This is a genomic window from Solimicrobium silvestre (genome assembly GCF_002976435.1).
Classification (GTDB): Bacteria; Pseudomonadota; Gammaproteobacteria; order Burkholderiales; family Burkholderiaceae_D; genus Solimicrobium; species Solimicrobium silvestre.
The window spans coordinates 1-172,875 of sequence record NZ_PUGF01000010.1 but is presented as its reverse complement, the minus strand read 5'-3'; the positions used below and the strand labels follow the sequence as shown (position 1 = coordinate 172,875).

The window sequence follows — 172,875 nt, the reverse complement described above, 5'->3', positions numbered from 1 at the left end:
GTTAATGATGCGTTTGCAATCGGTGCAGGTATCTGCATTATTTCAATTCTAGAAAATAATCCAAACATTAATTTTAAATTTCATATTTTTTCATTGAAACAGCTATCTACTCTCAATACTCAAAACATAAAATCAATCGCTGATAAATATAAAACGAAAATCAACCTTCACTTGATTGAAAACCATGAATTTGAACCATTCTTAAAAATGGAAATATTCAGAATGGCGCCCTATTCACTAGACATATTAACAAGGCTCTTAATTCCTAGCTTGCTGCACGGAATCACTGATAAAGTTTTATATCTTGACGCTGATATCGTATGCGATGAAAAAATTAACTCATTTCTAGCATTAGATTTAAAAGGAAATGTATTAGCGGCTAGAACTGATAACACCCCGCATAATGAGAATAAATTTGGGCTAAAACCAAATACGTATTTTAATGCAGGGCTTCTGTATATCGATATTAACGAATGGCAGGAACAAGATATCTACAAAAAAATCCTCAAAGCTTTAGAAGTAAATAAAAATATATTCCTTCCTGATCAAGATGCTCTAAATATCGTTTTGCAGGGCAAAGTTACTTACCTACCCCAAAATCACCATTATCATTATTTTTTTGATAAACCAAACCATGAAATCGTCACAAAAAAAATATTTATTCATTATTTGGGATGCATAAAACCGTGGCATGGAATATTTTCAGAAACCGTACCGTTTAATAAATACAAAGCAAATTCCCCATGGAAGGACTATAAGCACTCATGGGTATCTGCAACATCTCTTCAGCTACGAGTTTATGCGAGATATTTGTTCCGCCAGAAAAAATATATATCTGGGTTTAAGTATTTTTTTAAATATTTGAAAATAAAAATCGCTGCATAATTTACTCAAAAGAATTCTTAGATTCAATACAAAAGCAATGCTCAATAAATTAAATAGGTATAGAGGTAGTGCCCCATTAGTTATCGCAATATTTTTTTTTGCGTTTGGCGTTGCTTTTCAAAAAATAGATAACATTAGTTTTTATTTACTGGTGTTATTTTTTTTAATTATCGTTTTTCTGCAATCTGAAAAAGATCGAAAATTCTCACTTGGAATTTGCAGGGAGTATTGGCCTATTATTTTATCGATGTGCGGGATTGTTTTTGCCATAGGCATAAATCAACTGTCCACAGGGAATTTCTCGATCCGAATCTTTGATAAACCATCACGGCTTGCTTTATTTGTGTGTGTATTTTGGCTTTTTTTAACAATTCCATCTAATAAATTTAAACAAGTTAAATGGGGATTCATACTTGGCTCAATTATTTGCACCATCCAAATAGCCTTATTAACAAGTGACCATATTTCCCGGCCAATGGTTAATGATATAGAAATAATAGCCTTACTTTCTACGTTTTCATTTTTATCTATAGGCTGGAATAGTGCAAATTCAAAAACTGCACTATTTTTTCAAATTACTGCTGGGCTTGCAGGATTGTATTCCGTTTACATTTCGCAGACACGCGGAGTTTGGATGGCACTACCAATTTTTGCGGTGATAATTTTAAGTACGTTATGTGCAAACATAATCACGAAAAAAATATTTTTCACCTTCATTTTTCTTGCCACCATCTTCACAGGAATATTTAGTACAACAAACATTGTCCGTGATCGAATAAAACAAGGGAGCCAGGATATAAACCAATATCTAGAGAAAAGCAATCTAGATACCTCCATCGGTACAAGATTTCAATTATGGGAAGGGTCTTGGATTATTTTTAAAGAAAATCCTATATTCGGTATAGGTAGAGAGGATAAAAACTTTTCCTCTAGCTTAAAGAAATTAGCCGAAAGAAAACTGGTAACGCCCGTATTATTTCTACAGCCTCACTCTCATAATGAGTTTTTGTACAATATGATGAGTCTTGGTATTTTTGGGTTAATTGGGCTATCTATCACCTATTTAACTCCACTTTATTATTTCCTTAAATATATACGACACCCTGACAATGAAATTAGAGTCGCGACGGCAATGGGATTGGCTTTATGTTTAGGGTTTATGATATATGGATTGGTGGATGTTTTGTTTATGTACAAAGGCGCCACTATTTTTTATTCAATCTCTATTGCATTTTTTTTAGCGCAAATTATTAAACGTAAAAATTTAATTTCGCATTGTTAATAGCTAAATTTGAAATCATAGTTCGGTTAAATCCATAGCTAACGCTGCCTGTTGCAACAATATACTCAAAATAAACGAATTTTAAAAATTAGTCCTGAGTGCGCCTGCCATTTATCTTCATGGCTTTAGCTTGCAAACCGAGTCAGATCAAATCAACAGCACTTCATAGTATCAACAAAAAAACCGCTTCTGGCGTTAATGCTCGATGTGTTTTTTGTTGTGACCTGTTGCCATTCTTTTTGTTCACTACCCACTGTGTGGCACCGAACAGACTATGAGCGATATAGAACTCAAGATGACTCTATTGTGTAAGTGGCTGAAGCTGGGTGCCGCAAATGCAATCAACACATCAGCTCAACAAAAATTCAAGGAGTATTTCATGTTATATACCATCGCATTAATTCTCGTCATTCTGTGGCTACTCGGCCTGGTTACATCTTACACGCTGGGTGGATTCATACACATACTCTTAGTTATTGCGATCGTGGTGATTCTTTTACGGGTCATTAATGGTCGTACACCGCTTTAGCATTAAATAGAAAAAAGGGGGCAGAACAAATTGCGCTGCACCCCTGTTTCACTTTCACGATATTCTTGAATTCTTGATCAACGTACTGGCATCGCTGCCAGACTAGAATAATCAACGTTGAGCAATCTTGCCATTATCGTCTGACAATACGATTTCAACACGTCGGTTCATCTGGCGATTTCCTGCCGTATCATTGGATGCAACCGGGAAATCTTGACCGTAGCCTCGAATTGCAATCCGCTCTGCCGCAATACCCATATCTTGCAATGCACTACGTACCGCTTTGGCGCGTCGTTCAGACAACTCCTGGTTGTACGGCGCAGTGCCGGTGCTGTCGGTAAAGCCTTCTATCAGAACTGTGCGTTGTGGGTTTTGATTCAACACATCAGCCAGTTTTTGCGCAGTATGCATACCGTTAGAATTCAGACGCGACAAGTCAGTACCAAACAAGACATCGCCAAGCGTGATCACCATGCCGCGATCTGTTTTTTTAGCAGCCAGATCAGCTAATTCAGCTTCCAGTTGTGCCGCATGTGCTTGTGCTTCCTGGGTTTTACGTTGAGAATCGGCAGCATTCATCTTTGCCTGATCGGCTTCCGCGGTGCGCTGATTCAATACCATCTGATCACGTTCTTTGACTGTGCTGGCCATTGCCACTTCCGCGAGCTTTTGTTTGGTCACTTCCTGAGCCAACGCAATTTTATCTTTTGCGATGTAAGCCAACTTATTAATTTTATCCTCGCTATCGTCATGAGTAGATGCGAGGTTAGCTTGGTTCATAGCGATGGTAGCCTGTTGCATTTCTAGCGGTGCATAGCGGGCGACATTGGGATTATTTTGTGCGACACCATAATCACGGCGTGTCTGCTCAAGAAAACTGGTAGTTCTTGGCACCGTACTACAAGCGCTGATTAAGACCGCAATGGTGAGCAGAGTAGGCGAAAATAAATTTTTTTTCATGATATTTCCCTATTTTGGTTGCACTTAATTAAAAGCGCTGGATTCGTGAATGATTCAGTCTGTATTAAAAATCAGGTCAGTGATTAGCGCGATCAATTTGATCTTGCAATGTGTGTATATCGTCTTGCAGCGTATTAACTGCCGCTTGTGCTTTAGCTGTATTAGCCTTGCTTTGAGCTAACTTGGCGTCAGCTTGCGCTTGCTTGGCCAGGTCATCAGCCTTCTTGTAATCTTTGTCCTTCATCGCGGTGTTAGCCAGTGCCAACTTGTCACGCGCTGAACGCATTTCGAGCGGAGCATATTCTGCGCCCCCCGCACTTGAAGCATTATCCACCGCAGCAGTGGATACTGCGACGTCAGCAGTAGTCGGTGTTTTCATGTCGGTGCAACCAGCAATTAAAATGATGGTCGCAAAGCACGCCGCTTGAACATATTGATTCGAAATTGTTGTCATCATTATTCTCCTGTAATCTGTGAATCGAATGAAAATTGCCATCGATGATTGATGTTATAGGCTGCTTTTTTAGCCAAGTCGGTTCGTTGACGCACATTGGCGCAATATTTACGATGATCAATCAGATTTAAAAAATAAGCGGAGGGGGAAATTTAAACATCACGCCAGATCAGCACTAGCGAAGATTAATGTTCGGCTGAATCACTGCGTCGACAGCTTGGAATAAAAAAACCGCCAAAGCTCAAAACAATTTGAACTTTGGCGGCTTATGTAAAAGAAATGCGAAAAACTGATATTACTATTAACGTTTGATTGGCGATATTTTTGTACCTTCGATACTTAGGTTAACCATCAAACCCTGTTGATCAAAAATATAAGCATAAGCATCGTTCTTCAACGTAGTCGATGACAAATTTTTGGCGACGCCTTCATTAACGACGACGATACTTGGGCCAACACCAAATTCCCATCCATGTGACTTATTCAGGTAATTCACTGCTTTATCATTCATGAGAAAAACAACATAGCCATATGATTCAGCACCTGCCTGCCAGCCCCACGATGCGGAGACGGAATTATAGTAACCGTTAAATTTATCACTATTGAACAGCACACCCTCACCATAACTTCCGCCAAATACCAACCCTGCTTTCAGAATATGCGGAAACACCAGAATTGCCTTGGCGCTTTTACCGATGGTTTCAGCAAATGGGTTAGTTTTGTAGAGGGCATGCAATGCTTGTGTAGAATCCTTGGTGAGCTCTTCGGCGGTTGTTGCATTCGCCTGCCCGACTAGCGCAGTAAGCGCAAACAATGTGGTAGCAACCAAAATAAATTTATGTACTCTGTTTTGAATGTGCATCATGTTATTACTCCTCTTTAGTGGTGAAATTAATGTCAATAGCAATTGGCAAAACCTAATGAAAGATGGGAAACAAGTTTGTTAAAGTTAACGTGACCTGATCTCATCCATGCTCCATTATTTCTTTTTTCCTGAAGTTAATCTGTTCGTTAGCGCACAGAAGAATAATGTTGAGTTCCGATTATCATCATTCAATCTTATGCTCAGAAAATTCCGTGTCCATGACATAGGTACGACAATGTTCCAAATAACTGGATTCGTGCGTTGCGATGAGCTCCACAACACTATTCCAGAGCCAGTCAGGTAGTTCAAACTTCTTGGTTTGATTGCGTAACAATTCCCCGCACCACTTGCTGCGCGTACCTGCATCCATCTGTCGCGCGTGTGCCTTGCCGACTATCGAACCCAGATACTTGGCTGCGATCATTGCCTCAAGCTGAGTCAACTTATTCACTTCCAGTTTGAGATCTTGCGGCAGTAATTCCCTGATAAATACCGAGCAGCCCATTAACTGCGAAGCCAGCATCCGTTCACCTAAATAAGGTGACAGCTGCAGTGCTCCCTCCAAGACGCGCTTGCCGTTATCGCGCGGCATCTTTGCATCAAAAGCGCGTGGTGCCAGCGCCTTGATTGCCTGCTTAATGTCCATCAAACAAAAGTCTCTGCCCTTTGATACTTCCTGGTCGATATCCAGCAGCGCTGCATAACGCAAATTCCCTAACGAGCTACAACCTTTTCGCCAATACGCTGCATCAAGTACGGTCACTACCGCATCATCGTTTCTTGCGCGCAATCGTGTGGCGAGCCCAGAAAATTCTTTATCACCGAACATTTTTGTAATGGCGAGTGATTCACTTTGTGAAATCGGCCAAAAGCGTTTTCCGAGTGGGATTGATGGATCCAAATTATCCAAATTTTGTTTAGCAAAATTTTTCCATTTGCTCGTCGATGCTTGGCGCATAACTAATTTCACGCATTCTGGGCGCGGCATAGTCAAGGTTTCATCATGAAATTCCTGCGCGTAACCTTCCATTAACTGTTCCAGCATTTTGAGTGTGATCACCCCTGGCAAATCAGAGTCGCGTGCAGCAATGGCCAGAGATAAACCCAAGCGTATCAAATCATGAATGGGATTACCGATTACTGTCTGATCGAAATCTCGGATCTGAACTTCTACCTGACCGTCGGCATTAGCAACCGGGCCTAGATTTCCAAAATGGCAATCACCACATATCCAAATCGCAGGGCCCTCTGGGAATTTGCCAGAACTAGATGTCTCCAGCCATTCATAGAATTTCGTGGTGCTACCCCGCACATAGGATTGTACCGAACGTGCCATCTTTAAATTCCGTTGTGCCCGCAGGAATAAGAGGCGCTGATCAGGCTCAAGAAGTTGTCGTTGAGACTTTTTCATTATGCTGCTTGATGCCTATAGGTTGAACTAAAATTGGTGCTGGTATATTTCCCGACCGCCAGCCCCGGTAGACCGTCTTAACAACCAACTTATACTGCTGACTTAGCGATCGCGGCCAAAATAATTATTACTGGCTTTGATCATCTTGCCCTGGTTGGTAAAACAGAAGCCCTGACAATAACGATTAACTTTATGCTGATCTGTACGCTGACTAACATAATTAATACGAAATTATGATGAGTTAAATGGTTAGTGCACTTGATTCCAATCCATGCCGTTTTTCAGCGTCGTTCACTATATTGAAATCTTGAGGAAAGTCATTTACTTGAACAGCAATATTGGTAAAACGCGTGAAATCTAGCATCAAACGTCGCTCCTCGATATTGATCGTTCCTACCAGACTGGCATGTAGAACCCAGTCATGCATAACCGCTAAATTTTGCGGAATCGGGGTTAAAGCACCAGCGTGTATCGCCGTTTTTAAGCGCTTTTCTATCGCTTCGAATTTTGGCAATAATCGGAACGCCATTTCGCAGTTGGAAATAATATCCCCATACTCACCCTGAATGAAGGAATCGGCCAGCAAACGATCACGGCTTTCGCCTGGAGCCTGCATCGCGACAGCGACTTTTGTTCCCAATGCATCGAGTGGAGCGCGATGTGGTAGCCCAAGTGGAAAGATCACAATGCGCATCAGTAATGCCGATAAGCGGTTCGGGAAATTGTCCAATACCCCTATCAAAGCCTGCTGCGCTCTTTGCAATGCATCTTGAATTGACCAATGCACATACGGTGCGTCCTCCTCTGGGCGGCCATCATCTTCAAAACGTTTCAATACAGCTGAGATGAGATACATCTGCGACAAAATATCGCCTAATCGCCCAGATATACGTTCACGCCGCTTCAATGATTTACCCAATACAAACATCGACAGGTCGGTCAGTAACGCAAACGCGCTAGACAAATGACTGACTGCACGATAATAGCGATGCAACTCGGGTGCCGCGCTCTTCGGCACGGAAGCCGCGTATCCAGCGCTTAAGCCAATGACTATACTGCGCACCAAATTGTTCAAGAAAAAACCGACGTGGCCGAAAAAAGCCCGATCAAAATCATCTATCGCTTTTCTACGATTGGGTTCATGAGTTGCGTGCATTTCCTTGAGTACAAAAGGATGCGACCGGATTGCGCCCTGCCCGAAAATGATCAGGCAGCGTGTCAATATATTCGCCCCTTCCACAGTAATGGCGATTGGTACTTGCTGATAAGCGCGCGCCAGAAAATTGTTCGGCCCCATACAAATACCCTTGCCGCCTAAAATATCCATACCGTCATTGACCACCATACGCGCACGTTCTGTAACGTGGTATTTAACGATGGCGGAAATCACGGCTGGTTTTTCACCCAAATCGAGCCCAACTACCGATAACTGGCGCGCGGCATCCATCAGATACAAGTTCCCGCCCATACGTGCCAACGCCTCTTGCACGCCTTCAAATTGACCGATGGCCGTGTTGAACTGACGCCGAATTGCGGCATAAGCGCTGGTTCCACGTACGGCAAGCTTGGCCATCCCGACATTGGATGACGGAAGAGAAATTGCACGCCCCGCGGCCAGACATTCCATCAGCATGCGCCAACCTTTACCTATTTGCGGCAACCCGCCAATGACCCAATCCATCGGAATAAAAACATCGGTTCCTGATGTCGGGCCATTCTGGAACACCGCATTTAACGGCCAATGGCGACGACCAATGACAACCCCTTGGTGTGAAGTTGGCACTAAAGCACAGGTGATGCCTAGATCGGTAGAATCGCCGAGTAGATGATCAGGATCAAGAGTACGAAATGCCAATCCAAGCAGCGTAGCAATCGGTGCCAGCGTGATGTAGCGTTTCGACCAGCTGACACGAAGCCCGAGTACCAGCGTACCTTTAATTTCAACACGGCAAACCACACCGACATCGGGAATCGACGCCGCATCCGAACCTGCATACGGATTGGTCAATGCAAAACAGGGAATTTCCAGCCCGCTAGCCAGGCGTGGAAGGTAATAATCTTTCTGCGTAGTCGTTCCATAATGCAATAGCAACTCAGCTGGGCCAAGAGAATTAGGAACCATCACCGATACGGCCAGCGCTGAACAATGCGTCGAAAGCTTCATGATGACTTGCGAATGCATATAGGCAGAAAATTCTTTACCACCGTATTTACGGGGAATAATCATCCCCAGAAAGCCATTCTCCTTGATGTATTTCCATGCTTCCGGCGGTAAATCCTGCCAAACCTGGGTGGTATCCCAATCTTTAATCAAGCCGCATAGTTCATTAACTTCATGATCTAGAAACGATTGTTCGATACTGGTGAGTGATGGGGCTGGGAAACTCAGTAACTTACTCCAATTTGGATTTCCTGAAAATAGTTCGGCGTCCCACCATATTGAGCCAGCCTCCAGAGCATCGCGCTCGGTATCTGACATGGCCGGTAAAATGCGTTTAAAGAGATCAAGTATCGAAGGAGAAATCAAAGAGCGTCGCAGCGCTGGTGCCGCGATTATTACAGCAGGCAAGGCGATGCACAGCAAAAGCACAACGCCTGTTTCAAATCCAATAGTCGCGCTGAAATAGCCGACTCCTATCCATAGTAGGATAGCAGCCACCCGGTACCTGCCTGCTATCTCAGCGTAGATCAAACCTAGGGTAGCCAGAATTGCTACCAGTATCCATAGTGCCATGTCAGTTCTCCGATGCAAATGTTCCAAAACCGTGCATCCATCGCAATGATTGTTCAGTGATCAATTACTGAACAATCATGCAAAATCTAAGGATGTAAATGAGTTGAAAACAGCATAACTGACAAGAAATTGACTGTCGGTTCGTTGCCGCACTTAATGATTTATAGGTTTGGAAAAACTGGATAAGGCGCGCGCGCCGCTAATTATTTAGCTGACGGCAGATTGTGATCATGAATTAGTTAGCCAAGAATAAAAAAGCGGCATATCAGTTACCTGATATGCCGCTTTTTATTCTTACTATGTTTTCAACTAGTCATTTCTAATGGGCTGACCAACCATTGCATCAACTCGTTCGCGTAACTCTTTACCGGGTTTAAAATGCGGTGCACGCTTTTCTGGCACCATCACTTTATCGCCTGATTTTGGGTTACGCCCAATTCTTGGCGGGCGACTGTTTAATGAGAAACTTCCGAATCCCCTAATTTCAATTCGCTGTCCAACGGCCAAAGCTTCGGACATCGCGTCTAAAATGGTTTTTACGGCGAAATCCGCATCTTTTGCAACTAGTTGCGGATAACGCTCAGCCAAACAAGCGATCAACTCTGATTTTGTCATTGTGAAGCCTCACTCATTAAGCAAGTGAGCAACATTGCATTGTTGAAATACCCGGCGTGACATGCCTTATCAGCATGTTCACACCTGCAATAATTGCTCCTAAGATTACCCATGTCGTAATAACTGAGTTGTAACTTAGTTTTTGCTATCAAGCTTAGCTTTTAACAACGCGCCCAAACTTGTTGTGCCAGAAGCAGCACTAGAGTCAGTTGCAGTCATTTTTTGCATTGCATCTGCTGTATCGACATTGTCTTTCGCTTTGATTGACAATTGGATACTGCGAGCTTTACGGTCAATGTTCAATACCATTGCTTCAACGCTGTCGCCAACTTTCAAATGAGTACCAGCATCTTCAACGCGGTCGCGTGAGATTTCTGAAGCACGCAAGTAGCCTTCAACTTCTTCTGACAATTGAATCACTGCGCCTTTTGGCTCAACTGATTTAACGGTACCAACAACAACAGCACCTTTGTCGTTCATTGCGCAGTAGTTATTGAATGGGTCGCCTTCGAGTTGTTTAACACCCAAAGATACGCGCTCACGCTCAACATCAATCGCCAATACGATGGCTTCCAGCTCGTCACCTTTTTTGAAGCGACGTACTGCTTCTTCGCCTGTTTCTGTCCATGACAGATCAGACAAATGTACCAAACCGTCGATGTTACCGGACAAGCCGATAAATACGCCGAAGTCAGTGATTGATTTGATCGCGCCGCGAACTTTATCACCCTTCTTGTGGGTAACAGCAAAGTCATCCCAAGGATTAGCTTTGCACTGTTTCATACCCAGGCTGATACGGCGACGTTCTTCGTCGATTTCCAGAACCATAACTTCAACTTCATCGCCCAATTGAACGACTTTGTTTGGTGCTACGTTTTTGTTAGTCCAGTCCATTTCGGAAACGTGAACCAAACCTTCAATACCTTGCTCTACTTCAACAAATGCGCCGTAGTCGGTGAGGTTGGTTACTTTACCGAATAAACGGGTGTGTTGTGGGTAACGACGTGACAAACCTGTCCATGGATCGTCGCCCAATTGTTTCACGCCCAGAGAAACACGGTTTTTCTCTTGGTCGAATTTCAATACTTTTGCAGTAACTTCTTGGCCAACTGTCAATACTTCTGACGGATGACGTACACGACGCCATGCCAAATCGGTGATGTGCAACAGACCATCGATACCGCCCAGATCTACGAATGCGCCATAGTCGGTGATATTTTTAACCACGCCGGTAACAACTGTACCTTCGCGCAATGTTTCCATCAATTTAGCGCGCTCTTCGCCCATCGACGCTTCAACTACAGCACGACGTGACAACACAACGTTGTTGCGTTTGCGGTCTAACTTGATAACTTTGAATTCCATGGTTTTGCCTTCGTACGGTGTTGTATCTTTCACCGGACGTGTGTCAACCAAAGAACCTGGCAAGAAGGCACGGATGCCGTTAGTCAAGACAGTCAAGCCGCCTTTAACTTTGCCATTAACTGTACCAATAACGATTTCGCCTGATTCCAGCGCTTTTTCAAGTGCCAACCATGAAGCTAAACGTTTTGCTTTATCGCGTGACAAGATCGTGTCGCCGAAACCGTTTTCCAGCGAATCAATCGCTACGGAAACGAAATCGCCAACAACAACTTCTAATTCGCCTTGATCGTTTTTGAATTCTTCCAAAGGAATAAACGCTTCGGATTTCAAACCTGCGTTAACGATAACGAAGTTGTGGTCAATACGAACTACTTCAGCGGAGATAACTTCGCCAGAACGCATATCTTGACGTGACAGGGACTCTTCAAACAGAGCTGCGAAGCTATCGGTACCGGTAGCGTAGTCTTGCGACATAAATACTGTTGCCATAATGTTTTGTGTAGGTAGTAAACAGCTCGTTGCACCGAATCAAACGCGTGGTGAATCAAACTGGGTTAGGTTAAAAAAAATCCAATATAGCCTTGCGCTATCTTGAACTGTACTAATTGCAAACGTTTAAATACTACTTTTTACGCTCAAACTTGCATATTGTTGCAAGACTTCCGCTACGGCTTGATCAACCGTTAATGCTGAGGTATCCAATATATATGCGCCTTGTGCTGGCTTTAATGGTGCTGCGCTGCGATTTTGGTCGCGGGCGTCACGTTCCGTTAAATCTTGCATGAGGTCTTGCATACTAGCAGAAAATCCCTTGCTAATCAATTGCTTAAATCTTCTTTCTGCCCGTGCGGCGACGCTGGCCGTTAAATATATTTTTAAACTGGCGTCAGGAAACACTACTGTCCCCATATCCCGGCCATCTGCAATCAAGCCCGGCGCCTTGGAAAAACTTTTTTGCAATTGCAGTAAAGCCTCGCGTACCGCTGGTAAAACAGCAATTTTTGATGCCGCATTACCAATTTCTTCAGCACGAATAGTGTTACCGACCTCTACGTCACCCAGCCAAATTTGCTCGCCTTCAAAACGACACGGCAATTGACTAGCGATTGTTGCTATCGCCAACTCATCATCTAGCGCAAGTTTTTGGGTTAATGCTGATAAGGCAGTCAGACGATACAGTGCGCCCGAATCCAAGTAATGAAACTGCAAAGCCTGGGCAACAAGTTGCGCAACAGTGCCTTTGCCGGATGCGGTCGGGCCGTCTATGGTGATAATCGGATTGGTCATTTGTGAATTTTTTAAAAAAAGAATAGCGATACGTATTTTTTTGTACAGGCAATATTGTGTCATACCAAGCTGAAACCGTGTGAATAACCGTAATCCTGAGCATCTGTCAAAAACAGTGATCACGCCATAAACATATTACGCATGATATATGCATGAATGAATTTCCTTCACGGAAAAGCTTGCGGCACGGAACATCAAAGATATTTTATTGAATCAATTTAACTCGGATTGACAATAGCAACTATATCAATAGCCAATGGAATAGCTTACCAATTCTACTTGCAATAAATACACATTAAATATTGAATTATATATTGCAATTAGACTCACATATTTGCATTAAAAATTAATTTCAATGATGTTGAATTTACAAACAAAACTTAATCGTATTAAGGAGACATTCAAATGACGAAAATACTAGTGTTAATTTTAACAATAATGATTTCAGGAGCGGCGAATGCTGGATTTAATGGGCTCACATGACATAGCCGCGCCAATTGTGGAAATAACGAAAGTATAACTTGGGACTTTACAACATATCGATTAATGGCAACTGTTTCGCATCACTATCGCAATGAGAAATTTAGTCACACTATTAAGATGGATTATCAAAATACATGGCGAAGTGCAGCAGTCCACTGGGGAGAGGCCGCTTCTGGCTCAGGATGGAGGGTAATTGGTTATCATTTCATCAAACAAAAAAATCAAGAGATAATTCTAGGCCAAACAAATGTAACTGATTGCAGTATTTATAACGGATGGTGGGACAAAAATAAATAACAGGAGAATTTATTATGAAAAATAATTTTTATTACACTGCACTTTTACTAATGCCAACATTAGCAACCCAGGCTCAGACAAAGCCAAATGATTCAGAAATTTTTCCAGAACCATTTATCGGCGTACAGGTTGTACCGTCAAACAAAATGATGTCACCTACAAATAGCATCAGCAATAAACAGCTAAAGGAAAACGGATACATCCACTCTGAATCTGAAAATCCTGGCAAGCTGATGGCTATCAAAAGCAGACTACCCAAAAACCGGGTAACGCTAACTGATGACCCTCACTATTATTATCTAAGGAAAAATATTGAGGACATCAAACTGACTTTTTCTTACCACCCCATCTCGCAAGGCGAATTATTGGGTTATGCGCCAGTTGGCACGCAGATCAACCAAGCTTGGACTGGCATCAGGGAGTTCTTTAAAAACAAGGAGTTCGGACTATGTTCGCTCACAAAATATCATATCGTGGATTCAAAAATGGGAGTAAGAATTAATGCCGACTCGGTTGCTTATGAAGTCAATTCCCATTTAACGACGCTTAATGTAGAAGGTAGTAACGAATCAGGATTTATGTATACGGTCAATTGGGCAGACAGCGTATTTTGGAATCAGCTAGAGTGCGCGCAGGACACGTTTGATAAAAGCATCATACATCGCATGTCGGCTTACGCCAGCAAAATCGCTACTCAACGTTAAATTCAGCACGATCTGTTCCATAATTAAGGTGTTCACCATGGTAGCGTTCAATTTAAATATAGTAATCGGCTACCAAACACCCTGTTCTACGACTGAAAAAAGTAAACTAATATTGCTTAATAGCGGCAAAGACCGAAAAATATTCAGGGAAGGTTTTTGCAACGCATTTCGGATCAAGTATACGGACTTTCGTTCCGGCTCGCAGTGCTCCATTCAAGGTGGCGAGTGAAAAACACATCGCCATCCGATGGTCGTCATAGGTTTCAATGCTGGCTGGCTTCAACTGCGCCGGTGGCGTGATGGCTAGATAATCGATACCGGTTTCTACTTGCGCGCCGAGCTTGGTTAATTCGGTGGCCATTGCGTCGATACGATCGGTTTCTTTCACGCGCCAACTAGCGATATTGCGCAACACGCTGGTGCCATCTGCGTACAAAGCGGCGATGGCTATAGTCATTGCCGCATCAGGGATTGCGTTAAAGTCGGCATCAATGGCTTTTAATGCGCCGTTGCTGCGCGCTTCAATGAAGTTATCACCCATGGTAATGCTCGCCCCCATTTTCTCCAGCGCCTCAACAAAGCGCACATCGCCTTGTATGCTATTGCGGCCAACGCCGGTTACTCGCACTGGGCCGCCACAAATGGCACCGGCGGCCAAAAAATAGGAGGCCGATGACGCGTCACCTTCTACATGAATACTGCCAGGGCTTTGATAATACTGACCACGGGCGATGGTGAATCTTTGCCAACCGTCGCGTTCTACATGCACGCCAAAACGCTGCATAAGGTTAAGGGTGATTTCAATATATGGCTTAGAAATTAATTCACCAACGACTTCAATCACGATGTCATGATCGCAAATAATCAATGGCGCAGCCATTAGCAAGGCAGTTAAAAATTGACTGGAAACATTGCCCGCCACTTTCCAACCTTGTGGACGAATTTGCCCACTTTGGATATGCAGCGGCGGGAAACCCGGCAAACCTGTGTAGGCGATATCCGAACCGACACGACGCAATGCATCGACCAGATCACCAATCGGACGCTCGTGCATGCGTTGCACTCCGTGCAAAGTGTAATTACCCCCCAACACCGACAACGCCGCCACTAAAGGACGTATCGCCGTACCGGCATTACCCATAAATAAATCAGCCTGTTTAATCGGAAACTTTCCATCAACGCCATGCACCAGATAGTCTTGGCTAATGCCTTTTTGTTGCCATTGCACGCCCAAAGTTTGCAGCGCATTCAGCATAACTAAAGTATCGTCGGAAGCCAGCAATTCGCTGATTTCGGTATTACCTTCGGCTAATGCTGCCAATAGCAAAGTGCGGTTCGAGATACTTTTTGAACCGGGCAACTGAATAGCACCTTGGGTGCGCGTGACCGGATTTAAATCTATATACGGTGGGAAATGAGGAATTTTCATGTTCAATGTTTGATAAATTAATTAGCCAACGTAGTAGGCAACATTAGTCGCCACCCTCTTTCGGCGGCGGCTCTGCAGATTCGATAGACTGGCTCCACCGTTGGCGTGCCGCCTGAGCATTGCTGAAAATTGCCAGTAACTGCTCGCCATCGCTGTGCTGCAATGCATTGGAAATACGTTGCAATTGCGCTTGGTAATGCGTCAATTCCACCAACAAAGCAGCGCGATTCGCCAAGCTAATATCGCGCCACATTTCTGGCGAAGATCCGGCAATGCGGGTGAAATCGCGGAAGCCTGATGCGGCATATTGAAAACGTAATTCCGCTTGTGGCTGTTCGGTAATTTGATCCACCAATGCATAGGCCAGCAAGTGCGGCAGATGACTGACCGCAGCAAAAACTTGGTCATGCTCGGCAGGATTCAAATAATACGGTACCGCACCACAACGTTGCCAGGTATTGGCAACCAGATTAAGTGCAGAGGGGCTATTTTCTGGCAAGGCGGTAATAACCAGTTTTTTGCCTTGGTATAAATTCGCAATAGCCGCATCCGGGCCATTCGATTCACGACCAGCGATTGGGTGCGCTGGAACGAATTGGCTAATTTTGTCCTCCAGCGCGCGCCGTGCGGCTTCGACGACATCCGCCTTGGTGCTGCCAGCATCGGTAACAATAGTCTGTGCTTGTAAATGCGGATAGATGGCACGCAAAATAGCTTCGGTTTGCGCGACCGGCGCTGCAATTAATACTAAGTCTGCGCCATCTAATGCTGCGGCCAAATCGGCGCCGGCGACATCAATTATGCCCAAGCCAAGCGCACGTTCCAATGCATTCTGATTACGTTCCACGCCGACGATTTGTTTGACAGCGGCCTGTTTTTTTAACGCCAAAGCAAAAGATCCGCCGATTAAGCCGACCCCAAAGATCACTACTTTTGTTAATTGCTGTGTGTTTGTATGCGCTAGCAAAACGGCCTCTAATGTATGCGGTTAACGTCATTCCCGCGTAGGCGGAAATCCAGAAGTTCTCAACTCGCGCTAAAGGCGCTTAATACGTCACGGGATCCTCGCCTGAGCGAGATGGACTCTAGCTGTGTTTTTCCAAAAAAATAAATCTACTACCCACAACCTTAAAACTAAATACTCAACGGATAAGAACCCAAAATCTTGAAGAAGGCCGCGCTATTTCTCAATTCACTTAAAGATCGCGCTACCGACTCGTCATGCTGGTGCCCTTCTACGTCAACGTAGAAATAATACTCCCACGTACCAGTCCGCGCCGGGCGCGATTCAAAGCGCGTCATGGAAACGCCAAATTGCATAAACGGAGCTAGCAAGCTATACACCGCGCCAGCTTTATTCGGCACCGCCAGCACCAAGGAAGTTTGATCTTTACCGGAAGGCTGGCAATGTGAGTTGCCAATTACGACAAAGCGGGTGCGGTTATGCGGATCGTCTTGAATATGCGCATGCACCGCTTGCAACTCATATTGAGCGCCAGCCGTTTCACCGGCAATCGCCGCCACGCTAGAATCTAAACTCGCCATGCGCGCCGCTTCGCCATTAGAGGCAACTGCCACTCGCTCCACATTCGGATAATGCTGGTTCAGCCAGGTTTGGCACTGCGCCAAGGCTTGCGAATGGGCGCAAATTTTAGTGATACCTGCCAAGTCGCCAGACGCAGTCATTAAACTGTGTTGCACCGGGATCGACAATTCGCCGCTAATCGACAAACTAGTTTGCAAGAGTAAATCCAACGTACGGTTGACCGCACCTTCGCTGGAATTTTCAACCGGAACCACACCAAAATCAGCCGTTCCCGCTTCCGTAGTACGAAACACTTCGTCTATGGAAACACAAGGCAGCAACACAATTGCATGACCAAATTGCTGGAAAACCGCCTGCTCGCTAAACGTTCCGGCTGGGCCTAAATAAGCCACGGTGACGCGACGCTCCAAGGCGCGGCAAGCCGACATTATTTCGCGGAAAATAAGTTGAATATCAAGACTAGGTAACGGGCCGACATTACGTTCAGCCACGCCGCGCAATACTTGCGCTTCACGCTCAGGCCTGAACACCGGTGCATTGGTGTTGGCTTTCAGATGCCCGACTTGCTGCGCCAATTCGGCGCGTGAATTTAACAAAGATAGAATTTGTGCGTCAACCGCATCAATTTTTTCACGTAACGGCTGCAGTTGCTTATCAATACTCATGATATTCCTTGCTGAATTACTTAAAATATTGCCGCTCAAATTCGTCCATAAAAGCAACCAAGGCTTGCACGCCTTCTATCGGCATCGCGTTATAAATGGAAGCGCGCATACCGCCGACCGAGCTATGTCCTTTTAATTGAAGCAAACCGCGTGCTTTTGCTTCACTCAAAAAAATCGCATTTAAACTTTCATCGCGCAAGAAAAACGGCACATTCATACGTGACCGGCAGTCTTTAACAATGCGGTTTTCATACAAGCGGCTGTTGTCGAGGTAATCGTACAGTAACGCGGCCTTGGCGACATTGATCTTTTCTAAAGCAGCAACTCCGCCCTGACGTTTAATCCACTGGAACACTAAGCCCGCAATATAGATCGCATAAGTAGGCGGTGTATTGAACATGGAATCGTTGTCCGCCACGGTTTTCCAATTGAACGCGGAAGGGCAAGCAGGCAATGCATAGCCAAGCAAATCTTCCCGCACGATGACTATCGTCAAACCGGCCGGGCCAATGTTTTTTTGCGCACCGCCGTAAATCACGCCGTAGTCGGACACACTAATCACGCGCGACAAAATATGCGAAGACATGTCGGCCACGATAGGCATGCTTACATTAGGTGTAAAGCCGTATTCAACACCATCGATAGTTTCGTTGGTGCAGATGTGTAGGTAAGCTGCATCACTAGACAACTGCCAATTGGATGGTGCCGGAATTGAGGAGAATTTACCGTCTGGCGAGAACGTTCTTGCGTCCGCAGCCACATTAACCGTGCCGTATTTGGCTGCTTCTTTAATCGACTTGACTGACCAGGAACCGGTGCAGATGTAATCCAGCGTTGCTGGTTGGGCTCGATTCCCAAGACCAGCTAAATTCAACGGCACAATCGCATTTTCTGCAATTGCACCGCCCTGCATAAACAGTATTTTGTAATTACTTGGTACAGCTAACAATTCCCGCAAATCCTGCTGCGCATTCGCCAGGATAGACATGAACTCAGTGCCGCGATGACTCATTTCCATCACCGACATACCGCTTCCATGCCAATCCAACATTTCTGCAGCAGCTTGTTGCAATACCTCTTTGGGAAGTACCGCAGGACCAGCGGAAAAGTTATAGATCATTCTGCAGTATCCTCCGGTGCGGCCTCATCTTTACCGTCGTCTGTAGAAGCGTCTGTAGAAACATCGGCAACGGCATCTGGATTTTCGCCGTTTTCATAAATAACTTCTTCCACATCAGTTTCCACAATGCGTTGCAAGCCACTTAATTTGGTACCGTCTTCCACTGCAATCAGGGTAACGCCTTGCGTTGCACGCCCCATTTCACGAATCTCGGCAACGCGAGTGCGGATCAATACGCCACCGGTGGTAATCAGCAGGATTTCGTCGGTAGTATCAACCAACGTCGCAGCTACCACTTTACCGTTACGTTCCGACGTTTGAATCGCGATCATGCCTTTGGTGCCGCGACCATGGCGGGTGTATTCGCCGATTGGCGTACGTTTACCGAAGCCGTTTTCAGTTGCAGTCAATACTGATTGCTGCTCGTTTTCAGCGACTAACAACGCAATAACTTGTTGACCTTCTTCCAGGTTCATACCACGCACACCGCGCGCTGTACGACCCATAGGACGTACATCGCCTTCGTCGAAGCGAACGGCCTTACCGGAATCGGAGAACAACATGACGTCGTGTTTACCATCGGTCAGTGCTGCGCCGATCAATACATCGCCCTCATCCAGATCAACCGCAATAATCCCAGCTTTACGCGGATTACTAAAGTCACTTAACGCCGATTTCTTCACAACGCCCAAGCTGGTTGACATAAAGATGTAACGATCTTCAGGGAAGGTACGGTTGTCGCCGGAAATTGGCAGAATAACCGTAATTTTTTCACCGTCATGCAGCGGGAACATATTTACAATCGGCTTACCGCGTGAGTTACGTGAACCTTGCGGCACTTCCCACACTTTCAACCAATATAAACGGCCGCGATTACTGAAGCACAAAATGTAATCATGAGTATTGGCGGTGAATAATTGTTCAATCCAATCATCGTCTTTGGTCGCCATTGCTTGCTTGCCGCGACCACCGCGTTTTTGCGCACGGTATTCAGATACCGGTTGCGATTTCATGTAGCCGGTATGCGACAACGTCACAACCATGTCTTGCGGCGTGATTAAGTCTTCAGTTTCCAGCTCAGTCGCGTTGTGTACAATTTCAGAGCGACGTACGTCTTTATTGCCAACGCCATATTCATTCATGGCGGCAGTTAATTCGTCAGTGATGATGGTAGTCACGCGAGATGGTTTAGATAAAATATCTAACAAATCCGCAATTTGAATCATCATTTCTTTGTATTCATTGACGATCTTGTCTTGCTCTAAACCAGTCAAACGTTGCAAACGCATTTGCAGAATTTCTTGCGCCTGATCGTCGGACAGCTTGTATAAACCGTCAGTTTGAATACCATAATGTTTCGGCAAATTTGCCGGGCGGAAAGCATCAATGCCGCCGACGTTATCGGCGCTGGTGCGAGTCAGCATCTCACGCACCATGGACGAATCCCAGGCGCGACTCATCAACTCGGACTTCGCCATCGGTGGCGTCGGCGCAGCTTTGATGATGGCGATGAAGTCATCGATATTCGCCAACGCAACAGCCAGACCTTCCAACATATGACCACGTTCACGGGCTTTTTTCAGCTCGAACACGGTACGACGCGTAACAACTTCACGGCGATGCGACAAGAAACAATCCAACATTTGCTTCAAGTTTAATAATTTCGGCTGGCCATTGACCAAAGCCACCATATTCATACCGAAGGTGTCTTGCAACTGCGTTTGCTTGTACAGATTATTCAGCACAACTTCAGGCACTTCATTGCGCTTCAATTCAATCACGACGCGCATACCGGACTTATCGGACTCGTCGCGAATATCGGAAATACCATCGAGCTTTTTGTCGCGCACTAATTCAGCAATGCGTTCCAGCAGCGATTTTTTATTAACCTGATACGGCAACTCGTCAACGATTAAAGCGGTACGGCCTTCTTTGCCATATTCTTCATAATGCGTTTTGGCACGCATCACCACACGGCCACGGCCAGTGCGATAACCATCGCGCACGCCGGATACGCCGTAAATAATACCGGCGGTCGGGAAGTCTGGCGCAGGAATTATTTCAATCAACTCATCAATCGTGCACTGAGGATTGCTTAACAAATGCAAAGCGCCGGTAATGACTTCGGTAATATTGTGTGGCGGAATATTAGTCGCCATACCAACGGCAATACCAGATGCGCCGTTGATTAACAGATTAGGAATGCGAGTCGGCAACACCGACGGTTCTTTTTCTTTACCGTCATAGTTAGGGACGAAATCAACTGTTTCTTTGTCGATATCAGCCAAAATTTCATTGGCGATTTTTGAAAGCCGGCACTCGGTATAACGCATCGCCGCGGCATTATCGCCATCGACTGAACCAAAGTTACCTTGACCGTCGACCAAGGTGTAACGCAGCGAAAAGTGCTGAGCCATACGCACCAGGGTGTCATAAATGGAAGCATCGCCATGCGGGTGATACTTACCCATGACCTCACCAACCACACGGGCACATTTTACGAAAGGGCGATTGTAGACATTATTCATTTCATGCATAGCGAATAACACGCGTCTATGCACTGGTTTTAAACCATCACGAACATCTGGCAAGGCACGGCCAACGATAACGCTCATCGCGTAGTCGAGGTAGCTCTTGCGCATTTCTTCCTCTAGGGAAATCGGGAGTGTTTCTTTAGCGAATTGATCCATAGTCATGCAGGCAGTCTGTTAACTTGACATTAAGGGTAAAGTTCTTGGTCTTCACATGCCGAATATTGAATTGCACCAACAAATACTATTAAGCAATCAAATTAAGAATGAAAAGCAAACAAGCACCTCATCAACAAATTAACGCATGAAGCAAACCGGTATGACCAGCCGACCCAATGCGCCAAACCGCCAATTCTACCATGTTGAAGCTCTAACATCGGCGGTTTTACCTGCATTTCAAGCAACAAATCTGCATTTAATTACAAATTAAAGTTCTAAAAAGTAACTACGATAGGATCGAAATAGTCAACTACTTAACGATTAAAATGTCACAAACATGAAATGTGCGCTTGCAACAAACGAGCGTAACAAGCGCGCCAATTGTGACATTTTTGTGACATTTCGCTCAATGCGAATCAATGAACATTAGCAATCTTGCCGAGGGTAAAAATTTCTTAAGTAGTAACACTTACTTTTTGTTGCAACCGCACAACGCATAAGGGAAATATCACGTATTCAAATTAACATGTTTAGTAATAACTCTCTGCTTATGGCAGAATTGCAACCAAGCGCATTACGGAGGAAACTACGTATCTGTAATGTCCCAAGGCGATGGTATTATTCAACCTTTGCATCAATTGAACTACGCAGATTTTCTGCGAAAAAATCTCACCCGAGAGGAGAAACATGAACACATTAGCAAAACTAGTTTTCGCGGCTTCTGCTGCTGTAATGGCAATTTCTGCTTCAGCACAAACTACCGTTACCGACACTAAAGCTCCAACTCCATACAGTGCTTACGTGCAAGACGCACAAGGCAATATCGTTCGCGACGCGTTCGGTCTGTGCATTCACACTGGCTACTGGACTCCAGCTGACGCGATTGTTGTAGGTTGCGATGGCGTTGAAGCACCAAAACCAGCACCAGTTGTTGTTGCTCCACCAGCACCAGTTGCGGCTCCTGCACCAGTTGTTGTTGCTCCTCCAGCACCAGTACCTACTACAGAAAAAGTTACTTTCGCAGCTGATGCGTTATTTGACTTTGACAAGTCTGTATTGAAACCAGAAGGTAAAGCTAAGTTGACTGAATTGGCTGCTAACCTGAAAAATGTAAACTTGGAAGCCATCGTTACTACTGGTCACACTGACTCAGTTGGTAAAGCTGAATACAATCAAAAACTGTCAGTACGTCGTGCTGAAGCAGTTAAGGCTTATTTAGTTTCTAGCGGTGTTGCTGCTGACCGTATCTACACTTCCGGCAAAGGCGCTACTCAACCAGTTGCTGATAACAAAACAGCAGATGGCCGCGCTAAAAACCGTCGCGTTGAAATCGAAGTTGTTGGTACACGTACTATCAACAAGTAATTGATTGCTCGCAATGAAGAACCCCGCTACGGCGGGGTTTTTTATTGCCTATTACAAACGTCCTTGCAAACTCAATAATTGCAAGTGCATGTTGCAAGTGCGGCCATTCTTAATTAAGATACGCGGATGAATGCAGACCCTTTAGAAATCCAAAAATTTAGTGATGTGGCTCATCACTGGTGGGACACTAGTTCCGAATTCCGCCCTCTACACGAAATCAATCCGTTACGCCTTGAATGGATACACGCACGCGCCTCATTAAACGGCAAAAAAGTCATTGACGTTGGTTGTGGCGGCGGTATTTTAGCTGAATCCATGGCAAAAAAAGGCGCATCAGTCACCGGCATTGACCTATCTGAAAAAGCACTCAACGTCGCCGATTTGCATAGCCTGGAATCCGGCCTGACTATCCGCTATAAACATATTGCTGCAGAACAAATGGCCGCCCAAGAAGCCGGCGCCTACGATGTAGTGACTTGTATGGAAATGCTGGAACACGTGCCCGATCCAAGCTCGATTATTGCGGCATGCGCGCAACTCGTCAAACCAGGCGGACTGGTATTTTTCTCAACATTAAATCGCAACCCTAAGTCCTATTTGTATGCAGTATTAGGAGCAGAATATTTGCTCAAATTGCTACCCAAAGGCACGCACGATTACGCTAAATTCATTACGCCAGCCGAATTGGCGCAGGCAATACGCCAAGCAGGTTTAGAGCTACTGTCATTACGTGGCATGAGTTACAACCCGCTCAGCAAAATTTATTCATTAAACTCTGACACCAGCGTCAATTATCTAGCGGCTTGCCGTCGTCCAGAATGAAGTCTTTAGGTACGATACGTGCAGTGCTGTTTGACCTCGATGGCACCTTGGCCGACACCGCCCCTGACTTGGCTGCCGCGGTTAATTTAATGCGCACCCAACGCAAGTTAGAACCAGCTCCCTATGCGCAATTACGCCCGCACGCTTCAGCAGGTGCTCGCGGCTTATTGGGTGCTGGCTTTGGCGTTACGCCACACGATGCTGAGTTTGATGCAATGCGGATCGAATTTTTAAACAATTACGAAGCCGCCATTTGCCAGCACAGCAGCTTATTTGACGGTATTGCCGAACTACTACAAACCATTATTGCACATGGCATTCCCTGGGGCATCGTCACCAATAAAGCAGCGCGCTTTACTCAACCACTGGTGCCACTATTAGGTTTGCAACACGCCAGTTGCGTGATTTCCGGTGACACCACCGCACACTCCAAACCACACCCGGAACCGCTACTGGAAGCAGCCAGACAATTACAGCTTGCACCGCAAGATTGCTGTTATTTAGGTGATGATTTACGCGACATTCAAGCAGCGCAGGCGGCAGGTATGCGCAGTATTGCAGCGGCGTGGGGCTATTGCGGACAAACTGAGCCGGAGCAATGGCAGGCAGATTTACTACTATATGAACCGAGCGAGTTGTTGAAATTTATTATTTAATACTATTTATACGTGATATCTTAAATTTTAAAAAATAAGGGTGATGCATATAAAAATCGCTCAAATGCACACCAAATCAATCAAAAAAGACTCAAAAAAAAGTCCAAGTTAACTTGGACTTTTTTTTTCATTCATCAACTACAACACAACTTATCGCTTTTTTTGAATCGCTTCAATCTGATCCATAATGCTATTCATGCGAGCAAAAATTGCCTGATACGGTGCTGGTGAAGCCAAATCAACTCCCGCCGCTTTCACCACATCGTACGGATCAGCCGAACCGCCTGAACGTAATACATTCAAATAATTTTCACGCACTGCTTTATCATTTGGATGACTCAAAATCTGTCCGGCAAACATAGAACCGGCGGCGATCGACGTTGCGTATTGGAATACATAAAATTGATTATAAAAGTGCGGAATATAGGCCCATTCGATCCCGTATAAATCATCAATTTTCATTACACCTTCTGCATCACCGTGGTAGCGCTTTAAAATATCCGTGTAAATTTTAGTGATATCTTCGCCAGTCAACGATTCGCCTTTATCGACTTTAGCGTGAACGGTGCGCTCAAAATCAGCAAACATCGCCTGACGGAAAAACGTGCCGCGTAAATTTTCTAATGCCGAGCCTAAATACAATAACTTTTCATCGTCATTTTTAGCGATTTTAAGCATGTGATCCAACATAAACACTTCGTTGGTCGTGGAAGCAATTTCCGCCGTAAAAGTCGGGTAATCAGCATTAATGTACGGCTGCGCTTTATTCGCTAAATATGAATGCATCGCATGACCCCATTCATGCGCCAAGGTCGAAATCGACTCATAATCATCGTTATAATTCAGCAGCAAATATGGATGCACATCATAGACCGCGCCATTCATATACGCGCCAGATAATTTATGCGGACGTGGATACACATCCATCCAGCGGTGCTGCAAACCATTCTGCATCGCTGCGACATAATCACTACCCAACGGCTGCACCGCGGCTAACATTAATTCCTTACCTTGCTCAACCGGATATTTCAAATTGCTGGATACAATCGGCGGGTAGATATCGTAATAATGCAGGTCAGTCACACCCAACATTTTTGCGCGTAATTTGAAGTAGCGATGCAGTGTCGGCAAATTAGCATGAGTTTGCTCAATCAGCATGTTATAGACCGCTGGCGGCAAATTATTACCATCCAAAGCGCGGGTCAGCGAATCGGGATAATGACGCACTTTGGTGTAGACGCTTTCTTTTTTCAACTGCTCATAAAAGGTCACGCCATAAGTACGTTCGAACTCTTTCCATTTACCCCAGAATGCATCGAACACAATTTTGCGATCAGCCCGGTTATCGGCAGCCCGATATTTGGTATACGCCGCCTGATCTAACTTAACTTCCGTGCCGTCTGATAATTTAACGGTAGGCCATGGCATATCAGCATTAGACAACGTGGTGTAGACCGATTGCCCGGCATTGGTTGCCGAACCAAAATTAGCCACCAACGACTCACCGCTTGCATCCAAGGTGTGCGGCGCAGTGCGTAAAATACCATCCATAAAATGGCGGTATTGTTGCAAGGTTTTATCTTGATTAATAAAGTGCGTCACTTTATTTGCACCCAACTTTAAAATTTCAGGGCGAATAAATGAAGTTGCTTCATCCAGCTTGACCGCCAGAATATCAGCTCGTTGGCTCAAATCCTGACCTAATGTAGCGCCGGTATCTTGATCCCTGCTTTGCGATGCATAACTACTTAAACGCACAAAACGCTTAACCATATCGGCGTTTAAATCCAAACAACTTTTAAACCGCTTAACAGATTCGCCCAATTTCCCCTGGCATGCAGAAAATTCCTTAAGCTGTTTTTCAAGTTGCTGGCTATCAAACTCCCAAGCGTCTTGGGTCGCGTATAAATCAGCTAAATTCCAACGGTCGTTTTCAGTTTCTGCTGCCGAACTCAGGCTAGGCAGCAATGCTGAAACCAGAGTGAAGGTAGCTGCCAGCGTGGTGGCAAGTGAGATATTCTTTGTCATCCCGATTTTCCTTTTTGTAGTGACAATTAGCTTAGAAACAGTGAATTTCTAATCCAACATAAGACTTTATACTTAAATGAAAAGTTTCACCAGACGCAACAATTATTTATCGCAACACTATCGACTGCTCTACCCACCCCTAAAATGCGGTACAATGTAAAACTGTTTTGGGGACGACCTGGCTTCGACGTGGGTTACAAAGCAGCGCAGGGCATACCGAGGCCAGACTACCTCGTAAATACAATCTGAAATTTATAACTGCAAACGATAACTCGTACGCATTAGCAGCTTAATTGCTTGCTAACTCTACACCACTTCTTCCCTAGGGTGGGCTGGCAACAGCAGTAGAGTCATTCATAGGGAATCGTCTAGAGTCGGGTTACTTGGCTTAAGACTAAATAATAGGTGACTCGTCTTTCCGCAGCGTGTGCGTCCGCGTCGTAAAGATTAAATCAAATGGCAGCACTAAGTATGTAGAACTGTCTGTAGAGTATTTGCGGACGCGGGTTCGATTCCCGCCGTCTCCACCATTAACATGTTTTAAGTAGTTCAAGTAAGTACATAAACCCGCCTTCCTCACTATGAGAATGCGGGTTTTTTGTTCGCCGCAGGCTTTCCCAGTTCATTTATATCCGGCATTAAATGTTGCCCCCCCATTGAGATCATCATGGCCTTAACCAATAGACTCCTTAGCATTCATGCAGATTCCAGCTGGATCGCTCCCGTAATTCCCTTCTAAATCAACTAGTTGCTGTTAGGTTTTGCGCTTCCAAAAAAAATGTAAGATTAGCTAGAATTCGTATGCTAAACGCCTATTTTTATTTTCCCCTGACTGTAACTACTGTGAATTACGTGATCGACTAGCGCTGTCGTATCAATTGGCATAGAATGTATTGCATTTGCGATTCATTGGAGATGATTATGAAAACCGCCACCTTGCCACCAATCCGCGTTGAGCCTAAGTTTCGAGAAGAAATGGAATCAGTTCTAGTCGCAGGCGAGACCCTTTCATCGTTTATTGAAGGCGCTGCACGTCGGGAAGCCCACTATCGGAAGGTGCACGGCGAATTTCTCGCACGAGGACGCGCATCACTGGCCAACGCCCGAGAGACTGGAAAAACAATTCCTGCGCAAACTGCCATTGCCGAACTGGATAAGATCATTGACGCCAAATTCGGTACAGGTAGTGCCCGCAAAAGAGAAAGTAATTGAAAGATTATGGCTATAAAGTTGATCTGACCGAAGAGGCGCTCGAACAGCTTATTGAACTTTTTTTGTTTAAGTGCGGGCAGTCTGACCTGTTAGCGGCCATCGAGGCTCGTGACGCCATCGAAGAGGCAATTGAACAAATTAGCCGCAGTCCTTACATCTATCCGATTGCGGACAACGATCCGACCGAGCGTAAGCTGGTCATCCCGTTCGTCCGAAAAACGGGCTACATCGCGCTGTTTTCCATTGAAAGCGAATCGCAGATCTACCTAACTAACATTCGTCATCAACTGCAGGATGACGTACTTCGTTAATAGTTGCCCTACTCCATATTTTTATTTGCCGTAAATTGATTATCGAACTGCGGCAATGTAGAACCTCTATCGACCGATCAGGACACGTTCCCGCCCCCCACCACAAAGTTTGACCAATAAAAAAACGGCGCAATACATCGCGCCGTTTCATTACTAGCCAATACCCCAGACTAATTCACATTATTTTGTTGAAGCATCTTTTACAGCTTCAGCTTTCACTTCTTTTTTAACCGTAGCAACTTTAGCCGTTCCCTTTTCTACTGCCGATGTCGCTGTACTTTGCGTAACTGTTTTCGCTGTAGACGTTGCCTGTGTCGCCTTAGTAGTTACTTTTCCCTCTACTTTGGACGCTGCCTTTGAAGCGGTAGCGGCAGGCACTGCAGCTGCTGCTTTCACGTCGCTCGTCGCAGATGCTGCTGAGGATGCAGCCATCGCTTTAACAGCGGGCATAGCTGGTACGGCGGGTGTAGCTGCAGGAGTTTGAGCAAATGCAGCACCAGTAGCTAAGGTGGCAGCAAGTAAAGTGGTGATAAATTTGTTCATGATAGATCCCTGTTAAGTTTAATGTTTCGTAGTCAATCTACGTACTCCAAAAACGTGATCCAACGTGATTAGGTTGACCCAGATTGACGCAAATCATTAGAACGCCTCTTCACTTAACACTGTCAACCAAGCCAGCGTTCAGGCGTTTGCGCGCCAATCCTGCCGCAATTCCAGCATGGATATGCCAATCAACTCACCCAGATCGCTACGCTGAAACAAACCATCAAGGATCTGCAAAGGTTTTCTACGCTTATTAACATTCGCGATTAACAGGACTCTTAATAGCAAAAATGCGGATACCTACTTAGCACGGCTTTTATTGGTAATTAAAGAAATAACGCGCCTGTGTTTGCTAGCGCACAGATTGGTGATGCCTGATCGTTTATCGTGAGAATGATGTTGCTAAACCCAATTCAGGGTTATTTCTAAAGAGGTCACAAAATGAAACAAACGCGTTTGATCGAACTAATGGTTATGGTTGTAGCAATGTTGATTCTGTCCGGTTGTGTCTGGGGAGGATATGGCGGATATCACGAGGATGAACATCACGACAGAGATCGTGGTGAGCATCGTGATGGTGATCATGGGGATCAGAACCACTAGTCAATTTTGTAAACCAACAGTTTTCAAGAAATTCATCACGTAAGGAGATTATCGTGAAATGGGCAGGCTTATATCTAGTGGGTTTCGTTATCTTAATTGGCGGTGTTTTGGCTGCATTCTGGAAACTGGGAATTCTTGCCAGTATTGGTACTGCATGGACTCTAATTGGCGTTGCGATTGCTTTCGGTATAGGCATTATGATTGCCATTTCCAATAGCGGCAGTAAAGAAAATATCGAAATTAATAGGAAATGAGCGGTTATGTTTGCTCTTACACGGTTGAGCATTAGCAGGGATAAAATCAGTCACAATCTGCTGCCTAATCTACTCAACCGCATTTCTGGTACTGCCCCACCCCACTGTTTAGAACGGCTAATGAACTAAACTAAATTTGTTCATCATGCCACCCGCTACTATCTCATCAGTTATTTGCCTATCGACCAGAACATGGCTGCGACGGCGATTGCCATAACGATGGTTCCTCCCCATCCCAACAATCGCAGCCGAAGACTTATTACAAATTCCCCCATGATGTCGGAACGAGATGCCATTAACATCATCACGACCATAATGGGCACGGAGATAACGCCATTAATGACTGCGCTCCAGTAGAGCGATTTAATCGGATCAATCGGTGTGAAACAAAGTGCTACACCAAGCAAGGTAGCCAAGGTAATGATCCCGTAAAACCGTTTTGCCAATAAGGGTTTCAGAGCCAGACTATTTTTCCATTGCAGTGCTCCTGCCATTGCATAAGCAGCTGATCCGGCCAAAACAGGAACGGCTAGAAATCCAGTACCTATAATACCGGCACTAAAAAGCCAAAATGCGAATTCGCCCGCAATGGGTCGCAAGGCTGATGCTGCTTGCTCCGATGTCTGAATATTCGTTACGCCATGCAAATTTAGCGTTACCGCTGTCGTGAGCACAATAAAATAAGCCACGATATTAGAAAACCCCATTCCAATTACGGTATCAAGCTTGATGCGATGAAAATTGGCGCTGGCCTGATTAGGGGCATATCTAATCGGCTTAGCCTGTTGATTGGCCCGTTGCTCTTCAACCTCTTGCGACGCTTGCCAAAAAAATAGGTAGGGGCTGATGGTCGTTCCAAATACCGCAACCACAGTGGTAATAAATGCGGCATTTAATGATAAATGCGGTAAGAACGTTCTCTTAAGTACGATGTCCCAAGGAATTTGTACGACGAATATAATCCCGACATAGGCAAACAAAGCCAATGTCAGCCATTTCAGTACACGCACGTAGCGAAAATAAGGAATAAAAATTTGCAGTACTAAGGAGATCACGCCAAAACCCATTGCGTAGAAATGCGCCGGGCCACCGATCAGCAGTTTCAGCGCAGCACCCATCGCAGCGACATCCGCAGCAATGTTAATGGTATTAGCAACCAGTAACAGTCCAACTAAAAAATACAAAAGCCAAGCGGGAAAATGCCGATAAATATTCGTTGCCAAACCATGCCCACTGACGCGACCAATTTTTGCGCTAATCACTTGTATCGCAACCATAAATGGATACGTTAGGACCAGCGTCCATAACATGTTGTAACCAAACTGAGCCCCAGCCTGCGAATAGGTGGCGATACCGCTAGGGTCGTCATCAGCAGCACCTGTGATTAAACCTGGGCCTAACTGATTCCCCCATGTTTCGTTCGATGAGTCGATAACTTCCGTGTCCGAGTAATTTGACATGCTCACTTTCGCTTGATCAGTATGGGATAAATCATTATTAGGACAAATGAATAGATATCGCTAGCTAGAATAAACGGTAGGGTAATGCACTTCTGTTCGATAACACGCATTGCGTTTGATTCAAATTAAGTTTTACTCAAATTAAGTTTGCATCGGGACAAATCTATCTAAGGGAATTTGATGGCTTGCTTGTTTTTGCTTTCAAAAGGCCAAAAAAATTTCGGCAAAAAACCCAAAACGGAGACAGTTGAAATAATTTCTATATGAAAATATTTCCGTAGAACAATCGATTCCTTCGGGCAATAATCATTGCATTAATCCAACACCCAAAGCTCCATGTCATTGTTTAGTCATGCTTAATGGTCATGATATAGATCCGACTAACAACGTTATGGAATAAAAAAATGATTAATCGTAACAGTTTTAAAAACTCTGCTCTGACGCTAATGCTCTCATCATTCGTCTTGCTTTCTGCCAACGCTGTTGAGGCAACTACGTCCGTTACGCGCACACTGGTTACCGAACCAAGCCAGGGGCTGACCTCGATCTATGACTTGATTAATTCGGCGAAAAAAACAATTGATATGACGATGTATGAATTGACCGATACCACGGCTGAGAATCTGTTAGTACAGGCTGCCAGCAACGGCGTCACCGTTAGAGTGATACTTGATCAAGACAATGAAAAGAGCAACAATCAAGCAGCGTATACATTGCTGGCAGCGCATGGTGTTCAAGTACATTGGGCAAATACGGCCTATACATATACGCACAAAAAAACGATTACTGTGGACGGCACGACCGCTGCAATCATGACGCTAAATCTCTCTTCGCAATACTATTCAACTAGCCGCGATTTTGCTGTTATTGAAAATGATGCTAACGATATCAAAGCCATTGAAGCAGTATTCAATGCTGATTTCGCTAACAAAGCGATTACACCGGCACTGGGTGATGACTTGGTGTGGAGCCCGACCAACTCACAGTCTGTGTTGCTGGCACTGATCAATGGCGCTAAATATAATTTGAAAGTGGAAAACGAAGAAATGGACGATACCGCGATAGCTGCTGCATTGGCTAGTGCGGCTAAACGTGGTGTCCAAGTTGAGGTAACAATGACCGCTAATAGCGACTACGCGACAGAGTTGAATCAGTTGAAAACCGCTGGCGTAAAAATTGCCACTTATGCGGCTACAGCTCCACTGTATATTCATGCGAAAGTCATTATTGCCGACTTCGGTTATACCGCTGCCAAAGCCTACATGGGATCAGAAAATTTCTCGAACACCTCGTTGAACAAGAATCGTGAGCTTGGCTTAACGCTGACTGACAGTGATATTTTATCGTCATTAAACGCAACATTAACGAGCGATTTCAAGGGTGGCACTGCATATTGAATTGGCGATGCATTAACAGCTAATTGATTGCCAGCTCTGCACAGTCCCCCTTGGGCGGACTGGCAACAGCGGTAGAGTCTTTAGAGAAAGTCGACTACGCATCGCAAAGATTATGTGGCACTGTCTGTAGAGCATTGGGGGACATAGGCTCAACTCCAACCTTCCTCCCTCAATAACCCGTTAGTTTTAACTGGTTATTTCATTTACGCCACCGAGATGCTCCAGGGAAGAGCACACGCCCAAGATTTACCTTGCATCAATGCAGATATTTGTCTCGAAGTTTTTTTACTTGCCCAGACGATTGAACTTCCGCCAAAGCGGCACGTAATTTGGCAAGCATCTTCGGGTCACTTTGTTTGTTCAGCGCAAAATAATAGCTGTAACGGCTATCAAATAGCAGCACCTGCTCCAACTCTTCATTTTTTCTATTCAGTGATTTCGCCCAAAAAGCAGCACTCAGCTCATCGGAAATAATTAAGTCTATGCGCTTTAAAAACAATTTTTTCATATTGGATTCTTCTGTCGGGGCATAGTCAATTTTATTTTCTGCGACTCCGCTTGCGCTTAAAAAATCCTTACTGGAAGCATAGGCGCGAATTAGCCCGACATGATAGTTAGCGGCATCAGACAGTTTATCCATTCGAATATCATTCCGCTCACGTAATTTATAAACAAAAATTTCACGGGGAATAATCGGCCCAACCCAAGCAAATAGCGATTCGCGCTCTGGCGTGCGGGTGGTTGGAAAAATCAGCGTATTTGGCTGTGTCAACGCGGTTTGGTACGCACGCGCCCATGGAAAAACCGTAAAACTAGCTTGAAGACCTGCTGCGTGTAACGTCGCCTGTAATACTTCAGTGGCAAAGCCGGTAACTACGCCCTGCTCTACGTAATTTAAGGGCGGCATATCATCTGTCACCACCTGCAATTCAGTCGCCTTCAGCGGGAAACTATAAAGCAAAACCATCAACCAACCTACGATGCAGTACCGTGATAAAAATACGGATCTATTCATTACTTCATTCTCCGCAAGTCGATATTGAAAATAGATCCAAGAAAAATTCCATTCCCTGACGATACTCAGCTCATAGAGATCAGGTTATGCAAATAAAACTCCCCACCATTCCCTGCGATATTACTTTTGCTGCTTTAATCGTTGCAAGAGCTTATTTGTGCTCATCTCTACCTCATTACGTCCCTGCAAATCCAGTTCAAATAACAAGTTTTGCAATGCATCTGACAAATCAAGCAGATGATCACGCATAAGAAATAGCGCCTCTACAACCTGTACATTCCGACCGTCAACGACCACGTTAGTTTTTGGATTTTCCATTAAGTCCTCCAACTAGCTCGAATATAGAAAATAATTTCCACGCATATTTAAATTATTAAAACTCCTCAAAATCATCGCCAACCGGGGTTTTGTGTTCCGTATGTTTGATGAGTGCAGACGCAGGTCTCTTAAAGGCTTGATTCGGTTTTCCTCTTACCTGCATACCGTGAGAGTGCGTGTTGGCCACTTTTTTTGGCGCAGCTCTGCTAGACGAAACTTGATTATTATTGAGCTTAAACACATTGACCACTTCCATCAAATTGCTGGCTTGCTCCTGCATTGATCCGGCAGCAGCTGCGGCCTCCTCGACCAACGCGGCATTTTGCTGCGTAACATTATCCATCTCAACAATAGCTTGATTAATTTGATCAATACCCTGCGATTGTTCCTGACTAGCTGCAGTGATCTCGGCCATGATATCGGTGACTAGCTTGATGCTGGTCACAACTTCAGTCATCGTCGCCCCCGCCTCATTAACGAGCGCGCTACCCGCTTCAACTTTTTCAACTGAATCACCAATGAGCTCTTTGATTTCCTTTGCTGCCGCAGCAGATCGTTGCGCTAAGTTGCGTACTTCGGAAGCGACTACGGCAAATCCACGCCCCTGCTCGCCAGCACGCGCAGCTTCCACAGCGGCGTTCAACGCTAAGATATTAGTTTGAAACGCAATGCCATCGATAACACTGATAATATCCACGATTTTTTTTGCCGACGTATTGATTGCGCCCATGGTGTCGACGACATTTGAAACAACGCTTCCCCCTTTAGTAGCAACGCTCGACGCATTCTGGGCCAGCTTATTCGCTTGCAATGCGTTGTCGGCATTTTGTTTAACGGTACTCGTTAATTCTTCCATTGATGACGCCGTTTCTTCCAGAGCGCCAGCTTGCGCTTCTGTACGAGAAGATAAATCCAAATTACCTTGCGAAATCTCACGGGATGCCGTCAATATGGTTTCAGTTCCGACACGAACCTCTCCAACAATTTTCATCAAATTGTCGTTCATTTCTTGCAGCGCTCTCATCAATTGCCCAGTTTCATCCTCGCATTGAACTCCAAATTGACTAGTTAAATCACCTGAAGCAATCGTTTCGGCAAGGGACACTGCTTTAACCAGCGGAACAGTGATTGATCGGGCAATCCACACGGCACCAAATACACCAAGAAGCACAGCAAGCACACTCAAAACAGTTACCTGATTTCTCGCGCTTGCGTAAGTTTGTTCACTTTGCTCACCACCTTGCTCAAAGTGTTTTTGTTGGAGGTCAGCCATTGCACGCAGGGTGTCGGCAAAAGCATGTAACGCAGCATACGTTTCTCCATAGGCTAATTTTGATGCCTCATCATGTTTACTCGCCGATACCAGTCCCAGCACTTTAGCAACCGAGTTGATATAGCCGATATGCGTTTCTTTAATTTTTAAAAATAATTCTTTCCCCTCTGGCGTCGACATGAGTGGCTCTAACTTGTTCAAAGCATCATCAAATTTAGTTGTATTAGATTGAAGACGTTCTCTCACCCTCCCTATTTCCTGATCGTCAGTCATTCCAACCATTTCAAACACCCGCGACATACTTCCTCGAACATTATCAAGAGCATCATAAGAAAGTTTGGTTTTAACAAAGGCGACATGCACCAACTCATGGGTTCCCGTATCCATCTTGGACATGTTTAAAATACCAACAAACGCTACAACAATAAGTAGCGTCAATATGAACGCAAAGGCAATCCCTAGCCGTGTGCCAATCTTTAAGTTTGCGATATTCATTTATTGCCTCGTTGTTATTTATCACCACACAATTTATAAAAGTTGCATGATATAAATTCTAGTCAGCAATACTTCTTACTTCAAGGTCGAATTCACGATAAAAGGCGCGTGAAAATGCGCCCAGCATCACGTCAGCACCTGAATTACTTTCATCCTATTGAGCAACAATTTCCTTAATGTGCCTGCCGGCTGCGCCTTAGCACGTTTGCATCGTCATCAAATAGTAGCTATTTGCGTATAGATTAAAAATCTATACGGAGACAAATAGCAAATTGCAACACATCGGCCTAGCTGCTAAGCTGGGACTAGCTTAATAAAGCTAAATTATTTAACAGCATGAAAAGTCCATCCAACTTGTTTAAATTTCAATGGAATTCGATCTACCAGCCGATCAGGCGATTCATTTGCTTTTCACTATTTGATGTTTTTGATTCAAGGTGCACAAACCGGAAATTCAACTTACTTAAAAAAGGAATTCAGCATGGCTACCAAACTCGAGAAAGTTCTCTACACCGCACACGCACACACTACCGGCGGGCGCGATGGACGGTCTGTCACTGATGACGGGCTGTTAGATGTCAAATTATCTCCACCCAAAGCGATGGGCGGTGCCGGCAATGCCACCAACCCTGAGCAACTTTTTGCGGCAGGTTATTCTGCCTGCTTCATGGGAGCCATTAAACATGTTGCTGGAGTGAAGAAAGTCGCGGTGCCTGCTGATGCGTCGATTGATGCCAGCATTGATATTGGCCCGATCCCTGCCGGTTTTGGTATTGCTGCAAAATTAGTGATTAGCCTGCCAGGGCTTGACCGTACCGTTGCACAAGATTTAGTCGATAGTGCCCATCAAGTTTGCCCTTACTCCAACGCAACCCGCGGCAACATTGTCGTTGAATTGGTATTGGCTTAAATTATTCTCATACCAAGCAAGTAGTTGAACAGAGAGAGGCCTCTCTACCATTTCGTCAACATTAAAAATGTGGGATGTTGACGGAATGGTAGAGCGGCCTCCCTTTATTCATGTTGCCAGTGTTTGTACACAATCAGCTTGAACCTGTTCGCACTACTTGTCGGAATTTTCAAATACCGTCTTACAGATTATTTCCGCGACCCGCCTGCTGGAAGGGAGCAACATGTGAACGGTAGAAACTTGGCGTTGATCGGATATCCATGTTGCACTGGCTTCTGCTACAGAAACCACGCCATCGTTTGGTGCATCACCAAAAAACATTTTAGTAATGACGACCCCACGCACACCAACAATACTTGTTGTTGGTTCATTCAATGCGCCAACTTGATCCATCCGTTCGGATGATGAAAGTAGTTGGCCGCAGTCACCGGCAAGTGCACGAAAAAGAATATTGTGCTTTAGCCGTTGTGCCAGACGCGATGGATGAATTGGCGACCCAAGCAAAAAAATATGACGTGGGCGATTGGTATTAGCTGGTAGCGAGTTAAGCGCTGCGCGCAACAAAACGCCACCAAGTGAATGACCCACAACAATGTAATTTTCCGATGCAGCCAACGAAGTGATGCGCGCCACCAATCGCTCTTGTATAGAGCGGAAATCGTCAAATGCCGTCGAGTAGCAAAAAGAGCTCGTTTGCATTCCTGCTCGTCGCAACAAATGCAACATTGCCAAGCCTGAGATTGGGGTGCGCCCCATTCCGTGAACAAATAGCACAACCATGTTTTGTGCTTGCCGGCTCGCTGTCACAAAGTTAACTCCTGATTAATTTACGGAATAAAGCTGAATCAAATTTAGTTTAGTGGCCGCATTAACCTTGATACAAACCTCAAACTAACTCGTCTTTTTGGTCGGTGGCAATGGAATAAATTCAGGATCACCCGCTACCGATCCCATCCGCTGTTCCTGCCAATCTTTTGCGGCCTGATCTATGCGCTCTTTGCGGCTGGAAACGAAGTTCCACCATATCCAGCGTTTGCTCTCTAACGGCTCGCCACCCAACACGATGAGACGTGTTTTAGAAGTGGAATGAATACGCGTGCTGCTGCCCGGCGCAATGACGCCCAAGCTGTATTTGAACAGCTTGTTTTCACCTATCGTCAAATCACTTTCCAACGCATAGACTGCCATTTCAGCGGCCAGTGGTGGCAAGGTGAATGTGCCGTTTTCTGGCAATTGAATGTCTAAATAAAGAGTATTCGAGAACGTAGCAACCGGTGAAATTTTTCCGAATGCAGCGCCGATTAATACACGCACTTCGGCATCGTCCACTTGCAGCGCAGGTATTTGGCTGGCCGAAGTATGGATGAAATTTGGCGCCACTTCTTCTTGATCAATTGGCAAAGCAACCCACAATTGAAGACCGTGCAAACAATACGTGGTGCCTTGCAGCGCTTCCGGTTCACGCTCGGAATGCACAATGCCGCTACCGGCCGTCATCCAGTTAATATCGCCGGGTTCAATTTGTTGAGTTGTCCCCAAACTGTCGCGATGCACGATTGCACCATCAAATAAATAAGTGACGGTGGCTAAGCCAATATGCGGATGCGGGCGGACATTATTACCTTTGCCTGGCTCGATTGTGATGGGGCCGAAGTGGTCGAAGAACACAAACGGTCCGACCGATTGACGCACAGCGGCAGGTAGTAAACGGCGGACAATAAAGCCCCCGCCGAGATCATGTTCATGGGCCGGTAACAATTGGGACAGCTGCGATAGTTGAGATAAACCCGTCGTCGTCATCACATACGCTCCACAACGCTTGTGATTTCGGTGTTCACCGTCGTCATTAATTTATGGATTGGACATTTCCCAGCGATCATTTCCAATTCCTTAATTTGCTCATCGCTTAAATCACCGCTGACATGCACGGTGGCAGCAAGTCGATAAGTACCTGTTTTTTCGCTTGAGTTATCGCGCTGAATGCTGGTGCGAATATCGTCAACCGGAATACCTTTTTTATTTGCGTACCAGAGAACTGTCAGCGCTTTGCAGGCACCTAACGCGGCATCGTAAAGATCATGCGGATTCGGGCCTTCGTCCAAGCCGCCTTCTGCTATTGACATATCCACGGTTAAACGGTGTTGACCGATGCTGACAATTTGGGCTGTCGCGGTATTTTTTATGCGTTTTAATTCGATGCTCATAGATAATATTCCCTGGTTAGTCAGTTTCGAGTATTGCTTAAGGCTAAGATATTTAGAAAAGACGATAGCATAATTTATCCGTAAAAAAAGCAAAATACAACGAGATCATTTCGAATAAATTACACTAAAAAATAGAATTACATCTTGCCTCAATTCAATTTTCCCTGCCTCTTTTAACGGATTGTTTCTTTTTTGCGTCACAATTTTTTAAGTGATTCACTCGCTATTTATGACAATCCCTACTATCAACACAGCGCAGATTATTTAGCTCACTCGATTAAATTCCTTCCATTTCCCAAAAATTTTCATACACTAATTTATAAGTTTTTAATGTAGATAATTTTAACTTCCAATACAGCAACAACGACAAGTTAACAAACAAATGCCACCTCCTTTTTTGCACCTAGTGCAACCGCGATGATAGTGGTGTTTGTGTCTCACGTGAAAATTCCAGCAGAAACATAAACAAGGAGCACGACCATGAAAAAACATGGCTCAATGAACCATATTTTTCGACTTGTTTGGAGTCAGGTATTAAATACTTGGGTTGCGGTAGCAGAAACAACCAAAGGGCGTGGCAAAGGTAAAAATTCACGTCGCAAACTCATTGCGGCCTCCTTATCACTCACAGCACTTTCATTTGCCATGCCTGTCGCACACGCAGGTCCAACTGCCTTACCTGCGGTTAACACCTTACCGTCCGGCTATCAGGTAACGGCTGGAAGTGCAACGGTTAGTAGTTCCGGAAACACATTAAATGTCCAGGAAAATGGTCAGCGAGCGGCAATTAACTGGCAAACTTTCTCCATAGGAAGTAACGCCACCGTCAACTTTATCCAACCAAACAGTTCATCGGTCATGTTGAATCGCGTTGTTGGTAATGAGCAATCCGTGATTTCTGGTGCGCTCAATGCCAATGGGCAAGTTTTTTTACTGAACTCTAACGGCCTGTTGTTTACTAAAGGTGCCAGTGTCAATACGGGCGGTTTAGTTGCATCTACCCTGAATATTTCTGATAGTGATTTTATGGCGGGGCGTACTACGTTTACCTCAAACGGCAGCCACTCCAGCGTGATCAATCAGGGGACAATTAATGCTGCTGATGGCGGTTATGTCGCCATGTTGGGTAACCATGTCACCAATCAAGGCCTCATCACTGCACGTTTGGGTACGGCGATTCTGGCAGCTGGCGATCAGGTCAGTCTGAACTTTAACGGCAACTCGCTGGTAAATGTTGTCGTCAACAAGGGCACGTTGAATGCATTGGTTGCAAACCAACAGGCAATTATTGCGGATGGCGGATTGGTGATATTAACTGCCAAAGGTGCCGATACTGTTCTTGCCAGCGCAGTGAATAACACCGGCGAAATTCGTGCTCAAACGATAGCCAACCAATCCGGCAAGATTTATCTGTTGGGTGACATGCAAAACGGCACAACCAATGTTAGCGGCACGCTTGATGCCAGTGCACCGAACGGTAGCAATGGCGGCTTTATTGAAACATCGGCTGCCCATGTTCGGGTGACCAATGACACAAAAATTACCACCGCAGCGGCGATGGGATTGGCTGGGTCCTGGCTAATAGATCCGCACGACTTCACCATTGCCGCAACAGCATCTGGAACAGTTACTTCGGGTACGCCATCCGGTGATATTTCAGGTGCGACACTTGGTTCAGCACTGAACAACGGCAACGTGACTATCCTTTCCTCACAAGGGTCAACAGTCAGCGGTAGCGGCAACATCAACGTCAATGATACGGTGACGTGGGCGGCTCACACACTTACGCTGACTGCTGCCAATAACATCAATATCAATGCCGTGATGACAGCGTCTGGCGCAGCGTCACTCGCCATGAATCCATCAACGACGAATGGCGGTGATACAGCAGTCGCTGGAGGAACCGTGCTGGTAGGGTTAAATAATTCCGGCTTTACAGGAGCCGTAAATTTTAGCGGTTCAGGAACTCTATCGATTGGTGGAACCATATTCACCGTCATCAATAACAGCACCAGCAACAGTGCTGGCATGACTGCATTACAGAATATAAACTCCGGACTGAGTGGAAATTACGTACTCGGTAGCAATTTAGATGCTACCGGGTTTACATTCACGCCAATTGGAACCGGTTTGGGTGCGCCATTTGTCGGCGTTTTCGATGGGCTGGGACATACAATTAGTAACCTGACGATTAATTTACCGTCAGGAGCCGGAGTTGGTTTATTTGGCTATGGAAGCCTGTCATCGTTACCAATACGTAACGTTGGCTTAGTTAATGAAAATGTTACTGGTCACTATTATGTCGGTGGCTTAATCGGTTACAACTATGGTGCAGCGATTAGCAACTGCTTCGTAAAAAATGGCACGATCATTGGACAAAATTACGTCGGCGGCCTGGTAGGCTCAAATTACAACTTAATTAGTAACAGCTATTCAACGGGCAGTTTATCGGGATCTTACGGCTACAGCGCTGGAGGTTTAGTTGGCGCTAACTATGGCACGGTTAAGAATAGTTACTCAACTGCAGGTTTGTCATTTCCGGGTATTTACACCTATTACAATGGCGGTCTGGTCGGATATAACGCCGGAACGGTCACCAATAGTTATGCAACAGGCTCAGTAAGTGGTGGAGGCTATTATGTCGGTGGCTTGGTTGGGCTCAACGAAAATGGCTCAATCAATAACAGCTACTCCACCGGAAATGCGAATGGAAAACAGTATGTCGGAGGGCTAGTTGGAGAAAACCTTACCGGAACGATTAACAATACTTATTCTACAGCCGCCAGTGTGACCGCAACAATACCGGGCGACACCGGGGGATTAGTTGGGCAAAATTCCGGTAATGTTATTAATAGTTTTTTTATTGGAAGCGGAACTGCCGTCTCTGACAATACGGGAACCGTCACTGGTACATCAGGATTAACATCTGCACAAATGATGCAGCAATCCAATTTTGTTCCGGCGGGAACGGGGGCAAATCAGTGGGATTTTACAAATACGTGGGTGATGTATAACGGCTCAACTACCCCACTTTTGCAGGTATTCATGACACCGCTTACCGTAACTGCAAACAGCTCTAGTACAACTTATACTGGATTAGCGCAAAGCGGTAGCGGCGTAACCTACTCAGTCTCGCCCAACATGAGCAACCTGATGGGCACAGTTGGGTATAGCGGTACCGGGACCACTATCGGCACTTACACAATCACGCCAAGCGGCCTATTTTCTAACCAGCAAGGCTACATCATTACCTACGCCAGTGGGACTCAAACCATCACTCCGGCACCACTCACCATCACAGCCAGCAATGTCACCAAAACATATGGTCAAACCCCGAGTTTGTCAGCCTTCACCAGCAGCGGTTTAGTCAATGGCGAAACCGTCGGCAGCGTGACAGAAACCAGCGCAGGTACGTCAGCAACGGCAGGTGTACCCGGCAGCCCTTACAGCATCACCGCCAGCGCAGCGTCGGGTGGTACTTTTAGCGCCAGTAATTACGTCATTTCTTATGTGAATGGTGGGCTGACGGTGACTCCTGCTTCGCTCACAATAACCGCTAGCAATGCCACTAAAACATATGGTCAAACCCCAAGCTTGTCAGCCTTCACCAGCAGCGGTTTAGTCAATGGCGAAACCATCGGCAGCGTATCAGAAACCAGCCAGGGTACATCAGAAACTGCAGGCGTCACCGGCAGCCCTTACAACATCACCGCCAGCGCAGCGTCGGGCGGTACTTTTAGCGCCAGTAATTACGTCATTTCTTATGTGAATGGTGGGCTGACGGTGACTCCTGCTTCGCTCACAATAACCGCTAGCAATGCCACTAAAACATATGGTCAAACTCCAAGCTTGTCAGCCTTCACCAGCAGCGGTTTAGTCAATGGCGAAACCATCGGCAGCGTGACAGAAACCAGCGCGGGTACTTCAGCAACGGCAGGTGTACCCGGCAGCCCTTACAGCATCACCGCCAGCGCAGCGACAGGCGGCACTTTTAGCGCAAGCAACTACACAATCAATTATGTAAACGGCGGCCTGACAGTAACCCCTGCTGCGCTCACCATCACAGCTAGCAATGCCACCAAAACATATGGTCAAACCCCAAGCTTGTCTGCCTTCACCAGCAGTGGTTTAATCAATGGAGAAACAATAGGCGGCGTGACAGAAACGAGTACGGGTGCAGCAGTAACGACAGGTGTCACCGGCAGCCCTTACAGCATCACCGCCAGCGCAGCTTCGGGCGGCACTTTTAGCGCTAACAACTACACAATCAACTATGTAAACGGCGGGCTGACAGTCACTCCTGCTTCGCTCACCATAACTGCCAGCAATGCCACCAAAACATATGGTCAAACCTCAAGCGTGTCAGCCTTCACCAGCAGCGGTTTAGTTAATGGCGAAACAATCGGAAGCGTGACAGAAACCAGCGCGGGTACGTCAGCAACGGCAGGCGTCACCGGCAGCCCTTACAACATCACCGCCAGCGCAGCGTCGGGCGGTACTTTTAGTGCCAGCAATTACACCATCAACTATGTTAATGGTGGGCTGACAGTGACTCCTGCTTCGCTCACCATAACTGCCAGCAATACCAGCAAAACATATGGTCAAACCCCAAGCCTGTCAGCCTTCACCAGCAGTGGTTTAGTCAATGGCGAAACAATAGGCGGTGTGACAGAAACGAGTACGGGTGCAGCAGTAACGGCGGGTGTCACCGGCAGCCCTTACAGCATCACCGCCAGCGCAGCTTCGGGTGGCACTTTTAGCGCCAGCAATTACGTAATTTCTTATGTGAATGGCAGTCTGGCCGTTACCCCTCTGGCTGTTTCGGTAGGTACGGTAAGTGGCGCTAGCCGCACCTTTGATGGAACGGCTAGTGTGGCAAGTAGCTTACTCACCATCACCAATCTCATCAACGGTGATACGGCAACGCTGACTGGCAACGGAACTCTGGCGAGTAGCGGTGTTGGTGCAGAAGCACTTACTGGCCTGACTGGCCTCAGCTTGAACAACCCTAACTACACACTAACTGCGGGCACACCAAGCGGTACGGTAAATATTACCGCCGTAGTTAGCTCTACTGATTCTTCAGGTACCACAAACCTTGGTAGCGTGGTAGCAAACGCTACTATTCAAGGACAAACCGCCATCACACTTCCTAACCCAGTCGTAACACAAATTGGTCAAGGTAGCGCTAACGGTCAAGTGAGTAATTATGTCAATGTCGTTAATCCGTTGCCGCAAATTAGTGCTGCTTTCAATGGCAATACACAATTAGCGATTATTTCAGCACCAGGTGAAAACGAGCCAACTCAAGTTGTATCGATGTCACAAGCACGCGCAATGATGCAGCCATCAGGCAGCGCCACGAATAGCGATGGCACCACATCGGATTCAGGGCAAGGTGGAAGCAATACATCAGATGTACGCGTACCAGTCAGTCGAAATTCATTGGTTGACATAGTCAATGGCGGTGTTCGGCTACCTAATGGGGTCGAGCAGCAATTGTTTGTTGTTAAAGGTCAAAATCCTTAATACCTCTGAGTACACACATGAAAACAAAAAATTTTACTCATTCTCTTCACGCGATAGTCATCGCAATGGCATTTTCTACCGGAGCGGCTTTAGCTCAGACGGTTCCAAATATTGGCGATGCGCTTCGACAAGCGCAACCGCCAGCTGTGCCAAATCCACCGGCGCCAGCTTTGCCACAGATAAATGGCACTCAATTACAAATTGAAGCGCCCATGACTGCTTTGCCGAACGCCCCCCAAGTCACCGTCAATAAACTGGAGATCGTCGGCAACCGCGTCATCGACACAGCCACCCTCAATGGGCTCGTTGCGGATGGAACTGGGAAGTCATTAACCCTGGCTGAATTAGAGGGACTTGCACAACGCATCACCAGACATTACCGGGCCAAGGGTTATTTTGTAGCTCGCGCCTATATTCCGGCGCAAGAAGTCGCGAACGGAACGATCAAAATTAGAGTGGTTGAAGGCAATTACGGCCAGTTCCGTCTTAAAAATCAATCCTTGGTGAAGGATGACATCGTGCAAAACATGCTTGACGATGTAAAGCACTATGACATCGTCTCGCTAGAGACATTAGAGCGTGCCATGTTGATTATCAATGACACGCCAGGTGTGCAAGTAACCCGGGCAGATGTCATGCCGGGTGAAAAAGTAGGCACATCCGATTTCGCCATCGATACCAAAGCGACTGAACGTTATACCGGCTTCGTGATGCTGGACAACTTCGGTTCCATTTACACAGGGCGTGATCGCTTGAGTTTTAATGTCGATGACAATTCTATTTCCGGACATGGTGACCGCTTATCCATCAGCGGTTTAGGTACCGATGCCGGCGGCTTGCTCAATGGACGCGTTGGCTATTTATTGCCCCTGGCAGCTAACGGTCTACGTGGCGAGCTGGCGTATAGCCAGACTAAATATCAGTTAGGCAGCACCTATGAAGCGCTTGATGCGACTGGTACCGCCAAGGGCGTAGATGCCACATTAAGCTACCCAGTAATACGCACCCATGCGCAAACGGTCGAAGTCAATTTCAATCTGTCTCATAAAAATTTAGAAGACAATATCCAGTCCACCAACACAGTCACACCAAAAACCACAACATCGGCTACCGCGGGCGTACTCGTCAAAGATGAACGTAAATTGCTCAGTTTTGATGGTCTGACACAAGCCAGTGCCAAAATCACTTTCGGACATTTAGATATTAACAATGCTGACGCATTAGCAGCCGATAACGCAGGAGCTCGTACCGAAGGTAATTACAGCAAACTGGATGCTGAAGTAAGCCGCGTTAGCATATTGCCAGAAAGTTTGACATTCACTACTTCATTAAAAGTACAGCAAACTCTGGACAATAAAAACCTGGATAGTAGCGAACAAATGGCCGTTTCTGGCTCGGGTGGTGTGATGGCATTTCCATCAGGTGAATTAATTGGATCAAATGCCGTCTTTGTCCATGTTGAACTATCGCGACCTTTGCCTCCTGTGGGTGAGTTACAAAGCAATTGGCAAATTTTTACTGAGTGGGGTACCGCCAAAGAACCGAACCCACTGTCAACCGACATCTCCCGACATATCAGCGACGTAGGTTTAGGATGGTCGGCAAGTTATAAAGGTGCATTAATTCATGCTTATTTAGCGCATCGGGTAGATAGCACTCCTGCTGTAAGTGAACCCTATCCAGATTACAAATTTTTGTTGCAAGCTGGCTGGGTATTTTAGCCAGCAGATAAATCAATACATAGTTCAGATTTTTTAACTCAGCGATTTTTTTGCGGATAATACTGCTGATAAAACCAAGCATACGTATTTTCGATCTGTGCCTGTATTCTGGGTGAAAGCTCATGTGCGACTGGTTTAATAATGCGCTCTACTTGCTTGTGCATGTATTTCATATGGTAATGACTATCGCTTTCGCGAATCCCGACGTTAAGCTTGTCAGGATTAATGTCAAAAGGACTCACGCCTAACCAGGCATAAAGATGCGACATGCATGCTACCGGACGTTCTACCATATCTTCGAAACGGAGAAAATACAGACGCTCTTGCACCTTCTTTGGTAAGTCTGTAACAGCGTGCAGAGAAATTAATGGAGCGCCGATAATTTTATCTTTAGCAAACAGCATATCGGCCCGCCCAAACCGGTCATAGTCTGCCAGATGATCAATAAAATCGACCAAAATAGTACGCTGATGCTGCGCTTCGATAGATCCTAGAATTTGCCCCAGATCGCGCAGGCACACAATCAGTTTAGCTTCCGGCTCAATATGCAAAAGTAATTCTATCGCATGCAGCCAGGCGCGATTTTTATCAACCACCACTTTCTGTTGACTATCCTGATTCCAGCCCCGCAAAAAACCCCGCATGGCGGATGCTAAATGCGCGTAGCTACTATCAAACGAATTGTCGAGCTGGGAAAGAAAAAAACTGTCGTCGCTAATCATGCGTCGAATACCTAGCAAGGTATTGCACAGTGGTGAACTATGCCCTTCACACTGAATTTCCGGGTGCTCGGCAAGCAATTGACATAGCAATGTCGAACCCGCTCTTGGCAACCCCGTTACGCCGACGAATTTTGGAATCATGAGAAATCACCTTTCGTTGTGTGAGAAAACAGCGAAAAATACCGTTGATTTACGGAAACTACTAATGGGATATTTTGCCCTCAGATTAGGGAAAGGGCAATCAGAACTAAGTCCATTAATGACTTGCCTGTCATTTTGCACGCCACAAGTGAAATTCAGTCCTGAGAATAAAGCTATTTATAAACGGCTCAAGCAGGCTATAACTTAGTCAATGATGGAAATAATGCCACTGTCGAAAAAATTTACACAATGCCAGACTAAAATTATGTTACTGCCAAACAATTCCTTCAAGGTAATTCAATAAGTACTTGTATCCCAACTACAAAAGAAAAAATTTCACTATTCTGGCGCAAATATTGCTTTATACAAAAACAAACCCAATCTCGTTGTAAAAGGAGATGAGCAATGCTGGAATTCAACAATGCGAACACGCTCAGGATTTCACCAACCTGTGTTGATGATGACATTGTCGGCGTTGCTTGCTTGAATTTTTCACGCTCCTACCTGGCAATAGCCGTACTTACCGGATTCGCATTGACGGGATGCGGTGGAAATCAAAATGATCCGCCAAAAGAAAATACGCTTTCACAGCATGTTGTTTCAACCAGCGAAATACCGGCATTGATCCGTCGCGTGGATCAACTTAGTACCGCACTCAGAAAACAACCGAACACAACGTCAGTTGGCTTGCATAGCGTGGCAGGAACTTATCAGGGCGAGACGAGCGACGGCCGGCTCTGCTCATTGATGGTGGATGAAGATCACCCCGGATTTCAGTTTCAGGTTGAGCGCGAAAAAATAGGCATCCACTGGGAACCGTTAGCCTATGCGGCGAACGGGGCTGTTATTCATAATCTGGAAGATTCCAGCGCGCCAGGTCAGCCAGGCGTTCAATTGACACGATTTACCAACGCACCGATACCGATGACCGAGGTGCTGATTTTACGCATTGGTACCGGCACTCCTGCGTTGCCGCAGATGATCTACCTGCGTACTCAGGGCAGTACAACGAAGACAGTGAAATGCATCTTCGAAAGAAAATAACGCCGACTTACTCAAGCTACACCGTTTTAGTTTTATGGTTTACCTAAACTCGGGAGCACAAAATGACTAGCAACACTCACCTCAACCTTAAAAAAACACTTCAATCGACGGCGTCAACTTGCCTGTTACCTTTGCTATTCGTCTGCGCGCAAGCCCATGCTGGCCTGATCGGTTACCAAGGACAAACGGCGTTCAATGCGGCGATTACAGGCATGTCAACCAACACCACCGATTTTGAATCGATTACTGCGGGAACAATGTATGCCCCCAATACCGGCCCCGCCGGATCTGGCTTTACCCTGGTGCTTACTGGTCCCGATGCGCCGCAATATGCACCGACTGTATCGAATCAGTTCTGGACCACTTCAGGGGTAAATTACCTGGGTCTGAACAATCCAGATTCAGCGCTCGAAGTTGGTGATTCAATGACGTTCAACTTCTCGTCGCCAGTCAGTGGCTTTGGCTTGTTTGTAATCGGTTCAAGCGACGTCGGGCCGGGTGACATCAGCTTAACTTCAGGCGCAACGACCGTCTCTAATGGGGCAGTCGCCGATATCACTGACGGGAATGGCGACTATGCTTACTATATCGGCTTGGCAACCAACGATTTAAGTACGTTTAGCAGCGTCACCATCAGCGACCTTAACGGCTTGAGTGATCGTCTGCTGCCCATCGACATGGATGACGTCACCCTCGCCTCGAATCAGAGCGGGCAAGGTGGATCAGGTGGACCGACAGTACCTGAACCAAGTTCTCTGGCACTTTTCCTCACTGGTGCAGTATTGCTGTCTTTGGCAATTTATCGTCAACGCCGCTTGAAACCCAGCACCACCCGTTTAAATTAACCCCACACATTCACCTCATTAAGGAGAGTAATCATGTTCAGTTCAACTCGCGCTCTTGCTGTAGCCTCATTGTCAGCGCTGCTAGGTTTATCTGCTTTACCAGCCTCCGCGCAAACACCCTATCTCGGTGAAATCAAATGTTTTGGATATAACTTCGTGCCACAAGGCTGGGCGGCATTAAACGGGCAATTAATGTCAATTGCTCAGAATACGGCGCTGTTTTCCTTGCTCGGCACCCAATTTGGCGGCGACGGTATACAAACATTTGCGCTGCCCGATATGCAAGGGCGCACCCTCATTGAAGTTGGTAACGGTGCCGGGCTCAGTTCCCACGTTGTTGGCGAAAGTGCCGGTAATGAAACGACTGGACTAACCATTGCTAATTTACCACCACATACGCATACGTTCGCACCATTGGGTAGTACTAATGATGCCTCATCCGTTTCCCCAGCTGGGCAGGTAGCCTCTTCCAAAGCGCGTACGACTCTCTATACCAGCCCCAGCGGTATCGTAACAATGGCAAGCGGTGTCACCAGCGCAACTGGTAGCGGTGTTCCGATAAATAATATGCAGCCTTATCTGGCAGTGACCTGCGCTATAGCACTACAAGGAATTTATCCTTCACGGGATTAATAATCAATCCAGCCAAATAAAAACCCTGCCGGGCAAATGTCCGGCAGGGTTTTTTATATCAGTTGGCGTGATCAAATTGGGGAAGTCTTGCTAGCCCTTTAGCCCTTCGCTGCGGCAGCAACATTTTTAGCCCAGACCAACGCACTTAAGTGGGCTTGGTTCACGTCTGCCGTTGCGATATGCAGCGACTCTGCCAATGAACCAGCCAAGGCGCTATTTAATTCACACGCTTCAGCCAGAGATAAATAGGGGCCGTAGAGTCCTTCGCGGGTCAGCAATGCCTGCGAGACCATTTCCGGCAATTGCACGGTTGCCAAAACGCGCTCCATCGGCACGTTCAACAATCGGTCCAACAACGAAAACATACCGGCTACAAATAAGTTTTCAGCATCGCCTTTTGGCAAATTAGCGATCCCTAATAACTCGGCAAAACGCCCACGAACGATCGCTGTTTCCATCAACACCGGTGAATAGCCGCTACTGCTAGCGGTTGCCAGCAACACCGATAGCCAACGATATAAAGGGCTATAACCCAGCAATTGCACCGCATGCTTTAAGGATTGAATCGGGGTACGCAAACCAAAGCCCGCCGAATTTATATATTGCAGCAATTTATACGACAAGCCAGCGTCACGGCGCAACACGGCTTCCAGCGACGCAATATCCGCATTTTTTCTGACCAATTCCATCAATTGCAAAATCACGGTTTGCGCGGCATTAATGCCTTTAGGCTGACTATCTTGCTCTGGCCTTGGCGTAAGATGCAGCTTACCGACAAAGGCATCCAACCCTAATGCAGCACAGGCGTCGAAGTCCTGCCATGTGACTAATTGGCGCGCTACCATGCGGATCGATGATTGTTTTAAAGCGGCGTACATTTTGGCTTGCGCCGCAAAATCAGTCGCGCTTAAGCGTACTTCGATATGGGAAATTAGCCCAAGAACTGTTTTATCAAGGCGGTTAATGTCGGCACCACGCAAGCAGATTCCATAACCTTGAGCACGTAATTCTTTTACAGCTTCCAGCGTTGCTTCATCAGCCAGATACGATCTTCTGATGGTGAGAACGGTGTTAGCTGGTGGCAGTAATTTCAGTGCAGGGAGATGAAACAAAGCGGGCACAGTTTCTAGAAACAATAAACTGTCTGCCAGTAACCAACCTGTGTCATTGTCATGAAACTGCTCTACCACAAACACCAGCAAGGAATTTAACTCTTCCACGTTGAGTGGTTCAGTATTTTTTTGCTGCCAGCTTAATTCATAACCAATCACTTGTTGTTTAGAATTAAGCAGAGGTTCTCTCAGTATGAAGTTTACATCTTCCATGATAGCTCTTACCAAAGGTTGTGAAAGAATGCATTTAATTTAAAAGCCCAAGCTGTCCAATAAATCATCTACTTGCTCTTGGCCTGCTACCACATCCACTTTATTATGCGGGTTCATTTGCGGGCCATTTAACAAACCTTCGCCGCTACTGCGTTTAACGTCGGCGGGAGAATAATCGATCAGAATCTGGATCAGTTGCTGCTCCATATTTTGCGCTAATTCCGTAATTTTTTTAATTACCTGCCCGGTTAAATCCTGAAAATCCTGCGCCATCATAATGTCCATTAAATGGCTTTTGGTGCTCGATGTATCTTGGTTTGTGCTACTCAAGTAAAGTAGCGTTTGTTGCGCTAAAGCGCGGTAAGCGGCTTCAGTAAACTCCGCTTCCATTAGCGCTTTCCATTCACCGCTTAATCCTTTGGCTCCTGTATCAATTTTTTCTTGTAGTGGTATTGCTGCGTCAGTGGCATTTAATACTTTCTGAGCCGCCTCTTCAGATTTTTTAGCGACATAATCCAACCTGTCTCGCGCATTGGGGATATCTTCCGCCGCATTCTTCAACAGTTTATCCAGACCCAAGCCGCGCAAACTGTCATGCAAAGTCCGCGTCATATGACCAATGCGAAGCAACACATCATCTTGCTTCACGCCCTCACCCGCGCCTTCATTTGGTGGTGCGTCTTGATCAGCTCCCTGATTAGATAAGCCGCTCATATCAAGCTCCTGTTTGACCTACTTACCTAACTTCTCAAAAATTTTCCCCAGTTTTTCATCCAGAGTCGCCGCCGTAAATGGCTTAACAACATAGCCATTTGCACCAGCCTGAGCAGCAGCAATAATGTTTTCCTTTTTGGCTTCCGCTGTCACCATGAGTACCGGCAATTTAGATAATGCCGGATCAGCACGAATCTGCTGCAACATGGTTAACCCATCCATATTCGGCATATTCCAGTCTGAGATCACAAAATCAAATTGACCATTGCGTAATTTAGCCAAACCCATTGCACCGTCTTCGGCCTCATCAACATTGGTATAGCCTAGTTCTTTTAATAAATTTCTCACAATTCGACGCATAGTAGAAAAATCGTCAACCACAAGAAATTTCATGTTTGGGTCAGCCATAAATACTCCGTGTTTTCATAAAACCAATTTAAATAAAATTTAATTAGAACTGTGCTCATCTATAAATTTAGTTCTAATTTAAAAGATTAGCTAATTTTTTCTAGTGCAATTTGCTTTTATTTGAATTTATTCGCTAAACACGTAATGAACGGCCTCCTTGGGTTGCCAAATAGTTCAGCACCAGCTTGGACAAATCATTTAAAGGCGCAACTTCATGGGTTGCTCCAACCGCAATTGCCTCGCGTGGCATGCCAAAAACAACACAACTCGCTTCATCTTGCGCAAAATTATAAGACCCTGCTTCACGCATCTCTAACATACCGGCAGCGCCGTCTTTACCCATGCCGGTCAATATAACCCCGACCGCATTTTTACCGGCATTTTTTGCGGCAGAGCGGAATAGCACATCAACGGAAGGGCGATGCCGGTTAACGGGTTCATCACTACTGAGCTGAGTGATGTAGTTAGCGCCACTGCGGGCTAATAGCAAATGAGAATGTCCCGGTGCAATGTAAGCATGTCCAGGCAAAATACGCTCTCCCCCTTCGGCTTCATTCACTGAAATTTGGCACAAGGTATCGAGCCGTTTGGCAAACGATTTGGTAAAGCCTTCCGGCATATGCTGGGTGATTAAAATACCCGGGCAATCCGCTGGCATTTTTAATAGAAATGATTTAATCGCCTCTGTGCCTCCAGTTGAAGCACCAACAATAATTAATTTTTCACTACTAATCAGTGGGCTTCGCAAAGCCGGTAAACTACCGCTCGTTCTTTGACTTACATCCGCTAAAAATTGCGCTCTGGTTCTGACTCTGGCTTTAGCGACAATGCGGATTTTATCGGCAATTATTTCGGCATAGTCCATCATCCCGCTTTGAATCGAAATTTTTGGCTTGGTGACAAAATCAACCGCGCCCAACTCTAAAGCGCGCATGGTGATTTCGGAGCCGCGTTCCGTCAACGAAGAAACCATTAACACGGGCATGGGACGCAGGCGCATTAGTTTTTCTAAAAATTCCAACCCATCCATTTTGGGCATTTCAACATCTAAGGTAAGAACATCTGGATTGGTTTTTTTAATCATCTCACGCGCAACCAGAGGGTCGGGCGCAACACCAACGACTTCCATATCCGGTTGCGATGAAATAATTTCGGTCAGGACGCTGCGAATTAAAGCGGAGTCATCCACTATCAAGACTTTGATTGCCATTTTCAAGCCCTCCGCTAAGTTAGATTCAGCCACTTCAGTCAGGTCACGATCGACACATTCCCACTAAAATAAATCAATTTCACCGCCACCCAACGAATCTTTTTTGAGCTTGCCGGCATATTCTAATTCGCGCTGTTTCAATGTGTCGTTGTGGACTACTTTGAGTTTTTTAACCAGTACTTTTCCAGTGCGGGGGAAAAAGTAAACTTTTCTTGGATGAATATCGATTAAGTCTTCAGCAGTAATTTTAATATTTTCCGTCTTCAAATATTCACGCACAAATTTCGCATTACGCTCACCCACATTAATCGAGGTAAAACCGCGTAATACGTTACCTCCGCCAAAAACTTTTGCCTCAAAATTTTCGCGTCTGGCTCCGGCCTTCAATAACTCATTAATCAAAATTTCCATTGCATAAGTGCCATAGCGCATAGAAGCAGAAACGGGGCTATCTGCATCGCCCCCACCGTCTGGCAGCATAAAATGATTCATGCCTCCCACACCGGTAACTCTGTCACGTATACACGCCGACACGCAAGAACCGAGGACGGTCACAATGACCATGTCTTTCCCGGAAAAATAATATTCGCCCGGCAAAATTTTAGCCGCTTCGCAATCAAAAGTGCGATCAAAATAAAAATTGCTGGCCAAGTGCTCTATGCTCATCACGCTCATGATTTAACCTTTTTTATCAGCGCGGTTATAACAATATGAAATGGCGGATTTTTAGCGAGATAGTTCATACACCGTTTTTCCTCGCAAATGAAATAAGTCAGTAAGATAGGAGAAATTTTCTGAATGCCCTACAAACAAAAGTCCATGTGGCTTTAGCAAAGGGGCAAAGCGATGCAAAATTTTCTTTTGTGTCGGCTTATCAAAATAGATCATCACATTGCGACAAAAAATCACATCAAAAGCACCGCTTATCGGCCAACTGTCCGATAACAAATTTAACTGTTTAAATTCAATCATATTGCGCAGCTCCGGCCGCACCCTAACTAAACCATCCTGCTCGCCTTTACCGCGTAAAAAGTATTTTTTAACCCGTTCATTCGACATTTTATCCAAGCGGTCTATGTTATAAACGCCCTTAGAAGCCGTGGACAGAACGTTGGTATCAATATCGGTCGCAATCACAGTTGCCGGCGGATTCAAACTTTTAAAAGCTTCACACAAGGTAATGGCAATTGAGTAGGGTTCTTCGCCGGTAGAGCTGGCCGAGCACCACACTGTAATGGGTTCTTTTAAGCTTGCCGCATACTCAGCCAACAAGGGGAAATGATGTTCTTCCCTAAAAAATGACGTCAAATTAGTGGTTAAAGCATTGGTAAATGCCTCCCATTCTGCCGGATCATGACCGCGCTCTAGTGCATCTAAATACTCGCCAAAGCTTGACATATGCGAGGCTCTTAAGCGGCGCGCCAAGCGGCTATAAACCATTTCCTGCTTGCTTTCAGTCAGTGAAATTCCGGCACGCTGATAAATTAATCCACGCACGCGTTCAAAATCTTTATGAGTAAAATCAAACTCTTTTACTGATTCTGATTTTCCATTACTACCAACCTTGAGCATGGGGATAATCCTTGTAGCGTGTTTTACAACAGAAGTCGTGGAAGAATCGTTACAAGCCCGTCACACGCTAATTGATTTGATGATCAACCAAGCCCATGTCTGGACTGGTCATCAATTTATCAATATCAACCAAAATCAGCATCCGTTCTTCAATCGTGCCCAGGCCGATTAAATAATCCGAGTTAAACGTTGTGTCCATTTCTGGCGGTGGTTTAATTTGCTCTGTCGTCAATGTCGTCACATCGGACACGCTGTCTACCACCATGCCGACAATTCTGCTGTTGATGTTTAAAATAATGACGACGGTAAATTGATCGTAGGTTGGCGTACCTAGATCAAACTTGATCCGCATATCCACGACCGGCACAATAATCCCCCGTAAATTAATGACCCCTTTTACAAACACTGGCGCATTCGCTATCCGAGTGACTGCCTCATAGCCGCGAATTTCTTGCACCTTCAAAATGTCTATCCCGTATTCTTCTTTTCCCAGGGTGAACGCTAAAAATTCACTCCCTGCCACGTCATGGGACAACTTGGTTGAATGGTTTGCAGAATGGTTCTCTGCCTGCGAAGATGGCAACATGATTTGCTCCTCAATCTAACAATTAATTTATCGAGTCGTTCTCAATAATGCGGAAACATCCAAAATTAAAGCAACGCAACCATCACCTAAAATAGTGGCTCCTGAAACGCTAGGAATTTTTTTATAATTGGACTCGATATTTTTAACAACCACTTGCTGCTGCCCGACCAGCTCATCAATAAACAGAGCAGCCTGTTTACCATCAACCTCTAAAATCACCAAAATTCCCTGACACGGATCCGTATATTTTGCTTTAATTTCAAACAGCTGATGCAAGGCGATCAGAGGCAAATATTCATTTCTCACCTTCACAACCGTACCTTTACCGCTAATAACTTTAATATCATCCGCCACAGGTTGAAGTGACTCAACGACATAACCCAACGGCAAAATATAGACTTCCTCACCAACCCGAATTGACATGCCGTCGAGAATTGCCAGGGTAAGCGGTAAAGAAATAACGATGGTAGTGCCAAAGCCTTTAGCGGAACGAATATCAACGACGCCACCCATATTGGTGATATTACGTTTCACCACATCCATCCCGACACCGCGCCCAGACACATCCGTTACCACTTCTGCAGTTGAAAACCCCGGTGCAAAAATGAGCTGCCAAACATCAGCGTCGGGCATGTTATCTGGCGCAACCAAGCCCTGTTCCCGCGCTTTAGCAATAATTCTGTCGCGGTTTAAACCACCGCCGTCGTCGCTCACTTCAATGACAATGTTCCCACCTTGATGGGATGCCGATAAAGATAACTTCCCTGCCTCATATTTACCCTCAGCTAACCGTACTTGGGGCATTTCTATGCCGTGATCAATACTATTTCTAACCAAATGGGTTAATGGATCAACGATACGTTCGATCAATCCTTTATCCAGCTCAGTCGAGGCACCATACGTCACAAATTCAACCTTTTTCCCCAGCTTGGAAGCCAAGTCACGCACCATGCGTGGAAAGCGGGAGAAGACATAATCCATCGGCATCATCCGAATCGACATGACCGCCTCTTGAAGGTCACGGGTATTTCTAGTGAGCTGGCCGATGCTGCTTAACAAGCGTTCATGCTCTAGCGGGTCTAAGGTGGCGGTACGCTGCTCTAACATGGCTTGCGTAATCACTAATTCGCCGATCAGATTTATTAACTGATCGACCTTTTCTATACCAACCCGAATAGTGGTGGACTCTTGATTTCCCGCTGCTTTGTCTCCGTCTTTTTTGGTTGCAGTGTGATGCTCGGCGGAGCCATTTAATTGCGCATGCTCTGCTTTGTCCGACTTATTTTCCGACTTAGCAGGAAGACCCTTCATTAATTCACCCGGAGTTCGATCGAGAGCAAATGCCGGATCAATAGGTTCAAAAAATCCATAACCGAGTTTTTCTTCATCCGGCTGTTCATCACCCGGCTTCTCTATTGGATCAAAAAATCCATAACCTAACTCATCCTCATTGGCCTCTCTGGGAGGTATATTCGCTATTGCAATTTCAGTGATAAACAAATCTTCCGGGTCCAAAATGAACGAGCAAATAGCGATAATATCGTCCGGCACCGCATTGGTATTTAAGACGAAGGCAAACCGATGGTCATCCAATGCTTCTTTGCTGATGTCACCTAACAAACTGAGCTCTTCGCCCAGGGTTTCCAGATCTGTTTCGGAAACTTTAGGAAATTCCACCCGATAACATTTTTTATATTGTTCTTTTGAGTTTTTCGGTACGGCCTTTTCCACCTTCGGTGGAGGTGCAATCTTCGTTACTGAATGTTGTGCCAGCGATTGCAACATCATCCGCACATCTGCTACAGCTTCCTGATCTACTTCAGCACCAAATTTATGTCCATTCAATTGCATTTTCAGAATATCTTTAGCGACCAGAAATGCATCAACATGTTCTGAAGTAATCGCCATCTCACCTTTGCGGATATTGTCTAATAAGGATTCTAAAAAATGCGTCACATCGGACATATCCGTTATGCCAAAGGTCGAAGCACCGCCCTTGATGGAGTGGGCAGTTCTAAAAATCGCATTTAAATCTTCACTGTCTGGCTCAGCAATATTGACCGCTAAAAGCAGCTTTTCCATTTCAGCCAGCAGTTCTTCAGCCTCATCAAAAAAAACCTGATAGAACTGACTCATATCAATCGACATTACCCAACTCCCTGATTTTGTTAATCTTCAGAATGTCTACGCAATCATTTCAATTAACCAATCACTTTTTTTACTACGTCAGTCAGTTTTTGCGGATCGAAGGGCTTTACCAGCCAGCCATTCGCGCCGGCAGCACGACCTTTAGCTTTCATATCATCACCCGATTCCGTGGTGAGCATCAGAATAGGTACTTGCTGATAACTGGGCATGGCGCGCAGTGCTTTGATGAGGGTTAACCCATCCATACGCGGCATGTTTTGGTCAGTCAGCACCAGGTCAACTACTTGCAGACGTGCTTTATCCAATCCGTCTTGACCATCAACGGCTTCAATAACTTGATATCCGGCGGCTTTTAAACTGAATGACAGCATCTGTCTAAGCGAGCCTGAATCATCAACGGCTAATATAGTTTTTTCCATCACGACTCCAACATTCATGTTTGTGGGTAAAACACCCAGACAACACTCTAGAACACTTCAATATCGCCACAATCCATATCTTTTTGATGCACTGCTTTGCGTAATAAATCTTTTAACTCTGAACTCTGTACGTTTAAATTTTTATTTATTTGATTGAGCATATCCACTATTTCATCTTCTTCACCTTCATTGGGCAATACGCTTCCCTCTACTTCCAACTCACTTAACACATTACGTAGGCCAATAATTCGTTGCACTGTTCTGGCTAATAACTGACTGGTTAAATCTTGAAATTGCAAACCTGTTACGGCGCCATTGGTATGTTGCGCAATTTCTTCCTGAAGTAATTTCAAACGTTCAATTTTAGGATTTGTTGCGTCAAAGTCGGCTAATAAGATATCTACTTCTTGCTGCTGCGCGCTGACTGCGGCATGCAAAGCAAAAAAGCTGGCACCTAATTTTTCCACGGCTTCGCCCAGCAAAAATGCGGTCTGAACCAGATCAGTTTCAACTTCCAGCAGATGTTGCCGGCCATGATCTGACACACCCGATAGCAAGCGTTTTACTTGAGACCCCAACATTTTCTTACTTGTCATGATGTACCTGTCTTAGTCTCTAAAATGCACAATGCACTAAGCTATTCATTTTTTACTCATTTGCTACTTATTTTTTACTCATTTACTACTTACTTGCTGGCTCGGGCTTTACGTCGTCGGTCTTTTCTGGCGGACTTTCTGTCGCCGCTGCAGCAGGGGGTCCTACATCAATTGCACCACCATCTTGTGAAGCTGAAAGCTCAGCTTGTTTATTCATCACAAGAATACTTATCCGTCTGTTAATTGGATCTAAAGGATTTTCTTTATTAAATAGAACAGCAGAAGATAAGCCAACCACTCGCAATACTTTGCTTTCATCCATACCGCCCGCAATCAACTCTTTGCGTGACGCATTGGCGCGATCAGCTGACAACTCCCAGTTGCTGTAACCACGCCCGCCACTGGAATAAGGTGTGGCATCGGTATGTCCTGACAAACTGATACGATTCGGCACCTCATTTAAAGCAACGCCGATTTCGTCCAGTATTTCTTTAGTATAGGGTTCCAATTCAGCTTTTGCCGAAGCAAACATCGGGCGATTCTGGTCATCTAGTATTTGAATCCGTAAACCATCGGTTGTCATATCTAGCTGTAGCTGTTTTTTGTATTGTTTCAAGACGGGATTCGCATCAATAACAGCTTCTATTTTCTCTTTTAACGCCTTTAAGTGTGCCGCATCGGCTAGAGCCAGTGCCGCTTCAGCGTCTTTTAAATTGTAATTTTTCTTATTTTTTGCCGCATCGCTTTTCTTAACCTGCCCTTCTGACGCCGATAAATCTCTCCCTCCGCCTTTAATTACACTAGAGCTATCGCCTGAGCCTTCGCCGCCGGACATGGCAATTTTCAGCGGCGTTTGAAAATATTCAGCAATCCCCTGCAAAGTACCTTTGGTGGTTGAGCCTAATAGCCACATCAATAGAAAAAACGCCATCATTGCCGTCACAAAATCTGCGTAAGCAATTTTCCAGGCGCCACCGTGGTGGCCGCCAGCTACTTTTTTGATACGTTTGACAATAATCGGTCTCAGTTCTTCATTTGCCATGAATTCCGCCTACTGATTTATTTTGATTTGTTCTGTTTGATGTGATCTTCCAACTCGATAAACGATGGACGCTCCGTTGAATACAGCACTTTTCGTCCAAATTCGATGGCTAACGCCGGTGCAAAACCATTTAAGCTCGCCAATAAAGTGACCTTAACGCATTGGAAAGTTTTTGAAGATTCGTCCAGCTGCTGTTCCAACAATCCGGATAATGGTCCTACAAAACCGTAGGCCAATAAAATACCCAGGAAGGTACCTACCAAGGCATGTGCAATGAGTTCGCCTAACTCCGACGGAGGAATACCGACTGATTCCATGGTGTGCACCACGCCCATTACCGCCGCTACAATCCCAAAAGCGGGTAACCCATCGCCCAGTTTGGCAACAAAATGCACTGGGGCATGCGCTTCAATATGGTGGGTTTCAATTTCGTTATCCATCAGATTTTCAATCTGAAAGGCATCCATGTTTCCAGAAACCATTAAACGAAGGTAATCGCAAATAAATTCCATTAAATGATGATCGTGCACCACTTTCTCGTATTTGCTGAACAGCGGGCTTTCCTCCGGTTTTTCAATATCGCCCTCAATCGACATCAAGCCTTCTTTACGTACTTTACTGAGTACATCAAACAGCATCGTCATCAGTTCCAGGTACATGGTCTTGTTATATTTAGAACCTTTTAATACGCCGGGTAAGGCTTTAAGCGATGCTTTAAGTGTTTTGACGTTATTACCGACCATGGACGCACCAACTGCTGCGCCACCGATCATTAATAGCTCTAAAGGCTGAAATAAAGCAGCTAAATGCCCGCCTGCCATGGCAAAACCGCCAAACACCGAGCCTACTACCAAGATGTATCCAACGATTACTAACACGAGCAGGCTCCCTGAAAAGGTTATAGTTCACCAACTTAAGTTAGACTAAAAATCGCACTGTTTCCATAAAAAAATTCTATTTAAATTCATTATAGAATCCATAAATACACTTTGACGCCGTTTATCCGGCTATTTTCCGGACAAATAATTTGATCGGCATCGACGCCTACAATGGGAAATTCATAACTAATCAGCAATGAACCGGCTTGCATTTCTTGTTTAGCTTTAGCCCACAAACCCGGCATAGCGGCCGGTGATAAGTAGGCAAAAATCACATCGAAGTCAGAAAAATTCAACGCTTCGTAGTTGGCCCGTAAAAATTGCGGCGACTTTCTTTTACCCAACGTTCTCAAATAACTCAACAGCCAGGGCAAGGGCGCAATTTCAACGCCGGCAAACTGACTTTCCGGATTTCTTTTGGCTAGATAGAGCACCAGACCACCCAAGCCACTTCCAATATCAACGAATGAAATTGGACGTTTCTGTGGCAACAACTTTTCAACTGTCGCCCACACTTTGGGAGTCGATGGAAAATACGGAACTTGGGTGCGGAAAGTTGACCAGTAGAAAAACAGCAGGAAAGAAAAAATGAGGAAATAGAGAAAGGGAGGTAATGCGAGTGCCAGCATAGCGACGATTGCCAAAGGCAGTAACGGTTGCATCACACACCACCACCACGCCAGATTAAAGCAGCGGGTAAGCAGCAAGGTTAATGCAGCGTGGAACAACAGCGTGACGGGCAGGCTTAATTTAACTTTAAAAACTTGCCAAAGAACAGTTAAAACCAGCGCAATAAAACTAAGTGAGGCAATTTGAATGAGTAACGCAACAATAGCGGGTGGAGTTTTATTAAATTGGCGCAGCAAGTGAGTTTTAGCCAAAATGCACCCTGAATAAAGTTACTCCATCACAGAATAGTCTTACCTCTAGTACTTGCGCAAAATTGTTTCAGGCTACCAACTCATAGGCAGCTTTTTCCACTTCTTTGACCTTTTTCAATTTACCGGCGCGGGAAGGCATATGGCATAGTCCGCAAGCGTAATTTTTATGTAAATCATATTTATACGAAACAAAATGACCGCCGCATTTGCAGCAGCAGGCGAGTGACAACATCTTACTTTCAAAGAATCTTACTAAAGTCCATGCCCTTGTCAAAGAAAGCACCTGCTCTTGATTCGGATTGCCGGGCATTTGTTCTAAATAGAGTTTATAGGCTTTAACAATGGCCTCGATCCCTTTGACATCCGCATGCTCAATCAGATATTTATGGATATTCATAAATAACGACGCATGGATATTTGGCTGCCAGGTTAAGAACCAGTCGGTTGAAAAAGGCAACATGCCTTTCGGTGGAGAAACACCTTTTAATTCTTTGTATAGTTTCAGCAGCCGTTCCCTTGAAAGGGAGGTTTCTGATTCCAACAATTGCAAACGTGCGCCTAGATTGACCAATTCAATCGCCAGTTGAATTTCATGCGCTTCAGTTATCACACTTTTCTTGCCCATAATAACCACCCATTATTAACAAGTTTTTACAAAAAAAGGAGCATCGACTAATACGGCTACTCAGTGAATTTCTTCTACCGATTGCCCGGCCATCAATATGGCCGCATGCGATTGTGCCAAAGCACGGTCTTTGTTGTAATTGGTTAGCATGCTAAGAATCGAACTATCTTCAAATCTAAAACGTGCCAGCATCATATTTGAGCCAGCCAATTTCAGAATCTGAGCATTGTTCAGGCCTTCAATCAAATCGGCAATTTCTTTGCCTATCCCTAATCGGAAAATCGCCGTAGCCTTGTCAGAACGTATCATTTGCTGTGCCAACATCAGGTAGCTCAAATTTGAGTCACGGATTTCTGCCATCATATCGTTCGGGGTCATGTTGATTCTCCAGGATAATTTACAACTGGCAATTAGTTGCTCCAAAGCCAGTGAGACCATTGTGGAACTTTGTAAATTTACTGAGAATAGGTTCTACGCGGTATTTACGGTAGGAAACAACAGATGGCCGCACATAGGACTTCTTCCTACATGCAGCAAGACTGAAGGCGTTTGCGATTGAAATCAATGCAAACAAGTGATGATGAAACAAGATTTAAAAATTTAATGCATTCAGCATGTCCAAAAAAAACACAATGAAATCAAATAATTAGCTACACAAACGACGAAACCTTGTTACTACAAACTATTAACGGCACACGACTATGCCGACTTTAGGAAATTTTGAAAAATACTTAAACTATTTTTTCCTGGCCTATTCTGCCAGCGAATATTTATCAGCATTTCTTAATTAACGACACAAAATAACGCCACTTTAGCAATTAACGTGGCGTTTTTTGAGATGCAAAATAAGATTTTAATAAATTAGATACCGGTGTATTTTTATTTAAAATACACCGATTAAGCAGGATTTACTTAGGAAAGTATATATACCATACATTTTTTTGTTTTTAGTCGGCTAGAGAGCCGTTAAATACGTTAAAAAAATAGCGGCAACGTAGGGAGTATATAAACTGACTAATTTGCTGTGATATTGACTTATTTCCCCCAACTATTTAGCGGAAAAACGACAAACTAGCTATTCCAGACACAAGTACCACGTACAGCTTTATCCAAACCCACGAGTGACTGCTGGTGTGCGGCTAATTCTTCTTCATTGGCAGCTTGCACCAAAATGGTTGCTAAGGGCTGTTCATGCGCCGCATCGCTGTTATTAGCATTGGAAGAGTGATCTTCCTCATCAATCACAAAACTATTTTGCCCGCGTGACATCGCCAAATACACGTCTGCCAGCAATTCAGAATCAAGTAACGCGCCGTGTAATTGGCGGTGCGCGTTGGAAATGCCGTAACGGTCGCATAAGGCATCGAGCGAGTTACGCTTGCCGGGATGCATTTCCTTGGCAGTTGCCAAGGTATCGACGACATTCAACACTTGGCTGGTGAAGCTGCTCAGTTTCAGTTTTGCGTATTCCGCATCCAGAAAACCCATATCAAATGAGGCATTGTGAATAATCAGTTCTGCGCCTTGTACATATTCACTCAAGCTGGCGGCGATATCGGCGAATTTAGGTTTGTCCGATAAAAACTCAGTCGTTAGTCCATGTATTTCTAACGCACGCGGATCAGAATCGCGCTCTGGATTGATATACACGTGAAAATTATTACCTGTTAATTTACGGTCGATCAGTTCGACGCAACCGACCTCAATTACCCGGTCACCGGTACGCGGATTCAAACCGGTTGTTTCGGTATCTAAGACTACTTGACGCATACGTTCTTTCAATTTTTTCTTTAGGATTTACGCAATTCAGGTGGCGCGTCGGTCTAGCATCGCACGCGCCAACGTTCCGGCATCCACGTATTCAAGTTCACCACCAACAGGCACACCTCGGGCTAAGCGCGTGACGGTTAAGCCGCGGGCTTTTAAGGTTTCGCCCAGATAATGCGCGGTCGCTTCACCTTCATTGGTGAAATTGGTGGCAAGTACCACTTCCCGCACCACGCCATTGGAAGCACGCTGGACCAGTTTAGTTAAATGGATGTCTTTCGGACCCACGCCATCTAAGGGTGACAAGCGTCCCATTAAAACAAAATACAGACCTTTAAAAGTCATGGTTTGTTCTATCATCAGCAGGTCGGCGGGGGTTTCAACAATGCACAGCAAGCTCGTATCGCGCTCGGCATCCAAACAGGTTTCACACACGCTCAGCTCGGTGAAGGTATTGCACAGCTCGCAATGTTGAATTTTGGTGAGTGCTTCCGTGCAGGCATGGCCGAGCATGGACAAACCGTCCCGGTCATGCTGCAACAAATGAAATGCCATGCGTTGTGCTGATTTTGGTCCTACTCCAGGTAAGCGTCTTAACGCTTCAACCAAACCATCTAAGCTGGCGTGTTTTTTCATTTATGTATAATTAGAACGGCAGTTTAAAACCAGGCGGCAATGGCAAACCGGCGGTTAATCCTGACATTTTTTCTTGCGAAGTTGCTTCTGCTTTACGGATCGCATCATTGACGGCAGCTGCTACTAAATCTTCCAGCATGTCTTTGTCGTCACTTAACAAGGATGGATCGATCGTAATACGCTTCACATCGTTTTTGCACGTCATCACAACTTTAACCAAACCCGCGCCAGACTGACCTTCAACTTCAACCAACGCTAATTGATCTTGCGCTTTTTTCATATTGTCTTGCATGGCTTGAGCTTGCTTCATCAAACCGGCTAATTGACCCTTCATCATTTCACTCCTCCGAATTACAACGTTAAATTAATTAATTGGCTTAATGGTATTTGGCACTATCGTCGCCCCAAATTCACGCATCAAACCTTGCACTAACAGATCATTTTTTATCGCGCCTTCAGCCGCATCTTGGCGCACTGCACGTTCAACGATTGCTTCAGCGTGCGCGGTGCGCTGCACCTGACCAATTTCTGTTGTCAGCTTAACTGGCACAGTAAAATGTTCGCTCAAGACACTGGCTAATTTATCCGCACTACCCGCAGTTAATAAGGTTTCTAACGGCACACGCAGACCGAATGTGATGACATGCGGCGTTACCTCACAACTAAGCAACTCACTTTGTTGTGCCAACTGCTGAGCCACGCCACGCAATGACAGGCCAGCGGAAAGTCGCGGCCAATTACCATCCCACTCGCCACCGGACAATAATGATACGCCTTGTATTACTGGGGCTGGCGGCAGAATTGGCGCTGCTGGTAATGATGTTGCTGGTGCTACTGCACGTACTGGTTCAGTTTTAATCTCGGAATTAAATTCAGCTTCCGCATTTAATTCAGTTTTTTTTTCAGCCAACACCGTTACAGGTGCAGCGGAATCTAATTCTTCCCAAGGCAAGGGAGCGGGCGGTGTTGCAGAAGCGGGCTCCACATTACGCCCTGCGCCGCGCCGACTATTGAGTGCGGCTAAAGCGGCCATGGCCGGATTGATTTTAGCCGGAGCTACACCTTCAACACCAGTACTGGTGCGGGCTTGCGCCTGAACTTGAGCTGGCATCGCAACCGGTGCCGGTGCTGGGCGTGAGGGATTAGCGGCAGGTGTAGCAACAGCTGATCGCATCGCAGCGGATGCCGGATTTGAGGTCACGTTTGAAGATGATTTGGCCGCAGGCGCAGACAACATTGCCGCCGCTTCGCCCGTCACCGGACGGAAAGCCAACATGCGCAATAAGGTCATGCTAAAGCCGGCATATTCATCGGGTGCCAGACTTAATTCATTCCGGCCATGTACTGCAATTTGATAAAAAAGTTGAATTTGCTCAGCATCAAACAAGCTTGCCAGACGCAAAATTTCAGCGCGTTCCGGTAAATCATTCGGTATCGCTGCCGGCACTAATTGCGCAATACTTAATTGATGCAACAAGCTAGCCAGATCTTGCAACGCCGCTTTATATGACAAGCTACGGGTCGCCATTTGATCTGCCACCGCTAATAATCCAGCGCCATCTTGTTCTGCCAACGCGTCGCAAATTTTAATCAAATAGGTTTGATCAAGTGCGCCCAACATGCCTTGCACCGCTTCTAAACTAACTGTACCGGCAGCATACGCAATCGCCTGATCGGTCAGCGATAACGCGTCACGCATCGAGCCTTGCGCGCCTTGCGCCAACAAACGTAGCGCGGGCAATTCAAATTGAATCGTTTCTTGTCCGAGAATATTTTCCAGATGCCCAACGATGGCAGTCAGCGGCATTTGCTTGAGATTAAACTGCAAGCAGCGCGACAGCACGGTGACGGGAATCTTTTGCGGATCTGTGGTGGCTAAAATAAATTTAACGTGCGCTGGCGGCTCTTCCAATGTCTTTAACATCGAGTTAAACGCATGATTGGTGAGCATGTGCACCTCATCAATCATATACACTTTAAAGCGCGCATTGCTGGGCGCGTACACCGCTTGCTCCAGCAATTGCGCCATTTCATCGACACCGCGATTTGAGGCGGCATCCATTTCAATGTAGTCAACAAAGCGGCCGGCATCTATCGCTACGCAGGCGTCGCAAACGCCGCATGGATTAGCGGTAATTCCAGTTTCGCAATTGAGTGACTTGGCTAAAATCCGCGACAAGGTGGTTTTGCCCACCCCGCGTGTTCCGGTAAATAAATAGGCGTGATGCAAACGCTGCTGTTCTAAAGCATGCGTTAAAGCACGTACGACATGCTCTTGCCCCACCAAAGTCTGAAAACTTTTGGGGCGATATTTGCGGGCGAGGACTTGATATGACATGGCCGTGATTCTAACCTAAAAAGACGGTTTAGCACCGGCCAGAATGGGGGAAATAAACGAATTATTATATTTTTTAACATACATAAAGCAGCGCAAGGGTTGCGTGATGGTGACGCAGGGGTTTCGTTAAGCATGCATCACGCCTGCGTAACGATTTCGCCCCCGCGGGCGAAATTCCTTAGCGACCATCTTTATCCCACACGCACACCAACTTACCTAGCCAACCAAACTCTCCAACCCTTCGCTCAACTCACTTATACCCGGCATATCGGTCAGTATCATGTCGATTCGGATATTTAATTTAGCTGCCACCTCAGTAGGGAAAGTAGCCTGCATCTCCTCGGCAGTAAGGTCATGTTCAAACGCTCGGGAACGCCATGCGGCCAAGTGAATAATCCCGGCCATTGGATCAAAGTTGTCATGTTCCAGTGGATGCGGGAAACAACGAATTGCGGTACCGAATTCATCAGGGAATTTCCAGCGCACCGCCAATTCCGCACCCACATCGGCAAAATTATAACCAAACGATTTGCTTTCAATGTCAAACCGGCGTGCATCTAAAGCACCCGCTATTTTATCCACTTCCATCATTTCTTCCGGCATGGCGGCATGCATCACCAGTTGCCCAATGGCGTGCATCATGCCGACCGTAAAAGCAAAATCCGAATTAGTTTTTTTCTGTTTGGATAACCATTTAGCAATAACTGCGGTGTGCATGCTGTAGCGCCAAAATTTCTTCAAATCGAAACCGGAGACGTTTTTAAAACCATTGGTCAGCCCGGTGGAGACCACTAAAGTACGCACCGTCATAAATCCCAGCATCAACACGGCATCATCAACAGTGCCGATACTGCGCGAGACATGGTAATAAGAAGAGTTGGCCAATCTGAGAATTTTGGCACTTAATACTTGATCAGCAGCTAATTTTTGCGCAATATCTTCAACGGAAACGCGATCATTATTAAAACTATCAATAACCTCTTGAACAACTTTAGGAATCGTTGGCAGTGCATGTTGTTGTAAAAATAATGCATCGAAGTTCATCGCTTTCCCCTTTGGTTAGAATCCTGAGATCTACCTTAGTTTTAGAACATTTCCAGCACTATTTCAACAGTAATTGCCAATACATAACGTCAATCCATGCGTTCTTTTTAAAACCAACTTCCTTAAATTGCGCCACCGGCTCGAAACCAAATTTTTTGTGCAAGGAAATACTAGCTAAATTAGGCAGGGCAATCCCGGCAATTACGGTGTGAACGTTTTGCTCTTTTAATGCATTGATCAATTCAAGATAGAGCAAGCTTCCTATACCCTTAGCCGCTACATCAGAACCAAGGTAAATAGAACTCTCCACCGCAAAACGATACGCATGCCGAACCCGCCATTTACTTGCGTAGGCATAGCCCAAAATCCGCCCATTCAATTCCGCCACCAGCCACGGGAAACTTACCGTCACGCCCACAATCCGCTGCGCCATTTCATCTTCGCTAATCGGCTCTTCTTCGAATGAAATGGTGCTATGCAAAACGTAGTGATTGTAAATAACGCAGAGTGCGCCAGCGTCAGCAATCGTCACGCTGCGCACCAAGATATCGCTAGCATTTGGACTCATGTTATTCCTTGCTATCGATATCTAACTCAGCCAATTTTCGGGTGATTGTATTGCGACCGATGCCTAGCCTGATCGCTGCTTCATTTTTTCGGCCGTGGGTAAATTTCAGCGCAGATTTAATTAAAATCGTTTCAAATTGCCTGGACAAGTTTCCCATCACATCAGGCTGATTTACTTCCAACATGGCCGCCGCTTCACTCTCCAGCAAAGACTGCCAATTGGCAGGTAGATTTGTGTGATCAGTAGCATCAACCAATGGCGCTATTGCATTAACGGCCGCTTGTATATCCGGCGATTGTTGATGAGGCACTGAAACTCCAGCACGCTCCAACAACTCAGGCGGCAGATCTTTAATTTCGACAGTCTGACCGGGTGCCATCACGACGATCCAGTTGCATAAATTTTCCAGCTGACGGACATTTCCCGGCAACGTTAACTGACTTAAAAACTGCATCGCCGATTCGCTCAGGCGCTTGCTTTCAACACCCAGTTGCAAAGCACTTTGCATGAGGAAATGGCGAGTTAAAATCGGGATGTCTTCGCGTCGCTCACGCAAACTAGGAATCCGCAGCCGGATCACATTTAAGCGATGGTACAAGTCTTCCCGAAATAAACCTTGTTGTACCCGATGTTCTAAATTTTGATGGGTCGCCGCGATCACGCGCACGTTAGATTTAATTGGCTGATGTCCACCAACCCGATAAAAATGACCGTCTGAAAGTACCCGCAACAAACGCGTTTGCAGATCAAATGGCATATCGCCGATTTCGTCCAAAAACAGCGTGCCACCTTCGGCCTGTTCAAACCGTCCACGACGCGCCGTTTGTGCACCAGTAAATGCACCACGTTCGTGCCCAAACAATTCTGACTCAAGTAAATCTTTAGGAATGGCAGCGGTATTTAACGAGATCATCGGCTGCTGCGAACGCGGGCTATGTTTGTGTAATGCGCGCGCAACCAGCTCTTTACCCGTACCCGATTCACCGGTGATTAACACCGTAACATTCGATTGCGCCAAGCGGCCAATCGCCCTGAAAACATCTTGCATCGCAGCGGCCTGACCGAGTATTTCCGGTGTTTCGGACGACAATTGCTCAACACTTATTTCGCGCAGGCTTTCTTCCAGAGCACGTCGAATTAACTCAACGGCTTTATCCAGATCAAACGGCTTGGCTAAGTAATCGAATGCACCACCTTGGAACGCGGCTACTGCGGAATCCAGGTCGGAAAAAGCCGTCATGACTATCACCGGCAAACCGGGATGCACTTCTTTTACTTTTTGCAATAAGGTTAAACCGGAAATTCCGTGCATACGGATGTCAGATACCAACACTTGCGGAGCTTCGTGCTCCAGGGCGGCGAGTGCATCACGTGCATTACTAAAACTGCGCGTCACCAAATTTTGTCGTGCCAGGGCTTTTTCTAGCACCCAGCGTATCGACTCGTCATCATCCACTAACCAGATTGGTTTCATATTTATTTTTCTCGCTTAAGGAAGCGGAATTAGCACTCTAAAATCCGTGACGCCCGGCCGACTCTCACATTCAATCACGCCTAAATGCTGCTGTACAAAAGTTTGCGCCAACGTTAAGCCCAAACCACTGCCGCCGTCGCGGCCAGACACTAAAGGAAAGAAAATGCGATCAACAATATCGGCCGAAATTCCCGGTCCATTGTCAATGATATGCAAGTCTAATGCCAGCCTGTAACGTATCTTGGCAATGGTCACTTGGCGCACTACCCGCGTTTTAAAAATCAGCTCGGCATCGCCCAGTTCTATCCGTTCCGCCAAGGCTTGCGCTGCATTGTGGGCGATGTTTAAAACACTTTGAATCAGCTGTTCTACGTCGCCACGAAAATCGGGAATCGATAAATCGTAATCACGTTGAATGGTTAAGCCCAGCGGGAACTCCGCCATAATCAAACTGCGTACCCGCTCACAGACTTCATGAATATTCACATCACCGACGATGTGCGGCAAACGATGCGGGGCCAATAATCTATCCACCAGCGTTTGCAGGCGATCGGCTTCTTTGATAATGACTTGGGTATATTCGCGCAATTCTTTAGCATGGCGCTCGGGTAATTCCATCTCAAGCAATTGCGCTGCACCGCGAATACCGCCCAAGGGGTTTTTAATTTCATGCGCCAGGTTGCGTATCAGTTCTTTATTTGCCTGACTATGATCGAGCATGCGATCTTCACGGTCTTGCTTGATTTGCTGCACATTCTCACGCAGCTCAATCAACACCGGCGTATCTGAATTATCCAAGACAGTGAAAATACTATGCACTTGCAGCGGTTCGTGGCCGGCGCGTTCTAATATTAGATCCTGGCGCTTGTCGGCAAACTGGTATTCCAGGGCTTGCTCAAAAAGATGCTGCAACTCTTGCCCGTTCATAAAAAGATCGGCCATTTTTTGATTGGAGAGCGACTTAAGCGAGGTCTTGAGTAAATCTTCTGCCGCCGCATTTGCATAGCGAATGCAGCCCTGCCCGTCCAATACCAGCACGCTGGACGCTAATAAATCCAGCCCGGCGAATGAAGCTGTTCTTTCCATGATTCACCATAAAAAAAGGCCGCCTAAGCAGCCGTACTTCCTGAAGCGCTATGCGCGATTAATTCAAACCATTAATTTCACGTTGCAACGCATCGACGTTTTGTTGCGCGCGATTGACATCTTCTTTCAAATTTTCGGTACGCTCTTGGTATTTGGCGTAATTACGTTCACCACCTTGGCGTTCTGGCTCACCGTTATTATATTGGGCGTTCAAATCGGCCAGTTTCTTTTGCTCTGCTTTTAATTCATCAGATAAGATTTGCCGGCGTTCCGCATCACGTTTCTTTTGTGTGGAGTCATCTATTTTTGGAAAGTCGCCAGGCGCTTTTCCAACTTTTTTAGCCGTGGGAGCAGGGAATGTGTTGAGTCCAGGTAAATCAACTTTTTTACAGCCCTTACCCTCACCGACATTGCCAAAGGTTTTTACGCCGTTTGCATCAACGCAAACAAAGATATCGGAATCTGCATGAGCCCAATTGACACTAATAAGAATTAAAGCTGATATTAAAAGTTGTTTCATGGAATGATTCTATTTCATATTGATATGTTAGTGTAAAACAAGAACAACTACATTACCAATAGAAAACATGAAAAAAGCGAGGCATGCCTCGCTTTTTTACACTTCACTTACACTTATCTTTGTGATTAGTTAGACAAAATCCGACAAAATCAAAGTGAGTAGTACATATCGAACTCAACTGGGTGAGTTGTCATGTTTAAACGTTCTACTTCTTTTTTCTTCAATTCGATGTAAGCATCGATCATCGTGTCGCTGAACACACCACCGCGTGTCAAGAATTCACGATCTTTGTCCAGATAACCTAATGCTTGTTCCAACGATTCGCATACTGTTGGGATCAATGCATCTTCTTCTGGTGGCAAATGGTACAGATCTTTCGATGCTGCTTCGCCCGGATGTATCTTGTTTTGAACGCCATCTAAACCAGCCATCAACAACGCAGCAAAACACAAATACGGGTTAGCCAAAGGATCTGGGAAACGTGCTTCAACGCGACGGCCTTTTGGATTCGCTACGTAAGGAATACGGATAGAAGCTGAACGGTTACGTGCAGAGTAAGCCAACTTAACCGGCGCTTCGTAACCTGGTACTAAGCGCTTGTAGGAGTTAGTACCTGGGTTAGTAATCGCATTCAATGCGCGCGCATGTTTGATGATACCGCCGATGTAATACAAAGCGAATTCAGACAAACCTGCATAGCCGTCGCCAGCAAACAAGTTCTTACCATCTTTCCAAACGGATTGATGTACGTGCATACCGGAACCATTGTCACCAACGATAGGTTTAGGCATGAAAGTCGCTGTTTTGCCGTAGGTGTGCGCTACGTTCCAAACCACGTATTTCAAGTTTTGAGTCCAATCAGCGCGTTCTACTAAAGTAGAAAATTTAGTGCCGATTTCATTTTGACCCGCGCCAGCCACTTCGTGGTGATGCACTTCAACCGGAATGCCCAGGCTTTCCAGAATCAAACACATTTCTGAACGCATATCTTGGAAACTATCAACCGGTGGAACTGGGAAATAACCGCCTTTTACAGTCGGACGATGGCCAGTATTGCCGCCTTCGATTTTTGCATCGGTTGACCAGGACGCTTCACCGGAGTCAATTTTTACGAAGCAACCGGACATGTCGATTTTCCAGCGCACGCCGTCAAAAATGAAAAATTCTGGTTCTGGACCAAAGTAGGCTGTGTCGCCTAAACCTGTTGATTTCAAATAGGCTTCTGCACGTTTAGCGATCGAACGTGGATCACGGTCATAACCTTTTCCATCGGAAGGCTCGATCACGTCGCATTGCATGAACAATGTGGTTTCTTCCATGAACGGATCGATATTGGCGGTATTCGGATCTGGCATCAACAACATGTCAGAAGATTCAATTCCTTTCCAACCCGCGATGGAAGAACCATCAAAAGCGTGGCCGGATTCAAATTTATCGATATCGAATTGAGATACTGGCACGGTTACATGTTGCTCTTTACCGCGTGTGTCTGTAAAACGAAAATCAACGAATTTAACTTCATTGTCTTTCGCCATTTTCAATACTTCTGCCACTGTCATCGCCATGCGAAACTCCTTAAAGAAAACTAAATAGATTTGTTGAAAATCAACGATGCTAAAACTGCCCACCTTGATCCATTACGCGCACCAACTATAAGCAGGTTCTATGCCAAGTTACATTCTGATTAATATTTAAGCAAAATCGACTTATTTTAGCTTTACGAAGGTAAATAACATTAACCCACATAAAATTATTGCACCAAAATGGTGCTTTAGCTAAATAAAATTCCAATTTGGTGCGAAATATAACCTTACGTTGAAAGTCGCATCAAAATGGAGCACGACGAATTCAGGCATTATTCTAGGCAATATTTTAAAGAAAATCCTGCTTAACTTCGATTTAATCCTGAAAAAACCTCGCATAATGTGGTTTTTATTATCTTAATTTCATTTGGGATACGACATGACAAAAGCAATACTCGATCAAGCCCAGCAACGCGGAATGTCCCTGCCCTACGCTGGCGCGGTGACTCCGCAGGAAGCATTTCAGTTACTGGAAAGCGATACGGCGGTACAGTTAATCGATGTCCGCACCAATGCCGAACGCGACTGGGTTGGGCAGGTGCAAATTAACCCAGCTCAATTACACGCGGTGCAATGGAATTTATATCCAACCAAACATAACGCCGATTTTTTAAGCGAATTAGCCGCACAAGTCGCTGACAAAGAAACGGTTTTGCTGTTTTTATGCCGTTCCGGAGTGCGCTCGCGCAGCGCAGCGCAACTGGCTACCGAACATGGTTACACGCAGTGTTACGACATTTTGGAAGGTTTTGAAGGCGACAAAGATCAGCACGGGCACCGCAAAGCAATCGCTGGCTGGTGTCATGCCGGCTTACCTTGGCGCGGTGCTTAACTTAAAAATTGAAATTAAGCCGGGACGTATTCGGCATTCCGCAGCTCTAACTCCTGCTCTAAAACGGCGAAGGCTTGCTCCACTTGCGTTGGCTGGCCTTTAACGCCTAATTCAATATGCCGCCTGATTTGATGGTTACCAACACTAGGCAAGCTAAACACTTTAATCAACGGAAAATCAATTTCCAATTGTTCCATCAAAGGCGTGAGCGTTGACTCGGCAATTTCAAATATCAATACGGATTTTTCTGCTCGCTCATGTTGATGAAATAAATGCGAATAATGCGTATCAAGCACCCAAGTCAGCATCGGCTCGGCCATGACAGGAAAACCCGGCACAAAATAATGGCTGGCTTTAAAAAACCCGGGAATCAAATTATACGAATTAGGAATAATGCTGCTGCCTTTGGGGAATTCGCCCATCTTTAAACGATGTAAAAGATCTGGTGTATTCAAGTCAACCGGCTTGCCAGCTTCCTGTAAGGTTTGCGTAATGCGCTGCTGAATCAACGTTTTGGCTTCAGGGTGTAACTCCAGATCAACCCCTAAAGCAGCAGCGGCACACTGGCGTGTATGGTCGTCTGGTGTGGCGCCGATACCGCCGCAACAAAATACGATATCGCTCGTTGCCATCGTGCGTTGTAAAGTCGCGGTGATGCGCTCAGGGTCGTCGCCTATAATTTCTGTCCAGCCTAATTGCAAGCCACGGGCAGACAATAATTCCACTACTTTTGAAAAATGTTTATCGGCACGTTTGCCGGATAAAATTTCGTCACCGATAATGATTAAACCAATCGCCATGATGGAAACTTTCAAAATTTATTAAAATTAAGCTTGCCGCAACTGTTGCAATGCATCCAAACAAAATAACTGAAACCACAAACCGGAAAACATAAACACCAGCACATATAACCAAATTGCGACAGCGGCTAACAGCGGTAAAAATACAACCGACAACACGCCACCCAGCCAAACCATGCCCGGTAAAGCACCCAGTAAACCGGCAATAATGCCCACGGTCCAAAGCTGCCAACGATGTTGCTTCAAAATAATTTTACGCTCTTCTGCGCTGGCATGCACAGCCAAAGCATCGTGCGCCATGACGCGGTACGTGACCCATCCTAAAAGAACCGGCTGAATTATCAAGCCAAGATGCATGAATAAAGTGAGCGGCAAGCTGATTAACCAGGCAAAGACAAAGATAACAACGCAAACCAAGGCATAACCCAGACTGCTCCACCAACCACCGCCGTGCTTTTTTTCCAACTGCGGATAATATTGCTGGCTCACTTTGCGATTAATTAGCGGCATGGCAATGCAGGCGACAAATAACAAGGCGGTGAGCAACATCAACGGCAGTAGCAACCACATCGCGATTAAAGGCACAATCACGGCTTTTAAGGTTAATAGCCCTAAAAATCCCAGGATATTACCTGCCAGTTGAAAACCATTATTATCAATAAAATACTGCTGTAAAAAATCAATTAATGGCTGGAGACTAAAATACAGTACAACTGCCCACAAACCCAATGCCAGCACACTAGGCAGCAAAGACAGCAGCAACATTTTGATGTTGAATTGCAATAAAAATGCCCGTCCATACGATATTAAAACTTTCTTCATCCTTGTTCCATTTTTGTGTTTATTTTATGTTTTTCTGAATTTGCCATAAATCCTGTGGCGAGAATAATAACCTAAAGTATCAATTCCCATCCTTTCAGCGCGTAACCACCGCAAAACTCAGGACTGGTTCAAGAATTCCGCGCTAAATTAGTCTACAATCTCGCCACTTATTTTTAATTTTTGAAAGTTTTGAAAGAACAACATGACAACTACGATGACTGCCTCTGGCCTGCAATTTGAAGATTCCATCATCGGCGAAGGCGCAATTGCTGAAGCTGGTAACCACGTTAGCGTGCACTACACTGGCTGGTTGCAAAATTCAGATGGTAGCAAAGGTGCCAAATTTGATTCCAGCAAAGACCGCAACGAAGCGTTTGCGTTTCCATTAGGTGCTGGCCATGTGATCAAGGGTTGGGATGAAGGCGTGCAGGGCATGAAAGTAGGCGGCGCGCGTACATTGATTATTCCATCCGCATTAGGCTATGGCGCACGCGGCGCTGGCGGTGTTATTCCACCAAATGCAACCTTGATTTTTGAAGTGGAATTGTTGGGCGTTTAAGCCGGATTTTCCATTTTTACCGCGCTTCACCAAATAAAAACGCCTCGCTGGTATTTGCATACCAGCGAGGCGTTTTTTATTCGAAACGACACTTCACTTTTAGTCTTGATGACCCAGCCGCACAACGATCTCAGGATGACGTGCCACCAGCGCTTTTAATCGCATCAAATTCACCAGGTTTTCAGCCTGCTCATTCGTAAAATCCCCAGGTTCGACGCCATGATCCCAGCCCCAACGGGTATGTGATGTATCCCCCGTTAATAACACCGGCCCTTTCGTACTTCGCACCAGATAAGCCACGCTGCCCGGCGTATGTCCCGGTACGCTGATCGCAAACACCGAACCATCGCCAAACACGTCAACCACAGCATCAAATTGATGTTGCGGATCAGGCTCAAAATTCCATTCCTGCAAATTCTGTTTATGTGCGAGTAAATTATTCGTGCTACTGAAAACAAACATATTTATCCAATTTTTTCCTGTCGTTTCCGACTTGCCGATATACAGCGGCACGTCATTAGGAATGGCTGGCATACCGGAAATATGATCGATATGCAGATGCGTGAAAAACACGCCCGATAATTGTCCCGGCATAGTCCGTAAAACATCATCAGTACTGGTTTGAAGTTTCATTTTTTCAAGGTGCATAACTTTAGCCACGATCCACGATACTCCAGCTTTATCGGGATCATCAATCAACTGTTGCGCCACACCGGTATCTACCAAAAAATTACCGTACTTGGGATGTTTGAGTACGTGCACATAAACATGGATCGGTTCGTCCCGATCTTTTAATTGCGCCTGTTGCGCAATCGGGTTATTCAAATTAACCATGCCAGATAAAGGCACCGTCCAATTTACGCTATTAATCGCCGTCAGCTCAACTGGGCCGGGCTGAGCAAGCATGCTTTCCATTTCCGTACTGCTGGAAACCTTACCCAGAGTTGATGGAACAACAGCATGCGAGGTAATACCGCATCCAGATAGGCTTGCCAGCGTCAGCATCATCGCCAAACCGCACGTCCAATTAAGGCTAAATTGTGTTTTCATTGTTCCTCCGCAATTAAAGTAATCGAATAATGCCATATCCAAATATAATTGATCAATTGACTAAATTCAGATGAACATATCCATAAATGGATAGGATAAACAAATGAAGTGGGATGATATTAAATTATTTTTAGCCGTGGTTGAGCAAGGCAGTTTGAGTGCTGCGGCACGCGAATTGAAGCTTGGACAACCAACCTTAAGCCGAAGGATCGGCGAATTAGAAAGCCTGATCGGTGAAGCTTTGTTCATCCGACAAACACAGGGCGTTACGCTCACCAGCGCGGGCGAAAAACTGCTACCGGCAGCGCAACGAATGGCTGAGTGGGCGAATGAAGCAACGCAAAGTTTAAGTAAACAAAAGCAGCAATTGAGCGGAAAAATAAAAATTGCCGCACCGCCAGGAGTAGCTCTCGACTTTGTTGTGCCCTTGGCGCAAACCTTACAGCAGCACCATCCGCAACTGCGCATAGAAGTTTTGGCTGGCATTGAGACATTGAATTTAAGCCGGGGCGAAGCAGATATTTCGCTGCGCACCCGAGCACCGACAGATGACGATTTAATTTGCCTCGACCAGATCAAGGCACCAATGCGCATATTAGCTTCAAGCGCTTATATCAAGCAATTACCTGATTCTTATACTCTGGATGATCTGGATTGGATATGCTGGTCTGACTCACATCAAGAATTACAAATGGTTCAGGAATTAAAAAAACAAGTGAAGCAGTTTAATCCGGTGTTCACCTCGAATGATTTCAATATTCAAATGGCGGCCTGTCGTGCCGGACTTGGTGTGATGCTACTTGCAAAAGTGCCGCCTATTTTTCCCCATCTAAACCAATTACATGAACTAAATATTGCGCACGGGTTCAGCAGTGAAGCGGAACTATTTGTTGTCTGCCACAAGCGCCATCGCCACTTGCCCAAAGTTGCCATTGTTTTAGAAGCGATTTCTGCTCAATTTGCCTTGGCCCGGCGTCAAATGGCGTAGTACGCTCAGATCTGAGGAATTACTCTAAATTTGAGTGCGCCTTCCGTGGTAATTTACGGTTCGTTTTGCAGCTCAAACAGAGCCTGAATTAAGTATTATTTCACTACCAAGCATCACTACCCATTAACTGAGGAACCACCATGAGTTTATCCGAGCAATTCGCCCAGGCACAATTAGATTCCAAGAATTTACCAGAGCGTCCAGACAACATGACGCTGCTCAAAATTTATGCTTTATTTAAGCAAACCAGCAATGGCGATGCAAGTGGTGAACGTCCAGGCTTTACTGACATGATCGGCCGCGCTAAATGGGATGCATGGAATAGCTTGGCCGGTACGGCACAAGAAGAAGCACAACAGCAATACATCGATTTAATTAATGATTTGAAGTAAGCCAAATAGACAAGACAAGCAACGCTTACCTTGTATCAAATAACGACATCTCCAGCTCAATTTGATGGAGATTGTCGTTAAATTCAACAACTGCCCTACACCCCCACCTATTTTTTAAATATTTAACGCATCTGATGGGCTTTCCATCGATGAAAATCGCGTTTTTAGACGGTACTATTTATTGTCAATAAATTTACTTGCCAATATTAATAAAAAAATAAATTTAATATCCGACACTACCAAAGAAAATTAACGTATTAATTAATCTAGCTTATTGCTTTTAAACATTCTGATGGCATCAAACATCTGCCAGGCGGCAAGAATAATAACCGCTGAACCAACAGCAATCACATTCAATGTGAGGTTTTTTTCAGTAGAAAAACTGAGTGCGTAAGGTGAAAGAATGAGCCAGATTCCCAATACGATATTGACGATTTCCTGACCATCATCCACTTTTCTGCAGGCAGAAATAAGATTAAATATAATCAGCGCTGCGCCGACTCCACACGCATTTCCCTTGGCGTCCAAATTAAGCAAATAGCCCATCTCCCAAGGGGAAACCAACAGCCAGCAACCGAGCAACGCACTTACCCAATCTTGCCATCGAAGCGACATAAGTACTCCTTCAGAGGGTTACGCCACCAAAGAAAATCAAAACGGCGACACGTTTCAAGAGCCATTGCTCGTCGATTTTGCACTCTTTCTTTTGGCCGGAGCCGACTCGGATGGTGTCATCATTAAATTCTGCCCGATGACTTCGGCGAATTTCTTACCCGCGCCCATCCATTGTTCGTAGCCATTTTGCGGATTACCCAAGGCCGAAAACATGACATCGAACGGCTTTTGAAGCGTGTCTGGCGTAACTTGCTGCGCGCCTTCAAACAATTTGTTTGCATTGTTACAGGAGCCGCTAATTTGGGCTTGTGCAATTTGACTGAATTCAGTGCCGAAAGCGGAAGTAATTGCGCTGAATTCGTTGGCATAAGACAGCATGCGATTTAGCTTGTCCTGTATTCTTTCAGCATCCAGCGCAAAGATTTGTCCTGGTGCTTTGACTTCAAGTAAATAGCGAAGTGATTGTGAGGAATCGTCTAACGATTGCTTGGTCATCCGCGCGTTTAGCTCAACCAGTTTCATCGAACTTTCCAACGCTTTGGCTACAAAAGCCAGCCATTGCGCTTGCTGCTCCTGTATTGTACCGATCATTTTTTCTTGAGTAGATGCAGACATAATTATCTCCTGGTTTTAATTACCGAAAAAAAACTAGTGACTAACAGCAACTTTAAATTAATAACAGTCCAACCCTGCGACAGACATCAACATCATCATAACCACCTTAGCTGAATATGTGAATAGTTAAACCTTAACTCACGCTAGCCACTAAATTAATTACCTCGCCACGCTCAAAATACGCAATCAAATTATTCACCGCACACTGCTGCATCGCACGTCGCGTAGGCTCGGTTGCGCTAGCGATATGCGGCGTGAGGACGACGTTAGGTAAGCCTAAAAATTCCGGATTCAAACGCGGTTCATTTTCATAGACATCTAATCCGGCGGCAGCAATTTGTTGATTACGCAAAGCTAAAATCAATGCCGCATCGTCTACTACGCCACCACGTGCAACATTAATCAAGGTAGCACTACTACGCATTTGGCTAAATTCTTCAGCCCCCATGCAATGATGGGTTGCGGCTGAATACGGCAACATCAGTATCAAATGATCTACGCTTTTCAATAGCTCTTGCTTGCTGACATAACTTGCGTTATTTGAGTGCGCTTCTTGCGCTGGCGTTAAACGTGACCGGTTGTGATACAGCACCTGCATATCAAACCCCATAGAACGCCGCGCAATTGCTTGCCCGATCCGCCCCATGCCTAAAATGCCCAAAGTTTTACCGTGCACATCGGCACCTAAAAAACCATCCAGGCTCCACTTCTGCCAATGCCCGGCACGCAACCAATGCTCAGATTCAGTAACGCGACGCGCCGTTGCCAGCAACAGCGCCCACGCAAAATCTGCGGTGGTTTGATTTAACACATCGGGCGCATTAGTCACGACGATGCCTCTTTTTGCGCAAGCCGCGACATCGATGTTGTCGTAGCCGACGGTCATCGCACAAATTAATTTGAGTTGGGGCGCATGCTGCAAAACATGCTCGGTAAAGCGTGCATTACCGGCGGTAAAAACGGCCTGCTTATTTTGCAGTTGCGCTATTAACTCCTGCTCAGTAAACGTCGCATCCTGCTGATTGGTTTCCAGTTCAAAATGGACTGATAATTGCTCAATGATTTCAGGGAAGGCAATGCAGGTAAGTAATACAGCAGGTTTGCTCATGAAAATAATCCATTCATTTAAACACCACAAATGTTGCGCCAAAATGGCAACGCCAGTACAGATTTAGTCCAAGTTTAGTTGATTTAAATCAATTTATTTTGAATTTTATTCTGTGAAAAAGGCACTAAAACGACTTGCTCGCAGCCAAAACATGAATTTGCTTATGCGTATTTTATCTAAGGTTGATTTGTAGGAACTCCAGAATTACCTTAAAATACAGTGCTTTGTGACTTGCAACGAATTTTAACTGCTGCAGTCACCTCCAATCCCCGTTTTTTCCAGATAGGCTAGTTATGACCCACGTTGTCACCGAATCCTGCATCCGCTGCCGCTACACGGACTGCGTTGATGTCTGCCCGGTAGATTGTTTTCGCGTTGGACCCAATTTTTTAGCGATTGATCCCGATGAATGTATCGACTGCGCAGTTTGCGTAGCTGAATGCCCGGTGAATGCGATTTATGCTGAAGAAGACGTTCCTGCTGACCAACAAGATTATCTCAAACTCAACGCTGACTTGTCGCGTACCTGGCCTTCCATCACCAAAACCATCGCTCCTTTGCCGGACGCGGATGACTGGAAAGATGTAAAAGACAAGATTCAATATTTAAAACGTATTTAAAGCCTCGTATTTAAAGCTATATTCGTTAAAAGCTAGTCTGCTTACTATTGGTAGATTAGTTATCTCTATAGGAATGCATCCATCATATGGAAACCAAGCTCGCCAATGAATCATTGGCCCCCATCATCGCCGACGCAGTTATCGTTGGTGCCGGCCCGGTTGGACTGTTTCAGGTTTTTGAATTAGGCCTGTTAGAAATCAAAGCGCATGTCATTGATTCCCTGCCTATGGTTGGCGGCCAGTGCGTCGAGTTATATCCCGACAAACCGATTTACGATATTCCTGCCGTGCCAGTCTGCACAGGCCAAGAACTGGTCGACAATTTGCTAAAGCAAATCGAACCATTTTCCCCGACCTTTCATTTAGGTCAGGAAGTTACCTTGGTAGCGCGTCGCGAAGATGGTCGCTTTGATCTGGAAACGTCGACTGGCACACGCTTTATTACCAAAACTATTTTTATAGCGGCTGGCGTTGGCTCATTCCAACCACGTACGTTAAAAGTAGATGGCATTGAAGCCTTTGACGGTTCCCAATTGTTCTATCGGGTTAAAGATCCGCTGCGCTTCCACGGTAGAAATATCGTAATCTGCGGTGGCGGTGATTCCGCTCTGGACTGGGCTTTGGATCTAGTCGGTAAAGCTGAATCTGTCGTACTGTTGCATCGTCGCGATGATTTCCGCGCTGCTCCTGCATCGGTCACAAAAATGCGTGATTTGTGCGAACAGCTTGAAATGCAATTGATTATTGGTCAAATCACCGGCATTGAAACTAAAGACGATTTACTGTCTGAAATCAAAGTAACCGGCCAAGACGGTGTAACCCGCCGCTTGCCGCTGGATGATTTATTAGTGTTTTACGGTTTGTCGCCAAAGCTCGGCCCAATCGCTGATTGGAGCTTAGAAATTGAACGCAAACAGTTAAAAGTAATGAATACCGAGAAGTTTGAAACCAATATTCCCGGCATTTTTGCAGTGGGTGATATCAACACCTATCCAGGTAAAAAGAAATTGATTTTGTCTGGTTTCCATGAGGCTGCATTGGCCGCCTTTGGTGCCGCACCGTATATTTTCCCTGACAAGAAAATTCACATGCAGTACACCACGACATCACCAAAATTGCATAAAATTTTGGGAGTGGAAACACCGGTTTTTGATTAAACCGTTGCTACACTAAATAATTAGAAAGGCGCCTTTTCTTCCAAGATCAGGTGCCTTTTTTATTTACAAAATTGATTAACCTAAGGCCGCCATTTCCATTACAATCATCCAAATAATTTTTAACAACTAGTGATTGTTGGCAATAAATAATGAGTATGTCCGTGAATTAATGTCGTTTAAATATTTATTCCAGTTTTAATCGCAAAACAATGTTAAATCCCCTATTTTCCAATGGAAAGTTTCGCGACAAACTTGGCAGACACGCCGAAAAAGAATAAAGTAAATAGTGCACCGCAACAAACTGATTTAGCTTAGCAGCACCCTTTGAAAGAAAACTATGCTTTACCACCTACACGAGATGAACCGCGCCCTCATAACCCCATTAACTCATTGGGCTGAAGCGTCTTCCAAGTTATTTAGCAACCCCATCTCACCGCTGGCACACACGCCGTTTTCACAACGGATTGCTGCGGGCTATGAACTAATGTTTCGTCTAGGGAAAAGTTACGAAAAACCGGCGTTTAACATTGACTCCACCATCGTTAATGGTCAAACGGTAGCGATTGTAGAAGAAGTTGAATTGCAGAAAAGTTTTTGTACGCTGATCCACTTCAAAAAAGTTCTCAGCAGTAAAGAAATCAAACAACTCGATCAACCTAAAGTCTTATTGGTAGCGCCCTTATCCGGCCACCACTCAACGCTGCTACGCGATACCGTGCGCGCCTTGTTGACCCACCATGATGTCTACATTACCGACTGGACCGATGCCCGCATGGTGCCATTGGCAGAAGGTGAATTTCATCTGCATGATTACATCTACTACGTGCAAGATTTTATTCGTCATTTAGCGCCTAATTTACATGTGATTTCAGTGTGTCAGCCGACAGTGCCAGTATTGGCCGCCATTTCACTGATGGCGACCGCTAAAGATCCTAAGCTGCCAAAAACCATGACGATGATGGGTGGCCCAATCGACCCAAGAAAATCACCAACGCAAGTCAATAATCTGGCAGTTGAAAAGCCTTATTCCTGGTTTGAAAACAATGTGATTTACAGCGTTCCTCCGAATTTCCCCGGCAATGGCCGCAAAGTTTATCCCGGCTTCTTACAGCACACCGGCTTCGTCGCTATGAATCCAAGACGCCATGCCCAAAGTCATTGGGATTTTTATCAGCACTTAATTAAAGGTGATGATGATCCGGCTGAAGCGCATCGCCAGTTTTACGATGAATACAATGCGGTATTGGATATGCCTGCCGGCTACTATCTGGACACGATTAAAACCGTATTCCAAGAATTTAGCTTGCCAAAAGGCACTTGGGAAGTGGAAGGTAAATTAGTCCGCCCGCAAGACATTAAAACCGTAGCGTTATTTACCGTTGAAGGCGAACTAGATGATATTTCCGGCCCAGGTCAAACCCAGGCAGCGCATGACATTTGCACCGGTATTCCAGCCAATCGTCAGCAAGATTTTGTAGCACCGAATTGCGGTCACTACGGAATTTTCTCAGGCCGCCGCTGGCGCGAAGTGGTTTGTCCGAAAATCACTGAATTTATCCAGAAGCACGGTTAAACCATCAACTATCCTTTGCTGTCGTGTGCATTTTATGTATAAGTACACGGCAGCAACGTCCTATTCAAGCGATAATACGGTTTTGAGCTTTAATGAAATACCGTGCCCTCTTTAACTCCCTCAACAAGCGCAACGCTGGCAGATCAAATCGAAGATCTGCTGCCACAAACCCAATGTACTAAATGCGGGTTCCCAGCTTGTCGCCCCTATGCAGAAGCCATTGCGTCTGGTGCCGCTTTATATAATCAATGCCCGCCCGGTGGGGATCAAGGTATAGCGCGTTTAGCGCAACTGTTGCAGCAACCGATATTGCCACTCAACGTAACTCACGGCGTAGAACATCCGCGTGCTGTTGCCGTCATCGATGAAGCCATTTGCATAGGCTGCACGCTGTGCATACAAGCTTGCCCGGTCGATGCGATTGTTGGCGCCGCTAAACAAATGCATAGCGTTATCATCGATAAATGCACGGGCTGCGATTTATGCCTGCCGCCTTGCCCGGTTGATTGCATCAGCATGGTGAATGTGACAGGTGAACAAACCGGCTGGAATGCTTGGAGTGCGGAACAGGCCAATGCGGCGCGTGCTCGGCATGATTTTAGAATCACGCGTTTAGAACGTGAAAAACAAGAAAACGACGCACGCTTATTAGCCAAAGCGAGTGAAAAACTACGTATAACCCAAGCAGAAATAGCGACTACTCCAGAACAAGCTATTGAGCAGGCGCGTAAGAAAGCCATCATCAACGCAGCAATTGCGCGTGCTATGGCAAATAAACCAAAATAAATCACACAAAGATCACTAAAAATTCAGCATGAACGCATCTCAACGAATCAGCTTTTTCCAACGTCTGCAAACAACCAATCCACATCCCAGTACCGAGCTGGAATACACCACGCCGTTTGAATTACTAATTGCCGTTTTATTGTCTGCTCAAGCCACCGATGTGTCGGTTAATTTAGCTACACGCCGTCTGTATTTAGTGGCTAATACTCCGGCTAAAATACTGGCACTCGGTGAAGCGGAACTCATCCCCTTCATTGCCAGTATTGGCCTGTATAAAACCAAGGCCAAACACATCATCGCCACTTGCCAGATTTTATTAAACCAACATAACGGTCAAGTCCCGCGTGAACGCAGTGCTTTGGAAGCCTTACCCGGCGTTGGTCGTAAAACTGCTAACGTGGTTTTAAACAGTGCCTTTGGTGAACCGACTATTGCCGTCGACACGCATATTTTCCGGGTTGGCAATCGTACTGGTTTAGCGGTTGGCGAAACCGTAGAAAAAGTGGAGCAGCAACTACTAAAAAATGTGCCGGAAGAATTTAAACTCAACGCCCATCATTGGCTGATTTTGCATGGTCGTTATACCTGCAAGGCGCGTCAGCCATTATGCTGGAATTGCATGTTGACTGACTTATGCGACTACCAACAAAAAACCCCTATGCCGGGCAAAGGGGTTTAGCTGCAAGGGTGTAGCTGCTTAAGCTGCTGACAAGAACTAAATTAAACGATCCGGCAGGCTTCTTCAAATGTTAAACGTGGTGAACGCGGGAATAACTGAGCCGCGTCGCCATAGCCAAAATTACAAATAAAATTCACTTTTAAACTGCTACCGGCAAAAAAAGCAGCATTTACTTTATCTGCATCAAAGCCAGACATTGGTCCACAATCCAAACCAAGCGCACGCGCAGCCAGCATCAAATAACCACCTTGCAATGTGCCATTACGGAAGGCTGTGGCATCAATATTCGGTTGATTGCCGACAAACCATGATCGTGCATCGGCATGAGGAAATAACTGCGGTAATTTTTCATAAAATTCCATATCCATCGCAATAATCGCAGTCACTGGCGCGGCTTTGGTTTTTTCTTGATTACCCGGTGATAAGCAAGCCACTAATTTTTCTTTTTCTGCGGCGCTTTTCACAAAAACGATACGGGCAGGTGAACAATTGGCGGACGTTGCACCCCATTTTGCTAAATCATAAATTTGTTGACACAATTCATCACTAACTGGCTTATTTAGCCAGACATTATGAGTACGGGCTTCAGTAAAAAGAGTAGCGAGAGCGGCTTTATCTAACATGATTATTCCTTGTGAGTGGCAGAAAACAGCATCATAGCAGAGAGCGCTATGTCATAAAACGAAGCTTGTCCAAGTACAATAGCGGTTTACGAAAAAATTACTATTAGATTTTAATTATGTTTAATCCTACTCAAGACGATGTGCGCCGTTTTTTTTGCGAAACTTATCGAAAAAGTCTGGCGCGTGAAATCTTAACACCGCTGGAATCTATCGCCTCGGACTGGATTATGCAGCATCCCGAATATGAATCCGAGCTGGCTGATTTAAATGCCGCGCTGGAAGCGGATTATTCAGTCGACCAAGGGAAACCCAATCCGTTTTTACATTTGTCTATGCATTTATCTATTGCTGAACAAATTTCCATCAATCAACCTGTGGGAATTAAAGCGGCTTACCTCAATCTAGCGCACCGTCTTCAGTCCGAGCATGAAGCGCACCACGTAATGATGGAATGTCTTGGTGCCATGATCTGGGAATCTCAGCGTAATGGCATGCCGTTTGATGGCGCTGCTTACGTTGAAGCGGTGCAGCAAAAATTAAAGTAATAGTTAGATATGTGAATCCAAGATTATTAATTTCTGCAAACATCGAGTATTTCTTCAACTAATTCATCATCTAATTGCCGGCCCGCCGCCACCCTGAATCGATGGTGGCGGACTGAGACACGAATGACTTCGCTCTCACTATCAGCAACTGAGTCCCGCTCACTTCACATGACCTTATAAAGTCGAAGACTTCGGTACCAGCAATGCGCTACCCCTGCAACAGACTTTTTAGCACTTTATCGATGTCGATGCCATAAAATTCAGAGCGCACCGAATAAGGCTCACCGCAAGGAACCGTCAGCGAGCCGCCATTCTTTGCGCCGAGTTTCACTTCGTGGCGATCGGTACAGGCAGCAACCATTGCAGCCAAGGTCGATTCACCTCCGAATACCGGTTGATCTTCAATCTGCCTCACATCAATATCGGCGCGCAAGGTCTTACACATACTCAATCCGTCAATCAAAACTCCGTTCGGTGTCTCCGTCGTGCTGCGACGGCCGCCACAATCATCACGCATCAACTTGACAATAGATTGCAGCACCATCCGATCACGCTGGCTTTGGTTCGGCGCATGTGCTTTTGCGAACCCGGTTTCCTGAGCCAGTTTTCCCCATTGTGTTTCCATCGGGACACCAGCGCCGAGCAATGAAGGAAACCAGCGTGCCTGGCATTGTGCGTTTGCACCGCATTCAAGTGTGTGTGCAAAGTCGGGGGTTTTCCCCGCTCTTAATTCCTTGTAAAAATCATTGAAGCGAGCAAAGGCGCTGCCCTGCCCCTGACGTGCAGCAAGCCCATATACATAGACCGGCAGCCCGCATACATATTCGAGGCGGTTGCCAGCAATCGCTTTCGGCGTCAGTCCATGCCAGTCCTGCCGGTTGGTGTACAGAATGCATTGTGTCAATGCGTCGTCGACTTGCGCGGCGGCTTCTTCGCGAGAGAGCCAGCCTTTTTGTATTGACGTCAGCCAACGTAAAAATTCCGCGCCGCCTTCGTGTATCAAGCGAGAATCGGTATAAACATCAACTGCATCACGTAACTGGAAACGATGACTGAATTCGTGTGCTACCAGTAAGGTCAATTTTTCTCTTTCCTTGGGTCCAGGTTGTTGCGGCCAGTTATAAAACGAAGCAAGCAGAACGTCACCGGCATTGCCCCGTATGTTCGGCCCACCTGGCTCACTCGCAGCGACTGCGGCCAAAATTGGTGCTTTAAATACCGCATCCGGCAACACCGTTTTCAAGTACGAGACCGTGCCGTCAGCCACTTCTTTGATCTGCTCCACAGCAACTGGCGACAGGCGCGGATCGAAATACGCGATCGTTCCACCGGTCGACTCAACAGGTTCTTGCATCAGCAGCGCCGATGCATCACCGGTCGCTTGTGTATCTGCAATGACACTGCCCTTGTAGGCATGGCCTGCCGCAGCAATGCCCGGCGCAACAAAGCGGTAACTGAGTTTGCCGCAACTCTCGCTGACGGCATAATTCGAGGTGTGAACGTAGACGCCGCCAATCAGCGGAAATGCGCTCGGATAATAACCCGGTGGAGTGTTTGAAGTGGCTGGCACGCGAAAGCGCATGACAGAACAAGTATTCTTTGTGCGGCTCAGCACGTCGCCGGTCACGCTGCCGCAGTCATCGAGTGCTTGCCATGTCGCGCGGATAGGTTCGTCACTCCTGCTTTTATTCTCGAACGGCAACTCCTTGCACTGGTCTGGCAACGTATAGCTTACCTCCACGCCATCCGGCGCAGCGAGATTGATTTCCACCTTTACTTCGGCGGCCTGCACTGCAGTCCCAATGATTACGCAAAAACTGCCCAGTAACGCCACGTATCTGTGTGATTTACTCATGTAATTAACACCTTGGAAATAGGAAAAAACCCCTTGCAGCCAGCACCTACCGAAGGGAACTGGCTGAATGTTTATGGGTAATCGTTTACCCAACAATATTAGATTAGCAATCCCCGTGCCAGCTTGATATCTATATAAATCAATGAGTTGCAAAAATTATCTGAGTGAATTGTCCGGACAGTTGACCGGACACTAGTACAAAGATACCGCCATAAAAAAGAGATTAACTGGAGCCACATAACGTGAAGACGCTTAAGAATCGACGCATGAAGACAAAAGCCATTGCAATTTTAAAAGATAATTCCAAACCATGATAAAAATATCAAATCAGGTTTTCATTTAAGTTTTCTGAAAACTGACCGATAACAGAGCAAGATAACCGGAATTGTTTATGTCAACTATTACAAGTTCAGCACCAGCCAGTCCCTTCACTCCGCCAGCTTATGTTAACCCCGTTGCTTCTTCGTCAACCTACGCCGGGTTAAGCACTACAGCGACGAAGCTGGGTCTTGAATCAAGCATTGTCGCCAATCTGGGCAGCAGCTCTTCTGGCACGCCTTTGTATAATGCGGTCGGATTGCTGAATTCAATTATTACAGCTGGCCAGCCCGCAGCACCATCCAGCGCGACCTCGACAGGCTCTGCAGGTGCGACTCCGCCGGCATCCACTTCCGGTATTTATACTGCAAGTGGCACGGTGCAAGGTACCTCAACCAATCTCAATGCAAACTGGGCCACGATCCTGAAATCTGAGCCAGCCACGGCGGGTACGGTTGCAGCCGATTCCACGATACAAGGCATTCTGTCCTCGATTTCGACAACGGCCTGACCACAGCGGATTATTGGCCTTTGGGATTGCAACAAAAAAATGGCGTCAAGAAGCAAAAAAACCACGCATAAAGCGTGGTTTTTTATTGAAACAGGTGCCGACTTAACTACTTATTTGCGTAAAACCAAGCTACCAGGCAGGCTGTGAATATAAGCGGTGATATTTTCAATATCTTTCGCAGACAGTGCTTTTGCCTGACCGTTCATGATCGCATTTACACGTCCATTAGCGACTTCAGAACCGCGTTGATACGCAACTAAAGCATGCGTTAAGTAATCTTGATGTTGACCAGCCAGTTTAGGATAAGTAGGGTCAATTGGCGTCTTGAAATCTACACCATGACATGCAGCGCAACCAAATTTTTCTACTGCGGCTTTACCAGCATCAATATCACCACCCGCCCAAGAATTAGCTGCGACGGTCATTGACATTGCGACTCCTGCTAATAACAATAATTTTTTCATCGAAATCTTTCAGATACGTTATTTTTGTTGTGCGTAATAAGCGGCCAAATCAGCGATGTCTTGATCAGACAAACTTGCAGCGATACCGTGCATGGTTGGATGTTTGCGGTCGCCTTTTTTGTAAGCGTTTAAGGCGCTTTCCAAATATTTAGCGGATTGTCCACCCAACATAGGCACTTGATAAACTTCCGGGAAAGTCGCTTTGTAACCTGGAATGCCGTGACAGCCGATGCACATTGCCACTTTATTTTCAGCGGCTTTGGCATTACCAACGACGTCCGCTGCCAAGGCAACATTAACCATGCTTAATAGTGCAACGAGTGCAAAAATTTTTTTCATAATAAGAGATAAGTTGGCAATAATTGTGCAAAAGTTGAATGCAATCCGAAGGAATACGACAAATGTTGCCGTAATTCAAAGCTTGCGCCCAAAAACGATTTATTCTAACCGAACACTATCTTTCAGTCCATGTTCATGACATGAATCAATGCCAAGATTTTGATTTGTGTCTTATACAATCCACCTTGCAATCGATTCATCAACAAACTAAACTAATCGAACTTAGTTTAACTGGGGGATATTTATGCAAACTGTCAACATTCACGAAGCTAAAACCCATCTATCACGGCTAATTGAACAAGCCGCCAAAGGTGAGTCATTCATTATCGCAAAAGCAGGCAAACCGTTAGTTAAAGTGATGTCATTAACCTCACCAGAATCCGGGCAAGTGAAACGGCTAGGCTTTATGAGTGGACAACTGCGAATTCCAGACGATTTTAACCAAATGGGTAGCACTGAAATTGAACAGCTTTTCGGTAGTGGCGCATGAAACTACTGTTAGACACACAGCTATTATTATGGGCTGCCGGAGAACCCGAACGCTTATCGATGGAAGCTCGTAGCTTGATCGAAATTACAGAAAATGAGTTGTTTTTCAGTGCCGCCAGTCTGTGGGAAATTGCCATCAAACAAAGTCTGGGACGCGATGATTTTCAGGTAGACGCACGCTTACTGCGCCGTGGCTTGCTCGATAACGGCTATAGCGAGCTTCCGATTGGCAGTGAACATGCGGTAGCCATTTGCAGCTTACCGCCCATCCATAAAGACCCTTTTGACCGCATGCTAGTTGCTCAAGCGATGGTAGAAGGTATTGCCCTGCTTACTTCCGATTCTGTTGTGGCGCAATACCCTGGCCCCGTGCGCAAGGTTTGAATATCTTCGCGTACTTGTTGATATTTAGTATTAACGACCAATATCACGCTCAAGCGCGCTAACGTTTATACTATTTCCCATTCTTTTACTTACTAAATATCCTCACCATGCAAACACCCCAAACCCGTTTTGAAGGCTCAGAGAGCTATGTCGCCACCGATGATTTAAAGCTCGCGGTCAATGCAGCGCTCACTCTGCAACGCCCTTTGTTAATCAAAGGCGAACCCGGCACCGGCAAAACCATGCTGGCGGAAGAAGTCGCTGCAGCGTTAAATATGCCGCTCATGCAATGGCACATTAAATCCACCACCAAAGCGCAACAAGGTTTGTATGAGTATGATGCGGTGTCGCGTTTGCGTGACTCGCAACTCGGTGACGAGCGCGTTAAAGACATTCACAACTACATCGTCAAGGGCGTATTGTGGCAAGCGTTTACTGCCGACCAGCCCGTCGTTTTATTGATTGATGAAATTGATAAAGCCGATATTGAATTCCCTAACGATTTGTTACGTGAACTCGATCGTATGGAATTTTATGTCTATGAAACCCGCGAAATGGTACGCGCTGTACATCGCCCATTAGTCATCATCACGTCCAATAATGAAAAAGAATTGCCCGATGCGTTTTTGCGCCGCTGCTTTTTCCATTACATCAAATTCCCCGATGCAGAAACCATGCAAGAGATTGTTCGGGTACATTTCCCGACTTTAAAAAATGATTTATTGGCACAAGCCTTAACCAGTTTTTATGAAGTACGCGAAGTCGCCGGCATCAAGAAAAAACCATCTACCTCTGAATTATTGGACTGGTTAAAATTACTGTTAGCGGAAGACATTCCTGCCGAAGCATTACGCAGCAAAGATAATAAAGCCATCGTCCCGCCGCTGCACGGCGCCTTGCTTAAAAATGAGCAGGACGTACATTTGTTTGAGCGCATCGTCATGATGACGCGTCACAATCGCTAAACAGCTATAAGGATAAGCATGCAAGCAATTACTCTCACCGGTCGCTATGTCACGTTGGAACCGCTAGCCCAGGAACATTTAACTGGCCTGCAGGCAGCAGCAGCGGATGGACAACTCTGGAACCTGTTTTTTACCGGCGTACCGACAAAGGAAACTACCCAGCAATGGCTAGATACTGCACTAGCATTACAGGCTGATAAAAAAGCCCTGCCATTTGTGGTACGTGAAAATAGCAGCGGCGAAATTGTAGGAACTACTCGCTATTGCAATATTGAGATGAACCATAAGCGCTTAGAAATTGGTTTTACCTGGTATGCCAAACGGGTGCAGCGCGGTGCTGTCAATACCGAATGCAAATTACTGTTGTTGCGCCACGCTTTTGAACAACTCGAGTGCAACGTAGTGGAATTTCGAACTGACTGGTTCAACCAGACCTCCCAACGCGCTATTGAACGCTTGGGTGCCAAGCGCGACGGTGTATTGCGTAATCACGTGATTGCTCCGAATGGGCGAGTTAAGGACACCGTTGTTTACAGCATTTTAAATAATGAATGGAACGGCATTCAGGAACACTTACGCTTCAAACTTGAAAGACATTCTGCGTCATGTTAATTGGATTTTTCTTTACCCTCAAAGACGCCAAAATTCCGGTTTCTATCAAAGAATTTTTGATGCTGCTAGAAGCGTTGCAAAAAAATATAGCCAGCACTTCGCTAGATGATTTTTATTTTTTGGCACGCATCATCATGGTCAAAGATGAAGCTCATTTTGACAAATTTGATAAAGCGTTCGGCCTGTATTTCAAAGGGATAGACGCAATCTTTGAAAAGCATCCGGAAATCCCGCTTGATTGGCTAAAAAAGCGCTTAGAGCGCGAATTAACCGACGAACAAAAAGCGGCGATTGAAAAATTTGGTTACGACAAATTAATGGATCGTTTATCCGAATTACTCAAAGAGCAAAAAGAACGCCACGAAGGTGGCAATAAATGGATAGGTACTGGAGGCACTTCGCCATTTGGTCACGGTGGAACCAATCCGGAAGGTATTCGCATTGGCGGCAAAGGCGGTAAGCGCTCGGCGGTCAAAGTGTGGGAAGCCAGAGCTTATCGTGACTATGATACCGAACGTGAATTAGGCACGCGCAATATTAAAGTCGCGCTACGCCGCCTACGTAAATTTGCCAGGCACGGTGTAGCCGAAGAATTAGCCTTGGATGCCACCATCCAAGCAACCGCCCACAACGCGGGTTACCTTGATATTAAAATGCAGCCTGAGCGTAAAAACAACATTAAAGTTCTCATGTTGTTAGACGTCGGCGGCAGCATGGACGACCATATCGCGCGTACTGAAGAATTGTTTTCCGCCGCAAAAACCGAATTCAAAAATATGGAATTCTTTTACTTCCATAATTGCGTCTATGATTATTTATGGAAAAACAACCAGCGCCGCCATGCCGAAAAAATACCGACCTGGGATATTTTGCGTAAGTATCCCGCCGACACTAAATTAATTCTGGTCGGCGACGCAACCATGAGTCCCTATGAAGTTCTGCAACCTGGCGGCTCAGTGGAATACAACAACGAAGAAGCTGGCGCCACCTGGCTGCAACGGCTGACTAACACATTCCCAAAACATATCTGGCTCAATCCAGAACCTGAAGGCTTGTGGGAATATCGCCAATCGATAGCAGTGATTCGTCAGTTGGTGAGCAACCACATGTTTCCGGTGACGATAGAAGGGTTGGAACGTGGGATGCAGTTACTAAGTAAATAGCGAGATAATTTGTACTAGCTCAAACTTGAACGTACATAAAATGTCTGACCGAATCGAAACTTAAAACCACTCCATTAAATTTTTTAGTTACTACCTTTTAAATTTAAACTTAATTGACTGAAAGGTCACCTCTGCCAGTTGACATTGAATTTTATGTGGCGACTGTCCCTGTTGTGCCCTAAACGGTCGGTCAAGGCTCTCCATTGCCGCCGTTCGATAACCAATTTACGATAAATATAAATATGAAGTAGGGGTCAATAAGCGTAACGCATTTCACCGATCTTTCCCATCTAACATGCGGCGCAATAGATGAAGCCCATTGCACCTTACCTTGTACACCTTATACCGCGTTATGATTACGGCGCTTGAAATAACTGCGTATTTAAATCAACGCAATGTTAAATCTACGATTTTAAATTTAGATTGAAGTTCGCCATCGTCCCAAATTTCTGAAATAACGTACCGGGCTGAATTTTCAATATACCAATACGAAGTCACATTATTTATTATCGGAGTTTTGCAAACAAAAACTGTAGCGTTACCTGTAAGTAATGCGTTAATTTTTGATGCGGGAAATAGATCTTGTGGAACACATTCAGTGGTGAAAATATCTTTTTCAGATAATCGTTGTTCAATCGTAAATTTGGAACTAATCGAAAAAAGTTTGCCACTAATAAGTTGGACTTGATCAGGAGAGGGAAGCTCATGTTCAGGAAAACGACTACTCCAATTTAGTACCGAAGCAAGCCCAAATACATGGATAAAGGACTGGTTGAGTTCAGCCATGTCTTTAGTTGCTGGAAATGAGTGGTATGCAAATTCAAGATTATTAGGTAATTTTGCAAAATGCATGACTGAATTATTAAGATGCTCGCCAGTCGGATCAAGAAGTTCAAATTTGATTGATTCAATTTCTTGATTAGCTGTTGGTCTCATTGCTCCTAACTGCGATGCCGAATCAAACCTTTCAGATTTGACTAATGTTTGCGCGCTTTCCAAGTCAAGAATTCTTGTTGCTGGAGGACTAGCGTTTTTATTGGGCATTGATGTTGATGAACATGCAGCGAATAATAGAATCCACGAAAACTTCAACAAGATTTTACAAGCGTTTAATTTAGTCATATATATAAATAATGGTTAATTGAAATTCCTAAAAACTGTCAGCAAAGTGCCGAGGCCGTGTAAAAACAAGAATTCGCGCTGCAATTAAATTATTAGCGCTCAATCCGGCTTAGGAAGCAACTTACGACGCGTCAGTTTAATCGGAAATATTCCTTTTGAACATCCCATTTTTTTGAGCGCGATTCATAAAACGGCCTAATTCGCGTTTAAATTAGCTCTGATTCGACCTAAAAAGCCCACCTCATCCCTGCATCGCCTGCATTAATGGTGCGATCCCGATAATTTTTATCATGCGCTTCATGTTGTACGCCAGCACATGCAAACTCATTTCGGTGTCCACGTGTTTTAGCGTTCGCATTAGGAAGTGCTGCGCGCCCATCCAGAATTTGATCGTGCCGAAGGTGTGCTCAACTGTTTCGCGGCGGATGCGCATCGCTTGCGGGAAATGATCCAAGCGGCGCGGCGTTGGGGACTTGGTGTGCATTGGCTTTTTAACGGACACGTTTTGCAGCCAGATGCCCAGTATTTATGTGAAGTTATTCCGCGTTCAACAACGGTCATACGTTTAATTAGCTGTTGACCCGCTGGACAGCGATACACATCGTTGCTCGCATCGTAGATGAAATCATCTTTGCCGAAGCGTCCATCGGAGGTGGCATTCGATGTCACGCTCTTGGCGACAATCGCTTTGATGTTGGCTTGGTCGCAGGCCAGTATTTCTGTGTTCTTGTAATAGCCTCGATCACCGATGGCGGTGAGTTCTTTGACTCCCATTGCGTCCCGTGCTTGGGTCGCCATATTGAATAATTGATCGCGGTCGTTGCCGTCGTTGCTCACTTCGTGTGCGACGATTAAATGGTGCTTAGTATCGACGGCGGTTTGCACGTTGTAGCCGACGATACCGCTGCCGCGCGTGCGCATCGAGCGTGCATCGGGATCGGTTTGGGACAGTTGATTATCGGGTGCGTCGTCGAGCTGCTCTTTGATATGGGCAAGCTGTTTCATTTGCGTTTGGAGCTTGGCAATCTTTTGGTGTAGTCGCTCGGTACGTGCTTGTTTGATCTCCGGTTCGTGGCGATCTGCGGTGTCTAATTCGGTTAAGTATTGGTTGATGCTGGATTCAATTTCCTTCATCCGGTACTCGACTTTGCCCTTGGTAAAATTCTTATCGCGGTTATTCACCGCTTTGAATTTACTGCCGTCGATTGTTACCAGTGATTCTGCAAAGAGATCGAGTTTCTGGCACACCGCGACGAACTGACGGCAGACATTGCGAATGGCTGTGCCGTTGTCTTTGCGGAAGTTAGCGATGGTTTTAAAGTCGGGCGTTAAGCGGCCAGTGAGCCACATCAATTCGATATTACGTTGCGCTTCGCGCTCCAAGCGGAGACTGGATTGGATGCGGTTAAGGTAGCCATACACGTAAAGTTTAAGTAGGACGGCGGGATGGTAGGACGGGCGTCCTGTTACAGCGGGAGTTACGCCTTCAAATCCGAGTGCTTGCAGATTTAGATTGTCGACAAACACATCGACCACCCGCACCGGATTCTCTTCGGTCACATAATCATCCAGCACCTCCTGCAGCAGCGTGCTTTGGGTGCGGTGCTCTCCTTGGATAAATCGCTTCATCAACGCTCCTTAACGTGGATTCGACTTTTTATATAACGCTTGAGAGGGATTTCTGTTTACATCGTTGAGTAATTTTTTAGGATTATTTTTGATGGCGAACAAGACTGCGTTTTGACACAGCCTCTGCCGACAGTGAGCAGATGCCGACATATGGCCAACGTCCGCTTCAGAATTATCACCGGGCATGCGTTATGACACAACCTCTGCTGCTGCGAACAGCCGATCATAGTAATTTCTTCGACATCAAGATGCAATCCAGTTCAATTCCCCTTGGCGAATTGTATTTCGCGATTTCTATCCCCTGAAACCCGCATGAACGATAAAATGGGGCGGCGTTTAGGGTGGATTCGAGATTCAATTCAATGAGACCAACATCAATTGCGATGTGTTCAAGGTGCTTGATGATTTTTGCACCAATACCAAACCGTACTCTTTGTGGGTGAACAAATACCGCATCCACTTTGCCAGTTTGGAGGTTCACCTTTCCAGTTCCAACGATTTCATGGTCAATTTCGGCAACCCAAAAACCATCGTCAACAACATCACTAAAATATTCAGGTGGTTCACCCGAAGTCCACTTCATAATTAAATCGAATGGATAATGTTTGGAACATTGCGCCGTAATCGCAAGATTCCGTATTTCCCACACAATCGATGAATCGGCTCGATTAGCCTTTCGTATCAACATATATCCCCCAAAATTGGTGCTTGTAGCAGAAGTCGGCTATGTGCCGATTGTGACTATAGGTCGACACCCAGTCAATGACAGCCTCAGATTCATCACCATGCATACGTTTTGACACGAACTATACCGAAACCACCCATCTGGCAAAAACGTTTTCGACATTAATCTTATTCGTAATTATTTAGCTTCTTTTGAATATTTGCGCATAACCTTTCAAATTCGTGCCACGAATACTCAACAGAATCAGGCCTAACATTCATCTATTTCCAACGAACTAATGATCAATAATTAAACCTGACTCTGTGTGGATTTAACAAAAATCGGATGTTCAGAGGCCACCCGGGAAACTTTTTTTCCCAATTATGCCGCCCGCAGCGCATAGGTTAATGTAATGGACGCCTCCCGCACTGCCGGATGGGTTCCTCGATAACCGCCATTCATACCCAATGCCCAGATTTCTCAGAACCTCTCTTTCAACCAGTGAAACAATTCCACAGCCCATCATTCAAGGCGGCCGAATACAACAATGGTTGTTTAATTGATGTCGTTAATTCTGCTTGCAGCAAGCATTTACGAGAGCCGTGGCGGCAGCCTCCGCCGCGTTGACCTGATCCGGTGGCAAGTTCTGCAACATACTTGCGGTGACAGGGTTATCGTTAGGATTTTCATTGAGAATTTGGGCACGTGCAAGATTGTAGGTCAACGCCATCTGTAAGTTTCTTGGAATAAGCCTGCCACCTTCATACATTGTGGCAAGCCACCCCAGTGCTTTAGTATTTCCTTGTGTAGCGGGTTGAGTCAAATAATCAACCACGTCCTTTTGCCATTGGATTACATTCGGATCGGAATAATCTATTTGAATCTCTGGCGAGAAATTTAAACCTTCAGGGTTTTCGATGGCGAATCCAATTGCTGCTTCTGCGAGACCAGCTTTAGCGGCAATCCGCAAATAATCCAAACGCTCTTTCGGGCTGATATTTAAATCTGCGCATACGGGTTGAGCATCTTTTATGTAAGATTTCGTAGAGTCGAGAATAAGTTTTTCCGTTTCAATCGGCAACAAATTTAACGTTCGTTGTGCATCGGTGCTGCGCGAGCAAATCGACTCGGCACGATAGATGTTGAAGGCCGCATCCTTGTCGCCTTTGTTTGCAGCGGCATATTGTGTTTTTACGAATTGACTCACAGTAAGGCCATTCAAATTAAAATAGCCCGCAATATCCCTAAACTTTTTAGACCCATCGCTGATTGAGGGAGAATTCTTGAAATCGGAAAACCATTTCCTTCCTGACTGTGGCAAATCTTTAGCTTGATTGGTGATCTGTGGCGATGCTGGTGGAAGGACTGATTCCCGTAGCCAATAAGACAAAACCCATAGGATTACAGCCGCTAAGAACGCACCCGCAATCACAATAGTGATCAGTGGTTTTGGCTTCCTGTACGTTGCTTCGTTGTTAGGTTGCGTAGTCACGAACTGTCTTCCCTAAGTTTTGACCAATCAAATTCTTATTAAATTGAACGTCTATCGGGCGACTGGTTTGCGCCGATTGCGCCCTGTTCGCTTCATTAGTCATTCTTTAAATTCGTACGCCCCATTCAATTTTTTGATTGAAAAGAGGCCTGCATAATCAGGGAAAATTTTTGTGCGCACATAAAAGTAAAAAAATATCAGCGCGCATGAAATTGAAATCATTGTTCCAATATATATTGGTGCCTTTTCGAAGTTACTAATTTGCTTAGGAACCTGTATTACAGAAAGTAAGATTGTGACGTTGTATGCCCATGCTTTATTTTGGGTAAACCCCCATGCAAACAATAATGTCCAGGCAGCACCCAATATTGCTCCGACTAATCCGCCAATTGCACCGTACTGTCCACCATAGACAAAGCCAGCGACTAATCCAACCAGCACCTGGACATATGCGATAACGATTACGGCCTTTATCAGGCCTTTGTACTTCTCGCATAGCCCCGGGTTAGCATAAGATGCAATAATATTTGCGATAAATCGGCCGCTCATACCTTCGCCAGTTAGCTTCTCGAAGACAGACTTTTTACTTTCCCCAGTTCCCAACATTTCCAGAGCTATTTTTTTCGCTTCGTTTTTTTTCATGATCTAAGCTATTTTATTGAACTATTGTTTCGCTGAATGCTTCGCGAGCTAAATAAGTCGAGTCACTTTTCGACCATCTGTTTTTTCATTTCTAAATCATCGGCCAGTGACCGCAACGTACCGATAGTACTCATTAATCGCGTCCACCCAATGTCCACAATATAAAAGCAGACATTACGTTTCAAAACCATTTAAACAATCATTACCTATTAAGGAGTCGGCTTACTTGATTCGTCAGTTTCAGGTTGCGGTGATTTAACTTCACTTGCATGTTCAATGATCGGTTTCGGATCAGGTGGATTATATTTGTCTAAGAATTTAAATAAAGCTTCATAGAACCGATAGGAATCCTTGACATAAGTTAGCCCATGTCCTTCATCGGCGAATTCAACCCATTCATACACTTTGTGATTTGCATCAAGTGCTTGCATCATATTTTTGCTATGCGAAATCGGTACGCGTCGGTCATCTTCCCCGTGCAGCAATAAAAGTGGCGCTTTGATCTGATCGGCATGTTTGAGAGGTGAAACCTGTGCAAACTGTTCCTTGCTCATGGCGATATCACCGATTCGACTACGCTGAACTTCACGCGTTATCTTATTGTGATTTCTGTCTGAAGAATCTTCCAGCATGTCGCCAATGTCTGATACGCCGGCAAAACTGATTCCACACTGATACAGATCTGGTGTTTTCACAAGCCCCCATAAAGCGGCATAACCACCATAACTGGCGCCATAGATACATATCCGTTTTGGATCAGCGATGCCTTCTTTAATTAAATAATCAACGCCGGCAGTAATGTCATCCTGCATTGATTTACCCCATTGCTGGTATCCTGCTTCCTGAAACTTTAGCCCGAATCCATAGGAACCTCGGAATTGTGGTTGGAATATTGCATAGCCACGATCCGCCAACAATTGAACTTCCATGTTCCAATCCCAAGTGTCTCGCACCCATGGCCCTCCGTGGATCAAAACGATGGTTGGCTGCATGCCCTTGGCGTTAGCTGGCCTGGTGAGATACGCAGGAATCACAAAGCCGTCTTTGGATGGGTAGGAAATAATTTCCATCGGCAGCATTTTGTCCGGATCAATTTTCGGTTTAGCTTCGGCTACCAGGTGCATCTTCATAGTGGGAATATCGAGAATAAACCATCTTCCTGGGTCAATATCGCTATAAGAAAAAACCAGAATTCGGTTAGCTGTATCTCCAGATATGATGTTAATGCGCTTTGGTAGTGCCGCATCAACTGTTTTTTGAATTTGATCCCAATCCGGATCAAACCAGAACCGTTGCGGCATCATGCCATTCGTTAACACGCTTGTAAATGAATCGAGGTTAATGCCCTCGACATCAAGAATGTCCTGAGTTGGGTGGCCTGCCATCATTTCACCAATTTCATGTTTGACCGTGTCGTAACTGAATATGGCTCTGGTATCTCTGCCCATGTTGGAAGAAATGATCAAGGTGTTTTCTTTATCGGAAACGGCTACGGGAAACCAGTAATTGTCGGTGACTTTAAATTCGTCCAATTTCACCCATGGCTTGGTGGTATCGGGTCTATACCAGTTTGTTACTGTAGTTACGTCTTTCCAAAAAGCTGAGTTGAACATGGTGATTGCTCTTAACTGACCATGCTTATCAAATGTCCAGTGATCAGGAGTGCCGAAACCTGGCAATGAAAATCCAGTCATTTTCCCTGTTTTCGCATTCACTATCGAAATATCATCGTCACGGAAATCGTCGTGAACCAGCAACATCGGCGAGTCTGGTTGACCTGTATTGAGCTTGCCAATAACAATATCACCAATATCAGTAACCGACTTTCCTTCTAGCGTAATCGTTTCTGAGTATGCGCCAAAATCAACAGCGAGCAAGTCATTGCCTATCCAAAAAACTTTGCGTGCTTCTTTGCTGTATCGAATATTTCCTCTTGTAGTCCATTTTCCGGAATTAATTAGTTTCGCTTTGTTCGTATCGACATCAATTAGAATGATGCCGTGATTCATCCCGGTGAATGCGATCGCCGCAATATGCTTTCCATCCGGCGATAAGGTGGCTGCCTGTATTCCTGCTGGACTGAGCGCATCATCGAACGTCAATGCGGCTACGCAGACCGGTGCGCAGGCCAAGCTAAACAAAATAATGAAGTGAACGAATTTTTTCAGAAGCGGGAGAAAGGCCATATTGGGTATATTAATTTATTATTCAGGCGAGGATATATAACAGTTTGGGTTTTGGCTATGCCCTAAATAGGGCATTTATCATTTATATGTGAAATATTTAACAGGATGTCCGAACGGCTGGTTCACGCCGATTCCGAGCTTTCGCTAAAATCCACTATCTTGCTCCCGACGTTTACATTTCAGTCGTTTGAATAGTTAACAAAATTCTTTACTAACAAGTCAATAATTGCTATGTCATCTGGTAGTTTCTGTTTAATGAAGCCACGACTAGAACAAATAATTAGTTCCCCTTAAAGCGCCAAGCGTAAGTCTGGCTAACTTTCAACTGTTCCTTACACCCTTTTATCTCAACTTTAATACCACCGAATTCATCACGGTGCGCGCGTGCAATCGCATGCATATTCACCAAAATGCCACGATTGATTTGCCAGAACTGTTCTGCGTCTAACCCTTTCTGCAAATCTTTAATGGCGGTACGTATCAAGCCTTCATCGGTGGCACTGACTACGCGGGTATAGCGGGTATCTGATTCAAAAAACAAAATATCTTCTACGGGAAAAATCTGGATAGATTTACCGGCATTAGCGCTTATCCAGCGTATGCGTTCCTTGCTCGCATTTTCGCTTAACCGTTTTTCAAATGTTTCCATCATTTGAAGTAAGCCTAACGATTTTTCACCGGTTGCGAGTTTGTTCTGTACTCGTTCTATGGTCTGAGCCAAGCGCTGGCCTTGAATAGGTTTTAACAAATAATCACAGGCGGCCAGATTAAATGCATCAATCGCATGCACGTCATAGGCAGTAACAAAGACGATGTTGCACTTACCGTCGGTAGCGCGCGCGACATCCAAACCGCTTAAGCCCGGCATACGAATATCTAAAAATGCGATATCTGGCTGATGTTTAACAATTGCATCCAGCGCCTCACTACCATCTTCACATTCCGCGACAATCACCAACTGTGGCCAAGCTTCGCTGAGCATGCGGCGCAGTTCATCACGTTGTAAATACTCATCATCGGCAATAACCGCTGTCGGCATGTTGTCCCCTCATTTTAATTATTGAATTAAATCGGTATTGGCTGGAATGGTAATACAGGCACAAACCCCACCCCCATCATTTTCTTCCAGACTTAATGACGCATGGTCATCATAAAGCTGCTTTAAACGTTCGCGAATATTGGCAAGACCTATGCCAGTTCCAGAAGTAATTCCCGAAAAACCCAAACCGTTATCGCTAACCGTCAGCACAAGCCTTTCTTTGCCTTTAAGGCCTATCTTTTGAGCAAGAACTGAAATATACACCGGACCTTTTTTAAGTTCAATCCCGTGCTTTACCGCATTTTCTACCAATGAAATAAGCATTAATGGTGGAATAAATTGCTCAGCTAATACCGGATCGCAGTACACGTCAAAGCTAAGCCGGGGAATTCGGAATTTAATGACGCCTAAATAGGCGCGAATAGCTTGCAATTGCGCACCTAATTTAACCTGCGCGCAAGAACCGTCATTACGTAATTGAGGAATAGTAGCGCGCAGATATTCCACCAAATTGTCGATAATGGCAACACCCATTTGCGGGTCGCTAAGTATCGCTGACCTGACGCCGGATAAGGTATTGAATAAAAAATGCGGTTCGATCTGACTGGCTAATACGGACAAACGTAGTTCCGCTTCATTGCGTTCTTTTTTGTAGAGTGTTAAACGCTGTTCGACTAGCGCGTCTTTCATTGCGCGGCGTTGTCGAAAATAGGCAACCACATCCAGACCTCCACCTAACCATGAAAAAAACAATATAACTAAGAGATAATTTAAGATAGCCAGAGTAGGATTTTTCTTTAAATTATTATGCGTATCAATTTGAATACCGACAGAAACATCCGTTTTCCTTTTTAAATTCAAGTCCTGCTGATGTTCTGCAAAATATTTTTTCTCATAAAAATTGCCAATTCGATTTAATGTCACTGCGATGACTATCCCCAAAATTACAGCTGCAACAATTCCCATTCCAATTCTTTTTTCAGGCCAATCCCGTTTAGAAATTAGCACGGCCAACCAACGTCCCAGCAATAACGCTACGGCTACCGATCCCCAGACGAGTGCCATTGACAACGTAAAGGAAAAAGTAACATCCTCTATCGGCATCAATATACAAACAAAGGTCAGCAGTAATGCGAGTAAAAACATCGGCAAAAGGTACGACATTGCGCGATATTTAAACCACGTTTGACTAAATATAGGGTACTGCTGCGCACGCGCTCCCCAACCACCGTATTTGCCTAAAATTTTACTAGGCAGTGGGTTATCCGCAGAGATAATTGATGTTGATTGTTGGTCCATGTCGCTTTCTATCTATCATCAAACTTTTTATTAATTCCAAATTCTTAAGTGATGAAGTCTAAAGGAATTACTTTAATTATTTTCAATTTGCGACGAATGCCTTTCTTTTGGCATTGAAATAGCAAAATCAGAGATTATTCTGGTTCGAAATAAACAATGCAGCATATATAAAAACACAATATATTAAAAAAATTAGTTTATTATTCATGGCCCCTGCAATTCAAACAAAAAGGATTTTATGACGAATATCAATACCAAGGCCACATCCAGTCCGCCAGATCAACACCCTCAGACTTGGCGTGCCGTGATTTCATCGTCAATAGGCAATGCGCTGGAATGGTTTGATATTCTCATTTACGGAGCCTTCGCCGTTACGATTGCCAAATTATTTTTTCCCACCGCAGACCCCACCGTTTCGCTGATGATCACCTTTGCGACTTTTGGCGTTTCTTTTTTTATGCGCCCGCTCGGCGCCATTATTCTTGGTACGTACTCTGACCGAGTTGGACGCAAAGCCGCATTAACGCTGTCCATTTTATTGATGATGGTCGGAACATTCCTCATCGCTGTCATGCCGACCTACAATTCCATCGGCCTGTGGGCACCCGCCGGCATTGTATTAGCGCGTCTGATTCAAGGTTTTTCTGCAGGCGGTGAATTCGGTAGTTCAACCGCTTTTTTGGTGGAACACGCTCCGCATCGGCGTGGTTTTTTCTCTAGCTGGCAAGTTGCCAGTCAAGGTTTAAGCATGTTATTAGCAGCCCTGGCCGGTGCAGTATTGTCGTCACAGCTAACAGTAGAGCAGTTAGAAAGTTGGGGCTGGCGCTTACCCTTTATTTTTGGCCTGTTAATTGGCCCAGCCGGTTTATATATCCGCCAGCATTTGGAAGAATCGCCAGAGTTTACCGAGGCTGACGCAACAAGTACCCCGCTGCGCGACATTCTGGCACAGCAAAAAGAGCGGCTCTTAATCGGCTCCGGCTGCGTCGTAATGGCCACCGTGTCTGTCTATACCATTCTCTACATGCCGACTTATGCGGTTAAACAATTAAAAATGACATCAACTGAAGCATTTAGCGCGACGATGTTAGCTGGCGTAATCATGATGCTGCTCTCCCCTTTCATTGGTCACTTCAGCGATAAATATGGCCGAACCCCGTTTATGCTCGCGAGTAGCGTTTTATTTGCATTGCTAACTTACCCCTTGTTTCACTTTTTAACCCTTAATCCTAGCTTTGCCAATTTACTAATGGTGCAAGCGATGCTGGGATTATTAATGACGATGTATTTCGCCGCAATGCCGGCCCTACTGTCCGATATCTTCCCCGTACAAACTCGCGGCACTGGGATGTCACTCAGCTATAACATCGGGGTAATGATTTTTGGCGGTTTTGCTGGAATGGTGATTACCTGGCTGATTGCCGCGACCAAAAACAATCTGGCGATCTCTTTCTATGTCATTGTCGGCGCAGTAATCAGTATTATTGCTACGTTGGCAGCGCGTTATCGGTTGCGTTTGCGATAACTATTTTCCTGCTAACTTCCTGCGATCCTCCTATAGAGCGCGCACAATTTATAGAAATTTTCAAAAAACTAAATTAGAATAAACACTCCAACCCAGCTATTTTTCTCGCATAACTCACAAAGCTAAGCGGTAGAATCACCCGCTTTGTGAGCGCTCTGCTCAACTCTTTTGAAAGTTATGCATGAATAATGTCGTTATTAGCGGTACTGGGCTATATACGCCGCCGTTTTCCATCTCTAACGAAGAATTAATTGTTTGCTTTAATAGCTACGTTCAGCAATTTAATACTGAGCATGCCGCCGCTATTGTCGCTGGCGAAGTCGTCGCCTTAGAAGAATCCAGCGTTGGATTTATTGAAAAAGCTTCCGGCATTAAATCGCGTTACGTGGTTGAAAAAACCGGTGTACTTGACCCAAACCGCATGGTGCCGCATATCCCGGAACGCTCCGACGACGAGCCTTCCATCATGTGTGACATGGCCGTCGCCGCTGCACAACAAGCCTTGGCACGTGCCGGACGAACAGCAAGTGATGTTGACGCCGTCATTGTCGCTTGCAGCAATATGCAACGCGCTTACCCAGCGATTGCCGTTGAAGTACAAACCGCCTTAGGTATTGATGGCTATGGCTATGATATGAATGTGGCCTGTTCATCGGCCACTTTCGGAATTCAAGCGGCAGTCAGTGCGATTCAAAGCGGACAGGCGCGCGCCGTGTTAGTGATTAACCCTGAAATTACCAGCGGCCATTTAAATTGGCGCGACCGCGACAGCCACTTTATTTTTGGCGATGCCTGCACCGCTATTTTGCTGGAACGTGCTGATTCAGCGACATCCAAACATCGCTTTGAGATCGTCGGACTCAAACTCAAAACACAATTCTCCAACAATATCCGCAACAACTTTGGCTTCTTGAATCGCGCCGATGAGTCCGGCATTGGCAAGCCAGATAAATTATTTAAGCAGCAAGGCCGCAAAGTATTTAAAGAAGTCTGCCCAATGGCTGCTGCCACCATTACTGACACAGTGCAAAAAGCTGATTTAACGATAGAGCAAATTAATCGGTTCTGGCTGCATCAAGCCAATCTGAATATGAATTTACTGATTACCCGCATGATGTTGGGTCGCGATGCAGCACCAGAAGAATCACCGACCATTCTGGATACTTACGCCAATACCTCTTCCGCCGGGTCTATCATCGCATTCCATACACATCAAGATGATTTACCGGCTGGCGCACATGGCGTCATTTGTTCATTCGGCGCGGGCTATTCAATCGGTTGTGTGGTGGTGAAGAAGCTGTAAGCATTCAATTAGTTTCTGTGATGCCTGGTTAAAATTGGACAGGCATCACCAGTAACACGTACTAGATTCAACGCAAAGCAAACTTCCCTAGATTAAAAACATCAACACTCTGGAGATCATGATGAATATCATTAAATGGTTGTTCGGTATTTTGGTTCTGGTAGTTTTAGCTGTGGTTGTGCTGGTATGGAGTTTGCCGAATGAATACAACGTGTCACGCAGCGTTGTCATCAATGCTCCCGCAGCAAAAATCTACCCCATGATTGCCATCACCAAAGAATGGAAAAACTGGTCGGTCTGGAATCAACGCGACCCGGCCATGCTAATGACGTATAGCGGTCCAGCCAGTGGCGTAGGAGCCGAATGGCGCTGGGAGAGCAAAAGCCAGGGCAACGGCAGCATGAAGTTTTTGGATGTAGTACAAGATCAAAAAATTGTCTATGAACTCAGCTTTGAAGGTATGGGCAAACCCTCCAGCGGCAAGTTACTGCTCACGCCAGAAGGTAATGGCACAAAAGTCACCTGGACCATGCATGGCAACGCTGACGGCAATTTAAAAATGCGTTTATTTGGCGCTGTGATGGACAAAATGGTTGGGCCGGATTTTGAAGCTGGGTTAGCCAATTTGAAGCGGAATGCTGAGCACAAATAGAAATAATTCGTTCATCCCATCACCTCCCGCGCTGACTACGAATACTATGCAACCCGCAATCGTTCCAAGTCCTGCAATTGGGCAATCACGTTCGCATCGTATTGCAGCTTCTCTGCAGCGGGAATCACTAGCGTTGTATGTTGTTTCAAACTGGCTTGCGGCAGATCACCGAGGCGAATCTTTTCAGCACGCGTCTGTTCAAGCGCATGGGTGGCTGCTTCATACAGTATCACCTCGTGATCAAGCGAATAGCTGCGGGCGAGTTTGTCGACGATGATCTGCAAATGCGCAGGTTCAGTGTCGAAACGCTTCAAGGTCAGGTCACCGCAGATCCCGATTTGCCAGATCACGAATAACGCAGTAGGGTCGACGACCCGCTGAAAGATCATGAACTGGGTGGCTTCCATGGATTGCATGCCGGTACTGCCGGGATCAATCCCGAGGTCAGCGACCAGACAATCCAGTGCAGAAATGCCGGGCTCCATATGCGCCGCAAAACCTTCAGCTCGCGCATCAGCGATTGCCATGTGTGAGATACAAGCAAAAATTCCAGGATGACCATAAAACGCCGCGCATACGCGCTTACCGGCACGCACTTCGTGCAAAATGGTGTCCGCCATGCGGCGATAAGTATCGCGCCGGGTTTTACCATCGATTTTAGTGTCTTCGTAATGATCCAGAATACAGACGAATTCCTTGGCTACGCCTTTTAACCACTCCCGCGTAAAAATATTTGGCACCGCAGCAAACACGATATCAAACGATTCTATATAGCTTTTGGACAATGGCGTTAATTGCCCCGCCATGCGCATGCCAGTACCGACACACACTAATTTACCTGCTTGTTTCTGGATCATTACAACATCTTTATAAAATAAAATTTACGCTGAAGCGCTATTACGTCCGCCAGATTTCGCTTGATAGAGCGCTTTATCTGCTACCAACAAATTTGCGTAATGGGCGCTAATATTTTGAACGTCTTTATCAATAAATTGTGATATTACTATCACTGGGGACTCATCACGGGGATCCATACCAAGCAATTGTGCGACTTGCGCTTTATCGCCGGAAAGCATCGCTTGCTGCTCGATATGTGATAAACCAAAATCGCTCATCGCCTCTACGGGGGCTTGTTCATGTGCGTCACAGGCATTGGCATCTTGATCAAGGTAATTCAGATAATCTAGTAGTTTAGGTATCATTTCCGGCACTCCATGATATTGATTGAAAGAAAGTATTCTATAGCACTTTTATTAAAGATCGAACGAGAAGTTTCATTTTTTCACTTATTTTGCAACACCAAATCTGACAACCACACAGGTTCACGATAAAGTTTTTGCCAGCCGCGTTATGCACATGCCGATTCCTACATGCACTAATTTACCCGCCTGTTTTGGGATTATCACAACATCTTTATAAGATAGGACTTACGCAGGTGGCGTATGATGCTGGCGTCTTGTAGGGGCATCCCTTGTGGGTGCCCTCGTCAATCAACCAAGGGTACCCACAAGGGGCACCCCTACGCAAACCTATCCCAGCTTCGCAAGTCCTAGAAGATAAAATTTACGCGGAAACGCAATTACGCTCGTCAGATTTCGCTTGATAGTGAGCTATATCCGCCGTTCCCATTAAATTAGAGACTACAACGCAATTACGCCCTTCCGATTTCGCTTGGTAGAGCGCTTTATCCGCCGCTTCCAACAAAGTCGAAAATTGACGATTATCATTCTGATCGATGCACGCAATACCAAAACTCGCGCTCAACGGAAATTGAAAGCCACATGGCTCGGCATCAATCGCGGCGATCGCGGCACGACAACGTTGCGCCAGTTGCCAAGCCATTTCGACGTCGGTGTTGGGCAGGCAAATCGCAAACTCCTCGCCGCCGAGACGTCCGAATAAATCACCGTCGCGCAATTCGGCGCTGACGGTTTGACAGACTTTGATCAAAACCCAGTCACCGACAGGATGACCAAAACTGTCATTGATTCGTTTAAAGAAATCCATATCAAATAAAATAAGGCTGACAACCTTGTTACGCACACTGACAACCTCCTCGGCGGACGTCATAAAATGGCCGCGAGTGCTGATACGGGTAAGACCATCAATTTGCGTCGTGCGCCGAAAAAAATTCTTTTGCAGTATGACTTTCCACAAATACAGGCCAAGCGCCGTTGCAACAACCATTACCAGCGCGATGATGAGCCATAGATTCTGACTATTTTTTTTCTCCAACTGTTTTTCTATCGCCAGAATTTTATTTTGCTTCTCAAGCAAAGCCACTTGATTCGACTGATCCTGCATACTGAATTTAACGCGCTGGTAGGCGACATTTTTTTGAAACTGTTCATCCAGCAAAGCATTTTTTTGAGCCAGCGCCTTCTCCGCGTAACCGAGCGCAGCCGAGTACTGGGCTTGAGCTCGCTTGATCTGTGCTAGCGTCTCTAAAGACTTTTCTGTCTCCTGAGCCAGTTTTTGTTCTGTGGCGTGCTGATAGGCTAAGTGCCCATATTGTTCAGCCGCGACTAGCCGCCCAGTAAGCAGATAAGCGCGCGCCAATCCGTCTTCTAAACGAGAAACATAATCGGTGTGCATGGATGAAGGAAATGCACGTAACGCCGTCAGACCAGCATTAATGCCGCTCTGGTACTCCTGATTGTCAATTAAATCTATCGCTGCAAAGGAGTGAACAATCTGAGAAACATAGGTTCGGCCATTTTTATCGCACAAATCTACGGCTTCCCGCATTTGCTCACGCGCCAAAGAACGCTGCTTTAGCATCATATAAATTTCTACACGATCAGCGCTGGCAATACATTTCGCCGATAAATCCTGATTTAGCAGCGGTAAATCATACATTCGGTTGGCGTAACTTAATGCTTCGCTATATGCATACAGGGAATTGAGCAGGGTGACCGCCGCCTGCAAAGAAGTTATTTTCGCTATCGTATCAGTGACACGCGGGAGTAGGGCAATACTGGTATTCATGGCATCCAATGCCCGCTCATACTCACCTAGGGCTGCGTAGGAAGTCGACAAGTGATACAGAAATTTAGATTTAATATTGGGGTCTTGCACCCTATCGATAAACCCGTTGAGGTAGGCGACACGCTCATGATGTTGGTTAAAAAAACCTAGCACCGAGGATTTTAATATTAGAAGATGTATTACTTGTGGCGGGCTGAAATGGGCTTGAGCCGATTCCAACACCGCCAATGCAGCACGCGCTTGTTGAGGGTCGCTTTTTAATAATTCTCCGACTCGCGTGAGTTCTTGTTCAATATCTATATCGCTGGTTGCATATGCACTAAAATGGCAGCCCAATAAGCTGATCAGCAGCGTTAATGCGATCAAGAATCTCATATCACCTCACTTAACTGCGTGCAATTCTCCACAGTAATCACATGGCGGAAAACATTGATACTTCTATTGATGGTAATTGAGCGCTACTAATGCCAAGCACTTTTGCAACCTGTTCTTTATCACCGGATTGCACCACTTGTTGCTCTTCAGTTGACAAACCAAACTCAGTCATCGCCTGTTGAGGATTTTGTTCATGCGTTGTACGGGCATCCGCGTTTTGATCAAGATGATTCAGATAGTCTAGCAGTTTAGGCATAATATTCTTGCGTCTCAGGTTGAGTTAATCAGGTTGTCAATATTGGTTCAAAGCAAGCATTCTATGTCACTTTTACCAAAGAAGTAACAAGATGTTTCATTTTGTTCACACTATTCGCGACATCGGATATGGGAGTCCTACCTGGACACATTGCCTCCCCTCCTCTTTATGCCAATGCATAAAATCCATAACGTTTTTTGCGTAAACACCGTCCAGATTCTCATCCTGACAAAAAATACCAATAGCCACTTACCCAACCCTACATTATTCAGGTCGTTAAAGGCATCAACACTACTTTTTAACGTCGTGGAAGGCAGTATGAATATTAATCAATACTGCGCCGTCTAGAACTACCCTACTACCAGATAACAAAAGCAGCTCGTCGAACTCCTCAACATTATTGAATTGACTAACATGGGCATAGCCAATATTTAAATACTGCTGTAATCTTTACAGAAAGTTTTAATTTAGCAACTTACCGCTCGATTGGCTCTGTTAACGATGCAAAAGCGCAGCAATTTATGAGTGGCGAAAATCGACACAAACCAGCTTTTGACGAAAATTACTTATCCGATGCAGCCTGATGTTGGATTAATTAATTTCAAAAACTATAAATAGGAAATTCAAGCAATGAGTAAACTTATTGTGCAAAGACATAAGGCGATATGGCAAGACGCCGCGCGTGATTATGTAATTTTGGTTGACGGGAAGGAATTGGGTAGAGTTGGAAATGGTTCTGAAATAGAAATCCAAATCAAACCAGGAACACACACGGTTCAATTAAAAATTGACTGGTGTCGATCTCCAAAGATAACCATAACTGTTGCAACGGAACAGGCCATAACTCTTGATTGCGGACCAAACAGCACCCCGTTGCTCGCTTTAATTTACATTATTTTCCTAAGAAAAAACTACCTTTGGCTACGCGCTAATTAATGAAATCTCATGATATGAGTATTGTTTAATAGTCGTAATTCAACACATAGCAGCCTGTCACAGCTTGAATCAATTAGTTTTATAAATAAAGACACGGGGAGCGAAATTGCACTTCAATACAGGTAAAAAGCAACGCAAAGCAAACAATGGAATTTTCATTGGAATTGTGTCAGTCATATTCATTTTTTATTTATTAGGCTCATTCTTTACAGGGCACGTTCAATTAATTGCGCTTTGTATTTACGCCGCAGTAAGTATTATTTCGTTCATCGCGTACTACGCCGATAAAAATGCTGCGGAACGTGGCACGTGGCGCATTCAAGAAAACACCTTGCATATGATGGCACTTTTGGGTGGTTGGCCAGGTGCGTACGCGGCGCAAAGAATTACACGCCACAAAACTATTAAAGAACCTTTTCAGAGTATTTTCGTCGTAAGCGTTATCCTAAATATTCTCGGTTTTATTTTGTACTCGTCACCTACCGCTTCAAGTGCAATTTTAGGATTAATGGGACGGATATAGGTGGGAATTTAATATTGCGTCAACGAATAACAAAACCCAAAGTTACCTTCAACTCTGCAGGGAACATGATTTAAAAACCTCCCTTCTGGCTCGTCAGGGCGACGTTTTCAAGAGGGAACAAAGTTCAAAATACCAGGACCACTATTTATGAAATCAATTTTAATTATTTGTTTAATTTATGTGCTGATGTGTTCTCATGCGGATGCACAAGTTTGTCCGGACACAGCTACTTATAAGCAGGCAAGAGCAGTCATTCAGGATATGGATCGCATCCTCGCGCCAACCGGAATACAGGAAGCCTACAAAACCAAGATCGGAGGAATTGATCAATGGCTTAATGTAAGAGGTCAGGACAAAGAGAACCCCATCATTCTTTTTATTCATGGCGGGCCAGCCGCACCGCTGACTCCAGAAATATGGCAGTTCCAACGACCAATTGAAGAATATTTTACTGTCGTGAACTGGGACCAGCGGGGTGCCGGAAAAACTTTCGGTGAAGTAGATCCGGATTCAATCAGTGACAGCATTCATATCGCTAACTATGTCGATGACGCGATAGAGGTCGCCGAGCATATCAGAAGTAAATATCACAAAAATAAAATCATTCTGATGGCCCATAGCTGGGGAACCATTATTGGCCTGAACGCCGCACTGAAGCGCCCAGACCTGTTCTACTCCTATGTAGGAATCGGACAAGTTATCAACACAAGAGATAACGAACGAATCAGTTTTGACTACGCGCTCGAGCAGGCGAAGGCGCATAAAAATACCGTCGCAATCAATGAACTTGAATCGATTGCGCCCTATCCAGGAGATCAGCCTATCACGCGCGACCGTATCATCACCGCCAGAAAATGGGCGCAATTTTACGGCGGGTTGAGTGCGTATCGTGAAAATTCTGATTATTATTTCAAAGCCCCGCTACTCTCTCCCGATTACGACGACAGCGATAGATGCGCAATAGATAAAGGCAACATGTATACATTGGGTAGAATCCTGCCGGAATTCCTCAATGTTGACTTAACCGGCATTCACTCTTTCCCCATTCCTGTTGTGATGTTCATGGGACGCCATGACTACACAACGCCAACGATGCCTACCGCCATCTGGCTGAAAAAAGTAAAAGCGCCGTACAAGGAAGGTGTCTGGTTTGAGCGTTCTTCTCACATGATTCCATGGGAAGAACCCGGCAAAATGCTGGTGAGCCTGCTGAAATACGTGCGCCCACTCGCGGCAGACAGCACGAAGCGGTCTAATTAAAAAATTTGGATTGATTTTTGATTACTGAATCTTACAAATTTTTTAACACACTGATATCTTTTTAAGGCAAAGTGTTGACATGGAGAAACTTTAATCCAAGCTACCGCGCTGTTAATGCTTCACGCTTTGCGTGAATTGTTCAGCATTTCCTTAACCTTATACTTATACAAATTCTATTCAAATGTTTAAAATTTTTAGTTTTTTAAAAAGCGGAAGTCGCACCGATAACGTGCCTGATTTAGCCAATAATCAGATTCAGGAAAAAGTTGCTCGGGACTTGGACGTCAAAAGTGCTGTGTTAGCGCATGAAAATTGGAAGTTAAGACTAACAGCCTATTTGTCAGATCAATCTACAGAAAATTTGCGCCCTGAAGTCATTTGCTTTGATGATCGCTGTGATTTAGGTAAGTGGTTACATGGTGATGCTAAACAATGCTTTGGAGATCACCCCCGATTTCAATCGTTAGTTGGTGAGCATAAAAATTTTCATTATCACGCGTCCAATGTCGTTAGCTTAAAAATGCAAGGCAAAAAGGAAAAAGCGGAATTGTTACTTAATTCTGAGTTTCAGAAATGTAGCGAACGAGTTATTTCCATGCTCAATGAATTGGGCGATGAAACGGTTGTGGCGCAATAAGCCGATTCTGCTCAATACGCGACCTACAAAATTTGTGATTGCGGTAATGATAAATACCCTGAGTAGGATGATCGGGTGAATACATCATCCACTAAAGGTAATCGCATGAAGTAGTAGATTGCCAGTCCCAACAACGTGCCGAGGTAATTCAGATTCGATCCTGCCTTCAGGCACTTGTTGGCGACGCTTACCCGTCTAGTGCTGACATTGCTGAGCTTGCTGGTTGAGTACACTTCAGCTTGCATTGTTATAAATGCAAAAATACAATTCAATAGAATATGTTCGCACGAACTATGCTGAGCATTGCACTTCAATCCAACAAGCTGTATAAAAACACAGTGCATTTTGCGCGCTCCCTGCTATACTAGCGCCTCCGATTAACCTGCTTTTACCATCACACCTCTGCATGTCGACCAAAAAACCTGCTGCAAATCCGGCCGCTTATAGCGAATCCTCTATCCGTGTTTTGAAAGGCTTAGAACCCGTTAAACAACGGCCAGGGATGTACACCCGGACTGAAAACCCACTGCATATTATTCAAGAAGTGATTGACAATGCTTCGGACGAAGCCTTGGGCGGTTATTGTAAACATATCGTCGTAACACAAAACCCGGACGGCAGCGTGACCGTGGAAGACGACGGGCGCGGTATTCCGGTGGGCTTGCATCCTGAAGAACAGGTGCCTACGGTGGAGATCGTATTTACCCGTTTGCATGCGGGCGGTAAGTTTGATAAAGGCTCGGGCGGCGCGTATTCGTTTTCCGGCGGTTTGCATGGCGTGGGCGTATCCGTCACCAATGCACTTTCCAGCCGATTAGAAATCACCGTTTGGCGTGACGCTGGCGTGCATAAACTCACCTTTGCCGATGGCGATGTCATCGAACCGCTCACTTCGCAAGCGCAAACCCGTGGCGACAAAAAGGCTGGTACGCGCGTCACCATCTGGCCTAATCCTAAATACTTTGATACACCCAATATTTCACAAAGTGACTTACAACGGCTACTTCGCTCTAAAGCAGTGTTACTACCCGGCGTTAAAGTCACTTTGCACGCGCCTAAAGAAACCTTGGAATGGCAATACGAACAAGGCTTGCGCGGTTACTTAACTGAGTCGCTGACTAGCGAAACCTTAATTCCGCTGTTTGAAGGCGCGCAATACGCTACTGCTGACACTGACGGATTCGCCGAAGGTGAAGGCGCAGCTTGGGTCGTTGCCTGGTGTGAAGAAGGCAATGTGGTACGTGAATCTTATGTTAACTTGATCCCAACTCCAGCAGGCGGAACCCATGAATCCGGTTTGCGCGACGGTTTATTTGGTGCGATTAAAAACTTTGTTGAACTGCATGCGCTGCTGCCGAAAGGCGTCAAGTTGTTACCTGAAGATGTGTTTGCACGCGCTTCCTTTGTACTGTCAGCCAAAGTGCTTGATCCGCAATTCCAAGGCCAGATTAAAGAACGTTTAAATTCCCGCGATGCCGTGCGTTTAGTATCGACTTTCAGCAAATCTCCGCTGGAATTATGGCTAAATCATCACGTCGATTACGGTAAAAAACTCGCTGAACTGGTCATCAAACAAGCACAATCGCGTTTGCGTTCCGCCCAAAAAGTGGAAAAGAAAAAATCTTCCGGCGTGGCGGTATTGCCCGGTAAATTAACCGATTGTGAATCAACCGACTTAAGCCGTAATGAACTGTTTTTAGTCGAAGGCGATTCTGCGGGCGGTTCGGCCAAAATGGGTCGCGACAAAGAATTCCAGGCAATTTTGCCATTACGCGGCAAAGTGTTAAACACCTGGGAAACTGACCGTGACCGGCTGTTTGCCAACAATGAAATTCACGACATTGCAGTAGCGATTGGGGTTGATCCGCACAGCATGAACGACACGCCCGATTTATCCGGTTTACGCTATGGAAAAATCTGTATTTTGTCGGATGCCGACGTCGATGGTTCACACATACAAGTCCTGCTGCTCACCTTGTTTTTCAAGCACTTCCCCAAGCTGATCGAAACTGGCCACATTTGCATCGCCAGACCGCCATTGTTCCGCGTTGATGCACCACCACGCGGCAAAAAATTAGCGCAAAAAATTTACGCTTTAGATAGCGGCGAATTGATGGCAATTGAAGATAAATTGCGTAAAGAAGGCGCCAAAGATGGCAGCTGGAGCATTGCCCGCTTTAAAGGTCTGGGTGAAATGAATGCAGCACAATTATGGGAAACCACCATGAATCCGGACACACGCCGTTTGTTGCCGGTAGCACTCGGCGAAGTTGATCAGCTGGATTCCGAACTGCGCTTTACGATGCTGATGGGTAAAGGCGAAGCTGCAGCACGGCGCGCCTGGATTGAAGAGCATGGTAATGATGTTGAGGCGGATATTTAAAGCCGTACCGTCATTATCACGTAGGGTGGGCACGGGGTTGTGCCCACGCGTAACCGTTAATGAACAATGAAAAACAATGAAAAAATAGTAGCGAACATTTTTAATCGAACGTAACGCGTGGGCACGATAAACCCCTGCCCCCCTACCAGACCAACAGTTAAAAAACACCATGCCAGTACAAACCGATTTATTTAGTGACGACAGCAGCAAAAACGTTCCTCCGACGCCGCCGGTTCCACCCTCCCCTCCTAGCGATGACGAATCCATTACGCTGGCTAATTTTGCCGAGCGTGCTTATCTGGATTACGCCATATCGGTAGTAAAAGGACGCGCTTTGCCGGACGTCTGCGACGGACAAAAACCCGTTCAGCGGCGCATTTTATATGCCATGAATGAGCTCGGTTTATCTGCCACGGCCAAGCCGCGCAAATCGGCGTTAGTGGTCGGTGAAGTGCTCGGTAAATTGCATCCGCATGGTGACCAGTCGGTGTACGACGCTTTAGTGCGTATGACGCAGGATTTTTCATTACGCTACCCACTAATCGACGGCCAGGGTAACTTCGGTTCACGCGACGGCGACGGTGCTGCGGCGATGCGCTACACCGAAGCACGCTTAACTCCGATTGCCGGTTTATTGATGGACGAAATTGATTCCGGTACGGTCGATTTTCAGCCTAACTATGATGGCTCCAGCAACGAACCAAGATTGCTACCGGCACGTTTGCCGATGGTGCTATTAAATGGCGCTTCGGGTATTGCGGTTGGTTTGGCGACTGAAATTCCATCCCATAATTTGACTGAAATTGCACAAGCAGCGATTGCCTTAATTAAAAATCCAGCTCTCACGCACAGCGAGTTAATGGAAATTGTGCCCGGCCCTGATTTTCCTGGCGGCGGACAAATTATCAGCCCAACTGCCGCTATTTCCGACATCTACCTAGGTGGTCGCGGCAGCTTGAAAGTACGCGCCTGCTGGAAAATTGAAGAGTTAGCGCGTGGTCAGTGGCAAGTAGTTATCAACGAGCTTCCACCTGGCACATCCAGCCAAAAAATATTGGAAGAAATTGAAGAGTGCACCAACCCTAAAATTAAATTAGGCAAAAAAACACTCACGCCTGAGCAGCAAAATCTCAAGCAATTAATGCTGGGTGTGCTCGATACAATACGCGACGAATCCGGCCGAGACGCCCCGGTGCGTTTAGTGTTTGAGCCAAAATCTAAAAATCAAAGCAGCGCCGAGCTGATGCAAATCTTATTGGCGCACACCTCATTAGAAACCAATTCTTCCATGAATTTGGTGATGATCGGTGGTGATGGTCGTCCACGCCAAAAAGGCTTGCTGGAGATTATTTCCGAATGGGTGGCCTTCCGCTTTGTAACCGTAACCCGTCGCTCCGAATTTAAACTGAAAAAAGTAGAAGACCGGATTCATATTTTAGAAGGCCGGATTGCGGTTTTATTAAACATTGATGCAGTAATCCGCATTATTCGTGAATCGGATCTACCTAAACCAGCCTTAATCGAAGCGTTTAATTTATCGGACCGTCAAGCCGAAGATATTTTAGAAATCCGCTTACGCCAATTAGCGCGTTTAGAAGCGATTAAGATTGAACAGGAATTAGCCGCGTTACGTACCGAGCAAGCTGGCTTGCAGGATTTATTAGAAAATCCAGCTTCAATGAAACGTAAAATCATCAAAGAAATTGAAGTCGATCAAAAACAATTCGGCGACGCACGTCGCACCTTGATTGAAGTCGCACAAAAAGCCGTGATTGAGCAAAAAGTAATTGATGAACCGGTGACGGTGGTTATTTCACAAAAAGGTTGGTTACGCGCCCGTACCGGACACGGTCACGACGCAGCACAATTCACCTTTAAAGCCGGTGACACACTGCAAAGCACGTTCGAATGCCGTAGCGTGGAAAACTTGCTGGCGTTTGATTCCAATGGTCGCGTGTATTCGGTAGCGGTATCTGCCCTACCCGGCGCACGCGGCGACGGTGTGCCAATTACCAGCTTGATCGACCTGGCCAGCGGCGCGCGGATTTTGCATTATTTCGCAGGCGATGCAGCAACTATTTTATTGTTAGCAGGCACAGGCGGCATGGGCTTTACTGCCAGCGTTGCAGACATGACCGGGCGCATGAAGGCAGGTAAAGCCTTTATTAATTTTGACGCAGGCGATGAATTGTTAACGCCGAGCGTAGTTAAGCCAGACAGCAGCGCGATTGCCTGCTTGTCTGAAAAAGGTCGTTTATTAGTGTTTGGTTTAACTGAATGTAAGCACTTGGCCAGCGGCGGTAAAGGCGTGATTTTGATGGATTTGGAAGCTGGCGAAAAACTATTGGCTGTTCAAACCATTTCACAAAAAGGCGTGACCGTGTCAGGTATCGGACGCGCTGCCAAGCCACAAGAAGTCAGCTTATCCGCCACCAATTTAGCACCGCATATTAACAAACGGGCGCGTAAAGGGCGGGTATTGGAATCTAAATTGAAACCGGTGAGTTTAAAAGCGAATTAGGTTTTAGGGTATTCCAGCTACAAGCTACAACACCTTAGGCCAATGTGAGCTTGTGGCTGTAAGGCGGAATTGTGCTGCCAAGGGCCTGTTACTGAAATACGCCGACTGACTTCCTCCAAAGCTCGAATAGCCAGATGCTGGGTTTTCAACCCAGCTTCTGGCTAACTAATTACTCCGTATTGTTGCGATCAACTAATTAGGGAACAAGCGGTAACAAAACGCTACTCGCATTTTCACCGCCATAATAAACACTCTCAGTTGCTGACTTATAATCTTCTGCTTTCGCATTGAAAATATTGTCAACATAGGTTTGCGGGTTGCGATCATACAGCGGGAATAGGCTTGATTGGACTTGAATCATTATCTTGTGTCCTGGCAAAAAGACGTGATCAACATTAGGCAAACCAAATTTGTACTCCTCGATTTTTCCCGCGGTTAAACTTTGTGGTTTGTTAAATCCATGAACATAGCGACCGCGGAAAATCTCAATGCCAATTGGGAGTTCAAAGCCAGCCATGCTTGGTTTGGAACCTTGCTCTGCCGGTTCTGGTGACACGTTTGGAAAGACATCAATTAGTTTGACTACCCAATCACTATCTGTGCCAGATGTGGCTGCGAATAGATCGACTAAAGGTTCGCCCATAATATGAATTGGTTTGTCTAATGCTTGAGTTTTGTAGACTAATACATCCGGACGATCAGAGACAAAACGCTGATCATGCACCAGCCATGATTTCCAGCTTGTCTCATCACCCAAATTGACAGGCCGAGGTAAAAAGGGAACAGGTTTGGATGGATCGGAAACATAATCATTATGACCCGACGAATTGTCTGCCTTGAAGCTTGCACTGAAGTGTTGACCAAGATAGAGCGGCGTCATTGTCCCCATTGGCCATTTAGGCGATATATCCCAACGATTTAAACCTGTTGCATACGTAAGGACATGAGGCGTATGCGGATCGGACGCGCCTTTCAGGTAATGATCCAAAAACGGCTTCAAGTAGTTGACCCTAAATTCCAAGGCTGTGTCACCAGTGAAAGTTAGAGCTCCTAAACCATAACCGTAATGATTTGCACCTGAGTGTCGCCATGGGCCGATCACTAGCGTCACCATGTCGTTGTTCTTGTCTTTAGGTTTGATCGCTTTGTAGACCGCAGGCGCGCCATAAGAATCTTCCTGATCCCACTGACCTACGACTAACATCGTTGGCACAGTAAGCGGCCGTGCCGCCAGCCATTTATCAACGGCTTGCAATGACCAGAATTCTGTATAAGCCGGGTTTTGCAAAATTTTCTGCATGTTTGGGAAAAGATCGATTCCCCATTTTCGTGCATAGTCACCAGCTGATCCGCTTTCAAGATAGCGGGTGTAATCGTCTCCGACGCCAAACCCAACCTGCGCGCCAGCATTTGCTTTGTCCGTGCTTTGATCAACGATGAAATCCATCGTTGGGACACGGAAAGCACCATTATGAAAATCGTCATCGCCTATCCAGGTATCGACCATTGGACTTTGCGGAACAGCCGCTTTCAGTGCCGGATGCGGATTGATTAACGAGTTCAGCGTGGTGAAACCAAGATAGCTACTGCCAATAGTGCCGACTTTGCCATTGCTTTCCGGGACATTCTTAACTAACCAATCGATAGTGTCGTACGCATCTGTTGCCTCATCCACACCGGTATTGTTGAGTGGCCCGACAATTGGGCGAGCCATAACAAAGTCACCTTCAGAATTGTGCGTGCCACGAATATCCTGATAAACCCGAATATAGTTGTCTGCTACGAATTCAGCGTCCATTGCGGGCAGAATTTCAGTGATCAATTGACTTCTGGTGCGCGTGGTTGACGACTTGGCGTCATAGGGTGTGCGCGACAACAGTATTGGCCCTTTGGTGACATTTTTTTTCATGACGATAACGGTGTACAGTTTGGTGCCATCCCGCATCGGGATCATCTGAACACGTTTAACGTAGTCCGCTTCTGGTCGGACAAAATCATAGCTCGCTACGTCATCTGGCGAGATTGCGGTTAATTTGCTTTGGTTTGATTGCGCATAGGTGAAGGTGGTAGATACTGCCAACACGATAGATAACAGCACTTGTGCTTTGCATTTGGAGGATGACTGTTTCATTTTTAGATTTATTATTGAGCGTTTAAGTTATATTTTGGATTTACGTAAACTTGTTCCAGCAATGAACACCAACACGGACAGCGCGCATTGCAGCAAGGAAATTGTAATATAGCTTGGTCAATTTGCGGAAGTCTTAACGTTTGATGATTGGTCTGCATTGCTAGCGTTTGAGAGCTAACGTCAATCCATCGCTGATCGGCAGAAGTGATAAATCGATGCGCTCATCACGATGCAGTTTGATGTTAAATTTCTGCAAGGCAGTCGTGTCATCACTCGTTGATGGGGCGGCTACTTTTCCACTCCACAATGTGTTGTCGATGGCGATCAGTCCGCCCTTGCGTAGCAATTGCAGGCAGCTTTCGTAATATCCGTCGTAACTACATTTGTCCGCGTCAATGAATGCGAAATCATATTGACCAGACTCTCCTGCAGAAATACGCGCATCAAGTGTTCTTTGCGCTGGCGCCAATTGAAGATCAATTTTGTGGGCCACTCCGGCCTGCTCCCAAAACGGTTTTCCGATCCGCGTATATTCATCACTAATGTCGCATGCAAGTAACTTACCGTCATCGGGCAGCGCCAACGCTACGGATAACGCACTATAGCCAGTAAATACGCCTATTTCTATGGTGCGACGCGCTCCCAATAGTTTTACCAACATCGCCATGAACTGTCCCTGCTCTGGCGAAATCTGCATCTGCGCATACGGATGAGTATCCGTAGCGGCACGTAATGCCGTTTGCGCCGGATGTTCACGAATTGAGTGATCCAATATATATTGGTACAGAGTTTCATTAAGGTTCAGCGTTTTATTTGACATACATTTATCCTTTTAAATATAGGTAAGAAAGTTCAACGTACACGGCATATAAGACCTATCACCTAATTTTATTGGTTTGCGTTGTAAGCGCCTGAAAGCAAGGCCCATATCTACGGATTACCCTATAAAATTAATTGACAATATCAATTATTATGCACACATTAAATGACAATATCAACCATTTTTATAAAACTTTAACGGATGATTTGTTGGATTTGATTCACACCATCATGCACCAGTACTGATAATCGCAATATCAGATTCTGCGTGACGGGCCGTACCCATATGGAAAGCAGGCAGTCATGTAAGGTAAGGACGTGCGTGCCTTGTATGCATGGAGGGGCTAGCTCGATAGTTCTGAAAATAATGGTTCGATACCAAGCAAAAGAAATCACAATGCGCAGAATAAAAATACTGCTATTAAAGAGCTGGAAGATGACTGAATAAACGGCATCAAATCTACTTTAGAAAACTACGCCGATCATGCATCCAATGTTACTCGCCTAGCATAGTTATCAATGCCGCGAAAAGAACGTGCGCTGGATTTTTCGTTTGCGTCGCCCAAACTGGCGATGCCAGCCTTTAGCTTGCCGCTACCTCCATTGAAATGGCACATGAAATCAACATGAGAGTAGTTGCTGATGAAGTCGAGACTGCTGAGCAGCTGGAGTTCTTACGTATTAATGGCTGCGATATCGCTCAAGGGTATTTTTCAGTCGTCCACTTCCAATATCAGAGCTACAAACATGGCTTAACAAAAGAAAAGAAGCGTTGCTTGCAGAGGCAATTCAACAACGTAATTACTGAATAGCTACTTCCAATCCAATTCAAGCATTCCCAACTTCTATGTTGCAGCGTTTCATGGTTAAATATCCCCTACCAGAAAACGACATAGGCGAATAATCACGCATGTTATCCCTTCTTTTTTACGTTAATCATTCATGAGCGGCCCAACCACCGCCATTATTGTTGCTGACCCGGTTGCCCTCCTGCTTTCGGCTGCGGGGATTCGCGCAGCGATGGCTATCCGCCAGGGGTACGAAGATAGCGCCGCCTTAGCAGCTGAACATGCTGCGCAGCACGGCCAGATACTGCAAACCCAGCACGCCGCCAATCTGCAAGGGCAACAGGCTATGTTGCAACAATTAGCGCAAAGCGAAGCTGAATTTGCGCAGCTTAGTCAGTTAGCCGACAGCCTTGGTGCTTCCGAACGGATACTGGCGGGCCGCCCGACTCGTCCTGACACTACTAATGACAATGACGCGGCACTGATCTCGTATCTGCGCACGCTGCAAAGTTATAGCGCCGAATTAAAATCGATTTTACTGACTGAATCTGCCCGCCTAATGGGTAGCACGGGCAGCGATGAGACTCCAGCTTTTCAGGAATTTGCCAACTTGGCTGCTAGCGAAGTAGAGCCAGAATCGGATGCAGTAATGCAAACCGCGGCGCGCCTGTTAGCGCGCATCGCTCACTTGGGCGCATTACCGCAGCAAATCCAACAATTAGCGCAGCAATTGAATCGTAATCTGCCAACCGAGCGCGCAGAGCTACTCACTTCCGAATTGCGCCGACAAATTCAACTACATCTGGAACAAACCCAGCAACAGCAGGTGCAGGAGGCGACTGCTCTGGTACTGCAACAGTCGCTCAAAGATTTGGGGTATCAAGTGGAAGAATTCAGTTCTACCTTGTTTGTAGAAGGCGGCGTAGTACATTTCCGGCGGCATGACTGGGGCGCCTATATGGTGCGGATGCGCATTAATGAAGCCACCGGCACGGCCAATTTCAATGTAATTCGCTCGGTAACGAATGCCAGCAACGAACGCAGCGTGCTCGATCATTTAGCAGAAGACCGCTGGTGCGCCGAATTTCCTGCGTTGTTAAAAGCATTGGAAGCATGCGGCTTAGGATTAAATGTCACACGCCGTTTAGAGGCGGGCGAATTGCCGGTGCAATTAGTGAATAAAGATTTGCTGCCGCAGTTTGCCGAACATGAAGACGCTCGCACTTCTGCGCCCTTATTATCACGAGAGATTCCGCTATGACTCTTCCCTTACCGCGCTGGCAGCTTGATCTGGAACGGCTGCTTCCGATCCGTTCACAATTTGTGATTTCCGGCAGCATACACGACAGTTTTTTAGCAGCCACCGATAGCGGAGCTACATTGGTGCCGTTCATCCGCGCCTTATGGGAATCCCTCAAAGCGCGTGACTATCAATTTTTACTGATCTACGACCCGACCGATGGCGTGCGCGTTTATCCCGATGAACTGGCGGCGCGTGAATCGGCTGAAAAATTATTTGATGTAAAACTCAAAACCGGCAATCAGATCGTAAGTTTGGAAACGCTCACTAACATCATGAAAAACCTGGTGTCGCAACGCGAAGCGCGCTGTGCGTTGGTGATTGATTTTGCCTCGCGCCTGAGTCGCGAAGCCGCGCATTTGAGTGAAGCCGAATATCGCTTTTTTATCGCGGCAGAAAAATTGGCGCTGACCTCCAGCCCTATCGTCACGCTGAATGCCGCCAACCGCGTTGGTGAGCACCAGCGCCCACTCTACAACCCGGTGCTGTGGCTGGTAAATCGCGCCCAAGATTTACCCACTTGGTACACGCTGGACAACGAACGCATCGCCAGCTTAGCGATAGGCAAACCCGATTACGAAACCCGCCATGCCAGCGCCCAGCAATTAGCACCTTTATTTGCTGGTTATAGCGTTGCCAGTACCGCAGCGCAAACGCAGTTTTTAAACCGCTTTGCCGAAGGTTCGGAAGGCATGAGTTTAACGGCGCTGTCAGACATTACCGAGCTGGCCGACCGGCAACTACTCGGCATCAGTGACATTGATGATGCGGTACGCTGCTATCAGTTAGGCGCGCTGGACAACCCGTGGCGCAAAGATTATTTACGCGAAAAAATCCGCGACGCACTGCCCTTTATTGAGGAGCGAGTTAAAGGTCAGCATCCGGCGGTGGTGAAAACGCTGGATATTTTAAAACGCTCGGTGATGGGCTTGACTGGCGCGCAAGCCAAATCAAGCGGCAGCCGTCCACGTGGCGTGCTGTTTTTTGCAGGACCTACCGGTGTCGGTAAAACCGAGTTGGCCAAGACCTTAACGCAACTGGTGTTTGGCGACGAACGCGCTTATCTGCGCTTTGACATGAGCGAATTTGCCGAGCAGCACAGCGGTGCGCGCTTACTAGGTGCGCCGCCCGGTTATGTCGGTTTTGATGCCGGTGGTGAGTTGACCAATGCGGTACGAGAAAAACCATTTTCGGTGGTGCTGTTTGATGAAATCGAAAAAGCCCACCCGCAAATTCTGGATAAATTTTTACAGATTCTGGAAGACGGCCGCCTTACCGATGGCCGTGGCGAAACCGCCTATTTTTCTGAAACAATTTTAGTCTTCACGTCTAACTTAGGGGTGTTTGTAGAAGACCGCCAGGGCGTGCGCCAACAGCAGGTAAAAGCCGACGATCCGTATGAACTGGTAGAGACAAAAATCCGCAGTTCGATTGAAGATTATTTCAAATTCAAACTGGCGCGGCCGGAACTACTCAACCGCATAGGTGACAACATTGTGGTGTTCAACTTCATCACGCCAGATGTCGCGGAACGTATTTTTGACGGCATGTTAAAAAATATCGCACGGCGTTTGTATGAGCAATTCAAACTGCAATTAAGCATGCCCTCCACGGTACGTAGCGCCTTGCTGGAACGCTGTGTGCGTGATCTTTCCAATGGCGGACGCGGCATAGGTAATGCACTGGAAGCGGCGTTTATCAATCCGCTTTCACGTGCTTTGTTTGAACATGATCTGGATGGTCGCCAGCGGCTGGTGGTAAGCCAGTTGAGCGAGCAGGATAAAGTAATCGAATTAACGCTGGAAATATCGTGAACTAGCGTATGCAGAATTCAAAAACCAAAATTAATATTAACAAAGCGCACTTCCCAGTCACCGTTCTCGGCCCGGGTCGACGCATCGGCATCTGGCTGCAAGGCTGTTCTATCGGGTGTAAAAACTGCGTCTCGCAAGACACTTGGGACGCCACGCCTAGCCGCCTGATGACGGTGGCGCAATTACTAACATGGTGCAAACAAACCAGCGACGCTCAAGAAATGGATGGCATCACCATTTCCGGTGGCGAACCATTTGACCAGCCTGCCGCATTAAGTGCCTTACTCGACGGCCTGCATCAATGGCGTACCAGCAGTCAGCACGGCTTTGATATTCTCTGTTACAGCGGTTATCCCTTGACTACACTACAAAAAAATCATTCGGCCATTTTAGCCAAACTGGATGCATTAATTCCGGAACCCTATATCGATAACAAACCGCTCACCGACTTATGGCGCGGCTCTTCCAATCAGTCATTGCAATTACTTTCCGCTCGCGCTGAACAAAAGTACGCGCCGTATTTAAACAACAGCGTCGTTGAATCTGGTAAACACATTCAAGCCATGCTTGATGGAAAAAAAGTCTGGTACATCGGCATACCCGCGCGCGGTGATATGGCAGCGTTGGAAGCACTTTGCCAGGAACGCGGCGTAACGTTTGACTCAGCTTCCTGGCGCTCATAGATGGGAACCACTTACCTGCGCCGCTGCCCAAGTTGCGGCACCGAACACCAGCCCGAGATCATGCGCTGCCTATGCGGTACACCGTTGGCGGGCGTTGATTTAATCCGTAAAACCGCATTAGCCGTTGAAGTAAAATCCAACCCGACACCGGTTAAAAACGCTGCCGACACGCTGCTTTGCCCGTTTGCCGATTGCGGCCAACCTAATCCTGCGGGCAGTTTAGTTTGCCTGTATTGTGATAGACCACTCACTAAACCCGCTACTCAACAAACATCTGTACAAGCCGTTACTACGGCCGGTACGATCACCAACCTGATCAACCTGCCCAGCCAACTCAGCAAACGTTACCGCATCACCGAAACCATGCCGGCGCGTGGCGCCGAAGCCGAATTATTACTGGTACAAGCACTGACTGGTGGCGCAATTTTAGTCGCCAAAATTTACCGGCACGGCATTCTTCCCAAGCCAGAAATTCAACAGCGAATTGCCAATATCGCACGTGAACATCGGGTCGACGTATTGGAAGCTGGCGTCTCAGATGGCTATGCGTATGAGTTAATGGAACTCTGCGAAGGTGGCTCGTTGCGCCGCCTACTTGAGCAATATCGCGGTACATATCCAGACCAGCTACCTTCAAACATCGTGCGTCGCATCGTACAAGAACTGGCGATTGCACTGGCTGCGGTACACGCTACCGGTCTGGTACACCGTGATTTAAAACCGGAAAATATTTTAATCCGCAGCGAACAACCGCTTGATCTGGTACTCACCGATTTCGGCATTGCCTCGGTACTGAATGCCACTCAACGTTTTACCGGCGTAGCACGCACCCTGCCCTACGCCGCGCCCGAGAGTTTATCGGGCGTGATTGACGCCAAAGCTGATTATTGGGCGCTCGGCATCATCACACTGGAAGCCGCCACCGGCGTGCATCCGTTTGCCGGTTTGTCGGACGCCGTAATCCTGCATCACCTAACCACCCGCAATATCGCCACCACCGGCATTCAAGATAAGCAAATAAATAAACTGGCTCGCGGCCTATTGCAACGTGACCCAAAACTGCGCTGGGGCGCAAGCGAATTACAGCGCTGGTTGGCCGGTGATACAACGTTGGCAGATCCGCTTAATGAACAACTCGGCTCTAGCTCTAGCCTCGGATCCAACTTCAATCAGCCCTACCACATCGGCGAACAACGCTGCCATCAACCCGAACAACTCGGCGTGGCTCTCGCACAGCACTGGGAACAAGGTGTGGCCGACATCTCGAACGGCCAATTACTGGCCTGGTTTCGCGATGTACAAAAAGACCAAAACACCGTGCGCTTATTGCTAGACATGCGCAGCAACACGATACAATCGGTCGATGTGCAATTACTTAAATTGATCCTGCATCTGGCACCAGGTATACCGCCGATCTGGCACGCGCAAAGCATCGCCTTGCCAGTTATTCTGTCGCAAGCCAATCTGGCATTAAAAGGGGACGCCGCAGCCGCGCATTGGCTGCATGATTTATATCAGTATCGCGTGTTGGACATTTACGCTCAGGCGGGTAATCAAACTGCCGGTGAAGTCAATCAGCGCTGGACCGCCGCAATTGATCAAGTCAATAGCGCCTGGCAAAAAGTTAGCACCATCATCAACGCGTCACATGACTCGGCTCAAGCTCCTAACATTGATAAACTCATGTACGGCAGCGACGCGTTAAGTCGCCCGCCACTGTCCGCCATGCACGCCCGCATTCTGGCGTTTTGCTACGACCAAAACTGGGCCGAACGACTACGGCAACGCGTTTTTGCCGAAATCGGCAATTTAACTGTAAATTGCCCATGGCTAGCCGATCTGGGCGACCCACGCACTATGAGCAGCGCCGACTTGCTCGTCACAGAAAACCTGTTACCCGAAGCCAGACTCGCTGCCGAGCGCCAAATAAAAACCAACCAACGTAAACAAGAACAACAACAATACGATTTCCAGGAACTCAAACAGGAAGTCAGCGACATTCTGACCGAACTACGTCAGCTCACCGACACCCACATGCTAAGCACTGACGAATGCGAACAGCTACAGCGCATCTGCGACAACTACTTCGAGCATATTGCACAAATTCGCTCCTCTGGCCGGGTTGATTCGACTTGGCTGGAGATGAAAAAATCGGTATTACGAAGCGAGCACATCGTTCACCAGCTTATGCAAAAAGTGAATAGCCTGAGCGAACATCGCGCCATTACCGCTGGCTGGGTTAACGGCTCAACCTTGAGCTTTGGTGTTGGATTAGCTGTAATTGCATTATTCGCTATACGATTTTTTAGCCGATCAGTCAGTTTCCTGTTCATCGCCGCTGCCATCGGCATAGCCATCTGGCGCTTCTTACCGGACTATTTACTGATGCGGCAAATTCGCGAACTTGGGCAGCGGCTACCGGCCAAAACTTAAGATTCGATCGCGATTAAAATTTATTCATCGCTCGGTAAAAATGCCCAGCACAGGGCATAGCCAATATTTAAATACTGCTGTGATCTTTGCTGAAAGTTTTAATTAAGCAACTTAAAAATCGTAAGATTGAACTAACGATTCATCACCGCGCACGAATTGTGAATAACGAAAACCGCACAATATAGCCACTCGTATCCGATTGAAGAGTCACTATTTAATAATTGCACAAGGGGGAAAACAATGTTTTGGTTTAACCATCCGCAACCGATAGACCGACGCAAAGCAGTTCCGGAACTCGCAGTAAAACAAACTGGAGTAGCGCCGTTGAGTACGAATATGATTATTGTTAAGCGACCTCCGACAGTTAGTGTCGCCCCTGTTCTACCTACTTCTGATTAAGTCGGATGAAGGTCGCTTGTCGGAACTTTGCAGAGGTACGATAGAGCATCCAAAATCTAATTTTCTTTGGACTGTCTAATAAAACTGTTTGGTCCGTAGAATAACCAAACGCGGTAAGACGTACAAGGTAGGGCGCAATGGGACTCATCTATTGCGCCGCATGTTAGGTGACACAGAGCGGCCCAATGCCCTGCGTTTATTGACGCCCAACCACATATCTTTCATTGCAGTGAACTGAAGCTCCCTATATCAGGCTACTTACTGTGCACCTGCTTCGCATTTAATTTTCTTTAACGAATGGGTGTCAGCTCAATTACTTTCGCAAGTATTAAAATCTGCCCAACGCCAACACCTTCTGTGCACAGGATTTGACATCCGTTCATTTGACGAGGATACTTTTTCCGAGATTATATTGAAAATGTCTGTGACACCATAAAAAATCGTCCAGATCGCACTCTGAATACAGTTTCTATTCAGAGATTCACAAGAAGGAAATCGTATGAAACCGTCAGTCGCGCTAAACATGCATAGGGACTCCATTCGGAAGATTGTCGCGTCCCATCGTGCCATCAATGCACGGGTGTTCGGCTCAGTTGTGCATGGTAATGATACTGATGGCAGTGATTTGGATATTTTGATCGACCCAACCTCAACTACGACACTCATGGATGTGGCTGCGATTCAGGTTGAATTAGAACTCCTGTTAGGTGTGACAGTGGATGTTCTGACACCTAGAGCATTGCCTGACAAATTCCGTGCCACTGTTCTTGTTGAGGCTATGCCAGTATGAGCAAAAATGAACTACGGGTGCCGGATTACCTTGGGCATATCCAACAAGCCATCGAACGTATTCACCGTTACATTGAAGACTTGGATGAAGTTGTGTTTCTCAACAATGAAATGATTCAGGACGCAGTCATACGCAATATTGAGATAGTCGGTGAAGCATCAAATAATATCGTAAAGTTCGCTCCAGATTTCGCGGCGCTACATAGTGAAATTCCTTGGTCAGTAATCTATGCAATGCGCAATCGCGTGGCACATGCCTACCATAAAGTGGATTTGGAACTTGTCTGGAACATGATTCAAAACGACCTTCCCGTGTTGCATCAACAAATCGTAACGCTGTTGAATAATTTGGATCACCCTCATCACTAACCGTGAATTGATGCGCAAGAAATAAGGAATATTTACCGATTTAACGCGATAAGACGCACAAGGCTGGACGCAATGGGACTCATCTATTCGCCACATATTAGGTGACATAGAACGGTGCAATACGCTGCGCGTATTGATCCCCTATCTCATATCTTTCATTGAAATTAATTGAAGCTTCCTATATCAAACTAATAATTTGATCGATGAAAAACGTAACTTCAATACTTAATAGAAAAATCCATACTATGTCAGCGGTACGAATAAAACTTTGCAGCTTTTTTCTAACCTTGGTTATGTTTATCTTGTCGTCAGGGGCTTTAGCTACTCCCGTAACCGAAAATGGTCTTCGACTAGCAACGCAAATTGATAATCTTCACGTCGAGCAGCACTGGCCTGCCGGCGTGCATGTCAATTGGGAGAGTGGCGAGCCAGACGGACGTCATGTTGGTACATCTGGCAAACATACCCATTGCAGCGCCTTTGTTGCTTCTGCCGCCAAGTCGTTAGGTATTTATATTCTGCGCCCGCCAGAACATAGCCCGATTTTATTAGCCAATGCCCAATTTGATTGGCTGGCAGCGGGTGAAACGAGCACGCAAGGCTGGCGCTTAGCAGAATCTGGAATAGAGGCGCAAGCACTCGCAAATCAAGGTAACTTGGTTGTTGCGGTATACAAAAACCGCAAGAACGACAAACCCGGCCATATTGCCATCGTGAGACCCGATACGAAGAGTGATGCGGAGATAATGCAAGATGGGCCTCAGATCACGCAAGCCGGACTGAAAAACTTTCAAAGTACCAGCCTTAAAGTAGGATTTGCAGGACATCCAGGTGCGTTTATCAACAACAAGGTGCGTTACTACGCACATCAAGTTTCATTTGCGCCATAGCTGACTGCTTTAAATATGTTTGGAACCGGTCAAGGTGTTTTGGTGAAGAATCGGGATCGGTACAAAGACGGTGCGACCATCTGGATAAATATGGTGTGCCAGCCAAGGGCAAGGAACTCAACCAGACGATTGGAAAAATACGAATTCTAAAAATCATCATTACGACAACCTTCGTCGCTGCTCATGCTGGCGCGTTCGTTTAATCCAAGATTACTTTTTATGATTGTGGTCGTTGTCGTTTCTTTTAGGGTTGCCGCTGGAGTGCTTAATTTATTAGGAGTTTAATTTATCATGTCGATCATAACTGACCGTTTAACCTTCATGGGACTGACTTTGCCTCCGCCTGTGCAAGCACCTGCCGGGGTCATCATTCCATTTCAATTTGTGCATGTTGTCGGACAACGTGTTTTCATTTCTGGACATGGTCCACAGCAAAGTGACGGCGCTATTGCCCAACCGCTGGGTAAAGTTGGCGGTGAACTGACTTTAGAACAAGGGTATATGGCTGCACGGCTCACGGCATTATCGATTCTGGGCAGCCTGCACCGTAAGTTAGGCAATCTTGACCGTATTGCGGCGTTTACCCGGGTCTTCGGTATGGTGAATTCCGCTCCTGGATTTTGCCAGCAACCTAGTGTTATAAATGGATTTTCAGATCTGATACTGGAGTTGTTTGGTTCAGAAATCGGCGCGCACAGTCGTAGCGCTGTTGGCATGGCTGAACTGCCATTTAATATTCCGGTTGAAATTGAAGCTGAAGTGCTGCTGTACCCGGATTAAGTTGAAGTTGATTGTTTAACATAAGGCGCAATCCTGTTGCGCCTTATGCCTTACTTCATTAGCTCACGTCAAAATTCAAGTTGCCCACCCAAATTCAGATTAGATTAGCTTAGCTTAGTTTAAGCGGACCAGATCCGGTCCGCTGCGTTCATAAAATTACTACCGAGGATTTTTTCAATTCTGCCTGAGCTATGTCCGCGTTTTGCCAGCATATCTGCCAGCTCCATGAATTTATTGGTACCGGAAAGATCAGATAAAAACGGGACAATATCGGCGCGTTCACCTGTGGCGGCTATGCCGGTAGCATGACGATGATCCACTTCGTTTTTTAATTCAGTCATGTAGCCCTGCATATCGTCAATTTTGGTCACTGAGCCATCCGTGCCTATACCTACATGATCTTCACCGCACACATTGACGGCATGTTCAATATGCGCGATTAAATCTTCGGATGTGAATTGACGGCCAATGGCTAAGAATGGCATGAAATAAATACCCACAAAACCACCGCTTTCGGCGACTAAACGAAGCTCACGATCTGTTTTGTTGCGCGGCAAATTGGTCAGTGCCCGGCAGCCGGTATGAGAAATAATGGTAGGCTGACTCGAAGCGGCGATAGCATCCAGACAGGTTTGCTCACCGCTATGGCTTAAGTCGACCAACACATGATGACGATTTAATTCATGCACAACTTTGCGGCCAAATTCGGTTAAACCCTGGTTTTCCGGCATCATCGAGCCATCACCCAGTGAGTTGCGAGTATTGTAGGTAAGTTGAATGAAGCGCACGCCAAGATTGGCGAAAATTTCAACACGGTGTTCGTTATCGCCCATCATGACGGCATTTTGAAAGCCGTAAATCACGCCCACTTGTTTATTGGTATGAGCCGCTTGGATGTCCTTAACGGTCCACACTTTTCTGAGCGATTCTGGCGTGCGCCGGATTAAGGCATCCCAAGCAGCAATTTGCCGTACAGTCTGTTCAAAAGGATCTTCCTTCCCGAAAACATAACCCATGGTCATGTTAATAGCCGTCAATCCTGAGGCCAGTGCTTCGTTGATGGAGCGTTGATCTATGCCCATCGTAAATTCATCTTTCTGCTGAGCGGGCGTCAGATTAAGGTTGGTAATGGAACCTGATGTATCAATAATGATGGGTTGCTCTTTCATTGCATTCGTCTCAAGTGGTAATGTATTTTCAGAAGAAGCCGGAAGACTCAATGGTGCTTGGTAAAAGAGGCTCCGGCGGTGTGCATAAATTGACGTTTGGTGGTCGTTCGCGTTAATCATCCTGTTCTGGAATGGGTTGATGCTGATAATCTTTTCTGTCAAAGCGAATTCCTCGTTTTACCGTAAATTCTATGGAACGCAAGTGAGCAATATCCTGGGTCGGATCTTCTTTGGTAAAGACCAGATTGGCAAACTTTCCAGTTTCAATGCTGCCGATTTCCTTCTCTTTGCCCAGTGCTTTTGCGGCATTTTCAGTTGCGGACAAAATGGCTTCGCGGGCTGATAATCCGGCATATTTCACCAGATATTCCAATTCGCGATTTAGGGCTGGAAATGCGTCATCTGCTGAGGCGTTCGAATCGGTACCGGCAACAATCGGTATTCCGGCTACCAACATAGCATGGGTAATTTCACCGGCAAGTTCAATCGAACAATGGAGATGTTTAGTTTTTCCGTCCGCTGTCACTTTAGCCTGAGAAGGAAGTTCATAAACGCTCAACGTCGCATCCATGATGGTTCCTGATTTTTTGAGCGCGCTGATATATTTTTTGATTTCCGCATTGTTGGCTGACATGTCGTCATAGGACGGTTCATTCTGGTGGCCGTATTTGGCTTTACCCGGTTGGGCTGCATATCTGGCAATCATGCAAACATGCGAAACGCTGGTTGCGCCCAATGAATCATAAGGTGTGGCAGGGTAGACTTGCAGATGTGTCCAGACTGGAAAATGCTGATGATTGGCTTCTTTGACGAGACGTTGAACCAGCGGCCCCGGCAGATTGGCATAGATTTTTAACCCGGTGGCACCGGTGCCGCGCGCCTGCGACAAGGTCATCGCCATATTGGTTTTGTCAGTCACCGCATACATCCAGGGCGCCGTGCCAGGCGGCATACCTAATGCGGAAGTAACGGTACGCGGGTCATTAAAAAAACTAGGGCCGGCAACCAGCGATGCATAATAAATATCGGGAGCAGGAATTTCGTTAATCAACGAAGCCCGGGACATATCACCCAAAAAGCGCGCATCGCCCGCCATGTCGCGTACACCGGTGATGCCAGCATAGACATCGCGCTTTAATTGTGCCTGTGCAAAAGACAGGTTTGGGTGTGTTCCATAATGGACGTGGGAATCAATTAATCCAGGCAAGACGAATAAGTGATGTACATCGACAATTTCGGTCTCTGTCAGTGATGCCGAATTAACCTGGGCTGCGGGAATAATGGCTTCAATCCGTTCACCATTAACAACGATAGCCATGTCGGATTTGGATTCGTTTCCGGTAATGACAGTGGCACCAAGATAGATTACTTTGCCTGTTGCTTTTCCGGCGAGTTTGGCAGTCACCAGCTCTTCTTTGCTCAAGCCTGATGTTGTTGTTTCTGCGGCATACGTTGTTTGAATCAGGCAAAGCAGACTAATCATTACGGCTAATTTTCTTGTTTTATACGCCATGTTGCTCACCTAATTCGTTGGTTATGAGGAATTTAATCTAACATCATTAGTTTAAGTGTAAAAGATAATTTTGATTCGACACATAAAAATGTATGCCAGTCTCAAAATTCAGTCGATTGGTTTAATCAACCTATGAATAGATGGGATACAAGCAAACACAACTCAATTCAAGAACTTGAATTGGCCTAATGCTTCCTATATCAGACTGCTTACCGCGCTCCTGCTTCGCATTTAATTTTCTTTAGCGAATGGGTGTCAGCCCAATTACTTCTCCCATTATTAAAACCTTCCCAACGCCATCCCAGGCTGCGCACAGAATTTGACATCCGTTCATTTGGCGAGGATACTTTTGCCGAATTCGTTTAATTCGGGATTAGAAAAATTGGTGCTCGCGGCAATCCCGCAAGCGTCAATTTGATTTAAAGAGGTGGCACACTCTACTGTGTGCCGCACCATAGTACTCACAAAACGCATGACATAATCAAGCGAGGAGTAGTTCAATGACCCAACGCAATCCCCTGCATCTGCATGTGCCGGAACCAACCGGACGTCCAGGACAGGTAACCGATTTTTCCTATTTGCACCTCTCCCCTGCCGGTGCAATCCGCCGCCCCCCCATTGATGTTTTAGCTGTCGACACCAGTGACCTTACCTTTGCCTTAATTCGCGTACTGGACGAAGCAGGTAATGCCGTCGGCCCCTGGGCACCGGATCTAGATCCGCAAACGGTGCGTGCGGGAATGCGGGCAATGATGAAAACCCGCATCTTCGATGCACGCATGCTGATCGCTCAGCGGCAAAAGAAGATGTCGTTCTACATGCAAAGTCTGGGCGAAGAGGCAATCGGCACTGCCCACGCGATGGCGTTGCAAGATGGCGACATGTGTTTTCCGACCTATCGCCAGCAAAGCTTATTGTTGGTGCGCGACGTGTCGATGGTGGATATGATCTGCCAATTATTTTCAAATGAACGCGACCCACTCAAGGGGCGTCAATTACCGGTCATGTATTCAGTACGTGAAGCCGGTTTTTTTTCGATCTCCGGCAACCTCGCGACACAGTTTATCCAGGCGGTAGGTTGGGGTATGGCTTCGGCCATCAAGGGCGATACCAAAATTGCCTCGGCCTGGATCGGTGACGGCGCCACGGCCGAAGCCGATTTCGATACCGGTCTGACCTTTGCGCATGTGTATCGCGCGCCGGTGATACTCAACGTGGTCAACAATCAATGGGCTATTTCAACTTTCCAAGCCATTGCCGGTGGTGAAAACACCACCTTCGCGGCGCGTGGCGTCGGCTGCGGTATCGCTTCGCTGCGGGTAGATGGCAATGACTTCCTCGCTGTGTATGCAGCGTCAAAATGGGCGGCCGACCGGGCGCGCAGCAATCTTGGCCCGACGCTCATCGAATGGGTTACTTACCGCGCGGGCCCGCATTCAACTTCGGATGATCCCAGCAAATATCGCCCCGCAGACGACTGGGCTTGCTTCCCGCTGGGTGATCCGATTGAACGACTGAAGAAACACTTAATCGGAATTGGTGCATGGTCCGAACAGGAGCATGAAGCAACCCAGAAAGAACTGGAAGCGGAAATCATTGCGGCACAAAAAGAAGCTGAACAATACGGCACCTTGAGTAACGGTTATGCACCAAGTGCGGCGGCGATGTTTGACGATGTCTACAAAGACTTGCCGGAACATTTACGTTTGCAGCGCCAACAACTGGGAATCTGATTATGGAAGAAGTTATGGACAAAGCGATGGACCAAAAAACGAGCCAAAAGACGAAGCCGATGACGATGACGATGATCCAGGCCTTGCGTTCGGCAATGGATGTGATGCTGGAGCGTGATAATAATGTGGTGGTATTTGGGCAGGATGTCGGTTATTTCGGTGGCGTATTTCGCTGCACCGAGGGCTTGCAACAGAAATACGGTACTTCACGAGTATTTGATACGCCGATTTCCGAAGGCGGGATAGTCGGGGTCGCCATCGGCATGGGCGCCTATGGTTTGCGCCCAGTGGTTGAGATTCAATTTGCCGATTATTTTTACCCGGCTTGTGATCAGATCGTGTCTGAAGCAGCGCGTTTGCGGTACCGCTCGGCCGGGCAGTTCATTGCACCGTTGACGATACGGATGCCTTGCGGCGGCGGTATATACGGTGGCCAGACTCATAGCCAAAGCCCGGAAGCGATGTTTACCCACGTGTGCGGATTACGCACTGTAATGCCGTCCAACCCGTACGACGCAAAGGGGTTGCTGATCTCGTGCATAGAAAATGATGACCCGGTGATTTTCCTTGAACCTAAACGTCTCTATAACGGCCCCTTTGACGGTCATCATGACAAGCCCGTAGTGCCGTGGTCCAAACATCCACTGGGCGAAGTTCCGGAAGGTTATTACACTGTGCCGCTGGACAGCGCGTCGATATTTCGTGCAGGTTCCGACCTGACCGTGCTGGCTTATGGAACCATGGTGTTTGTGTCGGAAGCCGCAGCTAAAGAAAGTGGCGTTGACGCCGAAATCATTGATTTACGCAGTATTTGGCCACTCGATTTGGCCACCATCGTAGCTTCGGTCAAAAAAACCGGACGCTGTGTAATTGTCCATGAAGCCACCCATACCAGCGGCTTTGGCGCGGAATTATCAGCTTTGGTGCAGGAGCATTGCTTCTATCATCTTGAAGCGCCGATAGAACGCGTGACCGGTTGGGACACGCCTTACCCGCATGCGCAGGAATGGGCTTATTTCCCAGGACCCGGGCGCATCGCCGCGGCATTCAAACGTACGATGGAGGCATAAAATTATGGGCATACATGTCATCAAGATGCCGGATATCGGCGAAGGCATTGCAGAAGTAGAAGTAGTGGTTTGGCGTGTGCAGCCGGGCGACGTTGTTGTTGAAGACCAAATTCTGGCCGATGTAATGACTGACAAGGCGACGATAGAAATTCCATCATCGGTAGCAGGCACAGTATTGACTCTGGGCGGCAAAGCCGGAGAATTCATGGCGGTCGGCGCCGAGTTAATACGCATAGAGATCGAAGGAAAAGGTAATGTCCGTGAGAATGCTCCGGCATTGCCCGCGGCAGTAGCGGTCGCAGAAAAGGTAGAAAAAACCGCTGCCGCCCCGCTTGCAGCAGTTGCGCCGATGGCAGCGGCAGCAAGTCAGCCCGCTCCGGCTAACAAACCCGGCAAGGTACAGTCAATCTCCGTGGCACGTCCTGCTGGTGAAAAGCCGATCGCTTCACCGGCCGTGCGGCGACGTGCTTGGGATCTTGGCGTCGAATTACAATTCGTGCATGGCAGTGCTGCGGGCGGTCGCATCCAGCAACAAGACCTTGATGACTTTGTCGCACGCGGCCCACAACAGGCCGCGGGTAGTGTCGGTGCTCGTTACCATCAACTCCACACAGAAGAAGCCGTACCGGTCATCGGGTTACGCCGCAAGATTGCGCAAAAAATGCAGGATGCGAAACGCCGCATTCCGCATTTCACTTATGTCGAAGAGATCGACATGACTGAGCTGGAGGCATTGCGCGTCAATCTCAATAATAAATGGGGCAAAGAGCGCGGTCGCCTGACCATACTGCCCTTCCTGATGCGTGCGATGGTGTTGGCCTTGCGCGACTTCCCTCAAATTAATGCTCGCTTTGACGACGAAGCTGGCATCGTCACACGTTTTGGTGCGGTGCATATCGGCATTGCCACGCAAACCGATAACGGCCTGATCGTCCCGGTAGTACGCCATGCGGAGTCACTGGATTTTTGGGCCAGCGCAGCAGAAGTAACGCGTCAGGCTGAAGGGGCTCGTAGTGGAAAAGCTGCGCGTGAAGACCTGTCCGGTTCGACCATTACGTTAACCAGTCTGGGTACGTTGGGCGGTATCGTTTCCACGCCCGTAATCAACCACCCCGAAGTGGCCATCGTCGGGGTCAACCGTATGGTGCTACGGCCGGTGATACGCGGCGGTGCGGTCGTGGCGCGGCAGATGATGAACTTGTCGTCGTCATTCGATCATCGGGTAATCGATGGTATGCATGCGGCTGAATTTATTCAGGCAATACGCGGTTTCCTCGAATGCCCGGCCATGCTGTTTACGGAGTAACCCATGCATACACAGACAACAACACTGCTGATTATTGGTGGCGGCCCCGGCGGTTATGTCGCCGCAATTCGCGCTGCGCAATTGGGCATAGCAACAACCTTGGTCGAAGCTGCAGAGCTGGGCGGCACCTGCCTGAATATCGGCTGTATTCCTTCAAAGGCCATGATTCACGCCGCCGAGGAGTTTGCCAAAGCTTGTGAGTATGCAGGTACTTCGCCGTTGGGTATTCATGTGCAGGCGCCACGCATCGAAGTCAGTCAGACCGTGCTTTGGAAAAATGGCATCGTCGGCAAATTAACGGGCGGCGTCGGTGCTTTACTCAAAAAACATAATGTCACCGTGATTAAAGGCTGGGCCAAAATCGTCGACGGTAAGACCGTAGATGTTACGCAGAAAGAAGGCGACGCAAAGGGCGATGCAACTACTACGTTACGCATCAGCTGTCGTCATTTATTGCTCGCTACTGGATCATTGCCGGTCGCGTTGCCCACTATGCCGTTTGGCGGGCGCGTCATCAGTTCAACCGAGGCCTTGTCGCCAACGTCTCTGCCCAAAAAACTTGTTGTGGTCGGCGCCGGTTATATCGGCCTGGAGTTGGGCACCGCTTATCGCAAAATGGGCGTCGAAGTCAGCGTGGTCGAGTCACTCGACCGTGTGCTGCCCGCTTACGACACCGAACTAACCAGACCAGTTGGCGCTTCGTTAAAACGGCTTGGCATCAATCTGCATCTCGGTTGTACCGTGCAAGGTTTGAACGCTGCTGGAGATGCAGTCCGGATCCGCAACGGTGAAGGCATTGAAAGCGAACTGCCAGCCGACCAAGTACTAGTCGCCGTAGGACGCAGACCCAACACTGCTGGTTGGAACATGGAAAGCTTAATGCTGGATATGAATGGCCGCTCGGTTAGCATCAACGATCAATGCCGCACTTCCATGCTTGATGTGTGGGCAATCGGCGACTTGACGGGTGAGCCGATGCTGGCGCATCGCGCCATGGCGCAAGGCGAAATGGTGGCCGAAATCATCGCCGGAAAACGACGCCATTTTCAGCCAGCCGCAATGCCTGCCGTTTGCTTCACCGATCCAGAAGTAGTGGTGGTAGGTAAAACACCAAACGATGCGCAGCAGGCGGGATTGGACTGCATCAATGCCACATTCCCGTTCGCGGCCAATGGCCGCGCCATGACGATAGAGTCGAACGATGGCTTTGTACGGGTGGTGGCACGCCGCGATAATCATTTAATCGTCGGCTGGCAGGCAGTGGGGCGTGGCGTCTCCGAGCTGAGTGCGGCTTTCAGTCAGTCTATTGAAATGGGGGCAGCACTAGAGGACATTGCCGGCACTATTCACGCACATCCGACATTAGGTGAGGCAGTTCAAGAGGCAGCGCTACGGGCAATGGGGCATGCACTGCATATCTGAACATGGGATTTAATTAAAAGCGTAGGGTGGGCACGGGTTCATCGTGCCCACGCGTTACCGCTGATGAACAACGAAAATTATTCGAGGTATTATTTATCGAAGGTAACGCGTGGGCAAAGTTGCCCACCCTACTCTACTGAAAGGTCACGAAGTGCGCAGACCGTCCGCCAGTTCCGCGCAGTAGCCGTAACGCCGAAAATTCTTTCGATCTGGACGGCTAATTTTGAATCGCCGAAACCTTCCGGGGTATGCAGGTAGAGAACAGTTCCTTTGACTTGCCAGCGTTCACTTGGTCGGCGCACAGATTCCAAACGGTCATGATCGATGTTGGAGGGTGCCTTATCCAGAAAGAAGAAATGGAGTGTTCTCCCCTCTTTTTCTGTTGTTGATTCAGGAAACGGGTTCGCTGTTATCGCATCCGCTAAATCCTTGTCGCTGATGACGATCACAGGCGGCTCAAAGCCGAATTTCGCGTGAATAGCTGCGCCAATCGACGTGGCGATATTGCGTGCCCGTGTATCCGATCCGCGAAACACCACATTGCCGCTCTGAATGTAAGTTTTAATGTCGGATAAGCCCAGCGACTCCAGCTCTGCCGCAAGTGCCTTCATCGGCAATTTGTTGCGCCCGCCGACATTTATCCCTCTAAGTAATGCAATCCAAGTTTTCATAGCGAAACATTACACGAGAAAATTTTGCAATTCAATTAAATTTAATTTCTATAAGAAAATTTCTAACTAGTAATTAAAAAACACTAAAAACGTCAATCCGCTGCAGCGAGTATAATTCCGTCTGGCTCAGGCTTCTTCTGAGCCATTTCTGTTTGTCCGGATTCTATGTACGCCACATCAAAAATAAATCAGTTAAATCGCGCCACCCTCCTCTTCCCCTTCGCTTTAGTGTTATTCGAATTTGCGGTGTATATCGCTAACGACATGGCACAACCGGCCATGTTGATGGTCACGCAGGAATTCGGCGTAGATGCCTCCTGGGTACCGCTTTCCATGACCGCTTTTTTAATCGGTGGCGCATCCTTGTCCTGGCTGACCGGGCCCTTGTCTGATCGAATAGGCCGCCGTCCTGTGCTACTCGGTGGCATTCTGTATTTTATTTTGGCGTGCCTGGCTACCTATCTGGTATCCAGCATTGAAGCTTTTATGGCACTACGGGTCTTACAAGGGATCGGTTTGTGCTTCATTAATGCGGTCGGTTATGCCGCAGTGCAAGAAGCATTCGAAGAAAAAAGTGCCGTTAAAGTTACCGCTATGATGGCCAATGTGGCCTTGATTGCCCCCATGGCCGGCCCTCTGGCCGGTGCAGCCTTAATTCAACTAGCGCCGTGGCGCAGCTGCTTTTTATTCATTGCGGCGGTTTCGTTCATCTCGTTGGTCGGTCTATGGCGAAAAATGCCGGAAACCGTCAATCTGCATAGCAAAAAATTACCCTTTTCCAGCATCGGACGTGACTATTTACATCTGTTCAGTCAACGGCGCTTTGTCTTGTCAGCCCTGACCATTCCCCTGATTTCAATGCCACTAATCGGCTGGATTGCGCTGTCGCCCGTGTTGCTCGTTAATGACTACGGCATGAGCCTGATGGAATACGGCTTCTGGCAGCTTCCCATCCTGGGTAGTTTAGTGGTGGGTAATGTGTGCGTGATATTTTTAACAGATCGCTGGCCGCTGGGCCGCTCTGCCTTGCTCGGCATCTGGCCGATTTTGCTCGGAATATTGATCGCGTTATTTGGTGTGCTGGTCAAGAGTGCATCCCCTGTTTACCTGGTCATCGGTATCAGTTTGATTGCCTTTGCGGAAGGCTTATCGTTTGCGGTGCTGTACCGTTTTACGCTGATGTCGTCAGAAATCGCGAAAGGCTCGGTTTCCGCCGGGCTAAGCATGCTGACCATGGGCTGTTATGCGATAGGCATTGAATTGATGCGCCTGGCATATGTGGCTTGGGGCATAACAGGCTTTACTGCGATGCTGGTAGTCGCAGCATGCGCTTTCATTCTGATTTCACAGCCACGGATACGTCACGAAATGGCGATACGCGCCGATAATTTACTGATTAATTAACTTGTACAACGGTAGCAGGCTTCTATGCCTGCTACCCTCACTTATTCCCCGTGTCAGTACTGACAAGAATTGTGCCGATTTCAAACAGGCATAGCCATATTTTCATCTAGAGTAATCCTGGCAACCCAGCTACCATTTATTCCGTATTGGATTTCTCCAAGTATTTCTCACTCCACCACCGAATCAGGAAATTACCATGAAAATAAATGGCGTTATTGTTCCCATCGTTACCCCTTTTGACAAAGAAAATCGTCTTGATCTGGCCGCACTGGAAAAACTGCTGGAGCACTTTATTGAAAAAGGCGTGCATGGCGTGGTGGCCTGCGGAACTACCGGCGAATATTACGCGTTGAATGACGTTGAGCGTCAGCAGGTATTAGCCTGTATCGCCCGCGTAGCTAAAGGACGTATCAGCTTGATTGCCGGTGCTAATGATCTTTCTACTCAAGGCGCAATTCTCCGCGCAAAACAAGCGGCAGAGCTCGGTTATGAAGCCTTGATGATGGCTCCTCCGGCTTACAGTTTGCCGAATCAGGCAGAAATTATTGCGCATTACAAAGCAGTAGCAGAAGTTAGCCCGTTACCTATCATCATGTACAACTTCCCAGCGCGTGCCGGAGTGGAAATTGACATCGACAGCGTGCTTGAATTAGCCAAGCTGCCCAACATTATCGGACTGAAAGAAAGTAGCGGTAATTTTAGCCGCGCATTAGCCATCATTCAGGCCAAACTGCCCAACTTTGAAGTTGTTTGCGGTTGCGATGATCAGGCTGCCGATTTTTTATTTTGGGGCGTGACCAGCTGGATCAGTGGTGCCGCCAACGTGTTTCCAGCCGAGCAGGTCGCCATGCTGCGCGCCGCGCAAGGAAAAGACTGGGCTGAAGTAAAACAATTGATGACAGCGATGTATCCGGTGATTCAATCGATGGAATCTGGCGGCTACAACCAAAAGGCCAAACTGGGCTGTCTACGCCACGACATTCAAGTAGGTGAAGTACGACAACCTTTACAATCGATTTCAGCAACGGAAGCTACGCACTTCCAGCAACTGATGCAGCAATTTATTGCTACTCAGGCTCACTAGGAGACCGCCATGCCGTTATCCAAACAAAGCATTTTTGACCTTGCCCGCACCGGACAATTATGGGCCGGGAATATCATCCCGAATCACCTTACTTCCACAGCACGTTTAGAAAATTTTACGCCGATCGACAATTCCTACATCGGCACCATTGAAGCCGGAACAAAAGCCGATATGGACGCCGCAGTTGTTGCCGCTCGAAGCGCCTTCGAATCCGGCGAGTGGTCGCAACGGCCACCATCTGAACGAAAAATAGTAATGCAAAACTGGGTTACGCTGCTTGAAAAACACGCAGAAGAACTCGCCGCACTGGATTGCATCGACGCTGGCAAACCAATTACCGAATGCCTGAATGCCGACCTCCCTGCCACCATTTCTACCTTCGCATGGTATGCCGAAGCGATTGATAAATGCTACGGGCGTATCGCACCAACCGGGCCGGAAGCAACTGGCTTAATTGTTAAAGAAGCGATAGGCGTAGTGGGCGCGGTTTTACCCTGGAATTTTCCAGCACAAATGTTTGCCTGGAAAGTGGCTCCGGCATTAGCCGCCGGTAATTCTGTGATTGTAAAACCGGCAGAACTGACTTCGCTCAGTGCTTACCGCATGGTGCAACTGGCGCATGAAGCAGGCATTCCGGCTGGCGCATTGATACTAGTTACGGGCTTAGGTGAAGTTGTTGGTGCAGCACTTGGCTTGCATCACGATGTGGATGTAGTTTCATTTACTGGCTCCACCGAAGTTGGACGCTTATTTTTGAAGTATTCGGCCGACAGCAATCTAAAAGAAATCATTTTGGAATGCGGCGGAAAAAGCCCGCAAATTGTGTTTGAGGATGCGCCGTTAGATGAGATTGTGAATGATGTGCTAGCGGCTGCATTCTGGAATATGGGTGAAAATTGCAGTTGCGGCTCACGTTTAATTGTTCACTCCAGCATCAAACAAAAACTCATCAGCAAACTGACTCAAGGGTTGGAAAGTTGGCAAGTTGGCTTGCCCACCGATCCAGCCACCAAGATCGGCCCAATGATAGAAAAAGCCCATTTTGAGAAAGTAAAACACTTTTTGGATACAGCACAAGCAGAAGGTGCCAAGTTAGTTCACGGCGGCCGGGTCCATAGCAAAATCGGCGGCGGCTGGTATATTGAACCAACTATTTATGATGAAGTCACGCCAGCGATGCGCTTGTTTCAGGAGGAAATTTTCGGGCCGATTTTAGCAGTAACTAGTTTTGACACTGAACAACAAGCACTGCAATTAGCCAACGACAGTCAGTATGGTTTAGCTGCTTCCCTGTACACCATGGACATCAAACGCGCAGCTCGCATGGCGCGCGGAATACGGGCTGGAACGGTATCGATCAATGGTTTTTCAGAAGGCGATATCACTACCCCGTTTGGTGGCTATAAACAGTCTGGCTTTGGTGGGCGCGATAAAGGCCTTGAAGCATTTGATCAGTATTTACAAACCAAAACAATTTGGACAGTGAATTAAGAAAAAAGAATTTATGCCATGACAAGCACGGAGAATGTTGTAGCTGAAACCAGCATTCAACATCTTCGTGCTTTTCGCACTAGCAATTAGAAAATATGGCGTAGCCCTATTGATACGCTAGCTCTGCTGGATACAAATGAAGTTAAATTATTATCTGCATCGCGCGTTGATGGAAACGCATATTGATCACTTATATTATTGACATAGCCTGCATCAATCTTGCTGTAATCAGTTTGAATATAAATAGCGGTGCGCGGCGTAAAACTGTATTTAAGCATTCCGGCTACGGTGTTTTTCCTGCCGTCCTCAGCACGCTGCCTGTCATGATAATAAGCACCGATCAAATCAATCTTCGGCGTCATGGAATAAATAAAGCCAAGATCAAAAACATGATTCTTTTGAAGCGCCAGATCACTGCGATAATTCAAATAACCAAAAAATAACTGGACTGGCTTAATGTTGTAACTGCCGCCTACATTCCATACCTTATTAGCGATGACAGCATCCGTGTTGCGCACTTCCTGATACGCCGCAATTGCCGTAAATAGGCCAGAAGCATAAGCCAGACTTCCGCCTACATTGCGCCAAGCCTTACTATCACCCGCCTTCTCACCCATTCCCACCATGAGCACACCGGTAAAATCACCGTAAGTCCCTGAATACATCAAGGAATTATCCCAGTGAATATCACCTGCATAGTTATCGTAAATAAAGCCAGATTCCGTCAAATTCGCCCAACCAAACGGCTCAATTGCCCATTGCGCATTATAAACAGGTGAGAATTGACGACCTGCCGTCACCGCTCCATATGTGCCTGATAAGCCGACCCAAGCTTGACGGCTAAACAATTTGCCACCGTCGCCGGATTCACCCGTAGCTGAATTGAAGCCCGCATCCAGCATAAAATTTGCTTTAAGACCAGCGCCAAGATCTTCTTCTCCACTCACGCCAAAACGATTTACGTTAGCCGCACCGCTACCAACTTCCGCTAAATTTCCGCCGTCACCATTTTGATTAGTGCTGTAGCGCAGCGCCGTGTCGATAGCACCAAATACAGTGATATTAGATTGTGCGCTAGCGTTGTAGTTGAAACCCATTAGTACGCTGGTGAACACAGTTAATGATGGTTTATAGAATGAACTTTTCATCGTTGGCTTACCTTTAGTTGAGAAATAAACCTGATTCGCAATTTGCTTGCTGCCAATCAATTATTTGTTAAAAATTTATTAACAAACGTAGTATATATTCAACATTATTCTTTAGGCAAATAACAAAAAACCCGCCAAATACAATTTGACGGGTTTTTAAAAAGCGCTGAAAAACTTAAAGCAGCTTAATTAATCCTTAGGATTAAGAGTCACGAGACGCTTTTTTACGCTCATGTTCTTTCAAGTAACGCTTACGCAAACGAATGCTCTTAGGTGTAACTTCGACCAGCTCATCGTCCTCGATAAATTCAACTGCATATTCCAGGCTCATCTGAATTGGTGGTACCAAACGTACCGCTTCATCCGTACCGGAAGAACGCACGTTGGTTAATTGCTTACCCTTAATCGGGTTAACAACCAGATCGTTATCACGTGAGTGAATACCGATAATCATGCCTTCATAGACTGGGTCATTGTGCACCACGAACATACGACCGCGGTCTTGCAATTTCCAGATTGCGTAAGCAACTGCTGCGCCATCGTCTTGGGAAACCAGTACGCCATTGCGACGACCAGCCATTTCACCTTTAGTATTATCAACCGGTGCATATTCGTCAAACACGTGGCTCATCAAACCAGTACCGCGTGTCAAAGTCATAAATTCACCTTGGAAGCCGATCAGGCCACGCGCAGGAATACGGTATTCGAGACGCACACGACCTTTGCCGTCCGGTTCCATGTTTTGCAGATCACCACGACGACGACCGAGTTCTTCCATGACGCCGCCTTGATTGTTTTCTTCAACGTCGACTGTCAGCATTTCATACGGCTCATGACGCACGTCACCTACCATTTTGAATACTACGCGCGGACGGGAAACCGCCAATTCAAAACCTTCGCGACGCATGTTTTCGATCAAAATAGTCAGATGCAATTCGCCGCGGCCGGATACTTCATACGTAGAATCATCGTTTTCAGCCTGAACAACACGCAAAGCCATGTTGGATTTTAATTCACGATCCAAACGATCACGAATCTGACGTGTCGTCACGAATTTACCTTCGCGACCAGCCAATGGTGAGTTGTTCACCATGAAGTTCATGGTCAGAGTCGGTTCGTCGATCTTCAACATCGGCAAGCCTTCTGGGGTATCCGGTGCGCAAATCGTGGAACCAATGCTGATTTCTTCAATACCGTTGATCAGTACGATGTCGCCAGCAAGCGCTTCATCAGCGATTACACGATCAAGACCTTTAAAGGTCAATACTTGATTGATACGTGCTTTGGTTGGCTTGTCATCTGGACCGTTCATCCAAACCACGTCTTGCAAAGCTTTAACTTTACCGCGCAGGATACGGCCTACGCCGATTTTACCAACGTAGGAAGAGTATTCCAGAGAAGTAATTTGTAATTGCAAAGGACCATCTGGATCATCTTCACGTGCAGGAACGTGTTTCAGGATCGCGTCGAACAGCGGCTCCATATTTCCTTCGCGTACAGAATCTTCCAAACCTGCATAGCCCTTAAAGCCGGATGCATAAACAATAGGGAAATCTAACTGCTCGTCGGTTGCACCGAGTTTGTCGAACAATTCAAACGTAGCATTCACCGCTTTTTGTGGATCGGCATTTTCACGATCAACTTTATTCACCACAACGATAGGCTTCAAACCCAGCGCCAAGGCTTTACGCGTCACAAAGCGAGTTTGCGGCATTGGGCCTTCTTGTGCATCAACCAGCAACAAAACGCTGTCAACCATCGACAATACACGCTCAACTTCACCACCAAAATCCGCATGGCCTGGGGTATCAACGATGTTGATGTGCGTGCCTTTGTATTCAACTGCGCAGTTTTTGGACAGAATCGTGATACCACGTTCTTTTTCAATATCATTCGAATCCATGACACGAGCATCAACCTGTTGGTTGTCTCGGAATGTACCTGATTGACGTAATAACTGATCAACTAGAGTAGTTTTACCGTGATCAACGTGGGCGATGATCGCGATGTTGCGTATTGCGCGTTTAATGTTTGACATGATAGATATTGATGTGAATGGTGATTTCTGGTAACTCGGCATTATAACATGTTGCGATGCAAAAACTTTGCAACTTCTTTCAGCAAGCAAGCTTGCCTCGGAGTGATTTTTATTAGCCAGAAGTGGAGATTAATCGTTCAGGCGCAAGCACCTGATACTCTTGCAGCAGACCTGAACCTAGTAATTTGCCATCACTAAATCGATAAACCCGCACTCGGCCTAAGTTCGCAGGTATTAATTCGGGTAAGTTTATACCTTCTTTTTGCAAAGCCAATCGTTGCCCATGCAAAAACCGCACGGCTAATTCATCTGTTAATTGAATTGCTTCAAAGTCAGACAATAATGCATCAACCGGCTTTAATAAATTTATTCGTTGCTCTGGAGACATTTGCTGGATCGCATCCAGGCTAATCGCATCCGCCAACTTCAAACTAGCCACCTGCGTGCGACGCAAAGCGTTTAAATGTGCCCCGCAACCTAAAGCGCGGCCAATATCTTCGCCTAACACACGAATATAAGTCCCTTTGGAGCAAGCCACCCGCAAGCGCAAAAATGGTGCTTCATAACTCAACAAAGTCAGTTCATGAATCACGACATTACGTGCTTCACGCTCTAAAGTAATTCCAGCGCGGGCATATTCATATAACGGCTTACCATCGCGCTTAAGCGCCGAATACATCGGCGGCACTTGCTCAATCGGACCGCGAAACTGCGCCAGCACTGCATCAATCTGTTCCAGAGTAACTCCAACCGAAAGATTCTCCAGCACGGCACCTTCGGTATCACCTGTTTCTGTCGTAATGCCTAAATGCACTACGGTTTCATAGGTTTTATCTGCGAATAATAAGTCATGCGAAAACTTGGTCGCTTCACCGAAACAGAGCGGCAACAAACCGGTCGCAAACGGATCAAGCGTGCCGGTATGTCCGGCCTTTTTTGCATTGAGCAAACGTTTGGTCTGGATTAATGCATCATTACTGGATAAACCGACCGGCTTATCAAGTAACAACACACCATTTAGCGCATCGCGTATGCGCTTAACTCGTTGAGTTTCTGCCATGGGAACTAAGCGTACTGCTTAATCTTTGATGCCAGATTCTGGATTTTCATCCTGATCTGATTCCGGTTCAACTAAAGGCGCACTAGTCGCCATCGCTTCATCAATTAATTTTGACATCGCCATACCGTACATCGTCGACGTATCATGCACAAAATGCAGCTGCGGCAAAGTATGGATATGTAAGCATTTTCCTAAATGCATACGCAAGAAACCTGCCGCATTATTTAAGCAAGTGAGCGTTACTTTAATTTGTTCTGGAGTATCACGCAACGAAGTGAAATACACTTTTGCATGTGCATAATCAGGAGTGACTTGAACTTCCGTCAAAGTGATCATGCCGACCCGTGGATCTTTCAGCTCGGCGCTAATAATGACCGATAAATCGCGTTGGATTTGATCTGCCACCCGTAAGCCGCGCCCGGGTATTGATTTACTATTTTTTGCCATTTTATTTATGCACAACACTAAACAGTCACGGCATTATTCCATGTAGGAATAATGCCGAACTTATTACAGCGTACGAGCAACCTCTTGAACTTCAAATACTTCGAGTTGATCACCTACCTGGATGTCATTGAAATTCTTCAATGACAAACCGCATTCAAAGCCAAACTTAACTTCTTTAACGTCATCTTTAAAGCGTTTCAACGAATCCAACTCACCAGTCCAGACAACCACATTATTACGCAGCAAACGGATTGAAGAACCACGTTTAACCAAACCTTCCAATACGTAACAACCAGCAATCGCGCCGACTTTACTAATCGTAATAACCTGGCGAATCTCAACTAAGCCGAGTGCATGTTCGCGTTTTTCTGGTGCCAACATACCGGACAGAGCGGCTTTAACATCATCCACTGCATCGTAAATAATATTGTAGTAACGAATATCAATACCATTAGCTTCGGCTAATTTACGCGCTGAAGCATCAGCACGAGTATTAAAGCCGATCAAGACTGCCTTGGAAGCAACTGCCAAGTTGACGTCGGATTCTGAAATACCACCGACTGCCGCATGCACCACTTGAACACGAACTTCTGAGGTGGACAATTTTTGCATGGAATGAACCAGCGCTTCTTGTGAACCCTGAACGTCTGTTTTGATAATCATGGCCAGCGTTTTAACTTCGCCTTCGCCCATGTTTTCAAACATATTTTCCAGTTTTGCGGCTTGCTGTTTAGCGAGTTTCACATCACGGTATTTACCTTGACGGAACTGACCGATTTCACGCGCTTTACGCTCATCGGCCATAACCATCACTTCTTCACCGGCATTCGGCACTTCAGTCAAACCTTGAATTTCAACAGGGATCGATGGACCAGCTTCGGTAATCGACACGCCATTTTCATCCAACATAGCGCGTACCCGACCGTAGGAAGAACCAGCCAACACCACATCGCCACGTTTTAATGTACCGGATTGAACCAGAATCGTTGCAACTGGGCCGCGACCTTTATCCAAACGAGCCTCAACCACTAAACCACGTGCCGGTGCATCTTTAGCGGCACGCAATTCCAACACTTCGGCTTGCAATAAAACTTGCTCTAACAATTCGTCAATACCTTGACCTGTTTTTGCAGAAACCGATACGAATGGAGAATCTCCACCGTATTCTTCTGGTAAAACATTTTCAGCGATTAATTCTTGCTTAACGCGATCTAAATTAGCACCCGGTTTATCAATTTTATTCACTGCAACCACTAACGGCACACCAGCAGCTTTTGCATGTGCAATTGCTTCTTTGGTTTGCGGCATAACGCCATCGTCAGCAGCCACCACCAGAATAACGATATCAGTCGCTTTGGCACCACGAGCACGCATCGCCGTAAAGGCTTCATGACCCGGAGTATCAAGGAATGTAATCATGCCACGCGGTGTTTCAACGTGGTAAGCACCAATATGCTGAGTAATTCCACCAGCTTCGCCAGAAGCGACTTTGGCACGGCGAATATAATCAAGCAAACTTGTTTTACCATGATCAACGTGACCCATGACTGTAACGACCGGAGCGCGTGGGAACGATTGATATTCAATCTGAACGCCGCCATCTACCAACATCGCTTCAGGATCATCCAACTTAGCAGCAAAAGCTTTATGGCCCATTTCTTCAACCAGAATCAGCGCAGTTTCCTGATCCAAAACTTGGTTAATGGTGACCATTTGGCCTAATTTCATTAATTGCTTAATGACTTCAGATGCCTTAACCGACATTTTGTGTGCTAATTCAGCAACTGTAATAGTTTCTGGTACATAAACATCTTTAACTACGGCTTCAACCGGAGCTTGGAAGTTAGTTTCACGATCATCAGAATGAGAACCACGGCGTGAATTTTTACCGCCAGCTCGCCATCCGTCACGACCACCAGGGCCGGGAGCAGTATTGCCGCGAGTTTTGAGGCCTTTCTTTTTCGCTGCATCATCTTGCCAAGTCGAAGAAACATTCGCTGATTTAATCGATTTCTTATCGACTACAACAACTTTTTTCTCGTCTTTTTTCTCAGTAGGCTTTTTGTCTGCTGGCTTATGCAACGTGCCTTCAGGAGCTTTTGTGGCTACTTTTGGCACTTCTGCAACCACAGGAACTGGCGCTTTAACTGGCTTACGCTGCGTGCTCATCATCGCTTTGATTTGAGCAACTTCGTCAGCAACTGCTTTGCGAGCATTTTCTGTCGCAGCAGCACGTTCAGTAGCAACTTTTGTCGCTGCTTGCGCTGCAATTACGCTATCAGCGGCTTTCTTTTGTTCGGTTGCTTCAACTTCGTCAGCCAGGCGTTTTGCTACTTCAGCGGCGACGATTTTTTTAGCATCGTTTTTAGCATCATTCTTATCATCGACCTTGTCTACGACAGCAGCTTCTACAGGCACGACTGGATCAGCAGCAGCTGTAGTTTCAGCAGCCACTTCAGCGACTTTCGCCGGAGGAGCTTTACGCTTAGTTTGCGATGCTTGTAATTTTGCCGCATCTTCTTGCGCTGCAGCGCGCTTGGCAGCAGATATCGCTACTAATTCAGCTTCTTTTGCCGCAGCTAACTCAGCTTCTTGCAATGCTTTGTTTTGCGCTTCTTTTTCAGCTTCCAAACGGGCTAAGTGATTTTGCTTTTCAATTAATTCGGCTTCTTGTTTAGCGCGCAATTCATCGGCCAAGCGATCTTCTTCCGCTTGTTTGGCAAGTTCTTCTGCTGTTGGGGAAACTACTGGCTTATCCGATTCCGGGAGCGTTTCATCACGCTTCACGAAGGTACGTTTTTTGCGTACTTCCACTTGAATAGTGCGTGATTTACCTGTTGCATCTGCCTGTTTAATTTCCGTTGTCTCTTTACGAGTCAAGGTAATTTTTTTGGTATCGCCATCCGCCTCTACACCGTGGGTGCGACGCAAATGCTCAAGCAGACGTTCTTTGTCTTCTTTAGACAAATCATCAGAGGTCGAACCCTTGACTACACCTGCCGAACGCAATTGGGTTAACAGCACATCGGCTGACATCTTTAGCTCGGTGGCAAATTGGGATACATTATTACTCGCCATTCAGTCCTCTTTTTCTATGTGGCGCGGTGGATGACTCATGCAGTTCACGGTAGTCAACCAATACTCATCGGAGTGTCGTAAATCATTCCAGCGGTGTTACCTGCATCAGCATTAAATTCTGATCCGCTGGATGATTTTACGTACATCCTTATTTAGTTTCCGTGATACTCCATGCTTTGGCCAATATGGCTTTAGCACGATCATCATACTTAGCGTCGATGAGTTTCATTTCATCATCGGTTACGTCGTCAAACTCATTTTTAATCAATTGGCGTGCACGTTCGGCTGACAGAGCTAAAATCGCTCCAAACTCGTCATATGCCAAACCAGCAAATGCGCTCAGCGTTTTAACTTCAGCTAAACCCAATTTACCAGCAGTCACACGATCCATGCCCGGCAAATTAATCAACGCATCTTCAACGCCATCCACACCTTCTTCTGAAGCAATGGCTTCTGAAACTATTGCATCACGAGCACGATTACGCAGCTCGTTAACAGTATCTTCATCCAGCGCTTCAATTTCCAACATTTCACTAATTGGTACATACGCGATTTCTTCTAAACTAGCGAAGCCTTCATCAACCAGAATATCAGCGACTTCTTGATCAACATCGAGCTTTTGCATAAACAACGCACGAATTGCCGAAGTTTCCAGCTCAGATTTATCAGCCGATTGCTCAGCAGTCATAATATTAATTTGCCAGCCGGTTAATTCCGCTGCCAAACGCACGTTTTGACCACTGCGACCAATCGCAATCGCTAAGTTTTCATCATCAACGACCACATCCATGGCGTGTTTTTCTTCATCGACCACAATCGACGAAACGTTAGCTGGAGCCAATGCGCCAATAACGAATTGCGCTGGATCTTCTGACCACAACACAATATCAACGCGCTCGCCGCCCAACTCACCAGTCACAGCCTGAACTCGTGAACCACGCATACCGACACAAGTGCCGATCGGGTCAATACGAGGATCATTCGTGTGCACAGCGATTTTGGCGCGAACACCAGGATCACGCGCTGCCGACTTAACTTCTAATGAACCTTGTTCGATTTCTGGAACTTCCAGCTCAAACAATTTCATAATAAATTCTGGCGCAGTACGCGACAAGATAACTTGCGGACCACGGGCATTGCGGTCAATACGCAAAATATAAGCACGTACCCGATCACCAATTCGTAAGTTTTCCTTAGGAATCATTTGATCACGCGGCAAGCGAGCTTCGATTTTGCCTGACTCAACAACAGCTTCGCCACGCTCCATGCGCTTGATGGTACCGGTAACTAAAGAGTCACCGCGCTCCAAAAAGTCAGCGAGAATTTGCTCACGCTCAGCATCACGCACACGTTGCAACATAACTTGCTTAGCATCTTGCGCAAAGCGACGACCGAAATCGACTGATTCGATCGCTTCTTCAATATATTCATCAACTTCGATATCCGGATATTGCTCCATCGCTTCGAAATGCAGAATTTCTTGATCAGGCAATTGCAAACCTGCATCATCTGGTACCACGTGCCAACGACGGAAGGACTCAAATTGACCGCCCTCGCGGTCGATCGTTACGCGGATATCTACATCACCCTCGTAACGTTTTTTAGTCGCCTGTGCTAAGGCATGCTCAAGCGCGCCATAAACAATTTCCTTATCGACGTTTTTTTCACGCGCTAAGGCATCAACCAACAATAAAACTTCGCGACTCATGCTTTGCGACTCCTAAAATCGACTTGTGGCACCAAACGGGCCTTTTCAACATCGGCAAGCGTAAACTCCAGCATAGCCACCCCATCTTTATTTTCAAATTCCAACATCAATGCTTCTCCAACTGGCGCATGAATAATGCCTTGATACGTCTTACGATTCGGCGTACCCGCCATTGGCAAACGTAATTTTATAATCGCTTCCCGATCAACAAAACGAACATAATCAGAAAGCTTAGTTAATGCTCTATCCAAACCTGGCGACGACACTTCCAGCCGCTCATAGTTGGCATTCTCTACCGTCAAAACATGACTCAATTGATGGCTTACAGTGGCGCAATCTTCAACCGTAATTTGCCCGCGATCTGCTTGCTCAAACGTAAAATCAATATAAACACGCAACAAACCCCGCGCAGCAAGCTCATATTCAACAAGCTCATAGCCAAGGCCAGTAACAGTTTTTTCAATTAGCGTGTGCAAATACAAAGAAATTCTCCGAAAACAACATTACATAGTCAAACATACTAGTGAACCAATTGGTTCTGCAAAAAAAAAATGGGCATGAGCCCATCTTCTTTTTTTGCAACTTTCCGATGAGCATTAAACTGCATCAAACCGGAAAGCTTACTAACTATCAGATTATAAACGAAAACTTATTCACTGACAATGCAAAAATTTGATCAACTCACTAGGATACAACATACAAATTAACCGCGTGCGCGCTTGCGAGGAATACCCTGGTAAGTATGCGGCGTAGCGCCAGCAACACCAGCCCGAGGCTTGCGAGGTGCTGCAGCAGGAAATCCTAATGCTGTTTGCATAGGATCCGGCTGGCGACTACGCTGTGGCTTGCCCGGAGCTGCACTAAATTTATCTTGCGGCTTAGCAAAACGAGGGGCCCTATCTGTATTGGCAACATTGCCACTATTACCAGCAAATCGCCCGTTCGGGCCAGATTTAGCTGGCTTGGAAGAACCACCTCGATCATCCCGACCTATTTTCGCTTCTTTTTCCATGCCGCATAATTTCAATAATTCACGCGCAGCATTTTCTTCCAACTCTTCCCAACGACCGCGCTTCAAATTAGATGGCAAAGTCATCACGCCGTAACGAGTACGAATCAAGCGTGAAACAGTCAACCCGATCGCCTCAAACATACGACGCACTTCACGGTTACGACCCTCGCCAATCACTACCCGATACCATTTATTAACACCGTCACCGCCGCCATCACTAATTTTAGAAAATTGTGCCAAGCCATCTTCCAGCTCAACACCACTTAATAATTTCTGACGCATGCCTTCTTCGAGTGTACCCAAAGTACGCACAGCGTATTCACGCTCGATACCGTAACGCGGATGCATTAAGCGATTAGCTAAATCACCCGAAGTTGTAAACAGCAACAAACCTTCAGTATTAAAATCCAGTCGCCCAACTGCTAACCACTTGCCGGTTTTCATCGTAGGCAAACTAGAGAATACGGATTCACGACCTTCAGGATCATTAGTACTAACAATTTGCCCGGCAGGCTTGTGATATACCAAAATTCTTGGTGGCTTGGTGCTGATTTTACGCTGGATAATTTTGCCATTCAGACGCACGAAATCGGTCGGCAAAATACGCTGACCTATATGCGCTGGCTCACCATTAACAGAAACCCGACCAGCTACAATTAACTCTTCCATGTCGCGACGCGAACCCAGACCCGCCTCAGCCAACACCTTATGCAGCTTTGGTGCGTCATCGTCCGAAGTTAAATCACGCCGAACCGGCTTCGCAGCTCCTCGACCAACTGGCTTGACATCAGCATGCGCCTGATCAAATGCTTCCGAGGTTACGAAAGAGAAAACATCATCCGGCGCCTGAGCACCTTGCGATGGCGTAGGGCGCGAATGCGACCTTTGCCCAGCCCGGGACTTATTGGCACTATCAAATTTTGCAGGTCTAGCATCACTCCTGCCAGCAGGCTTTGCGTGCTGCCGAGGAGCGCGCTCCACTCTTGCACCAGCATCCGATTTTTCAGCACCTTCCGTGGATGGCATTGCGTCAGTCGCCGCACCAGCCGCGGACTCAACCGCAGTTTCTGCTCGCTCATTACGAGCGCGTCGCATCATGCGCGGGCCGCGCACACCGTGTTTTTTCTCTCTCGGCTTATCTGACGCGGTCGGCGCAGTATTTTCTGTATTGTTTTCAGCCGGCATAGCATCATCTGGATTTTTAGTAGACATCATTATCATTCTTGGTTGGGTAGACCAGGCGCATCCTCAACCATTAATTCAGGCACTGGGTCATTTAATATTAGGGTAATTTCAGAGGAGCTCTCTGATGTTTCAGCTGAATTAGCTTCAGTCTCAATACTCATTACATCTTTCACGTCAGGAGCTTGCTCCACAAGCGCCACTGCCGCTTGATTATCATTGCCAACCTCATCTGCTGCGGAAAAATCCATATTCGATTGAAGTAAAGATTCGGGTAAATTAGCTTGCAAATGCGTTTCTATCACTTCCATTTGCTCTAAATCGGTCACTTTCATCATTTCTTGCGAAACAGCTTGCAATGGCGGCAACTGCTCTAGTGACGCCAAACCAAGATCATCTAAAAATTGCTTGGTGGACGCAAATAAAGCCGGGCGACCGGGAACGTCACGATGACCGATAGTTTCAATCCAACCACGATCTTCCAACATGCGGATTGTTTGCGCATTCACGGTAACACCGCGAATTTCCTCAATATCACCACGGGTAACTGGTTGCTTATAAATAATAATTGCTAAAGTTTCCAATGCGGCACGCGAATACTTAGGCGGCTTTTCCGGATTCATTCGATCCAGATATTTGCGCATTACCGGTCGACTCTGAAAACGCCAGCCAGTTGCAAGGCTAACCAATTCAATACCGCGCTCTTGCCACTCATTGCGCAGCATTCCCAACATCAACTTCAGGGCATCGTTACCTATTACATCATCGATTGATGACTCATCCACAAAAAGTTTTTTCATGGAATGTAAGGTTAGCGGCTCATGCGCGCATAGCAGAGCAGTTTCGAGGACTACTTTCGCCTCAGCAGTATTCATGTGCAACTCTTTAGCAACTAAATAATGGGATATGAACTATTGTATGTTTAGCGGAGGGCATCATTTCAATGCGCATCCTAAATTCGGCTTTGCCAAATTTCATCCGAAACCAATAAAAACTGAAATGGCTGGATAGTTAACAGAAAATGTACTTACTTAACAATAAATTCGCAGCAAGAAATTCGTCGAATTATCGGGTACATTCAACGAGGAATTGTAAACGATTATTCTTGGATCACAAGCGAAATGCATGAAAAAAATTAATCAGTAGCAATCACTACCAAAAAGGCCACGAAATTCGTGGCCTTTTAATTGGTTGCGGGGACAGGATTTGAACCTATGACCTTCGGGTTATGAGCCCGACGAGCTGCCAGACTGCTCCACCCCGCGTCTGAAAATAAAACCACGCTAAGGCGCAATTCTTAATTCTGCGATACTAAAACTGGTTGCGGGGACAGGATTTGAACCTATGACCTTCGGGTTATGAGCCCGACGAGCTGCCAGACTGCTCCACCCCGCGTCTGAGATGCATACTATACTGCAGTGCCGCAATAATCACAAGGCTTATATTGCTTATTCGCGTATTAAAGGAAGAAAAATGCAAAAATCATGCCTGATCGCCACTAATTTAACCAAATAAATTCAAAACAGTCCTAAAATAGGTTTTTTTCTCACGATCACGTATTGGTTGCTATGAAATTCTGCTCTGAATGTGCCCATCCTGTTTCCCTCAAAATCCCGCCAGAAGATAATCGCTTACGTTTTGTGTGCGATCACTGCAATACCATCCATTACCAAAACCCTAAAATGGTGGTTGGGTCGATTCCTGTATGGGAGCAATCTGGAGAAACGAAAGTTTTGCTGTGTCGCCGCGCGATTGAACCGCGTTACGGTTACTGGACTTTACCTGCCGGATTTATGGAGAATGGGGAAACCACCAGCCAGGCTGCGATGCGCGAAACCCTGGAAGAATCTGGCGCTAACATTGAACTCCACGAATTATTCTCGCTATTAAATGTGCCGCATGTGGATCAGGTACATTTGTTCTATCGCGCCACCTTGCTTGATTTAAATTATTCTGCGGGTACTGAAAGCCTGGAAGTGGCCTTATTTTCCGAATCTGAAGTTCCCTGGGATGAAATTGCCTTCCCTACAATTTTCCACACATTGAAATTTTTCTTTTCAGCCCCCCATGCAAACACGCCACTCAGCCTGCATTGCCATGACATTTTAAAACCACGCACCTTTTTATAAGCGCGCCTACTATTCTTCCTGCTTAATCCCGGCCTCACCAAGCCAATAGGCATCAATATTTTTAAAGCCCCATTTACTGACTAATTCCCGAGATACAATTTTGTCCTGCTTGCCGGGCTGCGATAAGTCCAGCAGCACCGGTACTATATAGGTCATCGATTTACTGGAAAAAAATACTCGGACCATGGGCAGCAGTAAAGACACATCGTTTTGCTCAACCACGACGCCCATCCGCCCTGTTTCCAGCATCACCAATGTGCCGGCCGGATAAATACCGATGCTGCGCACAAAAGCCTGAAAAATCTGATCATCAAAATGTTTGCCGCTCCACTCGGCCATTTTATGAATCGATTCTGACGGGCACCAGCCTTTTTTATAGGGGCGGTTCGAGGTCACGGCATCATAGACATCGCATACGGCACTCATTCTTGCCATTAAACTAATTTTATCGCCCGCGTAGCGGTAGGGATAACCTGTCCCGTCGAATCGTTCGTGATGATGCAGGCAGACATCTAGCGCAACTGGGCTGATCGCTTTGGCGCGCAATAACAATTGATAACCTGCTAGTGGGTGCTGCTTAACCATTTCAAATTCAGACTCTGTTAATTTGCCTGGCTTATTTAAGATCTTGGTCGGCACCGTCATTTTCCCGATGTCATGCAATAACCCGGCCATACCCGCCTCTTTAATTTCATCACTGCTTAGGTTCAATTGTTTTGCCAGGGCAATCATCAAGGCGCAAACCGCGATGGAATGCATATAGGTGTATTCATCTTTATTTTTAAGGCGAGCCAACCCAATTAGAGCTCCAGCATTCCGATTAATTGAATCGGTAATTTCTTCCACTAGCGGTTGCATACTCTCCATATTCGCCGCGTTGCCCATGCGCACCTCATGGAACATCGACATCACCGCCTGTTTGGATCTGGCAACCACTCGACTCGCGTGCTCTAGTTCCATGTCCATGGAAACAGCTTGCTTGTGAATTAACTCCGGGGTTGGCTTCGCTATCTCTAAAGAGTGTTTGACTGGTGCTAATTTTGGCTCACGCTCAGCCAGCACATCTACACCTTTATCAGTGTTAATAATCAATTCGGTGACATTGCTCGACTTAACGCTGTGATATCTGGCTTCGGTGTCCACCAAAAAAGATTGCTTCCAAAACGGGTGGGCTATCCATGAAATGCAAAATTCTTGGATATACATTCCTTGACGTAATTGCTGAATGGTAATTTTCTTTAGCATGGAAAATTTGATTTTCGCGTTTCAAGTCAGCAACAAAGTATAAAAATTGCGCCCACGGCGCTTAAGTAATTTAATCTACTTGAAAAGTATTATATGTTCTGAGGGGAAGAAAGGAGGAACTAATGCTAGTTACATGTGTAAATAGCAGTTTTTACTATAATCCCATACCTTACGCGGAAGTATCTACCATTCCAATGACTTTTCTGACGATGAAATCATCAAAATTAAGCTCAGTGTAAAACGTAATCAATATGGTAATTTTAAAAGTACCTCAGTACATTAAAAGATGATATCTAGTTTTAATGCGCTTTAAATAAGTGTAATGACTTAAATAAATTTTGCATAACCGGATTAGCGATGAAGGAAAGATTGTAGGGGTGCTCTGAAGCCAACGCTAAAAATTTGTCTGCTTCGGGTAATTCTCTTATTTTCTCTGCGATCTTGCCCCATAAGATCAATTTAATTTCTAGTTCATTTTGCATCGACAACGCCTGCAATATCGTGCGCAAAAAGGGCAGCCATGCTTTGGCATCCTGAACTGGGGCGACCTCGGTTCTAAAAACCAGGCTAGCATTCAACAATAAAAAACCTTGCTGCATTAAATTGGCCTGCAACTCTGCGCCAGTTTGTATCCAGCCAGAATTAGGTGCGCAAGCTAGTTCGGCAACGGATGTAAGCGCGCTGGCCGTGGTATTTTGAATATTCAATACGCCTTCTGCAACCAATACCATTTTGATGAAATTGCGTAAAGAAGTGGCCCGATTAACCGGCTTCGATAGTCCGGCACCGGGTTGCCATAACGATTGAACGGCACCATCCATAAAACAAACACCAGTAGCACTTGCGGCGCGCGGATAAGGCCCTTCGCCCAGCAACACAAAGCGTACTGAAGTAATTGGCTGTGTAAACGCAGCAAACAACCGGTTTTCAGTTGGAAAAAAATCGTGCTGAGCTAACGTGGAAAAATAATTCGGCTGCTCTGCTGACATGGCGTTTAAACCAGAGCGTAAATGGGCGTGCCACGAAGGATGCGCTGCAGCTAACGCAGTCTCAATGAATTCTGGCAGTGCAACTTTCTTTGCTGCTGTCATTAATGATCTGCTGGTTTGTTATCAGCATCAATTGGCGTTGGCGTTGGCGTTGGGACTGGAGCTACCGCATTCGGCGGTGGTAAATTAAGCGTTTGGAGCTGTGACAGCCGCGATTTATTACCGCGATTACCGCCCGTATTTTCAACATTCGATCGTTGATCATTCATCACTGGATTTGCTACCGGATTAGGGTAGCGATCTGGCACGGTATTCATCGTCTGCATGGAAGCTTTCGAGTCCTGCGGTAAATCGACCCGTTTGCTAATACCATTATCCAGCAACAAAATATAGCCGGAATGAACTTCATTTAAAGTGACGCCCGGGCTTAATTCTGTGTTCATTGGATAAGCCTGAGTAGGCTTGCCATCCACCGCAATAATCGCCACACTTTGTCCCATAGGATTAGCTAGCACCACACCCTTAAGCTGATAATTCGTATCCACTGCCATCGCACCACCAAACAAACCAGCCACACTCTCTACATCAGCAGTTGGCTTGGTGATTTGAGGTGCTGAAATTTTTCTAGTCTCCGGTTTAATCAGTTGCAGAACCCAATAACTGCTGGTTGCGCACAACAAAATAAACAAGATAAAACTACTAATTAAAGGTATTCGTTTCATGCCAATCTTTCTTCTTTTAAGAATTACGCAAAATTGTTCCAGCAAGGAGGTGCAACGCCCCTGGAGCGGTTTTGCGTAAGTCCGATTATCTTACCAATTGATTAATTTCGATGATAGGCATGAGCACAGCCAACACAATCAATAACACCACAACACCCATCGCTAAAATCAACACTGGCTCAAGCAGCCCAGCCATCGTTAATGCACGACGCTCTAAATCCTGTTGTTGTGAATCTGAGGCGCGCTCAAGCATCGCGGGTAAATTACCGGTTACTTCGCCAGCACGGATCATGTGAATTAACATCGGTGGAAAATATTGGTGGCTAGACAACGCGCGCGCCAGACTAACCCCTTCGCGCACAGCGGCCGTGGCACTTTCAACTTGTTCTCGCATGGCGACGTTAGATAAGGTGTCGCGACTTGTTTGAAGTGCCTGCAAGATCGGCACACCCGAACCGATAGTAATAGCTAAGGTGCTAGCAAACCGCGAGGTGTTTACACTGCGCTCAAACTTGCCATACAACGGTGCAGTGAGTAACCAGCTATGCCAGCGCATTTTTACCTCAGGATTTTTCAACACTTGCAACCAAGCCCACAATCCGAATGAAAAAACCACTGCCACGATAATGCCGTAGGCACGAACAAAATCAGAAATAGCTAACATAATCACCGTCAAAATCGGCAATTTTTGCTTGGTATTGGCAAACACCGAAACAATTTGCGGTACCACATACGCCAACAGGAAAATCACAATCGCAAACGCCACTACTGTAACAATCGCAGGATAAGTAAAAGCCAGCTTAACCTTTTGAACTAATGCATTACGCCGCTCAATAAAATCAGCCAGGCGCGATAACACGCGTGACAACTGACCGATTTGCTCACCGGAGGCAACCAGCGCCGTATAAATATCGGCGAAATCACGCGGGTGCTGTTTTAGCACATCAGACAGGGAATGCCCGGCCATGACTTCAGAGCGAATTGCGGCGATTAAATCGCGCACATAAACGCGCTCGGCTTGCTCAAGTAAAGCGGAAAACGATTGTTCAAGCGGCAGACCAGCTTCTAGCAAACTGGCTAATTGACGCGTGAATAAAGACAGCTCGGTCGTGGAAAGCTTGTCAGCAAATAAGGCGCGCTGGCTTTTATTTTGCTGTTCATTAGCAATCTGCTCAAGCTGAATCGGCGTTAATCCCTGCCCACGCAATTCAGCACGCGCAGCGCGAGCACTATCAGCATTAATTACGCCGGTTTTATTCTGCCCGTCGGCTAGAAGGGCTTCGTATCTGAATGCGGGCACAATATTCCCAATCTATTCTTTAGTTACTCGCAACAACTCTTCACGCGAAGTAACGCCTTCGTTGATCCAACGTTCACCATCTTCACGCATGCTCAACATACCGTCGCTTTTTGCCACAGTACGAATTTCTGCTTCAGATGCTTTTTGATGAATTTGAGCGCGTATCTGCTCGGTGGTCGTGAGTAATTCATAAACACCAACCCGCCCCTGATAACCGGTGTGAGCACACTTATCGCAACCCACCGGATGCCAATCTGTAGCTTCTTGACGCTTACAATGCGTACACAATTTACGAACCAGTCGTTGTGCCACCACGCCTAATAACGAGGAAGATAACAAGAACGGTTCAATACCCATATCCAGCAAACGGGTCACCGCGGCAGCGGAATCATTAGTATGCAAGGTAGCCAATACCAAATGGCCGGTAAGTGAGGCTTGCACGGCAATTTGCGCGGTTTCCAAATCCCGGATTTCACCGATCATGATGACATCAGGATCTTGCCGCAAAATAGCGCGCAAGGCCTTGGCAAATGTCATTTCAATACGCGCATTTACTTGCGTTTGACCTATGCCGGGCAATTCATATTCAATCGGGTCTTCAACCGTTAAAATATTAGTGGTGCTGGCATTTAAGCGCGACAAAGCGGCATATAAGGTGGTGGTTTTACCTGAACCAGTTGGCCCGGTTACCAACACAATACCGTGCGGCTGGTTAATTAACTTATTAAACTTGGGCGACATCGCATCGCTCATGCCCAGATTAATCAAATCCAACTTACCGGCTTCTTTATCCAGCAAACGTAACACGGCACGCTCGCCGTGTCCGGTAGGTAAAGTCGACACCCGCACATCTACGGAGCGGCCACCGATACGTAATGCAATACGCCCATCTTGCGGCAAACGTTTTTCGGCAATGTCTAATTGCGCCATGATCTTAATCCGCGAGATCAAGGCCGCATGAATCGCTTTTTTAGGACGCACTACATCGCGCAATGTACCGTCGATGCGAAACCGTACTACCGAAATTTGCTCAAACGGTTCAATATGAATATCCGACGCGGTCTCGCGCAAGGCTTGTGTCAACAAGGCGTTGATCATGCGAATCACAGGTGCATCGTCAGCTGATTCAAGTAAATCTTCAATCGCCGGCAAATCGGACATTAATTTGGCTAGATCTAAATCAGACTCGACCTCATCCACCACCTGCGCGGCATCGCCACCGGAACCGGCATAAGCGCGATCAATGGCTTGCTCAAGATCAATATGACTAATCTGCACCAGCTTAATGCGACCATAACGCCGCCCTACTTCGGCTATCGCTGTTGGTGCTGTTCGCTCTGAAGCCCAAACATACAGCAACTCAGGTTCTCCCCAAGCTGCCAGAATGGCGCATTCCCGTGCAAAAACATAGGGCAGCAAATTCGCTTGCGCGATGGTAATAGGTGCCATGCTAGTGCGCCGCTTCCGTCGGAGTGGTCGTGGTTTCCGGCTTGGTTACTGGCGACGTATCTGGTTTAGTGCCCGACTTAGCGCCGTCTTGCGTATCTAATTTAGTCGCCGTCGACTCTCTGTTAAGTATGTTTTGCGGAATTAATATACCGGTTTGTTCTGGCGTTAATGACGGCACGTTCAAGAGCGGCTCATCCGGCTTATCCGTACGCACCTTAGCACGCATGTAATCGTAACGATCCACTGAAACAGAATGGCTTTGATCAGGATTACGGATCACAGTCGGACGTAAAAAGATCAGCAAATTGCTCTTAATGTGTGATTTATTTTTATATTTGAACAAGTTTCCGATATAAGGTATATCGCCTAAAATTGGCACTTGATCATTCGTTTCATTACCGCTTTCCGCCATTAAACCACCCAGCACCAGAACTTGGCCATCGTCGACAATCACATTCGTTTCGATGGCGCGTACATTCGTAATAATCCCGGCAGGATTGGTAGAGGAGTCAATATTCGACACTTCCTGATAAATCGTCAACTTAACCGCGCCGCCTTCGGAAATTTGTGGCTTCACCCGCAAAGTCACACCCACATCTTTACGTTCTATCGTTTGAAACGGGTTGACTGTCGCACCACCACTACTCGCTGCCGTATTTGTATATTGTCCGGTAATGAATGGTACATTTTGCCCTACCAGCATCTTGGCTTCTTCATTGTCCAGAGTAGTCAGGGTCGGCACGGACAGCACATTTGCGTTACCCGTCGATTGCAGCGCAGAGGCAAGCGCACCCAAACCAAGTTGGGCACTAAACACCCCTAAATTCAAGCCGGCATTGGGAACTGCCGTTTTACCTGCCGCTGCCAGGTTAAACAGATTATTACTTGCTCCACCAGTATTAAATGAGGTTGCTGAACCTACTCGCACATTACTGTTGCTGTTACCGGTGAGTGCGGCCCACTGAACACCGAATTGCTCCGCCTTGTTAGTGGACACTTCGATGATTAGCGCTTCTATATACACCTGAGAACGTCGCGCATCAAGCTGATCAATCACTGTGCGTAAATTACGGTAAACCGTTTCACTTGCCGTGATAATCAAGGTGTTGGTTGCCGAATCAGCTTGAATATAACCAGTTGCCCCACCAGTTGATAAAGTGGTCGGTGCATTACCATTATTGCTGGTGCTGGCTCCCAACGCACTCCCTAAGCCTCCGCCGCTACCCGAACCACTTCCGCCGATACCGGTGGTTGGTTTGTTTTGCGATGGTTGTTGCGCTGAGTTGTTCCCTGAGTTTACGTTTGAGAGAGAACCTGAACCAGATGACGAACTATCGGAAGCTGCAATCGCACGCAGGGTTTGCGCTAGTTTCAAGGCATCCGCATTACGCAAATAAACCACATGAACATTACCTGGCAAAGCGGTTGGCTGATCGAGTTTTTCAATCAGGGTTTTCACCAAGTTAGCGCGCGCTACCGATGGAGCGTGCAACAGAATAGAATTGGTTCGGCTGTCAGCCAAAATATTAACTTTACCGCTATCAGCAGACGCTCCAGATTGCTCAGTTAAACGCAGCACCAAGGTTGCAATATCACTGGCAATACCGTATTTGACTGGAATTACATCGACATCACTGGTAGCTGGTACATCGAGTGTAGCGATAATTTTTTCCAAGCGCTTCAGATTATCGGCATAGTCAGTAATCACTACCGAGTTACTGCCCGGATTGGCATTAATCGTATTATTAGGTGAAATCAGTGGGCGTAACACCGTTACCAGATTCGCTGCATTCTCATAATTCAGGCGATAAATCTGGGTAGATATCTGGTCGCCTTTGATGCCAACTACCTGAGTCGGCCCAGCTTGCAATTTACCGTCCGGTTCAGGCACAACTTTAGTAAAGCCATTGGCTGTCACCACTGCATAACCCTGCAAGCGCAACGTTGACGTAAGTAGTGCAAATGCCTGCTCTTTAGTGACCGGTTGTTCCGATACCAGATTAATGGTGCCTTTAACTCGTGGGTCAACAATGAACGTGGTCCCCGTGTAGTGGCCGACCGCTTTAATGACTGACTCAATGTCCGCCCCAACAAAGGTGAGCTTGGATTCATTTAAGCTGGGTTCCTGAGCAAAAGCGGCAACGGAAAATAAGCCCGTAATAGCGCAAAAAGCCAGGCTTGCCGGTAGTTTTCGTAATGAGAAATTTCCAGTGTAAGCCAGAGTCAAATTACGTTTGAGTGGAGTCAAAATAGAAGGTGTCATTCGCATATTTTTCATTAAAATTCTAAAGCAATCACATTTTTATCAGTACCGGCGCGGCGCTGTCCCAGCAAATTCAACAAATTTGCCAACTTATCTTCTTGTCCTTCTTGAGCCTGTGCCGACCCACTAAACTGCAAACGCCCCTGAACTAAAGCGCCTTTACCACTTAATAACATTGGGCCCTGCAAAGTTTTTAACTCTATATCAGCTTGCTGCCCATGCCAAACAAAATTCATCAAATACGAACCCAGCGGTTTAATCGGCGACAAAGCAGAAGCAATGTCTTGCATCTGCAATTTCATCGTGCCGTTAATGTCTACTTTCCCCTCTGATAAAGTCACCCCCAAGGCATCCCAAGATAAGGTCATTTTCCCCGAAGGTTTAACTGTATTTAGCGGCGCGCCCAAACCACTCAACCGTTCCGCGGGCAATATCAAACCGCCAGGACTTACTTGAACATGACGTAAATTGCCGGTTATGTGCAATGGCTGCTGCAATGCCGCCGAATTTTCCAAGCCTAATTCAATTTGCCCCAACAACAAAATGGGGGATAAATGCCAAGCAAATCTGCCCGGCAATAAAGGCGTTAGATCTCCGTTTTTAGTAGCAGCAACGCCAATGAAGGCGGAACCATTCCACAAACTACCTTGTGCATCGCCCAGTGCAAATCGTCCGTCCGTCTGCATTTCTAGCAACGTACTCAGCCAAACCGCTGGCGCAAACGCCATCACCGTCAACAACATGCCCAACAAGCCCAAACAGATGCAAACAATTTTTTGTTTGAGGCTTAATTTATTTGCAGTTTTATTCCCGGGCAAATCGTGCTGCTCAAATCGACTCACTGCTAGTTACTCCCATTAGTGACTGATTGACGCAACGTAAGGTTAACGCTCACCAATCCGCCCTCTAAACCGGTTATCTTGATTTCTTCCACAAATAATCCGCTGGATTTTTGCATTTCAAGCAGCCAGGTTTGCAACGCAGACATTGACGTTGAACTAAATTGGGCGCGAATCACACCATCATTGACGGATAGCGTTTGTGCTTTCAAACCGTTATGCGACAACGCCGTTTCAATCAGCTCACGGCTAACTTCATGGCGATTTTCCGCACTGGGAATAGCGGCCAATTCCTGCACCATCTGCTGCATTGCCGCTGCCTGTTGATGCAATATCGGTAGCGATTTTTTTAATTCCTGGCGCCCGGTAATGGCAGGGTCAATTGCAATTAAATAAACCAGGGTGACGACAAAAACAACGGTAGCGGTGATTAAAAATTGGCGTTCACGTTGTTGCCGTGCTTCCCAAAAATGCGTAAAAGTTTCTATAAAAATAGCTTTGAATTGCATCATTTAGCATTCCTCACTTGCCATATCTCTTCATTATTTTTCTTAAGAATAAGACCCTTGGCGCTCAATTCCTGCGCGAGTGCTTGCTGTGGCATTTCGCCCTTAATTTGCAACACTAAGCCGTGATCTTTATATTCAATCGAAACCAGTTTTGGCAATTGCGCGGCATTCATTGCACTCCATGCCGCACCGAACTGGCTAAGCAACAAAGTAAAATCGTCCGATCCGCCCTGCCCGGAATTACGCTGCGCCAAATCTAAATGTTTTTTCATTTGATCAAGCGGAGCAGGTATGACGGTTTCAGTAGGGAAGCTCACTTTATAGGTTTGCGTCATTCCCGTTTTCAACGCTTGCGCTTCACGCTTCAAGCTCCAATATTCGTTATTTAACCCAATGATATTCACCAATAAAACCAAGGTCGCGAGTACCAACGGCCAACGCCAAATTTTCCATTGAATCCGATTAGTTTGAGCTGTATTTAATCCCGCCATTAAATTGAAACTGACTGTCTTGGCGGCTTGAATCGTGCTGACCCAATTGAAGCCCTGCACCGTCATGCGCTCAGCCCAAGCGGGATTAGCGTCAATCGCCGTTTTATACTCTCCGACTAATTCGCCAGAAATCTGTAACGCGATAGCGCCAGGCGGCGTCAGCATAGCAATGACCGATAAACGTTCTTGGGCATTTTGCTCAGGTTCAAGCAGCATACCTACGCCGCTATCGACATCAAAGCGCATAGAAAGATTGGCGCATAAATCTTGCGCGTGTTCTGCCAAACGCACACTACTCTGACCGCTTTTAAAGGGTAGGCAAAGTTGCGCAGGTAATGCTTTTATACGATTTGCGCCAAGGGCAAACAAACTGCCCGACAGTTGTTGCAACCAACTACGCTGCGCAACCGCGATAGTGCGTTTTGTTGAACTAAGCGGCTTGACGCCCAACAATAATACGCACTCAGCAGAGTCACACATTAATTGGTCTTCAACCAGATTCGGCAAAGCTAATTTTAATTTCGCTTCCGGCATCGGCGGAATACTGAGTTCCAATAAAGTCACATCGGACGCCGCGATCAGTAACACCACATTTGATTTGGAAATAGTCGTGGAAAGCTCAGCTAAGGTGCTATGACCTTCGCGCACAATGGCATCTTCCTGAGAGCAAAGTGCGTAAGCAAGTGCGCTATTTGGCCATGCCGCGGTATGTTTTGCTGGTATGCGTAAATACAGTGTATTCAAGATGTTTATTCTTCGTAAATTTTACTTAAAGTTTGTATTTTAATTCGCTTGTTTTATTCGCTTATTTGTTAATTTTTACCGCATTTAATTTTCTCTTACCCAAACTACTCTAGTCGCGCCACTTATTGGCGTGCGCTCAATTAAGGCATCCACATCCAATGCAGAGCGATCTAATTGCACATGACCATGCACAATAAAATAGTTGGTTTGAGTATTCACCACACCTGCAGCTGGGATCGGTACTTTGCTATTGGTCCAGCGTGCCGCTAAATCAGTCAAATCTTTATAGTAAGCCTGATTCCGAGCAGTGACTATTTGCTGGGCATCCGACAATGAGATGCCCGCAATTCTAGCCGAAATTACTTGGGCGGATGCCGTATTTATGTTGATTGGCGTCGCCACTGGCAAAAATACCACCAACTCGCGCAATTTTGCGACAGTGGCAGGGGTGAATCCCGGAATCGCCAACAAATCATCAACTTGCGTTAACGCCAAAATTTTAGCGGATACCGCAGCCGCGCCCACGCTACCGTCTGAATTAAACTGTGTGGCTTTTGCTTGGGTGGAAGCGACCATGTTGGCGGTAGCCGTTGCCAAGCCAGGATCCATCCCCTGCCCGCTTAACAAACTCCCAAACGCTAACAAAGTAGCTGGGTCAACAACCCCTGCTACGGCCAGATTGGTCAAATTTAAACGCGATTCTGCGTCAATAACATAACCAGACAAGGTGGCATCTGTATCATCTTCACTACCGCGCCCGTTATCAACGTACTGATCCAGGCGGGTACTTTCCAGCGGTACCGACCAAGGCTCACCTAAATAATCTACCCGATTTACCCTGGCATCTTCGCGCAAAATTAGGCGCGCCCAATCTAAAGCGCCGCGCATCACCCATTGTTTTTGCAATTGAAAACGCTGATTTTCAATCGAGCGTACTTGCACATTTTGCTGTCCAAATAAACTCATTACCAAGGTAATTGCCAACGCGGCCAGCAGCAGCGCCGTTACAATTGCCACGCCGCGCTGCGCGCTGGGTAGCGTTACAAGGCTGCGACGCATTACGCTCCGCCCAAAATAAATATCTTAAGCATATTTTTGTCATTATTTTGCAATTGCAAAGACACTTGCAAACCCGTTGTCGCATTAGCCTGGTTCACATTTTGCACGCCATTATTGACAGGCTGATTACCTGGAGCAGGATTACCAGGGGAATTAGTCGAATTTGTGTTTCCAGCAGTAGATGTAGTCGAATTTGCGGCCACTGAACTATCTGGATAGCCGGTAAATTCCACGCTTTGTACTTTTTTCTGCATCACGATTTCAACCTGCTGATCAGGAGGATTTCGCGCCTGCGCCAACAATTGCGTCAACACGGTCAAATCACGTGTGCTGATGGATTCAAAACGAGTGATAGTAGAATTTTGCAAACGGTAGGTCACGACTTGCATGGCAGGAGCCTGATCGTCCGAGAATACATTACGTATCAATATCAACCGTTGCGGCTCAATCCAGCTTGAGCGCCCTTCTGGCAAATTGGGGTAATTAAATGGATTTACGTTTTGCGCGCAATCGCTTTGCAATTGTGCAAAGGTCAGTTGCAGACCACGCGTTTGTTCCAATTCCGCGGTTAATACTTCACGACTACGGACAATGCTGTCCAAGCCGCGCCAGCCCAGTACCGCGACGATCGCCAAAATACTAATTGCGACCAGCAATTCAATGAGGGTAAAACCCTGGCTTTTCATCTTACAACGCATTCGGTACCACCTGCGTCAATTTGATAATACGGCGCTCTGGAAAACGCTCATCAACGACGCTGACTTCAACCCGGCGAAACGAAGGATTCGGCGTAGCGATCACTTCCTGAAGGCAAACCAGCGGTAAATCACCTTGCGGGCAAGGGAAATTACTTTGCCCTACATCTGGCCAGGTAGTCGATAAACGGATTTGCGACAGACGATTTTCAGCCGACCAGGTGGCCATCATCGAGGCGCGTAAATGGTTGCTATTTTGCGTTAAGCTACCGACTGCTCGCAAGCTGGCACCTAATGCCACGCCGACAATCACCAAAGCAACCAGCACTTCTAACAAAGTAAATCCTGCCTGCTTTTTACTTGGCATAGTTAGCATCTTGGCTGCTCGGCTAGTGGGTTTAAAATACATATCGCTCAACGGTTATTCAACGGAAAAATGTCCAATGCCATCAGCTTGAATCGTTGCCGTGGCATCTTCATAGCCGAATGTCAGCGTGAACGGCTTATCAACCGGTTCACGTCCAAAGATTATTTTTAGCGGTAACGCTGTTTGATTCGGGCTTGGCTGCATCGTGATAGCTAGCGGGGAATTTTTAAAACTACGCTCACGAAACAAATCATTATCGTTCAATAATTGCCAGCCACTGTCACCGCGCACATAAAACCGAAACTGCTCGCTATCAAGCTCAAAAGCCACTGGGCGATTCCGCACAATGGCCTCTTCACGAGCAAGTTGCAATAACAAGGCAACGCGTTTCGCGTCACCGAGTAAAGCCTGCTTCTTATTAGGTAACGCATTCATACTGACCATGCCGAGCATAATACCCACAACCACCAACACCACCAGCAGCTCCAGCAAGGTAAATCCAGCGGCCTTGCGATGTGCTTGAGGTGAAGTTTTAGCAGCGGAAGGTTTAGCAGCGCTAGTCAGCATGCTGCGCACTATAAATCCCAAGAACCGATGTCAGCATTAATTCCGTCGCCGCCCGGCTGACCGTCTGCGCCATAGGAGAACACATCAAACTCGCCGTGTATGCCAGGGCTGAGATATTGATATGGGTTTTGCCAAGGATCTTTTGGGAGTTTTTCTAAATAGCCATCGGACTTCCAGCCATTTGCAGCTGGGCCGGTCGTTGGTTTGGCGACTAATGCCTGCAAACCTTGCTCGGTCGTCGGGTAACGTTGATTGTCTAATTTATACAAAATCAGCGCTTGCTTAATATTAGCGATATCTTGTTTGGCAGCGGCGATTTTTGCCGTATCGGTATGTCCTACCAATTTAGGAACAACGACGGCCGCCATAATTCCCAAAATTGCAATGACCACCATGATTTCAATTAAAGTAAAACCACGCGCTAACGGTTTTCGTACCCGTTTAAGAAGAGAAACTGAATTTTGCATGTCAATGATGTCAATAAAAGTCGGGACGATAATTGTATTGCATGTGGAATGATATTTGCGAATTGCTGATGGAGAAAATTGAAACAATTTAACTACATTGTGCTTATTTGAACTGTTCAAGCTCATTGATTGTGAACAAAAGACGGTTTTATAGTGTTTTTTATAACTCAATAACTTACCAACTGATGATACCCACCAAGCGAGTTAAGGTTTGTTGCTGCTGTTGTTGAAGTTGCTGTTGAAGTTGAAGTTGAAGTTGAAGTTGAAGTTGAAGTTGAAGTTGAAGTTGACGTTGACGTTGCTGTTGAAGTTGCTTTTGCCCTACCCCCACTTCTAGTTCGGCCGGTTTTTCACAGGGAAAATGGATAAGAAAGGTTCGCTGTTTGAGCGCAGCGAGTTTCGAACTTTTCCCATTTTCCCTGTGAAAAATCGGGGTTTCCGAAATAGCGTGGTCGCCTTTTTTGGCCTACCTTTTTTGGCGACGAAAAAAAGGCAGGTAGCTGTCGGGCTACCCCCGACCTACAAGCATCGGATTAGCTCCGAAAGCAATTCAAAATCAAGCCGCATATCAGACGGTTTTGACGTATTTTCAACTTCTAAGAAGATATTGCGAAGATTTATATTAATCAGCCTGAATGACAAACTTAAGGCTTGGGGCCGGTGGTAGACCCTGTATCCCTATAGGGAGGGAGTCTCCGCCTGCATGCGGAGACCGTTCCGCAGGTGAGTGGCATGCCACTCAAAACCCCTGCTACACCGGCGACTAGTCAC

At 46.2% G+C, this 172,875-nt stretch carries 156 protein-coding genes, 2 tRNA genes, 1 other RNA gene and 1 pseudogene; 60 read left to right on the top strand and 100 right to left on the bottom strand.

The features are described from left to right. The 3 genes from S2091_RS12100 to S2091_RS12090 form a co-directional block, all read left to right on the top strand. Nucleotides 1–885, top strand: an 885-nt coding sequence (locus S2091_RS12100) for a glycosyltransferase family 8 protein (protein ID WP_105532155.1), incomplete at its 5' end; no start/stop codon positions are given. A gap of 37 nt (nt 886–922) precedes the next feature. After that, nucleotides 923–2,167 carry an O-antigen ligase family protein gene (locus S2091_RS12095; RefSeq protein ID WP_105532153.1) on the top strand — a complete coding sequence of 415 codons (1,245 nt, stop codon included), beginning with the start codon at nt 923–925 and terminating at the stop codon, nt 2,165–2,167. A gap of 379 nt (nt 2,168–2,546) precedes the next feature. Next, a complete protein-coding gene (locus S2091_RS12090; RefSeq protein WP_105532183.1) occupies nt 2,547–2,696 on the top strand; it encodes a lmo0937 family membrane protein in 150 nt (49 codons plus the stop codon). A gap of 111 nt (nt 2,697–2,807) precedes the next feature. Here the strand turns inward: S2091_RS12090 and S2091_RS12085 are convergent, their stop codons facing one another. From S2091_RS12085 to cmk, 8 genes are all read right to left on the bottom strand, one after another. Next, nucleotides 2,808–3,656, bottom strand: a complete 849-nt coding sequence (locus S2091_RS12085; protein WP_105532151.1) for an OmpA family protein — start codon at nt 3,654–3,656, stop codon at nt 2,808–2,810. A gap of 76 nt (nt 3,657–3,732) precedes the next feature. Continuing rightward, entirely contained in the window at nt 3,733–4,113 is a 381-nt protein-coding gene (locus S2091_RS12080; protein ID WP_341476999.1) for a DUF4398 domain-containing protein, read from the bottom strand. Nucleotides 4,114–4,411: 298 nt separating this feature from the next. Next, nucleotides 4,412–4,975 carry a lipid-binding SYLF domain-containing protein gene (locus S2091_RS12075; RefSeq protein WP_105532148.1) on the bottom strand — a complete coding sequence of 188 codons (564 nt, stop codon included), beginning with the start codon at nt 4,973–4,975 and terminating at the stop codon, nt 4,412–4,414. A 184-nt stretch (nt 4,976–5,159) separates the two neighbouring features. Further along, nucleotides 5,160–6,386: a DUF2252 family protein gene (locus S2091_RS12070; protein ID WP_105532146.1), complete on the bottom strand. Its 1,227-nt coding sequence runs from the start codon at nt 6,384–6,386 to the stop codon at nt 5,160–5,162. A gap of 241 nt (nt 6,387–6,627) precedes the next feature. Next, entirely contained in the window at nt 6,628–9,120 is a 2,493-nt protein-coding gene (locus S2091_RS12065) for an acyl-CoA dehydrogenase (protein WP_105532144.1), read from the bottom strand. A 309-nt stretch (nt 9,121–9,429) separates the two neighbouring features. Continuing rightward, nucleotides 9,430–9,735: an integration host factor subunit beta gene (locus S2091_RS12060; RefSeq protein ID WP_105532142.1), complete on the bottom strand. Its 306-nt coding sequence runs from the start codon at nt 9,733–9,735 to the stop codon at nt 9,430–9,432. Between the two features lie 135 nt (nt 9,736–9,870). Next, a complete protein-coding gene (gene rpsA / locus S2091_RS12055) occupies nt 9,871–11,589 on the bottom strand; it encodes a 30S ribosomal protein S1 (RefSeq protein WP_243405403.1) in 1,719 nt (572 codons plus the stop codon). A 126-nt stretch (nt 11,590–11,715) separates the two neighbouring features. After that, entirely contained in the window at nt 11,716–12,387 is a 672-nt protein-coding gene (gene cmk / locus S2091_RS12050; RefSeq protein WP_105532181.1) for a (d)CMP kinase, read from the bottom strand. Nucleotides 12,388–13,181: 794 nt separating this feature from the next. Between cmk and S2091_RS12045 the strand changes: the two genes are divergently transcribed. Continuing rightward, nucleotides 13,182–13,871: a hypothetical protein gene (locus S2091_RS12045; protein WP_105532138.1), complete on the top strand. Its 690-nt coding sequence runs from the start codon at nt 13,182–13,184 to the stop codon at nt 13,869–13,871. Between the two features lie 106 nt (nt 13,872–13,977). Here S2091_RS12045 and aroA read toward each other — a convergent pair whose 3' ends face one another. The 5 genes from aroA to gyrA all read right to left on the bottom strand — a co-directional run bounded on the left by aroA (nt 13,978) and on the right by gyrA (nt 21,321). Then, a complete protein-coding gene (gene aroA, locus S2091_RS12040; RefSeq protein ID WP_105532136.1) occupies nt 13,978–15,300 on the bottom strand; it encodes a 3-phosphoshikimate 1-carboxyvinyltransferase in 1,323 nt (440 codons plus the stop codon). Nucleotides 15,301–15,343: 43 nt separating this feature from the next. Then, nucleotides 15,344–16,267: a prephenate dehydrogenase gene (locus tag S2091_RS12035; protein ID WP_105532134.1), complete on the bottom strand. Its 924-nt coding sequence runs from the start codon at nt 16,265–16,267 to the stop codon at nt 15,344–15,346. Between the two features lie 167 nt (nt 16,268–16,434). Further along, nucleotides 16,435–17,511, bottom strand: coding sequence for a prephenate dehydratase (gene pheA, locus S2091_RS12030; protein ID WP_105532132.1), 1,077 nt, complete (start codon nt 17,509–17,511; stop codon nt 16,435–16,437). Between the two features lie 16 nt (nt 17,512–17,527). Beyond that, nucleotides 17,528–18,631: a 3-phosphoserine/phosphohydroxythreonine transaminase gene (gene serC / locus S2091_RS12025; protein ID WP_105532130.1), complete on the bottom strand. Its 1,104-nt coding sequence runs from the start codon at nt 18,629–18,631 to the stop codon at nt 17,528–17,530. Beyond that, nucleotides 18,628–21,321, bottom strand: a complete 2,694-nt coding sequence (gyrA, locus tag S2091_RS12020; protein WP_105532128.1) for a DNA gyrase subunit A — start codon at nt 21,319–21,321, stop codon at nt 18,628–18,630. Before gyrA ends, serC begins: the two co-directional genes overlap by 4 nt. A 687-nt stretch (nt 21,322–22,008) precedes the next feature. Here gyrA and ompA point away from each other — a divergent pair. The 3 genes from ompA (at nt 22,009) to S2091_RS12005 (ending at nt 24,164) form a co-directional block, all read left to right on the top strand. Further along, a complete protein-coding gene (ompA, locus tag S2091_RS12015) occupies nt 22,009–22,686 on the top strand; it encodes an outer membrane protein OmpA (protein ID WP_105532126.1) in 678 nt (225 codons plus the stop codon). A 126-nt stretch (nt 22,687–22,812) separates the two neighbouring features. Further along, nucleotides 22,813–23,508: a bifunctional 2-polyprenyl-6-hydroxyphenol methylase/3-demethylubiquinol 3-O-methyltransferase UbiG gene (gene ubiG, locus S2091_RS12010; RefSeq protein WP_105532124.1), complete on the top strand. Its 696-nt coding sequence runs from the start codon at nt 22,813–22,815 to the stop codon at nt 23,506–23,508. Beyond that, nucleotides 23,505–24,164 carry an HAD family hydrolase gene (locus tag S2091_RS12005; RefSeq protein ID WP_105532123.1) on the top strand — a complete coding sequence of 220 codons (660 nt, stop codon included), beginning with the start codon at nt 23,505–23,507 and terminating at the stop codon, nt 24,162–24,164. The genes ubiG and S2091_RS12005 overlap by 4 nt, the downstream gene beginning before the upstream one ends. Nucleotides 24,165–24,314: 150 nt before the next feature. Here the strand turns inward: S2091_RS12005 and pepF are convergent, their stop codons facing one another. After that, on the bottom strand, nt 24,315–26,192 hold the full coding sequence (gene pepF / locus S2091_RS12000) for an oligoendopeptidase F (protein WP_105532121.1): 1,878 nt from the start codon (nt 26,190–26,192) through the stop codon (nt 24,315–24,317). Nucleotides 26,193–26,361: 169 nt separating this feature from the next. Between pepF and ssrA the strand changes: the two genes are divergently transcribed. From ssrA to S2091_RS11985, 3 genes are all read left to right on the top strand, one after another. Further along, nucleotides 26,362–26,722, top strand: a transfer-messenger RNA (tmRNA) gene (gene ssrA, locus S2091_RS11995). A gap of 391 nt (nt 26,723–27,113) precedes the next feature. Further along, nucleotides 27,114–27,404, top strand: coding sequence for a YlcI/YnfO family protein (locus S2091_RS11990; protein ID WP_105532119.1), 291 nt, complete (start codon nt 27,114–27,116; stop codon nt 27,402–27,404). Then, nucleotides 27,401–27,715 (top strand): type II toxin-antitoxin system RelE/ParE family toxin, encoded by a 315-nt coding sequence (locus S2091_RS11985; protein WP_105532118.1) that lies wholly within the window; start codon nt 27,401–27,403, stop codon nt 27,713–27,715. The genes S2091_RS11990 and S2091_RS11985 overlap by 4 nt, the downstream gene beginning before the upstream one ends. A gap of 180 nt (nt 27,716–27,895) precedes the next feature. Here S2091_RS11985 and S2091_RS24285 read toward each other — a convergent pair whose 3' ends face one another. After that, the gene (locus tag S2091_RS24285; RefSeq protein ID WP_207769690.1) at nt 27,896–28,258 is read right to left on the bottom strand and encodes a cell envelope biogenesis protein TolA; all 363 of its coding nucleotides are present in this window, start codon (nt 28,256–28,258) and stop codon (nt 27,896–27,898) included. Between the two features lie 656 nt (nt 28,259–28,914). Between S2091_RS24285 and S2091_RS11975 the strand changes: the two genes are divergently transcribed. Then, on the top strand, nt 28,915–29,115 hold the full coding sequence (locus S2091_RS11975) for a hypothetical protein (protein WP_105532116.1): 201 nt from the start codon (nt 28,915–28,917) through the stop codon (nt 29,113–29,115). Between the two features lie 170 nt (nt 29,116–29,285). Here the strand turns inward: S2091_RS11975 and S2091_RS11970 are convergent, their stop codons facing one another. Continuing rightward, on the bottom strand, nt 29,286–30,575 hold the full coding sequence (locus S2091_RS11970) for an NRAMP family divalent metal transporter (protein WP_105532115.1): 1,290 nt from the start codon (nt 30,573–30,575) through the stop codon (nt 29,286–29,288). Between the two features lie 404 nt (nt 30,576–30,979). On the opposite strand from S2091_RS11970, the gene S2091_RS11965 reads away from it, so the two are divergent. Then, nucleotides 30,980–31,972: a phospholipase D-like domain-containing protein gene (locus S2091_RS11965; RefSeq protein ID WP_105532113.1), complete on the top strand. Its 993-nt coding sequence runs from the start codon at nt 30,980–30,982 to the stop codon at nt 31,970–31,972. 256 nt (nt 31,973–32,228) lie between these two features. Here S2091_RS11965 and S2091_RS11960 read toward each other — a convergent pair whose 3' ends face one another. From S2091_RS11960 to S2091_RS24655, 3 genes are all read right to left on the bottom strand, one after another. Further along, nucleotides 32,229–32,987 carry a substrate-binding periplasmic protein gene (locus tag S2091_RS11960; RefSeq protein WP_105532112.1) on the bottom strand — a complete coding sequence of 253 codons (759 nt, stop codon included), beginning with the start codon at nt 32,985–32,987 and terminating at the stop codon, nt 32,229–32,231. 120 nt (nt 32,988–33,107) lie between these two features. After that, nucleotides 33,108–33,305 (bottom strand): hypothetical protein, encoded by a 198-nt coding sequence (locus tag S2091_RS11955; protein ID WP_105532110.1) that lies wholly within the window; start codon nt 33,303–33,305, stop codon nt 33,108–33,110. A gap of 55 nt (nt 33,306–33,360) precedes the next feature. Then, nucleotides 33,361–35,073: a methyl-accepting chemotaxis protein gene (locus tag S2091_RS24655; RefSeq protein ID WP_105532108.1), complete on the bottom strand. Its 1,713-nt coding sequence runs from the start codon at nt 35,071–35,073 to the stop codon at nt 33,361–33,363. A 481-nt stretch (nt 35,074–35,554) separates the two neighbouring features. Here S2091_RS24655 and S2091_RS11945 point away from each other — a divergent pair, with 481 nt between their 5' ends. Then, entirely contained in the window at nt 35,555–35,983 is a 429-nt protein-coding gene (locus tag S2091_RS11945) for an organic hydroperoxide resistance protein (RefSeq protein ID WP_105532179.1), read from the top strand. 153 nt (nt 35,984–36,136) lie between these two features. Here the strand turns inward: S2091_RS11945 and S2091_RS11940 are convergent, their stop codons facing one another. The 3 genes from S2091_RS11940 to S2091_RS11930 all read right to left on the bottom strand — a co-directional run bounded on the left by S2091_RS11940 (nt 36,137) and on the right by S2091_RS11930 (nt 38,187). After that, entirely contained in the window at nt 36,137–36,790 is a 654-nt protein-coding gene (locus tag S2091_RS11940) for an esterase/lipase family protein (protein ID WP_207769689.1), read from the bottom strand. A gap of 84 nt (nt 36,791–36,874) precedes the next feature. Continuing rightward, entirely contained in the window at nt 36,875–37,783 is a 909-nt protein-coding gene (locus S2091_RS11935; protein WP_105532106.1) for a pirin family protein, read from the bottom strand. After that, nucleotides 37,783–38,187, bottom strand: a complete 405-nt coding sequence (locus S2091_RS11930; RefSeq protein ID WP_105532104.1) for an OsmC family protein — start codon at nt 38,185–38,187, stop codon at nt 37,783–37,785. Before S2091_RS11930 ends, S2091_RS11935 begins: the two co-directional genes overlap by 1 nt. A 480-nt stretch (nt 38,188–38,667) precedes the next feature. Between S2091_RS11930 and S2091_RS11925 the strand changes: the two genes are divergently transcribed. After that, nucleotides 38,668–43,716 (top strand): MBG domain-containing protein, encoded by a 5,049-nt coding sequence (locus S2091_RS11925; protein ID WP_105532102.1) that lies wholly within the window; start codon nt 38,668–38,670, stop codon nt 43,714–43,716. Nucleotides 43,717–43,733: 17 nt separating this feature from the next. Then, nucleotides 43,734–45,437 (top strand): ShlB/FhaC/HecB family hemolysin secretion/activation protein, encoded by a 1,704-nt coding sequence (locus S2091_RS11920; protein WP_105532101.1) that lies wholly within the window; start codon nt 43,734–43,736, stop codon nt 45,435–45,437. Between the two features lie 38 nt (nt 45,438–45,475). Here the strand turns inward: S2091_RS11920 and S2091_RS11915 are convergent, their stop codons facing one another. Continuing rightward, nucleotides 45,476–46,300 (bottom strand): sulfotransferase family protein, encoded by an 825-nt coding sequence (locus S2091_RS11915; protein ID WP_105532099.1) that lies wholly within the window; start codon nt 46,298–46,300, stop codon nt 45,476–45,478. A gap of 405 nt (nt 46,301–46,705) precedes the next feature. Here S2091_RS11915 and S2091_RS11910 point away from each other — a divergent pair, with 405 nt between their 5' ends. From S2091_RS11910 to S2091_RS11900, 3 genes are all read left to right on the top strand, one after another. Next, on the top strand, nt 46,706–47,344 hold the full coding sequence (locus S2091_RS11910; protein ID WP_105532098.1) for a hypothetical protein: 639 nt from the start codon (nt 46,706–46,708) through the stop codon (nt 47,342–47,344). Between the two features lie 62 nt (nt 47,345–47,406). Further along, nucleotides 47,407–48,189, top strand: a complete 783-nt coding sequence (locus tag S2091_RS11905) for a PEP-CTERM sorting domain-containing protein (RefSeq protein ID WP_105532096.1) — start codon at nt 47,407–47,409, stop codon at nt 48,187–48,189. 33 nt (nt 48,190–48,222) lie between these two features. Continuing rightward, nucleotides 48,223–48,822 carry a phage tail protein gene (locus S2091_RS11900; protein WP_105532094.1) on the top strand — a complete coding sequence of 200 codons (600 nt, stop codon included), beginning with the start codon at nt 48,223–48,225 and terminating at the stop codon, nt 48,820–48,822. A gap of 98 nt (nt 48,823–48,920) precedes the next feature. Here S2091_RS11900 and S2091_RS11895 read toward each other — a convergent pair whose 3' ends face one another. The 25 genes from S2091_RS11895 to glnA all read right to left on the bottom strand — a co-directional run bounded on the left by S2091_RS11895 (nt 48,921) and on the right by glnA (nt 72,224). Then, complete coding sequence (locus S2091_RS11895) at nt 48,921–50,147, bottom strand: EAL and HDOD domain-containing protein (protein WP_105532093.1); 1,227 nt, start codon at nt 50,145–50,147, stop codon at nt 48,921–48,923. A gap of 39 nt (nt 50,148–50,186) precedes the next feature. Continuing rightward, nucleotides 50,187–50,861, bottom strand: coding sequence for a protein phosphatase CheZ (gene cheZ, locus S2091_RS11890; RefSeq protein ID WP_105532091.1), 675 nt, complete (start codon nt 50,859–50,861; stop codon nt 50,187–50,189). A gap of 18 nt (nt 50,862–50,879) precedes the next feature. Then, the gene (gene cheY, locus S2091_RS11885) at nt 50,880–51,269 is read right to left on the bottom strand and encodes a chemotaxis response regulator CheY (RefSeq protein WP_105532090.1); all 390 of its coding nucleotides are present in this window, start codon (nt 51,267–51,269) and stop codon (nt 50,880–50,882) included. Nucleotides 51,270–51,402: 133 nt separating this feature from the next. After that, nucleotides 51,403–52,479 carry a protein-glutamate methylesterase/protein-glutamine glutaminase gene (locus S2091_RS11880; protein WP_105532088.1) on the bottom strand — a complete coding sequence of 359 codons (1,077 nt, stop codon included), beginning with the start codon at nt 52,477–52,479 and terminating at the stop codon, nt 51,403–51,405. 63 nt (nt 52,480–52,542) lie between these two features. Then, complete coding sequence (cheD, locus tag S2091_RS11875; protein WP_105532086.1) at nt 52,543–53,154, bottom strand: chemoreceptor glutamine deamidase CheD; 612 nt, start codon at nt 53,152–53,154, stop codon at nt 52,543–52,545. A 51-nt stretch (nt 53,155–53,205) separates the two neighbouring features. After that, the gene (locus S2091_RS11870) at nt 53,206–54,051 is read right to left on the bottom strand and encodes a CheR family methyltransferase (protein ID WP_105532085.1); all 846 of its coding nucleotides are present in this window, start codon (nt 54,049–54,051) and stop codon (nt 53,206–53,208) included. Between the two features lie 67 nt (nt 54,052–54,118). After that, nucleotides 54,119–54,637 (bottom strand): chemotaxis protein CheW, encoded by a 519-nt coding sequence (locus S2091_RS11865; protein ID WP_105532083.1) that lies wholly within the window; start codon nt 54,635–54,637, stop codon nt 54,119–54,121. 27 nt (nt 54,638–54,664) lie between these two features. Continuing rightward, nucleotides 54,665–56,785, bottom strand: coding sequence for a chemotaxis protein CheA (gene cheA / locus S2091_RS11860; protein ID WP_105532081.1), 2,121 nt, complete (start codon nt 56,783–56,785; stop codon nt 54,665–54,667). 53 nt (nt 56,786–56,838) lie between these two features. Then, nucleotides 56,839–57,204 carry a response regulator gene (locus S2091_RS11855; protein WP_105532079.1) on the bottom strand — a complete coding sequence of 122 codons (366 nt, stop codon included), beginning with the start codon at nt 57,202–57,204 and terminating at the stop codon, nt 56,839–56,841. A gap of 47 nt (nt 57,205–57,251) precedes the next feature. After that, nucleotides 57,252–57,800: a chemotaxis protein gene (locus tag S2091_RS11850; RefSeq protein ID WP_105532077.1), complete on the bottom strand. Its 549-nt coding sequence runs from the start codon at nt 57,798–57,800 to the stop codon at nt 57,252–57,254. An 85-nt stretch (nt 57,801–57,885) separates the two neighbouring features. After that, nucleotides 57,886–58,842, bottom strand: a complete 957-nt coding sequence (gene motB, locus S2091_RS11845; RefSeq protein ID WP_105532075.1) for a flagellar motor protein MotB — start codon at nt 58,840–58,842, stop codon at nt 57,886–57,888. Between the two features lie 17 nt (nt 58,843–58,859). Then, nucleotides 58,860–59,720 carry a flagellar motor stator protein MotA gene (motA, locus tag S2091_RS11840; protein WP_105532073.1) on the bottom strand — a complete coding sequence of 287 codons (861 nt, stop codon included), beginning with the start codon at nt 59,718–59,720 and terminating at the stop codon, nt 58,860–58,862. A gap of 89 nt (nt 59,721–59,809) precedes the next feature. Further along, nucleotides 59,810–60,601 carry a class I SAM-dependent methyltransferase gene (locus S2091_RS11835; protein ID WP_105532072.1) on the bottom strand — a complete coding sequence of 264 codons (792 nt, stop codon included), beginning with the start codon at nt 60,599–60,601 and terminating at the stop codon, nt 59,810–59,812. A gap of 67 nt (nt 60,602–60,668) precedes the next feature. After that, nucleotides 60,669–61,226 (bottom strand): flagellar transcriptional regulator FlhC, encoded by a 558-nt coding sequence (flhC, locus tag S2091_RS11830; protein ID WP_105532070.1) that lies wholly within the window; start codon nt 61,224–61,226, stop codon nt 60,669–60,671. A 60-nt stretch (nt 61,227–61,286) separates the two neighbouring features. After that, nucleotides 61,287–61,604, bottom strand: coding sequence for a flagellar transcriptional regulator FlhD (gene flhD / locus S2091_RS11825; protein WP_105532069.1), 318 nt, complete (start codon nt 61,602–61,604; stop codon nt 61,287–61,289). A gap of 693 nt (nt 61,605–62,297) precedes the next feature. Beyond that, the gene (gene dnaQ / locus S2091_RS11820; protein ID WP_105532067.1) at nt 62,298–62,996 is read right to left on the bottom strand and encodes a DNA polymerase III subunit epsilon; all 699 of its coding nucleotides are present in this window, start codon (nt 62,994–62,996) and stop codon (nt 62,298–62,300) included. Between the two features lie 36 nt (nt 62,997–63,032). Next, nucleotides 63,033–63,629: a recombination mediator RecR gene (recR, locus tag S2091_RS11815; RefSeq protein ID WP_105532065.1), complete on the bottom strand. Its 597-nt coding sequence runs from the start codon at nt 63,627–63,629 to the stop codon at nt 63,033–63,035. 10 nt (nt 63,630–63,639) lie between these two features. After that, a complete protein-coding gene (locus S2091_RS11810) occupies nt 63,640–63,966 on the bottom strand; it encodes a YbaB/EbfC family nucleoid-associated protein (protein ID WP_105532064.1) in 327 nt (108 codons plus the stop codon). A gap of 27 nt (nt 63,967–63,993) precedes the next feature. After that, a complete protein-coding gene (dnaX, locus tag S2091_RS11805) occupies nt 63,994–65,967 on the bottom strand; it encodes a DNA polymerase III subunit gamma/tau (RefSeq protein WP_105532062.1) in 1,974 nt (657 codons plus the stop codon). A 216-nt stretch (nt 65,968–66,183) separates the two neighbouring features. Continuing rightward, the gene (locus S2091_RS11800; protein ID WP_105532056.1) at nt 66,184–67,011 is read right to left on the bottom strand and encodes an HDOD domain-containing protein; all 828 of its coding nucleotides are present in this window, start codon (nt 67,009–67,011) and stop codon (nt 66,184–66,186) included. Between the two features lie 58 nt (nt 67,012–67,069). Further along, nucleotides 67,070–67,579: an arsinothricin resistance N-acetyltransferase ArsN1 family B gene (locus S2091_RS11795; protein ID WP_207769688.1), complete on the bottom strand. Its 510-nt coding sequence runs from the start codon at nt 67,577–67,579 to the stop codon at nt 67,070–67,072. 1 nt (nt 67,580) lies between these two features. Next, nucleotides 67,581–69,053: a nitrogen regulation protein NR(I) gene (gene ntrC, locus S2091_RS11790; RefSeq protein ID WP_105532055.1), complete on the bottom strand. Its 1,473-nt coding sequence runs from the start codon at nt 69,051–69,053 to the stop codon at nt 67,581–67,583. 15 nt (nt 69,054–69,068) lie between these two features. Then, entirely contained in the window at nt 69,069–70,139 is a 1,071-nt protein-coding gene (gene glnL, locus S2091_RS11785) for a nitrogen regulation protein NR(II) (protein WP_105532053.1), read from the bottom strand. A 58-nt stretch (nt 70,140–70,197) separates the two neighbouring features. Then, nucleotides 70,198–70,659 (bottom strand): DUF4124 domain-containing protein, encoded by a 462-nt coding sequence (locus S2091_RS11780; protein ID WP_105532051.1) that lies wholly within the window; start codon nt 70,657–70,659, stop codon nt 70,198–70,200. A gap of 149 nt (nt 70,660–70,808) precedes the next feature. Further along, on the bottom strand, nt 70,809–72,224 hold the full coding sequence (gene glnA, locus S2091_RS11775; protein WP_105532050.1) for a type I glutamate--ammonia ligase: 1,416 nt from the start codon (nt 72,222–72,224) through the stop codon (nt 70,809–70,811). Nucleotides 72,225–72,621: 397 nt separating this feature from the next. Here glnA and S2091_RS11770 point away from each other — a divergent pair, with 397 nt between their 5' ends. After that, complete coding sequence (locus tag S2091_RS11770) at nt 72,622–73,074, top strand: rhodanese-like domain-containing protein (protein WP_105532048.1); 453 nt, start codon at nt 72,622–72,624, stop codon at nt 73,072–73,074. A gap of 14 nt (nt 73,075–73,088) precedes the next feature. On the opposite strand, the gene S2091_RS11765 is transcribed toward S2091_RS11770, so the two are convergent. Continuing rightward, nucleotides 73,089–73,874, bottom strand: coding sequence for a competence/damage-inducible protein A (locus S2091_RS11765; protein ID WP_105532046.1), 786 nt, complete (start codon nt 73,872–73,874; stop codon nt 73,089–73,091). Nucleotides 73,875–73,901: 27 nt separating this feature from the next. Beyond that, nucleotides 73,902–74,696 (bottom strand): EI24 domain-containing protein, encoded by a 795-nt coding sequence (locus S2091_RS11760; protein WP_105532045.1) that lies wholly within the window; start codon nt 74,694–74,696, stop codon nt 73,902–73,904. Nucleotides 74,697–74,898: 202 nt separating this feature from the next. Between S2091_RS11760 and S2091_RS11755 the strand changes: the two genes are divergently transcribed. After that, nucleotides 74,899–75,255 carry an FKBP-type peptidyl-prolyl cis-trans isomerase gene (locus S2091_RS11755; RefSeq protein ID WP_105532044.1) on the top strand — a complete coding sequence of 119 codons (357 nt, stop codon included), beginning with the start codon at nt 74,899–74,901 and terminating at the stop codon, nt 75,253–75,255. Between the two features lie 99 nt (nt 75,256–75,354). Here S2091_RS11755 and S2091_RS11750 read toward each other — a convergent pair whose 3' ends face one another. After that, nucleotides 75,355–76,305, bottom strand: a complete 951-nt coding sequence (locus tag S2091_RS11750; protein WP_207769687.1) for an MBL fold metallo-hydrolase — start codon at nt 76,303–76,305, stop codon at nt 75,355–75,357. Between the two features lie 103 nt (nt 76,306–76,408). Here S2091_RS11750 and S2091_RS11745 point away from each other — a divergent pair, with 103 nt between their 5' ends. Beyond that, nucleotides 76,409–77,293 (top strand): LysR family transcriptional regulator, encoded by an 885-nt coding sequence (locus tag S2091_RS11745; protein WP_105532042.1) that lies wholly within the window; start codon nt 76,409–76,411, stop codon nt 77,291–77,293. A 140-nt stretch (nt 77,294–77,433) separates the two neighbouring features. Then, the gene (locus S2091_RS11740) at nt 77,434–77,685 is read left to right on the top strand and encodes an acyl-CoA-binding protein (protein WP_105532040.1); all 252 of its coding nucleotides are present in this window, start codon (nt 77,434–77,436) and stop codon (nt 77,683–77,685) included. Nucleotides 77,686–77,946: 261 nt separating this feature from the next. On the opposite strand, the gene S2091_RS11735 is transcribed toward S2091_RS11740, so the two are convergent. From S2091_RS11735 to S2091_RS11725, 3 genes are all read right to left on the bottom strand, one after another. Continuing rightward, complete coding sequence (locus tag S2091_RS11735; RefSeq protein ID WP_105532038.1) at nt 77,947–78,300, bottom strand: SPW repeat protein; 354 nt, start codon at nt 78,298–78,300, stop codon at nt 77,947–77,949. Between the two features lie 54 nt (nt 78,301–78,354). Beyond that, nucleotides 78,355–78,915: a TIGR01841 family phasin gene (gene phaP / locus S2091_RS11730; protein ID WP_105532037.1), complete on the bottom strand. Its 561-nt coding sequence runs from the start codon at nt 78,913–78,915 to the stop codon at nt 78,355–78,357. A gap of 133 nt (nt 78,916–79,048) precedes the next feature. Next, on the bottom strand, nt 79,049–80,023 hold the full coding sequence (locus tag S2091_RS11725) for a 2-hydroxyacid dehydrogenase (RefSeq protein ID WP_105532035.1): 975 nt from the start codon (nt 80,021–80,023) through the stop codon (nt 79,049–79,051). A gap of 293 nt (nt 80,024–80,316) precedes the next feature. Between S2091_RS11725 and fdxA the strand changes: the two genes are divergently transcribed. The 5 genes from fdxA to nth all read left to right on the top strand — a co-directional run bounded on the left by fdxA (nt 80,317) and on the right by nth (nt 84,838). Next, a complete protein-coding gene (gene fdxA / locus S2091_RS11720; RefSeq protein ID WP_105532034.1) occupies nt 80,317–80,643 on the top strand; it encodes a ferredoxin FdxA in 327 nt (108 codons plus the stop codon). 86 nt (nt 80,644–80,729) lie between these two features. Beyond that, nucleotides 80,730–81,800, top strand: coding sequence for an NAD(P)/FAD-dependent oxidoreductase (locus tag S2091_RS11715; RefSeq protein ID WP_105532033.1), 1,071 nt, complete (start codon nt 80,730–80,732; stop codon nt 81,798–81,800). A 337-nt stretch (nt 81,801–82,137) separates the two neighbouring features. Then, nucleotides 82,138–83,373, top strand: coding sequence for a polyhydroxyalkanoate depolymerase (locus tag S2091_RS11710; protein ID WP_105532031.1), 1,236 nt, complete (start codon nt 82,138–82,140; stop codon nt 83,371–83,373). A 102-nt stretch (nt 83,374–83,475) separates the two neighbouring features. Further along, nucleotides 83,476–84,159, top strand: a complete 684-nt coding sequence (gene rsxB, locus S2091_RS11705) for an electron transport complex subunit RsxB (RefSeq protein ID WP_105532030.1) — start codon at nt 83,476–83,478, stop codon at nt 84,157–84,159. A 28-nt stretch (nt 84,160–84,187) separates the two neighbouring features. Next, a complete protein-coding gene (nth, locus tag S2091_RS11700) occupies nt 84,188–84,838 on the top strand; it encodes an endonuclease III (RefSeq protein ID WP_105532029.1) in 651 nt (216 codons plus the stop codon). Nucleotides 84,839–84,879: 41 nt separating this feature from the next. Here the strand turns inward: nth and S2091_RS11695 are convergent, their stop codons facing one another. Beyond that, complete coding sequence (locus S2091_RS11695; RefSeq protein WP_423828237.1) at nt 84,880–85,461, bottom strand: malonic semialdehyde reductase; 582 nt, start codon at nt 85,459–85,461, stop codon at nt 84,880–84,882. 116 nt (nt 85,462–85,577) lie between these two features. Between S2091_RS11695 and S2091_RS11690 the strand changes: the two genes are divergently transcribed. Then, nucleotides 85,578–86,006, top strand: coding sequence for a DUF1841 family protein (locus S2091_RS11690; RefSeq protein ID WP_105532025.1), 429 nt, complete (start codon nt 85,578–85,580; stop codon nt 86,004–86,006). A 208-nt stretch (nt 86,007–86,214) separates the two neighbouring features. Here the strand turns inward: S2091_RS11690 and S2091_RS11685 are convergent, their stop codons facing one another. Next, nucleotides 86,215–87,861, bottom strand: coding sequence for a hypothetical protein (locus S2091_RS11685; protein WP_105532023.1), 1,647 nt, complete (start codon nt 87,859–87,861; stop codon nt 86,215–86,217). A gap of 391 nt (nt 87,862–88,252) precedes the next feature. Here S2091_RS11685 and S2091_RS11680 point away from each other — a divergent pair, with 391 nt between their 5' ends. Continuing rightward, complete coding sequence (locus S2091_RS11680) at nt 88,253–88,690, top strand: hypothetical protein (RefSeq protein ID WP_105532021.1); 438 nt, start codon at nt 88,253–88,255, stop codon at nt 88,688–88,690. A gap of 110 nt (nt 88,691–88,800) precedes the next feature. Here the strand turns inward: S2091_RS11680 and S2091_RS11675 are convergent, their stop codons facing one another. Further along, complete coding sequence (locus S2091_RS11675; protein ID WP_105532019.1) at nt 88,801–89,154, bottom strand: c-type cytochrome; 354 nt, start codon at nt 89,152–89,154, stop codon at nt 88,801–88,803. An 18-nt stretch (nt 89,155–89,172) separates the two neighbouring features. Continuing rightward, nucleotides 89,173–89,493, bottom strand: coding sequence for a c-type cytochrome (locus S2091_RS11670; RefSeq protein WP_105532018.1), 321 nt, complete (start codon nt 89,491–89,493; stop codon nt 89,173–89,175). Nucleotides 89,494–89,737: 244 nt separating this feature from the next. On the opposite strand from S2091_RS11670, the gene S2091_RS11665 reads away from it, so the two are divergent. From S2091_RS11665 to S2091_RS11645, 5 genes are all read left to right on the top strand, one after another. Then, a complete protein-coding gene (locus tag S2091_RS11665; protein ID WP_105532017.1) occupies nt 89,738–89,983 on the top strand; it encodes a type II toxin-antitoxin system Phd/YefM family antitoxin in 246 nt (81 codons plus the stop codon). Beyond that, nucleotides 89,980–90,366 (top strand): type II toxin-antitoxin system VapC family toxin, encoded by a 387-nt coding sequence (locus S2091_RS11660; RefSeq protein ID WP_105532015.1) that lies wholly within the window; start codon nt 89,980–89,982, stop codon nt 90,364–90,366. The genes S2091_RS11665 and S2091_RS11660 overlap by 4 nt, the downstream gene beginning before the upstream one ends. A gap of 107 nt (nt 90,367–90,473) precedes the next feature. Next, nucleotides 90,474–91,331, top strand: coding sequence for an AAA family ATPase (locus S2091_RS11655; RefSeq protein ID WP_105532013.1), 858 nt, complete (start codon nt 90,474–90,476; stop codon nt 91,329–91,331). Between the two features lie 18 nt (nt 91,332–91,349). Continuing rightward, nucleotides 91,350–91,943, top strand: coding sequence for a GNAT family N-acetyltransferase (locus S2091_RS11650; RefSeq protein ID WP_165794979.1), 594 nt, complete (start codon nt 91,350–91,352; stop codon nt 91,941–91,943). Then, on the top strand, nt 91,937–93,106 hold the full coding sequence (locus S2091_RS11645; RefSeq protein WP_105532010.1) for a vWA domain-containing protein: 1,170 nt from the start codon (nt 91,937–91,939) through the stop codon (nt 93,104–93,106). Before S2091_RS11650 ends, S2091_RS11645 begins: the two co-directional genes overlap by 7 nt. Before the next feature lie 387 nt (nt 93,107–93,493). Here S2091_RS11645 and S2091_RS11640 read toward each other — a convergent pair whose 3' ends face one another. The 8 genes and pseudogenes from S2091_RS11640 to S2091_RS11605 form a co-directional block, all read right to left on the bottom strand. After that, nucleotides 93,494–94,150 carry a hypothetical protein gene (locus S2091_RS11640; protein ID WP_133166898.1) on the bottom strand — a complete coding sequence of 219 codons (657 nt, stop codon included), beginning with the start codon at nt 94,148–94,150 and terminating at the stop codon, nt 93,494–93,496. Nucleotides 94,151–94,469: 319 nt separating this feature from the next. Continuing rightward, nucleotides 94,470–95,857: pseudogene (locus S2091_RS11635) on the bottom strand (IS1182 family transposase). A 223-nt stretch (nt 95,858–96,080) separates the two neighbouring features. Then, nucleotides 96,081–96,440 carry a GNAT family N-acetyltransferase gene (locus tag S2091_RS11630; RefSeq protein ID WP_207769686.1) on the bottom strand — a complete coding sequence of 120 codons (360 nt, stop codon included), beginning with the start codon at nt 96,438–96,440 and terminating at the stop codon, nt 96,081–96,083. Between the two features lie 649 nt (nt 96,441–97,089). After that, a complete protein-coding gene (locus S2091_RS11625; protein ID WP_105532004.1) occupies nt 97,090–98,013 on the bottom strand; it encodes a hypothetical protein in 924 nt (307 codons plus the stop codon). A 99-nt stretch (nt 98,014–98,112) separates the two neighbouring features. Continuing rightward, nucleotides 98,113–98,655 (bottom strand): hypothetical protein, encoded by a 543-nt coding sequence (locus S2091_RS11620; RefSeq protein WP_105532002.1) that lies wholly within the window; start codon nt 98,653–98,655, stop codon nt 98,113–98,115. A gap of 209 nt (nt 98,656–98,864) precedes the next feature. Further along, nucleotides 98,865–100,841 (bottom strand): alpha/beta hydrolase family protein, encoded by a 1,977-nt coding sequence (locus S2091_RS11615; protein WP_105532000.1) that lies wholly within the window; start codon nt 100,839–100,841, stop codon nt 98,865–98,867. A gap of 280 nt (nt 100,842–101,121) precedes the next feature. Beyond that, nucleotides 101,122–101,880 carry a LytR/AlgR family response regulator transcription factor gene (locus S2091_RS11610; RefSeq protein ID WP_105531998.1) on the bottom strand — a complete coding sequence of 253 codons (759 nt, stop codon included), beginning with the start codon at nt 101,878–101,880 and terminating at the stop codon, nt 101,122–101,124. 18 nt (nt 101,881–101,898) lie between these two features. Further along, nucleotides 101,899–103,179 carry a sensor histidine kinase gene (locus S2091_RS11605; RefSeq protein WP_105531996.1) on the bottom strand — a complete coding sequence of 427 codons (1,281 nt, stop codon included), beginning with the start codon at nt 103,177–103,179 and terminating at the stop codon, nt 101,899–101,901. Between the two features lie 238 nt (nt 103,180–103,417). On the opposite strand from S2091_RS11605, the gene S2091_RS11600 reads away from it, so the two are divergent. From S2091_RS11600 to S2091_RS11590, 3 genes are all read left to right on the top strand, one after another. Further along, nucleotides 103,418–104,704, top strand: a complete 1,287-nt coding sequence (locus S2091_RS11600) for an MFS transporter (protein ID WP_105531995.1) — start codon at nt 103,418–103,420, stop codon at nt 104,702–104,704. A gap of 181 nt (nt 104,705–104,885) precedes the next feature. Continuing rightward, nucleotides 104,886–106,007 (top strand): beta-ketoacyl-ACP synthase III, encoded by a 1,122-nt coding sequence (locus tag S2091_RS11595; RefSeq protein WP_105531993.1) that lies wholly within the window; start codon nt 104,886–104,888, stop codon nt 106,005–106,007. Between the two features lie 118 nt (nt 106,008–106,125). Further along, nucleotides 106,126–106,659, top strand: a complete 534-nt coding sequence (locus S2091_RS11590; RefSeq protein WP_105531992.1) for an SRPBCC family protein — start codon at nt 106,126–106,128, stop codon at nt 106,657–106,659. 44 nt (nt 106,660–106,703) lie between these two features. On the opposite strand, the gene S2091_RS11585 is transcribed toward S2091_RS11590, so the two are convergent. The 4 genes from S2091_RS11585 to S2091_RS11570 all read right to left on the bottom strand — a co-directional run bounded on the left by S2091_RS11585 (nt 106,704) and on the right by S2091_RS11570 (nt 110,278). Continuing rightward, nucleotides 106,704–107,516, bottom strand: a complete 813-nt coding sequence (locus S2091_RS11585) for an SAM-dependent methyltransferase (protein ID WP_105531990.1) — start codon at nt 107,514–107,516, stop codon at nt 106,704–106,706. 24 nt (nt 107,517–107,540) lie between these two features. Beyond that, nucleotides 107,541–107,861 (bottom strand): hypothetical protein, encoded by a 321-nt coding sequence (locus tag S2091_RS11580; protein WP_105531989.1) that lies wholly within the window; start codon nt 107,859–107,861, stop codon nt 107,541–107,543. 361 nt (nt 107,862–108,222) lie between these two features. Continuing rightward, nucleotides 108,223–110,022: a GGDEF domain-containing protein gene (locus tag S2091_RS11575; RefSeq protein WP_105531987.1), complete on the bottom strand. Its 1,800-nt coding sequence runs from the start codon at nt 110,020–110,022 to the stop codon at nt 108,223–108,225. Nucleotides 110,023–110,059: 37 nt separating this feature from the next. Then, a complete protein-coding gene (locus tag S2091_RS11570) occupies nt 110,060–110,278 on the bottom strand; it encodes a hypothetical protein (RefSeq protein ID WP_105531986.1) in 219 nt (72 codons plus the stop codon). A gap of 630 nt (nt 110,279–110,908) precedes the next feature. Between S2091_RS11570 and S2091_RS11565 the strand changes: the two genes are divergently transcribed. The 6 genes from S2091_RS11565 to parC all read left to right on the top strand — a co-directional run bounded on the left by S2091_RS11565 (nt 110,909) and on the right by parC (nt 118,538). Beyond that, the gene (locus S2091_RS11565) at nt 110,909–111,214 is read left to right on the top strand and encodes a hypothetical protein (protein WP_105531984.1); all 306 of its coding nucleotides are present in this window, start codon (nt 110,909–110,911) and stop codon (nt 111,212–111,214) included. 106 nt (nt 111,215–111,320) lie between these two features. After that, the gene (locus tag S2091_RS11560; RefSeq protein WP_165794978.1) at nt 111,321–111,737 is read left to right on the top strand and encodes a DUF1294 domain-containing protein; all 417 of its coding nucleotides are present in this window, start codon (nt 111,321–111,323) and stop codon (nt 111,735–111,737) included. Between the two features lie 147 nt (nt 111,738–111,884). After that, a complete protein-coding gene (locus S2091_RS11555) occupies nt 111,885–112,997 on the top strand; it encodes an alpha/beta fold hydrolase (protein ID WP_105531980.1) in 1,113 nt (370 codons plus the stop codon). 181 nt (nt 112,998–113,178) lie between these two features. Beyond that, nucleotides 113,179–113,634 carry a CZB domain-containing protein gene (locus S2091_RS11550; protein ID WP_105531979.1) on the top strand — a complete coding sequence of 152 codons (456 nt, stop codon included), beginning with the start codon at nt 113,179–113,181 and terminating at the stop codon, nt 113,632–113,634. Nucleotides 113,635–114,040: 406 nt separating this feature from the next. Further along, the gene (locus tag S2091_RS11545) at nt 114,041–116,017 is read left to right on the top strand and encodes a DNA topoisomerase IV subunit B (RefSeq protein WP_105531977.1); all 1,977 of its coding nucleotides are present in this window, start codon (nt 114,041–114,043) and stop codon (nt 116,015–116,017) included. A gap of 169 nt (nt 116,018–116,186) precedes the next feature. Continuing rightward, the gene (gene parC / locus S2091_RS11540; protein WP_105531975.1) at nt 116,187–118,538 is read left to right on the top strand and encodes a DNA topoisomerase IV subunit A; all 2,352 of its coding nucleotides are present in this window, start codon (nt 116,187–116,189) and stop codon (nt 118,536–118,538) included. 196 nt (nt 118,539–118,734) lie between these two features. On the opposite strand, the gene S2091_RS11535 is transcribed toward parC, so the two are convergent. Both S2091_RS11535 and S2091_RS11530 read right to left on the bottom strand, forming a co-directional pair. Further along, nucleotides 118,735–120,669, bottom strand: a complete 1,935-nt coding sequence (locus tag S2091_RS11535) for a CocE/NonD family hydrolase (RefSeq protein WP_105531974.1) — start codon at nt 120,667–120,669, stop codon at nt 118,735–118,737. A gap of 160 nt (nt 120,670–120,829) precedes the next feature. Continuing rightward, entirely contained in the window at nt 120,830–121,489 is a 660-nt protein-coding gene (locus S2091_RS11530; RefSeq protein WP_105531973.1) for a class I SAM-dependent methyltransferase, read from the bottom strand. Between the two features lie 607 nt (nt 121,490–122,096). Here S2091_RS11530 and S2091_RS24790 point away from each other — a divergent pair. From S2091_RS24790 to S2091_RS11485, 9 genes are all read left to right on the top strand, one after another. Beyond that, nucleotides 122,097–122,300, top strand: a complete 204-nt coding sequence (locus tag S2091_RS24790) for an EAL domain-containing protein (protein WP_105531972.1) — start codon at nt 122,097–122,099, stop codon at nt 122,298–122,300. Nucleotides 122,301–122,430: 130 nt separating this feature from the next. Then, nucleotides 122,431–123,537, top strand: a complete 1,107-nt coding sequence (locus tag S2091_RS11520) for a hypothetical protein (protein WP_105531971.1) — start codon at nt 122,431–122,433, stop codon at nt 123,535–123,537. After that, on the top strand, nt 123,534–125,390 hold the full coding sequence (locus tag S2091_RS11515; RefSeq protein WP_105531970.1) for an AAA family ATPase: 1,857 nt from the start codon (nt 123,534–123,536) through the stop codon (nt 125,388–125,390). Before S2091_RS11520 ends, S2091_RS11515 begins: the two co-directional genes overlap by 4 nt. Nucleotides 125,391–125,398: 8 nt before the next feature. Then, the gene (locus S2091_RS11510; RefSeq protein ID WP_105531969.1) at nt 125,399–126,073 is read left to right on the top strand and encodes a 4Fe-4S single cluster domain-containing protein; all 675 of its coding nucleotides are present in this window, start codon (nt 125,399–125,401) and stop codon (nt 126,071–126,073) included. After that, on the top strand, nt 126,074–128,506 hold the full coding sequence (locus S2091_RS11505) for a serine/threonine-protein kinase (protein WP_105531968.1): 2,433 nt from the start codon (nt 126,074–126,076) through the stop codon (nt 128,504–128,506). 898 nt (nt 128,507–129,404) lie between these two features. Continuing rightward, nucleotides 129,405–129,695: a nucleotidyltransferase family protein gene (locus S2091_RS11500; RefSeq protein WP_105531967.1), complete on the top strand. Its 291-nt coding sequence runs from the start codon at nt 129,405–129,407 to the stop codon at nt 129,693–129,695. Next, nucleotides 129,692–130,063: a HepT-like ribonuclease domain-containing protein gene (locus tag S2091_RS11495; RefSeq protein ID WP_105531966.1), complete on the top strand. Its 372-nt coding sequence runs from the start codon at nt 129,692–129,694 to the stop codon at nt 130,061–130,063. Before S2091_RS11500 ends, S2091_RS11495 begins: the two co-directional genes overlap by 4 nt. Before the next feature lie 287 nt (nt 130,064–130,350). Further along, nucleotides 130,351–130,953 carry a hypothetical protein gene (locus S2091_RS11490; protein WP_165794977.1) on the top strand — a complete coding sequence of 201 codons (603 nt, stop codon included), beginning with the start codon at nt 130,351–130,353 and terminating at the stop codon, nt 130,951–130,953. A 291-nt stretch (nt 130,954–131,244) separates the two neighbouring features. Then, nucleotides 131,245–131,733 (top strand): RidA family protein, encoded by a 489-nt coding sequence (locus tag S2091_RS11485; RefSeq protein WP_105531964.1) that lies wholly within the window; start codon nt 131,245–131,247, stop codon nt 131,731–131,733. A gap of 119 nt (nt 131,734–131,852) precedes the next feature. On the opposite strand, the gene S2091_RS11480 is transcribed toward S2091_RS11485, so the two are convergent. Both S2091_RS11480 and S2091_RS11475 read right to left on the bottom strand, forming a co-directional pair. After that, the gene (locus tag S2091_RS11480) at nt 131,853–132,902 is read right to left on the bottom strand and encodes a dipeptidase (RefSeq protein WP_105532171.1); all 1,050 of its coding nucleotides are present in this window, start codon (nt 132,900–132,902) and stop codon (nt 131,853–131,855) included. Between the two features lie 112 nt (nt 132,903–133,014). Continuing rightward, entirely contained in the window at nt 133,015–134,415 is a 1,401-nt protein-coding gene (locus S2091_RS11475) for an amidohydrolase family protein (protein WP_105531963.1), read from the bottom strand. A gap of 500 nt (nt 134,416–134,915) precedes the next feature. Here S2091_RS11475 and S2091_RS11470 point away from each other — a divergent pair, with 500 nt between their 5' ends. Genes S2091_RS11470 through lpdA form a run of 4 tightly spaced genes read left to right on the top strand, consistent with a single transcriptional unit; the run spans nt 134,916 to nt 139,946 of the window. Then, nucleotides 134,916–136,148, top strand: coding sequence for a 3-methyl-2-oxobutanoate dehydrogenase (2-methylpropanoyl-transferring) subunit alpha (locus tag S2091_RS11470; RefSeq protein ID WP_105531962.1), 1,233 nt, complete (start codon nt 134,916–134,918; stop codon nt 136,146–136,148). Between the two features lie 26 nt (nt 136,149–136,174). Continuing rightward, entirely contained in the window at nt 136,175–137,218 is a 1,044-nt protein-coding gene (locus S2091_RS11465) for an alpha-ketoacid dehydrogenase subunit beta (RefSeq protein ID WP_105532169.1), read from the top strand. A gap of 4 nt (nt 137,219–137,222) precedes the next feature. Further along, nucleotides 137,223–138,524, top strand: coding sequence for a dihydrolipoamide acetyltransferase family protein (locus S2091_RS11460; RefSeq protein ID WP_105531961.1), 1,302 nt, complete (start codon nt 137,223–137,225; stop codon nt 138,522–138,524). A 3-nt stretch (nt 138,525–138,527) separates the two neighbouring features. Further along, nucleotides 138,528–139,946, top strand: coding sequence for a dihydrolipoyl dehydrogenase (gene lpdA, locus S2091_RS11455; protein ID WP_105531960.1), 1,419 nt, complete (start codon nt 138,528–138,530; stop codon nt 139,944–139,946). 128 nt (nt 139,947–140,074) lie between these two features. On the opposite strand, the gene S2091_RS11450 is transcribed toward lpdA, so the two are convergent. Then, nucleotides 140,075–140,617, bottom strand: a complete 543-nt coding sequence (locus S2091_RS11450; RefSeq protein WP_105531959.1) for a DUF1697 domain-containing protein — start codon at nt 140,615–140,617, stop codon at nt 140,075–140,077. Nucleotides 140,618–140,782: 165 nt separating this feature from the next. Between S2091_RS11450 and S2091_RS11445 the strand changes: the two genes are divergently transcribed. The 3 genes from S2091_RS11445 to S2091_RS11435 all read left to right on the top strand — a co-directional run bounded on the left by S2091_RS11445 (nt 140,783) and on the right by S2091_RS11435 (nt 144,596). Continuing rightward, nucleotides 140,783–142,021, top strand: coding sequence for an MFS transporter (locus S2091_RS11445; protein ID WP_105531958.1), 1,239 nt, complete (start codon nt 140,783–140,785; stop codon nt 142,019–142,021). A 196-nt stretch (nt 142,022–142,217) separates the two neighbouring features. Further along, nucleotides 142,218–143,105: a 4-hydroxy-tetrahydrodipicolinate synthase gene (gene dapA / locus S2091_RS11440; RefSeq protein WP_105531957.1), complete on the top strand. Its 888-nt coding sequence runs from the start codon at nt 142,218–142,220 to the stop codon at nt 143,103–143,105. A gap of 9 nt (nt 143,106–143,114) precedes the next feature. Then, a complete protein-coding gene (locus tag S2091_RS11435) occupies nt 143,115–144,596 on the top strand; it encodes an aldehyde dehydrogenase (protein ID WP_105531956.1) in 1,482 nt (493 codons plus the stop codon). An 86-nt stretch (nt 144,597–144,682) separates the two neighbouring features. Here S2091_RS11435 and S2091_RS11430 read toward each other — a convergent pair whose 3' ends face one another. From S2091_RS11430 to S2091_RS11380, 11 genes are all read right to left on the bottom strand, one after another. Next, nucleotides 144,683–145,744, bottom strand: a complete 1,062-nt coding sequence (locus S2091_RS11430; protein WP_243405401.1) for a porin — start codon at nt 145,742–145,744, stop codon at nt 144,683–144,685. A gap of 202 nt (nt 145,745–145,946) precedes the next feature. Continuing rightward, complete coding sequence (typA, locus tag S2091_RS11425; protein ID WP_105531955.1) at nt 145,947–147,782, bottom strand: translational GTPase TypA; 1,836 nt, start codon at nt 147,780–147,782, stop codon at nt 145,947–145,949. Between the two features lie 112 nt (nt 147,783–147,894). Continuing rightward, nucleotides 147,895–148,842 carry a tRNA pseudouridine(55) synthase TruB gene (gene truB / locus S2091_RS11420; protein WP_105531954.1) on the bottom strand — a complete coding sequence of 316 codons (948 nt, stop codon included), beginning with the start codon at nt 148,840–148,842 and terminating at the stop codon, nt 147,895–147,897. 18 nt (nt 148,843–148,860) lie between these two features. Next, nucleotides 148,861–149,289 carry a 30S ribosome-binding factor RbfA gene (rbfA, locus tag S2091_RS11415; protein ID WP_105531953.1) on the bottom strand — a complete coding sequence of 143 codons (429 nt, stop codon included), beginning with the start codon at nt 149,287–149,289 and terminating at the stop codon, nt 148,861–148,863. A gap of 63 nt (nt 149,290–149,352) precedes the next feature. Beyond that, nucleotides 149,353–152,367: a translation initiation factor IF-2 gene (gene infB, locus S2091_RS11410; protein ID WP_105531952.1), complete on the bottom strand. Its 3,015-nt coding sequence runs from the start codon at nt 152,365–152,367 to the stop codon at nt 149,353–149,355. A gap of 148 nt (nt 152,368–152,515) precedes the next feature. Continuing rightward, nucleotides 152,516–154,075 carry a transcription termination factor NusA gene (nusA, locus tag S2091_RS11405; RefSeq protein ID WP_105531951.1) on the bottom strand — a complete coding sequence of 520 codons (1,560 nt, stop codon included), beginning with the start codon at nt 154,073–154,075 and terminating at the stop codon, nt 152,516–152,518. Then, nucleotides 154,072–154,557, bottom strand: coding sequence for a ribosome maturation factor RimP (gene rimP, locus S2091_RS11400; protein ID WP_105531950.1), 486 nt, complete (start codon nt 154,555–154,557; stop codon nt 154,072–154,074). The genes nusA and rimP overlap by 4 nt, the downstream gene beginning before the upstream one ends. A gap of 221 nt (nt 154,558–154,778) precedes the next feature. Then, entirely contained in the window at nt 154,779–156,302 is a 1,524-nt protein-coding gene (locus tag S2091_RS11395) for a pseudouridine synthase (protein ID WP_243405400.1), read from the bottom strand. 2 nt (nt 156,303–156,304) lie between these two features. Further along, the gene (gene scpB / locus S2091_RS11390) at nt 156,305–157,144 is read right to left on the bottom strand and encodes an SMC-Scp complex subunit ScpB (RefSeq protein WP_105531948.1); all 840 of its coding nucleotides are present in this window, start codon (nt 157,142–157,144) and stop codon (nt 156,305–156,307) included. A gap of 313 nt (nt 157,145–157,457) precedes the next feature. Beyond that, nucleotides 157,458–157,534, bottom strand: a tRNA-Met gene (locus S2091_RS11385). A 53-nt stretch (nt 157,535–157,587) separates the two neighbouring features. Then, nucleotides 157,588–157,664, bottom strand: a tRNA-Met gene (locus tag S2091_RS11380). A 173-nt stretch (nt 157,665–157,837) separates the two neighbouring features. On the opposite strand from S2091_RS11380, the gene S2091_RS11375 reads away from it, so the two are divergent. Beyond that, nucleotides 157,838–158,398: an NUDIX hydrolase gene (locus S2091_RS11375; protein WP_105531947.1), complete on the top strand. Its 561-nt coding sequence runs from the start codon at nt 157,838–157,840 to the stop codon at nt 158,396–158,398. A gap of 9 nt (nt 158,399–158,407) precedes the next feature. Here S2091_RS11375 and S2091_RS11370 read toward each other — a convergent pair whose 3' ends face one another. The 14 genes from S2091_RS11370 to gspG form a co-directional block, all read right to left on the bottom strand. Continuing rightward, nucleotides 158,408–159,643 (bottom strand): HD-GYP domain-containing protein, encoded by a 1,236-nt coding sequence (locus tag S2091_RS11370; protein WP_105531946.1) that lies wholly within the window; start codon nt 159,641–159,643, stop codon nt 158,408–158,410. A gap of 299 nt (nt 159,644–159,942) precedes the next feature. Further along, nucleotides 159,943–160,734, bottom strand: a complete 792-nt coding sequence (locus S2091_RS11365) for a uracil-DNA glycosylase family protein (protein ID WP_105531945.1) — start codon at nt 160,732–160,734, stop codon at nt 159,943–159,945. After that, complete coding sequence (locus S2091_RS11360; RefSeq protein ID WP_105531944.1) at nt 160,734–161,354, bottom strand: type II secretion system protein N; 621 nt, start codon at nt 161,352–161,354, stop codon at nt 160,734–160,736. Before S2091_RS11360 ends, S2091_RS11365 begins: the two co-directional genes overlap by 1 nt. A gap of 85 nt (nt 161,355–161,439) precedes the next feature. Continuing rightward, nucleotides 161,440–162,654: a type II secretion system inner membrane protein GspF gene (gspF, locus tag S2091_RS11355; RefSeq protein WP_105531943.1), complete on the bottom strand. Its 1,215-nt coding sequence runs from the start codon at nt 162,652–162,654 to the stop codon at nt 161,440–161,442. Between the two features lie 12 nt (nt 162,655–162,666). Next, the gene (gspE, locus tag S2091_RS11350) at nt 162,667–164,103 is read right to left on the bottom strand and encodes a type II secretion system ATPase GspE (RefSeq protein ID WP_105531942.1); all 1,437 of its coding nucleotides are present in this window, start codon (nt 164,101–164,103) and stop codon (nt 162,667–162,669) included. A gap of 1 nt (nt 164,104) precedes the next feature. Beyond that, entirely contained in the window at nt 164,105–166,381 is a 2,277-nt protein-coding gene (gspD, locus tag S2091_RS11345; RefSeq protein WP_341476998.1) for a type II secretion system secretin GspD, read from the bottom strand. Next, on the bottom strand, nt 166,381–167,208 hold the full coding sequence (gene gspN / locus S2091_RS11340; protein ID WP_341476997.1) for a type II secretion system protein N: 828 nt from the start codon (nt 167,206–167,208) through the stop codon (nt 166,381–166,383). The genes gspD and gspN overlap by 1 nt, the downstream gene beginning before the upstream one ends. A gap of 2 nt (nt 167,209–167,210) precedes the next feature. Further along, a complete protein-coding gene (gene gspM, locus S2091_RS11335) occupies nt 167,211–167,717 on the bottom strand; it encodes a type II secretion system protein GspM (RefSeq protein WP_105531941.1) in 507 nt (168 codons plus the stop codon). Beyond that, nucleotides 167,714–168,949, bottom strand: coding sequence for a type II secretion system protein GspL (gene gspL / locus S2091_RS11330; protein ID WP_105531940.1), 1,236 nt, complete (start codon nt 168,947–168,949; stop codon nt 167,714–167,716). Before gspL ends, gspM begins: the two co-directional genes overlap by 4 nt. An 84-nt stretch (nt 168,950–169,033) precedes the next feature. After that, nucleotides 169,034–170,008 (bottom strand): type II secretion system minor pseudopilin GspK, encoded by a 975-nt coding sequence (gene gspK, locus S2091_RS11325; protein ID WP_105531939.1) that lies wholly within the window; start codon nt 170,006–170,008, stop codon nt 169,034–169,036. Then, nucleotides 170,008–170,706 (bottom strand): PulJ/GspJ family protein, encoded by a 699-nt coding sequence (locus S2091_RS11320; RefSeq protein WP_105531938.1) that lies wholly within the window; start codon nt 170,704–170,706, stop codon nt 170,008–170,010. The genes gspK and S2091_RS11320 overlap by 1 nt, the downstream gene beginning before the upstream one ends. After that, nucleotides 170,696–171,079, bottom strand: coding sequence for a type II secretion system minor pseudopilin GspI (gene gspI, locus S2091_RS11315; protein ID WP_423828236.1), 384 nt, complete (start codon nt 171,077–171,079; stop codon nt 170,696–170,698). Before gspI ends, S2091_RS11320 begins: the two co-directional genes overlap by 11 nt. 45 nt (nt 171,080–171,124) lie before the next feature. Further along, nucleotides 171,125–171,637, bottom strand: a complete 513-nt coding sequence (locus tag S2091_RS11310; RefSeq protein WP_105532159.1) for a GspH/FimT family protein — start codon at nt 171,635–171,637, stop codon at nt 171,125–171,127. A gap of 8 nt (nt 171,638–171,645) precedes the next feature. Continuing rightward, a complete protein-coding gene (gspG, locus tag S2091_RS11305) occupies nt 171,646–172,104 on the bottom strand; it encodes a type II secretion system major pseudopilin GspG (RefSeq protein WP_105532157.1) in 459 nt (152 codons plus the stop codon). Between the last annotated feature and the right edge of the window lie 771 nt (nt 172,105–172,875).

Excerpts from the sequence above, each read along its gene's own strand:
- S2091_RS12095 (WP_105532153.1), top strand. The coding sequence starts at position 923 with ATGCTCAATAAATTAAATAGGTATAGAGGTAGTGCCCCATTAGTTATC.
- S2091_RS12090 (WP_105532183.1), top strand. The coding sequence starts at position 2,547 with ATGTTATATACCATCGCATTAATTCTCGTCATTCTGTGGCTACTCGGC.
- S2091_RS12085 (WP_105532151.1), bottom strand. The coding sequence starts at position 3,656 with ATGAAAAAAAATTTATTTTCGCCTACTCTGCTCACCATTGCGGTCTTA.
- S2091_RS12080 (WP_341476999.1), bottom strand. The coding sequence starts at position 4,113 with ATGATGACAACAATTTCGAATCAATATGTTCAAGCGGCGTGCTTTGCG.
- S2091_RS12075 (WP_105532148.1), bottom strand. The coding sequence starts at position 4,975 with ATGATGCACATTCAAAACAGAGTACATAAATTTATTTTGGTTGCTACC.
- S2091_RS12070 (WP_105532146.1), bottom strand. The coding sequence starts at position 6,386 with ATGAAAAAGTCTCAACGACAACTTCTTGAGCCTGATCAGCGCCTCTTA.
- S2091_RS12065 (WP_105532144.1), bottom strand. The coding sequence starts at position 9,120 with ATGGCACTATGGATACTGGTAGCAATTCTGGCTACCCTAGGTTTGATC.
- S2091_RS12060 (WP_105532142.1), bottom strand. The coding sequence starts at position 9,735 with ATGACAAAATCAGAGTTGATCGCTTGTTTGGCTGAGCGTTATCCGCAA.
- rpsA (WP_243405403.1), bottom strand. The coding sequence starts at position 11,589 with ATGGCAACAGTATTTATGTCGCAAGACTACGCTACCGGTACCGATAGC.
- cmk (WP_105532181.1), bottom strand. The coding sequence starts at position 12,387 with ATGACCAATCCGATTATCACCATAGACGGCCCGACCGCATCCGGCAAA.
- S2091_RS12045 (WP_105532138.1), top strand. The coding sequence starts at position 13,182 with ATGAAAAATAATTTTTATTACACTGCACTTTTACTAATGCCAACATTA.
- aroA (WP_105532136.1), bottom strand. The coding sequence starts at position 15,300 with ATGAAAATTCCTCATTTCCCACCGTATATAGATTTAAATCCGGTCACG.
- pheA (WP_105532132.1), bottom strand. The coding sequence starts at position 17,511 with ATGAGTATTGATAAGCAACTGCAGCCGTTACGTGAAAAAATTGATGCG.
- serC (WP_105532130.1), bottom strand. The coding sequence starts at position 18,631 with ATGATCTATAACTTTTCCGCTGGTCCTGCGGTACTTCCCAAAGAGGTA.
- gyrA (WP_105532128.1), bottom strand. The coding sequence starts at position 21,321 with ATGGATCAATTCGCTAAAGAAACACTCCCGATTTCCCTAGAGGAAGAA.
- ompA (WP_105532126.1), top strand. The coding sequence starts at position 22,009 with ATGAACACATTAGCAAAACTAGTTTTCGCGGCTTCTGCTGCTGTAATG.
- ubiG (WP_105532124.1), top strand. The coding sequence starts at position 22,813 with ATGAATGCAGACCCTTTAGAAATCCAAAAATTTAGTGATGTGGCTCAT.
- S2091_RS12005 (WP_105532123.1), top strand. The coding sequence starts at position 23,505 with ATGAAGTCTTTAGGTACGATACGTGCAGTGCTGTTTGACCTCGATGGC.
- pepF (WP_105532121.1), bottom strand. The coding sequence starts at position 26,192 with ATGACAAAGAATATCTCACTTGCCACCACGCTGGCAGCTACCTTCACT.
- S2091_RS11990 (WP_105532119.1), top strand. The coding sequence starts at position 27,114 with ATGAAAACCGCCACCTTGCCACCAATCCGCGTTGAGCCTAAGTTTCGA.
- S2091_RS24285 (WP_207769690.1), bottom strand. The coding sequence starts at position 28,258 with ATGAACAAATTTATCACCACTTTACTTGCTGCCACCTTAGCTACTGGT.
- S2091_RS11970 (WP_105532115.1), bottom strand. The coding sequence starts at position 30,575 with ATGTCAAATTACTCGGACACGGAAGTTATCGACTCATCGAACGAAACA.
- S2091_RS11965 (WP_105532113.1), top strand. The coding sequence starts at position 30,980 with ATGATTAATCGTAACAGTTTTAAAAACTCTGCTCTGACGCTAATGCTC.
- S2091_RS11960 (WP_105532112.1), bottom strand. The coding sequence starts at position 32,987 with ATGAATAGATCCGTATTTTTATCACGGTACTGCATCGTAGGTTGGTTG.
- S2091_RS11955 (WP_105532110.1), bottom strand. The coding sequence starts at position 33,305 with ATGGAAAATCCAAAAACTAACGTGGTCGTTGACGGTCGGAATGTACAG.
- S2091_RS24655 (WP_105532108.1), bottom strand. The coding sequence starts at position 35,073 with ATGAATATCGCAAACTTAAAGATTGGCACACGGCTAGGGATTGCCTTT.
- S2091_RS11945 (WP_105532179.1), top strand. The coding sequence starts at position 35,555 with ATGGCTACCAAACTCGAGAAAGTTCTCTACACCGCACACGCACACACT.
- S2091_RS11935 (WP_105532106.1), bottom strand. The coding sequence starts at position 37,783 with ATGACGACGACGGGTTTATCTCAACTATCGCAGCTGTCCCAATTGTTA.
- S2091_RS11930 (WP_105532104.1), bottom strand. The coding sequence starts at position 38,187 with ATGAGCATCGAATTAAAACGCATAAAAAATACCGCGACAGCCCAAATT.
- S2091_RS11925 (WP_105532102.1), top strand. The coding sequence starts at position 38,668 with ATGAAAAAACATGGCTCAATGAACCATATTTTTCGACTTGTTTGGAGT.
- S2091_RS11920 (WP_105532101.1), top strand. The coding sequence starts at position 43,734 with ATGAAAACAAAAAATTTTACTCATTCTCTTCACGCGATAGTCATCGCA.
- S2091_RS11915 (WP_105532099.1), bottom strand. The coding sequence starts at position 46,300 with ATGATTCCAAAATTCGTCGGCGTAACGGGGTTGCCAAGAGCGGGTTCG.
- S2091_RS11910 (WP_105532098.1), top strand. The coding sequence starts at position 46,706 with ATGCTGGAATTCAACAATGCGAACACGCTCAGGATTTCACCAACCTGT.
- S2091_RS11905 (WP_105532096.1), top strand. The coding sequence starts at position 47,407 with ATGACTAGCAACACTCACCTCAACCTTAAAAAAACACTTCAATCGACG.
- S2091_RS11900 (WP_105532094.1), top strand. The coding sequence starts at position 48,223 with ATGTTCAGTTCAACTCGCGCTCTTGCTGTAGCCTCATTGTCAGCGCTG.
- S2091_RS11895 (WP_105532093.1), bottom strand. The coding sequence starts at position 50,147 with ATGGAAGATGTAAACTTCATACTGAGAGAACCTCTGCTTAATTCTAAA.
- cheZ (WP_105532091.1), bottom strand. The coding sequence starts at position 50,861 with ATGAGCGGCTTATCTAATCAGGGAGCTGATCAAGACGCACCACCAAAT.
- cheY (WP_105532090.1), bottom strand. The coding sequence starts at position 51,269 with ATGGCTGACCCAAACATGAAATTTCTTGTGGTTGACGATTTTTCTACT.
- S2091_RS11880 (WP_105532088.1), bottom strand. The coding sequence starts at position 52,479 with ATGGCAATCAAAGTCTTGATAGTGGATGACTCCGCTTTAATTCGCAGC.
- cheD (WP_105532086.1), bottom strand. The coding sequence starts at position 53,154 with ATGAGCGTGATGAGCATAGAGCACTTGGCCAGCAATTTTTATTTTGAT.
- S2091_RS11870 (WP_105532085.1), bottom strand. The coding sequence starts at position 54,051 with ATGCTCAAGGTTGGTAGTAATGGAAAATCAGAATCAGTAAAAGAGTTT.
- S2091_RS11865 (WP_105532083.1), bottom strand. The coding sequence starts at position 54,637 with ATGTTGCCATCTTCGCAGGCAGAGAACCATTCTGCAAACCATTCAACC.
- cheA (WP_105532081.1), bottom strand. The coding sequence starts at position 56,785 with ATGTCGATTGATATGAGTCAGTTCTATCAGGTTTTTTTTGATGAGGCT.
- S2091_RS11855 (WP_105532079.1), bottom strand. The coding sequence starts at position 57,204 with ATGGAAAAAACTATATTAGCCGTTGATGATTCAGGCTCGCTTAGACAG.
- S2091_RS11850 (WP_105532077.1), bottom strand. The coding sequence starts at position 57,800 with ATGACAAGTAAGAAAATGTTGGGGTCTCAAGTAAAACGCTTGCTATCG.
- motB (WP_105532075.1), bottom strand. The coding sequence starts at position 58,842 with ATGGCAAATGAAGAACTGAGACCGATTATTGTCAAACGTATCAAAAAA.
- flhC (WP_105532070.1), bottom strand. The coding sequence starts at position 61,226 with ATGGGCAAGAAAAGTGTGATAACTGAAGCGCATGAAATTCAACTGGCG.
- flhD (WP_105532069.1), bottom strand. The coding sequence starts at position 61,604 with ATGACCCCGAACGATATGATGGCAGAAATCCGTGACTCAAATTTGAGC.
- dnaQ (WP_105532067.1), bottom strand. The coding sequence starts at position 62,996 with ATGCGTCAAGTAGTCTTAGATACCGAAACAACCGGTTTGAATCCGCGT.
- recR (WP_105532065.1), bottom strand. The coding sequence starts at position 63,629 with ATGAAAAAACACGCCAGCTTAGATGGTTTGGTTGAAGCGTTAAGACGC.
- S2091_RS11810 (WP_105532064.1), bottom strand. The coding sequence starts at position 63,966 with ATGATGAAGGGTCAATTAGCCGGTTTGATGAAGCAAGCTCAAGCCATG.
- dnaX (WP_105532062.1), bottom strand. The coding sequence starts at position 65,967 with ATGTCATATCAAGTCCTCGCCCGCAAATATCGCCCCAAAAGTTTTCAG.
- S2091_RS11800 (WP_105532056.1), bottom strand. The coding sequence starts at position 67,011 with ATGAACTTCGATGCATTATTTTTACAACAACATGCACTGCCAACGATT.
- S2091_RS11795 (WP_207769688.1), bottom strand. The coding sequence starts at position 67,579 with ATGAGTCCAAATGCTAGCGATATCTTGGTGCGCAGCGTGACGATTGCT.
- ntrC (WP_105532055.1), bottom strand. The coding sequence starts at position 69,053 with ATGAAACCAATCTGGTTAGTGGATGATGACGAGTCGATACGCTGGGTG.
- glnL (WP_105532053.1), bottom strand. The coding sequence starts at position 70,139 with ATGGAAAGAACAGCTTCATTCGCCGGGCTGGATTTATTAGCGTCCAGC.
- S2091_RS11780 (WP_105532051.1), bottom strand. The coding sequence starts at position 70,659 with ATGAAACAACTTTTAATATCAGCTTTAATTCTTATTAGTGTCAATTGG.
- glnA (WP_105532050.1), bottom strand. The coding sequence starts at position 72,224 with ATGGCGATGACAGTGGCAGAAGTATTGAAAATGGCGAAAGACAATGAA.
- S2091_RS11770 (WP_105532048.1), top strand. The coding sequence starts at position 72,622 with ATGACAAAAGCAATACTCGATCAAGCCCAGCAACGCGGAATGTCCCTG.
- S2091_RS11765 (WP_105532046.1), bottom strand. The coding sequence starts at position 73,874 with ATGGCGATTGGTTTAATCATTATCGGTGACGAAATTTTATCCGGCAAA.
- S2091_RS11760 (WP_105532045.1), bottom strand. The coding sequence starts at position 74,696 with ATGAAGAAAGTTTTAATATCGTATGGACGGGCATTTTTATTGCAATTC.
- S2091_RS11755 (WP_105532044.1), top strand. The coding sequence starts at position 74,899 with ATGACAACTACGATGACTGCCTCTGGCCTGCAATTTGAAGATTCCATC.
- S2091_RS11750 (WP_207769687.1), bottom strand. The coding sequence starts at position 76,305 with ATGAAAACACAATTTAGCCTTAATTGGACGTGCGGTTTGGCGATGATG.
- S2091_RS11745 (WP_105532042.1), top strand. The coding sequence starts at position 76,409 with ATGAAGTGGGATGATATTAAATTATTTTTAGCCGTGGTTGAGCAAGGC.
- S2091_RS11740 (WP_105532040.1), top strand. The coding sequence starts at position 77,434 with ATGAGTTTATCCGAGCAATTCGCCCAGGCACAATTAGATTCCAAGAAT.
- S2091_RS11735 (WP_105532038.1), bottom strand. The coding sequence starts at position 78,300 with ATGTCGCTTCGATGGCAAGATTGGGTAAGTGCGTTGCTCGGTTGCTGG.
- phaP (WP_105532037.1), bottom strand. The coding sequence starts at position 78,915 with ATGTCTGCATCTACTCAAGAAAAAATGATCGGTACAATACAGGAGCAG.
- S2091_RS11725 (WP_105532035.1), bottom strand. The coding sequence starts at position 80,023 with ATGAGCAAACCTGCTGTATTACTTACCTGCATTGCCTTCCCTGAAATC.
- fdxA (WP_105532034.1), top strand. The coding sequence starts at position 80,317 with ATGACCCACGTTGTCACCGAATCCTGCATCCGCTGCCGCTACACGGAC.
- S2091_RS11715 (WP_105532033.1), top strand. The coding sequence starts at position 80,730 with ATGGAAACCAAGCTCGCCAATGAATCATTGGCCCCCATCATCGCCGAC.
- S2091_RS11710 (WP_105532031.1), top strand. The coding sequence starts at position 82,138 with ATGCTTTACCACCTACACGAGATGAACCGCGCCCTCATAACCCCATTA.
- nth (WP_105532029.1), top strand. The coding sequence starts at position 84,188 with ATGAACGCATCTCAACGAATCAGCTTTTTCCAACGTCTGCAAACAACC.
- S2091_RS11695 (WP_423828237.1), bottom strand. The coding sequence starts at position 85,461 with ATGTTAGATAAAGCCGCTCTCGCTACTCTTTTTACTGAAGCCCGTACT.
- S2091_RS11690 (WP_105532025.1), top strand. The coding sequence starts at position 85,578 with ATGTTTAATCCTACTCAAGACGATGTGCGCCGTTTTTTTTGCGAAACT.
- S2091_RS11685 (WP_105532023.1), bottom strand. The coding sequence starts at position 87,861 with ATGAGTAAATCACACAGATACGTGGCGTTACTGGGCAGTTTTTGCGTA.
- S2091_RS11680 (WP_105532021.1), top strand. The coding sequence starts at position 88,253 with ATGTCAACTATTACAAGTTCAGCACCAGCCAGTCCCTTCACTCCGCCA.
- S2091_RS11675 (WP_105532019.1), bottom strand. The coding sequence starts at position 89,154 with ATGAAAAAATTATTGTTATTAGCAGGAGTCGCAATGTCAATGACCGTC.
- S2091_RS11670 (WP_105532018.1), bottom strand. The coding sequence starts at position 89,493 with ATGAAAAAAATTTTTGCACTCGTTGCACTATTAAGCATGGTTAATGTT.
- S2091_RS11665 (WP_105532017.1), top strand. The coding sequence starts at position 89,738 with ATGCAAACTGTCAACATTCACGAAGCTAAAACCCATCTATCACGGCTA.
- S2091_RS11660 (WP_105532015.1), top strand. The coding sequence starts at position 89,980 with ATGAAACTACTGTTAGACACACAGCTATTATTATGGGCTGCCGGAGAA.
- S2091_RS11655 (WP_105532013.1), top strand. The coding sequence starts at position 90,474 with ATGCAAACACCCCAAACCCGTTTTGAAGGCTCAGAGAGCTATGTCGCC.
- S2091_RS11650 (WP_165794979.1), top strand. The coding sequence starts at position 91,350 with ATGCAAGCAATTACTCTCACCGGTCGCTATGTCACGTTGGAACCGCTA.
- S2091_RS11645 (WP_105532010.1), top strand. The coding sequence starts at position 91,937 with ATGTTAATTGGATTTTTCTTTACCCTCAAAGACGCCAAAATTCCGGTT.
- S2091_RS11640 (WP_133166898.1), bottom strand. The coding sequence starts at position 94,150 with ATGCCCAATAAAAACGCTAGTCCTCCAGCAACAAGAATTCTTGACTTG.
- S2091_RS11630 (WP_207769686.1), bottom strand. The coding sequence starts at position 96,440 with ATGAAGTGGACTTCGGGTGAACCACCTGAATATTTTAGTGATGTTGTT.
- S2091_RS11620 (WP_105532002.1), bottom strand. The coding sequence starts at position 98,655 with ATGAAAAAAAACGAAGCGAAAAAAATAGCTCTGGAAATGTTGGGAACT.
- S2091_RS11615 (WP_105532000.1), bottom strand. The coding sequence starts at position 100,841 with ATGGCCTTTCTCCCGCTTCTGAAAAAATTCGTTCACTTCATTATTTTG.
- S2091_RS11610 (WP_105531998.1), bottom strand. The coding sequence starts at position 101,880 with ATGCCGACAGCGGTTATTGCCGATGATGAGTATTTACAACGTGATGAA.
- S2091_RS11605 (WP_105531996.1), bottom strand. The coding sequence starts at position 103,179 with ATGGACCAACAATCAACATCAATTATCTCTGCGGATAACCCACTGCCT.
- S2091_RS11600 (WP_105531995.1), top strand. The coding sequence starts at position 103,418 with ATGACGAATATCAATACCAAGGCCACATCCAGTCCGCCAGATCAACAC.
- S2091_RS11595 (WP_105531993.1), top strand. The coding sequence starts at position 104,886 with ATGAATAATGTCGTTATTAGCGGTACTGGGCTATATACGCCGCCGTTT.
- S2091_RS11590 (WP_105531992.1), top strand. The coding sequence starts at position 106,126 with ATGATGAATATCATTAAATGGTTGTTCGGTATTTTGGTTCTGGTAGTT.
- S2091_RS11585 (WP_105531990.1), bottom strand. The coding sequence starts at position 107,516 with ATGATCCAGAAACAAGCAGGTAAATTAGTGTGTGTCGGTACTGGCATG.
- S2091_RS11580 (WP_105531989.1), bottom strand. The coding sequence starts at position 107,861 with ATGATACCTAAACTACTAGATTATCTGAATTACCTTGATCAAGATGCC.
- S2091_RS11575 (WP_105531987.1), bottom strand. The coding sequence starts at position 110,022 with ATGAGATTCTTGATCGCATTAACGCTGCTGATCAGCTTATTGGGCTGC.
- S2091_RS11570 (WP_105531986.1), bottom strand. The coding sequence starts at position 110,278 with ATGCCTAAACTGCTAGACTATCTGAATCATCTTGATCAAAACGCGGAT.
- S2091_RS11565 (WP_105531984.1), top strand. The coding sequence starts at position 110,909 with ATGAGTAAACTTATTGTGCAAAGACATAAGGCGATATGGCAAGACGCC.
- S2091_RS11555 (WP_105531980.1), top strand. The coding sequence starts at position 111,885 with ATGAAATCAATTTTAATTATTTGTTTAATTTATGTGCTGATGTGTTCT.
- S2091_RS11550 (WP_105531979.1), top strand. The coding sequence starts at position 113,179 with ATGTTTAAAATTTTTAGTTTTTTAAAAAGCGGAAGTCGCACCGATAAC.
- S2091_RS11545 (WP_105531977.1), top strand. The coding sequence starts at position 114,041 with ATGTCGACCAAAAAACCTGCTGCAAATCCGGCCGCTTATAGCGAATCC.
- parC (WP_105531975.1), top strand. The coding sequence starts at position 116,187 with ATGCCAGTACAAACCGATTTATTTAGTGACGACAGCAGCAAAAACGTT.
- S2091_RS11535 (WP_105531974.1), bottom strand. The coding sequence starts at position 120,669 with ATGAAACAGTCATCCTCCAAATGCAAAGCACAAGTGCTGTTATCTATC.
- S2091_RS11530 (WP_105531973.1), bottom strand. The coding sequence starts at position 121,489 with ATGTCAAATAAAACGCTGAACCTTAATGAAACTCTGTACCAATATATA.
- S2091_RS24790 (WP_105531972.1), top strand. The coding sequence starts at position 122,097 with ATGGCACATGAAATCAACATGAGAGTAGTTGCTGATGAAGTCGAGACT.
- S2091_RS11520 (WP_105531971.1), top strand. The coding sequence starts at position 122,431 with ATGAGCGGCCCAACCACCGCCATTATTGTTGCTGACCCGGTTGCCCTC.
- S2091_RS11515 (WP_105531970.1), top strand. The coding sequence starts at position 123,534 with ATGACTCTTCCCTTACCGCGCTGGCAGCTTGATCTGGAACGGCTGCTT.
- S2091_RS11510 (WP_105531969.1), top strand. The coding sequence starts at position 125,399 with ATGCAGAATTCAAAAACCAAAATTAATATTAACAAAGCGCACTTCCCA.
- S2091_RS11505 (WP_105531968.1), top strand. The coding sequence starts at position 126,074 with ATGGGAACCACTTACCTGCGCCGCTGCCCAAGTTGCGGCACCGAACAC.
- S2091_RS11500 (WP_105531967.1), top strand. The coding sequence starts at position 129,405 with ATGAAACCGTCAGTCGCGCTAAACATGCATAGGGACTCCATTCGGAAG.
- S2091_RS11495 (WP_105531966.1), top strand. The coding sequence starts at position 129,692 with ATGAGCAAAAATGAACTACGGGTGCCGGATTACCTTGGGCATATCCAA.
- S2091_RS11485 (WP_105531964.1), top strand. The coding sequence starts at position 131,245 with ATGTCGATCATAACTGACCGTTTAACCTTCATGGGACTGACTTTGCCT.
- S2091_RS11480 (WP_105532171.1), bottom strand. The coding sequence starts at position 132,902 with ATGAAAGAGCAACCCATCATTATTGATACATCAGGTTCCATTACCAAC.
- S2091_RS11475 (WP_105531963.1), bottom strand. The coding sequence starts at position 134,415 with ATGGCGTATAAAACAAGAAAATTAGCCGTAATGATTAGTCTGCTTTGC.
- S2091_RS11470 (WP_105531962.1), top strand. The coding sequence starts at position 134,916 with ATGACCCAACGCAATCCCCTGCATCTGCATGTGCCGGAACCAACCGGA.
- S2091_RS11465 (WP_105532169.1), top strand. The coding sequence starts at position 136,175 with ATGGACCAAAAAACGAGCCAAAAGACGAAGCCGATGACGATGACGATG.
- S2091_RS11460 (WP_105531961.1), top strand. The coding sequence starts at position 137,223 with ATGGGCATACATGTCATCAAGATGCCGGATATCGGCGAAGGCATTGCA.
- lpdA (WP_105531960.1), top strand. The coding sequence starts at position 138,528 with ATGCATACACAGACAACAACACTGCTGATTATTGGTGGCGGCCCCGGC.
- S2091_RS11450 (WP_105531959.1), bottom strand. The coding sequence starts at position 140,617 with ATGAAAACTTGGATTGCATTACTTAGAGGGATAAATGTCGGCGGGCGC.
- S2091_RS11445 (WP_105531958.1), top strand. The coding sequence starts at position 140,783 with ATGTACGCCACATCAAAAATAAATCAGTTAAATCGCGCCACCCTCCTC.
- dapA (WP_105531957.1), top strand. The coding sequence starts at position 142,218 with ATGAAAATAAATGGCGTTATTGTTCCCATCGTTACCCCTTTTGACAAA.
- S2091_RS11435 (WP_105531956.1), top strand. The coding sequence starts at position 143,115 with ATGCCGTTATCCAAACAAAGCATTTTTGACCTTGCCCGCACCGGACAA.
- S2091_RS11430 (WP_243405401.1), bottom strand. The coding sequence starts at position 145,744 with ATGAAAAGTTCATTCTATAAACCATCATTAACTGTGTTCACCAGCGTA.
- typA (WP_105531955.1), bottom strand. The coding sequence starts at position 147,782 with ATGTCAAACATTAAACGCGCAATACGCAACATCGCGATCATCGCCCAC.
- truB (WP_105531954.1), bottom strand. The coding sequence starts at position 148,842 with ATGGCAGAAACTCAACGAGTTAAGCGCATACGCGATGCGCTAAATGGT.
- rbfA (WP_105531953.1), bottom strand. The coding sequence starts at position 149,289 with ATGGCAAAAAATAGTAAATCAATACCCGGGCGCGGCTTACGGGTGGCA.
- infB (WP_105531952.1), bottom strand. The coding sequence starts at position 152,367 with ATGGCGAGTAATAATGTATCCCAATTTGCCACCGAGCTAAAGATGTCA.
- nusA (WP_105531951.1), bottom strand. The coding sequence starts at position 154,075 with ATGAGTCGCGAAGTTTTATTGTTGGTTGATGCCTTAGCGCGTGAAAAA.
- S2091_RS11395 (WP_243405400.1), bottom strand. The coding sequence starts at position 156,302 with ATGATGTCTACTAAAAATCCAGATGATGCTATGCCGGCTGAAAACAAT.
- scpB (WP_105531948.1), bottom strand. The coding sequence starts at position 157,144 with ATGAATACTGCTGAGGCGAAAGTAGTCCTCGAAACTGCTCTGCTATGC.
- S2091_RS11375 (WP_105531947.1), top strand. The coding sequence starts at position 157,838 with ATGAAATTCTGCTCTGAATGTGCCCATCCTGTTTCCCTCAAAATCCCG.
- S2091_RS11370 (WP_105531946.1), bottom strand. The coding sequence starts at position 159,643 with ATGCTAAAGAAAATTACCATTCAGCAATTACGTCAAGGAATGTATATC.
- S2091_RS11365 (WP_105531945.1), bottom strand. The coding sequence starts at position 160,734 with ATGACAGCAGCAAAGAAAGTTGCACTGCCAGAATTCATTGAGACTGCG.
- S2091_RS11360 (WP_105531944.1), bottom strand. The coding sequence starts at position 161,354 with ATGAAACGAATACCTTTAATTAGTAGTTTTATCTTGTTTATTTTGTTG.
- gspE (WP_105531942.1), bottom strand. The coding sequence starts at position 164,103 with ATGGCACCTATTACCATCGCGCAAGCGAATTTGCTGCCCTATGTTTTT.
- gspD (WP_341476998.1), bottom strand. The coding sequence starts at position 166,381 with ATGAAAAATATGCGAATGACACCTTCTATTTTGACTCCACTCAAACGT.
- gspM (WP_105531941.1), bottom strand. The coding sequence starts at position 167,717 with ATGATGCAATTCAAAGCTATTTTTATAGAAACTTTTACGCATTTTTGG.
- gspK (WP_105531939.1), bottom strand. The coding sequence starts at position 170,008 with ATGCGTCGCAGCCTTGTAACGCTACCCAGCGCGCAGCGCGGCGTGGCA.
- S2091_RS11320 (WP_105531938.1), bottom strand. The coding sequence starts at position 170,706 with ATGCGTTGTAAGATGAAAAGCCAGGGTTTTACCCTCATTGAATTGCTG.
- gspI (WP_423828236.1), bottom strand. The coding sequence starts at position 171,079 with ATGCTAACTATGCCAAGTAAAAAGCAGGCAGGATTTACTTTGTTAGAA.
- S2091_RS11310 (WP_105532159.1), bottom strand. The coding sequence starts at position 171,637 with ATGCTGACTAGCGCTGCTAAACCTTCCGCTGCTAAAACTTCACCTCAA.
- gspG (WP_105532157.1), bottom strand. The coding sequence starts at position 172,104 with ATGCAAAATTCAGTTTCTCTTCTTAAACGGGTACGAAAACCGTTAGCG.